The organism is Spirillospora sp. CA-108201 (assembly GCF_050936235.1).
GTDB lineage: Bacteria > Actinomycetota > Actinomycetes > Streptosporangiales > Streptosporangiaceae > Spirillospora.
Map to the genome: position 1 here is coordinate 54283 of NZ_JBNJNE010000001.1, position 230686 is coordinate 284968.

At 70.4% G+C, this 230686-nt stretch carries 185 protein-coding genes, 4 tRNA genes, 18 pseudogenes and 1 CRISPR repeat array (2 of these 208 running past the window's edge); of the genes and pseudogenes, 106 read left to right on the plus strand and 101 right to left on the minus strand.

The features are described from left to right. The 4 genes in view from ACQEU6_RS00310 to ACQEU6_RS00325 are tightly spaced (at most 52 nt apart) and all read left to right on the plus strand, a layout consistent with a single transcriptional unit that may run on beyond the window. Positions 1 to 280, plus strand: partial view of a DUF427 domain-containing protein gene (locus tag ACQEU6_RS00310; protein WP_499328415.1) — the 3' portion only. 509 nt of this gene lie to the left of the window's left edge; only the last 280 of its 789 coding nucleotides appear in the window; its start codon lies beyond the left edge, outside the window; the stop codon is at positions 278 to 280. Positions 281 to 332: 52 nt separating this feature from the next. Next, positions 333 to 962 carry a LysE family translocator gene (locus tag ACQEU6_RS00315; protein ID WP_499328417.1) on the plus strand — a complete coding sequence of 210 codons (630 nt, stop codon included), beginning with the start codon at positions 333 to 335 and terminating at the stop codon, positions 960 to 962. 49 nt (positions 963 to 1011) lie between these two features. Beyond that, positions 1012 to 1716, plus strand: a complete 705-nt coding sequence (locus ACQEU6_RS00320; protein WP_499328419.1) for a Crp/Fnr family transcriptional regulator — start codon at positions 1012 to 1014, stop codon at positions 1714 to 1716. Between the two features lie 32 nt (positions 1717 to 1748). Further along, complete coding sequence (locus ACQEU6_RS00325; RefSeq protein ID WP_499328421.1) at positions 1749 to 2315, plus strand: TetR/AcrR family transcriptional regulator; 567 nt, start codon at positions 1749 to 1751, stop codon at positions 2313 to 2315. Here the strand turns inward: ACQEU6_RS00325 and qcrB are convergent. Both qcrB and ACQEU6_RS00335 read right to left on the minus strand, forming a co-directional pair. Beyond that, a complete protein-coding gene (gene qcrB / locus ACQEU6_RS00330) occupies positions 2307 to 3977 on the minus strand; it encodes a cytochrome bc1 complex cytochrome b subunit (protein WP_499328422.1) in 1671 nt (556 codons plus the stop codon). The genes ACQEU6_RS00325 and qcrB overlap by 9 nt on opposite strands. 127 nt (positions 3978 to 4104) lie before the next feature. After that, positions 4105 to 4746 (minus strand): hypothetical protein, encoded by a 642-nt coding sequence (locus tag ACQEU6_RS00335; protein WP_499328423.1) that lies wholly within the window; start codon positions 4744 to 4746, stop codon positions 4105 to 4107. Between the two features lie 195 nt (positions 4747 to 4941). On the opposite strand from ACQEU6_RS00335, the gene ACQEU6_RS00340 reads away from it, so the two are divergent. Together ACQEU6_RS00340 and ACQEU6_RS00345 are read left to right on the plus strand one after the other, a co-directional pair. After that, complete coding sequence (locus tag ACQEU6_RS00340) at positions 4942 to 5481, plus strand: DoxX family protein (protein ID WP_499328425.1); 540 nt, start codon at positions 4942 to 4944, stop codon at positions 5479 to 5481. 50 nt (positions 5482 to 5531) lie between these two features. After that, the gene (locus ACQEU6_RS00345) at positions 5532 to 6350 is read left to right on the plus strand and encodes an acyl-CoA thioesterase (protein ID WP_499328427.1); all 819 of its coding nucleotides are present in this window, start codon (positions 5532 to 5534) and stop codon (positions 6348 to 6350) included. A gap of 46 nt (positions 6351 to 6396) precedes the next feature. Here ACQEU6_RS00345 and ACQEU6_RS00350 read toward each other — a convergent pair whose 3' ends face one another. The 4 genes from ACQEU6_RS00350 to ACQEU6_RS00365 form a co-directional block, all read right to left on the minus strand. Further along, the gene (locus tag ACQEU6_RS00350) at positions 6397 to 8268 is read right to left on the minus strand and encodes a carbohydrate-binding module family 20 domain-containing protein (RefSeq protein WP_499328429.1); all 1872 of its coding nucleotides are present in this window, start codon (positions 8266 to 8268) and stop codon (positions 6397 to 6399) included. Positions 8269 to 8415: 147 nt separating this feature from the next. Next, positions 8416 to 9462 carry an NrfD/PsrC family molybdoenzyme membrane anchor subunit gene (gene nrfD, locus ACQEU6_RS00355; protein WP_499328431.1) on the minus strand — a complete coding sequence of 349 codons (1047 nt, stop codon included), beginning with the start codon at positions 9460 to 9462 and terminating at the stop codon, positions 8416 to 8418. Next, positions 9459 to 10301, minus strand: a complete 843-nt coding sequence (locus tag ACQEU6_RS00360) for a 4Fe-4S dicluster domain-containing protein (RefSeq protein WP_499340067.1) — start codon at positions 10299 to 10301, stop codon at positions 9459 to 9461. Before ACQEU6_RS00360 ends, nrfD begins: the two co-directional genes overlap by 4 nt. A 188-nt stretch (positions 10302 to 10489) precedes the next feature. Continuing rightward, entirely contained in the window at positions 10490 to 11347 is an 858-nt protein-coding gene (locus tag ACQEU6_RS00365; RefSeq protein ID WP_499328433.1) for a PaaX family transcriptional regulator, read from the minus strand. 178 nt (positions 11348 to 11525) lie between these two features. On the opposite strand from ACQEU6_RS00365, the gene ACQEU6_RS00370 reads away from it, so the two are divergent. The 3 genes from ACQEU6_RS00370 (at position 11526) to boxB (ending at position 16328) form a co-directional block, all read left to right on the plus strand. Then, the gene (locus ACQEU6_RS00370) at positions 11526 to 13142 is read left to right on the plus strand and encodes a benzoate-CoA ligase family protein (RefSeq protein ID WP_499328435.1); all 1617 of its coding nucleotides are present in this window, start codon (positions 11526 to 11528) and stop codon (positions 13140 to 13142) included. Between the two features lie 117 nt (positions 13143 to 13259). Next, positions 13260 to 14909: a 2,3-epoxybenzoyl-CoA dihydrolase gene (gene boxC, locus ACQEU6_RS00375; RefSeq protein ID WP_499328437.1), complete on the plus strand. Its 1650-nt coding sequence runs from the start codon at positions 13260 to 13262 to the stop codon at positions 14907 to 14909. 3 nt (positions 14910 to 14912) lie between these two features. Next, complete coding sequence (gene boxB / locus ACQEU6_RS00380; RefSeq protein ID WP_499328439.1) at positions 14913 to 16328, plus strand: benzoyl-CoA 2,3-epoxidase subunit BoxB; 1416 nt, start codon at positions 14913 to 14915, stop codon at positions 16326 to 16328. Positions 16329 to 16456: 128 nt separating this feature from the next. Here the strand turns inward: boxB and ACQEU6_RS00385 are convergent, their stop codons facing one another. The 3 genes from ACQEU6_RS00385 to ACQEU6_RS00395 form a co-directional block, all read right to left on the minus strand. Then, the gene (locus ACQEU6_RS00385; protein WP_499328441.1) at positions 16457 to 17767 is read right to left on the minus strand and encodes a cyclic nucleotide-binding domain-containing protein; all 1311 of its coding nucleotides are present in this window, start codon (positions 17765 to 17767) and stop codon (positions 16457 to 16459) included. A gap of 227 nt (positions 17768 to 17994) precedes the next feature. Continuing rightward, positions 17995 to 18333: a hypothetical protein gene (locus ACQEU6_RS00390; protein ID WP_499328442.1), complete on the minus strand. Its 339-nt coding sequence runs from the start codon at positions 18331 to 18333 to the stop codon at positions 17995 to 17997. A gap of 191 nt (positions 18334 to 18524) precedes the next feature. Continuing rightward, complete coding sequence (locus ACQEU6_RS00395; RefSeq protein ID WP_499328444.1) at positions 18525 to 19667, minus strand: acyl-CoA dehydrogenase family protein; 1143 nt, start codon at positions 19665 to 19667, stop codon at positions 18525 to 18527. A 73-nt stretch (positions 19668 to 19740) separates the two neighbouring features. Between ACQEU6_RS00395 and ACQEU6_RS00400 the strand changes: the two genes are divergently transcribed. After that, positions 19741 to 20316, plus strand: coding sequence for a TetR/AcrR family transcriptional regulator (locus ACQEU6_RS00400; protein ID WP_499328446.1), 576 nt, complete (start codon positions 19741 to 19743; stop codon positions 20314 to 20316). Here the strand turns inward: ACQEU6_RS00400 and ACQEU6_RS00405 are convergent. From ACQEU6_RS00405 to ACQEU6_RS00420, 4 genes are read right to left on the minus strand one after another with little or no spacing between them, the layout of a single operon-like run. Then, positions 20313 to 20915, minus strand: coding sequence for a GTP-binding protein (locus ACQEU6_RS00405; protein ID WP_499328448.1), 603 nt, complete (start codon positions 20913 to 20915; stop codon positions 20313 to 20315). The two genes, ACQEU6_RS00400 and ACQEU6_RS00405, sit on opposite strands and share 4 nt — an antisense overlap. Beyond that, positions 20896 to 21270 carry a DUF742 domain-containing protein gene (locus ACQEU6_RS00410; protein WP_499328450.1) on the minus strand — a complete coding sequence of 125 codons (375 nt, stop codon included), beginning with the start codon at positions 21268 to 21270 and terminating at the stop codon, positions 20896 to 20898. The genes ACQEU6_RS00405 and ACQEU6_RS00410 overlap by 20 nt, the downstream gene beginning before the upstream one ends. Positions 21271 to 21278: 8 nt before the next feature. Continuing rightward, a complete protein-coding gene (locus ACQEU6_RS00415) occupies positions 21279 to 21719 on the minus strand; it encodes a roadblock/LC7 domain-containing protein (protein WP_338072124.1) in 441 nt (146 codons plus the stop codon). After that, entirely contained in the window at positions 21716 to 24181 is a 2466-nt protein-coding gene (locus ACQEU6_RS00420) for a sensor histidine kinase (RefSeq protein ID WP_499328452.1), read from the minus strand. Before ACQEU6_RS00420 ends, ACQEU6_RS00415 begins: the two co-directional genes overlap by 4 nt. Positions 24182 to 24660: 479 nt before the next feature. Between ACQEU6_RS00420 and ACQEU6_RS00425 the strand changes: the two genes are divergently transcribed. After that, positions 24661 to 26175 carry a M20/M25/M40 family metallo-hydrolase gene (locus ACQEU6_RS00425; protein WP_499328454.1) on the plus strand — a complete coding sequence of 505 codons (1515 nt, stop codon included), beginning with the start codon at positions 24661 to 24663 and terminating at the stop codon, positions 26173 to 26175. 61 nt (positions 26176 to 26236) lie between these two features. On the opposite strand, the gene ACQEU6_RS00430 is transcribed toward ACQEU6_RS00425, so the two are convergent. After that, on the minus strand, positions 26237 to 27067 hold the full coding sequence (locus tag ACQEU6_RS00430; RefSeq protein ID WP_499328457.1) for an LLM class F420-dependent oxidoreductase: 831 nt from the start codon (positions 27065 to 27067) through the stop codon (positions 26237 to 26239). A 63-nt stretch (positions 27068 to 27130) separates the two neighbouring features. On the opposite strand from ACQEU6_RS00430, the gene polA reads away from it, so the two are divergent. The 3 genes from polA (at position 27131) to ACQEU6_RS00445 (ending at position 31895) form a co-directional block, all read left to right on the plus strand. Then, the gene (gene polA, locus ACQEU6_RS00435) at positions 27131 to 29764 is read left to right on the plus strand and encodes a DNA polymerase I (RefSeq protein WP_499328459.1); all 2634 of its coding nucleotides are present in this window, start codon (positions 27131 to 27133) and stop codon (positions 29762 to 29764) included. A 61-nt stretch (positions 29765 to 29825) separates the two neighbouring features. Further along, positions 29826 to 30326 (plus strand): inorganic diphosphatase, encoded by a 501-nt coding sequence (locus tag ACQEU6_RS00440; RefSeq protein WP_499328463.1) that lies wholly within the window; start codon positions 29826 to 29828, stop codon positions 30324 to 30326. Between the two features lie 12 nt (positions 30327 to 30338). Further along, positions 30339 to 31895: an FAD-dependent monooxygenase gene (locus tag ACQEU6_RS00445; RefSeq protein WP_499328465.1), complete on the plus strand. Its 1557-nt coding sequence runs from the start codon at positions 30339 to 30341 to the stop codon at positions 31893 to 31895. On the opposite strand, the gene ACQEU6_RS00450 is transcribed toward ACQEU6_RS00445, so the two are convergent. After that, complete coding sequence (locus ACQEU6_RS00450; RefSeq protein ID WP_499328467.1) at positions 31892 to 33370, minus strand: phytoene desaturase family protein; 1479 nt, start codon at positions 33368 to 33370, stop codon at positions 31892 to 31894. The genes ACQEU6_RS00445 and ACQEU6_RS00450 overlap by 4 nt on opposite strands. A 79-nt stretch (positions 33371 to 33449) precedes the next feature. Here ACQEU6_RS00450 and ACQEU6_RS00455 point away from each other — a divergent pair, with 79 nt between their 5' ends. Then, entirely contained in the window at positions 33450 to 36290 is a 2841-nt protein-coding gene (locus ACQEU6_RS00455) for a hypothetical protein (RefSeq protein ID WP_499328469.1), read from the plus strand. 31 nt (positions 36291 to 36321) lie between these two features. On the opposite strand, the gene ACQEU6_RS00460 is transcribed toward ACQEU6_RS00455, so the two are convergent. Both ACQEU6_RS00460 and ACQEU6_RS00465 read right to left on the minus strand, forming a co-directional pair. Further along, entirely contained in the window at positions 36322 to 38001 is a 1680-nt protein-coding gene (locus ACQEU6_RS00460) for an ArnT family glycosyltransferase (RefSeq protein ID WP_499328470.1), read from the minus strand. A 39-nt stretch (positions 38002 to 38040) separates the two neighbouring features. Then, positions 38041 to 39780 (minus strand): alkaline phosphatase family protein, encoded by a 1740-nt coding sequence (locus tag ACQEU6_RS00465; protein WP_499328472.1) that lies wholly within the window; start codon positions 39778 to 39780, stop codon positions 38041 to 38043. A 126-nt stretch (positions 39781 to 39906) separates the two neighbouring features. On the opposite strand from ACQEU6_RS00465, the gene ACQEU6_RS00470 reads away from it, so the two are divergent. Then, entirely contained in the window at positions 39907 to 40512 is a 606-nt protein-coding gene (locus ACQEU6_RS00470; protein WP_499328474.1) for a dihydrofolate reductase family protein, read from the plus strand. On the opposite strand, the gene ACQEU6_RS00475 is transcribed toward ACQEU6_RS00470, so the two are convergent. The 4 genes from ACQEU6_RS00475 to ACQEU6_RS00490 form a co-directional block, all read right to left on the minus strand. Beyond that, a complete protein-coding gene (locus tag ACQEU6_RS00475; RefSeq protein WP_499328476.1) occupies positions 40472 to 41317 on the minus strand; it encodes a class II fructose-bisphosphate aldolase in 846 nt (281 codons plus the stop codon). The genes ACQEU6_RS00470 and ACQEU6_RS00475 overlap by 41 nt on opposite strands. Further along, positions 41310 to 42233: a 1-phosphofructokinase family hexose kinase gene (locus ACQEU6_RS00480; protein ID WP_499328478.1), complete on the minus strand. Its 924-nt coding sequence runs from the start codon at positions 42231 to 42233 to the stop codon at positions 41310 to 41312. The genes ACQEU6_RS00475 and ACQEU6_RS00480 overlap by 8 nt, the downstream gene beginning before the upstream one ends. Then, positions 42230 to 43138 (minus strand): SIS domain-containing protein, encoded by a 909-nt coding sequence (locus ACQEU6_RS00485; RefSeq protein ID WP_499328480.1) that lies wholly within the window; start codon positions 43136 to 43138, stop codon positions 42230 to 42232. Before ACQEU6_RS00485 ends, ACQEU6_RS00480 begins: the two co-directional genes overlap by 4 nt. Before the next feature lie 79 nt (positions 43139 to 43217). Further along, on the minus strand, positions 43218 to 44924 hold the full coding sequence (locus tag ACQEU6_RS00490) for a hypothetical protein (RefSeq protein WP_499328482.1): 1707 nt from the start codon (positions 44922 to 44924) through the stop codon (positions 43218 to 43220). Between the two features lie 288 nt (positions 44925 to 45212). On the opposite strand from ACQEU6_RS00490, the gene ACQEU6_RS00495 reads away from it, so the two are divergent. Both ACQEU6_RS00495 and ACQEU6_RS00500 read left to right on the plus strand, forming a co-directional pair. Next, on the plus strand, positions 45213 to 48236 hold the full coding sequence (locus ACQEU6_RS00495) for a tetratricopeptide repeat protein (RefSeq protein WP_499328484.1): 3024 nt from the start codon (positions 45213 to 45215) through the stop codon (positions 48234 to 48236). Further along, on the plus strand, positions 48184 to 48726 hold the full coding sequence (locus ACQEU6_RS00500) for a hypothetical protein (protein ID WP_499328486.1): 543 nt from the start codon (positions 48184 to 48186) through the stop codon (positions 48724 to 48726). The genes ACQEU6_RS00495 and ACQEU6_RS00500 overlap by 53 nt, the downstream gene beginning before the upstream one ends. A 136-nt stretch (positions 48727 to 48862) precedes the next feature. On the opposite strand, the gene ACQEU6_RS00505 is transcribed toward ACQEU6_RS00500, so the two are convergent. Next, complete coding sequence (locus ACQEU6_RS00505; RefSeq protein WP_499328487.1) at positions 48863 to 51037, minus strand: pectate lyase-like domain-containing protein; 2175 nt, start codon at positions 51035 to 51037, stop codon at positions 48863 to 48865. A gap of 320 nt (positions 51038 to 51357) precedes the next feature. Here ACQEU6_RS00505 and ACQEU6_RS00510 point away from each other — a divergent pair, with 320 nt between their 5' ends. From ACQEU6_RS00510 to ACQEU6_RS00555, 10 genes are all read left to right on the plus strand, one after another. After that, on the plus strand, positions 51358 to 52119 hold the full coding sequence (locus ACQEU6_RS00510; protein ID WP_499328488.1) for a DeoR/GlpR family DNA-binding transcription regulator: 762 nt from the start codon (positions 51358 to 51360) through the stop codon (positions 52117 to 52119). Next, positions 52116 to 53486 carry a 6-phospho-beta-glucosidase gene (locus ACQEU6_RS00515; protein ID WP_499328489.1) on the plus strand — a complete coding sequence of 457 codons (1371 nt, stop codon included), beginning with the start codon at positions 52116 to 52118 and terminating at the stop codon, positions 53484 to 53486. The genes ACQEU6_RS00510 and ACQEU6_RS00515 overlap by 4 nt, the downstream gene beginning before the upstream one ends. Further along, positions 53483 to 54679, plus strand: coding sequence for a carbohydrate kinase family protein (locus tag ACQEU6_RS00520; protein WP_499328490.1), 1197 nt, complete (start codon positions 53483 to 53485; stop codon positions 54677 to 54679). Before ACQEU6_RS00515 ends, ACQEU6_RS00520 begins: the two co-directional genes overlap by 4 nt. A 59-nt stretch (positions 54680 to 54738) precedes the next feature. Next, entirely contained in the window at positions 54739 to 56097 is a 1359-nt protein-coding gene (locus ACQEU6_RS00525) for an extracellular solute-binding protein (RefSeq protein ID WP_499328491.1), read from the plus strand. An 86-nt stretch (positions 56098 to 56183) separates the two neighbouring features. Then, the gene (locus tag ACQEU6_RS00530) at positions 56184 to 57155 is read left to right on the plus strand and encodes a carbohydrate ABC transporter permease (protein ID WP_499328492.1); all 972 of its coding nucleotides are present in this window, start codon (positions 56184 to 56186) and stop codon (positions 57153 to 57155) included. Beyond that, a complete protein-coding gene (locus ACQEU6_RS00535) occupies positions 57152 to 57943 on the plus strand; it encodes a carbohydrate ABC transporter permease (RefSeq protein WP_499328493.1) in 792 nt (263 codons plus the stop codon). Before ACQEU6_RS00530 ends, ACQEU6_RS00535 begins: the two co-directional genes overlap by 4 nt. A 19-nt stretch (positions 57944 to 57962) precedes the next feature. Continuing rightward, entirely contained in the window at positions 57963 to 60650 is a 2688-nt protein-coding gene (locus ACQEU6_RS00540; protein ID WP_499328495.1) for a sugar-binding protein, read from the plus strand. 141 nt (positions 60651 to 60791) lie between these two features. Next, positions 60792 to 61916, plus strand: a complete 1125-nt coding sequence (locus ACQEU6_RS00545; RefSeq protein ID WP_499328498.1) for a S1 family peptidase — start codon at positions 60792 to 60794, stop codon at positions 61914 to 61916. A gap of 167 nt (positions 61917 to 62083) precedes the next feature. Next, a complete protein-coding gene (locus ACQEU6_RS00550; RefSeq protein WP_499328500.1) occupies positions 62084 to 62653 on the plus strand; it encodes a TerD family protein in 570 nt (189 codons plus the stop codon). 6 nt (positions 62654 to 62659) lie between these two features. Next, positions 62660 to 64252, plus strand: coding sequence for a TerD family protein (locus tag ACQEU6_RS00555; protein WP_499328503.1), 1593 nt, complete (start codon positions 62660 to 62662; stop codon positions 64250 to 64252). On the opposite strand, the gene ACQEU6_RS00560 is transcribed toward ACQEU6_RS00555, so the two are convergent. From ACQEU6_RS00560 to ACQEU6_RS00570, 3 genes are all read right to left on the minus strand, one after another. Continuing rightward, positions 64249 to 64737, minus strand: coding sequence for a hypothetical protein (locus ACQEU6_RS00560; RefSeq protein WP_499328505.1), 489 nt, complete (start codon positions 64735 to 64737; stop codon positions 64249 to 64251). The genes ACQEU6_RS00555 and ACQEU6_RS00560 overlap by 4 nt on opposite strands. 16 nt (positions 64738 to 64753) lie before the next feature. After that, a complete protein-coding gene (locus ACQEU6_RS00565; RefSeq protein WP_499328507.1) occupies positions 64754 to 65563 on the minus strand; it encodes an ArsR/SmtB family transcription factor in 810 nt (269 codons plus the stop codon). A 77-nt stretch (positions 65564 to 65640) separates the two neighbouring features. Continuing rightward, entirely contained in the window at positions 65641 to 66852 is a 1212-nt protein-coding gene (locus ACQEU6_RS00570) for an MFS transporter (protein WP_499328509.1), read from the minus strand. Between the two features lie 149 nt (positions 66853 to 67001). On the opposite strand from ACQEU6_RS00570, the gene ACQEU6_RS00575 reads away from it, so the two are divergent. Then, the gene (locus ACQEU6_RS00575; RefSeq protein ID WP_499328511.1) at positions 67002 to 68207 is read left to right on the plus strand and encodes an endo-1,3-alpha-glucanase family glycosylhydrolase; all 1206 of its coding nucleotides are present in this window, start codon (positions 67002 to 67004) and stop codon (positions 68205 to 68207) included. A gap of 166 nt (positions 68208 to 68373) precedes the next feature. Here the strand turns inward: ACQEU6_RS00575 and ACQEU6_RS00580 are convergent. The 3 genes from ACQEU6_RS00580 to ACQEU6_RS00590 form a co-directional block, all read right to left on the minus strand. Beyond that, a tRNA-Val gene (locus tag ACQEU6_RS00580) sits at positions 68374 to 68448 on the minus strand. 33 nt (positions 68449 to 68481) lie between these two features. Further along, a tRNA-Cys gene (locus ACQEU6_RS00585) sits at positions 68482 to 68552 on the minus strand. A gap of 40 nt (positions 68553 to 68592) precedes the next feature. Beyond that, a tRNA-Gly gene (locus ACQEU6_RS00590) sits at positions 68593 to 68664 on the minus strand. A gap of 127 nt (positions 68665 to 68791) precedes the next feature. On the opposite strand from ACQEU6_RS00590, the gene ACQEU6_RS00595 reads away from it, so the two are divergent. The 9 genes from ACQEU6_RS00595 (at position 68792) to ACQEU6_RS00635 (ending at position 79602) form a co-directional block, all read left to right on the plus strand. Beyond that, on the plus strand, positions 68792 to 69496 hold the full coding sequence (locus ACQEU6_RS00595) for an ArsR/SmtB family transcription factor (RefSeq protein WP_499328513.1): 705 nt from the start codon (positions 68792 to 68794) through the stop codon (positions 69494 to 69496). Next, the gene (locus ACQEU6_RS00600) at positions 69493 to 70509 is read left to right on the plus strand and encodes a chorismate-binding protein (RefSeq protein WP_499328515.1); all 1017 of its coding nucleotides are present in this window, start codon (positions 69493 to 69495) and stop codon (positions 70507 to 70509) included. Before ACQEU6_RS00595 ends, ACQEU6_RS00600 begins: the two co-directional genes overlap by 4 nt. Continuing rightward, complete coding sequence (locus tag ACQEU6_RS00605) at positions 70460 to 71296, plus strand: aminotransferase class IV (protein ID WP_499328517.1); 837 nt, start codon at positions 70460 to 70462, stop codon at positions 71294 to 71296. Before ACQEU6_RS00600 ends, ACQEU6_RS00605 begins: the two co-directional genes overlap by 50 nt. Before the next feature lie 80 nt (positions 71297 to 71376). Continuing rightward, on the plus strand, positions 71377 to 72801 hold the full coding sequence (locus ACQEU6_RS00610) for an extracellular solute-binding protein (RefSeq protein ID WP_499328520.1): 1425 nt from the start codon (positions 71377 to 71379) through the stop codon (positions 72799 to 72801). Then, positions 72773 to 73750 (plus strand): carbohydrate ABC transporter permease, encoded by a 978-nt coding sequence (locus ACQEU6_RS00615; protein ID WP_499328522.1) that lies wholly within the window; start codon positions 72773 to 72775, stop codon positions 73748 to 73750. The genes ACQEU6_RS00610 and ACQEU6_RS00615 overlap by 29 nt, the downstream gene beginning before the upstream one ends. Beyond that, entirely contained in the window at positions 73747 to 74574 is an 828-nt protein-coding gene (locus tag ACQEU6_RS00620; RefSeq protein WP_499328525.1) for a carbohydrate ABC transporter permease, read from the plus strand. Before ACQEU6_RS00615 ends, ACQEU6_RS00620 begins: the two co-directional genes overlap by 4 nt. Then, a complete protein-coding gene (locus ACQEU6_RS00625) occupies positions 74574 to 75698 on the plus strand; it encodes an ABC transporter ATP-binding protein (RefSeq protein WP_499328527.1) in 1125 nt (374 codons plus the stop codon). Before ACQEU6_RS00620 ends, ACQEU6_RS00625 begins: the two co-directional genes overlap by 1 nt. Beyond that, on the plus strand, positions 75695 to 76891 hold the full coding sequence (locus ACQEU6_RS00630) for a CehA/McbA family metallohydrolase (RefSeq protein WP_499328530.1): 1197 nt from the start codon (positions 75695 to 75697) through the stop codon (positions 76889 to 76891). The genes ACQEU6_RS00625 and ACQEU6_RS00630 overlap by 4 nt, the downstream gene beginning before the upstream one ends. Continuing rightward, the gene (locus tag ACQEU6_RS00635; RefSeq protein WP_499328532.1) at positions 76882 to 79602 is read left to right on the plus strand and encodes a glycoside hydrolase family 38 N-terminal domain-containing protein; all 2721 of its coding nucleotides are present in this window, start codon (positions 76882 to 76884) and stop codon (positions 79600 to 79602) included. The genes ACQEU6_RS00630 and ACQEU6_RS00635 overlap by 10 nt, the downstream gene beginning before the upstream one ends. On the opposite strand, the gene ppgK is transcribed toward ACQEU6_RS00635, so the two are convergent. The 3 genes from ppgK to ACQEU6_RS00650 are packed head-to-tail and all read right to left on the minus strand — an operon-like array spanning position 79599 to position 81503. After that, complete coding sequence (ppgK, locus tag ACQEU6_RS00640) at positions 79599 to 80411, minus strand: polyphosphate--glucose phosphotransferase (RefSeq protein WP_499328534.1); 813 nt, start codon at positions 80409 to 80411, stop codon at positions 79599 to 79601. The two genes, ACQEU6_RS00635 and ppgK, sit on opposite strands and share 4 nt — an antisense overlap. A gap of 28 nt (positions 80412 to 80439) precedes the next feature. Continuing rightward, positions 80440 to 80760, minus strand: a complete 321-nt coding sequence (locus ACQEU6_RS00645) for a DMT family transporter (protein WP_499328537.1) — start codon at positions 80758 to 80760, stop codon at positions 80440 to 80442. Then, positions 80760 to 81503: an SDR family NAD(P)-dependent oxidoreductase gene (locus ACQEU6_RS00650; protein ID WP_499328539.1), complete on the minus strand. Its 744-nt coding sequence runs from the start codon at positions 81501 to 81503 to the stop codon at positions 80760 to 80762. Before ACQEU6_RS00650 ends, ACQEU6_RS00645 begins: the two co-directional genes overlap by 1 nt. A 107-nt stretch (positions 81504 to 81610) precedes the next feature. On the opposite strand from ACQEU6_RS00650, the gene ACQEU6_RS00655 reads away from it, so the two are divergent. Together ACQEU6_RS00655 and sthA are read left to right on the plus strand one after the other, a co-directional pair. After that, on the plus strand, positions 81611 to 82210 hold the full coding sequence (locus ACQEU6_RS00655) for a TetR/AcrR family transcriptional regulator (RefSeq protein ID WP_499328542.1): 600 nt from the start codon (positions 81611 to 81613) through the stop codon (positions 82208 to 82210). Between the two features lie 51 nt (positions 82211 to 82261). Then, complete coding sequence (gene sthA, locus ACQEU6_RS00660; RefSeq protein WP_499328545.1) at positions 82262 to 83665, plus strand: Si-specific NAD(P)(+) transhydrogenase; 1404 nt, start codon at positions 82262 to 82264, stop codon at positions 83663 to 83665. On the opposite strand, the gene ACQEU6_RS00665 is transcribed toward sthA, so the two are convergent. Continuing rightward, a complete protein-coding gene (locus ACQEU6_RS00665; RefSeq protein ID WP_141584934.1) occupies positions 83662 to 84075 on the minus strand; it encodes an SsgA family sporulation/cell division regulator in 414 nt (137 codons plus the stop codon). The two genes, sthA and ACQEU6_RS00665, sit on opposite strands and share 4 nt — an antisense overlap. 287 nt (positions 84076 to 84362) lie before the next feature. On the opposite strand from ACQEU6_RS00665, the gene ACQEU6_RS00670 reads away from it, so the two are divergent. Continuing rightward, positions 84363 to 84788 (plus strand): TIGR02611 family protein, encoded by a 426-nt coding sequence (locus ACQEU6_RS00670; RefSeq protein WP_499328548.1) that lies wholly within the window; start codon positions 84363 to 84365, stop codon positions 84786 to 84788. Between the two features lie 96 nt (positions 84789 to 84884). After that, positions 84885 to 84956 (plus strand) — tRNA-Val (locus ACQEU6_RS00675). A 102-nt stretch (positions 84957 to 85058) separates the two neighbouring features. Here ACQEU6_RS00675 and ACQEU6_RS00680 read toward each other — a convergent pair. Then, on the minus strand, positions 85059 to 86240 hold the full coding sequence (locus tag ACQEU6_RS00680; RefSeq protein ID WP_499328550.1) for a site-specific integrase: 1182 nt from the start codon (positions 86238 to 86240) through the stop codon (positions 85059 to 85061). A 588-nt stretch (positions 86241 to 86828) separates the two neighbouring features. Between ACQEU6_RS00680 and ACQEU6_RS00685 the strand changes: the two genes are divergently transcribed. Genes ACQEU6_RS00685 through ACQEU6_RS00695 form a run of 3 tightly spaced genes read left to right on the plus strand, consistent with a single transcriptional unit; the run spans position 86829 to position 89230 of the window. Further along, complete coding sequence (locus ACQEU6_RS00685; RefSeq protein WP_499328552.1) at positions 86829 to 87731, plus strand: site-specific integrase; 903 nt, start codon at positions 86829 to 86831, stop codon at positions 87729 to 87731. Positions 87732 to 87773: 42 nt separating this feature from the next. Next, the gene (locus tag ACQEU6_RS00690; protein ID WP_499328555.1) at positions 87774 to 88193 is read left to right on the plus strand and encodes a transposase; all 420 of its coding nucleotides are present in this window, start codon (positions 87774 to 87776) and stop codon (positions 88191 to 88193) included. Further along, positions 88190 to 89230, plus strand: a complete 1041-nt coding sequence (locus ACQEU6_RS00695) for an IS3 family transposase (protein WP_499328557.1) — start codon at positions 88190 to 88192, stop codon at positions 89228 to 89230. The genes ACQEU6_RS00690 and ACQEU6_RS00695 overlap by 4 nt, the downstream gene beginning before the upstream one ends. Before the next feature lie 34 nt (positions 89231 to 89264). On the opposite strand, the gene ACQEU6_RS00700 is transcribed toward ACQEU6_RS00695, so the two are convergent. The 8 genes from ACQEU6_RS00700 to ACQEU6_RS00735 all read right to left on the minus strand — a co-directional run bounded on the left by ACQEU6_RS00700 (position 89265) and on the right by ACQEU6_RS00735 (position 98201). Then, positions 89265 to 89690: a hypothetical protein gene (locus tag ACQEU6_RS00700; RefSeq protein WP_499328560.1), complete on the minus strand. Its 426-nt coding sequence runs from the start codon at positions 89688 to 89690 to the stop codon at positions 89265 to 89267. Between the two features lie 154 nt (positions 89691 to 89844). After that, on the minus strand, positions 89845 to 90450 hold the full coding sequence (locus ACQEU6_RS00705) for a class I SAM-dependent methyltransferase (RefSeq protein WP_499328562.1): 606 nt from the start codon (positions 90448 to 90450) through the stop codon (positions 89845 to 89847). Positions 90451 to 90501: 51 nt separating this feature from the next. After that, positions 90502 to 91542, minus strand: a complete 1041-nt coding sequence (locus ACQEU6_RS00710; RefSeq protein WP_499328557.1) for an IS3 family transposase — start codon at positions 91540 to 91542, stop codon at positions 90502 to 90504. After that, positions 91539 to 91871, minus strand: a complete 333-nt coding sequence (locus ACQEU6_RS00715; protein WP_499328564.1) for a transposase — start codon at positions 91869 to 91871, stop codon at positions 91539 to 91541. The genes ACQEU6_RS00710 and ACQEU6_RS00715 overlap by 4 nt, the downstream gene beginning before the upstream one ends. Continuing rightward, positions 91813 to 93540 (minus strand): methyltransferase, FxLD system, encoded by a 1728-nt coding sequence (locus ACQEU6_RS00720; protein ID WP_499328568.1) that lies wholly within the window; start codon positions 93538 to 93540, stop codon positions 91813 to 91815. The genes ACQEU6_RS00715 and ACQEU6_RS00720 overlap by 59 nt, the downstream gene beginning before the upstream one ends. 27 nt (positions 93541 to 93567) lie before the next feature. Continuing rightward, on the minus strand, positions 93568 to 94839 hold the full coding sequence (locus ACQEU6_RS00725) for a lanthionine synthetase C family protein (RefSeq protein WP_499328570.1): 1272 nt from the start codon (positions 94837 to 94839) through the stop codon (positions 93568 to 93570). Positions 94840 to 94846: 7 nt separating this feature from the next. Next, positions 94847 to 97993 carry a lantibiotic dehydratase gene (locus ACQEU6_RS00730; RefSeq protein ID WP_499328573.1) on the minus strand — a complete coding sequence of 1049 codons (3147 nt, stop codon included), beginning with the start codon at positions 97991 to 97993 and terminating at the stop codon, positions 94847 to 94849. Between the two features lie 58 nt (positions 97994 to 98051). After that, positions 98052 to 98201: an FxLD family lanthipeptide gene (locus ACQEU6_RS00735; protein WP_361068484.1), complete on the minus strand. Its 150-nt coding sequence runs from the start codon at positions 98199 to 98201 to the stop codon at positions 98052 to 98054. A 202-nt stretch (positions 98202 to 98403) separates the two neighbouring features. Between ACQEU6_RS00735 and ACQEU6_RS00740 the strand changes: the two genes are divergently transcribed. Further along, the gene (locus ACQEU6_RS00740; RefSeq protein WP_499328577.1) at positions 98404 to 99192 is read left to right on the plus strand and encodes a DUF6879 family protein; all 789 of its coding nucleotides are present in this window, start codon (positions 98404 to 98406) and stop codon (positions 99190 to 99192) included. Here the strand turns inward: ACQEU6_RS00740 and ACQEU6_RS00745 are convergent. The 9 genes from ACQEU6_RS00745 to cas3 form a co-directional block, all read right to left on the minus strand. Beyond that, complete coding sequence (locus ACQEU6_RS00745) at positions 99177 to 100064, minus strand: helix-turn-helix domain-containing protein (RefSeq protein WP_499328579.1); 888 nt, start codon at positions 100062 to 100064, stop codon at positions 99177 to 99179. The two genes, ACQEU6_RS00740 and ACQEU6_RS00745, sit on opposite strands and share 16 nt — an antisense overlap. 289 nt (positions 100065 to 100353) lie before the next feature. Further along, positions 100354 to 101968: a CRISPR direct-repeat array (repeat unit 29 nt; unit sequence GGGACCACCCCCGCGTGCGCGGGGAGCAC). Positions 101969 to 102048: 80 nt separating this feature from the next. Beyond that, positions 102049 to 102399 carry a type I-E CRISPR-associated endoribonuclease Cas2e gene (gene cas2e, locus ACQEU6_RS00750; protein ID WP_499328581.1) on the minus strand — a complete coding sequence of 117 codons (351 nt, stop codon included), beginning with the start codon at positions 102397 to 102399 and terminating at the stop codon, positions 102049 to 102051. Then, a complete protein-coding gene (gene cas1e / locus ACQEU6_RS00755) occupies positions 102396 to 103349 on the minus strand; it encodes a type I-E CRISPR-associated endonuclease Cas1e (RefSeq protein ID WP_499328583.1) in 954 nt (317 codons plus the stop codon). Before cas1e ends, cas2e begins: the two co-directional genes overlap by 4 nt. 3 nt (positions 103350 to 103352) lie before the next feature. Continuing rightward, on the minus strand, positions 103353 to 104042 hold the full coding sequence (gene cas6e / locus ACQEU6_RS00760; protein WP_499328586.1) for a type I-E CRISPR-associated protein Cas6/Cse3/CasE: 690 nt from the start codon (positions 104040 to 104042) through the stop codon (positions 103353 to 103355). Further along, a complete protein-coding gene (cas5e, locus tag ACQEU6_RS00765) occupies positions 104042 to 104761 on the minus strand; it encodes a type I-E CRISPR-associated protein Cas5/CasD (RefSeq protein ID WP_499328589.1) in 720 nt (239 codons plus the stop codon). The genes cas6e and cas5e overlap by 1 nt, the downstream gene beginning before the upstream one ends. Further along, positions 104758 to 105954 carry a type I-E CRISPR-associated protein Cas7/Cse4/CasC gene (gene cas7e / locus ACQEU6_RS00770; protein ID WP_499328591.1) on the minus strand — a complete coding sequence of 399 codons (1197 nt, stop codon included), beginning with the start codon at positions 105952 to 105954 and terminating at the stop codon, positions 104758 to 104760. Before cas7e ends, cas5e begins: the two co-directional genes overlap by 4 nt. Continuing rightward, on the minus strand, positions 105951 to 106637 hold the full coding sequence (casB, locus tag ACQEU6_RS00775) for a type I-E CRISPR-associated protein Cse2/CasB (RefSeq protein WP_499328593.1): 687 nt from the start codon (positions 106635 to 106637) through the stop codon (positions 105951 to 105953). The genes cas7e and casB overlap by 4 nt, the downstream gene beginning before the upstream one ends. Further along, the gene (gene casA / locus ACQEU6_RS00780; protein WP_499328595.1) at positions 106634 to 108328 is read right to left on the minus strand and encodes a type I-E CRISPR-associated protein Cse1/CasA; all 1695 of its coding nucleotides are present in this window, start codon (positions 108326 to 108328) and stop codon (positions 106634 to 106636) included. The genes casB and casA overlap by 4 nt, the downstream gene beginning before the upstream one ends. Before the next feature lie 10 nt (positions 108329 to 108338). Further along, positions 108339 to 111224: a CRISPR-associated helicase Cas3' gene (gene cas3 / locus ACQEU6_RS00785; protein WP_499328597.1), complete on the minus strand. Its 2886-nt coding sequence runs from the start codon at positions 111222 to 111224 to the stop codon at positions 108339 to 108341. A gap of 913 nt (positions 111225 to 112137) precedes the next feature. Here cas3 and ACQEU6_RS00790 point away from each other — a divergent pair. Continuing rightward, positions 112138 to 112354 (plus strand): annotated as a pseudogene (locus ACQEU6_RS00790) (transposase); the annotation flags it as partial. A 971-nt stretch (positions 112355 to 113325) separates the two neighbouring features. Here ACQEU6_RS00790 and ACQEU6_RS00795 read toward each other — a convergent pair. After that, positions 113326 to 114072 carry a hypothetical protein gene (locus ACQEU6_RS00795; protein WP_499328599.1) on the minus strand — a complete coding sequence of 249 codons (747 nt, stop codon included), beginning with the start codon at positions 114070 to 114072 and terminating at the stop codon, positions 113326 to 113328. Positions 114073 to 114268: 196 nt separating this feature from the next. Here ACQEU6_RS00795 and ACQEU6_RS00800 point away from each other — a divergent pair, with 196 nt between their 5' ends. From ACQEU6_RS00800 to ACQEU6_RS00860, 13 genes and pseudogenes are all read left to right on the plus strand, one after another. Next, positions 114269 to 115264: a helix-turn-helix transcriptional regulator gene (locus ACQEU6_RS00800; RefSeq protein WP_499328601.1), complete on the plus strand. Its 996-nt coding sequence runs from the start codon at positions 114269 to 114271 to the stop codon at positions 115262 to 115264. A 26-nt stretch (positions 115265 to 115290) separates the two neighbouring features. Continuing rightward, on the plus strand, positions 115291 to 116256 hold the full coding sequence (locus ACQEU6_RS00805; RefSeq protein WP_499328603.1) for a TolB family protein: 966 nt from the start codon (positions 115291 to 115293) through the stop codon (positions 116254 to 116256). A gap of 781 nt (positions 116257 to 117037) precedes the next feature. After that, positions 117038 to 117904 (plus strand): helix-turn-helix domain-containing protein, encoded by an 867-nt coding sequence (locus ACQEU6_RS00810; protein ID WP_499328605.1) that lies wholly within the window; start codon positions 117038 to 117040, stop codon positions 117902 to 117904. Continuing rightward, entirely contained in the window at positions 117901 to 118104 is a 204-nt protein-coding gene (locus ACQEU6_RS00815; protein WP_499328607.1) for a DUF397 domain-containing protein, read from the plus strand. The genes ACQEU6_RS00810 and ACQEU6_RS00815 overlap by 4 nt, the downstream gene beginning before the upstream one ends. 1281 nt (positions 118105 to 119385) lie before the next feature. Continuing rightward, positions 119386 to 120454 (plus strand): annotated as a pseudogene (locus ACQEU6_RS00820) (IS110 family RNA-guided transposase). Between the two features lie 127 nt (positions 120455 to 120581). Beyond that, positions 120582 to 122729 (plus strand): tetratricopeptide repeat protein, encoded by a 2148-nt coding sequence (locus ACQEU6_RS00825; protein ID WP_499328609.1) that lies wholly within the window; start codon positions 120582 to 120584, stop codon positions 122727 to 122729. Between the two features lie 62 nt (positions 122730 to 122791). Further along, positions 122792 to 123079 carry a DUF397 domain-containing protein gene (locus ACQEU6_RS00830; protein ID WP_499328611.1) on the plus strand — a complete coding sequence of 96 codons (288 nt, stop codon included), beginning with the start codon at positions 122792 to 122794 and terminating at the stop codon, positions 123077 to 123079. Between the two features lie 310 nt (positions 123080 to 123389). Further along, a pseudogene (locus ACQEU6_RS00835) lies at positions 123390 to 123653 on the plus strand (transposase); the annotation flags it as partial. A 129-nt stretch (positions 123654 to 123782) separates the two neighbouring features. After that, positions 123783 to 124496, plus strand: coding sequence for a hypothetical protein (locus ACQEU6_RS00840; protein WP_499328613.1), 714 nt, complete (start codon positions 123783 to 123785; stop codon positions 124494 to 124496). Positions 124497 to 124611: 115 nt separating this feature from the next. Beyond that, a pseudogene (locus tag ACQEU6_RS00845) lies at positions 124612 to 125715 on the plus strand (IS701 family transposase); the annotation flags it as partial. Positions 125716 to 126051: 336 nt separating this feature from the next. Next, positions 126052 to 126855, plus strand: a pseudogene (locus ACQEU6_RS00850) (IS701 family transposase); the annotation flags it as partial. 290 nt (positions 126856 to 127145) lie between these two features. Next, positions 127146 to 128143 (plus strand): annotated as a pseudogene (locus ACQEU6_RS00855) (IS5 family transposase). Between the two features lie 100 nt (positions 128144 to 128243). Beyond that, positions 128244 to 129392: pseudogene (locus tag ACQEU6_RS00860) on the plus strand (IS701 family transposase); the annotation flags it as partial. A 354-nt stretch (positions 129393 to 129746) separates the two neighbouring features. Here the strand turns inward: ACQEU6_RS00860 and ACQEU6_RS00865 are convergent. Together ACQEU6_RS00865 and ACQEU6_RS00870 are read right to left on the minus strand one after the other, a co-directional pair. Then, a complete protein-coding gene (locus tag ACQEU6_RS00865) occupies positions 129747 to 130112 on the minus strand; it encodes an integrase core domain-containing protein (protein WP_499328615.1) in 366 nt (121 codons plus the stop codon). Next, positions 130063 to 131436: an IS30 family transposase gene (locus tag ACQEU6_RS00870; RefSeq protein WP_499328617.1), complete on the minus strand. Its 1374-nt coding sequence runs from the start codon at positions 131434 to 131436 to the stop codon at positions 130063 to 130065. Before ACQEU6_RS00870 ends, ACQEU6_RS00865 begins: the two co-directional genes overlap by 50 nt. Here ACQEU6_RS00870 and ACQEU6_RS00875 point away from each other — a divergent pair. Together ACQEU6_RS00875 and ACQEU6_RS00880 are read left to right on the plus strand one after the other, a co-directional pair. Next, positions 131412 to 131813 carry an integrase core domain-containing protein gene (locus tag ACQEU6_RS00875; RefSeq protein ID WP_499328619.1) on the plus strand — a complete coding sequence of 134 codons (402 nt, stop codon included), beginning with the start codon at positions 131412 to 131414 and terminating at the stop codon, positions 131811 to 131813. The two genes, ACQEU6_RS00870 and ACQEU6_RS00875, sit on opposite strands and share 25 nt — an antisense overlap. A gap of 432 nt (positions 131814 to 132245) precedes the next feature. Next, positions 132246 to 132968, plus strand: a complete 723-nt coding sequence (locus ACQEU6_RS00880) for an IclR family transcriptional regulator (RefSeq protein WP_499328621.1) — start codon at positions 132246 to 132248, stop codon at positions 132966 to 132968. Positions 132969 to 133136: 168 nt separating this feature from the next. Here the strand turns inward: ACQEU6_RS00880 and ACQEU6_RS00885 are convergent, their stop codons facing one another. From ACQEU6_RS00885 to ACQEU6_RS00920, 8 genes are all read right to left on the minus strand, one after another. After that, positions 133137 to 134903, minus strand: a complete 1767-nt coding sequence (locus ACQEU6_RS00885) for an NAD(P)-binding domain-containing protein (protein WP_499328624.1) — start codon at positions 134901 to 134903, stop codon at positions 133137 to 133139. Between the two features lie 81 nt (positions 134904 to 134984). Further along, entirely contained in the window at positions 134985 to 135974 is a 990-nt protein-coding gene (locus ACQEU6_RS00890; RefSeq protein ID WP_499328626.1) for a cyclase family protein, read from the minus strand. A gap of 61 nt (positions 135975 to 136035) precedes the next feature. Next, the gene (locus ACQEU6_RS00895; protein ID WP_499328629.1) at positions 136036 to 136839 is read right to left on the minus strand and encodes an ABC transporter ATP-binding protein; all 804 of its coding nucleotides are present in this window, start codon (positions 136837 to 136839) and stop codon (positions 136036 to 136038) included. Continuing rightward, positions 136836 to 137627, minus strand: coding sequence for an ABC transporter ATP-binding protein (locus tag ACQEU6_RS00900; protein WP_499328631.1), 792 nt, complete (start codon positions 137625 to 137627; stop codon positions 136836 to 136838). The genes ACQEU6_RS00895 and ACQEU6_RS00900 overlap by 4 nt, the downstream gene beginning before the upstream one ends. Continuing rightward, entirely contained in the window at positions 137624 to 138733 is a 1110-nt protein-coding gene (locus ACQEU6_RS00905; RefSeq protein WP_499328633.1) for a branched-chain amino acid ABC transporter permease, read from the minus strand. Before ACQEU6_RS00905 ends, ACQEU6_RS00900 begins: the two co-directional genes overlap by 4 nt. Then, positions 138730 to 139608, minus strand: coding sequence for a branched-chain amino acid ABC transporter permease (locus ACQEU6_RS00910; protein WP_499328635.1), 879 nt, complete (start codon positions 139606 to 139608; stop codon positions 138730 to 138732). The genes ACQEU6_RS00905 and ACQEU6_RS00910 overlap by 4 nt, the downstream gene beginning before the upstream one ends. 36 nt (positions 139609 to 139644) lie before the next feature. Next, a complete protein-coding gene (locus ACQEU6_RS00915; protein WP_499328637.1) occupies positions 139645 to 140865 on the minus strand; it encodes an ABC transporter substrate-binding protein in 1221 nt (406 codons plus the stop codon). Positions 140866 to 141062: 197 nt separating this feature from the next. After that, positions 141063 to 141800 carry an IclR family transcriptional regulator gene (locus tag ACQEU6_RS00920; protein ID WP_499328639.1) on the minus strand — a complete coding sequence of 246 codons (738 nt, stop codon included), beginning with the start codon at positions 141798 to 141800 and terminating at the stop codon, positions 141063 to 141065. 153 nt (positions 141801 to 141953) lie between these two features. Between ACQEU6_RS00920 and ACQEU6_RS00925 the strand changes: the two genes are divergently transcribed. Genes ACQEU6_RS00925 through ACQEU6_RS00960 form a run of 8 tightly spaced genes read left to right on the plus strand, consistent with a single transcriptional unit; the run spans position 141954 to position 151290 of the window. Beyond that, positions 141954 to 142820 carry an alpha/beta fold hydrolase gene (locus ACQEU6_RS00925; protein WP_499328641.1) on the plus strand — a complete coding sequence of 289 codons (867 nt, stop codon included), beginning with the start codon at positions 141954 to 141956 and terminating at the stop codon, positions 142818 to 142820. Further along, positions 142817 to 144556, plus strand: coding sequence for a bifunctional 3-(3-hydroxy-phenyl)propionate/3-hydroxycinnamic acid hydroxylase (locus ACQEU6_RS00930; protein WP_499328643.1), 1740 nt, complete (start codon positions 142817 to 142819; stop codon positions 144554 to 144556). The genes ACQEU6_RS00925 and ACQEU6_RS00930 overlap by 4 nt, the downstream gene beginning before the upstream one ends. Next, the gene (locus ACQEU6_RS00935) at positions 144486 to 145448 is read left to right on the plus strand and encodes a 3-carboxyethylcatechol 2,3-dioxygenase (protein WP_499328645.1); all 963 of its coding nucleotides are present in this window, start codon (positions 144486 to 144488) and stop codon (positions 145446 to 145448) included. Before ACQEU6_RS00930 ends, ACQEU6_RS00935 begins: the two co-directional genes overlap by 71 nt. Before the next feature lie 2 nt (positions 145449 to 145450). After that, complete coding sequence (locus tag ACQEU6_RS00940) at positions 145451 to 147202, plus strand: FAD-binding protein (protein WP_499328647.1); 1752 nt, start codon at positions 145451 to 145453, stop codon at positions 147200 to 147202. Next, positions 147199 to 148836: an FAD-dependent oxidoreductase gene (locus ACQEU6_RS00945; RefSeq protein WP_499328649.1), complete on the plus strand. Its 1638-nt coding sequence runs from the start codon at positions 147199 to 147201 to the stop codon at positions 148834 to 148836. Before ACQEU6_RS00940 ends, ACQEU6_RS00945 begins: the two co-directional genes overlap by 4 nt. Then, on the plus strand, positions 148833 to 149675 hold the full coding sequence (locus tag ACQEU6_RS00950) for an alpha/beta fold hydrolase (protein ID WP_499328651.1): 843 nt from the start codon (positions 148833 to 148835) through the stop codon (positions 149673 to 149675). The genes ACQEU6_RS00945 and ACQEU6_RS00950 overlap by 4 nt, the downstream gene beginning before the upstream one ends. Continuing rightward, positions 149672 to 150502 (plus strand): coniferyl-alcohol dehydrogenase, encoded by an 831-nt coding sequence (locus tag ACQEU6_RS00955; RefSeq protein WP_499328654.1) that lies wholly within the window; start codon positions 149672 to 149674, stop codon positions 150500 to 150502. The genes ACQEU6_RS00950 and ACQEU6_RS00955 overlap by 4 nt, the downstream gene beginning before the upstream one ends. Continuing rightward, positions 150499 to 151290 (plus strand): SDR family NAD(P)-dependent oxidoreductase, encoded by a 792-nt coding sequence (locus ACQEU6_RS00960; protein WP_499328657.1) that lies wholly within the window; start codon positions 150499 to 150501, stop codon positions 151288 to 151290. The genes ACQEU6_RS00955 and ACQEU6_RS00960 overlap by 4 nt, the downstream gene beginning before the upstream one ends. 176 nt (positions 151291 to 151466) lie before the next feature. On the opposite strand, the gene ACQEU6_RS00965 is transcribed toward ACQEU6_RS00960, so the two are convergent. Both ACQEU6_RS00965 and ACQEU6_RS00970 read right to left on the minus strand, forming a co-directional pair. Beyond that, positions 151467 to 151799, minus strand: coding sequence for a helix-turn-helix domain-containing protein (locus tag ACQEU6_RS00965; RefSeq protein ID WP_499328659.1), 333 nt, complete (start codon positions 151797 to 151799; stop codon positions 151467 to 151469). 488 nt (positions 151800 to 152287) lie between these two features. Next, positions 152288 to 152641, minus strand: a complete 354-nt coding sequence (locus ACQEU6_RS00970) for a hypothetical protein (RefSeq protein WP_499328661.1) — start codon at positions 152639 to 152641, stop codon at positions 152288 to 152290. Between the two features lie 138 nt (positions 152642 to 152779). Between ACQEU6_RS00970 and ACQEU6_RS00975 the strand changes: the two genes are divergently transcribed. After that, on the plus strand, positions 152780 to 152980 hold the full coding sequence (locus ACQEU6_RS00975) for a hypothetical protein (protein ID WP_499328664.1): 201 nt from the start codon (positions 152780 to 152782) through the stop codon (positions 152978 to 152980). Between the two features lie 3 nt (positions 152981 to 152983). On the opposite strand, the gene ACQEU6_RS00980 is transcribed toward ACQEU6_RS00975, so the two are convergent. The 10 genes and pseudogenes from ACQEU6_RS00980 to ACQEU6_RS01025 form a co-directional block, all read right to left on the minus strand. Beyond that, complete coding sequence (locus ACQEU6_RS00980) at positions 152984 to 153250, minus strand: hypothetical protein (protein WP_499328666.1); 267 nt, start codon at positions 153248 to 153250, stop codon at positions 152984 to 152986. A 399-nt stretch (positions 153251 to 153649) separates the two neighbouring features. Further along, positions 153650 to 154392, minus strand: a pseudogene (locus ACQEU6_RS00985) (IS5 family transposase); the annotation flags it as partial. Positions 154393 to 154627: 235 nt separating this feature from the next. Continuing rightward, a complete protein-coding gene (locus ACQEU6_RS00990; RefSeq protein ID WP_499340068.1) occupies positions 154628 to 155716 on the minus strand; it encodes an IS701 family transposase in 1089 nt (362 codons plus the stop codon). Positions 155717 to 156523: 807 nt separating this feature from the next. Beyond that, positions 156524 to 157024, minus strand: a complete 501-nt coding sequence (locus ACQEU6_RS00995; protein ID WP_499328668.1) for a hypothetical protein — start codon at positions 157022 to 157024, stop codon at positions 156524 to 156526. Next, complete coding sequence (locus tag ACQEU6_RS01000; RefSeq protein ID WP_499328670.1) at positions 157021 to 158280, minus strand: hypothetical protein; 1260 nt, start codon at positions 158278 to 158280, stop codon at positions 157021 to 157023. Before ACQEU6_RS01000 ends, ACQEU6_RS00995 begins: the two co-directional genes overlap by 4 nt. A 445-nt stretch (positions 158281 to 158725) precedes the next feature. Then, positions 158726 to 158995: a hypothetical protein gene (locus ACQEU6_RS01005; protein WP_499328672.1), complete on the minus strand. Its 270-nt coding sequence runs from the start codon at positions 158993 to 158995 to the stop codon at positions 158726 to 158728. Between the two features lie 27 nt (positions 158996 to 159022). Beyond that, on the minus strand, positions 159023 to 159166 hold the full coding sequence (locus tag ACQEU6_RS01010) for a transposase (RefSeq protein WP_499328674.1): 144 nt from the start codon (positions 159164 to 159166) through the stop codon (positions 159023 to 159025). 86 nt (positions 159167 to 159252) lie between these two features. After that, positions 159253 to 159803 (minus strand): annotated as a pseudogene (locus ACQEU6_RS01015) (leucine zipper domain-containing protein); the annotation flags it as partial. A 118-nt stretch (positions 159804 to 159921) separates the two neighbouring features. Beyond that, a complete protein-coding gene (locus tag ACQEU6_RS01020) occupies positions 159922 to 162003 on the minus strand; it encodes a hypothetical protein (protein WP_499328676.1) in 2082 nt (693 codons plus the stop codon). Then, positions 162000 to 163040, minus strand: coding sequence for an AfsR/SARP family transcriptional regulator (locus ACQEU6_RS01025; RefSeq protein WP_499328679.1), 1041 nt, complete (start codon positions 163038 to 163040; stop codon positions 162000 to 162002). The genes ACQEU6_RS01020 and ACQEU6_RS01025 overlap by 4 nt, the downstream gene beginning before the upstream one ends. Before the next feature lie 179 nt (positions 163041 to 163219). Here ACQEU6_RS01025 and ACQEU6_RS01030 point away from each other — a divergent pair, with 179 nt between their 5' ends. Continuing rightward, on the plus strand, positions 163220 to 163480 hold the full coding sequence (locus tag ACQEU6_RS01030) for a DUF397 domain-containing protein (protein WP_499328681.1): 261 nt from the start codon (positions 163220 to 163222) through the stop codon (positions 163478 to 163480). Positions 163481 to 163530: 50 nt separating this feature from the next. On the opposite strand, the gene ACQEU6_RS01035 is transcribed toward ACQEU6_RS01030, so the two are convergent. The 7 genes and pseudogenes from ACQEU6_RS01035 to ACQEU6_RS01065 form a co-directional block, all read right to left on the minus strand. Further along, on the minus strand, positions 163531 to 164415 hold the full coding sequence (locus ACQEU6_RS01035) for a helix-turn-helix domain-containing protein (protein WP_499328683.1): 885 nt from the start codon (positions 164413 to 164415) through the stop codon (positions 163531 to 163533). Between the two features lie 792 nt (positions 164416 to 165207). Then, positions 165208 to 165432, minus strand: a pseudogene (locus ACQEU6_RS01040) (transposase family protein); the annotation flags it as partial. 313 nt (positions 165433 to 165745) lie between these two features. Further along, positions 165746 to 165979, minus strand: a pseudogene (locus ACQEU6_RS01045) (transposase family protein); the annotation flags it as partial. A 119-nt stretch (positions 165980 to 166098) separates the two neighbouring features. Then, on the minus strand, positions 166099 to 167052 hold the full coding sequence (locus tag ACQEU6_RS01050; RefSeq protein ID WP_499340571.1) for a hypothetical protein: 954 nt from the start codon (positions 167050 to 167052) through the stop codon (positions 166099 to 166101). Further along, the gene (locus ACQEU6_RS01055; RefSeq protein ID WP_499328685.1) at positions 166977 to 167405 is read right to left on the minus strand and encodes an HD domain-containing protein; all 429 of its coding nucleotides are present in this window, start codon (positions 167403 to 167405) and stop codon (positions 166977 to 166979) included. The genes ACQEU6_RS01050 and ACQEU6_RS01055 overlap by 76 nt, the downstream gene beginning before the upstream one ends. After that, positions 167336 to 167629, minus strand: a complete 294-nt coding sequence (locus ACQEU6_RS01060; protein WP_499328688.1) for a PadR family transcriptional regulator — start codon at positions 167627 to 167629, stop codon at positions 167336 to 167338. The genes ACQEU6_RS01055 and ACQEU6_RS01060 overlap by 70 nt, the downstream gene beginning before the upstream one ends. 43 nt (positions 167630 to 167672) lie before the next feature. After that, positions 167673 to 167906 carry a hypothetical protein gene (locus ACQEU6_RS01065; protein WP_499328690.1) on the minus strand — a complete coding sequence of 78 codons (234 nt, stop codon included), beginning with the start codon at positions 167904 to 167906 and terminating at the stop codon, positions 167673 to 167675. Positions 167907 to 167961: 55 nt separating this feature from the next. On the opposite strand from ACQEU6_RS01065, the gene ACQEU6_RS01070 reads away from it, so the two are divergent. Next, complete coding sequence (locus ACQEU6_RS01070) at positions 167962 to 169884, plus strand: ATP-binding protein (RefSeq protein ID WP_499328694.1); 1923 nt, start codon at positions 167962 to 167964, stop codon at positions 169882 to 169884. 93 nt (positions 169885 to 169977) lie between these two features. Here the strand turns inward: ACQEU6_RS01070 and ACQEU6_RS01075 are convergent. The 3 pseudogenes from ACQEU6_RS01075 to ACQEU6_RS01085 all read right to left on the minus strand — a co-directional run. After that, positions 169978 to 170236: pseudogene (locus ACQEU6_RS01075) on the minus strand (transposase); the annotation flags it as partial. Positions 170237 to 170245: 9 nt separating this feature from the next. Next, a pseudogene (locus tag ACQEU6_RS01080) lies at positions 170246 to 170776 on the minus strand (IS5 family transposase); the annotation flags it as partial. Between the two features lie 16 nt (positions 170777 to 170792). After that, positions 170793 to 171630, minus strand: a pseudogene (locus ACQEU6_RS01085) (IS110 family transposase). A gap of 527 nt (positions 171631 to 172157) precedes the next feature. On the opposite strand from ACQEU6_RS01085, the gene ACQEU6_RS01090 reads away from it, so the two are divergent. Then, a complete protein-coding gene (locus tag ACQEU6_RS01090; RefSeq protein WP_499328696.1) occupies positions 172158 to 173381 on the plus strand; it encodes an IS110 family RNA-guided transposase in 1224 nt (407 codons plus the stop codon). 5 nt (positions 173382 to 173386) lie between these two features. Here ACQEU6_RS01090 and ACQEU6_RS01095 read toward each other — a convergent pair whose 3' ends face one another. From ACQEU6_RS01095 to ACQEU6_RS01135, 9 genes and pseudogenes are all read right to left on the minus strand, one after another. Further along, entirely contained in the window at positions 173387 to 173668 is a 282-nt protein-coding gene (locus ACQEU6_RS01095) for a hypothetical protein (protein ID WP_499340573.1), read from the minus strand. Positions 173669 to 173735: 67 nt separating this feature from the next. Beyond that, positions 173736 to 174170, minus strand: a pseudogene (locus ACQEU6_RS01100) (transposase); the annotation flags it as partial. Between the two features lie 60 nt (positions 174171 to 174230). Then, a pseudogene (locus tag ACQEU6_RS01105) lies at positions 174231 to 175047 on the minus strand (IS5 family transposase). Positions 175048 to 175461: 414 nt separating this feature from the next. After that, the gene (locus ACQEU6_RS01110) at positions 175462 to 176550 is read right to left on the minus strand and encodes an IS701 family transposase (protein WP_499340068.1); all 1089 of its coding nucleotides are present in this window, start codon (positions 176548 to 176550) and stop codon (positions 175462 to 175464) included. Between the two features lie 105 nt (positions 176551 to 176655). Then, entirely contained in the window at positions 176656 to 177252 is a 597-nt protein-coding gene (locus tag ACQEU6_RS01115) for a hypothetical protein (RefSeq protein WP_499328698.1), read from the minus strand. A 24-nt stretch (positions 177253 to 177276) separates the two neighbouring features. Then, positions 177277 to 177792, minus strand: a complete 516-nt coding sequence (locus ACQEU6_RS01120) for a peptidase inhibitor family I36 protein (protein ID WP_499328700.1) — start codon at positions 177790 to 177792, stop codon at positions 177277 to 177279. A 165-nt stretch (positions 177793 to 177957) separates the two neighbouring features. Beyond that, positions 177958 to 179229: pseudogene (locus tag ACQEU6_RS01125) on the minus strand (IS701 family transposase). Between the two features lie 485 nt (positions 179230 to 179714). After that, a pseudogene (locus ACQEU6_RS01130) lies at positions 179715 to 180484 on the minus strand (transposase family protein). Between the two features lie 895 nt (positions 180485 to 181379). Continuing rightward, positions 181380 to 182564, minus strand: coding sequence for an aromatic ring-hydroxylating oxygenase subunit alpha (locus tag ACQEU6_RS01135; RefSeq protein WP_499328702.1), 1185 nt, complete (start codon positions 182562 to 182564; stop codon positions 181380 to 181382). 151 nt (positions 182565 to 182715) lie between these two features. Here ACQEU6_RS01135 and ACQEU6_RS01140 point away from each other — a divergent pair, with 151 nt between their 5' ends. Next, positions 182716 to 184407, plus strand: a complete 1692-nt coding sequence (locus tag ACQEU6_RS01140; RefSeq protein ID WP_499328704.1) for a 4Fe-4S binding protein — start codon at positions 182716 to 182718, stop codon at positions 184405 to 184407. Next, a complete protein-coding gene (locus ACQEU6_RS01145; RefSeq protein ID WP_499328706.1) occupies positions 184404 to 186509 on the plus strand; it encodes a molybdopterin-containing oxidoreductase family protein in 2106 nt (701 codons plus the stop codon). The genes ACQEU6_RS01140 and ACQEU6_RS01145 overlap by 4 nt, the downstream gene beginning before the upstream one ends. Here ACQEU6_RS01145 and ACQEU6_RS01150 read toward each other — a convergent pair. Together ACQEU6_RS01150 and ACQEU6_RS01155 are read right to left on the minus strand one after the other, a co-directional pair. Beyond that, on the minus strand, positions 186506 to 187516 hold the full coding sequence (locus ACQEU6_RS01150) for a phosphotransferase family protein (RefSeq protein ID WP_499328708.1): 1011 nt from the start codon (positions 187514 to 187516) through the stop codon (positions 186506 to 186508). The genes ACQEU6_RS01145 and ACQEU6_RS01150 overlap by 4 nt on opposite strands. Before the next feature lies 1 nt (position 187517). Continuing rightward, positions 187518 to 188708: an acyl-CoA dehydrogenase family protein gene (locus ACQEU6_RS01155; protein WP_499328710.1), complete on the minus strand. Its 1191-nt coding sequence runs from the start codon at positions 188706 to 188708 to the stop codon at positions 187518 to 187520. Between the two features lie 167 nt (positions 188709 to 188875). Here ACQEU6_RS01155 and ACQEU6_RS01160 point away from each other — a divergent pair, with 167 nt between their 5' ends. From ACQEU6_RS01160 to ACQEU6_RS01175, 4 genes are read left to right on the plus strand one after another with little or no spacing between them, the layout of a single operon-like run. Beyond that, a complete protein-coding gene (locus ACQEU6_RS01160) occupies positions 188876 to 189193 on the plus strand; it encodes a hypothetical protein (RefSeq protein ID WP_499328711.1) in 318 nt (105 codons plus the stop codon). After that, on the plus strand, positions 189190 to 189636 hold the full coding sequence (locus ACQEU6_RS01165) for a Zn-ribbon domain-containing OB-fold protein (RefSeq protein WP_499328712.1): 447 nt from the start codon (positions 189190 to 189192) through the stop codon (positions 189634 to 189636). Before ACQEU6_RS01160 ends, ACQEU6_RS01165 begins: the two co-directional genes overlap by 4 nt. After that, positions 189636 to 190808, plus strand: coding sequence for a thiolase C-terminal domain-containing protein (locus ACQEU6_RS01170; RefSeq protein WP_499328713.1), 1173 nt, complete (start codon positions 189636 to 189638; stop codon positions 190806 to 190808). Before ACQEU6_RS01165 ends, ACQEU6_RS01170 begins: the two co-directional genes overlap by 1 nt. 35 nt (positions 190809 to 190843) lie before the next feature. Then, positions 190844 to 192289, plus strand: a complete 1446-nt coding sequence (locus tag ACQEU6_RS01175; RefSeq protein WP_499328714.1) for an aldehyde dehydrogenase — start codon at positions 190844 to 190846, stop codon at positions 192287 to 192289. A gap of 75 nt (positions 192290 to 192364) precedes the next feature. On the opposite strand, the gene ACQEU6_RS01180 is transcribed toward ACQEU6_RS01175, so the two are convergent. Next, the gene (locus tag ACQEU6_RS01180; RefSeq protein WP_499328715.1) at positions 192365 to 193507 is read right to left on the minus strand and encodes an acyl-CoA dehydrogenase family protein; all 1143 of its coding nucleotides are present in this window, start codon (positions 193505 to 193507) and stop codon (positions 192365 to 192367) included. 148 nt (positions 193508 to 193655) lie between these two features. Between ACQEU6_RS01180 and ACQEU6_RS01185 the strand changes: the two genes are divergently transcribed. The 8 genes from ACQEU6_RS01185 to ACQEU6_RS01220 are packed head-to-tail and all read left to right on the plus strand — an operon-like array spanning position 193656 to position 203903. Then, positions 193656 to 194834 carry an aromatic ring-hydroxylating oxygenase subunit alpha gene (locus tag ACQEU6_RS01185; protein WP_499328716.1) on the plus strand — a complete coding sequence of 393 codons (1179 nt, stop codon included), beginning with the start codon at positions 193656 to 193658 and terminating at the stop codon, positions 194832 to 194834. Positions 194835 to 194860: 26 nt separating this feature from the next. Next, on the plus strand, positions 194861 to 195850 hold the full coding sequence (locus tag ACQEU6_RS01190) for a GNAT family N-acetyltransferase (RefSeq protein ID WP_499328717.1): 990 nt from the start codon (positions 194861 to 194863) through the stop codon (positions 195848 to 195850). Between the two features lie 46 nt (positions 195851 to 195896). Continuing rightward, positions 195897 to 197423 (plus strand): class I adenylate-forming enzyme family protein, encoded by a 1527-nt coding sequence (locus ACQEU6_RS01195; protein ID WP_499328718.1) that lies wholly within the window; start codon positions 195897 to 195899, stop codon positions 197421 to 197423. A gap of 2 nt (positions 197424 to 197425) precedes the next feature. Then, entirely contained in the window at positions 197426 to 198163 is a 738-nt protein-coding gene (locus tag ACQEU6_RS01200) for an SDR family oxidoreductase (RefSeq protein ID WP_499328719.1), read from the plus strand. 58 nt (positions 198164 to 198221) lie between these two features. Beyond that, positions 198222 to 199433 carry a CaiB/BaiF CoA transferase family protein gene (locus tag ACQEU6_RS01205; RefSeq protein ID WP_499328720.1) on the plus strand — a complete coding sequence of 404 codons (1212 nt, stop codon included), beginning with the start codon at positions 198222 to 198224 and terminating at the stop codon, positions 199431 to 199433. Next, positions 199430 to 200962, plus strand: coding sequence for a class I adenylate-forming enzyme family protein (locus tag ACQEU6_RS01210; protein ID WP_499328721.1), 1533 nt, complete (start codon positions 199430 to 199432; stop codon positions 200960 to 200962). The genes ACQEU6_RS01205 and ACQEU6_RS01210 overlap by 4 nt, the downstream gene beginning before the upstream one ends. Then, positions 200959 to 203274 (plus strand): molybdopterin-dependent oxidoreductase, encoded by a 2316-nt coding sequence (locus ACQEU6_RS01215; protein ID WP_499328722.1) that lies wholly within the window; start codon positions 200959 to 200961, stop codon positions 203272 to 203274. The genes ACQEU6_RS01210 and ACQEU6_RS01215 overlap by 4 nt, the downstream gene beginning before the upstream one ends. Next, on the plus strand, positions 203271 to 203903 hold the full coding sequence (locus ACQEU6_RS01220; protein WP_499328723.1) for a PaaI family thioesterase: 633 nt from the start codon (positions 203271 to 203273) through the stop codon (positions 203901 to 203903). Before ACQEU6_RS01215 ends, ACQEU6_RS01220 begins: the two co-directional genes overlap by 4 nt. Before the next feature lie 8 nt (positions 203904 to 203911). On the opposite strand, the gene ACQEU6_RS01225 is transcribed toward ACQEU6_RS01220, so the two are convergent. Continuing rightward, positions 203912 to 204700, minus strand: a complete 789-nt coding sequence (locus ACQEU6_RS01225) for a TetR family transcriptional regulator (protein WP_499328724.1) — start codon at positions 204698 to 204700, stop codon at positions 203912 to 203914. A 31-nt stretch (positions 204701 to 204731) separates the two neighbouring features. On the opposite strand from ACQEU6_RS01225, the gene ACQEU6_RS01230 reads away from it, so the two are divergent. From ACQEU6_RS01230 to ACQEU6_RS01240, 3 genes are read left to right on the plus strand one after another with little or no spacing between them, the layout of a single operon-like run. Further along, positions 204732 to 206381, plus strand: coding sequence for an AMP-binding protein (locus ACQEU6_RS01230; protein ID WP_499328725.1), 1650 nt, complete (start codon positions 204732 to 204734; stop codon positions 206379 to 206381). Next, entirely contained in the window at positions 206378 to 207217 is an 840-nt protein-coding gene (locus ACQEU6_RS01235) for an enoyl-CoA hydratase/isomerase family protein (protein ID WP_499328726.1), read from the plus strand. The genes ACQEU6_RS01230 and ACQEU6_RS01235 overlap by 4 nt, the downstream gene beginning before the upstream one ends. Before the next feature lie 31 nt (positions 207218 to 207248). Then, a complete protein-coding gene (locus ACQEU6_RS01240) occupies positions 207249 to 208295 on the plus strand; it encodes an LLM class F420-dependent oxidoreductase (RefSeq protein ID WP_499328727.1) in 1047 nt (348 codons plus the stop codon). Positions 208296 to 208376: 81 nt separating this feature from the next. Here the strand turns inward: ACQEU6_RS01240 and ACQEU6_RS01245 are convergent, their stop codons facing one another. Beyond that, positions 208377 to 209174 (minus strand): SDR family NAD(P)-dependent oxidoreductase, encoded by a 798-nt coding sequence (locus ACQEU6_RS01245; RefSeq protein ID WP_499328728.1) that lies wholly within the window; start codon positions 209172 to 209174, stop codon positions 208377 to 208379. Positions 209175 to 209265: 91 nt separating this feature from the next. On the opposite strand from ACQEU6_RS01245, the gene ACQEU6_RS01250 reads away from it, so the two are divergent. The 8 genes from ACQEU6_RS01250 (at position 209266) to ACQEU6_RS01285 (ending at position 218207) form a co-directional block, all read left to right on the plus strand. Beyond that, entirely contained in the window at positions 209266 to 210255 is a 990-nt protein-coding gene (locus ACQEU6_RS01250; protein ID WP_499328729.1) for a PDR/VanB family oxidoreductase, read from the plus strand. Between the two features lie 60 nt (positions 210256 to 210315). Next, positions 210316 to 211509 (plus strand): thiolase family protein, encoded by a 1194-nt coding sequence (locus tag ACQEU6_RS01255; RefSeq protein ID WP_499328730.1) that lies wholly within the window; start codon positions 210316 to 210318, stop codon positions 211507 to 211509. After that, a complete protein-coding gene (locus ACQEU6_RS01260) occupies positions 211506 to 212492 on the plus strand; it encodes a DUF2889 domain-containing protein (protein WP_499328731.1) in 987 nt (328 codons plus the stop codon). Before ACQEU6_RS01255 ends, ACQEU6_RS01260 begins: the two co-directional genes overlap by 4 nt. 16 nt (positions 212493 to 212508) lie before the next feature. Further along, positions 212509 to 213339 carry a glucose 1-dehydrogenase gene (locus ACQEU6_RS01265; RefSeq protein ID WP_499328732.1) on the plus strand — a complete coding sequence of 277 codons (831 nt, stop codon included), beginning with the start codon at positions 212509 to 212511 and terminating at the stop codon, positions 213337 to 213339. A gap of 197 nt (positions 213340 to 213536) precedes the next feature. Next, complete coding sequence (locus ACQEU6_RS01270) at positions 213537 to 214757, plus strand: ABC transporter substrate-binding protein (protein ID WP_499328733.1); 1221 nt, start codon at positions 213537 to 213539, stop codon at positions 214755 to 214757. A 36-nt stretch (positions 214758 to 214793) separates the two neighbouring features. Continuing rightward, positions 214794 to 216779 (plus strand): ABC transporter permease, encoded by a 1986-nt coding sequence (locus tag ACQEU6_RS01275; protein WP_499328734.1) that lies wholly within the window; start codon positions 214794 to 214796, stop codon positions 216777 to 216779. A gap of 1 nt (position 216780) precedes the next feature. Further along, positions 216781 to 217482 (plus strand): ABC transporter ATP-binding protein, encoded by a 702-nt coding sequence (locus ACQEU6_RS01280; RefSeq protein ID WP_499328735.1) that lies wholly within the window; start codon positions 216781 to 216783, stop codon positions 217480 to 217482. Further along, positions 217479 to 218207 (plus strand): ABC transporter ATP-binding protein, encoded by a 729-nt coding sequence (locus ACQEU6_RS01285; RefSeq protein WP_499328736.1) that lies wholly within the window; start codon positions 217479 to 217481, stop codon positions 218205 to 218207. The genes ACQEU6_RS01280 and ACQEU6_RS01285 overlap by 4 nt, the downstream gene beginning before the upstream one ends. A gap of 9 nt (positions 218208 to 218216) precedes the next feature. Here the strand turns inward: ACQEU6_RS01285 and ACQEU6_RS01290 are convergent, their stop codons facing one another. Then, complete coding sequence (locus ACQEU6_RS01290; protein ID WP_499328737.1) at positions 218217 to 219671, minus strand: MFS transporter; 1455 nt, start codon at positions 219669 to 219671, stop codon at positions 218217 to 218219. A gap of 144 nt (positions 219672 to 219815) precedes the next feature. Here ACQEU6_RS01290 and ACQEU6_RS01295 point away from each other — a divergent pair, with 144 nt between their 5' ends. Further along, positions 219816 to 221309, plus strand: a complete 1494-nt coding sequence (locus ACQEU6_RS01295; RefSeq protein ID WP_499328738.1) for an acetyl-CoA acetyltransferase — start codon at positions 219816 to 219818, stop codon at positions 221307 to 221309. Positions 221310 to 221592: 283 nt separating this feature from the next. Here ACQEU6_RS01295 and ACQEU6_RS01300 read toward each other — a convergent pair whose 3' ends face one another. Next, on the minus strand, positions 221593 to 221967 hold the full coding sequence (locus ACQEU6_RS01300; protein ID WP_499328739.1) for a helix-turn-helix domain-containing protein: 375 nt from the start codon (positions 221965 to 221967) through the stop codon (positions 221593 to 221595). Positions 221968 to 222216: 249 nt separating this feature from the next. On the opposite strand from ACQEU6_RS01300, the gene ACQEU6_RS01305 reads away from it, so the two are divergent. The 5 genes from ACQEU6_RS01305 to ACQEU6_RS01325 all read left to right on the plus strand — a co-directional run bounded on the left by ACQEU6_RS01305 (position 222217) and on the right by ACQEU6_RS01325 (position 227922). Then, a complete protein-coding gene (locus tag ACQEU6_RS01305; RefSeq protein ID WP_499328740.1) occupies positions 222217 to 223467 on the plus strand; it encodes an aminotransferase class I/II-fold pyridoxal phosphate-dependent enzyme in 1251 nt (416 codons plus the stop codon). Further along, positions 223464 to 224318 (plus strand): transporter substrate-binding domain-containing protein, encoded by an 855-nt coding sequence (locus tag ACQEU6_RS01310; RefSeq protein WP_499328741.1) that lies wholly within the window; start codon positions 223464 to 223466, stop codon positions 224316 to 224318. The genes ACQEU6_RS01305 and ACQEU6_RS01310 overlap by 4 nt, the downstream gene beginning before the upstream one ends. Before the next feature lie 19 nt (positions 224319 to 224337). Next, positions 224338 to 224832, plus strand: a complete 495-nt coding sequence (locus ACQEU6_RS01315; RefSeq protein ID WP_499328742.1) for an ABC transporter permease subunit — start codon at positions 224338 to 224340, stop codon at positions 224830 to 224832. A 91-nt stretch (positions 224833 to 224923) separates the two neighbouring features. Further along, the gene (locus tag ACQEU6_RS01320) at positions 224924 to 225694 is read left to right on the plus strand and encodes an amino acid ABC transporter ATP-binding protein (protein WP_499328743.1); all 771 of its coding nucleotides are present in this window, start codon (positions 224924 to 224926) and stop codon (positions 225692 to 225694) included. Between the two features lie 353 nt (positions 225695 to 226047). Further along, entirely contained in the window at positions 226048 to 227922 is a 1875-nt protein-coding gene (locus ACQEU6_RS01325) for an MMPL family transporter (protein WP_499340069.1), read from the plus strand. A 173-nt stretch (positions 227923 to 228095) separates the two neighbouring features. Here the strand turns inward: ACQEU6_RS01325 and ACQEU6_RS01330 are convergent, their stop codons facing one another. Together ACQEU6_RS01330 and ACQEU6_RS01335 are read right to left on the minus strand one after the other, a co-directional pair. Further along, positions 228096 to 229073 (minus strand): M56 family metallopeptidase, encoded by a 978-nt coding sequence (locus ACQEU6_RS01330; RefSeq protein ID WP_499328744.1) that lies wholly within the window; start codon positions 229071 to 229073, stop codon positions 228096 to 228098. Beyond that, positions 229070 to 229480: a BlaI/MecI/CopY family transcriptional regulator gene (locus ACQEU6_RS01335; RefSeq protein WP_499328745.1), complete on the minus strand. Its 411-nt coding sequence runs from the start codon at positions 229478 to 229480 to the stop codon at positions 229070 to 229072. The genes ACQEU6_RS01330 and ACQEU6_RS01335 overlap by 4 nt, the downstream gene beginning before the upstream one ends. Before the next feature lie 1027 nt (positions 229481 to 230507). Here ACQEU6_RS01335 and ACQEU6_RS01340 point away from each other — a divergent pair. Further along, positions 230508 to 230686, plus strand: partial view of a PLP-dependent cysteine synthase family protein gene (locus tag ACQEU6_RS01340; RefSeq protein ID WP_499328746.1) — the 5' portion only. 1051 nt of this gene lie beyond the right edge of the window; 179 of the gene's 1230 nt are visible here — the first part of the coding sequence; its start codon is at positions 230508 to 230510; its stop codon lies off the right edge, out of view.

Here is a 230686-nt window from a genome sequence, read left to right on the forward strand (position 1 = left end):
CGTCGCCGAGACCGGGCGGCCGAAGCTGCTGTCGGAGACGGGACTGCCCAACCGGTACTACATCCCGGCCGAGGACGTCCGCCGCGACCTGCTGGCCCGGAGCGAGAAGCGGACCTTCTGCCCCTACAAGGGCGAGGCGACCTACTGGTCGCTGGCCGGAGCCGAGGACGCCGCCTGGTCCTACGAGGAGCCGCTGGAGGACGCGGCGAAGATCGGCGGATACCTGTCCTTCGACCACGAGGCCCTGACGATCGAGACCCAGCCGCCCCCGGCCTCCTGACGCCGGGGTAATGCGCTCGCGGAGCGGCGGCCTCCTGCCGCATGATTTCGGCATGCTGGACACCTCCCTGTACGCGGCGTTCGTCGTCGCCGCCTTCGCGCTCTGCGTCACGCCCGGCCCCGACATGATGTTCATCGTCGCGATGGGCGGGCGCGGCGGCCCGGTCACGGGCCTCATGGCCGCGGCGGGGGTCGCCGCCGGCGCCCTCACCCACGCCGTCGCCGCGACGCTCGGCCTGTCCGCGCTGTTCACCGCGCTGCCGGTGCTCTACCACGTGCTGCGCTGGGCCGGCGCCGCCTACCTGCTCTACCTCGCCGTCAGGTCGTTCCGGGACCACGGCGAGCCCGCCGGGGAGAGCGCGGCCCCCGCCGGCCCGGGGCTGCTCCGCGCGTTCTGGCAGGGCGTCGTCACGAACCTGCTCAACCCCAAGGTGATCCTCTTCAACATCGCCTTCCTGCCGCAGTTCGTGAACCCCTCCATGGGGCACCCGATGGTGCAGCTGCTCGTCCTGGGCGTCACGCTCGTCCTGCTCGGCCTGGCCGTGGACGCCGGCGTCGGCCTGCTCTCCGGCCGCCTCGCGAACCTGCTGCGCCGCAGCCGCCGCGTCGCCCGCGGCCTGAACGTCTTCAGCGGGACGGTCTTCACGGGGCTCGCCGTGCGGCTCATCGCCGTCCCCAAGTGAGGTCCTGCGGGTTTACAGTTCTGGTAACCCTGAGCAAAGGAGGCGGCTGTTGGTTCCGTACGCGGCGTCCTCACCGCCTTCCGCGTTCTGGTCGGCGCTCGAACCCGCGCAGCGGACCGCGCTGCGCGGCGCCGCGCGCCCCCGCACGTTCCCGGTCAAGGCGCCGCTGGTGTACCAGGGCGACGAGTCCGACCATGTGATCATCATCGAGCGGGGCTGGGCGAAGGTGACCTCCGCGACCGAGGACGGCCACGACGTGGTGCTGGCCGTCCGCGGCCCCGGCGACCTGCTCGCCGAGAGCGCGGTGCTCGGCGGGCGGCCGCGCGCCGCGACCGTCACCGCGCTGTCCCCGATCCGCGCCCTGGTCGTGCCCGCGGCCCGCTTCACCGGGTTCCTGGACGCGCACCCGGACGTGTGGATGCTCGTCACCGGCACCTTCGTCCAGCGCATGGACGACTCCGACCGGCGGCTGACCGCCCACATCACCAGCCGGGGCCCCGAGCGCCTGGCCGCCCTGCTCGCCGACCTGGCGGAGCGCTCGGCCCACCACGCCCCGCCCGCGGCGGACGGGTCGATCGAGATCGGGCCGCCGCTGTCGCAGGAGGAGCTCGGCAGCTGGATGGACGCCTCCCGGGAGACCGTCGCCCGCGCGCTCGGCGGGCTGCGCCGCGAGGGCCTGATCCGCACCGGCTGGCGCAGGATCACGGTGGTCGACCTGGAGCGCCTCCGCGCGTTCGCCAAGGAGCAGGACTGACGGGCCCGTCCTCCCGCCCTAGGATTCCGGGCATGAGCGGTGACCCCTACCACCACGGCAACCTGAGGCGCGCCGTGCTCGACGCCGCGATCGAGGCGATCGCCGAGGCGGGCCCGGCGACGTGGAGCCTGCGCGAACTGGCGCGCCGCGCCGGGGTGTCGCACGCCGCGCCCGCCCACCACTTCGGCGACAAGGCCGGCGTGCTGACGGCCGTCGCCGCCGAGGGGTACGCGCTGTTCGCCGACGCCCTGGAGGCCGCCGGGGGCGACCTGCACAGCGTCGGGCTCGCCTACGTGCGGTTCGCGGTCGAGCACCGGGCCCACTTCGAGGTCATGTTCGCGCCCGCGCTCTACCGCCCCGACGCCCCGGAGGTCGTCGCCGCCCGCGACCGCGCCGGGCGGATCCTCGCCGAGGGCGTCCGCGGCGCCGCGCCCGGCCGTCCGGCGGGGGACCGGACGGCCGGGATCGCCGCCTGGTCGATCGTGCACGGCTTCGCCCACCTGTGGCTGAGCGGCGCGCTGCGGGACCTCGGCGACGACCCGGTGGAGGCCGCCGAACCGGTCATCCGCCTCCTGTTCGAGCGCTCCGGGTCAGCGTGACGCGGCCTTCTCCCCGACCTCCGGCCGGTCGCCGTCCGGTCCGGCGGGGCGGCGCTCGGGGACGGCGGCCAGATCGGCCCGGAAGCGGCGGTTGAGGGCCGCGCGCACGCGTCCCCGCGCGGTGCGGCCGCGCGGGCTGTCGACGTCGCCGACGGGCGGCGGGACGTCGAGGTCGGCGGCGGGCGCGGGACGCGGATCGGTGATCGCGGCGATCGCCTCGTCCGGAAGGCGGCGCTCGACCTCGCTGAACCGCCCGTCCGGCGACTGGCGGACGATGCCGGTCTCCAGCCCGTGGTGGGCCAGGCCGAGGTCGCGGCGCTGCAGGCCGACGCAGATGCGGTAGGTGACGACGTAGGCCAGCACCGGTCCGAGGATGATGAGGAAGCGGAAGAACCACGTCGTCCAGAACAGCGAGACCTCGAAGCTGTGGGACAGGACGTCGTTGCCGCCCGCGAGCCACAGCGTCCCGTAGAAGACCACGCCGCCGACGCCGATGCCGGTGCGCGCCGGGACGTCGCGCGGCCGGTCGAGCAGGTGGTGGATCTGGGAGTCGCCGGTCACCCAGCGCTCCAGGAACGGGTAGGCGGCCAGGCCGGTGAACAGCAGCCCGGGCACCACGAGGGCCGGGACGACCACGCTCATCGCGACGGTGTGGCCCCAGAGGCTGATCTCCCAGGACGGCATGATCCGCAGCGCGCCCTCCAGCCAGCCCATGTACCAGTCCGGCTGCGACCCGGAGCTGATCGCTCCGGGGTCGTAGGGCCCGAACAGCCAGATCGGGTTGATCTGGACGAACGCGGCCAGCAGCGTGGTCACGCCCAGCACCCACAGGAAGAACGCCGTCGTCTTGGCGATGAAGACGGGGAAGAACGGGTAGCCGCGGACGGTCGTGTTCGAACTGCCCTTGCCCGGGAACTGCGTGTGCGTCTGCCGCCAGGTCAGCACGACGGCGTGCAGGGGGATCAGCGCCGCCAGGATGCCCGGGATCAGCAGCACGTGGATGACGTACAGGCGCGGGATGATGTCGGTGCCGGGGTACTCGCCGCCGAACAGGAACATCACCGCGTACGAGCCGACCAGCGGGATCGACGCGAGCACGCCCTCCAGGATGCGCAGGCCCGTGCCGGACAGCAGGTCGTCCGGCAGCGAGTAGCCGAACAGGCCGTTCAGCATCACGAGCATGAACATGGCGACGCCGATCAGCCAGTTCAGCTCGCGGGGCTTGCGGAACGCGCCCGTGAAGAAGTTGCGCAGCATGTGCACGAGGATCGAGCCCATGAAGATGAGCGTCGACCAGTGGTGGATCTGCCGGACGAGCAGGCCGCCGCGCACGTCGAAACTGATCTTGAGGGAGGAGGCGTACGCCTCGCTCATCTCCACGCCCTTCAGCTTCGTGTACGAGCCGTCGTAGACGACCTCGTGCATGCTCGGCTTGAAGAACAGCGTCAGGTACACCCCGGTCAGCAGGATGATCACGAAGGAGTACATCGCGATCTCGCCGAGCAGGAACGTCCACTGGTCCGGGAAGGCCTTGCGCAGCGCCTTGCGCGCGAATCCGGTGGTGCCGAACCGCTCGTCCAGCGCCCGCGCCGTGACGTCCACTCCCCTGGGCGGCCTCCGCGTGCCGGCCCGCGCCCCGCCGGGCGTCCTCGTTCCCGCCATCGTCCGCATCCCTCCGTCGCGCCGTGGGCAGTCGCGCTTCTGGGAATGAGACCGACCTCGGCCGACAAATGTGACATTCAGGGATGTGGACCGCGTCACACGGCGCGCGGTCGCGCGGCCCCGGCGGTCAGCGCGCCGGGACGGCGAGCCCGCCGCGGCGCAGGTAGCGGGGACGCCAGCGCGCCCGGTAGAGCAGCCGCACCGGCGGCGGGAGCAGTCCCAGCACGGCGCGGCGGGTGCCGTCGGGGGCGCCGTCGAGCAGCCAGGGCAGGAACACCCCGAACCCGCGCAGGCCGAGGCCGCGGCGGAACTCGACGTCGAAGGTGCCCCATTCGAACGGGGTGAGGGTGTCGTGGATCAGGGGCAGGACGTCGGACTCCTTGAAGTCCAGCAGCGCTTCCACCGAGGCCCGCAGGTCGCGCGCGTAGCCGGCGAGCGCGGCGCGGTCGCGGTGCTCCAGCGCCGCGTCCACGCCGTCGATCAGCGGGACGGCCCTCAGCGCCAGCGACGCCATGGCGTCCAGGACCGCGCCGACCCGACCGGGCCCGTCGGCGTCCTTGGCGTACATGACCGTCCAGAGGGCCTCCTTCTCGGCGCGGTCCTGGAGGCTCCAGTGGGAGGTGAACAGGGCCCAGCCGTTCGCGGCCGGGTCCCAGCCGAAGCCGGAGCCGGGCCGGGCGGCCGCCTCCAACCGGGCCGCGTCGCGGCGGAAGGCGTCGTAGGCGGCGTACAGCATCGTCAGGTCGAACTTCCTCGCCACGCTGTCCATGCCGCCTCCCAAGCTCTCCGCGCCCGCGCCGCTCACACAGATAGAGGGGCGGCACGCGCTCGGATGTGACGCGATGCGGAGCCTGACTTCCTGTGATCTGCCCCACGGGCAGCGGGATATGCGGAGGGCGTTCGGCCACCCGCCTCGTCCGGTACGTTGCTGGACGTTCCCAGCGCACGAAGGAAGGGGCCGGGCATGGCTGTTGAGGCGGCGGGGATCGACATCGCCTCCCTGGTTCTGCGGGTGTCGGTGGGCGGCACTCTGATCGCGCACGGGTGGAACCACGCGTTCGGCGGCGGGAGGATCGAGGGCACGGCGGGCTGGTTCGAGTCGATGGGGCTGCGCCCGGGGCGGCTGCACGCGCTGATGGCGACGGGCACCGAGCTCGGCGCGGGCGTCCTGCTGGTGCTCGGGTTGCTGACGCCGCTGGCGGCCGCGGGCGCGGTGGGCACGATGGCGGTCGCCTTCGTCACCGCGCACCTGCGCAACGGCTTCTTCATCTTCCGCCCGGGGCAGGGCTACGAGTACGTCGTGATGATCATGATGGTGGCGTGCGCCGCCGGCGCGCTGGGCGGCGGAGCGCTGTCGCTGGACCGCGCCCTCGGGATCGAGGACGACCTGGCGGGCTGGACGGGCCTGGCCCTCACGGCCCTGGCCGGGGGAGCCGGCGCCGCACTCCTGCTGGCCGCCTTCTGGCGTCCCGGCAGGCGCCCCGCCGGGGCGCCGGAGGACTGACCCGCGCGGTGCCCGGCCGGATCTCGCCCGGGTCGGATAGCGTCACGGGCGTGCGACCCTCGATCTCCGAAGAGCCCGAAGCACGGCTGGAATCCCTCCATTCCGTCCTGGACCTGCTGGATCTGGAAGAGCTCGACCGGGACCTCTACCGGGGCGCCCTCGTCTTCGACGACCCGTACCCGCTGTACGGCGGGCAGGTCGCGGCGCAGGCGCTGCGCGCGGCGGGCGGCACCGTCCCGGAGGGGCGGCTGCCGCACTCGCTGCACGGCTACTTCCTGCGCGGCGGCGACGCTGCACGGCCGACGATCTTCCGGGTGGACCGGGACCGCGACGGCCGCTCGTTCTCCGCACGCCGCGTGGTGGCGCTGCAGGGCGGCGAGGTCATCTTCAACATGTCGGTGTCGTTCCAGCGGCCCGCCGAAGACGACGACCGGCAGGTGCACCCCGCCCCGCGGGCCCCGGAGCCGGAGGGCCTCCCGGCCTCCCCGGTCCCGCGCCTGTTCTCCATGGAGAGCCGCGTGCCGCCGCAGCCCTACGAGGCGGCCGACTTCCCGACGCGGCTGTGGTCGCGCTGCACCGCGCCGCTGCCGGACGACGACCTGCTGCACGCGTGCGTGCTGACGTACCTGTCCGACATCTCCAGCGGGCTGATCGCGCTGCACGACGGGGCCGCCCGGTCGGGGTCCAGCCTCGACCACGCCGTCTGGTTCCACCGGCCCGTCCGGATGGACGACTGGGTGCTGATGGACCTCGTTCCGCAGACGGTCGCCGCCGGTCGCGGCTGGTACACCGGGACGATCCACGCCCGCGACGGCGTGCTCGTCGCCAGCCTCACCCAGGAGACCCTCTTCCGCACGCCGCGCTCCTGACGCGCGCCGGGGCCGGCCTCCGCGCGGAGGCCGGCCCGCGGTGGTGCTATCGCCAGGTGTCGTCGGCGGTGCGGCTCGACGTGCCGGTCGTGTAGGTGCGGTTGGCGCCGGCCTCCCACGTCACGGCCCCGTCGTCGGTCTTCTTGATGTACTTGTACTCGATCCTGGTGTTGGCGGGCAGCGTGACCGTCCCGTTCCAGATCGGGTAGCCGGACGGGGACAGCTTGACCGCCCTGGCGGTGTCCCACGAGCCGAGCGCCGCGGCGTCGCCGACCAGGTAGACGCTCGTGCCCCAGGTGGTGGTGGCGTTGACGTTGAAGGTGTCGGAGACGGTCCCGGGGTCGGAGGTGGGCGGCGGCGTCTGCCCCGACCGGGCGTCCGCGTGGATCGCGACGGCGCCGCCCGCGGGGATCGTCACGGTCGCCGTCCCGCCCGACACGGTCACGGCGGTGCCCTGGCAGCCGCCGGAGCCGAGGCCGCCGGTGATGACGTCGCAGTAGACGCCGTCCGCGAGCCCGGTCCGGTAGGACGCCGTGGACGGGCCGGAGGAGTCGTTCAGGCCGATCCAGCCCTTCGAGCCGCGGCTGAACCCGATGACGTTCCCCGCGGTGGCCGTGAAGTTGCCGACGGCCGTGGCGGACGCCGTCGCGTTGTGCCAGCCGACCATGCCCTTCATCCCGGTGGAGCGGGTGAGGCACTGCCAGCCGTTCGAGCAGTTCGCGCCGGTGACGAACCCGCGCGAGTCGGCGGGCGGCGACTGCCCGGCCGAGGACCAGGTGAACCCGTCGTACACCGAGGGCCTGCCGTACGGGTAGGCCAGCAGGAAGTAGTTCGCCAGGGTGTAGTCGGAGCCGCTCTTGTAGTTGAGCGTGGACCCGTCCCGCTCGGTGTCGTGGTTGGTGATCATGGTGTGGGTCCGGGAGCCGTCCGCGTCCAGCGACCAGGACGGGATGCCCGACAGGTTCGACAGGGTCCCGTTCTGGAACTGGGTCTTCAGGCCCTGGGCGTAGGAGAAGCCGAGCACGTCGCCGTTGCCGGTGAACGCCGACGGCTTCAGGTCGGCCGCGCTCGACCCGGGGAAGATCTCCTGCGCGATGTAGGGCGCCCTGCCCTCGGCGGTGGTGGTGCGCAGCGCGCTCCTGATGGCGGCGAAGTCGCTCTGGGCGACGTGCTTGGCGGCGTCGACGCGGAACCCGTCCACGCCGAGGCCGATCAGGTCGTTGAGATACCCGGCGATCTTGTCGCGCACGTAGCCGGACTGGGTCTTCAGGTCGGACAGCGAGACCAGTTCGCAGTTCTGCACCTCGGAGGTGTTGTTCCAGTCGTCGATGCCCGCGTCGTCGTCGTTGCAGTACCCGTCGTTGGCGTGGTGGAAGTCGCCGTACCCGTACGGGACGGCGGGGTAGGCGAACCCGCCGGGGTCGAAGGTCGAGCCGCCGTAGGTGGTGTTCAGCGTGTTGTTGCGGCCCGCCATGTGGTTGACGACCGCGTCCGCGTAGACGCGGACGCCCGCGTCGTGGCATGCCGCGACCATGGAGGAGAACTGGGCGCGGGTTCCGAGCCTGCTGGTCAGCCCGTAGGAGACGGGCTGGTACACCTCCCACCACGGATGGGAGCCGTCGTTGGTCGAGGCGAGGCTGACCGACTCGGCCGGCGGCGCGACCTGGACGGCCCCGTAGCCGGCGGGCCCGAGGTGGTCGGTGCACGCGGCCGCGACGGACGGCCAGTTCCATTCCCAGAGGTTGGCGGTGACGTCGCTCGCGTTGAGGGACGCGGCGGCTCTGGCGGGGCGGTCGGGGAGCAGGGCGGCGACGGGCGCCGTCCCGGCGAGGACGAGGAGGCCGGCGGCGAGCAGCGACCGGCGGCGGGGGGCTCTGGCGCGGGGGGTTCTCAGGCGTGGGGCGTCGTTGGCAGACACTTCGGCGAACTCCTGTCACAGGGCGCCTGGCGGGCGCCTGAAGGGGTGGGGGACGGCCGTCCGCGAGCAACGCGAGAATGCTCTCTTCTTGCAGTCAGGTCAAGAGTTTGCGCAAGATTTCAATGAACTTGCAGAAAGGTGGCAGCCTCAGGAGGTGGACGCCTCGCCGCGGGCGGCGAGGCGTTCCCGCTGGGGAACGACGGTGTACCGGGGGTCCTCGGCCGACTGCACGCCCGCGTGGAAGACGCCGAAACGCGTGCAGGCCGAACTCGCCAGGAGCGCGGCCCCGCTCAGCGCCGCCGCGGCCCGGCTGCGCCAGCCGAGCAGGACGCAGCCCGCGGTGCCCGCGGCGGAGAGGATCTCGCCCGCCCGCATGTACGCTCCGCCCCGGCCCCGCCTGTACGGCTCGGCGACCGGCCCGGCCCGGTGCTCCAGCGCCTTGGCCGCGGCGAGTTCCAGGCCGGCGCCGAACACGGCGGCGGTGCGCATCGGGGCGTTCTCCCGGAGGGGCGCGGCGACCAGCGCCATGCCGGCCGCCGCGGCGGCGGCGGAGCCGACGAAGACGAACGGCAGCTCGCGGTGCGCCTCGTGCCAGGCGGGGACGGCGGTGTCGGCGGCGAGCACGGCGGTGTAGGCGGCGACGGCCGGCCCCAGCGCGGCGGCCCCGGCGGTGGCGGCACGGCCGAGGCGCGGGAACAGCCCGGTCACCTCCAGCGCGGCCGCGGCGCCCGCGGCGGGGCCGTAGGCGGCCAGCAGCCAGGAGCCGACGCTCATCGGCGACGTCGGCTTCATGACGCGCAGCATGTTGCAGAACCGCTCCGGCCGCCCGAGGTCGTGGACCAGCGCGGCCGTGGACCCGCCGATGGCGGCCAGCGAGGAGATCTTCAACGCCCGCGCTGCGGCCGGGCGCCCGGTGAGCTGCGCGCCGGCGGCGAGCACGGACCCGGCGCCGGCCAGCCCGCCGAGGAAGAAGTACCCCGCGACGTCGAAGGACTTCCACACCGGCGGTTTCAGGATGGGCCTGCCGTAGTAGGAGGTGAACTCCGCCTCCGGCACCATGGCCTTCTCAGTGCGGGCCTTCTCACCGCGCCCGCCCCTGCGCCGTCGCCCGCCGCGCGGGCCCTTGCCGATCTCGGCCTCCCGGCCCGGCCTGGCGCCGTGCACGCCGTCCTTGCCGACCTCCGACGAGCTCATCGCGCGCTCCCCTCGCGGCCGTGCGCGGCGAACACGGCGGCGAGCCCGCCGAGCAGCGCGGCGGCGGCGACGCCCGCGTGCCGCCACATGGACGGCAGGTCGCGCGTGGTGACGACCGGATCCGGCGGCAGCCCGTAGACCTCCGGCTCGTCCAGCAGGAGGAAGAAGGCGCCGTCGCCGCCGACGCCGTCGTCCGGGTCGTGCCCGTAGAGGCGGGCGTCCTCGACGCCGAGGTCGTGGAGCTGGTCGACGCGCAGCGCGGCCCGCTCGCGCAGCTCGTCCAGCGGGCCGAACTGGATCGAGTCGGTCGGGCACGCCTTCGCGCACGCGGGTTCCTGCCCCGCGCCGAGACGGTCGTAGCAGAGGGTGCACTTCCAGACCCGCCCGTCGTCCTTGCGTTGGTCGATGACCCCGTACGGGCAGGCGGGCACGCAGTAGCCGCAGCCGTTGCAGATGTCCTGCTGGACGACCACCGTGCCGAACTCGGTGCGGAACAGCGAGCCGGTGGGGCACACGTCGAGGCAGGCGGCGTGCGTGCAGTGCTTGCACACGTCGGAGGCCATCAGCCAGCGCATGCCGTCCGCGCCCGGCGCCGCGCCCTGGTCGGCGGCACCGTGGTCGGCGGCACCGTGGTCGACGCCGGTCTCGTTCTGGCCGATCGGCTTGCTCTGCTCGATGAAGGCGACATGCCGCCAGGTGTCGGCGCCGAGGCCCTGGGTGTGGTCGTAGGACATGCCCGTGAACTCGAGGCCGTCCTCGGGGACGGCGTTCCACTCCTTGCACGCCACCTCGCACGCCTTGCAGCCGATGCACACCGAGGTGTCGGTGAAGAAGCCCATGCGGGGCGGGTGGTCGGCGTAGCCGGAGTCGGCGGCGACGTCGGGCTCCGCTCCGGCGAGCAGGTTCCGTCCTATGAGGCTGCGCATTTCCACGACTCCCATCGACGACACCGGCCCCTACCCGACTTCCCGGGGACGCGTCGCCTACACACCGCCCCGCCGGGCTCACCGGGGGGCGGCGGGCGCCGTCAGATGCTCATCGCCTTCCACTGGCGGTCGGCGACGGGACGCCAGGTGTCGTGCCGCTCGTGGAAGAGCGCGACCGCCTGCGCGCCGCTCCAGTCCTCGGGCAGGAGCGCCGCGGGGAGGCCGGGGTCGAGGAACGGGAACCGGCGCCACTCCTGGACGAGCCTGGTGTGCGCGGCGAACGTCCCCGGGTCGTCGGCGGGACGCAGCGCGGCGACGGCGTCGAGGAAGTCCTCGTAGGCGAGCCCGATCTCCCCCAGGTCCCAGGCCTGGCGCGCCACGCGCCGCGCCTCGGCCAGGTCGCCGAGGCGCCCGGTGAACAGCGTGGAGCCGTCCGCGACGCCGATCCCGGCGAGGACCTCCCTGACCTCGGGTTCGCGCTCGGGGTGCGGGCTGACCCACACGCCGGGGGAGAGGTTCCCGAGGCCGCTCCAGGCGAGCCGGGTCCGCAGCAGGTGGCGCAGGCGCCGGCTGGTCTCCGGGACGGTGGCGAGGACGAGCAGCCACCGCCCGTCCCACGCCCCGGCCGGGCGGCCGAAGCCGTAGATCCGCTCGGTGCCGTCGGTGAGCAGCCGCTCCCCGGACGGGGTGAGCCGCCAGGCGGTGCGGCGCCCGTGCCGCTCCCCGGCGAGCCAGCCCTCGCCGGCGCTGCGGGCGAGCGCCTGCCGGACGGCCTTCTCCTCGACGCCGAGGAGCCCGAGCGCGCGCAGGAACGTCGCCGTCCACACCGGCTCGCCGCCGGGAAGGACGAACTCGCCCAGCACGGTCAGCAGCAGCGAGCGCGCGCTCGCCGCGCCGAGTTCGCGCCGGCGCCGGAACCTCGGCTCCGGGTGCGCCGCGTCCTCGCCGGTTCGGGCCATGTGCTCCTCCTCTGGGCCCTGATGGGCACGCCCGTCTGGGACGCCGTCCAGTATCGCGCGGACCCGCCCCGGGGGCGCGCGCGTCCGGTCCGAAGCCTCCTCGTTCCACAAGTCTATTGACTAGCGTTTCATCTATGTAGAGCATTGGGCCCACGGTTCCCGGCGAGGGGAGACCTCGATGACCGCTGAAACGGCGACCGCACCGGTCCCGCCCGACACCTTCAACGCCTCCGACTACCTGCTCCGGGCGGCGTCCGGGCCCGGCGGCGGCCGGACGGCGCTGACCGGTCCGGCCGGGGACCTGAGCTACGCCGGGCTCGCCGAGCTGGCCGGGAACATCGCCGCCGGCCTGGGACGCCGGGGGCTGCGCGCCGAGGAGCGGGTGGTGCTGTTCATGGCCGACGGCCCGCTCATGGCCGCCGCGATCCTCGGCGCGATGCGGCTCGGCGCCGTCCCGGTGCCGGTGTCGACGATGCTGACGGGCCCCGAGCTCGGCGCCCTGCTGGCCGATGCGCGGGCCAGGGTGCTGCTGGTCAGCGGCATGTTCGCGGTCGCCGCCGAGGCGGCGCTGGCGCACGCTCCCGGCGTCCGGTGCGTCGCGGTCGAGGGGGACCTGGCAGAGGGGGGCGCGGTGCTCCGGGCTCCGGCGGGGGTGAGGGTGGAGGCGTTCGAGACCTTGGTCGGCGAGGGCCGCGCCCGCGGCGGCGCTCCGGCCGAACCGTATGCGACCTCGGGCGACTCCAGCGCCCTGTGGCTCTACACGTCCGGGACGACGGGCCGGCCGAAGGGAGCGATGCACCGGCACGCCAACATCCGGCACGTCGTGGAGAGCTACGGCCGCCAGGTCCTCGGCATCCGGCCGGACGACCGCTGCTACTCGGTCGCCAAGCTGTTCTTCGCCTACGGGATCGGCAACTCGCTGTTCTTCCCCCTCGCCGCCGGCGCCACCGCCGTCCTGGATCCGGACCGCCCGACCCCGGCCTCGGTGGCGGCGCGGCTGGCCGAGTACCGGCCGACCCTGTTCTTCGCCGTCCCGACCTTCTTCGCCGCGATCCTCAACGCCGGGGTCCCGGCCGAGGCGTTCGCGTCGGTGCGGCTGGCGGTGTCGGCGGGGGAGCCCCTGCCCGCCGAGCTGTGCCGCCGCTTCACCGAGCGGTACGGCGTGGAGATCATCGACGGGATCGGCTCCACGGAGTGCCTGCACATCTTCCTGTCGAACCGGCCCGGCCGGGTCCGCCCGGGGACGACGGGCACCGCCGTCCCCGGCTACGAACTGCGGGTCGTGGACGCCGCCGGGGCCGACGTCCGGCCGGGGACGCCGGGCTCGCTGCTGGTGAAGGGCGAGTCGATCGCGACGGGCTACTGGTGCCGCACGGCGGCGACCCGGCAGGTCTTCCAGGGGGAGTGGCTGCGCACGGGCGACACCTACGTGGTGGACGAGGACGGCTACTACACCTGCCTGGGCCGGACGGGCGACATGCTCAAGGCCGGCGGCATCTGGGTGTCGCCGGCCGAGGTGGAGGGCCGGCTGCTGGAGCACCCCGCGGTGGCGATGGCCGCCGTCGTCGGGCTGCCGGACGCCGACGGCCTGGACAAGCCCGTCGCCTGCGTCGTGCTCAAGGAGGGCGCGGCCGCCGAGCCGGACGAGCTGATCGCGTTCTGCCGGTCGGGCCTCGCGGCGTTCAAGCGGCCCCGCGAGGTGCTGGTCGTGGACGGGCTGCCCACGACGCCGACCGGCAAGCTGCGCCGCTTCGCCGTCCGCGAGCTCGCCTCGGCCCTGCTCGCCGCGCCCTGACCCGTCCCGCGGCCGTCCCGCCCGGGGCCGCCGCGCGAGTCGAAATGCTACAAACTCTTGACGTAGCGAATGAAATCTGTGGAGCATGATGAGACGGCACCGGCGGAAGGACAGCCCATGATCAGCCCGCACGTGGAGTTCCGGGTGGACCCGTCCCGCTACCGGCACTGGCGCCTGGACGTCGACGGCGAGGTCGCCACCCTCACGATGGCGGTGGACGAACGGGGCGGGCTGGTCCCCGGATACGAGCTGAAGCTGAACTCCTACGACCTCGGCGTCGACATCGAGCTCTACGACGCCGTCCAGCGGCTCCGCTTCGAGCACCCCGCGGTGCGCGCGGTGGTCGTCACCAGCGGCAGGGAGAAGATCTTCTGCGCGGGCGCCAACATCCGGATGCTGGCCGCGTCCCCGCACGCCTGGAAGGTCAACTTCTGCAAGTTCACCAACGAGACCCGCAACGGCATCGAGGACGCGACGGCGAACTCCGGTCAGACCTACCTGGCGGCGCTGAACGGCACCGCGTCCGGCGGCGGGTACGAGCTGGCCCTCGCCTGCGAGCACATCATGCTCGTCGACGACCGCTCCTCGGCGGTGTCGCTGCCGGAGCTGCCGCTGCTCGGCGTCCTGCCGGGCACCGGCGGCCTGACCCGCGTGTCGGACAAGCGGCGCGTGCGCCGCGACCGCGCCGACTACTTCTCCACCAGGGCCGAGGGGCTCGGCGGCAGGAAGGCCGTCGCGTGGGGCCTGGTGGACGAGGCCGTCCCGCGCACCGCCTGGGACGAGACGGTCGCCGAACGCGCGCGGGAGCTGGCGGCCCGCTCGTCGCGCCCGCGCGAGGCCGAGGGGATCGCGCTGGCGCCGCTCGGCAAGGACCGCACGGACGCCTCGATCGCCTACCGGCACGTCTCGGCGCGGCTCGACCGCGGCGCCGGCGCCGCCGAGATCACGGTCACCGGCCCGGACGCCCCTCCCGGCGGCGTGCGCGACCCGGGCTTCTGGACGCTCGCCATGACCCGCGAGCTGGACGACCTGATCCTCGACCTGCGGACGAACGAGCCGGAGCTCGGCACGTGGGTGCTGCGCACGCGCGGGACGGCCGAGCACGTCCTCGCGCACGACCGGCTGCTGCTCGGCGACGCCGGCGACTGGCTCGCCAGCGAGGTCGTGCACTACCTCAAGCGGACCCTGAAGCGGCTGGACGTCACCAGCCGCAGCCTCATCGCCCTGATCGAGCCCGGAAGCTGCTTCGCCGGCTCCCTCCTGGAGCTCGCGCTCGCCGCCGACCGCTCCTACCAGCTCGACGGCGTCTTCGAGGACGTCGATCCGGACGCCGCCCCCGCCGCGGTCACCGTGGACGCGATGAACCTCGGCCCGCTCCCGATGGGCAACGGCCTCACCCGCCTCGCGACCCGGTTCCTCGGCCACGGCGACGCCCTCGCCGCCGCCGGCGACGCCGCGGGCAAGCCGCTGGAGGCCGCCGACGCCGAGGGCCTCGGCCTGGTCACCTTCGCGCCCGACGACCTCGACTGGGACGAGGAGATCCGCATCGCCGTCGAGGAGCGGGCCGGCTTCAGCCCCGACGCGCTCACCGGCCTGGAGGCCAACTACCGCTTCCCCGGCCCCGAGACCCTGGAGACCAAGATCTTCGGACGGCTGTCCGCCTGGCAGAACTGGATCTTCACGCGCCCGAACGCGTCCGGACCGGACGGCGCCCTGCGCCGCTACGGGACCGGGCGGCGGGCCGACTTCGACCGAAAGCGAGTCTGAGCGATGGCCACCGCCGCCGACTACGGCGAGAAGATCCCCAACAACGTCGACCTGCACGAGGACCGGCGCCTCCAGCGCGCCCTGGAGTCGTGGCAGCCGAACTTCCTGTCCTGGTGGGAGTCCATGGGCCCGACGCTGCCGACGCGGGAGGTCTACCTGCGCACGGCCGTCGGCGTCGGCCGCGAGGGCTGGGCGCACTTCGGGCACGTCGCCATGAAGGACTACCGGTGGGGCATCTTCCTGGCCGAGCGCGACGGCGACCGCCGCATCGGCTTCGGCACCCACAAGGGCGAGCCCGCCTGGCAGAAGGTCCCCGGCGAGTACCGCGCCGACCTCCAGCGCCTCATCGTCATCCAGGGCGACACCGAGCCCGCGTCCGTGGAGCAGCAGCGCAACCTCGGCGCCACCGCGCCCAGCCTCTACGACCTGCGCAACCTGTTCCAGGTGAACGTCGAGGAGGGCCGCCACCTGTGGGCGATGGTCTACCTCCTGCACGCCCACTTCGGGCGCGAGGGGCGGGAGGAGGCCGAGGAGCTGCTGCACCGCAACTCCGGCAGCGAGGAGTCGCCCCGCATCCTCGGCGCCTTCAACGAGGAGACCCCCGACTGGCTCTCCTTCTTCATGTTCACCTACTTCACCGACCGGGACGGCAAGTACCAGCTCGGCACGCTGAAGGAGTCCGGTTTCGACCCGCTGTCGCGCACCTGCGAGTTCATGCTCAAGGAGGAGGCCCACCACATGATGGTCGGCACCACGGGCATCGACCGGGTCGTCGAGCGGACCGTCCAGCTGATGCGGGAGCACGACACCGACGACGTCGCCCCGCACGGCGGGATCTCCCTGGACGTCGTCCAGAAGTACCTGAACTTCCACTACTCGGTCTCGCTCGACCTGTTCGGCTCCGAGACGTCCAGCAACGTCGCCAACTACTACACGGCGGGGCTCAAGGGTCGCTGGATGGAGGACCGCCGCCAGGACGACCACCGCCTCACCGACGACGCCTTCCTGGTGGACGCCCTCGTCGACGGCGCCGTCGGGCAGACGGAGGTCGCCGCGCTCGTCGGCCTCAACACCGACCTGCGCCGCGCGTACGTCGCCGACTGCCAGAGCGGCGTCAACCGCTGGAACCGCATCCTGTCCGAGGCGGGACTCCCGCAGCGCCTGTACCTGCCGAGCGTCGCGTTCAACCGCAGGGTCGGCGCCTTCGCCGGCATCGAGGCCGCCCCGGACGGCGAGCCGCTCGACGCCGCCGAGTGGGAGCGGCGCAGGGACGCATGGCTGCCGACGGAGGTGGACAGGACCCACGTCCGGTCGCTCATGCGGCCCGTCCACGAGCGCGGCAGGATCGCCGCCTGGATCGCGCCGCCCCGCAACGGGATCAACGGGCGCCCCTTCGACCACGAGTACGTCCGCCTCTAGGCGGCGCCTCTAGCCGGCGGCGGGGAAGAGCCGCAGCCAGGCGCTCGCGGGGCCGGGCTCGCGCGCCTCGACGGGTTCGAACTCCGGTCCGGCCCCGGCGATCCCCCGGTGCACGGCCGCGGAGACGATCAGCCCGAGGGCGTCCGCGACGCCTGCGAGCCGCCGCCGCAGGTCGTCCGACTCCAGCAGCCGGGCGGCGCGGGCGAGCGCCGCCCCGGTGACCCCTCCGGCCCGGCGTGCACCGGGCCCGTGTCGACCGCGACCCGCACCTGGAAGCGCCGCCCCCCGGCCGCGCTCCCGTTGTGCCGGCCGACGCGCTCGGCGAGCGCCCGCACCAGCGGATCCGCCGGGGCGCTCACCGGGACGCCGGGCGGGACGACGAGCAGCACGCCGTCGCCGCGGTCCTCGCGGTGGCAGGCCGCCCAGGACACTCCGGCGGCGGCGAACGACTCCTCCAGCGACCGGAACAGCACCCGCCGGATGGCCGCGCGGTCCGTCTCGGTCCGGTCCGGGGAGCCGAACCCCACCACGTCGGCGAACACGACCGTGCAGTCCTGCCCCGTGAGGAACAGGGACCCGGACACGGCCTCCGGGCGGGGTTCGCCGCCCGCCGTGAGCCGCTCCAGCCGGACCGGGTCGAGGACGTCGATCGTGCCGTCCCCGGCGTGCACGAGGCCCGCGCCGTTCCACTCGCTGAGCACGCTGGCCACCGCCGCGGGCGACGACGACGTCCAGCCCGCCAGCTCGGCGCCCGTCACCGGGAGCGTCCCGGCCCGCGCCCGCGCCAGCGTGGTGAACAGCGCGGCCAGCCTGCGCTCGGTGTCGGCGAGCTCGGTGCCCGAGGTGCGGGCCGCCGCCTCGACGGTGCGGTCGTGGGCCTGCTTCTCCAGCACCGACTGCACGCCCGCGTGCCGTCGCACGACGCGCCGGAAGTCGGCCGCGCCGATGACCAGCGCCTCCACGCCGTCCAGCGCGATCACCGTGGCCGACCAGGCGTCGCCCTCGAACAGCGCCCGCTCGCCGATGAGGTCGCCGGGACCGCGGACGGCCACGATCCGCTCCTCGCCCGCCCGGTCGACGCGGACCTTCGTCCAGCCCGACCGGATGACGACGACGTAGTCGGCCGGATACCCCTGCCGCAGGATCGGCGCGCCCGGTCCGAAGGTGCGCGGCCGCGCGACGCCGCGGACGGCGTCGCGCTCGTCGGAGCCCAGGGCGTGCCAGAAGCTGTCCCGGAGCCTGCCGGCCTCGTCGGCGGACCGCGCCCGGGCCGCCCGCGCCCGCGCCGAGGCGGCCCTGGCCCGCGCGAACCCGACCAGCGGCGCCACGAACAGGGCCAGGACGGCGAGCGTGAACGCGGCGAGCAGCGCCGCCGCGGACGTCCCGGTCGCCGCGGCCGCCCACGCCGTGCACGCCGCCCCGAGGACGCCGAACGCCACGACCCCCACGCGAGCGCCCGCCCCGGATCCGCGGCGGGCGAGGACGCGGGCCCGGTCCCGTCCGCGGCGAAGGCGGGCGAGGCGTCGGAGAACGCCTCCAGCAGCCGCCGCGCCCGTCCCGGCCCGCCCGGCGGCGCGGTGTCCGGCCCGCCGGCGGGCGAGGCGTCCGAGAACGCCTCCAGCAGTCCGCGCCAGCCGCGATCAGGACTCGGCATCGCATCCCCCATTCATCCGGCCTGGCCAGGCCCGTCGTCCTCGTCGTCGCCGCGGGGCCCCGGCGGCAGCGCCCAGAGCGCGTACCGGCCGAGCTTCGCCATGACGGCCGGGGCGCTCGCACCGCACGCGAACGCCAGCCACGGAGCGTCGATCAGGTCGCTCGCCGCCGCCGCCGACGTCACCATCGCGGCGAGCGAGCAGTGCAGCGCGCAGGCGAACAGGTAGTACCGGCCGCCCGGACCCTTCGGGTAGCGCCAGGGCGGGCCCTTCACGCGCCGGTTCGCCTCCAGGAACGCCAGCGTGCGGTTGGCCGCGGCCCCCATGAGCCCCCACACGACGAACTGCCACATGACCCGACGGTAGGTCGCGGGCCGCGGGCAGACCGTGACACGCCGCACAAACCGCCCACAATCCCCGGACCGGCGCGGCGACCGGGGTCCGGTAGCGTGCGCCGCATGAGTCCCGAGGAGCCGGCCGGCGGCTCCCCGTTCACCGCCGCCGACATCGCTCGCGAGCTGCGGGAGCGCGGCGCCGGGCCCGCCTAGCGGGCGAGGTGGCGGGAGATGACCAGGCGCTGGATCTGGTTGGTGCCCTCGAAGATCTGCATCACCTTGGCCTCGCGCATGAAGCGCTCGACCGGGAAGTCGCGGGTGTAGCCGGCCCCGCCGAGGACCTGGACGGCGTCCGTGGTGACCCGCATGGCGTTGTCGGTGGCGACCAGCTTGGCGACGGACGCCTCGCGGCCGTAGGGGCGGCCCGCGTCCTTGAGCCGGGCGGCGGCGAGGTAGGTGGCGCGCGCGGACTCGACGGCGGCGGCCATGTCGGCCAGGACGAAGGCGAGCCCCTGGTGGTCGATGATCGCCTTGCCGAAGGCCTCGCGCTCCTTGGCGTAGGCGACGGCGGTGTCGAGCGCGCCCTGGGCCAGGCCGGTGGCGACGGCGGCGATGCCGAGGCGGCCGGCGTCGAGGCCGGCCAGGGCGATGGACAGCCCCTGGCCCTCGTGCCCGATCAGGTGGTCCGCGGGGACGCGCGCGTCCACGAGGCGGACGGTCGCGGTGGTGGAGCCCATCAGGCCCATCTTGTCCTCGGGCTCGTCGAACTCCAGGCCCGGGGTGCCGGCCGGGACGTGGAAGCAGGAGATGCCGCGCGACTTCTCCTGTGACGTGCGGGCCATGACGGTGTAGAAGTCGGCCTTGCCGCCGTGGGTCGTCCACGCCTTGGCGCCGTTGAGGACGTAGGAGTCGCCGTCGCGCACGGCCCTGGCGCGCATCGCGGCCGGGTCGGAGCCCGCGTGCGCCTCCGAGAGGCAGTAGGCGCCGAGGCGCTCGCCGGAGAGCATGCCGGGCAGCCACCGCGCGCGCTGCCCGTCGGTGCCGAAGGCGAAGAGGGGGAAGCAGGACAGGGCGTGCACGCTGACGCCGACGCCGACGCTCGCCCAGACCGCCCCGATCTCCTCCAGGACCTGGAGGTAGATCTCGTAGGGCTGGTCGCCGCCGCCGAACCCCTCCGGGTACGGCAGCGTCAGCAGGCCCGCCCGGCCCAGCGTCGTGAACACCTCGCGCGGGAACGTCCCGGTGCGCTCGGCGTCCGCGACGCGCGGCGCGAGCTCCTTGGCCGCGATCTCGCGGGTGAGCGCGACCAGGTCCTCGGACTCGGAGGTCGGCAGGTGCCGGGTGGCGGGCATGGGCGTTCTCCTTTCGGCACCGCCACCGTACCAAAGCCAGTACCAGCGAACCCGTTTTGGTACTGTCGCCGACATGACATCGGTGGACGAGCGGGCGACCAGAGCGTCGCGGCGGCGCGAGACACTGGTCGACCGGCTCATGGAACTGTTCCTGGAGCGCGGTTTCGCCGAGCTGAGCGTCGCGGACCTGGCCGCGCGGCTGCGCTGCTCCAAGAGCACGCTCTACTCGGTCGCGGCGAGCCGGGAGCAGATCATCACGGCGGTCGTGCGGGCCTTCTTCCGCCGCGCCACCGAGCGCGTGGAGTCCGCGCTGGACGGCAGCGCCGACCCGCGCGAGCGGGTCGGCGCCTACCTGCGGGCGATCTCGCGCGAGCTGGCCCCGGCGTCCGCCGCCTTCTTCGCCGACCTGGACGCGTTCGCCCCGGCGCGGGAGATCTACAAGAGCAACACCCGGTACGCGGTGCGGCGCGTGCGGGGCCTCGTGCGGGAGGCGGCGCCCGGCGGCGACGCCGCGTTCGTCGGCGCCGTCGCCGGGCAGGTGATGGAGTCCATCCACCGCGGCGAGATGAAGGCGGAGACCGGCCTGGACGACTCGGCCGCCTACGCCGCGCTCGCGTCCCTCATCGTGGCCCGCATGGCTGCCGGCTAGGTCCGGGCGGCCTGGAGGGCGTGCTCGACGAGCGCCACCAGCACGCCCCGCGCCACCTCCCGGCTCCGCACGTCGCACATCATGACCGGGACCTCCGGGTCGACGTCGAGGGCGTCGCGGATCTCCTCCACGGTGTAGCGGCGTGCGCCCTCGAACCGGTTCGCCGCGATGACGAACGGGAGCCCCCTCCGCTCGAAGAAGTCGATGGCCGCGAAGCTCGTGCTGAGCCGGCGGGTGTCGACCAGCACGATGGCGCCGACGGCGCCGTAGGCGATCTGGTCCCACATGAACCAGAACCGCTCCTGGCCCGGCGTGCCGAACAGGTACAGCCGGACGCCGCCGGAGAAGGTCAGCCGGCCGAAGTCCATCGCCACGGTCGTGGTGGTCTTGCCCTCCACGCCGCCGAGGTCGTCGACGCCGACGGACGCGTCGGTGAGGACCTCCTCGGTGCGCAGCGGGCGGACCTCGCTCACGGCGCCCACCAGCGTCGTCTTGCCGACGCCGAAGCCGCCGGCCACCAGGACCTTCAGGGTGTGGAGCGGGACGTCGTCGTCGCGCCCGTGGGCGAAGGCGGTCGGGTCAGAGGCGGCGGAGTTCATCGAGCACTCTCAGGAGGATGCGGGGATCGGGGCGTTCGGTCTGCGCGGCCTGCTGCATCTCCTCGATCAGGCCGTACTGGTGCAGGTCCTCCAGGAGGATCTGCACGACCCGCAGCGGCAGGTCGGTCTCCGAGGCGAGGTCGGCGGGCGTGGAGGGCCGCCCGCACAGCTCCAGCAGCCGGCGCTGCTCGCGCGACAGCCAGACCCGGTCGGCCGGGGTCCGGCCCGTCGCGACGAGGACGGTCACCAGGTCGAGGACGAGCCCGCGGGGGCGGGTGCGCCCGCGGGTGACCGCGTAGGGCCGGACGACCGGGCCGGCGTCCGGCCCGACCCAGCGCTCTCTCGGGCTCTCCACCGCCGGCTCTAGCCTGACGCGCCCGAGCGCACCGGCGGATCCTGCGACTCGGCGCCGCGCGGCTGGGCCGCCAGCGTGCGCCGCACCCGCTTGATCAGCATCGTCGTCTCGTAGGCGACCAGCCCGGCGTTGCCGCCGGCGTCGCTCAGCACGGCGAGGCAGCTCCCGTTGCCCGCGGGCATGACGAAGAACAGCATGCCGTCCAGCTCGACGACGGTCTGCCGCACCTGCTTGGCCTGGAAGTGCTCGCGGGCGCCGTTGGCCAGGCTGTGGAAGCCCGACGACAGCGCCGCGAGGAACTCGGCGTCCTTGCGGGTGACGTCCCCTGAGGCGCCCATGACCAGTCCGTCCCTGGACAGCAGGACGGCTTGGCGGACCTCCCCGACCCGCTGCACCAGATCGTCGAGCAGCCAGTCGAGCTCGCCGGTGGCGTTGCCCTGCCGCATCATGACTCCCCCCATTCATCGCGTGGATCCAGCTCGCCCGGTTCGTCGCCGACCCTGCCGCGCAGCCATCCCGACTGCAGCGACGCCATCAGGTCGCGGCTGAGCTCCGGGCTCGGTTCTTCGAAATCGTCGTCGGCCGCCGCCGGGGCGGGCTGGGCGTGCCGCGGCGCGGGGCGCCCGCGCAGCTGCGGGGCCAGGGAACGCTGCCGTACCCGGCGCGGCAGCCGTCCCGTGACCTCGCTGTCCTCCACCCCGCCCGGCCCCGGTTCGGCGCCGTTCGGGCGGGCCCGGCCCGCGAACGGCCCGGCGGGGTCCGGCGGCGGGTCGAGGGGCGGGTCGGCGGGCGGCGCCGGCGGCGGCACGGCGCCCGGCAGCGCGCCCGGGCCCGCGGGCAGGCCGGCGAGCTCGTCGGAGGGCCGCTCCCGGACGATCCGGCCGGGCAGCGCCGGCCGCGCCGGGCGGCCGAGCCGCGCCTGGCCCCCGCCCCCGAGCGCCGCCGACCCGACCGGCTGCGGCGTCCCGGTCGTGAGGCCGCGCGCCATGTGCCAGTCGTCGTCGAGGACGACCAGCGCGTGCGGCACGAGGACGATCGCGGTCGTGCCCCCGTACGGGGACGGCAGGAGCGACACCTGGACGCCGTGCCGGGCGGCGAGGCGCGCGACGACGAACAGGCCGAGCCGCTCGGTGTCGACCAGGTCGAACTCGACGTCGCTGGCGAGCCGCCGGTTCAGCTCGTCCAGCTCGTCGGGCTCCAGGCCGACGCCCCGGTCGACGACCTCGACGGCCAGCCCGTTGGCGACGGTCTCGACCTTGACGGTGACCTCCGTGGCGGGCGGGGAGAACGACGCCGCGTTCTCGATCAGCTCCGCCAGCAGGTGGATGACGTCGGCGACGACGTCGCCGGTGACGGCGGCCGACGACGCCCCGGTCACCTCGACCCGCGTGTAGTCCTCCACTTCGGCGATCGCGGCGCGCACCACGTCCTCGGCGGCGACCGGGTGGTCCCAGGCGCGCACGGTCGGCGACCCGGACAGGATGACCAGGCCCTCGGCGTGCCGCCGCATGCGGGTGGTCAGGTGGTCGAGGCGGAACAGGTCGTCCAGCTCCTCGGGGCTGGACGCGCGCCGCTCCATCTGGTCCAGCAGCCGCAGCTGCCGGTGCAGCAGCGACTGGCTGCGCCACGACAGGTTGATGAAGACCCGGTTGATGCTGGCGCGCAGCTCGGCCTCGCCGACCGCGGTGCCGACCGCGGTGCGCTGGACGGCGTCGAACGCGTCGGCGACCAGGGCGATCTCCTTCGTCCGCCCCCGTTCGGGGCGCGGCGCCTCGGCGTCGACGTCGACCTTCTCGCCGCGCCGCAGCCGGGCCACGACCGAGGGCAGCCGCTCGTGCGCGAGCCGCTGCGCGGACGCCTGCAGGTCCCGCAGCTCCCGCGCGAGCCGCCGGGCGAACAGCACCGACAGCGTGACCGAGGCGGCCACGATCAGCAGGCCCACGACGCAGGCCAGGAAGAAGCGCAGCATGATCCGGTGACCGGCGGGCTCGACGACGTCGTCGTTCAGGGCGTCGCCGAGACGGGAGGAGGAGGTGAACCACAGCGGGGTCAGCTCCTGCGCGGCCGCCCGCCACTGCCGGACGCCGGGGTTGAGGCCCTGCCGGCGGATCTGGCTCTCGATCAGGGTGAAGCTGCCGTAGGCGGTCGACGTGGCGAGGCCCTCGACGACCCGGGACAGCTCGCCGGTCACCTCGACGCGGGCGAGCGAGAAGAACTGCTCGCGGTTGCCGGCCCAGCCCGCGAAGGCCATGCGCTCGGCCGCGGTCAGCCGGCGGGCGCCGGCCGCGGACATCAGGGCGTCCTCGCGCAGCATGAAGTCGCTCGCCCACGAGAAGTGGGTGATCCCGGCGCTCTGCCGGTACACCGCCGTGTCGTTGACGCTGATGAAGGTCGTCAGCAGCCGGAACGTCGAGTCGGAGAAGCCGCTGTAGGAGTCGATGGCCTGCACCGTGCTGGCCGCGCCCTGGGTGATCTGGGCCCGCAGCGGTTCGAGCTGGTCGAGGCTGTCGTCCAGCGCCTCCATGCGCCGCCACAGTTCCGGGCCCATCGCGTCCCTGAGGCGGGGCTCGAAGGCCGCCTCCCGGAAGGTCGACACGGCGGCGTCGGTCTTGGCCGCGATGCCCTCGTAGGCGCGCCTGTCGGCGGCGGTCCGCGTCGTCAGGACGGCCACGGCCGTGGCGCGCTCGCGCTGGAGCGCCCCGATGACGTTCCCGGCCGGCAGCCCGACGTCCTTGTACATCCGCGTGAACTCCGACCGCTGCAGCGCGGCGGACAGCGTCGTCCCGGCCGAGAACACCCACAGCGAGACGAGGGCGGCGAGCGGGACGGCGAGGAGCATCGCGATCCGCCGCCCGACCGGCCGCGTGCGCGGCCGCTCATGGGAGCCATGAACCTGCTCGGGCTTCGTCACCGGCCCACACTCCTGATCGTCTTCGAACCCGGTCGTCCCCGACCGACCTGGCGGGACCGGAGCATACTTAGTTCGATTTGCCGGAGACCAGAGGCCGCACCTGCGGCGACTTGTGATCTCTCGCGTGCGCCGCGTGAACGGCCGATTCCCGGGCGTGCAAGCGGCGCTTTCCGGGCGCCCCGCCGGCGCGGCGTGCCCCGCCCCGCGCCTCTCACCATTTCTCGAGTGCCGCCGCAGGTCAGCGAGCCGAATCCCATTCAATGATCTTGCAATTGATTGGTCTTCCCGGTCGTGGCGGCGGAGCCGGCCGAGGAGGGCCAAGGGACCGCGAGGGGAATCGGCGGAGACATGTCAACCGTGTTAACCCGGTGAAAAACTAGGCCAACATTGGCCGTTTTGATGCTGAGTCGTGTCTTGTTGCAGGAAATGACACATGTCAGGCTTCGGTTTACTTTGTCCCCCACCAACGGAGAGCGAGCATGCGCAGAGCCGCGCTAGCCGTCCTCGCCGGGCTGTCGCTCGCCGCCACCACCGTGGCCGCGGCGCCCGCCCAAGCCGCCGGCCCGGCCCAGTCCAAGCTGGCCACGCTCGTCAAGCTGAGCGACGTGCGGCACCACCAGCTGAACCTGCAGAAGATCTCGGACGCCAACGGCGGCAACCGGGCCGCGGGACTGCCCGGCAACAAGATCACCATCAAGTACATCGCGGACCAGCTCAAGCGGGCCGGATACACGCCGACGATCCAGAACTTCGAGTTCGACTTCTGGCAGGAGCTGTCCGAGCCGGTGCTCGCCGAGACGGCGCCCGAGCCGAAGACGTTCGCTCCGCACGGCGACTTCGAGACGCTCCAGTACTCCGGGTCGGGAGACGTCACCGCTCCCGCGACCCCCGTCGACCCGGCGGTCACCGGAGCCGGCAGCGGGTGCGAGGCCGCCGACTTCGCCGGGTTCCCGAGGGGCCACATCGCGCTGATCCAGCGCGGCGGCTGCTTCTTCTCCGTCAAGACCGACAACGCCATCGCCGCCGGCGCGGCCGCCGTCGTGATCTACCAGCTGCCCACCGAGCCGGGACCGGTCGGGGGAACGCTGTCCACGCCGTACGACGTCCCCGTGGTCGGCCCGACGAACGCGGTCGGCAAGGCCCTCGTCCAGCAGGCGCAGAACGGCGGGGTCACGCTGCGGGTGAGGACCGACACCCAGAACGACAAGCGGCAGGCCGCCAACGTCGTCGCCGACACCAAGCGCGGCAGGGCCGACAACGTCGTGGTGGTGGGCGCGCACAACGACAGCGTCGCCGCCGGGCCCGGGATCAACGACGACGGCTCGGGCACCGCGACGCTGCTGGAGATGGCCAAGCAGATCAACAAGCTCGGCTCCAAGGTCCGCAACAAGGTGCGGTTCGCCTTCTGGGGCGCCGAGGAGGAGGGGCTGCTCGGCTCGCAGTACTACGTCGACAACCTCCTGCAGGCCGAGCGCGACAAGGTCGCCCTGATGCTCGACTTCGACATGCTCGCCTCGCCCAACTACGTGAACTTCGTCTACGACGGAGACAACAGCGCCGGCGGGAACAACGTCGAGGCCCCCGCCGGATCCGGCGCGATCGAGAAGGCGTTCGTCGACTTCTTCGGCAAGCGGAAGCTGCCCACCGACCCGACGCCGTTCAACGGGCGCTCGGACTACAACGCCTTCATCACCGTCGGCATCCCCGCCGGCGGACTGTTCACCGGCGCCGAGGGCATCAAGACCCCCGAGCAGGCGAAGTTGTACGGCGGCACCGCGGGCCTCGCCTACGACCCGTGCTACCACCAGGCCTGCGACCGCTACGACAACGTGAACCTGAAGGGCTTCGACCAGATGATCGACGGCACCGCCGCGGTCACCGAGCTGTTCGCGCACAGCACCCTGACGGTCAACGGGAACGAGCTCGCCCGCAGGCAGGCCCAGCCCGGCAGGCGCGTGACGCCGGACGTCGTCGGCAACTACGCGACCCGCTAGGACCAGTACGCAGCGAGGGACGCGCCCGGCCCCGGGCGCGTCCCTCGCCGCGTCCGCACGGTCAAAGGAGCTCGCCGGCGATCGACCGCAGGGCGGGACGGGGATCGCCGCCGGGCTCGGTCAGCACCTGGACGGCGACGTTGTCGGCGCCCGCCTCCAGATGGGCGGCCAGCCGCGCGGCCACCGCCGCCGCGTCGCCGCGGGCGACCAGCGCGTCCACGAGCGCGTCGCTGCCTCCGCCGGCGAAGTCCTCCGCCGTGAACCCCAGCCGCTCGAAGCTGGCGACGTAGTTGCCCAGCCCGAGGTAGCGGCCCAGCGCCTCCCTGGCGATGGCGCGGGCGCGCGCGGGATCGGGTTCGAGCACGACCTTCTGCTCCGGCGCGAGCAGCGGGCCCGCTCCGAGGATCTCCCTCGCCGACCGGGTGTGCTCGGGCGTGGTCAGGTACGGGTGCGCGCCCGCGGCGCGCTCGGCCGCCAGCCGCAGCACCTTCGGACCCAGTGCGGCGAGGACCCGCCCCTCGGCCGGGACGCCCTCGGCGTCCAGCCGGTCGAGGTAGTCCACGATCGTCTCGTACGGGCTGCGGTACGCCTGGTCCCGTTCCGGATGGCCGATGCCGGCGCCGAGCAGGAACCGGCCGCCGTGCGCGCGGTTCAGCCGGTGGTAGGCCGCGGCCGCCTCCTCGGCGGGCGTGCTCCACATGTTCACGATGCCGGTGGCGACGACGATGCGGCCGGTCGCGTCCAGGAGCCCCCCGGCGATGCCGGGATCGGCCGGCGAGCCGCCGATCCAGATCGTGCCGTAGCCGAGTTCCTCGACGTCCCGGGCCAGTTCCGGGCTCAGCTGCGGCCAGGGGCGCCAGATCCCGAGCCGTCCAAGTTCGATCTTGGTCATGCCGCCCCCAACACCCCCGCCGCCGGTTTCATGCCCGGTACCCCGGGTGCCAGGATGTGACACATGACCGACCGGCCCCGCCTGCTGCTCCTGGACGGCCACTCGCTGGCCTACCGGGCGTTCCACGCGCTGCCGGTCGAGAACTTCACCACGACCTCCGGCCAGCCGACCAACGTCGTGTACGGGTTCGCGAACATGCTCGCCAACGTGCTGCGGGACGAGCGCCCCACCCACGCGGCCGTCGCGTTCGACGTCTCCCGGCAGACGTTCCGCACCGAGGCGTTCCCCGGGTACAAGGCCACCCGGGCGCGGTCGCCGCGGGAGTTCGGCGACCAGCTGCCGGTCCTGGACCGGCTGCTCGCCGCGATGAGCGTGCCGGTGCTGCGGGCGCCCGGCTACGAGGCCGACGACGTGATCGCGACGCTGGCGACGGCGGCGGAGGCGGACGGCATGGACGTGCTGATCGTCACCGGCGACCGGGACGTGCTCCAGCTCGTCAGCCAGAGCGTCACCGTCCTGTACTTCTACCGGACGGCGTCGGAGATGATCCGGTACACGCCCGGCGCGGTGCGGGAGCGGTACGGGCTCACCCCGGCGCAGTACCCCGACTTCGCGGCGCTGCGCGGCGACCCGTCCGACAACCTGCCGAGCATCCCCGGCATCGGGGAGAAGACGGCCGCCCGGTGGGTCCGCGAGTACGGGTCGCTGGACGCCCTGCTGGAGCGCGCCGGCGGGATCCGGGGCAAGGCGGGGGAGAAGCTGCGCGCCGCCGCGGACGCGGTCGCGCTGAACCGGCGGCTGACCGAGCTCGTCCGCGACCTGGACCTCCCGGTGGCGCCCGCCGACCTGCGGCGGCGCCCGTACGACCTGGCCGCCTTCACCACCCTGCTGGACGAGCTGGAGTTCCGCAACGCCAGCATCCGGCAGCGGCTGTTCGCGGCGGACCCGGGCGGCGGACGCCCCCCGCAGGACGCCGGGCCGGAGCCCGTCCACGGGCGGGAGCTCGGGCCGGACGAGCTGGCCGGCTGGCTGGGGGCGCACGCGACCGGCCTGACCGGGCTGGCCGCCGACGGCACGTGGGTGCGCGGCGCGGGCGGCGTCGAGCGGATCGCGCTGGCCGCCGGCGACGGGGAGGCGGCGTCGTTCGAGCCGTCCGGCCTCACCGCGGGGGACGAGCGGGCCTTCGCCGCCTGGCTGGCCGACCCCGCCCGGCCCAAGGCGCTGCACGACGTGAAGGCGCTGCTGCGCGTCTTCGGCGAGCGCGGCCGGCGCCTCGACGGGATCGCCGCCGACACGGCGCTGGCCGCCTACCTCCTGCTGCCGGGCCTGGCCGCCTACGGGATCGCCGACCTCGCGGGCCGCCATCTCGGGCGCCGCCCGTCCGCCGAGGGCGCGGCCGGGCTGATGCTGAACGCCCGCGCCGTCCTCGACCTCGCCGGGGTGTTCGCCGCCGACCTGGCGTCCACGGGCATGGACGAGGTCATGCGGGACGTCGAGCTGCCGCTGTCGCGCCTGCTCGCCCGCGCCGAGAGCGCGGGCGTGCACGTCGACGCGGGCCTGCTGGACGAGCTGGAGCGGTACTTCTCCGGCGGGATGGAGCGCGCCGCCGACGAGGCCGCCGAGATCGCCGGGCGCCGCTTCAACCCCGCGTCGACCAAGCAGCTCCAGGAGGTGCTGTTCGGCGAGCTCGACCTGCCGAGGACCAAGAAGATCAAGTCGGGGTACTCCACCGACGTGGACGCGCTGACCTGGCTCGCCACCCGGACCGACAACGGCCTGCCGCGGATCCTGCTGCGCCACCGCGACCAGGCGCGGCTGCGCTCCACGGTCACCGGGCTCATCCGGGAGATCGGCGCGGACGGCCGCATCCACACCGACTTCCAGCAGACCGTCGCCGCGACCGGCCGGCTCAGCTCCGCCGACCCGAACCTCCAGGTCATCCCCATCCGGACGGAGGAGGGGCGGCGCATCCGCCGCGCGTTCACGCCCGGCGAGGGCTACGAGTCGCTGATGACGGCCGACTACGGCCAGCTCGAACTGCGCGTCATGGCGCACCTCTCGCGGGATCCGACGCTGCTGGCGGCGTTCGAGTCCGGCGAGGACCTGCACACCACGATGGCCGCGCGGGTCTTCGGCGCCCGCCCGCGCGACGTCACCCCGGACATGCGCCGCAAGATCAAGGCGATGTCGTACGGGCTGGCCTACGGGCTGTCGGCGTTCGGCCTGGCCAGGCAGCTCGGCATCCCGGTGGCCGAGGCGCGCCCGCTGATGGACGCCTACTTCGAGCGGCTCGGCGGCGTCCGCGACTACCTCGGCCACGTCGTCGCCGAGGCGCGGGCCACCGGCTACACCCGCACGGTCCTCGGCCGCCGCCGCTACCTGCCCCACCTGAACAGCGACGACCGGCAGCGCCGCGAGGCGGCCGAGCGGATGGCGCTGAACGCCCCGGTCCAGGGCTCCGCCGCCGACATCGTCAAGATCGCGATGCTGCGGGTGGACGGGGCGCTCACCGCCGCCGGGCTGGCCAGCCGCCTGCTGCTCCAGGTGCACGACGAGATCGTCCTGGAGGTGGCGCCCGGCGAGGCCGGGGCGGTGGAGGAGATCGTCCGCATCGGGATGACGACGGCCTACCCGCTCGCGGTCGGCCTGGAGGTCGCCGTCGGCGCCGGCCCCGACTGGAACGCCGCCGCGCACTGAGGTGGCCGCGCACTGAGGTGGCCGGGCGGCTCGTGGGTAGGGCTCCCCTGGGGAGGGGTTCATGGAGATCGACATGATCGTCGAGATCCCCCGGGGATCGCGCAACAAGTACGAGATGGACCAGCGGCTGGGGCGCATCCGGCTCGACCGGATGCTGTTCACCTCGACGCAGTATCCGGTGGACTACGGCTACATCCCGGACACGTGGGCGGAGGACGGGAGCCCTCTGGACGCGATGGTGATGCTGGAGGAGCCCACCTTTCCCGGGTGCGTGGTCAGGGTGCGCAGCGTCGGGGTGTTCTGGATGCTCGACGAGGGCGGCCCCGACGCCAAGGTCCTCACCGTGCCCGCCGGGGACGTCCGCTACGCCGGTATCCGCGACCTGCGGGACGTCCACCAGCACGTCCTCGACGAGATCGCGCACTTCTTCGACATCTACAAGAGCCTGGAGCCCGGCAAGGGCACCGACGTGCGCGGCTGGCAGGACCGGCAGGTCGCCGACCAGACGATCGAGCGGGCGGCCGAGCGCGCGCGGGAGGTGGCCGGGAACGCCGCGACGTGATCAGGTGAGGGCGTGAGGGACAGCGAACCGGTCGTCGTCGTGGGCGCGGGTCCCGTCGGCCTGGTGACGGCGCTGCTGCTGGCGCGGCACGGCGTGCCGTCCGTCGTGCTGGAGGCCGCCGCCCGCCGCGATCCGTCCGGATCCCGGGCGATCTGCTTCCAGCGCGACGTCCTCGACGTGCTCGACCGGGTCGGGTGCGCCGACATGATGATCGCGCGCGGCGTGACGTGGACGACCGGCCGCACCTACCACCGCGGGGACGAGCTGTTCGCCGTCACCTTCCCCGACGCCGGGCGCGGCGCGGTGCCGCCCTGGATCAACATCTCCCAGGCGGAGGTCGAGGCGCGGCTGCGGGACCTGGCCGCCGCCGAACCGCTGGTGGAGGTCCGGTACGGGCACCGCGTCACCGGCCTGCGCCAGGACGGGGACGGCGTCGAGGCCCGCTCCGAGGGACACGCCGCGGGCGCCGTGCGCGGCACCCACCTGGTCGGCGCGGACGGTGGGCACGGCGCCGTCCGGGGCCTGCTCGGCATCGGCTTCCCTGGCCGCACCTTCGCCGACCGGTTCCTCATCTGCGACATCCGGGCGGACCTGCCGTTCCCGAGCGAGCGGCGGTTCTTCTTCGACCCCGAATGGAATCCCGGGCGCCAGGTCCTGGTCCACCAGTGCCCCGACCGGACGTGGCGCATCGACTGGCAGGTCCCGGCCGACCTCGACCTCGACGCCGAGCGCGGGTCGGGCGCGCTGGACGCCCGCATCCGCAGGATCACCGGGGACGTCCCGTACGAGGTCGTGTGGGCCACCGTGTACCGGTTCCACGAGCGGTGCGCGGCGGCGTTCGCGTCCGGCCGCGCGTTCCTGGCCGGGGACGCCGCCCACCTCTACGCGCCGTTCGGCGCCCGGGGGCTGAACTCCGGCGTGCAGGACGCGGAGAACCTCGCCTGGAAGCTCGCCTACGTCCGGCACGGCTTCGCGCCGCCCGCGCTGCTGCGCAGCTACGACGCCGAGCGCCGTGCCGCCGCCGAGGAGAACCTGCGGGTGACGACGCGGACGATGGAGTTCCTCGTCCCGCAGAGCCCGCGGCAGCGGGCCCGGCGGCTGGAGTCCCTGGAGGCGGCCCGGACGCATCCGGACCCCCGCACGATCATCGACTCGGGCAGGCTCGCCGAGCCGTTCTGGTATCTGGACTCGCCGCTGACCACCCCGGCCGGGCCGGTGGAGGACTTCCCGCGCGGTCCCGGGCTCGTGCGCCCGCCGGTGCCGGGCGTGCTCTGCCCGGACGGCCCGTGCGTCGTGGACGGCGAGCCGACCCGCCTGCGCCGCCTGTTCGGCACGCGGTTCGTCGTCCTCACCCAGGGCGGGCGCGTCGAGGGGCTCCCGACCGACGTGCCGCACCGGGTCCACGCGCTGGACGCCATCGACACGGCCGGGGTGCTGCGGACGGCTCTGAACGCGGGCCCGGACACGGTGCACATCGTCCGTCCGGACGGTCACCTGGCCGCCGTCCTGCCGTCCTACGACCCCGCGGCCGCGGTCGCCGCCCTGCACCGGGCCTGCGGACGCACTTAGCCGGCGTCCAGGACGGCGCGGGCGGCGTTGTGGCCGGGGATCCCGCTGACGCCTCCGCCCCGTCTCGCGCCCGCCCCGCACAGCAGCACGCGGGGGTGCTCGGTCTCGACGCCCCACCGCCCGCGCTCCCCGTCCGCCTCCGCGAACGGCCACGACAGGTCGCGGTGGAAGATGTGCCCGCCCGGGAGGCCGACGCCGTTCTCCAGGTCGACCGGCGTCCTGGCCTCCAGGCACGGCGTGCCGTCCGGCGCGCGCAGGAGGCAGTCCTCGATCGGCTCGGCGAGCACCGCGTCGAAGGACGCCAGCGTCGCGCGGAGCGCCGCGGCGCGCGAGCCCTCGGGGTCCGGCCGGAACAGCCGCGCCGGCATGTGCAGGCCGAACAGCGTCAGGGTGTGCGCCCCGGCCTCCCGCAGCTCCGGCCCGAGGATGGACGGGTCGGTCAGCGAGTGGCAGTACACCTCGGCGGGCGGGACGGCCGGAACGCGGCCGTCGCGGGCTTCGCGGTAGGCCCGGTCGATCTGCTGCCGGCTCTCGTTGATGTGGAAGGTGCCCGCGAACGCCTCCTCGGGCCGGACGGACGGGTCGCGCAGCCGCGGCAGCCGCGAGAGCACCATGTTCACCTTCAGCTGCGACCCCTCGGCCCCGCCCTCCCGCGGCATGTTGACCAGCACCCACCTGGCCGAGGCGGCGTGCTCGGCGCCGCCGGCGTCCCGGAACGTCACCTCTCCGGCCGGGTCGACGTGCAGGACCTCCATGCCGGAGCGAAGCTCGGCCCCGGCGGCGCGGGCGGCGGCGGCCAGGGCGTCGGTCACCGCGCCCATGCCCCCGACGGGCACGTTCCAGTCGCCGGTCCCGTCCCCGATGACGTGGTAGAGGAAGCACCGGTTGGCCAGCAGCGCGGCGTCCGAGGTGTCGGCGAAGGTGCCGATCAGCGCGTCGGTGAGGACGACGCCGCGCACGGTGTCGTCGGTGAAGCGCTCGTCCACGACGTCCCCGATGGGACGTTCGAACAGGTCGCGCCACGCCTCCCCGTCGTCCACCACGTCCCGGAGCCCCGCGCGGTCGCGCAGCGGTTCCAGCAGGGTCGGCGCGACACGTTCGGCGACGCGCCCGGCCGTCGCGTAGAACCTCCGCCACGCCTCGGCGTCGCCCTTGAGCGACGCCGCCGTCCGCGCGGGGTCCCCGTTGTCGATCAGCAGGCCGCCGTCGCCGACCGGCGTGTACGAGGAGAACCGCCGGCCGCGCAGCTCGACGCGCAGGCCGAGGTCGCGGACGATCCGCGACGGCAGCAGGCTCACCAGGTAGGAGTACCGCGAGAGCCGCGCGTCGACGCCGGGGAAGACGCGCGCCGAGACCGCCAGCCCGCCGAAGTGCCCGAGCCGCTCCAGCACCAGCACGCGCCTGCCGGCGCGCGCCAGGTAGGCGGCCGCGACCAGGCCGTTGTGCCCGCCGCCCGCGATGATCACGTCGTACATGCCCACAGAAAACCACACGGTTCGCCGGATGCGGGGAAATCCGTTGGCCGACACGGCCGCCGGGAGGATGATGGGGCGAATGAAGATCCGGCTTTCTGGGGGAGTGGTGGCGTCCGGGCGCGATGCCTGGATCGCTCGTCCCTCCGGGCCGCGCAGGCTCCTGGACCAGGCGGACGCGCGGCCGGGGGCGCCCGTCGCGCTGGGCCCCGAGGCGGCTCCGGCGCAGGACGTGGCGGACGCCGTCCGCGCGCTGTCGCTGCTGGTCGCCGACGGGGGCGCCGTCGCGGCCGGAGCGGGCGTCGACCTCGGCGGCGGATTCCGCTCCGCGCGGCTGGACGGGGCGCGCGGCGACCAGCGGGACGCCGTCCTGGCCGCGCTCCGGACCGTCGGCCTCCACGACGCGGACCGTCTCGGCGAGCGGGCCGGGGTGCTCGTCGCGCTCTTCGGGCCCGCGGTCACCAAGCGGGTCGGCGCGGCCGCCGGGCGGGCCGCCGAGGAGGGGCGCTGGGCGGCGCTGCACCTGGCGTCGGCGGCCAGCGACGTCCTCGGCCCCGAGCAGCTCGAACGGGTGCTCGCCCTGGAGGCGCCCGAAGGCGTCGACCTCACCCCCGGCGGCCCGCCGTCGGTGCTCGCGGGGTACCTGCGGCAGGTGTTCGAGGAGATCCCCCCGCCCCGCAGGCTCGCGCTGATCCTGGACCTGTGGGAGCGGGTCGCCGAGCGCCGGACCGGGGCCGCCCGCCGGGACGCGCGGCTGGCGACGCAGAGCCGCCGCGACCGCGTCGCCGACCTGCGCAAGCGCCGCCGCCACGACGACGACGAGCACATCCTGTGGCAGGTGCGCATGGACCTGGAGGACGAGCGGCCCTCGCCCGCCGACATCGCGCGCTGGACCCCCGGCCGCTGGTACTGGCACGAGCGCCTCCAGCGCGTCTTCGCGGACGCGATCGCCGCCACCGCGCTGCTCCGGACCGCCGCGTCCGTCGCCGACCACGGCCTGGAGGACGGCCTTGAGCGCTCGGCCCCGGCGCTGCGCGCGGCCGCGTCCCTGATGCCCGACTGGGCCGCCGGGAACGCGGCACGTCGCGTGCCGGGCCTGACCGGCCTCCCCACGCGTCCCGGCGCCTACGTCCGCGAGCTCGCGCGCCGGCTGGACGCCGGCAGGCCGATGGACGCCAAGTTCGCCGCCTACGTCAGGCCGCGCCTGGCCTGCGCCCGCGACTTCGCGCTCGTCATCGTCGAGGACGTCGGACGGGTGATGGGCGACATGGTCGGGACGTACGACGACCTGCTGCGCGAGTGGTCGCCCAGCCTGAAGGGCTGGCGCGAGGGGGCCGGGTACGGCCGCCCTCCGGCCGGGTGGGACGGCATCGCGCCGTGGTCCGGGCCGATGCTGGGAGACACCGAGCCGCTGCGCCGCAGGCTCACGTCCGGGCAGGACCCGGCGGCCGTGGAGATCGCCGCCGACCTCCTCTGGTACGCCGACCTGATCGACGCCCTCGCCCGGCTGTACGGGCACGAGCGGGCGCAGCCCACCCCCGGCACCGGCGCCCCGTGGTTCGACCACGACCCGGAGCCGGCCGCCGAGCCGCTGACCCCGCGCCTCGACTCCGTCACGGGCGCGGTCTCCGGCGCGGCGCAGCTCGTCGCGCTCGGCGGCGTCCCGCCCCGGGCGCCCCGCGCGTGGGCGGCCCTCACCGGGGGCCTGATGGCGGCCACCGCGATCGCCGAGGCGCTCACCGGCGACTTCGCCGTCCCGGCGCCGCTCGCCGCGCTCGACGGCGCGACCGTCCCCGGGACCCGGCTCCGGCTCAAGATCGCGCGCAGTGCCCGGGACGTCGCCGGATGGGCGGACTACATGGGCAACTGCATCGCGGGACCGGCCTACGTCGAGGAGGCGAGGAAGGGCCGCAGCGGACTCGCGGGCCTCTACGACGCCGACGGCCTGCTGGTCGTGAACGCGGAGCTGGTCGCGTTGCGGCCCGCGTCCCGCGGCTGGCGCGTCGCCGAGATCGCGGCGAGGTTCAACGACGCGCCGGACGAGACCCTCGAACAGCGGTTCCGCGACTGGGTCGCCGAGATACCCGGCGCCGTCAGGGACGAGACCGCGCGGGTGCCGGACGAGCTCCCGCCGCCGCGTCCGGCGCGGCGGCGCGCGGCGCCCCGCCTCGTCGAGGAGGCCGGTCCCGCCCTCGGCGACCTGGCGCTCCGGTCGTGGGAGCGGGCCGCCCCGGAGACGCTCGGCGCCTTCGCCGCCGTGGCCGGGACCGGGCCGGACGCCGCGCTCGCCCGGCTGCGGCGCTTCGGTGCCCCGCAGCTCACCGGGGCCGTCGTCCGCGCCCTGGACCAGGGCGCCACCGATCTGGTCCGGCTCTGGACGGCCTCGGGCCACCGCCCCCTGCGCTCCGCGCTCGACGCCCTCGACCCGGCACTGCGCGACCGCTTCGACCAGCTCCCGCTCCTGCTCGGCGAGCCGCCGCTGCCGAAGACGCTGCGGCGCCTCGTCGAGCTCCCCGCCGTCGCCGACGCCTACTCCCTCGATCTGGTGGCGCGCCGCGTCCGCCGCGCGATCGGGCTCCTCGCCGTCCAGGACGCCCCGGTCATCGCCCGCGCCTTCGCGAAGCCCACGTCTGAGCGGCTGCTGTGCGCGCTGGCCGTCGCCGTCGCCGGCGCCGCGCCGGACATCCCCCTCGTGCCCGTGACGCCGCCGCGCACCACCACGGTCCCCGGCTACCCCGCCACGACGCTGGAGGACGAGGAGGGCCCCTGGCACCGGGCTCTGCCCGCCGCCCGCGAGCTGGGCACCGACTCCGCCGCGTTCTGGAACGAGGTCGCCGAGCACGGCCTCCGCGTCCCGGCGTCCTGGCTGGCGCACGGCGGCTGGACGGCGCTCTGGTCCCGCGCCCACACGCACCGCCGCTGATCCGCGCGCCGCCAGGCGATTCCGGGAAGAGCTAGGGGTGCGGCGCGGGGCGGCGGAAGACGGTGACGGAATGGCCGACCTCGTCGATCGGCTCGCTGGTGCGGAGCAGCCGCGTCAGCCGCGGGTCGCGCTTGACGAGCCAGCTGTCGGAGACCACCAGCAGGCCGCGCACCTGGCCGGGCGGCGCGGTGAGCGGGTCGCGCGCGCGGATGCCGTAGGCGGACGGGACGCCGCTGCCCTTGAAGACGAGCCACACCGGTTCGCCCGGGTACCGCTCCCGGAGGCGGTCGGCGAGCCGTCCGAGGTCCTGGCCCCAGTCGGCGTTGGAGTCGTGCAGGCGCAGGTGGGTCTTGGACGGGCCGCCGAACGCCTCGTTGGAGTACGGCAGGTAGTACGGGAAGGCCCGCAGCGAGCTGACCGCCACGAGCAGCACCAGCACGACCGTCGCGGCCCTGACCCATCGCCACCGGACGAGGACCACGCCGCCCGCCGCCACCGCCAGAAAGATAGGGACGAAGATGACATAGCGGACGCCGAGATCGCGCGACCCGGTCATCGCCACCGCCATCAGCACGGCGGGCGGCGCCAGCAGGTACGGCGCGGCCGGGCGCAGCCGGGGCAGCCCGGCCGCCGCGGCGACGCCCGCGGCCCACAGGACGAGCATGCCCAGCGGCGTCTTCACCAGCAGCGCGGCCGGCAGGTAGTACCAGCGCGAGCCCCGGTAGACGTGGCCGAACAGGAAGCCCGTCCACCGCATGTCCTCGAATCCGAACTGGGCGCGCATCCCGTCCTGGAAGGGGCGGGGGAACGGCAGCCAGCCGGCGGCGAGCCCGCGCAGGCCGCCCACGGACGGGAGGCCGGGGGGCGCCGCCCAGCGCAGGCGCGGGTCCACGGCGAGGTAGCTCGCCCACACCACCGCGACCGCCAGGGCACCGGCTCCGGCCGCCGAGAGAACGGCGGTCGCCACGGGTCGGCGCGGCGGGCGGGACGCCCAGACCGACACCGCCGCCAGGACGAGGAGCACCGGCAGCGCGGGCAGCGCGCTCATCTTGGTCGCCATGGCCGCGCCCAGCGCCGTTCCGGCGAGCGGCAGGTAGAGCCGCGGCCTGCGCCTCGCGCGCCAGAGCAGCCACACCGACGTCAGCAGGAGGCCGGCCGTGGGGACGTCCAGCGTGGCCAGCGACCCGTGCGCGATGACGTCGGGGGAGAACGCGTAGAGGGTCAGCGCCGTGAGGCCGCCGGCCGGGCCGGCGAGGTCGCGCGCGAACGCGAACACCACCAGCCCGAACAGCAGCGTCAGCGCGATGACGGGCAGCCGCCCGGCGAGCAGCACGCGCTGCGCGTCGTTGCCCCACCGGTACAGGAACTGCCTTCCGAGCCTGTAGTCGCTGCCGGTGAAGGAGGCGTGGAGGTGCGGCCCGGTGAGCACGGCTCCGGCTCCGATGACCAGCTTGCCGAGCGGCGGGTGCTCGGCGTTGTGGCGCAGGTCGTGCTCGCGGAGGTAGACCACGCCCGTGCTGATGTAGACGGGCTCGTCGACGGTCGGGCTCTGCCGCACGGCGGTGGTGACCATCACGGCGGCCATCTGGGCCAGCAGCGCCGCCACGACCGCCGCGAGGAGCCGGCGCCGGAGCGGCGCGCCGAACCGGCCGGACGCGGGCTCGTCCGACGGCGCCGCGGGACGTCCGGGCTCCGCGGATAAGGAGGTCACGCCGCCACCCTTCCCGGAGACCGTCCGCCCGATCTCCGTTCAGCCCCCGAACGCGGTCAAGAATCGGTCCCGGAACGCGCTCATCGGCCACACCGGGGTGCTCCCGCCCGGGCGCAGGCCGTCCTGCCAGCCCCACCCGGAGATCCTGTCAAGGACGGCGCCGTCCTTCGCCACGACGGTGACGGGGACGTCCCGGCTCGCGCCCGGCCCGGTGATGAGCGGCGCGGGCTGGTGGTCGCCGAGGAAGACCAGCACGGTGTCCTTGTCTCCGTAGGTCTCCAGGTAGGAGACGAGCGTGTTCAGCGTGTACTCGATCGACGCGCGGTACTCGGCGCGGATGCGGCCGGGCGCGGGCCACGGCGCGTCGTAGCCCTTGCCCATCCCGTCGAAGACCGAGCCGTCGCCGACCTGCTCCCACGGGACGAGCCGCGGGATGGACGCCCACGGGGCGTGGCTCGACACCAGCGCCGTCTCCGCCATCACCGGCGCCCGGTCGTCCTCGGCCAGCTCGGTGCGCTGGAGCGTCGACAGGGTGTACTGGTCGGGCATCGTGGCGAAGCTGAAGCGCGGGCCGCGATAGCCGAGGTTCCGGTCGTCGTAGACCTTGTCGTAGCCGAAGAAGGACGCCTCCGGCCAGGCCCGCGTGATCGCCGGCATGAGGGCGACCGTCCGGGAGTCCGCGCGGTGGAACGCCCCGTTCAGCGTCAGCCGGTCGCTGTTCACCAGGGCGCGGTACCGCTGCTGGTTGTTCACCCACAGGCCCGACAGCAGCGTGGCGTGCGCCAGCCAGCTGCCGCCGCCCGCCGTCGAGGAGGTGAGCCAGCCGCTGCGCGCGGAGAACCCCGCCTTGCGGAGCCGCTGCGTCCCCTGGTCGAGGACGGCCCCCACCTGCGGCGCGTACTGCGGGCTCTCCACGGCCGACCGCCCGTAGCTCTCCACGAACGCCAGGACGACGTCCTTGCCGCGCAGCCCGGTCAGCAGCTTGTCGGGAGGCGTGTCGCGGAACCTGTCCACGGCGGCGGCCTTGGCGAACTCCTTGCGGTCGTTCAGGCTCGTCCGCACCTGCCGCGCGTGGTCGTAGGCGAGGACCGCCGCGCTCCTGGACGCCACCGGCACCCCGTGGACGAACTGCGCTCCGAGCACGGCGCAGGCGAGCCAGACCGTCCCCAGCACGCCGGCGGCCCAGGAGGCCGGCCGCCTGCGCCGGGCCGCCACACCGCTCAGACGCAGCGTGGACAGCGCCGTCAGCACGACCACGGCGACCGCCAGCACCACCGCCAGCACGACGGCCGCGACCGCCCCCGCCTTCCCGGACGATTCTTTGACGAACTCCACGCCCGGCCCGAGCAGCGGCCAGTCCAGCACCAGGTCGAACGGCCGGACCAGCACCGCGTCGAACCCGATGTCCAGCACCTTCAGCACGAGCAGCAGGCCGAGGACGGCCCCCGCCGCCCCCGCCGCCCCCGCCGCGTACCGCCTCGCCCTGGCCGGGAGCACGAGGACCAGCGCGACGCCGGCCACGCCCTCGATCGGGACGCGCACGAACGCCCCCGGGGTCAGGCGGGCGAACTCGGCCGGCGCGACCAGCGCGACCAGCACGAGCAGGAACGCCGCGCCGGTCACCGCCCGCGCCGCGACCCGCCGCCGTCTCGGCCGTCCATCCGCCTCCGGGGCGTCGGCCGGCGCGTCCTCGTCTGTGATCCGCTCCAAGCGGCTGTCGGTGGTCAGGTCGTCCTCCCAGGTTCGGCCCCCCGCCGCGCACGCGACACCCCACAGCACGTCCGACCCACGGCCGCGGGTTCAAAAGTTCTTCTCTTCGCGGGGTCCGAGATGTCGAGAACGCGGGTGCGGCTCCGATCCACTGGTGAAAGGCGCCGCCGGGGCGCCCGCCGAGGAGGCACCGCGATGAGCAAGGTCACCTGTGACATCACGATCTCGGTCGACGGCTTCGCCGCGGGCCCGAACCAGCGCCTGGAGGAGCCGCTCGGCGACGGCGGCGAGCGGCTGCACCGGTGGATGTTCGAGGAGCGGGAGGCCAACGCCGAGGCCATCGCGAAGATCACTTCGGCGGGGGCCTACATCATGGGCCGCCACATGTTCGGCCCCGACCGCGGCCCGTCGTGGAACCCGGACTGGACGGGCTGGTGGGGCGAGGAGCCGCCCTACCGCGCGCCCGTGTTCGTGCTGACGCACCACCCGCGCGAGAGCGTCGTGATGAAGGGCGGCACGACGTTCCACTTCGTCACCGGCGGGATCGAGGCCGCGCTGGACCGGGCGCGGGCCGCCGCCGGGCAGAGGGACGTCGCGATCGCCGGGGGAGCGAGCACCGTGAACCAGTACCTCGCGGCTGGCCTGCTGGAGGAGCTCCGCCTGCACGTCGCCCCCGTCGCCCTCGGGGCGGGCGAGCGCCTGTTCGCGGGCGCCCGCGACCTGGTGCTGGAGCCGGTCGAGGCGTCCCGGACGCCCCTGGTCACCCACGTGACGTACCGCGTCGGCCGTCCGCGCGGATGACGCGCAGCAGGCGGGCGACCTCGGCGGCGACCGCGTCGCGCCCGGCGGAGACGTAGCGGCGCGGGTCGACCAGGCCGGGGTCGGCGGCCAGCCGGTCCCGGACGGCCGCGGTGAACACCTTGTTCAGCTGCGTCGCCACGTTGATCTTGGTCATGCCGTGCCCGACGGCGGCGGCGAGCCCGCCGTCGGGCACCCCGGAGGACCCGTGCAGGACCAGCGGGACGGGCACCGCCGCGCGCAGCCGGGCGATGAGCGCGAGATCGAGGACGGTGTCGCGGATGAGCATCGCGTGGGAGGTGCCGACCGCGACCGCCAGGGCGTCCACGCCCGTGGCGGCCACGTACCCGGCGGCCTCCTCCGGGTCGGTGCGGGCGTGCGGGGCGTGCACCCCGTCCTTGCCGCCGATCTCGCCGAGCTCCGCCTCGACCCACACCCCCTCGGCCCGGCAGCGGGCGGCGACCTCGGCGGTCCTCGCCACGTTCGCCTCGTGCGGGAGGCCGGACGCGTCGAACATCACCGACCCGAACCCGAGGGCGACCGCCTCGCGCACGAGGTCCGCCGAGGTGGCGTGGTCCAGGTGGACGGCGACCGGGACGGACGCGGCGCGGCCGAGCGCCAGCACCGCCCGCCCGATCGGGGCGAGCGCGCCGTGGTAGGCCGCGCAGTTCTCGCTGACCTGGAGCACCACGGGCGCGCCCGCCCGCTCCGCGCCGGCGACGATCGCCTCGGCGTGCTCCAGGTGGACCACGTTGAACGCCCCCAGCCCGCGTCCCTGCGCGGCGGGCGCGGCGATGACGTCACTCATGGGGGCGAGCGGCATGGTTCTCCTCGGTCCGGAGGGCGACGCGGGGCAGCAGCGCGGGGAGCCCGGCGGGGTCGACCTCGCCGGCGACGGGGGAGCGGACCGCGCAGGCGGCCAGCGCGACGGCGCGGCGGAGCCGGTCCGGCCAGGGCAGCCCGGCGGCCGTGCCCGCCGCCAGCCCCGCGACGAGCGCGTCGCCCGCGCCCGTCGGGTTGCCCGGCACGGGACGGTCGAGCGCGGCGCGCAGGACCCCGTCCGGGGTGGCTGCGAGGACGCCGCCGGCGCCGAGCGAGGCGACCACGGCCCCCGCGCCCGCCTCGCGGAGCGCGCGGATCCCCGCGGCCGTGTCGCCGGTGCCGCTCGCGCGGGCCAGCTCCTCGGCGTTCGGCTTGACGATGCCCGGGCCCGCGGCGAGCCCGAGGCGCAGCGCCTCCCCGTCGGCGTCCAGGATCACCGGGCCGGGGGCGAGGCGGATGAGCCGCGCGTAGGCGTCCGGCGGGACGCCCGGCGGCAGGCTCCCGGACAGGACGACCACGGCCGCGTCCCGGGCCAGGGCCTCGAAGCCGTCGCGGAACGCCGCCCACTCCGCGCCCGTCACCTCCGGACCCGGCTCGCAGAACATCGTCGCCTCGGCGCCGACGACCGTGACGGTCCGGCGCGACTCCGCGGCGACCGGCGTGAACGCGGCGGGCACGCCGAGGGAGCCGAGCCCCTCCTCGATGCGGCGCCCCGCGTGGCCGCCCGCCAGCCCGGCGGCCACGACCTCGTGGCCGAGGGCGTGCAGGACCCGGGCCACGTTGACGCCCTTGCCGCCGGGCCGCGAGTGCACCGCCGCGACGCGGTGCACCGCGCCGAGCCGCGCGTCCGGTACCTCGTAGGTGTCGTCGAGCGCGGCGTTCAGCGTGACCGTGAGGATCACGCCGCCGGGCCGCCGGGCGCGGCGTCCAGGACGACCGAGCGGGTGAGGTGGCGGGGCCGCTCCGGGTCCAGGCCCGCCGCGACCGCGCGCGCGACCGCGAGCCGCTGCACCCGGACCAGCTCGGCGAGCGGGTCGGCGCCCGCGGCGCGCAGCAGCCCGCCGGTCGCGGCCACCTCGTCGCCGAGGCCGCCCGGGAGCCCGCCGAACATCCACACGGCCCGGCCGGGGCCGGTGATGCTGATCGGCCCGTGGCGGTACTCCATCGCCGGGTAGGCCTCCGTCCAGAAGCACGCGGCCTCGCGCATCTTCAGGGCCGCCTCCTGCGCGAGGCCGACCGTCCAGCCCCGGCCGAGGAAGGTGATCTGCTCGACGTCCAGCAGTTCGGGCGGGACCGGATCGGCCACCGCGGCCTCGGCGCCCGCGATCGCCGCCGCCAGGTCCTCGCCGAGGTGCGCGCGCAGCAGCGCCAGCAGGGTGGTGGCGAACCGCGTCTGCACGACCGACTCCTCGTCGGCGAAGTCGAGGACGACCATCCGGCCGGCGCTGCGCGACACCGGCGTGGCCGGGTCGGCGGTGATCGCGGTCGTCGGGACCGAGCCGCCGAGCCGGTCCAGGACGGTGAGGACCTCGGTCGTGGTCCCGGACCTGGTGAGCGCCAGCACCCGGTCGTAGCGGCGGCCGCGCGGCATCTCCGAGGCGGCGAACGCGTCGGTCTCCCCGTGCCCGGCGCCCTCCCGCAGCGCCGCGTACGCCTGCGCCATGAACAGGGAGGTGCCGCATCCGACGACGGCCACCCGCTCCCCGCGGGCCGGGAGCGCGTCCCGCAGCCCGGCGGCCAGCCCTGCGGCCCGCCGCCAGCACTCCGGCTGCGAGGCGATCTCGGTCGTGATGCGGTTTCCGGCCATGAGCCCTCCCGAAGTCCGATCTGCTTCGAGACTTTATGCTCACTTGTGCTCGAAAATGAAGGGGAGGGAGCAGAAATCATCATGAATGTGCGGGAGCTCGCAGCCGCACCACCCGGACGAAGCGCACGTCCAGGTCGTCGCCCGCGCCCGTCGCGATCCGGAAGTCGGTGCCGCCGTTGAGGCGGTTCGCGAAGACGGGCCGGGGGAGGCGGAACGTCGCGGTCCTCCACGTCCCGCCGCCCGTGCGGCGCACCGCGGGCGAGCGTCCGCCCCGGTACTCGATCCACCAGTCGCCCCGGCCCGCGTCCCGGTACGTCACCTTGATCCGCACCGGCTCGCGCCGTCCGCGCAGGAACCGGTCGTCGAGATCGAAGTACAGGGACGTCTGCCCCTTCGCGCGGTCGGTGCGCAGCCCCTCGTAGGCGGTGCCGTTCTCCGGTCCGAGGACGCCGCCGTGGACGTCGGCGGTGGAGCGGCGGGCCCTGCCGTCCGGACCCGCGTCCCGCTGCACGAGCCACCGTTCGAGATTGCGCACCCACGGGCGCCCGGGCCACCGGCGGGCGCCGGTGAAAGGACCCGCCGTCTTCTTCCAGTAGGTGTCCTCGGCGTCGCGCAGCGCGGCCCACGCGTCGGGCGAGTCGGAGGCGGTCTTGCCGATGCTCAGCCGCACCCATCTCCAGTGCTGCGGATACTGCTTCATGTACGAGGGGTCCGGCACCACGTAGACCCAGTTCATCCGCAGTTGCAGCGCCTTGAGGTTCGCCTGCCGGACGGCGTAGTACGGCTCGTCCGTGTGGAAGTCGCAGTCGTTGAAGCACTCGTTCTCGGTGGCGACGACATGCCGCCCGTCGTGGACGGGCAGGGACTCGTCCACCGTCATGTGCCCGTCGGGCTCGATGCGGCTCCCGTAGGACGGCGCCTCGCTCAGGTGGAAGTTGAACACCTCGGTGAGGCCCGTCCGGATGCCGAGTCCCGCGTCGACGGCCTGCTTGGCGAACAGGTCCGTCCGCGACCCCCACGGCCCCCACGGATAGTCCTCGCCGGTGAACACGAGCTTGGAGCTGTAGGGACCGAAGACGGCGGCCAGGTCGCGCCAGGCGTGGCGGTACCACGACCGGTACTTCTCGAACGTCAGCCCCTGCTCCGCCGCCTTGGCGACCATGTCGTAGTCGTACTCCGACCACGTGAACGCGCCCGGGACGTACACGAGCCGCAGCCGCGGGTCCGCGCGCAGGCCCTCGTCGACGAACACCTTCCGGTAGAGCGCGAGCAGCCGGCCCCACACGCACTCGTTCCAGAGGGGCAGGTGGTACTGCCCGTCGTAGTCGGGGCCGAGCGGCTCCACGTCGCACTCGTCCGCGACCCACGCGGGCGCCCACCGCGATCCGCTGGCGAAGATGCGCGCCCAGAAGGGCCGCCGGTCCGCGAGCTGCCGGCCCAGCGAGGGGAGGCTCATGTCCTGGGCGAAGCCGGCGCGGCCGGTGTCCAGCGTGCCGGGGCCGTCCGGCTGGAGCTGCCGCCAGCTCAGGTCGAGGCTGCGCGTGCCGACGCCGAACTCCGGGGCCGCCGTCTCGGAGAACAGCCCCGAGTTCGCCGACGGGCGGACCCAGCCCGGCAGCGTCCAGTCGTCGCCCGGCCGCACCTCCACGCTGCCGGTGACGGCGTCCGTCGGCCCGGCGCCAGCCACGGCCGACAGGACCACCAGCCCGGCGGCCACCGCCACGATCCTCCGCCGCACCCGGTCCCCCTCCACCGTCCGCGCCTCGGCGTGCGCGTTTCCGTTCAAAAACCATGTTCATCTTTCGGGTGCGAGCACGGAAGGGCAATCCGTGACCGGAGTATCGGGTCGCGCGAGCGCGCTTGCGGTCATCCCGTTTTCGTTCACCCGCGGTCCCGTCCCTCGGCGCCGCTCGAAGGCCGACCTGGCCGATCGGTTCGCGCACCCGGGTATCGGGGCGACCGAAAAACCGACCGCCCTTCTGCCGCGTCTCATGGGTCGCGCCCCGCCGGGCGCTCCGCGAGACCGCGCCGCCGGCCGACCGTGCCGCGGCCGACCTGGCAGACGGGAGCGAGCGTGCGAGACCGACCGGCGAGACGGCGGCGCCCGTGGCGGCCGCTCCCTTCCCTGGTCGCGCATCGGGTGCCCGCGGCGGCGGGACTGGTCGTCGGCCTCGGCACCTATGCCGGATTCGCCGCCCAGGTCCCGGTGTCCGCCGGGCCGGGACCGCTCGCACTCGGCCTGTTCAGCTCCCTCGTGACCGGGGGCGGCACGTATCTGGGGCTCCTGCGCGAACGCTCACGGCGCCTGCCCCCGGCCAGGCGGCCCGACGAACCCGCGCCGCCGCCGCGCACGGTCGCGCTGTCCTACCACCCGGCCGACGCGGCGTACGCGGAGTGGGTGGCGGCCGCCGTCTCCCTCGCCGCTCACGCGCATGTCGAGATGCGCCCATGGGGGACGGCGCCCGCCGCCGCCGAGGAGGAGCAGACCTGGGAACTGGTCGTGCACTCCTCCACGAGCGAGATCGCCCCGCGCCGGGACGGGCCCCGGGCCGATGGCGGGGACGGGGCGCGCCGGATCGCGATCCGGGTCGACTCCTCCGCACGCGGCGCGGAGGCGGACCACGTCGTCGACATCGCAGGACGGCCGGAGAGCGCCGCGTGCGCGGTCATCGTCCGCGGGCTCGTCGCCTGCGGCGCCCTCGACGCCGCCGGCCCCGCTCCCGGCCCGGACCGGCTCCCCTCCCGGCGCGGGGTGCGCTTCCCGGGGGACGGGCCCCGCGTCAGCAACCTCCCCCCGCCCGACCCGGGCTTCGTCGACCGCGACGACCTGACGCGCCGCGTGCGGGCCGGCCTGGCCCGTGAGCACGCGCCCGACCGGGCGACCGCCGTCGCCCTGTGGGGGCTCGGCGGGGTGGGGAAGACGGCCCTGGCGGTCGAGTACGCCCACCGCTACGGCGGGTGCTACGACATCGTGTGGTGGCTGAACGCCGGGAGCGCGGTCGAACTGCGGCACGGGCTGCTCGGACTGGCGGCGGCGCTCGGCGTCCGCGAGCAGCCCGACGCGGACCGGGTCGTCGCCGAACTGTGGCGGACGCTGCGCGACGGCCCCCGCTGGCTGCTGGTCTACGACAACGCCGACGCCGACGCCGCGCCAGGCGGCGGGGGGAGCCCGGTCCACCACTGGCCCGCCGGCCGCGCCGGGCATGTCCTGTTCACCTCCGCGCGGTCGGACTGGGGCGGGCTGATCGATCCCGGCGGGCGCGTCGAGGTGCGCCCCATGGCGCCCGCGACGGCCGAGCGGTTCCTGTGCGACGGCGCCGGCGACGACGACCCCGACGCGGCCCGCGAGATCGCCGGAGCGCTGGGCGGGCTGCCGCTCGCCCTCGCGCACGCCGCGGCTTACTGCCGGCAGGCCGCCGTGCCGCTGCGGACCTACCGGCGGCTGCTGGACGACTCGCTCGGCCGGGTGCTGTCGCGCTTCCGCCCCGACGACCGGGTCCAGCCCGTGTCCATGACCTGGAGCCTGCTCCTCGCCCGGGCGGGGGAGCACCTGCCTGCGGCGCTCGACCTGATGCGCCTGTGGGCGATGCTCGCCCCCGTCGGGATCCCGCGCGACCTCCTCGACCCGTCGGTGCGGCTGCCCGGCGGCCTGGCGAGCCTGGCGGACGACCCCGTCGAGCTCGACCTCGCCGTCCAGCGGCTGGCCCGGTACTCCCTGGTCACCGCGGAGGCCGGGCGGGTGCACGTCCACCGGCTCGTGCAGACCGCCGTCCGGCTGGACACGGGCCCGGCCGGCGCATGGCTGGAGGCCGCCGCGGCGCTGCTCGACAGGCGGTTTCCCCGAGAGGTCGAGGACAGCGAGCGGTGGGGGGCCTGCGCGGAACTCCTGCCCCACGTCCTGGCCGTCCAGGAGCGCCACCGGGAGCGGATCGGCGGGGACGGCCGCCCGCGGTCCGAGACGGAGAGGGCGCTCGGCGACCTGCTGCACCGCGCCGGGTCCTACCTGATCGAACGGGCCGGCTACGCCGAGGCGCGCGAACCGTTGGACGCGGCCCTGGCACTGCGTGAACGCGCGTACGGAAGCGGCAGCCCGCAGTGGGCGGAGACGAAACTCCGGCAGGGCGTCCTGCTGTACAGGCTCGCCGAGCTGCCCGCCGCCCGGACGGCCATGGACGCGGCCCTGTGCGTCCGGGAGGAGACGGCGGGCCCCGACGACCCGGCGCTCTGCCCGTTCCTGGTCTGGCGGTGCGGCCTGCTGATCGAGTTCTCCGAGCTGGAGGAGGCCCGCCGCGCGGCGGAGCGGGCCCGCCGGATCCTGGAGTCCGCCGGGGTGCCGCGCGCGGACCTGCGCCGCGTCGACGTCGACGTCCTGCGCTGCACCGTGCTGTGGCGGGGAGGCCGGGTCCGCGAAGCGCTGGAGCTGATGCGGCGGAGCGTGGCCGTCCTGCGCGACGCCCACGGGGACGACGACGACCGCACCCTTCTCGGCCTGGGGCGGCTGGCCTTCGTCGAGGCCGAGATGGGAGGCCTCCTCGACGACCCCGCGATGCTCCGCCGCGCCCGGGACCGCGCCGCCGCTGCCGCCGCGGACCTGGCGCGCAGGTACGGCGACGAGCACTTCGAGGTGATGGAGCAGCACCGGGCCGAGGCCACCGCCCTGTGCGCGCTGGGCGAGCACGCCGCGGCCGAGCGGCTGCTGCGGCGCGTCGCCCGGGCGTTCCGGGAGAGCCTGGGCGAGCACCCCACGACGGTCGCCGCCGAGACCCTGCACGCGACGACGCTCGCCCGCCTGGGCGAGGCCGGCAGGGCGGACGAGATCCTGCGCGGGGGCCGCGAGCTGTACGAGCGCTTCTACGGCCCGGGCCATCCCTATGTCGCGGAAGTGCTCGCCAGGCACGGCCTCGTCCTCGCCGGGACGGGCGACGCGGAGGCGGCCGCCGGCGCCCTGCTGAGGGCGCGGCGCATCTACGAGGAACGGTACGGGCCGGAGCATCCCAAGCTGATCCCGATCCTCGCCGGCCTGGCCGGACTTCCCGGCCACCGGGGTGAGGCCGCCGAGCTCAGAGCGCGCGCGGAACGCATCCGGCAGAGCCTTTGACAACGAGACGGAGCAGCCCATCAACGTCACCGAGTTCTCAGAGATCTTCCTGACCACCCACATCAGGGCCCGGCTCACACTGGAGGGCGAGGCCGGGTTCGCCGTCGAGGAGTACTACGGCTCCTCGCGCGGCGTGCTCGGCGACCTGTTCACCGTCTGGTACACCACACCCGGCGGCCGCCAGGCGCAATGGCGCGATCCCGGGGCCGTGCCGCTGCGCGTTCGTGACGCCGCGCGCGGCACGGCCGTCTGGGAGTGCGACCGGCGGCGCAAGCTCGAAGACTTCGGGGCGCTGTTCCGCGCCCAGACCGAGCCCGTCCAGCTCATCCTTCCGGTGCTGCGCGCCGCGCCCGGCCGGAACCTGCTCCTGGACGGCACGCACCGCGCGGTCGCCGCCTACGGCTCCGGCGCCCCGGTCACCCTGTTCGTCTTCACGCTGCGGGGTCCGGCGGGCCCGGAGACGCTGCCCGACCTCGCCCACCACCTCTGATCTCCGGGATCACCAGCCGACGGGGACGAGGAGGTGCTACGGGTCGCCGTGGGAGATGAAGGACGAGCGGCCCGCGCAGTCGTCGGGGGCGCCCCCCCGCGAGCCGTCGGAGGCCCGCAGGGGACGCCCGAGCGGATCAGGGGTAGGCGACCACGTTGGCCGGGACGGTGCCCGTGCCGGACGCCTCCGGGCCCGTGTCGTTGACGACGTGCCGGATGACCCCGTTGCCGCCCAGCGAGACCGTGAGCAGGTCGTGGAACCGCACGCCGCTCCGGTTGGGAGCCTCGAAGCCGCGGGCCGCCACGATCGACGGGTCGACGTTGAAGTAGCAGTAGCCGCCGAGGCCCCAGCCCTCGTGCGCGGTGACCGAGCCGGCGACCTTGTAGGCGGCGTAGCCGTCGGGGGAGTCGCTCCGCCAGGCGGACTGGCTCGGCGGGTCGTACGGCATCTCGTTCTGGAAGAACACCGTCTTCCCGCGCTCGCCGTTCCAGACGAGCTGGTACTTCTGGTAGTGCTCGACGAAGAGCCCGTAGGCGGTGACGTCGTCGCCGTTGACGACCACGCCGTTGGCGGCGGTGTTGACCGTCCAGCCGACGCCGCTCCCGTGGTCGGCGCGCCACGCCCAGATGTGGTCCAGCAGGGCGTCGTCGCTGTTCACCACCAGGCTCGTGGCCGCCCTGCCGGGCCCGGCGCCGCCGATCCGGAAGAAGACGTCCTGCACCGAGGCGGGGTCGCCCGCGTGGTCGGCGCCCGCGCCGTCGGGGCCGAGCCGGAGCAGCACCGGAGACTCGGCCGTCCCGGCGTCGAACAGCAGCCCGGCCAGCCTGACGCCGTCGACGTCGGCCACGCTCATCGCCACCGCGCCGTTGTCCGGGACGAGGGTCGGGTAGCCGATGCCGAGCACCACCGTGCCGGGACGCGTGACGTTGATCGTCTGGCTCAGGTGGTAGACGCCGGGCGTGAACAGCAGGTCGAGGCCCTGGCCCAGCGCCGCGTTGATGGTGGCGGCCGAGTCTCCGGGCCTGGCCACGAAGAACCGCGACAGCGGGACGGAGGCTCCGGGCGTCGAGCCGCCCGACCAGGTCGTGCCGCGCGAGTCGCGCCGCAGAGCCGGGACGAGGACGCTGTACGCCCCGGACCCGTCGACGTACAGGTACGGCTTCTCCCTGGTCACCGGGCTGGTGTTCAGCGTGGTGTAGGGCGGGTTCGGGAAGCTCTGCGCGGGCGCGCCCTCGACGCCGGAGAACACCATGTTCCACACGCCGTTGAGGTTGCCGCCGATCCGGCTGTCGCGCGTCAGCCACTGCTGCTGCGAGTACGGCTGCACCTGCCCGTCCACCCTGGAGTCGGCGATGCAGCCGCCGCTGGCCCAGCCGTAGCCGGTGGGGGAGAGGTTCAGGTCACCGCGCACGTGGATGCGGCGGAACGGCGCGGCCTGCGCCACCGCCCACCGGTCCGACCCGCCGGACGGGTTGATCGCCAGGTTCTCCGCGGACCGCCAGAAGTTCTGCGTCGCGTTGCCGCCGAACCAGCCCGCGTCCACGGTGACGCCGCCGTTGATGGTGACGTCGTCGGGATTGCGGCCGAGGCCGGCGATCGAGGTGTAGAAGCCCGGGTCGGCGTTGACGTTGTAGCTGCCCGGCTTGAACAGCAGCGCGTACCGGGCCGTCCCGAACTGGTTGCTCTCCTGCTCGCGGAAGACGGCGTCGAGCCTGCCCTGGACGTCGGACGTGCTCATGGACGGGTCGAACACCAGCACGTTGGGCCCGAGGTCGCCCCCACCGGGGAGCGTGCCGCCGGAGCCCGTGTGCACGGTCAGGCCGAACAGGGAGTACCCCCACTGCGTGGCGCGGGCAGCGCCGTACATACGGACGTAGCGGCCCTTGCCGGTGACATTGACGGTCTGGGGTCCGCCGGAGCCGTTCGCGGTGGAGTAGAGCGAGGTCCAGTCGGCGGCGTTGTCGGAGACCTGGATCTGGAAGGTCCTGGCGTACGCGCTCTCCCAGTTGAGGACCACCTGGCAGATGTCCTGCGCGCTGCCGAGGTCGACCTGGAGCCACTGCGGGTCGGTGAAGGCGCTCGACCAGCGGGTCGCGGGGTCCCCGTCGACGGCGGCGGAGGCGGGGAAGGACGCGTTCTCGGCGGAGGAGGAGGTCGCGGGCCGGTTCAGCGCCGCGTCCGACGGGCCGCACGCCGCCGCGGCGGCGCGGCCGGACGGGCCCGGAACGGCGAGCGCGACCACGAGGAGCAGGGCGGAGACGGCGGCCGTCCAGGCTCTCCTGGACGGTCCTCGGGGCGGGACGGGATGCATGCGCATCTCCTTCGCGTGGGTGGGTGAGCGGGGGCCCTCAGAACACGCGCGTTATTTCACATCATGATTTAAGGTCGAAATTATATGGGCGTCAAGGGTCCAATTTGCGTGGATTTGACCTTCCGTCCTGACAGCCCCCGCACCGCCCCCGAATGCTCCGTCCCTACCCCTGTGGAACGTTCCGAGTTCCCGACAGCGATCACTGACTCCACTGCCGTCCTGGCCGAGTCTGTGCACGTCAGAGAAGTGAATGACGGACTTCGAGCAGGTTTCCGCCGAGGTGATGACGGATGTCGAGCAGTGGTGTTACGTTCCACCGCGTGACATCGAGCATGCGACGGGCGCAGATCGTGTCGTCCCTGCGCGCCAAGGGCGCCGCTTCCGTCCGGGAGCTGGCCGAGACCCTCCAGGTCAGCGAGTCCACGATTCGCCGCGACCTGGACGTGCTCGACCGCAACGGCGAGCTGCTGCGCACCTACGGGGGAGCGGCGCTGTCCCCGCGCCCGGCGGCGCCGGAGATCTCCTTCGCGGCGTCGGCCGAGCACGACAGCGACGAGAAGGCGGCGGTGGCCGCGCGGGCGGCGAAGCTCGTCGAGGACGACATGGTCGTGGTCCTCGACATCGGCACCAGCACCCGGCTCCTCGCCCGGCACCTGCGCGGGCGGCCCGTCACCGTCATCACCGCCAACCTGGCCGTGCTGGACGAACTGCGCGACGACGACGCCGTCCGGCTGTGCCTGCTCGGCGGTGTCGTGCGGCGCAACTACCTCTCGCTCGTCGGCTCGCTGACCGAGACCGCGCTCCGCCAGGTCCGCGCCGACCTGGTGTTCCTCAGCTGCACGGGGGTGCGGCCCGACGGCCATGTCATGGACGACATGGAGGTCGAGACACCGATCAAGCAGGCGATGCTGGAGTCGGCCGACCGGGTGGTGCTGGTCGCCTCCGAGGCCAAGTTCCCCGGCACCGGATCTCTGCGCGTGTGCTCGCTCGACCGCGTCGACGCGCTCGTCACGACGGCCGGGGCCGACCCCCGGACTCTGGAGGTCTGCCGCGAGGCGGGCGGAAAGGTGTACATCGCATGAAGTTGGCCATTCTCGGCGGCGGCGGGTTCCGGGTGCCCTACGTGTACCAGGCCCTGCTGCGCGACCCCGGCTCCCCGCGCATCGAGGAGGTCTGGCTGCAGGACTCCGACGCCGGCCGCCTGGCCGGGATGGCGGAGGTCCTCGCGGCGCTCGCCGGCGGAGCCGAGGACGCCCCGCGCGTGTTCACCAGCACCGGGCTCGACGCGGCGCTGGAGGGCGCCGACTTCGTCTTCGCCGCCGTCCGCGTGGGCGGCCTGCGGGGGCGGGTGTGCGACGAGCGCGTGGCGCTGGACCTGAACGTGCTCGGCCAGGAGACCACCGGCCCCGGCGGGATCGCGTACGGGCTGCGCACCATCCCCGTGATGCTCGACGTCGCGCACCGCGTGAAGGCCCTCGCGCCGGACGCCTACGTCATCAACTTCACCAACCCCGCCGGAATGATCACCGAGGCGATGCAGGGTGTGCTCGGCGACCGGGTGCTCGGCATCTGCGACACCCCGTCCGGCCTCGGCATGCGGGTCGCCGCCGCGCTCGGCCTGGAACCGGACCGGATCCGGCTCGACTACGTCGGCCTGAACCACCTCGGCTGGATGCGCCGCGTCCTGCACGACGGCGTGGACGTCCTGCCCGACCTGCTCGCCGACGACGCCCTGCTCGGGACGCTGGAGGAGGGCGTGGTCTTCGGCCGCGAGTGGCTGCGCGACCTCGGCCTCATCCCCAACGAGTACCTGTACTACTACTACTTCAACCGGGAGGCGGTCCGCGCCACCCTGGACGCGCCGCAGACGCGCGGCGAGTTCCTGCTCAAGCAGCAGGAGGCGTTCTACGAGCGGATCGCCGCGGCGTCGGGCGGGGCGGCCATGGAGCTGTGGCGCGAGACCGTCGCCTCCCGCAGCGCGAGCTACATGGCCGAGATGAAGGGCGCGCGGACCGGCGAGGCGCTCGACGACCACTCCGGCGTCGACCCCGCCGAGGAGGGCTACGCCCGGGTCGCGCTGAACGTGATGGCCGCGATCAGCCGCGACGAGCCCGCCTCCATGATCCTCAACGTGCGGAACGGCGGGACCGTCACCGCGCTGCCCCCGGACGCGGTCGTCGAGGTGCCCGTCACCGTCGACGCCGGCGGCGTCCACCCGCTGCCGCTCGACCAGCCCGACCTGCACCAGGCAGGGCTGATGCAGCAGGTCAAGGCCGTCGAGCGGCTGACCGTCGGCGCGGCCGTCACCGGCTCGCGGACCGAGGCCGCCAAGGCCTTCGCCCTGCACCCCCTGGTCGACTCGGCGCGGATCGGCCGGCAGCTGCTCGACGGCTACATCGACCGGATCCCCGAGGTCGCCGCCGTCTTCTCCCGTGAGGAGTCGTCATGACCGTGGAAACCCTCGGCGGGAGCCCGCCCGTGGACCATTCCGGCCCGGCCGGGGCCGCGGCCCCCGGGCAGCCGCCCGAGCCCTCCCTGGCCGACCCGTGCACCGAGCGCGTCCCGGCCGGCGACCTGCTGCGCGGCGGGGACGCCTCCGGCCCGGCGCCCGAGCTGGACGTCTTCCTGAGCGGCCAGGTCTTCATGGACATGATCTTCACCGGGCTGCCGGGGCTGCCCCCGCCCGGGACCGAGATGTTCACCGAGGGCCTCGGCTCGGCGCCCGGCGGCGCCGCCAACATCGCGGTGGCGATGAGCCGGCTCGGCCTGCGGGTCGGGCTCGCGGCCCCGTTCGGCGACGACATGTTCGGCGCCTACCTGTGGCGGACGCTCGCCGAGCAGGAGGGCATCGACCTCGGGCACTCCCGCCGCATCAAAGGCTGGCCCACCCCGGTCACGGTGTCGCTCGCCTACGACTCCGACCGCAGCATGGTCACCTACGCCAGGCCCCTGCCGGACCTCGGCCCCGGCGAGACGGGCGACGCGGAGGCGGTGCTCGGCTCCCCGCCGCCGGCCGCGCGCGCCTGCTTCGTCGACATCGAGCATCCGGTGCCGGGCTGGGCGAAGGAGATGCGGCGGGAGGGCGCCGCGGTGTTCGCCGACATCGGCTGGGACGCCACCGAGACGTGGTCCAGCGAGGTCCTCGACCGGCTGGAGCACGTGGACGTGTTCCTGCCCAACGCCGTGGAGGCCATGGCCTACACCCGCACGAGCACGCCGGAGGACGCGGCCCGCGCCCTGTCGGCGCGGGTCCCGGTCGTCGTCGTCAAGCGCGGCGGCGCGGGCGCCATCGCGATCGACTCGGCGACCGGGGAGGTCGCCGAGACCGACGCGCTGCCGGTGCGGCCGCTCGACGCGACCGGCGCCGGCGACGTGTTCGGCGCGGGGTTCCTGTTCGGGACGCTCGCCGGCCTCCCGCTCCCGGAGCGGCTGCGGTTCGCCAACCTGTGCGCGGGCCTGTCGGTCCGGCACCGCAGCGGCTCGCTCGGCGCACCGTGCTGGGGGGAGATCGCCGCGTTCGGCGAGTCCGGCGAGGTGCCCGAGTCCGTCCTCGAACCGTACGCGTTCGTCGTCGATTTCATCCCCGACTCGGCGACCGACACGGTCGTCCGGGCCGAACCCACCCTCCGGGCCGACCACTAGCGCGCCGTCCCCGGCCGGCGCGGACACAGCAGGACAGACAGCACTAGGGAGCCGTAGCAATGCCGACACTGACGAGGCGAGGAGCGGCCGCGGCGGCCGCGGCCCTCGCGACCCTGCTCGCGGCGGCGTGCGCCCCGGGCTCGTCCGGCGACAAGCCGGAGAGCAAGGCGCCCGCCGCGGTGAGCACCGACGTGGCCAAGGCCGGGAACGTGACGCTCACCGTCTGGGACCAGGAGGTCCAGGGCGGGCAGAAGAAGCAGATCGAGGAGCTGAACAAGCGCTTCGAGGCCAAGTACCCCAACGTGAAGATCAAGCGGGTGTCGCGGTCGTTCAGCGACCTGCAGAAGACGCTCCGGCTCGCGCTGTCGGGCGGCAGCCCGCCCGACGTCGTGGAGGCCAACCAGGGCTACGCGTCCATGGCGCAGTACGTCAAGGCCGGGATGCTCCTCCCGCTCGACTCCTACGACCAGGTCTACGGGTGGCGCAAGCGCTATCCCAAGGGCCTGACGGACCTGAACAGCGTCACCCAGGACGGCAAGCTCATCGGGTCCGGCAACCTGTACGGCGTCTCGCTCAACGGTGAGATCGTCGGGCTCTACTACAACAAGGAGAAGCTCGCCAAGCTCGGCGTCCAGCCGCCGAAGAGCTGGGCGGAGTTCGACCAGGCGCTCGCCACGGCCAAGGGCAAGGGCGAGGTCCCGATCGCGTTCGGCAACCTGGAGAAGCTGCCCGCGATGCAGCTGTACGGCATCCTCCAGGACGGCGTCGCCGACAAGGAGGCCGTCCGCAAGCTCGTGTTCGGCAGCGGCGGCTCCTGGACCGACGCCCCGAACGTCCAGGCGGCGCAGAAGCTCGGCGACTGGTCGAAGAAGGGGTACTTCACCAAGGACGCCAACGCCGTCAAGTGGGACGACACCCCCGTCAACTTCGCCAAGGGCGACGGCGTGTTCATGTTCGGCGGGACATGGTGGGCCTCCGAGCTGAGCGACAAGATGAAGGACAAGGTCGGCTTCATGGCGCCGCCCCCGGCGCAGGCCGGGTCGCCGTCGGCCACGATGGGCGGGGAGAGCCTGCCCTGGTCGATCACGTCCAAGAGCAAGAACCCGGACGTCGCCGCCGCCTACATCAACTTCATCACCTCCCCGGAGGCGATGGACGTCTCGGTCGAGACCGGCAACCTGCCGGCGCTCGCCGCGCCCTCCAAGCAGCCGGCCGGGCCGCTGCTGAAGGAGGTGTCGACGGCGTGGGCGGAGCTGAGCAAGAACGACGGCATCACACCGTACCTCGACTACGCGACGCCGACCTTCACCGACGCGTTCGGCGGACCGCTGCAGGAGCTCGTCGCCGGGCGCAAGCCGGCCGACGCGGTCATGAAGGCGGCCCAGGACGACTACTCCGCCTTCCAGAAGAAGAAGTAGGAACCGGCCATGCCCGCTCCGGCCGCGCCTCGCCTGCGCGCGGCCGGGGCGGGACGGCGCCGCACGCACGACCAAGGAGCCCGCCCATGACGACCGTCGCGCGGCGAAAGACCACCAAGTCCAGGCGCGGGGCCCCGCCCCCGCGCGCGGCGCACCGGCGCGTCCGCGCCGCCTCCGGATCTCCCGGCGAGCCCGGCCGGATCGGCTGGCTGTACACGCTGCCGGCCCTGCTGGTCTACGGGACGTTCCTGCTGTGGCCGCTGGCGCGGGGAGCGCAGTTCTCCCTCTACCACTGGGACGGCCTGGGCGAGGCGACGTGGGCGGGGTTCTCCAACTACACCGCCACCTGGTCGGACCCGTCGCTGCGCGGCGCGTTCGGGCACCTGCTCATCCTCATCCTGTTCTACTCGGTGCTGCCGTGCTGCATCGCGTTCGTGCTGGTCGCCGCCATGTCGCGGACGAAGATCCGCGGCCTGACGTTCTTCCGGACCGTGCTGTTCCTGCCGCAGGTCGTCGCGATGGTCGCGGTGGCCGTGGCGTGGCAGTGGGTGTACTCCGCCGACGGGCCGGTCAACACCGTCCTCGGCTGGCTGCACGCGCTCGGGCTGCCGGACTGGAGGCGCGGCTGGTTCGGCGACTTCACCTTCGCGCTGCCCGCGGTCGGGGCCGTCGGGACGTGGGTGGGGATCGGCCTGGCGATGGTGCTGTTCCTCGCCGGGGTGCAGAAGATCCCGCGGGAGCTGTACGAGGCCGCGAGGATCGACGGCGCCGGGCCCGTCCGCGAGTTCTTCGCGGTGACCCTGCCGGGGCTGCGGCGCGAGCTGGCGGTGGCGCTCACGCTGACGACGATCATGGCGATCCGCAACTTCGACCTCATCTACATGGCCACCGCAGGCGGGCCGGGCGACGCGACGAAGGTCCCCGCCTACGAGGTCTACAACCGCACGTTCAACACCGGCGAGGTCGGCCTCGGCTGCGCGATCGGCGTCACGCTGGCGGTGCTGGCGTTCGCCGTCACCGCCGGCGTCCGGCGGCTCGTGGAAGGGAAGGACGCATGAACGTCCGGGCCGAACGGTTCGCCAACCACGCGATCCTCGTCGTCTTCTCGGTCATCGCGGTGTTCCCGATGATCGGGGTCGTCACACAGGCGCTCCAGCTGCCGCACGCCGACCTGTCCACGTTCGGGACGGCCTGGCGCGAGGGCCACTTCGCGACCTACCTGCGCAACAGCGTCATCGTCACCACCGTCACCGTCGTCGTGTCCGCGGTGCTGTCGATCATGGCGGGGTACGCGCTCGGCACCATGCGGTTCCGCGGCGCCGGCGCCCTGTTCCTGGTGTTCGTGGCCGGGCTGACGATCCCGACGGAGGCCGTCGTCGTCCCGCTGTACTTCGACCTGAGGTCGGCCGGGCTCGACAACAGCTACGCCGGGCTCATCCTCCCGCAGGTGGCCATGTCGGTGGCGTTCGGCACCTTCTGGATGCGCGCCTACTTCCGCAGCATCCCCCGGTCGCTGCTGGAGGCGGCGCGCATCGACGGCGCGTCCGGCTGGACGACGCTGTGGCGCGTGCTCGTGCCGGTCGGCCGCCCGGCCATCCTCACCATGGTGCTGCTGACCACCATGTGGACCTGGAACGAGTTCCTGCTCCCGCTGGTGATCGTCAACTCCGACGAAGGGCTGCGCACCGCGCCGCTCGGGCTGTCCTTCTTCCAGGGCACCCACAAGACCGACTACTCACTGCTCATGGCGGGCGCGCTGATCATCGCCGCGCCCATCGTGATCGTCTATGTCTTCCTGCAGCGACAGTTCATCGCAGGAATGCTCTCGGGGGCCGTCAAGGAGTAGGGAAAGAACAGGAGAGTTCATGCGAAGACTCGCCCTACCCGCAGTCCTGTCCGCCGCACTCGCGGCAATGTCCGTCGCCTTCGCGGGTCCGCCCGCGCGGGCGGCCGGCCCGGGCGGCTCCGGTTCCGCCGACGGCCGGCTCGACGTCTTGTTCGTCGGGGCGCACCCCGACGACGAGGCCGGCGCCCTGTCGACCCTCGGCCAGTGGAACGAGGACGCCAAGGCGAAGATCGGAGTTCTCACCGTCACCCGCGGCGAGGGCGGCGGCAACGCCTCGGGAACCGAGGAGGGCCCGGCGCTCGGGCTGCTCCGCGAGAACGAGGAGCGGCGCGCCGTCGGCAAGGCGGGCGTCACCGACATCCACTATCTGGACAAGGTCGACTTCTACTACACGGTGAGCACCCCGCTCACCGCCGACACCTGGGACCACGACAAGACCCTGGAGAAGGTCGTCCGGCTCGTCCGCGAGACGCGGCCGAAGGTGATCGTCACCATGGTCCCCGCACCCCTTCCGGGCCAGCACGGCAACCACCAGCAGGCGGCGCGGCTCGCGACGGAGGCCTACTTCGCCGCCGCCGACCCGAAGGCCTACCCCGCGCAGCTCGGCGGCGAGGGGCTGGGCACGTGGGCGCCGGGGCGCCTGTTCCAGACCGGCGGAGCGTCGGGGCCCGCCGGCTCCGGCTGCGCCGCCAAGGGCACGCCGTCCGCCGCCGCGTCGCTCACCTACGGCGTGTGGGGAGGCCGCGCGTCCGCCCGCAACGGCGGCAAGACGTGGGCGCAGGTGGAGCGCGAGGCCCAGCGGACGTACGTCAGCCAGGGCTGGGGCGGGTTCCCGGACGTTCCGTCCGACCCGGCCCAGATCGGCTGCGACTACTTCCGGCAGATCCACAGCCGCGTCCCGTTCACGCTCGGGAACACCGACCCGTCCGCGATGCTCGAAGGCGCTGTGGTGCCGGCGAAGGGCGGGCTCCCGCTGGGCAGCCGGTTCTCGCTGACGACGGACGCGTTCGGCGTGACCGCGGGACGCCCCTTCAAGGTGACCGCGCACGCGAGCTCGCCCGAGCGGCTGCCGGCGGCGAAGGCGACGCTCGCGGTCCCGACGGGTTGGAACGTGACAGGTTCCGGTGAGCTGGGGACCGTCGGCGCATCCGAGCGCACCGCGACCTTCACCGTCACGCCTCCGGCCGGGGTCAAGGCCGGGCGCACGCAGCTCTCGGCGATGCTCACCGGCGGCGCCGCCAAGGGCCAGACGGCCGCGTCCGTTGAGGTCAGGCCCGCCGTCACCGGCGTCCTGGAACCGCTGCCCCGCGTGTCGGACTTCGACACCTGGGCGGACGGGACGGGCGTCCCGGCGCTGACGGGGCAGGTGAAGCGGGTGCTGACGCTGGCGTCCGGCGCCTCCCGCCAGGTGCGCGTGGACCTGTCCAACACGACCGCCTCGGCCCAGTCCGGCACGGTCGCGCTGGGCCTGCCCGCCGGCTTCACGGCCGACGCCGCGTCCAAGCCCTACACCCTCGACGCGGGCAAGACGGGCTCGGCCACCTTCACCGTCACCAACACCGACAAGTCGCTGCCCACCTCCAACCAGGGCGGGACCGACGGCGACCACGACCTGACCATCACCACGACCTCCTCCGGCGGCGCCGACGTGCAGAACGGCGCCCTCGAACTGGTCCCGACGGCCGAACTGCCGAAGGCGGCGACCGCTCCGGCGGTCGACGGAAAGGAGTCGCCCGGCGAGTACCCCGGACCCGAGCTGAACCTGTCCCGGCGCTGGGAGGGGTCGGCGTGCGAGTCCGCCGACGACTGCTCGGCCACCGGCAAGGTCACCTGGACCGACAAGGCGCTGCACGTGCTGGTCAAGGTCCGCGACGACAAGCAGGGCACGGTGCTCGGCGCCGACGACTGCAAGCGGCACTGGCGCACCGACTCGGTCGAGATCGGGATCGACCCGCGCGGCGACTCGGAGAACACCTCCACCACGTTCAAGACCGGGATCTTCCCCAAGATGTCGGACGGGAAGCCGTGCTTCGAGCGCGACGCGGACGCGCGCCAGGGCCCGGGCGAGGAGACCGCGCCCGGCATGCGGGTCGCCTCGACGGTCGCCGACCCCTACGACGGGTACGTCATCGAGGCGGAGATCCCGTTCACGGCGCTGCCGACCGCGGTGGACCCGCGGCGCATGGGCCTGAACGTCTTCGTCTACGACTCCGACACCCAGGACAAGACCGGCCAGACCCGGATCGGCTGGTCGACCTGGGGCGGCGTCCAGGGTGACCCGTACCGCTGGGGCCTGGTGTCCCTGCCCGGCCACACCCCGCCGTCCGGCATGCCGACCACGCTCCCGCCGCCGGTCATGCCGACCGACGCGACGCGGTCGGTGAACGCACCCGAGTCGATCATCCAGGCGGTGCGCACGGGCGTCCCGCTCGCCGCGGGTCCCGCGGCGCCGCGCTCGGACACCGCGAGGATCGCCGGCCGGCCGTCCGTCTCCGGCGGCTCGGCCACCGTGCGCCTCGTCGCGACCGGACCGGGCACCGCGCACGTCCACGTGTGGGACGGCAAGCTGCTCGGCACCAAGGAGGTCCGGATCCGCGAGGCGGGCACCACCACCGTGACCGTGCCGGGCGCGACCGGCATCCTCACCGTGGCCTTCGAGGCGGCGAAGGGGGGAACGGCGAGCAGCGCCGTCCGCCTGGGCGGCTGACGCGGTTCCGCCGGGCCGGGGGGAGCGGGCACGCCCCCCGGCCCGGCGGCACGGCGCATGAACACCGGGGCGCATTGAACTCCGTCCCGCCGGGGCGCGTACCCCCACGCGTAGATCGACACCCCGGAACCGGGAGGGTTCATGAGGCGCCGGAAGAGCGTGAGGAACAGCCGGCTGCGCACCGCGGTCACGACGACCGCGGTGGCGGCCGGATCCGCCGGGCTCCTGGCCGGCGCGCTGTACGTCGTGCACGCCGAGGGGCGGTCCGGCGGCCAGGAGGCGAGGCTCGCCGGCGACGCCCGCGCCGGCCGGCCCGCCACGGGACAGGCCGCCGCGAAGGCCGCCGGGATCGCCGGCCGTCTCGGCGACCGCACGACCGGCGCCTACGTCGACTCCGCGGGACGCCCCGTCGTCACGGTCACGAACGCCGCGGACGCCGCCGCGGTGCGCGCCGCGGGTGCCGTTCCGAAGATGACGGAGCGCAGCCCGGCGACGCTCAGGCGGGTGACCGGCGCCCTGCGCGACTCGGTGTCGGACATCCCCGGCACCGGCTGGGCCGTGGACCCCGCGACGTCCAAGGTCACGGTCTGGACGGACGACACGGTCACCGGAGCGCGGCTGGCCGCCGTCCAGCGCACCGCGAGCCGGATGGGGTCGGCGGTCCGGATGGTCCGCATCCAGGGCGCGCTGCACACGTTCGCCCTCGGCGGCGACGCGATCTTCGGCCAGGGCGCGCGCTGCTCGCTCGGCTTCAACGTCAGGCGCGGCGGGCAGGACTTCTTCCTCACCGCCGGCCACTGCGGCAACGAGGTGCGGAACTGGGCCGCCGACGAGGAGGGCGCCGAGGCCCTCGGCACGACGGTGGACAGCGACTTCCCGGGCAACGACTTCGCGCTCGTCCAGACCGGGCAGGGCGGGGCGGGCGAGAGCGCGGTCAACCTCTACAACGGCCAGGCGCAGCAGATCACCGGGGCCGGCGAGGCCGTGGTCGGCCAGCGCGTGCTCCGCAGCGGCAGCACGACCGGCGTCCGCTCCGGCAGCGTCACCGCCACCGGCGCCACCGTGAACTTCGCCGAGGGCACGGTCACCGGCATGATCCAGACGACGGTGTGCGCGGAGCCCGGCGACAGCGGCGGCCCCCTCTTCGCCGGCGGCACCGCGCTCGGCCTCACCTCCGGCGGCTCGGGCGACTGCCGGACCGGCGGCGTCACCTTCTTCCAACCCGTCACCGAGGCCCTCCAGGTCTTCGGCGCCGAGATCGGCTGACCCGCGAAACGAAGCCCGGGCCACATTCGGCCTGGGCTTCCTTTTGCGCGCGGTGTCGCCTGCGACACCTGAGGCATGAATCGGGTGACAACGAGGCGGATCGGCTGAAAGGCTGTGCGCGCACCGTGTACTGGGTGCCTTCAGGGGACAGCGAGGAGGCGACGGCTGTGACCGTCTCGATGGTGAAGGGCCAGCGGATCTCGCTGGAGAAGCCCGGCGGCGCGCTCAGCATGGTCCGGATGGGCCTCGGGTGGGACGCGGTGAAGAAGAAGGGCTTCTTCGGCTCCCGGGAACGGGAGATCGACCTCGACGCGTCCTGCGTGCTCTTCGCCGACGGCAACCTCGCCGACGTCGTCTACTTCGGCAAGCTGGTCAGCGACGACGGGTCGGTCCGGCACACCGGCGACAACCTCACCGGGGCGGGGGACGGCGACGACGAGTCCGTCATCGTCGACCTGGGCAGGCTGCCCGTCCACGTCACCTCGCTGGTGTTCACCGTCAGCTCCTTCAACGGGCAGACGTTCAACGAGGTGGAGAACGCCTTCTGCCGCCTGGTCAACGAGATCGACGGCGGCGAGCTGGCCCGCTACACGCTGACCGGCGGCGGCGCCCACACCGCCATGGTGATGGCCCGCCTCTACCGGCACGGCGAGACCTGGAAGATGAACGCGATCGGCGAGCCGTGCCATGGCCGCACCTTCCAGGACATGCTGCCCACGATCATCGGTCTCGCCTGACCGCCCATGGCCGAACTGTCGCCCGGCGCCAACGCACCCGTGCCCGCCCGGCGCGTGACCGCCACCGCGTCCTGCGCCGTCCCCGTCGACGTCAGCGCCCTGCTCGTCGGTCCCGGCCTGCGGGCGCGCTCCGACGCCGACCTGGTGTTCTACAACGCGCCCGAGGCTCCCGGCGTGCGCTGGTGCGGTGACGGCCGCCAGCGCGTCGAGGTCGACCTCGACGCGGTCCCGGCCGACGCCGCGGCGGTGCTGATCGCGGTCAGCCTGACCGGCGCGACGACCTTCGGCGCGATGCCGCCGCCCCGGCTCGCCCTCACCGCCGGCGCCGGCGACCCGCTCGTCGAGTTCACCGTCCCGGGGCTGGGCTCGGAGCGGGCCATCATCGGACTGGAGCTCTACCGCCGCGACGGCCGCTGGAAGGTGCGGGCCGTCGGCCAGGGCTACGCCGGCGGCCTGGCCGAGCTGCTCGAAGCGCACGGCGTCGAGGTGGACGACCCGGGCGAGCCCGAGCCCGCCCCCGCCGTCGGCCCGCCGCCGCCGATCCGCCCGGCCGAGGTCCCGCCCGCGGACGCGCGGCCGGCGGCCCCGCCGGACTCGGAGGTCGGCTACGTCGAGCGCTGCTGGCTCGTCTGGGAGGACGCGAGCCGGTCGCTGGCGGCGTTCCACTCCTCCACCGAGTACGCGCTCGTCGTGCGCAACGAGGAGATCGCCGGACGCAAGCCGACCGGCGGCTTCCAGCGGCTCATGGAGGCGGCCGACCAGCGGCTGCGCGCCGACGCCGCGCAGCTGCGCGACGAGCTGGCCCGGGTGGAGCCGCAGGTCACCCCGGAGGCCGCGCCCTTCGACGCGCCGGCCTGGCTCACCTGGCAGCCCCGCGCCGACCTGGCCGAGGGCATGCTGCTCGGCCGCCTGTCCACCGCCGAGCTGCCCGGCCTGGACGTGCCGCTCATCCTCCGGCTGCCGCTGCGGCGCGCCATGTGGATCTCGCGGGGGACCGTGCCGGGCGACTCGGCCGCCTACGCGTGGTCGCTGGTGACGCGGTTCCTGGCGGCCGTCCCGCCCGGGGTCGTCGGCCTTGAGGTGATCGACGCCGCCGGCCTGTCCGGCGCCGGCTGGCTGCACGGGTTCGACCCGTCCACCACCGCCCGCCTCCTCGGCGGCGGCGTGGCCACCGGCCCTGCGGCCGCCGAACGTCTCCGCCGCCTCCTCGACCTGGTCGACCTGCGCCGGATCGGCGGCGACGACGGCCCCGCCGCGGGACCGCCGCTGCGCCTGGTCGTCGTCCTGGACGCCGGCGCCGCGCTCGACGGCGAGGAGTCGCACCAGCTCCTGCGCCTGGTCGAGGACGGCCCGCTGGTCGGCGTCCCGGTGCTCCTGGTGGAGACCGACACGCCCGCGGCCGAGTCCGTGCGCACCATGCGCGTCCGGCAGTCCTGCAACGACCTCCCCTCCAGCGAGGGCTCCATCGGGGACTCGTGGGTGGGCGCGGAGTGGACGCTGACCCCCGAGGTGCTCCCGGACACGGCGGGCGGTTCTCGCGTCCCCGCCCTGTTCGCCCACGTCCTCGGCGTCCACGCCCGCGCCGGCACCGCGCCCTAGCCGGGCGCCCCGTCCGGCGCGAGGGCCAGGATCTGCCGGGTGTGGCCCGGCAGCTCCGTCTCCGTGAGACCGCCGAGCAGGGCGCGCAGGGGCACGGGCTGGTCGACCAGGAGGTCGCCGTTGGACACCAGCCGGGTGGGCACCAGGGTGTCGAGTTCGGCGTCGGTGAGCATCGGCCCGCCGAGCGAGCAGAGGGCGTCCGCCTGAGCGGCGACGCGCTCCCGGAGCCCCGCGCCGCCGCCGGCCTGCGCGATGACGCGCTCGATGGTCCAGGACTCCTGGGCCATGCGGTTGTCGTAGGTCGCGATCGCGCCCGAGGCGACGGCGGAGACGGCGGTGATGGTGACGGCGTTGATGATGCTGACGTGCGCCAGGATCTGCTCGACGTTCCATTCGCCTGGCGGCGGCGCGGTATCGGAGCCCTCCGCGCTCGCGGCGGCGTCCAGCAGGGCGCGGTAGGCGTCCCGCAGCGGAGCGGTGTCCATGGAGTTGCCCTTCTGCTCAGGCGTTCGTTCCGGCCATCTCCCACGGCACCTGCGGGAGGACGTCGCCGGTCTCCAGCAGCGACTTGAGGTTCGCCACGACGGCCGGCCACCCCTGCGAGATGCCGTTGAGCATCTCCTCGTTGGGGAGGTTCTCGTGCGTCACGGTGAGGCGGACGATGTCGTGGTGCGGCTCGACGAGGAAGGTGACGACCGACGCGTCCCTGGGGGGTTCGACGCCGGGGGGGTCCTCGAAGGTGATGGCCAGGCGCGTCGGCGGCTCGGCCGCCAGCACGCGGCCGACACCGTCGACCACGCCCGATCCGTCCGAGCGCCGGTGCTCCCAGGGCGAGCCCGGCTGCCAGTCCGAGATGTTGGCGTGCCCCCAGTAGCGCGCCGTCAGGTCCGCGTCGGTCAGGGCGCGCCACACCTGCTCCGCGGTCGCGCGGATGTAGGTGACGTAGACGTAGGTCGGGACGGTCGTCGCTTCACCGGTCATGGCGTACTCCTCTGCCCGGGTCTTGATGGCGCTGAGCGCTTGCAGGCGGGGCCTGTCGAACTCCGAGATCCACCGCTCGCCGACCTCGTGGATCGGCCCCGGGTCGAGATAGTGGAGCCGTTCCCGCCCCCGCCTGACGACGGTCACGAGCCCGGCGCCCACCAGGACGTCGAGATGCTGCGTCGCCGACTGCCGCGCCATGTCCAGCCGCTCGCACAGCTCACGCAGCGTCTGCCCGTTCTGCTCCCGCAGCCGGTCGAGCAGGAGCCGCCGCGTCGGATCGGCCAACGCCCTGAAGACCGGATCCATCGCTCCCGCTTCCTGATTCACGCGACCATTATGCAGGCATTCACCTGCCTATCGTCAAGCACGCGGTGTCGACCGGCGGTCGAGTTGGGGGAGTCCGGTCAGACGGCCGGGGCTTCCCCGCAGGCGACCGAGTCCTCGCGCGTCCGCTGCGCCCAGCGGACGGCCGGCGCCGCCGCCAGGCCCGTCAGGGCGAAGAGGGCCCCCACGACGTACCAGCCGGGACGTCCCCACGAGATGCACAGAAGGATGAGGAGGCCCGGGCCGACGGCCTCGGCGAGTCCGGCGCCCAGGCCGAACACGCCCAGGTACTGGCCCGTGGCGTGGTCGGGTGCGAGGGCGAACGACACTTCGAAGCCTCCGGCGGAATGCCACAGCTCGCCGAGCGTGTGGACCGCGACCGCGGCCATGAGCAGCGCCACGGCGGCCCACGGCGGCGTCCCCGCGGCAAGCGAGACGAGCGAGCAGGACAGGAGGAAGGCCGCACCCGCCCGGCGATAGGCGGCGCCGCCGCTCGCGGGGGAGTCGATGCTGCGGCTCGCCCGCACCTGGAAGACGATGACCATGACGGTGTTGAGGACCATGGTCCCCGAGACGAGCCAGCGGGGAGCGGTCGTCGCTCCGACCAGCCAGAGCGGCAGGGCGACGGTCAGCACCTTGAACTGCACGGCCATGATCCCGTCGATCGCGGTGAGCGCGAGGTAGGGCCGGTCGCGCAGGGCGACCCGCCGGGGCCCTTCGGCGACGGGCCTGGGCGGTGCGGGCGGCAGGAGGCACACCACCGCCGCGGACACCGCGAAGGCGGCCGCGTTGCCGATGACCAGGAGCCGGTAGGCGGTGAGCGTGCCCGCCTGCACCGCCCAGCCGGCCAGCACCGCCCCGAGCGAGATGCCGACGTTGGTCACGGCGCGAAGGTAGGCGCGGAACTCCTGCGGCCGGTCCCCGCCGTAGCGGCGTATCAGAGGGCTGCGCGCCGCGAGCCCCGCCGCCTTGGCCCCGGTGGCCGTGCACACGGCGGCGAGGAACAGCCAGAACCGGTCCGCCAGCACGAATCCCGCCGTCGCCAGCGCCTGGACGACGAGGGTGGCCGCGTAGACGCCGCGCGCTCCCCGGGTGTCCGCGAGATGCCCGGCGGCGATGCCCACGGCCAGCGAGACGAGCCCGGCGATCCCGAGCCCGGCCCCGACCTGGCCCGCCGGAAGGCGCACCGCCTGGGTGAAGTACAGAACGCCGGCGGTCAGATAGAGACCGCTCCCGACCGTGTAGACGAAGTTCGACGCCGCGATGACGCGCTGCGGCCCGGCAGGGGGCATCAGATGAGGCATGGGTCGCCGCACTCCAGGGATTGAGGCACTTATTGCGTATATCTTGCAACAGCGACCCCTGTGCAGGACAGCCCTGAGGGTCCGGGTTCATGCCGGATTGAGTGATCTTGATATGGCGTCGGGGGCGGTGCACCACGGTGCCGCCCCATGAAGATCATCTTGCGGACTACTGCGCCCGCAACTACCTGAGCCCGGCCGGTGAGGGCGGGATCCACCAGGCGTACGGCGGGCTGCTGCGCGACCGTCCGGCGCCCCGCGCACCGATCAGCGGGGACTGCCAACTGGAGGACATGAAGCGGGAGATCCGCACGGCCGTCGCGGCGGGACCGGACGGCTTCACCGTCGACCTGCTCGACCTTTCCGCCGCCGGCCCGCACCGCAAGCGCGTGCACCTGCTCGTCAAGGCGGCCGAGCAGGTCGACCCAGGGTTCAGGATCGTGCTGATGCCCGACATGACCGCCACCCGGATCAAGGGGCTGGACGCGGCGGGCCTCGCCTCGGAACGGGCCGGGCTCGCCAAGTCGCCTTCGGTCTGCAAGCTGCCCGACGGGCGCGTGGTCGTCTCGCCGTTCAAGGCCGAGAACCGCACCGCCGACTGGTACGCGGCGTTCAACTACGAGAACTACGCCTCGGTCAGCTACGGCTTATCCAACTGGGGCAACCGGAGCCCGAACCTGCAGGTCGGCCTCGGGGGCGACATCGGCGCCTCGCACGGTCTCGGCAAGATCTGGATGCAGCCGGTCGCCGTCCAGGACGAGCGGCCCAACCAGGAGGTCTACGACGAGGCGAACAACACCGAGAACCTGCGGACGACCTGGCAGAACGCCATCGACGGCGGGACCGACCGGGTCCGGCTCACCACCTGGAACGACTTCTCCGAGGGCACCCAGTTCGCGCCCTCCCCGCACAACGACGGCGCCTACCTGGACCTGGCGTCCTACTACCTGACCCGCCTCAAGACCGGGAAGCGGCCGGCCATCGCGCGCGACACGGTCTACCTGACCCACCGCACCCAGACCGCGGGCCTCAAGCCCACGTCGGGCGGTCAGACGAAGTTCATGGTCCCGCGTTCCGGCACCGCGACCCCGCGCGACAAGGTGGAGGTCCTCACCTTCCTCGCCGCCGCCGCGCAGATCAAGGCCACGATAGGCGGGACGGCGAGCAGTTACGACGCGGCGGCGGGCGTCCAGGCGAAACTGTTCCCCCTGGCGGCGGGCGCCAACGCCGCCTCGGTGACCCGCAACGGCGCCACCGCCGCCACCGTCACCTCCCCCTTCCGCGTGACCGCGACACCACCGGTACAAGACCTCCAGTATCACGCGGCCGGCAGCGGCCGTCCCTGACCCAAGAGGCCCGAAGCACGCCGCTCCTGGAGGGGATTCCAGGAGCGGCCGTGTCCGAGTGAAGAGGATCAGCCGGCACCACGGAGCAGAGAGCCAACCGCATCTCCCTGGAAAGCACTACGGGCCACCAGGAAGGCGCCAGAGGCGCCGACCACGATGGCCCGACTGGTGGGCGATACTGGGATTGAACCAGTGGCCTCTACCGTGTCAAGGTAGCGCTCTCCCACTGAGCTAATCGCCCGGATCCGTGTCCCCCGGGGGGAGGTACGGGTTGAGGTGGAGACGGGATTTGAACCCGTGTACACGGCTTTGCAGGCCGTTGCCTCGCCTCTCGGCCACTCCACCAGAAGGAGACCTTCTGGTCATAGCCTGAAAGGCCCCTCAGAGCGGAAGACGGGATTTGAACCCGCGACCCTCACCTTGGCAAGGTGATGCTCTACCCCTGAGCCACTTCCGCTTGCGCCCTGCGGCGACGGGGAAAACATTAGCGCGTCCGGGGCTGCGACGCGAACCGGATTGCGCGGCGGAGCAGGGCGCGGATGCTTCGGCGCTGGTCGAAGGGTGGGTCGCCTAGGCTCGGTGGCATGGGCTCGGAACAGGTCGTGAGTGTGGACTTCGCGCCGGTCGCGGCTCTGCTGGCGGACCGGGCGCGGGCCGCGATGCTGACGGCGCTGCTGGACGGGCGCCCGCTCGCGGCGGGGGAGCTGGCGAGGACGGCGGGGGTGAGCGCCCAGACGGCGAGCGCGCATCTGGCGCGGTTGCTGGACGGCGGGTTCGTGTCGGTCGTGAAGCAGGGGCGCCACCGGTACTACCGGCTGCGGGGCGGCGAGGTCGCGCAGGTGATCGAGGCGCTGTCGCGGATCAGCCCGCCGGTGCGGGTGAACAGCCTGCGGCAGTCCCGGGACGCCCGGCGCCTGCACGAGGCGCGGACGTGCTACGACCATCTCGCCGGGATGGCCGGGGTGGCGTTGTTCGCGGCGCTGGTGGACGGCGGTCTGATCGAGGCGGCGGGCGATGACGCCTACGAGGCGACGGAGAAGGGCGAGGAGCGTCTCGGGGCGCTGGGCCTGGATCTGGAGGCGCTGCGGAAGGCCCGGCGGAGGTTCGCCTGGCAGTGCCTGGACTGGACGGAGCGGCGCCCGCATCTGAACGGGGCGCTGGGGGAGGCGCTCACCAGCCGGATGATCGAGCTCGGCTGGTTCGAGCGGGGCACCACGCGGCGGGCGCTGGTCGTGACCGAGGCCGGGCTGGCGGGGCTGTCCGATTCGTTCGGGTGCGTGCTGGGGTGAGCTTCGCCTACGCCGGGGGCCTGCTGGCGACGGGGCTCGCCGATGTGACCTCGGATCTCGGGGCGCTGGACTCGCGCGGCTGGTGGGCGGTCGTGGTGACCTTCGAGGGAAAGGTCACATGCGCCCGCTTCGAGTCGGTGCGGCCCGCGCCGCATCCGGAGGGCGCGTGGGCGGGGCCGGGGGAGTGGACGAGCTCCCTGGACGAGGCCGCCTACGTCGCGGGTGTCGAGCGCATCCGCGCCGCGATCGCGGACGGTGTCGTCTACCAGGCCAACCTGTGCCGCGTGCTCTCCGCGGAGCTGCCGGGCGGCGCCGACATCGCGGGCCTGGGGGCGAGGCTCGCGAAGCGCCATCGCGCGCCCTACGCGATGACGCTGAAGGTGCCGGGCCTGGAGGTCGCGTCCGCGTCGCCGGAGCTGTACCTGCGGCGGGACGGCCGGGTGGTGGAGTCGCGTCCGATCAAGGGGACGGGCCGGACGGCGGGGGACCTGCTGCCCAAGGACCGCGCCGAGAACGTGATGATCGTCGATCTGGTCCGCAACGATCTCGGGCGGGTCGCGGAGACCGGCTCGGTGAGCGTGCCGGAGCTGTGCGCGCTGGAGGAGCATCCCGGGCTCGTCCACCTGGTGTCGGCGGTCCGGGCGCGGCTGGCGGGGGGCGGCTGGCCGGAGCTGATCGCCGCGACGTTTCCTCCCGGTTCGGTGACGGGGGCGCCGAAGTCGAGCGCGCTGAGGCTGCTGGAAGAGCTCGAACCCGTCCCCCGGGGGCCGTACTGTGGGGCCATCGGCTGGGTGGACGCGGACTCCCGGCGCGGTGCCCTCGCCGTGGGCATCCGGACCTTCTGGGCCGAGGACGGCCTGCTGCGGTTCGGCACCGGCGCCGGCATCACCTGGGGGTCCGATCCGCGTCGCGAGTGGCGCGAGACCGAGCTGAAGACGGCACGGCTATTGGAGGTGGCTTCCGGTGACGGAGCAGGCCAGGATCTGGCTGAACGGGGAACTGCTCGACCCTGAGCGGGCGACGGTGTCGGTCTTCGACCACGGCATGCTCGTCGGGGACGGGATCTTCGAGACCGTGAAGGCGACGAACGGGGAGCCGTTCGCGCTGACCCGGCATCTGCGGCGGCTGGCCCGTTCGGCGGCCGGCCTCGGCCTGCCCGAGCCCGACCACGACGCCCTCGCGCAGGGCACGCTGGAGGTGCTCGCGGCCGCCCCGAAGTGGCCGCTGGCGCGGATCCGCATCACCTACACGAGCGGACCGGGCCCGCTCGGCTCCGCGCGCGGCGACCAGGGGCCGACCGTGTCGATCATCGCCGGTCCGCAGGACCCCTTCCCGGCGACGGCGGACGTGACGGTCGTGCCGTGGCCGCGCAACGAGCGCGGCGCGCTGTCGGGCCTGAAGACCACGTCCTACGCGGAGAACGCGCTGGCGCTGGCCTACGCCCACGAGCGCGGCGGCGGCGAGGCGATCTTCGGCAACACCGCCGGGAACTTGTGCGAGGGGACGGGCAGCAACATCTTCGTCGTGCTCGACGGGCGGCTCGTCACGCCGCCGCTGGCGTCCGGCTGCCTGGCCGGGGTGACGCGCGCGCTCACGCTGGAGTGGTGCGGCGGCGAGGAGGAGGACCTCGCGCTCGACGACCTGTACCGCGCGGACGAGGCGTTCCTGACGTCCACGACCCGCGACGTCCAGCCGATCCGGGCCGTGGACGGGACGGTGCTCCCGGCGGCCCCCGGCCCGATCACCGCGAAGGCCGTGGAGGCGTTCGCGGCCCGGTCCGCCGAGCTGATGGATCCCTGAACCAGAAAAACGATCTCCGAGTCTTTACGTGATCGAATTATTCGTTCACGTTATGTGGTGACGCTTGTAGGAGGTCACCCATGGTCTTCTCCCGTAGGGACTTCTCCAGGAGGCGGATCGGCGCGGCGACCGCGCTCGCACTGGCGGGCGCGGCGCTCGCCGGGTGCGGCGGCGGATCCTCGGCGGACCCCGACCGGGGCAAGGACGCCAAGAGCTTCTCCCTGACGATCACCCGCAACGCCATCGAGGGCGGCAAGAACACCGAAGAGGCCGTCTGGATCACCAGGACGGTGATCCCGAGGTTCGTCGCGGCGCAGAAGGCCAAGGGCGTCACGGCGAAGGTGACGTTCCGCGGCCAGGGCGTGGACGACGAGGTGTACAAGACGAAGCTGGCGCTCGATCTCAAGTCGCGCGCCGGTGCCGACATCATGGACATCGACGGCATCTGGGTCGGCGAGTTCGCCCAGGCCGGCTACATCCTGCCGCTCTCGAAGGCGGTCGGCGCCCCCGCCGGCGCCTGGGACGGCTGGGCGCGGATCCCCGCCTCGGTCCAGCGGCTGGCGACGTTCGGGGGCGAGCGCTACGGCGTCCCGCCCGCGACCGACGGCCGCCTCATCTTCTTCAACCGGAAGCTGTTCGCGCGGGCCGGGCTGCCCGCCGACTGGCAGCCGAAGAGCTGGGAGGAGATCATCGCGGCGGGCCGCGCCCTGAAGAGGCTCCCCGGCGTGACGCCGATCCAGCTGAACGCGGGCACCGCGATGGGCGAGGCCACCAGCATGCAGGGGGCGCTCCCGCTGCTGGCCGGGGCGGGTGCGCAGATCTGGGCCGACGGCAGGTGGACGGGCGGCGGCCAGGCGCTCAAGCAGGTCCTCGGCCTGTACGCGCAGGTCTACGGCGCCGAGGGCCTCGGCGACCCCAAGCTCCAGCAGGAGGCCAAGGGGCGCGACAAGTCGTTCGAGGAGTTCGCCGCGGGCAAGATCGGAATCCTGTTCGAGGGCGACTACTTCTGGCGGGACGTCCTCAACCCGAAGACCGGCGTCGCGAAGATGGCCACCCGCGACCAGGACGTCGGCTACGCGCTGATCCCCGCCGTCTCCGCGGGCCGGGGCCTGCGCGGGCAGTCGTTCGTCAGCATGTCCGGCGGCTCGGTGACCGTCCTCAACCCGAACACCGAGTACCCGCAGCAGGCGTTCGAGCTGCTGGCCTTCATGAACTCCCCGGAGATGGTCAAGGCGCGGACGTCCGGCACGCCCGAGATCACGTCCCGGACGGACGTGAACAAGGAGATCCTCGCGGGCGACCCGTTCCTGACGTTCGTGTCGGAGAAGGTGCTGCCCGTCACGTCCTACCGTCCGGGGCTCTCGGCGTATCCGCAGGTGTCGACGGCCTTGCAGGAGGCCACGGCGAGCGTGGTGTCGGGGAGGAGCCCGGACCAGGCCGCCGCCGAGTACGGCAAGAAACTGGAGGGGATCGTCGGTGGCGCCGCCCACGTCGCCCCGCGCTGACGTCGCGGCCGCGCCGTCCTCCGGGGACGACGCGGCCGGGCTGGGGCGGGGGCGCGCCGCCGCCTTCGTCGCGCCCGCGCTGATCCTCGTCGCGGTGTTCCTGGTGTTCCCCGCGCTCTGGACGCTCTACCTGGGCACGACCGACTACCGGCTCACCGGCATCGCCGCCAGCGAGCCGCGGTTCGTCGGGACGGGCAACTACCGGGACGTGCTCGGCGACGGGGACTTCCACCGGTCGCTGTGGCTGACGCTCCAGTTCGTCCTGGGGTCGGCGGTGATCGGGCAGACCGTGCTCGGCTTCTCGGTCGCGTGGGTGATGCGCGACCGGTCCGGCCTGGTCAGGCGCCTGGTCGAGGGGCTGGTGCTGCTGGCCTGGATCCTGCCGTCCTCGGTCATCGCGTTCCTGTGGATCGCGCTGCTCGACCGCGACGGCGGGACCCTCAACGCCGTGCTCGGCACCCCGGGCACGGCGTGGCTGCTCGACCATCCGATGGCGTGCGTCGTCGTGTTCAACGTCTGGCGGGGGACCGCGTTCTCGATGATGCTCTACGGAGCGGCGCTCGGGAACGTTCCACCGTCCCATCTGGAGACGGCGCGGCTCGCGGGCGCCTCGACGTGGCAGACGCTGCGCGACGCGGTGTTCCCGCGCATCCGCGGCCACCTGCTGACGAGCCTGCTGCTGGTCAGCCTGTGGACGTTCAACGACTTCACCCCCTTCCTGATCACCGCGGGCGGACCGGACGGGCGCTCGGAGATCATGTCGGTGTACGTGTACCGGACGGCGCTCGGGGACGGCCGGCTCGGGTTCGGCGCCGCCATCTCGCTGATCATGATCCTGATCAACCTGGTGATCGCGCTGGTCTACCTCCGGGCGCTGCGCGACCGCGGCCGCGCCCGCGCGGCGGACGCCGGGGCGGGCGCGGGGGCGGGCGCGGGGGCGGGCGCGTGAACGGCGCCGTCCGCGAGATCCTGCGCCGGATCGGCCTGGCGACGTTCGTCTCGGCCGTGCTCGGGTTCTTCGCGCTGCCGCTGCTCTGGCTGGCCTTCGCGCCGTTCGACGCGAACCCGGGCATCGCGGCGTCCCTGCCCGAGTTCACCCTGCACAACTTCCGGGTCCTGCTGGACAACCCCTACGCGCTCGCGTCGCTGCGCAACTCGGTGCTGCTGGCCGCCGGGACGGCCGCGCTCGTGGTCACGACCGCGTCGCTGGCCGCGTACGCGCTGAGCCGGGTCCGGGTGCCCGGCCGGGACCTGCTGCTCTACGTCCTGCTCCTGCTGTCGTCGATCATCACCGGGACGGCCGCGATGGTGCCGGTGTTCCTGCTGGCCTTCAACCTGCACCTGATCGACTCGCGGCTCGGCGTGGTCCTGGTGCTGACCGGCGGGCTGCTGCCGGCGGCGATCTTCCTGCTGAAGGACTTCACCGACGCAACGCCCACGTCCTACGAGGAGGCCGCGCGGGTGTTCGGCGCCTCCCCGCTGCAGGTCCTGCGGCACGTGGTCGTCCCGGTCATCCGGCCCGGGCTCGCCACGGTGGCGGTCTGGACGGTCGCGCAGGTGTGGGGCGACTTCCTCATGCCGTTCCTGCTCCTGCGCGATCCGGACAAGGCCCCCGCCTCGGTGATCATGTACACGTTCTACACCGAGGGCGGCCAGCCGGACCTGCCGCTGATCTCCACGTTCTCGCTGCTGTACTCCCTGCCGGTCGTGCTCATGTACCTGTTCGTCAGCCGCCGGTACGGCTTCCGCTTCCACGGAGGGATCAAGCGCTGATGGGGTCCATCACGATCCGGCGGCTGACGAAGGTGTACCCGGGCGGCGTCCGGGCCCTGGACGCGCTCGACCTGGACGTCGCGGTGGGCGAGTTCTTCGCCCTGCTCGGCCCGTCCGGCTGCGGGAAGACGACGCTTCTGCGCACGATCGCGGGCCTGGAGGCGGCCACGGACGGCACGGTCCGCCTCGGCGACGAGGACGTGACGCGGCTCCAGCCGGGCCGCCGCGGCGTCGGCATGGTGTTCCAGGACTACGCGCTGTTCCCGCACATGACCGTCATGGACAACATCGCCTACCCGCTGCGCGTCCGGAAGCAGAGCCGCGCCGTCCGGTACGGGCGGGCGGCCGAGGCCGTCCGGGAGCTCGGCCTCCACGGGCTGGAGCGGCGGCGTCCGGGCGAGCTGTCGGGCGGCCAGCAGCAGCGGGTCGCGCTGGCCCGCGCCGTGGTGGCCGATCCCCGGGTCCTCCTGCTGGACGAGCCGCTGTCCAACCTGGACGCGCGGCTCCGACTGGAGGCCCGCACGTTCCTGAAGAGCTTCCAGCACCGTCTCGCGTTCACGTCGGTGTTCGTCACCCACGACCAGGCGGAGGCCCTGGCCCTCGCCGACCGGATCGCGGTCATGGAGTCGGGGCGGATCCGGCAGATCGGCACGCCCGCCGAGGTGTTCCGGCGCCCGGCGAACCTGTTCGTGGCCTCGTTCATCGGCTCGACGCCCATGAACCTGCTGCCCGGCACGGTCCGCGGCGGGGCCGTCGCCGCGTGCGGGACCGGGCTGCCCGTCCCGGAGGAGGCGCGCGGCCTCGTCCTGGACGGGCAGGAGGTCGTGTGCGGGGTACGTCCCGAGTACATGGAGTTCAGCTCCGAGCCGGTGGACGGGGCGTTCGGCGGGAAGGTGTCGGTCGTGGAGAACCTCGGCGCGTCCTCCCTCGTGACCCTGGACGTCGACGGCGGAACGGTGCGAGTCGTGGTGGGAGAGGGCTTCGAGGTCCAGCTGGGCGCGGAGGGGTGGGCGCTGCCGCGTCCCGGGCGCGTCCTGCTCTACCGCGACGGAGAACTGGTGACCGGCGGCGCCGAGGACGGGCGGACGGCGACGCCCTTGACCAAGGAGGGACGGAGCGGGTGACCGTGCACAGCGGGCGGTGGAGTCTGGAAGACCGTCTGGAGCAGGGGCTGCGCGAACTCCCCTTCGAGGTGCCGCAGGGTACGGCGTCCATCACGGTCGAGCTTTCCTTCGACGGCGGTGTGATCGACCTGGGCTGCCATGGGCCGGACGGGTTCCGCGGCTGGTCCGGTGGGGCTCGCCGCCGGTTCACCATAGGCGCCGACTGGGCGACGCCCGGATACCTCCCCGGCGAGCTTGAACCGGGCCTGTGGCACGTCTGGCTTGGGCTGCACCGGATTCCACCGGACGGCGTCCCGTACGAGGTGACGGTCACCACCTCTGGGACGACCCCAAGGCGCCCGGACGAAACACCGCCTCCGCGGCCGGAGGGGCCGCCACGCCCAGATCTCCCTGCGCCGGAGGGGATGCGCTGGCTCGCGGGCGACCTGCACTCGCACACCGTCCACAGCGACGGCACGCTCGCCGTCGTCGAACTGGCGTGCCTCGCCGCCTCCCGCGGCCTGGACTACCTCGCGGTGACCGACCACAACACCGTCAGCCACCACCCCGAGCTGCCCGCCGCCGGGGCGCACGCCGGGGTCCTGCTGCTGCCCGGCCAGGAGGTCACCACCGACCTCGGCCACGCGAACGTCTTCGGCGACACCGGCTGGATCGACTTCCGCGGGCCGAGCGCCGACTGGGCCGCCACCGCCGCCGCGCGCGGCGGGCTCATGTCGATCAACCATCCGCTCAGCGGCGACTGCGCCTGGCGCCGGGCGCTGCCCGCCGAGCACCGGCCGCGCTTCGCCGAGATCTGGCATTCGTCCTGGTGGGACCGGCGCTGGGGCGCGCCGCTGGCCTGGTCCGAGGTGTGGCGGCCGCAGGGCGTCGTCCCGCTCGGCGGCAGCGACTTCCACGACCCGGCGCAGCCCAAGAACCTCGGCGAGCCCGTCACCTGGGTCCTCGCCGAGGGAGAGGACGTGCTGGGCGGGCTCGCGGCCGGCCGGACGGCCGTGTCCGCCGGCCCGGACGCGCCGGTGCTGCTGCGCGTCGCCGGCGAGCTCGTCGCCCTCGGCGCGGACGGGACCGTGCTGGTCCGGCCGGACGGGCGGCGGACCGCCGTCCGGGGCGACCGCGTCCGGATGCCGGCGGACGAGGCGGGAATGCACCGACTGGAGACCCACGAGAACGAGGTGATCGCACTGTGCGGGTAGCAGGCCGGGCCGGGGACTCAGAGATCGTCGTCGTGCCGCACACCCACTGGGACCGCGAGTGGTACCTGCCGTTCCAGCGCTTCCGGCTCCGCCTGGTGTCGCTGCTGGACGGCGTGATCGACGGGATGGAGGCCGATCCGCGCTGGCACTTCACCCTGGACGGGCAGATGGCCGCCGTCGACGACTACCTGGAGATCCGCCCCGAGCGGCGCGACCGGGTGGCCGCGCTCGTCCGCGAGGGACGGCTCGCCGTCGGGCCCTGGCAGATCCTGCACGACGAGTTCCTGTGCTCGGGCGAGAACATCGTCCGGAACCTGGAGCTCGGCCTGCGCCGCGCGGAGGAGCTCGGCGCCGCGATGATGGTCGGCTACCTGCCCGACCAGTTCGGCCACTGCGCGCAGACCCCGCAGATCCTCAGGCTCGCGGGGATCGACCACGCCTGCGTGTGGCGCGGCGTCCCGGACCGGGTCCGCACCCGCGCGTTCGCCTGGGAGGCGCCGGACGGGACCGCGATCCGCACCCAGTACCTTCCCGAGGGCGGCTACGGCAACGCCGCGTCGATGTTCGAGGAGTTCGCGGACGGCGCGTCCCTGCTGCCCGGCCGCGTCGCCGGGTTCGCCGAGGCGATGGGCCGCTGGTACCCGGGCGGCGGCCCCCTGCTGGCCATGTACGGGGCCGACCACACCGCGCCCGCCGCCGACCTCGCCGACCGGGTCGCCTCCGCCGGGCGCGCGATGCGGCTGGACACGCTCGCCGGGTACTTCGCGGGGGAGGAGCCGTCCGTGGACGGCCTGCCGCACGTCCGCGGCGAGCTGCGGTCGCACGCCCGCGCCAACATCCTGCCCGGCGTGCTGTCGGCCCGCGTCCGGCTCAAGCAGCTGATGGGACGCGCCGAGCGGCTCGTGGAGCGGTACGCCGAGCCCCTGACGGCCCTCTGGTACACCGGCGACGCGCAGCGGTTCCTCGACCTGGCGTGGCGGCGCCTCATCGAGGTGAGCTGCCACGACTCGGTCACCGGATGCGGCAGCGACGAGACCGCCGAGCAGGTCGCCGCGCGCATGGCGGAGGCCGAGCAGCTCGGCCGCGCGGTCGTCGACCTGGTCACCGCCGAACGCGCCGCGACCGTGCCGCTCGGCTCGCACCTGGTGTTCAACCCGACCCCCGCGCCCCGGACCGGCCTCGTCACCCTGGACATCCCGTGCGACGGGGAACCCGGGCTGGTCACGGGGAACGGGCGGCCGGTCCCCGTCCAGACGCTCGACATCGCGCCCACCGTCCTGGACGACGCCGTCCACCCGGCCTCCGAACTGCCGATACTGCTGGAGCGGGTGTACGGGCGAGTGCTGTTCGGGCAGGAGATCCGCGACTGGACGGTGTCCCGGGAGGACCGCACGCTCACCTTCCACGTCACGTCCCGCGCCGACGTCCCGTTCGACATCGGCGAGGTGCGGCAGGCGCTGCGCGACGCGGACGGGGACTGGCGGGTCCGGATCCTGGCCGATCCGCGCCGCACTGTCGCCGCGCTGGTCGACGTGCCGGCCCTGGGGCTCACCGCCGTCCAGCCCGTCGCGCCGAGGAGCGCCGTGCGGGGACCGGTCAAGGGCGGGAGGGACTTCCTGGACAACGGGCTGCTGCGCGCCGAGGTCCGGGAGGACGGCACCCTCCTCCTGCGCACCCCGTCCGGCCAGGTCGTCGAGGGGGTCGGCCGCATCGTGGACGGCGGCGACCTCGGCGACTCCTACAACTACGCGCCGCCGGCCGAGGACCGCATCGTCGGCGATCCCCTGTCGGTCGACGTCCGGCCCGTGTGGGACGGGCCGCTCGTCGCCGCGCTCGACATCATCCGGACCTACCGCTGGCCCGCCTCCGGCGACGTCCCGGGCGACTCCCGGTCCGCGGCCGAGGAGGACGTGACCGTCACCACCCGCGCCGAGCTGCGTGCCGGGGAGATCTTCCTGCGCCTGCGCGTCACGTTCGACAACCGCTGCGACGACCACCGCGTCCGGCTGCACCTGTCGCTGCCGCGCCAGGCCGACGCGTCCTTCGCCGAAGGGCAGTTCGCGATCGTCGAGCGGGGGCCCGCGGCCGAGGGCGGCTTCGGGGAGCGTCCGGTGCCGACGTTCCCCGCCTCCGCGTTCGTCGCCGCGGGCGGCCTCGCCGTCCTGCTGGAGCACGTCACCGAGTACGAGGTGCTCGGCGGACGGGAGATGGCGCTCACCCTGCTGCGCTCCGTCGGCTACCTGTCGCGGGACCGCAACGCCTACCGCGACCAGCCCGCCGGGCCGCAGCTCCCCACACCGGGGGCCCAGTGCCGCGGCGAGCGCGCGGTCGGCTTCGCGATCATGCCGTACCTCGGTGAATCGCCGGGGGCCGACGTTCTGCGGGCCGCCGAGACCTACCGCCACGACCTGCTCACCGCCGCCGGCTACGGACGCGCCGCCGCACCCCTCCCCGGCTTCCGGCCGGGCCTGTCGATCACGGGCGACGGCGTGGCGATGACCTCGCTCCGCCTCCGCGACGGCTGGACCGAGACCCGGATGGTCGCCCAGTGCGCGCACCCCGCCACGGCCGTCCTCCAGGGCGACATCGCCGAGGCGACCCGCGTCGACCTGCGCGGACGCCCCGGCATCCCGCTCGACGTTCACGACGGGACGGTCGCCCTGGCGCTGCGGCCCTGGGAGATCGCGACCATCCGCTTCCGGACGACCTAACGCGCGGCCAAGGAGCCACGAGCGGCGTCCGCCGCCCGGTCACGAGCGGCGTCCGCCGCCCCCTCATGAGCGGCGTCCGCCGCCATGGCCGCCCCCACGATGCCCGCGTTGTTCACCAGCCGCGCCGGAACGATCTCCGCCCGGACGCCCTTGATCAGCGGAAGGAACTCCTCGGACCTCTTGCTCACCCCGCCGCCCACGACGATCAGCGACGGGGAGATCAGCGCCTCCAGGTGCCCCATGTACACGCTGAGCCGCTTCGCCCACTTCTTCCAGCTGAGGTCGTGTTCCTCCCGCGCCCTCGCCGCAGCGCGGATCTCGGCGTCCTCGCCGTCGATCTGGAGGTGCCCGAACTCGGTGTTCGGGACGAGGACGCCGTCGGTGAACAGCGCGCTGCCGATCCCCGTCCCCAGCGTGAGCACGACGACCGTGCCGCGCCGCCCGCGCCCCGCGCCGAGCCGCATCTCCGCGATCCCCGCCGCGTCCGCGTCGTTGAGCAGCGTGACGTCCCGCCCGGTCCGGTCCGCGATCAGCGCCCGCGCCTCCAGCCCGATCCACCGCTCGGACACGTTCGCCGCCGACATCGTCACGCCGTCGATCACCACGCCCGGGTAGGTGACCCCGACCGGGCCGTCCCACCCGAAGTGCTCCACGACCTGCGCGAGCACCTTCGCGACCGCCTTGGGCCTCGACGGCTGCGGCGTGTCCACCCGGAACCGCTCCCGGGTGAACGACCCGTCCGACAGGTCGACCGGCGCGCCCTTGATCCCCGACCCGCCGATGTCGATCCCCAGCATCTCCCTCGCCATGCCCCCACTCTGCCCGATCTTGCCCCGGCTAAGAGCCCTCCAGTACCTGGAGGCCGACCACGCCCACGACGATCAGGCCGAGGAACGCCAGCCGGGCCGGCGACGCGCTCTCGCCGAACGCGACCATGCCCACGATCGCGACGCCGAGCGCCCCCAGCCCGACGAAGACCGCGTACGCCGTCCCGACCGGCAGGGTCCGCAGCGACAACGACAGCACCACGACGCTGAGCAGCGCCACCGAAAGCCCGATGACGGTCGGCCAGAGCCGCGTCAGGCCGTCCGACTGCTTCAGCGCCGTCGCCCACACCAGTTCCGTCAACCCGGCGATCAGCAGGAAGATCCAGGCCATCAGGCTGCGTACCCCCCGTCCACGGCGATCGCCGCTCCGGTGACATAGTCCCCGCCCGGCCCCGCCAGATGCGCGACCATCGCGGCGATCTCCTCGGCGCGCGCGTACCGGCCGAGCGCCGTGAACCCGCGCTCGAAGTCGGCGTCGGGGGAGTCCGCGGGGTTCATCTCGGTGTCGGTCGACCCCGGCTGCACCACGTTCGCGGTGATCCCGCGCGGCCCGAGATCGCGGGCCAGGCCTCGGGTGAGCCCGGTGAGCGCCGACTTGCTCATCGCGTACAGCGTCCAGCCGGCATAGGGGACGCGCTCGGCGAGGCTGCTGCCGATGTTGATGACGCGCCCGCCCGGCCCGAGATGGCGCGACGCCGCCTGCGCCGCGACGAACGCCGCCCGGACGTGGATCGCCAGGGTCCGGTCGAGTTCGGCGGCCGACACGTCCTCCAGAGGCCCGTAGGGCGCGATCCCCGCGTTGTTGACCAGGATGTCGAGCCGGCCCAGTTCGCTCGCCGCCCGGTCGACGGCCGCGACGACGGCCCCGGGATCGGCGGCGTCGGCGGCGATCGCCAGCCCGCGCCCGCCCGCCGCCTCGATCTCGCGGACGACGCCGGCGGCCCGCTCCGGGGCCCGCACGTAGGTCACCGCGACGTCGGCGCCCTCCCGCGCCAGCCGGCGCGCGATCGCCGCCCCGATGCCGCGCCCGCCGCCCGTCACCAGCGCCGCCCGTCCCGCCAGGTTCGCCGTCATCTCAGCTCCCGCCATCAATCGGAGAAAGTTCCGTTTGGCGAGCTTAACCGGAGAACTTTCCGGATACAAACCCGTTACGCTGGTGTGCCGTGCCGAGAGGGGGCTGGATGCGGGAGTTGCCCGTGGTCGGGCGGCCGCCCGCCGAGCGCGCGGACGCGGCCCAGAACCGCCGCCGGATCCTGCGCGCCGCCGCGGAGGTGATCGCGACCCGCGGGCCCGAGGCCGTCTCCATGGACGAGGTCGCGCGCGCCGCCGGCGTCGGCGTCGGCACCGTGTACCGCCGGTTCGGCGACCGGGCCCGGCTCGTCTACGCCGTGATCGACGACCGCGAGCGCGACTTCCAGGCCGCCTTCATCCAGGGCCCTCCGCCGCTCGGCCCGGGCGCCGCCCCCGCCGACCGCGTCCGCGCCTTCCTGCACGCCCTGGCCGACCGCACCGAGGCCCAGGCCGACCTGCTGCTGATGGCCGAGTCCGACCCGCCCGAGGCCCGCTTCCGCGACGGCTCGTACCGGCTCTACCACCGGCACCTGGCGATGCTGCTCCGCGAGATCCGTCCGGGCGCCGACACCGCCTACCTGGCCGACGCCCTCCTGGCCCCGCTCGCCGCGAACCTGTTCCTCCACCAGCGCCGCACCCGCGCCATGCCCCTCGACCGCGTCAAGGCCGGCCTGGACGCCCTCGCCGGCGGCCTCCTGGGATCCGGATAGATCCGGCGAAAGCCTTTATCAGCACGGTGCCCGGCCGTCAGACTGGGGGGCGTGAGCGATTTCGATCTCCTCGTCCTCGGCTCCGGGCCCGGCGGGCAGCGCGCGGCCATCGCCGCCGCCAAACTCGGCCGCAGGGTCGGCATCGTCGACCGCCGCGACATGATGGGCGGCGTCTGCATCAACACCGGGACGATCCCGTCCAAGACGCTCCGCGAGGCCGTCCTCTACCTGACCGGCCTCAACCAGCGCGAGCTCTACGGGCAGAGCTACCGGGTCAAGGACGAGATCACCGTCGCCGACCTCGGCATGCGCACCCGGCACGTCATCGGCCGCGAGACCGACGTCGTCCGCAGCCAGCTCGCCCGCAACCGCGTCACCGTGCTGGCCGGCACCGGCCGCTTCCTGGAGCCCGACACGATCGCCGTCAGCGGCGCCGGCGACCGCGAGCAGAAGCTCACCGCCGAGCGCGTCGTGATCGCGACGGGCACCCGCCCCGCGCGGCCGGAGACCGTCGACTTCGACGACCGGACGATCATCGACTCCGACGGCATCATCCACATGGACCGCATCCCCGAGACCATGGTCGTCGTCGGCGCCGGCGTGATCGGCATCGAGTACGCCTCGATGTTCGCCGCGCTCGGCACCAAGGTCACCGTCGTCGAGCGGCGCGAGCGCATGCTCGACTTCTGCGACCTGGAGATCGTCGAGGCGCTCAAGTACCACCTGCGCGACCTGGCCGTCACCTTCCGGTTCCGCGAGAGCGTCGCCTCCGTCGAGCGGATGGCGCACGGCGCGATCACCGTCCTGGAGAGCGGCAAGCGGATCCCCGCCGACACCGTCATGTACTCCGCCGGACGCCACGGCATGACCGGCGACCTGTGCCTGGAGGCCGCGGGCCTCACCGCCGACCACCGCGGCCGGATCAAGGTCGACGAGCACTACCGCACCGAGGTCCCGCACATCTACGCGGTCGGGGACGTGATCGGGTTCCCCTCCCTCGCGGCCACCTCGATGGAGCAGGGCCGCCTCGCCGCCCACCACGCCTGCGACGAGCCGGTCTCGCAGATCCACGAGACCCAGCCCATCGGCATCTACACCATCCCCGAGATCAGCTTCGTCGGCCGCACCGAGGACGCCCTGACCGAGGCCAAGGTCCCCTTCGAGGTGGGCGTGTCCCGCTACCGCGAGCTCGCCCGCGGCCAGATCATCGGGGACTCCTACGGGATGCTGAAACTCCTCGTCTCACCGGAGGACCGGCGGCTCCTCGGCGTCCACGTCTTCGGCACCGGCGCCACCGAGCTCGTCCACATCGGCCAGACGGTCATGGGCTGCGGCGGCACGATCGACTACCTGGTCAACGCCGTCTTCAACTACCCCACCCTCGCCGAGTCCTACAAGGTCGCCGCCCTGGACGCGATGAACAAGATGCGCCACATCGCCCGCCTGTCCGGCTAGGACGGCCAGAGCAGGTTCTCCAGCTCGGCGTCGATGTCGATGAACTCGCTCTCCTCGCCGGCGGGCACCGCCTGGTACGTCCGGTGGAGGAAGTCGGCGAGAGGGGAGAGCGGCACCTCGAACAGCGCGTCCCCGAAGGGGGAGGACAGCGCGATGTTGAGCGTGCCGTCGTCCTCGCCGGGCCAGACCTCGACGTCCCCGCCCCCGACCTTGCGCACGATGCCGACGGTGAGCAGCTCCCGTGCGAAGATCCACTCGACCGGCTCGTCGTCGCCCACGTAGAAGGCCATCCGGATCGCGTACGGGTCGTCGGCCGCGTACTCCAGCCCGGCCAGCAGAGGGACGGTCGTGCGGTCGGGGACGACGAGACGAAGGCCCAGCTCTGCTGAGACGGTGGTACTGCTGTTCATGGCCATTCCCTCTTACGTCGGTCCCGCTGGCTCACGGGGTGCTGCGGTGGCGGTACTCCCTCTCACCGACATCCCCGCGATCTATGACGCCTAACTGCCTGAACTCGGCCGAACATTCCGGCGCCCCCGGCGTTTGTGATCCATCTCACCATAGCAAAACCCGCGTCTGACCTGGGCAAAAGCGGATCATTCGCAACTTTCCTTCGCCGCCCCCCGCCCACCCCGCAGGCAGATCCGCGCGCCGCCGCGGCCACCCGCACCCCCATCCACTGCCTTAGGGTAAAACCGTGGCAATAAATCATGAAAAGGACGCTCCGTCCCCGGAGCCGCGCCTCTCCCACCGCTTCCGCGCCCGCATCCGGCGCAACCCGCTCCTCAACACCGCCTGGCGCGCCGGCGTCTTCCTCACCGGCGCCGCCGTCCTCACCGGCGGCCTGATCATGATGGTGACCCCCGGCCCCGGCCTCCTCGGGATCGTCATCGGCCTGGCCATCCTCGCCACCGAGTTCGCCTGGGCCCAGCGAGCCCTCCACCGCGCCAGGACCGCCGCCGACCGCGCCAAGGAAAAGGCCCTGGACCCCCGCTCCCGCCGCCGCAACACCATCCTCGGCGCCCTGACGGCCGCGGCCCTGGCCGCCGCCCTCACCGCCTACCTGGCCATCTACGGCACGACCCTCCCCTGGAACATCGAAGACCCCACCTTCTGGACCTGACCCCCCTCCCCGCCAGGCCCCCCGGCCACGAAACCGACGCGCGACCACCCCCCGGCATGCGCTAGAGTTTCCGAAGTCGGAACGCAAGTTCCGCAGGGGCGATTAGCTCAGTGGGAGAGCGCTTCGTTCACACCGAAGAGGTCACTGGTTCGAACCCAGTATCGCCCACCCCGTTGTAGCAGGTCAGACTAGGTCTCGGAGATCATTCCGAGGCCTTTTTCGATCTTGAGGCCCCTCCGGGAGCCAAACGGGGAGCCACCGCTCCCAGACTTACGCGGACTTGCTCTGACCGAAGACCGTGTTCATGGTCTCGGCGCCCTTGGTGATGACCGGCCTCAGTTGGTGCCGGTAGACCTTCTCGGTCACGGCCGTCCCGGCATGCCCGACCATGTCGGCGATCGTCTCCAGCGGCACCCCGCTGTCGCTCATGATCGAGACGAATGAGTGGCGGAGCTCGCGAGGAGTCCACTCGTCACCGATCCCGGCACGCGAGGTGATCAGCCGGAAGCTGCGCCGCACGTTCCCGGCGGCCAGAGCCGTCCCGGTCCTGGTGCAGAACACCAGACCGTTGTCCTGCCAGACCTCACCCGCCTTCAGACGCTGAACGGCCTGGCGCGCATGGTGCCTGCGCAGGGCGTCCGCGGCCTGTGCGGGGAGCTCGAGGGTGCGGCGGGACTTCTTGGTCTTGGTGTCGCCGTGGGTCCGCACGGAGCGCCACACGTACAGGGCGAACTTGTCGTGATCGAAGCCGGCTTCACTCACCGCCCGGAACCTTTCTTTCCCCTCGTCCCAGGCGATGACGTGCGCCCACTGCAGAGCGCGTGCCTCTTCGGTGCGGATGCCGACCATCAGGCTGAGCACCACGTAGGCGTGCAGCGGGGACGACTCGGCCTCTTCCAGGACGGCGTTGGCCTGAGCGAGCGTGAGCGCCTTGCTCGGCCGCCCGGCCCTCCCGCGAGGCGTCGTGACGAGTTCCGCCACGTTGCGCGCGATCTTGTCCCGGGCCTGAGCATGCCGGATCGAGCGCTTGAGGATCGAGTGGACTCCTTGCAGGGACCGCGTTGACAGCTTGCCAGTGAGTCCGTCGAGCCACTCGTCCACGTCGTCGGCGCGGAGCTCGGTGAGCTTGGCCCTGCCGAGATAGGGGATGACGTGCTTCTCGGCGAGGATGCGGTTGGTGGCGACCGTTTGGGCGTCGCGCCCCTTGAGCCCCTTGGACAACCAGTCCTCGACTGCATCCCCGACCGTGTAGTACGCGGTGCTCTTGATGCCGGCCTCTAGCTCCTTGACGGCGCTGACGAGCTTGTCCCGGACCTCGGTCTTGTTCTTCCCCTTCCTCTTGAGTCGCTTGCGCTTGCCGCTCGAAGCGAAGCCGAGCGAGATGGCACCCGTCCAGCCGTCGCCTTCCTCGTAGATCGACCCTTCGTACTTACCGATCAGGATCTTTGCCACTGCATCCCTCCTCCTACCTGTAGTTCGCTATCGCCTTTATGGGCCCCTGGGGCTGAGGCGCCTGGGCCTTCACCTGCGCCTGGCCAGGCACACCGTGAAGGGCTTCGCCCGCACACTGGCAGGCGCGGACACCTCACTCGGACTGCCATTAGTCACCTCCTTTGCGCATGTTTGCGCTCCATGCTATCACGATCAGTACTCTTTCTTTAACTTAGAGTGAAGAAGCTCTGTCAGAGAATCATGGTTGATCTACAATGTAAAGGTGCCGCCTGGTGTGATGAATGAACCAATCAGGGATCAATCAACATCAACCACCTGGGCTGCTGCGGTTACTGGCGCCTTCCGACTCGCCCTCCTAAGCCTTCGTCGACCGGGGTGAGTTGCCCCTGCCACTGGCGGGATCGGTGCGAGGTTGGCGCCGCGTGCGTGAAGTCCTCGCGTCAGCTGCTCCGCTCACCTGAGGTAGACGGAATCTTGCAATGGAGTGCGGCCGGGCTGAGGACGTTCGGGGACGTCTCGGTGATGTGGTGGCCCTGACGTCCGGGGGTGGGTGAACGTGGAGGCAGGGGACCTTTCACGAGGAGCGTCATGCAGGTGTGGGTGGGGGAGTATCGGGCGTCGATCTATCGGGAGGGGGAGGGGTGGACAGGAGCGATCTCGCTGGGCCGGCAATCGGACGGGCAGCGGTTCCGGCTGAAGCGCAGGGCCGCCACCCAGCGGCTGTTGATGCGCAAGCTCGTTCAAGTGGTCGATGACCTGGCAAAAGGGGTGCGCGCCGAACGCAACTACACCGTTCAGAACGCCGCTGAGGACCTGCTGAAGGTGCTGGCCGGCAAGGGCCTGGCAGATACGACCGTGCAGGCCTACCGCACGCTGATCGACCTCCACCTGGTCCCGCAGCTCGGGCGGGCGCCGGTGCGGGAACTGTCGGCTGACCATGTCGAGCACTGGCTGTTCGGCCGGGCGGAAGTCCTGACGACCAGCACGTTGCAGATCCTGCATGGGTTGCTGAAACGTGCACTGCGGCGTGCGCAACGGCACGACAAGGTCGCGAGGAACGTCGCCGAGCTCGTCGACACCCCACGCGGCCGACCCCCGCGACGCTCGCGCTCGCTTACGCTGCCGCAAGCAAGGGCCCTGCTCAGACAAGCGCTGGAAGGAGGGGACAGGCTGGGACCCTATGTGGCGGTGGGCTTGCTGACGGGGCTGCGGACCGAGGAATTGCGGGCGCTGCGATGGCAGCAGGTGGACTTGAACACCGGCACCGTGCTGGTGACGCGCTCGGTCCGGGCCGGGGGCGACACCAAAACACCGGGAAGTCGACGTGGGCTACGACTGGCCGACCTGGCCGTGAGCGCCTTGCTCGCCGCCCGCACCATCCAAGCGGCCGACAGGCTCGCCGCCGGCGCCGCCTACCAGGACTCTGGCCTGGTGTTCGCGCGCCCCTCTGTGTCAGGCTCAGGTGGGACACAAGGGGACAAACATCCCTAACTGACATGAGCAGGGCGAGAACGGGTACCGAGCCGAGTGACGATGACCAGCCACGACCTCCCTCCCGACGACGGCCCCCGAGCCGGCCGACCCAAGCGGCGGACCTTCTCGGCCGCCTACAAGCTGCGGATGGTGGAGGAGTACGACAATGCCCCGACCGGCGAAAAGGGTGCGCTGCTGCGCCGTGAGGGCCTGTACGAATCCAGCATCTCCTCGTGGCGCCGGCAGCGCGACGCCGGGCAGTTGACTTCGTCGGGATCGGCCCGTCCGACGCCCAAGAAGGAGAAGTCGCCGGAGCAGGTAGAACTGGATCAGCTGCGCAAGGAAAAAGCGCGGCTGGAACGGCAAAACTCCGCCATGGCCAAGAAACTCAAGCAGACCGAGGCCGCCCTGGACATCATGGGAAAAGGTATCGCGCTCTTGGAAACGATGTCCGAGAGCGCGGACACCGAGAACTCGTGAACACCTGCCGGGCCGACACCTTCGCCCTGCTGGCCGAGCATCTGACGATCACCGTCTCGTGTGCATTGACGGGCCTATCGCGTTCGGGCTTCTACCGGCGGCGGAAGCCGTCCCCCGAAAGCGGTGAAGCGGCGGTGCGGCCGTCCCCGCCGAATGCACTGACCGCCGGTGAGCGCGCCGAACTTGTGGCCGCTCTCAACAGTGACCGGTTCGCCGACAAGGCGCCCCGCCAGGTGTGGGCGGCGCTGTTGGACGAGGGCGTCTACCTGGCGTCGGTGTCGACGATGTACCGGGAGTTGCGGCTGCGTGACCAGGTCCGCGAGCGGCGCGCCCAGGCCCGCCACGAGGCCGGGAAGAAGCCCTACCTGGCCGCCCGTGCACCTAATGAAATATGGACCTGGGACATCACGAAGCTGCGAGGCCCCGGTCCCCGCAGGTTCTACGACCTGTACGTGATGCTCGACATCTTTTCGCGCTGCGTCGTGCACTGGGAAGTGCACCCGCGCGAGTCCGGAGAACTGGCCGAGCAGTTCATGCAGAACTCGTTTGCCGCCAACGGCGGGATCGTGCCGGGAACGATCCATTCCGACAACGGCACCTCGATGACGTCCAAGGCGGTGACCGACCTGCTGGCGGACCTGGACATCATCAAGTCCCACTCCCGCCCGAAGGTCAGCAACGACAACCCCTACAGCGAGGCGCAGTTCCGGACCCTGAAGTACTGTCCCGTCTTCCCGGAGAACTTCGGGTCGATCGACGAGGCCGAAACGTTCTGCCACCACTTCTTCAACTACTACAACCACGAGCATTACCATTCCGGGATCGGACTGCACGTCCCCTTCTCGGTCCATGTCGGCACCGCGCCCGCAATCCAGGACAGGCGCGGCCAGACCATCGAGGCGTTCCGTGCGGCGAACCCACGGCGGTTCACCCGGGCTCCCGCGCTGCCCAAACTCCCCGCGGTCGCGTGGATCAACCGGCCCGGCCAGGACACCGCCGCCCAGACCAGCGTTGACCAGGGAGAAGACGCCGCTTAACGATCACTGACCCCTGTCTCATTTGACTTGACACCTACCGGTCCAGCAGTCGGCGGCCGATGCCCTTGTGCTGCTGTACGTAAGCGAGGGCCTCTTGCCACTGGCCGGCGCTGGTCAGGGCGCGGGTGCCGTCGGCGAGCAGGACCGTCCACAGCCATCGGCAGAGCGTGTGGAGGTCCTCTTTCGTGTTGGTGAGGTGGCGGAAGGATAGGGAGCGGCCGTCGATCCCGGCGTCGCCGTGGGCGCTGACCGCGTGGAAGAGGGCGTTGAGTAGATGGTGGGCTCTGTTGGCGTCGCGGGTGCGGATCATCAGGCGGGCGATGTTGACCAGGGGTTCCAGGGCATGCCGGGCTGTTGGTGCATCAAGGGGCCAGCGGCTCAGGTAGGTGGCGAAGTGCTGCCAACACAGGGTCCGTGCCAGGTCGTGCAGGCCGCAGTCGCTGGCGATCAGGGCGGCCATGTTCTGTACGGCAGCGGCTGACGCTTGGTCGCCTTCTGTGTGAGCGGTGTGGGCCATTTCGTGGAGTTGTCCGACCCGCTCGGCGAGGGGTAGGCAGGTGGGGCGGGGGCGGGCGACCAGCGGGAAGCGCTGGGCTATCGCGGCGACGTCCATCTCATCGCCACTCGATGAGGATCCGGTTGAGAGCGTTGGAGAAGGTGAAACGGCCGGGGCGCTGGGCGGGAGGCGGGCTGTCGAGCGGCTGGATCTCGAAGGTGACCTCGCGTCCGCGGTACTCGTGGTCCCAGGTGCGGACGGCCTCGGCTACCTGCTCGGCAAGGGTGTCTCTGCCGGGGCCGTGGCCGATGACGCCGAACTCGTACAGGCTGGCGCCGTCCGAGGCGGGGCGGGTGGCCTTGCGGCGGGTCAGGTAGGTGAGTGCCGCCTGGTCGAAGCAGGCGGTCGAGCTGGGGTAGGGGGCGGCGAGCAGGCCGCTTTCGATGGCTTGGGGCTTGAAGGGCATGCGGTTCAGACCATTGGGCATCGTGCAGGCCAGCCACACCTCCAGCCACTCGGCCGACTCCTGGCCACCGAACGTGACGCCGGTCCAGACCTGTGAGGCGGGCTGGTGCAGAACATCGCCCAGCGCTTCGGCATCGACCTTCTGGCCGCCGCTGGTCACGAGCGTGACCGTCCCATCGGAGGTCACGGGAACCATGCGCCGCGGATCGTCGGCGATGCCTTGGCGAAGCGGCATGAAGGTGTTCATCTCGCTGCTCACGCTGCGCCAGGCGGTAGGTGTCAAGTCAAATGAGACAGGGGTCAGTGATCGTTAAGCGGCGTCTTCTCCCTGGTCAACGCTGGTCTGGGCGGCGGTGTCCTGGCCGGGCCGGTTGATCCACGCGACCGCGGGGAGTTTGGGCAGCGCGGGAGCCCGGGTGAACCGCCGTGGGTTCGCCGCACGGAACGCCTCGATGGTCTGGCCGCGCCTGTCCTGGATTGCGGGCGCGGTGCCGACATGGACCGAGAAGGGGACGTGCAGTCCGATCCCGGAATGGTAATGCTCGTGGTTGTAGTAGTTGAAGAAGTGGTGGCAGAACGTTTCGGCCTCGTCGATCGACCCGAAGTTCTCCGGGAAGACGGGACAGTACTTCAGGGTCCGGAACTGCGCCTCGCTGTAGGGGTTGTCGTTGCTGACCTTCGGGCGGGAGTGGGACTTGATGATGTCCAGGTCCGCCAGCAGGTCGGTCACCGCCTTGGACGTCATCGAGGTGCCGTTGTCGGAATGGATCGTTCCCGGCACGATCCCGCCGTTGGCGGCAAACGAGTTCTGCATGAACTGCTCGGCCAGTTCTCCGGACTCGCGCGGGTGCACTTCCCAGTGCACGACGCAGCGCGAAAAGATGTCGAGCATCACGTACAGGTCGTAGAACCTGCGGGGACCGGGGCCTCGCAGCTTCGTGATGTCCCAGGTCCATATTTCATTAGGTGCACGGGCGGCCAGGTAGGGCTTCTTCCCGGCCTCGTGGCGGGCCTGGGCGCGCCGCTCGCGGACCTGGTCACGCAGCCGCAACTCCCGGTACATCGTCGACACCGACGCCAGGTAGACGCCCTCGTCCAACAGCGCCGCCCACACCTGGCGGGGCGCCTTGTCGGCGAACCGGTCACTGTTGAGAGCGGCCACAAGTTCGGCGCGCTCACCGGCGGTCAGTGCATTCGGCGGGGACGGCCGCACCGCCGCTTCACCGCTTTCGGGGGACGGCTTCCGCCGCCGGTAGAAGCCCGAACGCGATAGGCCCGTCAATGCACACGAGACGGTGATCGTCAGATGCTCGGCCAGCAGGGCGAAGGTGTCGGCCCGGCAGGTGTTCACGAGTTCTCGGTGTCCGCGCTCTCGGACATCGTTTCCAAGAGCGCGATACCTTTTCCCATGATGTCCAGGGCGGCCTCGGTCTGCTTGAGTTTCTTGGCCATGGCGGAGTTTTGCCGTTCCAGCCGCGCTTTTTCCTTGCGCAGCTGATCCAGTTCTACCTGCTCCGGCGACTTCTCCTTCTTGGGCGTCGGACGGGCCGATCCCGACGAAGTCAACTGCCCGGCGTCGCGCTGCCGGCGCCACGAGGAGATGCTGGATTCGTACAGGCCCTCACGGCGCAGCAGCGCACCCTTTTCGCCGGTCGGGGCATTGTCGTACTCCTCCACCATCCGCAGCTTGTAGGCGGCCGAGAAGGTCCGCCGCTTGGGTCGGCCGGCTCGGGGGCCGTCGTCGGGAGGGAGGTCGTGGCTGGTCATCGTCACTCGGCTCGGTACCCGTTCTCGCCCTGCTCATGTCAGTTAGGGATGTTTGTCCCCTTGTGTCCCACCTGAGCCTGACACAGAGGGAGGCGCCGTCCTGCTGTTCGAAGGCGATGGACCGGGCGACGGTGCCTCGCAGCCGTAGCGGTGTGAGGAGCCTTCCGCCTGGGGCGAGCTGGTCGAGCCAGGCGTGGGGGACTGCGTGTGCGCCGACCGTGGCGATGACGCGGTCGTAGGGCGCGTTGTCGGCGTGGCCGAGAGCGCCGTCGCCGAGGATGACGGTGACGTTGTCGATGCCGGCGGCGGCCAGTGAGGTGCGGGCGCCCTCGACGATGTCGTCATCCACATCGATTGTGGTGACGTGGCCGGTCGGGCCGGCCAGGTAGGCAAGCAGACCGGCGTTGTAGCCCGTCCCGGCCCCCAGCTCCAGGATCTTGTGGCCCGGTTCGACCTGGAGCTGTTCCAGCATCATGGCGACGATGCCGGGCTGGGAGGCGCAGCTGATCGACGCGCCGCCGGCGTCGAGCTTGATATCTACCGTGGCGTTCGCGTACGCCTTTTCCAGGGGAGCTTGCGGCACGAACATGTGGCGAGGGACTGTGCGCATCGCCTCTTCGACGCGGCCGGTGCGGATGCGCCCGTGCTCCATCAGCTGAACGACCAGGGCGTGGCGTAGGGGCTCGGCGGAGGCGGCTTCGATCGTGTCGTTGCTCACGCGGGCCACCGTAGTGTTCATCGGACCTGTGCCAGAGGCGGACACGGGACGCTGTCGGGTTGTTCCCATGACTTCTTCTTTCGCTAGTACGGCCAAGGTGGCCTGCTCTTCGCGGGACAGGCCCATGCGGTTCCAGTGGAAGATCACGTGGTGCGCGAGGACGGCTCGCAGACCGCGTTCCAGTCGGCCCAAGTGGTTGAGATCGGCCAACTGCCGACCGAGGTGCTCGAAGGCGGCGACCCAGTCGGCCAGCGGCGTAAGCCTGCCCGTGGTCATCAGAGTGCTGGACGAGCCCGCCTCGACGGTCATGAGCCGGTGCACGGCATGCGAGAGCCGCCGGGAGCCGGGCTGGTCATGCGGTGTGGGGCGTTGGTCGGCGACCTTGGCCCAGACGTCGCCCTGCTCAAACCAGTCCAGGCCCGCGGCCCGCATCGCTACGCTCGGGAGCAGCACGGCGAGCTCGCGCCGCCCGAGCTCTGGCGGACTCCTGCGGAGGAGACCGGACTGGGCCAGATGTTCCAGGACGAGACGGCTGTCGTGGTGGAAGAGCACGTGGGCGGCATCCATGCCCGCAGCGCCTCCGAAAGCAGTGGTCTCCGGCTCGTAGATGCCGGGCGTCCAGCCTTCGATCAAGCCGTTGGAGAGCATCATGTCCAGCGCCCGGTCCAGTCTCCGCAGGCCGTGGTCGGTGGTCGGGTGATGCCGTAGCCGCCAGCTCGGGTACTTGCGCACGAACGACCACACGTGCGGCTCCCCGCTCTGCGAGATTTCGAGCGCGGGCAGAAGATGCTCCAGCACGATGTGCTCGGCGCCGCGCCAGTCGGTGAATGTGATGACGTGCTGCGGCCACTGCTGGGCTGTCATCCAGCCGCTCCCTTCAGGCGTACGAGGTCAGGTGATCAGGAAGCAGGAGTCCCAGCCGGAAAGGGCGCTTCCGTTGACCTGGGCGAGCAGAGCCAGTGCCACGCCGGTGGCGCCTTCTAGAAGTCCGGCGCCGCAGGCCATCAGGGTGTCCGGCGGGGTGGAGTCGATCGGTGCTAGAAGGCGGGGTAAGCACTCGCGCAGGCCTGGCGTGATCGCATCTGCCGCAGCGAGTTGGACGATGTGCGCCAGGCCGGCGAAGCCGTGGCACAGGGACAGGTCGGTGGTCGCGGCGAGCGGAATCGGGGCGGTCATGGCGTGTAGTAATGCCTCTTCGGCCATGCGCTGGCGGGCGGTGTCGCCGGTGGCCAGAGCGGCGAGTTGCTGGGCGCGCGCTGAACCTGCGACGCCGTAGCACCAGGAGGGGCGTGCGGGACCAGGGCTGGGACGGCCGGACTCCAGTTCGCTGAGGGTGATCCAGTACGGCCAGCGCGGGCCGTCCCGTCCCTCGATCCGCCACAGGTCGAGACAGGCGCAGATCCGTTCGATGGCTTCGCGTTGATCGGTGACGGTGATGTCGCGTAGTGAGGCCAAGGCCAGGAGAGCCAGCGGACCGGCGACGCCGTGAGCGACGCCGTTGTTGGCGTGCCCGCTCGGGTACTGCGAGGACCGTTTGCCCGATGGGGCCAGATCGCTCCACCAACCGGGAAGGAGGTCCCCATGGCGCCGTACGGGTTCGCCGAGCCGGACCAGGTAATCCAGGATGGTCCGAACTAGGTCGGCGTGAGCATCGCCATGGTGGACGGTGCGCCGCAGCAGCAGAGCCCCCATGCCGGTCAGCCCGCGGATGGCGTCGAACTCGGCCAGCGCGGGCAGCTCGCCGCGATCCACCCGGGCGTGGGCCTCGTTCAATCGAGAGCGGGTGACAGCGGCGATGCGCCGATCAAGGGTCTCCAGGGCGCGGGCATAACGTCCAGGCCGGTCAGCCGCAGCGGCGAAGGCGAACGCGAGAGCCGGTGCCCCGTAGTACAGGTGGCTGCCCGCCCCGGTTACTGCTGGTTCGGCAGCGGCGCAGGCGAGCCAGTCGTGAGCACGCTGCCAGGAGCCCTCGCCCAAACGGGCGCGCTCGATATGGAGCAACGCGATCCCGGCCGCGCCGTAGGCCAGAGACTGAGGCCACCAGTTGTGGGCCGGGGCGGTAGCGCGCACGGCCTGTGGCGAGGCCAGGTGGTCAGCGATTCGGGCGGCGAGCGCTGCTCCAGCCTGCGCGCCAGCCGGCGTGACTACCGTTTGGTCGACCATGTCCACCTCACCGTCCGGCCGCTGTCGACTGCTGTGCTGTCCATGCGAGCGCGGCGGCGCGGGCCAGCCGCACGCAGGTGTGTTCGTCGTTCTTGTTCGGCCCGGCGGCCCGGATGTGATGGGCGTGGAGCAGCGAGTCCAGGACGAGGTCAGGGTTCAAGTCCTCGGTGCTGCGTAGTCGGTCCCGGTAGCGGGCCAGCGCTCGGTCGCGTTCGGACCAGGCGGCTAGGACGGTGTCGCCGCCGGGGACCGCACGCAGCGTTGCCCAGCCGTCCGTCGGGTCGGCCATGCGGACCGCCTCACGGAGTACCGGCCGTTCCAGGGGGCGGGCGGCATCGACCTTCCCGTGCCGGATCAGCCAGTCCATGCCACTCTGCGGGCTGCCGCTGAACCCGGCCGCGATGGAGACAAGGTTCGCTGCGGTCAGCGCCTGTGGGGACGACCCGGCCATCTGAGCGAACTGCACGGCGAGTGCACGAGAGTCTGCGGCGAAGGCCTCCTCGGCCGCCTCCAACACCATTCCACAGCCCCAGCGGCCGGTCTCGGGGTAGGAGGTGGCGAACTGCACCTCGTTGAGAAGCCCTTCGCGTCGCAGAAGCGCGGCCCACGCGGAGACGCGGTTGGCAGCAGGTCCGAACTGGTCGGGGTTGGCGAGCGCGATGCGCAGCCGTAGATGGGGGAGCGGGTCGCGGTAGCGCAGGAACCACCACTTGGGCGGAGTCGTCCACCGAGCGAGCAGGTCCGGCAGGTAGCGGCCGAGGATCTCAGGATGGCGTTCGGTACTGCTGTAGAGCTTGACCAGCAATATCCGGGACGCCCCCGGCAGCTGCCCATGATCCCGACGTTGGGGCCGAGGGGTCGGGACTTGCGGTCCCCTTGCCGGTCCGCCCGCTACGACCGCGGTCATTGGCGCGACGATCTCGTGGGCGTGGCCGTCGAACCAGCAGTTCCCCGTCGCCGCTTCGCTCAACAGGGCGACGCCGGTTGAGTCAACGTGTGCGCGCAGCACTGCCAGGTGCGCGGGTTGGGATAGGTCCAGAGGTAGGGCCTGGTCCCCGTCGGTGAGGGTGACGGCGTCCGGTACGCGACGGCGGTCCCGCCACCGACACATGCCGTCCCACCACTGGGGCCACGGCGCATGGCGGTCGGGTAGGTCCGAACGGTGCAGGCGCCAGCGAGCCGGCGACAGGACCGTGCGGCCGATCCGAAGCCGGGGCACGAACGGCATCTGCCCAGCCGGACCCCAGGAGAAGTTGGACACGACCGCGGCCTGGGACCTGGCGATCTCGGCGAGGAAGCGCGCCAGCGGGGGAGTGTGCGCCCGCAGATCGAGCGCGTGCAACGCCACTGGCTCCAGGCGCTGCCCGCGTGACAGCGAAAGCAGGAAGAGGCGGCGCCGGTCGCAGCCGACCACTAGGTCGTCCACCCCGATCACCTTCGGCCCCGGAGGACGGTGCTCAGCGAGGCTGATAGTGGCGGCGAGGAACTCCGGCGCCCGCGCCACATGAGCGTCGCCCGAGTTGAGCGGCGGAAAGGACAGCTGAAGTGCCATCGCCCGTGGTTCGCTGACCGGCAGCCGATTGAATACCGCAGCGGTCTTGGCCCGGTCGCCAGGGCTCAGCAAGTCGATGAACCGGCCGGTTGTCGTGCCGATGCCACGAGAGGGTCCCACGACCGTGAGCTGGAAGTGTCCGCGAGCCAGCGCCTCCCGGGATTCCGCCTGAAGGTGGAATCGGAGCTCGAGATGCGGCGGCACCAGGATTTGGGTTCTGGCGCCGATCTCCAGCTCACCGATCAGGTCCTCATCCAGCACGATCTCCTGGCAGTCGTCCAGGGCCGCCGCCTGCGCCAAGGCAAGCAGCCGCAACTGCCTGGCGGTCACCGGCTCACGTACTTCAGGCTCGCCATCCAGGTAACCGGCGGGGAACCCCAAACCCACATCGGGATCCACCAGGTCCCGCAGCGGCACGAGCGAACCGATCCCGTACCGCTCGAAGAAACGGTTGTGATAGCTCCGCCAGCCAGGCGAACCCGACGGGAACTCGCTCAGGCGCGCCAACACCGACGTGGCCGCTTCGGCCTCCCGTGCCACCTGGAACGGCAAGCTCAGCGAGCAATCGACCCTCATGTCCACCACAAGGGCTGAGTCCGTGTTCGGGCCCAGGCGCGCCATCCACTCCGCAAGGATGGGGCGGGCCTTCCGGCGAGCCGCAGAGGTCGTGTGCCGGTTGTACTCGGCAAAGCCCGTCTGGATCTCGCGCAGCTGATCCAAGAGGTCCGCGACCTGCCGCAGTTCGCCTGCCCCGGCCTTCTCCACCTGCTCCACGACATGCCCCAAGGGATCCATCGTGGTGGATTGAGCGTGCAGGCTGCTGATGAGAGCGCCCTGATCCAGCAGGCTGGTGATCAGCTTCTCGATCTCAGACTGCGGCGTCGCCGGGAACGCGGCGGCAACCGCGGCCGCCACTTCGTCAAACGGAACCGGAGCACGGGCCACCTCCATGGCGATCCGCACTGGCGTGGTGCACCGCAGTGATACTTCCGACGGGGAGCGTTGACCTGCTCCCCGCCCGGCCGGGTAAGGGATGATCAGGCGCCCGCCCCGCACGAATGCCAGGGGATTAGCCATCTGCGGTAGCCGCCGCAACAGCTCCGGGATGCCTTCCAGTTGGGCGATGACCTCGCTGATCCAGCTTGCGCCGGCCCGTGCGACGACCTGATGGTCCTCACCCCACTCGGCCGCCGGCCGGGCGCTGAAGCCGACCGGCGCGATTCCAGCGAAAAGCCCGAAAGGCGTCGCTCTGCCCGTCATTCGGAGCACGTATCGCGCGACCGCCAGCACCGTTCGCCGCGCCTTCCGAGCGTCCGTGGTCGAGGTCGAGCACACCACCGCAATCTGCCGAGCCAGCGCCGGGCTGGCCTGTTCTATGGCTTCGGCGATCTCGTCAAGCCTCCAGATCGCCAGGAGCCACGCACGCCAACCGGCGACGTGTTCCGGTGAGTTGCCGGTGAGATCCGGCCATTCCGGCAAATCCAACGTCGAGTGAGGTGTGGCACGGACCATCGCCGTCTTAGCGCACCGATACAGGCGCTTTCCGTTGCTTGATGCCATCATCTCGCCTTCGGGGGAGCGTTCTGCCGGGTCCCGGCCCATGCCCCGAACAACCTTTCGGAGCATGGGCGGGAGCCCGAAGGGCAACGTCAGAGCGCGGTCAGACGACGTTGGTCGCGCACGGGCTGGAGCACGTACTGCCACACCCGTCGTCGGTGAGGACGATGAGGTCGGCTGATGCGTCGCCGGACTCCAGAACACTGATGTCCAGGTCGAACTCGTCGTTTTCCATGGACTCTCGGATGGTCATCGTCTCTCCACACCCTTCCGGAGCCCACCGGCTCCTCACTATCGGCATTGCGGCCACGGCAAGGAGATTCGCCGACAGTTCTCGCAGGCGCCAGAAAGTTCACACACATTCACACCCGTGTGCGGCCCGGGTTGACCGTCGACCGGGGTGGGGTTCAAAGTCGGGGACCAGGTGAAGCGAACGTTAACTGGGAGCCATTTTCATGGACGAACCGACCGAAAAGCCCAACACCTCGCCGTCCAGCGACGTCGACTTCGTCGGGATCGACGAGGACTCGCCCGCCAACAAATGCCCGGCGGTCCTCGTGGTCCCCGGCACCGGTGATGTCCTTCAGGTCGGACGCCGGGTCACCGACCCCGCCACCCTCGCTCGGCTGGGCCGGCACACATCGATCGCTGACGACGAGGTCGCGATCTGGACACCGGCGAACCTCAAACAGGGCCTCCTCGAAGCCCTCACCGGCGACTACGAGCCGGGCCGGGACGGCCCCGGGGAACCGGCCTTCGAGGACCTATTGGCCGGAACCGAACGATCCGTCGTCCACCTCGAAGCCCGCGATACATACGACCAGACGGACCCGGCCTTCATGAAATGGCTAGAGGACGGCGACACCACTTACCAATGGGACGCCTGGATCGACCTGGTCGGGGGCGCTGTAGCCCGCGGTGTCCGATTCCGTCGACTGCGGATCGTGTCCGAGCCCGTGAGCGATTACATCCGCTGGGAACATGCCATCAGCTATGGCAACCTCAAAGCCGGGGAGGAGTTGCGGTGGCTGCCCCGCCACCTGGCCTACGACCTGCCGCATCCTGTCGCCGACTTCTTCATGTACGACCAGCGCCTCATCGCCTACAACTTCACCGCAGGCGATGGCACCGACACCGGCCGGATGGAGTACGTGGCCGACCCGCGCAAGGTCCTGCCCATCGTCGGCATGTTCGAGATGCTGTGGGAACGCGGCATCCCGCACGACGACTACACCCCCTCCTGATCACCCAGCCGGTCGAGCGCGGCACGGACCCGCCCCGTTGCCGCCTCACCTGTCTCCGCCAGCGCCCACAACCGCTTCCACGTGGCCACGTAAAACGCGACTTCCGCCGGCTGCGTCACCGACAGGTAGCCCGACACCAGCTCCACGGTCACCAGGTGGCCGTCGGTGATGTCGAACGCCTCCTCCGGATGAACACCTTGCCGGAAGGTGCCGGCCGGGATGATTCCCAGGAACACGTTCGGCCGCCGCCGCACCTCCAGGAGGTGCCGTAGCTGATCGCGGTGCACGTCGCTTGGATACGGCCGATACCACAGCACCGGCTCCTCCAGCAGGAAGTACCAGCGGGCATCCGGCCGACCGAGCAGACTCTGCCGATCCATCCGTTCGGCCACCGCCAGCTCGACCTCACCGTCCGGATCCGGCGTCTGCACCGCCTGCTCAACGATCACCCCGGTCAGCGCCGCCCGAGTGTAAGCCGCGGTCTGCAGCATGCCGGGAAACACCTTCGGCTGATACGACCGGGCCAGCACCAACTCCTCGTACTGCTGCCGAATCGATCTTTGCGCCTCCGGTAGGCCACCACGATTCAGCTGCTCGTACGGGATCCACATCCCCGCGACCGCCGCCTGCTCGGCAAGCAGTTCCTCGGTCCGGCGCTCGGACGCTCCACAGATCGAGCACCACAACCGCACATGCTCCGCCGAGATCGTTCGGCGGCCCATCTCGATCATGGACACCTGGGACGCGGACTTCCACCCCGCCGAGGTTGCGAAGGCCCGGCCCGAGATACGCCTGGCCCGGCGGAGATCCCGGAGCTTGCTTCCCAAGCGCTCGCGCGCCGCTTGAGCTGACGATGATGGTGAGGGCGGCATAGTGGCCCATGATGCCTCGGCCTCACCCAGTGAGCGCGACACCGTTCACCAGCATTCACACTCACAGAAAGCCGACCGTGCCCGCGTGTGGGTCCTCGCCACCGGGCCGCGAGGAAAGACCCGGCAACTGGCGCTCTGCTCGTGGCTCGTCGGACTGCCGGTTACATACCAGTCGGCGCGGGCGGCTGGCGGCGCACAGAACGATCCCGTTTACGGCAAGCCAGGTGTCGGGACCACCCCGCGAGCGCGGGGAGCACTGCACGGCGCCCCACCGAGCGCGCATCTGACCGGGACCACCCCCGCGTGCGCGGGGAGCACGCCATCGGGAACCCCGACGACCCCAACACCGAGGGATCACCCCCGCGTGCGCGGGAAGCACCGATCAGCGGACGTTCACGGGGTCTCCTTCGGGGACCACCCCCGCGTGCGCGGGGAGCACTCGAAGATCGAGATGGTGTACCGCCGGCGCTGGGGACCACCCCCGCCTGCGCGGGGAGCACCGTCCGGGTCGGACTGGGAGATCGCCTGCCTAGGGACCACCCCCGCGTGCGCGGGGAGCACTGCAAGGTCAGTTCAGTCCCGGCCTTGAAGCAGGGACCACCCCCGCGTGCGCGGGGAGCACGGGGACCCTCCGAGCGCGAGGGATGTTGCCCCGGGACCACCCCCGCGTGCGCGGGGAGCACGAGTACGACCACCTGCCCCGCGACGAGGACGGGGGACCACCCCCGCGTGCGCGGGGAGCACGAGCGGACGCGGCGCAGGCACGCGTCGCCCGTGGGACCACCCCCGCGTGCGCGGGGAGCACAGGAACCCCATCGTGACGCCCTGGCGGGTGATGGGACCACCCCCGCGTGCGCGGGGAGCGCGACGCCCACACTAAGCCCCGGTTCCTGGTCGCGGGACCACCCTCGCATGCGCGGGGAGCACAGCAGCGCGGTACCCAGGCCGATGCTGAAGACGGGACCACCCCCGCGTGCGCGGGGAGCACGGGCGTCGGCTCGCGTCCGGCGTGCGCAAGTCGGGACCACCCCCGCGTGCGCGGGGAGCACGAGAGCAGGTCCCCCTGGATCGACAGCGGCCGGGGACCACCCCCGCGTGCGCGGGGAGCACTCGATCGCGGTCCGCTCGCCGAGCGGCTTCCCGGGACCACCCCCGCGTGCGCGGGGAGCACAATGCGGAGGGCCTCAGTGGTGGCGTCGGGCAGGGACCACCCCCGCGTGCGCGGGGAGCACGAGCGTTGGGCGTGCTCCTTCTGCGGCCATGAGGGACCACCCCCGCGTGCGCGGGGAGCACGCCCGGTAGATCAGCTCGATCTCGCCCGTGTAGGGACCACCCCCGCGTGCGCGGGGAGCACCCGGATCTTGTGCGGGGGCAGCACCGGCCGGAGGGACCACCCCCGCGTGCGCGGGGAGCACATCGGACGGCACAACGGGCAGGCGTCGGTGAGGGGACCACCCCCGCGTGCGCGGGGAGCACTGGCCCGAGCCGTTGCATGCGGGGCACGTCCGGGGACCACCCCCGCGTGCGCGGGGAGCACCAGAATGAGCAGACGGAGCTCCCGACCGACTAGGGACCACCCCCGCGTGCGCGGGGAGCACTGGTCGAGCAGCGCGCGGGCCTGCTCGCCGAGGGGACCACCCCCGCGTGCGCGGGGAGCACGCGAGCGCCGTGGTGTCCTTGGTCAGCGTCTTGGGACCACCCCCGCGTGCGCGGGGAGCACGGGCTAGCACTCCTCAACGCCCTTCAACACGGGGGGACCACCCCCGCGTGCGCGGGGAGCACGTAGTCGTCGCCGTTGGTGCGGCGGGGGATGAGGGACCACCCCCGCGTGCGCGGGGAGCACGTAGTCGTCGCCGTTGGTGCGGCGGGGGATGAGGGACCACCCCCGCGTGCGCGGGGAGCACTCTCGGCGACCTGCGGGTTTATCGGCTGATCATGGCGTTTGGAAGCACTTCTTTCAATTCCGGCATTTCGGGCACCGGGGTTAACGTTTGCCGTAGCGACGGCGTTTGGAAGCTTTGCTCCAGCCAGCGGGTGGGGGCTTGGCAGAGACCGCCGGTTGGCTTTTGGGGCGGCGTATGAGGGTGATGCCATCGTGGTCGATCGGGTGCCATTTGTGGTCGTGGGTTTCGAAGGTGAAGCCCTGCTCGTTGTTGGTGGTGTAGGCGAGGAGGGCGCGGCCGGTGTCGGCGTACTTTTGGACCTCGTCCCAGAGGGCTTGCCTGATGCGGGCTGAGGGGCCGCCAATGAAGACGCCGGGGGAGATTTCCATGAGCCAGCGGGTGAGGAATCCGCGCAGGCCGGCGGGACAGTTGGTGAGGACGATGACGGTCACCAGTACACGTCTTCGCTGTAGTTGCGTCCGGATTCGACGTTCATGCCGTGGTCGCTTTGCAGGGTGACGTGGTCGGAGTCGTCGCCGGTGGGGTCATCGGTGGCCTCATCGGGTAGCAGGAGGCGTTTGATGTCCTGGACGCAGCGGCGGAGCAGACCGCGCTGGTTGACGCGGTCGCGGATGGCGCGGCGGGTGCGGGAGCCGATGTCGTCGGGGCTGTCGGCTGCGACCTCGAAGGCGACGGGAATGGCGATCTCCGTCTTGTAGAGATCGGCGATGTCCAGGACGAAGGCGAGTTCGTGTCCGGAGTGGACGAAGCCGAGGCCCGGTGAGCAGCCGAGGGCGGCGACGGTGGTCTGGGCGATGCCGTACATGCATTGGGCGGCGGCGGTGACGGCCTGGTTGGCGGCGTCGCCGGAGTCGTAGTCGCCGGGGACGTAGTGGCGCCCGTTCCAGGCCAGGCCGACGCGGGCTGCTTCGTAGCGGTAGCGCTCTTTGACGCGGCGTCCTTCGCGGCCGAGGAGTTCGTGCCGAGTGAGGCCGGAGGGGTCTTCGCCGGGGAAACGCATCCGGTACATGGCGCGGGCGACGTCCAGGCGGGTGCGGCGGTTGGCCCAGGCAGTGGCCTGGGCTTCGACGAGGGCGGACGAGCGGGTGAGGGAGCGTCCGCCGGAGTAGAAGCGGACGCCTTGTTCGCCGACCCAGACGACCCCGGCGCCGCTGTCGCCCAGGACGCTCATGGCCTGGTGGGTGACGCGAGTGCCGGGGCCGAGCAGGAGGGTGCCGATGGTGGCGGAGGGAATGTGGGTGGTGCCGTCGGCGTCTTCGGCGGTGATGGCGTTGTCTTCGCGGTGGATGGTGCAGCGTTCGAGGTAGATGAACGAGAGCCGGTCGCTCATCCGGGTGAGTTCGTAGGGGGAGGCCGCGCCGCGTTTGCCAACAGTCGACATCGGTCAGGCCGTTGCCAGCGTCATCAGCCCGCACCCGTACGCCTTGGCTTTACCGAGGCCGCGGGTCAGGATGCGGCGGAAGGCGTCCGGGTCGGTGACTTCCAGGCGGCCGTCGTAGGTGACGGTGACCAGCGTGACCGGCTTGCCCGCGCCCCTCTTGGTGAAGGCGAGCTGGCGGCGGTTGTGGACGATCAGCTCGTGCGCGGCAAGTGGGTCCTCGTCGTCGCGGGCTGAGGCTTTGCGGACGATCCTGAATCCGCTGCTCTCCTGACGTTGCAAGAGCCAGCCCAGTTGATGGCGGGGGCCGATGTGCGCGGTGGCTTTGGTCGGTGCTCCGTCCTTGTTGCGGACGGAGTGGACGGGGTTGGCGGTCAGTCGGAACGCCCACCGGTCGCCGGCGGCCAGGCGGTCGAGGAACGGCCCGTAGTCGTAGGTCTCCCAGCGGGCGGTGGTCGGCCAGCCGGCCTGTTCGACCAGGTGCGTCAGGTCGGGCTTGTACGGGCTGGCGATGCACAGGTGGGTGCGGGACCGGCTGTCGCGGTCGAGCCGCCACAGTACGCGCGGTGCGTCAGGGGACGGGTCGGGGAGTTCGGCGAACGACGCCATCACGGCCGCGTGCAGGACCTGCGGGGAGGACAGGATTTTGCGGGCGCCGATCCGTTCGGTGTTGATGCCGAAGCGCGTCAGGTACATCACTTGCCTCGCAGGACGGCGGTCGGGTCGTGGTCGGTCGGTGCGCCGACGCCCGCGCGGCGGGCGATGAGGTTGGGCACTCTCACGTGGTCGCGGACGATGCCACGCAGGGCGTAGCGACGGTGGATCGGGTCGAAGCTGAGGGGCTGGTCGCGCAGAGTGTCGGTCGGGCCGTCGCCGCGGCCGGCTTCCACGATGGTCTCCAGCCGCACCATCTGCTCGCGGGTTCGCCGCTGGTGCCATGCGGAGGCACGCCACGGCTCGTCCACCAGGCGCTGTTCGATGCTTTGGTCGTGGTAGACATCCAGCTCGACCGGGCGGGACGGCGGGCAGGAGCGACGCCCGAGGTAGGGCAGGAAGACCGGGGCGCCCAGCGCGGAGTGCAACCGCTCGATCAGGACGCCATCTCCTTCGACGAAGGCGAGGAACACCGCGTCGGCGAGGTAGAACCGCTCGGAGACCGGCATGGACTTGCCGGACTCGAAGTGCTGAGCGGTCTGGTAGTCCCGCACGGGGACGCCGCGCTGGTCGATGCGGACACCGAACCGCAGTGCTGCCAGATCGTTGAGGTCATCGGTGCGTCGGCGGCCGAGCGCGGCGGCCAGCAGGCCGATGACGCCGCTCTTGGTCGGTGCCTGTTCGGTGGTTCGGCGGGCGAACCTTGCCGAGGCCCCCCACGACTGCAAGGGGCCGGCGAGTTGCATGGCCAGGACGCTCACCGCGCGGCTTCCTGACGGCGGGCGACCTCCTCGCCGACCTCGCTGACCAGCTCCGGCAGCGAGACCTGGGCGCCCAGTTCCGACAGCGGCTCGGTGTTGTCGCCGACGCGCAGCACCCAGGTGCGGGCGTCCTCGGCGACCCCGTAAGCCCGCTCGATCTGTGGGACATAGCCGGCCAGCCGCGCTGCGGCCTGCTGCAGGTATCCGCTGCCCGCGCCTGGCTTGCAGGGCTCTTCGAACGCGCCCACGAAGCTGATCGGACGGGCCGACCGGATCTTCACCACGACAGCGTCCGGGAGGGTGTGGTTGCCGAAGGTGTTGGCCTTCCCAGTGGGCATCGAGGTGATGAAGCCCTGCACGAACGCCTCCACGGCACGGCGGACGGGCTCGGTGATCGGTTCGTCGTCGCGCAGGCCCTTGCCGAGATTGCCGCGGAGCTGGTCGACGTCGAGAGCGGCGTAGCGGTAAAGGGTGGCGGAGTTGAACTCCACGGTCCCGATCATCCCCGCGCCGAGGTCGTCGTCCTCGCGTTCCTTGTGGTCGTCGACCGCGGTGTAGTAGTCCGACTCGTTTTCGACCTGGTGGACGCTAAGGGCGTGCGCGACCTGCGCGGCAGCGTCGACGTTGATGTCGGCGCCGTCGGCGACCATCCGCCCGAACAGGGCGATGTCGACCGAGTGGCGGGCGTTGGCGATCTGCTTGGCGCGCGCCTTGTTGTCCTTGTCCTTGAAGAAGGTCGTGATGTCGTCGCGCCCCTCGACGGCGAGTTCGGCGAGCCCGTCGAGCTGGCGGGCGCTGAGGAACATCAGGTACTTGGCCTCAGGCGCTGCGGCCGACGCGTCGTCGTCCTTTGCGCCGGCGCGGCGCTTGGGCACCTCGATCTTGGAGCCGGTCGCGTTCTGCACGGTCTCGGCGGCGAGGTTCCAGGCGGTCGGCTCGTCGATGGAGGCGTCCAGCTTGCAGATGCGGTCGGAGAGCAGTTCGGCGACGCGCTTGGTGCGCACGCCCAGCTCGCTGGGGTCGAGGAGGTCGTGGAAGTTCTTGCGGGTGGCGCGTTTCCACGCCTGGCTGGACACCCGTGCACGCCGAACTCCGCCGTAGACCGCGGTCTTGGGCGTGCCGGTGTCGTCCCGGTTGAGGTTGCTCGGCGGGACGCTCTGCAGCACGTGCAGGTCGATGATGGTACGAGTCATGTGACGTCCTTGTCGGTCGTGGCCTCGTCCTGCGGTGTCCGCCCGGACTGGTCCGCGTGTGCCAGCTGAGCTTGGTCGCCGTTGCCGCGGGGCGGACGGTAGTTGTGGAAGCTGCGGCCCCACTGCTGGCGAACCCTTTCGAGACCCTCCGGGGTGTGGGCCTCGTAGAGCTGCCGAGCCAGCAGCGCGTAGTCCAGCGGGATCGACTCCCGGCGCAGCAGCGAGACGATCTCTCGGAGCCGGTAGGCGAGCGTCCCCAGGCTGCCTGCCGCGCCCACGCGGACGAACCGCCGCCGAATCGCCTCATCGATCTCGCCCCGCGGCATCAGCCGGCGCACGGCCGCGCCGAGTTCGACACCGGAGCCGTGCATCCTTTGGTTGGGGCGCGACTGCTGGTGCAACGCGAACAGCGTCACGGCCAGAAAGGCCGCGGCCTCGGCTCGGGTCGCCTGCACCTCGCTGAGCGATTGCTCCTGATAGAGCCGCTCGGCTCCTGTCAGCCCCCACAGCTCCGGAACGTCCTGCGGGAGCTTGCCCGCTCCGCGCCGGAGTTGCGCGAGACGGCCCACGGCCCCGCTGGTATCGCGCAGGTAGCCCTCCTGCAACTCGGAGACGAACTCTCCGACGACCTGGTGCACCAGGTCGGATACCTGGAGACGCCCGTCCGGAAGGGTGGCCGTCATCTGCTTGCCTCCAAGGATTCGGTAGGGGCCCGCCCCGTCAGCTCGTCGGACTCGCCTTCAGGTGTGGGAGCCGTCCCGGGCAGTTCTTTACGGAGCCGGTAGCGGAAGGTCGCGTCGGCGCGCGGTGCGCAAAGCCACAGCTCCTGGCCCTTGCCGGTCTGAATGACACGGCCCTCCCAGGCGCCCTCGCCCGCGTCGGCCACCTCTTGGGCTCCAAGGCGGGCCAGGAGCCTCCTCGCCTCATCCTGCCAGGCCGCTCGCTGCTCCTGGGGTGTCCTCTGCGGGTCCAGCGCGGCGAGCCATTCGCGGAAGGGGCCGTCCAGCAGGCCGTAACCGTGATGCGTGGCACGGGCGCGGGCCGGCTCGGGATCGGCGCCGATCGCGCGGGCGAGGTCCGCGGCCAGATCGCCCAGCACACCGACTCCGGTGTCGGCATCGGCGACGGCGTCGATGGCCGCCTGGCCGAGCCGGGTGTCGCACTCGTGCAGCAATACCACCGGCATCGCGACCGAGTCGTCCACCATCTCGTCGATCACCGACTGTTGCGTGCCGTACTCGGCCGCCACCAGCCGCGCCCGGACGAGGTAGTTCGGCTCGAAGTCGCCCTCGACCGTGAGGCGGGCGACCCAGTCCAGGATCCGTGGTCGCACGATCGCGGCAGCTTCGTTGCGCTGCTCGGCGCCGGGTGCGCGTCCCGCGACCAGCGCTCCCAGCCCCCGCCACGCACTCCTGCTCGAATCGTGCTCGCGCGGCAGGTACACCTGCGCCAAGTCCAGCTTCTTCTCCTGCACGGGGCTGCGCCGCCAGCTGGTCATCGGCTCGCGCTGATGCAGATTCCGAGGGCTCAGCGGGTCGCCATACGCCAGTACCACCCCGTGGACGCCGTCCCGGTCGTACGCCAGCCGGACCCGCCTGGACTGCCAGGTGTACAGGTCGCGCACGCCCGCCGGGCGCCTGCTCAACTCCAACGTGTCGGTCTCTGCGGGGCCGGCCGGCTCGCGCCGCCACGCGGGACGGTCCTCAATGGGATCGATTCGCAGATTGTCGGTGTCGAAGGCGACCAGGTTGAGCAGCAGCGTCTCGCGCAGGTTCGCGCCCTCGACGAAGACACCGCCCAGATTCCCTGCCCAGCCGACACCGAGCGGATACACCTTGCCCTTCTTTGCCCTGGTGTCGCCCACCGCTCCCGTTTTGATGCCGGACGTGTCGTAGGCATGCGCGTGCACGACCCACCTGGCGGCTTCGGCGAACGACAGCCGCTGCGCCCCTCGGGCACGCATGGTGAAGAACTGGCTCCCGTTAGGGACATCGGCCACCAGCCGATCCAGCGCGAAGACCTCGTCCTTAGCAGTACGAAGCCCGGCCGTCTGGAAGAACGGCGCCTGCAGATGCAACAGGTCGAACCGATCCCGATGCCGGTCGAGATAGGCGGCGATGCCGTCCGCCCCGTCGACCGGGAGCCCTTCCTCCCACAACTGCTGCCACGCGTCGAGATCGGCAGGCCCGTCGATCGCGTCGTGCAGCACCGCGAGCAGGAGACGCAGCAGCGCGAACTCCTGGGTGGGGACGTCACCGACGAGCCGCCGCACCGTGTCGGCCTGGGCGAAAAGATCCAGCAGCGACATCTCGCCTTCGGTGCCGTCATCGCGCAGCACCAACAGCCATGGCTCGCGGGTCAGGTCGAACGACATAGCCGGAACATCACTGGACACGGGTCACCTCAAGACCATCGGCTTCGGTGTAGCGCAGATTGAAGCCTGCCAACCGGGTCTGACAGTTCTGGTCAAGCATCAAGATCAGCTCCTCGGCCAGCCAGTGGCTCTCTTTTGACTGCCATGCGGGAACGCGCTCGGCCTCCAACTCCTTGATCGCGCGGTCGAGGATCTCCGGAATCGAGAACTGGAACGGCAGCCGCAGCCCGCACGCCGCCACGGTCCGCGCCACCGCCCAGGGCGGAGGCGCCTCGGTCGGCACCTCCCGGCCGCCTTGCCCGTCCTTCAACCAGGGCAACGTCCCGACGGTTCCGTCGGCCAACCGCTGCACGACCAGCACTTCCAGCGACTCGCGGCTGTCGCGCACTTGGGCACGGCCCGCCCTGGTGTCGTCGGCGTCGCCCACACCCGCATCGACCCACCCGATCAACGCACGGCCCGGCTTCCCCACATCGTTGATCTGGAAATCATGAGCCTTGGCGCGTTGCTTCTCCCGATGCAGCAGATGCGCCTCGTACGCTCGCTCCATCGCGTCCTGCCAGGCAGGCGGTCCCACCGGGCCCGTCCCGTACGCGCTCTGCACCAGCCGGCTGATGTCCTCTGGCAGGCGGACCACATTCTCCGTCGCGGCCGTGCTCGCCAAGTACGGCTCCAGCACCGCGGCAGACCGCAGCAACGCGTGCAACCGATAGACACGCTGCGACCCCTTGACCGGCTTGGCAGGCACCGCGTCCCAATCCGTGCCCGTGACCAGACACCGGGGCACGCGCACACCCGCCGGTCGCTCGCCGCGTACGTGCCGATGCAGCCGACCCATCCGCTGCAACAGCAGGTCGATCGGGCACAGGTCCGTGACCAGGAGATCGAAATCGATGTCCAGCGACTGCTCAGCGACCTGGCTGGCCACCACGATGTGCTTCACCGGACGCCCGCCCGCGCTGTCCTCTGGCGGTCCGAACCGCCTCAACAGGTCGGCGTCCTTCCGAGCCCGGTCCAAGTCCACGAAACGGGCGTGGGCCACGGTGACCTCGTCCACCCCGAACCGGCTCCGCAGGAACTGCGCAGTCTCCAGCACCCGCCCCACCGTGTTGCGGACGACCAATGCGCACCCGCCGTCGGTGAGGTCGTGTTCCAGCCGGTCGGCCAGCTCGGAGAAATCGTCGCCGAGACGCTCCATATGCACATCGGTACGTCGCCCCGACGGCGCCACCGTCTCGATCAACGGCTCCGCCCCGCGTTCGACCGCCGTCAGCAACGGATAACCCTCGGCTGACCGCACGACCGACAGATCGTGCCCGCCCTGCCCCGCGTACGCCTCGGCCAGCTCGCAACGCCGCCCCGCTGGCAACGTCGCCGACAGCACCACCACAGGAACCCCGTAAGCGCCCAGCCAAGACAGCACCCGGTCCAGATAGGAGTTCATGTAGGTGTCGTACGCGTGGGCCTCGTCGATGATCACGACCTTGCCCGCCAGCGCCAGATGCCGCAGCGCCAGATGCCTGCTCTTCAACCCCATGAACAACAGCTGGTCGACCGTCCCGACCACGAACGACGACAGCATCGCCTTCTTACGGCCATGCAGCCACTGATGGGCCACCAGCTCAGCCGACCGCGCGAGGCGATCGTCCCGCGCCCGCCACTCGCCGTCCTCGCCATCGAGCTCGACCCCGACAACCCGCCGTCCTGCCCGCACTAGCTCACCGAAGTCGTCGTTAAGCGCCGCCTTTGAGTGCGCTAGCATCACCGACCGCGGCCCCGCCCCCTCCGCGTCCGGGACCCGCCGCAGCCACCGCAACAACCGAGGGAACATCGCATTGCCCGTGGCCATCGTCGGCAACGCCACGAACACCCCGCCCGCCCCAGAACGCGCCGCGAACACCTCGGCGACAGCCAGCGCCACCTCCGTCTTCCCCTCACCCATCGGGGCCTCGATCACCATCAGCCCCGGCTTGGACATCCGCCGCGCCAGCTCCACGCTCCGCGCCTGGACAGGACGAACGCTGGCCCCTACCGGCAGAGTAAATCGCGACGAGAACAATTCGTCCGCGGCCAAGGCCGGCTCTACCGGCCGCCACGGCGCCGGAAGGGCAAGCCCCTCCCACGCCGCCTTGACGCGCTCCTCGTCACTCGGAGATCCGCCGTCGAAAAAGTACGGAAACAGGTCGGAATTACTGGCGATCCAATCAGCGACAATGACCAACCCGGTCAACACCACCTGCGCCGACTGCGAGAGCTTCACCTGCCGCCACTCGGACAGCCGGTCATCGACACCGCACATCTCCGCGCAAGCGTCCAAGATCTCCTTCTGAACGCTTCGCCAAACCGACTCACAGCCCGGCGTCCACAAAAGATCAGGATGCACATTCAATTCGCGTATACCGCTGAACGTCGGCGGCACCCCATGGTGCCCACCGGCAATGATCGTGAACGGCAGCGTCGCCGATCGAGACCAGCCACGCCCGATCAACCACTTCTGCAGGAGTGCCTGACCAGCCAGGCCATGCGGCGCGACCCGTCGATCGTTCAGCCGCTTGAGCGTGGGCATGTCCAGCCCCGCTCTGCGCATCCGGTCAGCCAGTGACTCTACCTGGCAAGCGAATGCCGGCGTCGCCTTACCAATGTCATGAGTGGTCGCCAACCACACCGCCAGCCGACGAGCATCTTCAACACCGCCAGGAAGCTGATCCGCCACTACCATGCGGCACTGACAAGGCACCCACAAATCCCACAGCAAACCCGCGACGGCACCGCTATCGGCGAGATGGCGCCACAAGGGCAGCCAACCGTCCGTTCTGCGATCATGCTTCGCCCAAACCAACCCGGCTGCCTCTGACAGCCGCCCCCGAAGCCCTGCGCCGCCCGTCTCCCCGAACATAGGACTGATCTAACACACGCAGGCTGCATGGTCTTGCAGATACGAAGTAGCACGGCCACAAAGGGCCACCACAAGGTGGTGGCCCCAACCCCGCGTGCGCGGGGAGCACATGAACTGAGTGATGAAGCTCGCCCCTACTGTGGGGTCAACCCCGCGTGCGCGGGGAGCACTGCGCCATCTCTGTAGGTTACTCACACGACCAGGACTGGGACGATCTTTGGTGTGAGGCACAGTGGGCAGTCTGTGCAGTCATCAACTGTCGCGGGGGCGCTTGATCACGGAGTTTCCCCAGACAAGGGCCGAACCACCAGCTACTCCACCGGCAAGCAGGGAGTTCGGGACCGAAGCCGGGGACAGATACGTCAGAACACCAACCACGATGCCCACAAGAGCAGCGAAGAAGAGAAGTACGAACGTGTGGAGATCGAAGAGAGGAGTCATGATCGCCCTTCGAAAGAGGGCGCGATTAAGCTAGCTCCCACTGTGTTTGTGAACATGGCATGAGAGTACAGCGACCGGTGCTTGAAAGCTGCTTCCTGAACTCCATAGGGCTGCTAGGGCCCTCTGCTCGACAACAAAGCAAACTCGCGTTGCTACCCCGGAAGCGCTCTGTTTCGGCAGGTCACATCCATGGGCGCCTTGGAATCGGCTGCTGTCAACCCGGGCATGGTGGCCACCTCCGGTCATGGGCTCGACTGTCTACCGGATGTCGATTCGAAACGGTCACGCGATCCGGAGGGCTGTAGTGAGCTGGTCTCTCTGCGGGTTGCGTCCACAAAGGGCGTGTACGAGTTTTCGCAGGTGAAGGCGTGGCGTGACGTGGGACGGCCATCGCGTGATCTCTCGAGATGATGATCAAGAAGAAGGAGGCAACGCGATAGCCGCGGACCACAGTGTGGACCCTGTCGAGTGATTGCCGAGCAGATCGGGTGTGTGTGAGCCGGATCTGCTGCGGTCGGTAGTCAAGACGATGGCCCGAGGCGCTCATGAGCGCGGAGGCCGACGCGGGCTGCGGTGCCGACTACGGGAGCCGCTCGGACGAGCGGGTCAACCGCCGCAACGGCTACAGGGCCGGGATTGGGACACCCCGCGTCGGCACCGTCGAACTGGCGATCCCCAAGCTGCGGTCGGAGCTCCGCGCGATATCGGCGGGGGAGTGGGACCCAGTACTGGGGAAGTGCCGATCGTCGTGGAACATGGCGCGGGTGGTTGTTGCAGGTGGACATCGGCGGCGTTCTGGTCGGCGAGGTGGAACGCGGAATGTCCGACCGCGGCGCACAGTAGGCCGGCGCTCCGACGGAGACGCACCCCTCGGCCAGACGACGCCTGGCCGAGGGGTAGGCAGCGGGAGCTTTTCCGTTACTGCGCCGAAGCGATCTGATCGAGCATCTGAGACACACTCGGCTCAGGCCGCCGACGCTGGATCGCGCCAGGGCGGGTTGCCCGGATCCAGGACACGCCGACCTTGCTCGTGAGGGCCTCGGCATTGAGGGAACGGCCGTGCGCGACTGGACTGATGACGACACCATCCAGCGGGTTCCTGAGGCCGGCGATCAGGAAGCTGGCCCTGCTACGGGTGGAGCGAGTCGTCTCCGCGCAGCTTGGTTCGCGAAGCCCGAACAGACTGCCGAGAGGACTGCGGGAGACCTCTGTTGCCCCGCTTGGGACGGTGAGCGATCCTCTGTGGAATCGCTGGCTAGTCGTCCCGTAAGGGACGTGTGAGGTGCGTGCCAGAGCGTTCATGGAATCCTCCGATCGTTTGCTGACGAGCCACAATGAAACCTTGGGAAATCGAGCTGTTAAATGAGGAGAACGTTCGCTGGGCACAACTGACCAGCAGTGCGATGCTGCCGCTGAGCGCTGAGGGCACCGCAGGGGACCCTGTTCCAGGGGTGTAGGCCTGGGGGTGTCGCTGCTGGCTACTTGTGCTGATTGGTAAGGATCACTCGCTGGCAGGCGGGTCCTGTAGGGAGTGGTTGGCTACCTATCACCCATCCAAAGATGGAGGCAGGTGAACGCGGCGCCGCGCGATGATCCCGGCTGGCCTCCCCGTCCCCGTAACGGAGAAAGCCAGGTGGGGTACCCATGCTGGTCGCCGTCCTCAACTAGGAGGACGCTCGCCTGGTGTCTCTTGATCACCGGGTCCACTGTTTGCCCAGCTGAGGGTTCGGAGTCTGGCGACTGCTTGATCGCGGGTGAGGAGATCGAGGTTGTGGCAGGGCGGGTGCTGGGGGCCGTCGGTGGTGACGAAGTGAGTGGGGCCGTACGGCCAGGGACCGTTGAACAGCGCGATGAGGTCTGTCGAAGGTTGACCTTCGAGTGTCTGGTGGACGACGTCAGCGTCGCCCCCTGGTGTCGCCAGCCAGAGCACTGGCGGTTTCTCCACCATGCCTGCGGCAGTGGTGGCGGAAGCCCTGCTCTCAAGGTGCTCGATCGCGTCTTCAAGGGTGTCGGTGATGTGTACGACGGGCGCCAGGTCCAACGGAACTTGGAGGAAGGCGGCGCCGAGTAGGCGTTCCAGGTCGGGACGCGCGATGACGACATCGCATCCCTCTGCGCCACGGGCCAGGGTGTCGATTAGCACGGTCCGCAGCAGGCGTTGGGCACCAGGGCCGATGACGCCGGCTCCCTGGGGGTGGCTGAAGGCTCGGGCCAGGAACGGGGCAGGGGCAGATCCACCGCACGCGCACTGGTTGAGTCCCGGTGTGGTGAGGCGGATGAGCCACTGGATCATGGGTGAGTGGGTGGCCTTGCGCAGACGGTTCATTCTCGCTCCGGTCGATCGGCGGCGGGGCACCTTGATCAAACCGGGTTCGGCCAGCTCACAGGCATGATCGAAACGCCTCATGGTGGTAAGTGACCACGGTTCGGCCGTCCGATTCGTGGGTCCTGAGATCTAGGAGACCGCCTTTGGCGGCAGCTCTGGGGAGTTCCAGCTGTGGCGGGGCTGTCGGTGGTCACTTTGCTCGTTGACGCCAAACGCTCATGGGCCAACTTGTAACGCTATTCACTCGTGTCGATACTCTCTGTCATGGGAGGTGTGAGTGAGTACCGAGCTCGAACAGACGGCCACCAGGCTGTTGAAGGGCATCGTCGCCGATGATCTGCTCGTCCCTTATGCCCAGCTGCTCGGCTCGGACGGGTGTCTGCCCTCCGAAGCCGCCGAGGTGCTCGGCGGCCCGCAAGTCGTCGAGGCATTGAAGGAGGCCGGGCTGGCCTACGTCATGCCGCTGGGGATGGCGGTTCCTGCACGTCTCGTCGCCACCGCGCCGGACCTGGCCCTCCAAGGGGCGCTTGCCGCGCTTTCTCGCAAGCTGGTCGATGACCAGCAACGGCTGCTGGACGGTCAGCGGCGCATGGTCGACATGCACCCCTTTCCTGGCGTGATGGAAGGCCAGGCCGATCAACTGGTGCGGATCCTCACCGACCGCACTGAGATCACAGACACCTCGCGCTCACTGCTGGGAACCGCACGACGGCACTGGTTGACCTTGGAGAACTTCGCCATGGAACGGCCGCTGGAGGAACTGGCTGGAATGCCTCCCCTTCCTGCGTTCGAAGGCAACGTCTTGAGCCGGACCATCTACCAGGCGTCCTGTGCCGAACACCCGGTCGGCGCCAAGATCATTCAGATGCACGCTGAGGCAGGTGAAGAGGCCAGGATTCTGCCTGAGATCGGCATGAAGATGAAGCTGGCCGACGAGGCGGTGGCGCTGCTGCCGCTGACTCCGACCGGATTGCCCGGTGCCCTGCTGATCAAGTCGCCGGTGATCGTCGCCGCCTTGCGTGAGTACTTCGAACTGTTGTGGCAGCGCGCGGTTCCGCTGGGGGAGGCCGAGCCCCGGTTGCCGCTCAAGCCGATCCAGATGTCGATCCTGCGAATGCTGGCGCAGGGGATGACCGACGACGGGATCTCACGGCGGATCGGGCTGAAGACCAGCAGCGTGCGGCGCCACGTCAGCGCGATCAGCAAAGAGCTCGGCACCACCAGCCGTGTCGCTATGGGCGCCGCAGCCGCCCGCCGCGGCTGGATCAAATAACACGATGAGTCTGGAGTACATCAGCGATGCCCGACTACCTGGACTTCGTCCCCACCGAGCGCTTCCGCGGGCAAGTGGCCCTGTCCTCGGATGCCGAGACCGTGGCCTACTGCAGCAACGCCGGAGGAACTTTCGACGTATGGACGATTCCGACCGTCGGCGGGGCACCGCACCGGCTGACCCGGCTCGAAGGCCAGGCGGCGTGCCAGCTCGCATGGTGGCCGGATGACAAGGGCCTGGTCTTCACTGCCGACCGCAACGGCGATGAGCAGTACCGCATCTACCGCATCGGTACAGACGGCGAGGAGCTCACTGAGATCAGCGCCGGTCCGGACTGTCAGCGAGTCTTGGCGGATACCCCATTCGGCGAGGAAGGCCGGTATCTCCTCTACGCGGCAAACGACCGTGACCGCACCGTCCAGGACATCCTCGTCCGGGACCTGTCGGACGACACTGAACGGCGGATCATTCCTCCAGACGGGGTCAACTTCACTCCGGCCAGCATGTCGCCCGACGGGCGGTGGCTGCTGGCGGCCGGCGTTCGGTCCAACACCGACATCGCCATCTACCTCATCGACCTCACCGATCCCGTTCTCGGGGCCGTGTGCGTTACCGCTGAGCATGGGAGCGGCTACTTCGATCCGGGACCGTGGACACCGGACTCGACCGCCTTCTACCTGTCCACCGACGTGTGGGGTGAGTTCACCGCCATTGGCCGGTACACCCTGACCGATGCCTCGATGCAACGCATCAGCTCCGACGACTGGGACGTCGAGCACATCGAAGCCGTCGGCGACATGCTCGTCTGGTCCCTCAACCAAGGAGGACGTTCCGCGCTGCGCGCCACGCGGAACGGAAGCGTGCAAGGGAGGCGGTACTCGCGTTGCTGGGGAGGGGGAAGGCGCACGCTCCGCCGGCCGGGATGTCGGTCGATTCGCCCGTCAGCACCTGTCCCTCCCGTTCTCAGACCAGGGATTGGAGTTACCGGTTAGGCCCCAGTCGGTGGCTCCGGCCCCCTCACGACCGGGAATCGGTCGAGCGGCAGAAGCTGTGCGAGCCACGAGCATGGTTGAGCTGTGGTGGGAGGCGCGACGCGAGAGCAGCCGTGGCCAGTGATGCTCCGGCGAAAGGGCTGCAAGGGTCGCGAGATATCGGCTCAGGTCCTCCGGCGTGCTCTGCTCGATCAGCTGAGGCTCGCCGTTCTCGGTTCGGACCAAGGCCCAGTAATTTCCCGTGTAAGCGCCGAACCAGATCGCGGCATGAGGGTACCTATAGCCGAGCTCGGCGACGGCCTGGTCCGGGCCTTGATCAGCAGTCCTGTATGGCACCGACGCCGTGGACCCAACAGACGTATGGCCATCGCGCTGCCCGCTGCCAAGCCCGTGGTTTGTGGCGTAAGCGATCACCGGGCCGGGTGTTGCATTCTTTGGATCATGCATGGGTCGGAAGACCTCCCTTATTCGATCAAGGCGGCGGCCGGTGGTGCCGTACCGCGCCCGAGGTCGTATCGCTCTCTCTGAGAACTTCAGCCGGATTCACCTGCCAGGCATCTGCGGGTTCGGCTCTCTCAGTTCCGTTCAGTCGCTCTGCGTGGTCGCCTGAACACAGCACAGCATGCACTTGGAATCTGTGCCGCACAAGTGTGCCGACCAAGTAAGGGCAACTTGTCTTATTTGCGGCAGACGTCACCACAAACCTGTGGAAGGTTGGAGCTTCAGGGGCCGGAAGAGACTTGCGCTGTATAACTTGTGCCAGGCATGAAAGGAGAACTCCATGCCGCAACCGCGAGTCACGACAGTACGGATGCGCCGACTCGGCACCGAGCTTCGCAAGTTGAGGGAGAGCGCCGGCTACACGATCGAGCAGGTCGCCGAACACCTTGAGTGCTCACCCTCGCGGGTGAGTCGGATCGAAACCGGCAAGGCACAGCCGCCCAAACAACGCGAGCTTCGCGACCTGCTGGAGTTGTACGGCACGTCCGACGCCCGGATCCATGACGCCCTCCTCCAACTTGCTCGGGAAGCGGCACAGCCGGGTTGGTACAGCGAATTCCAGGACGTCTTCCCGCCGCACTTCGGCTCCTACATCGGCCTGGAGAGCGAAGCCGCTGAGCTGCGGCATTTCGACAACCAACTCGTCCACGGCCTACTGCAAACTCCCGAGTACGCACGTGAGGTGTTGCGGACAACTCTGCCTAGCGAGGCGCCCAGGACCATCGACCGACTCCTGGAGCTCCGCCTCGCCCGGCAACAGCTCCTCGACCGTGCCTTCCCGCAGTTCTCCCTATGGGTGATTCTGGACGAGAACGTACTGCGCAGGCAGATCGGGGACCCTCAGGTGATGTGCGAGCAGATACACCGGATCCTCGAAGCGATCAAGACTCCCAACATCACTTTGCAGGTCCTACCCTTCGCTAAGGGTGCGCACGTCGGGCTCGACGGGCCGTTCTCGCTACTCGGCTTTCCCGAACCCACCGACCCGGACGTCGTATACGTCGAGAGTCAGGCCGGCAACGCCTACCTGGAGCAACCGCATCAAGTGAACCGCATGAACACCAAGTTCAATCTGCTGGTGGCATCGGCACTCGACCCCCGTGAAACGGCGTCCCTCCTGCGCAGCGTCGAAGTGGAGATTCAATGACTAACCAGCCCCCCTCCCCCCTCCCCTGGCGCAAGGCGACCGCCAGCCAAGGCAGCCAGGGCTGCGTCGAACTCGCTCCGCTCAAAGGGGGCATCGCTGTCCGCGACTCCAAGGACCCCGACGGCCCCGTGTTTCTTCTGAACCGCAATGGATGGCGCCAACTGACCGAGAGGGCTAGCCACGGAGAGCTCGACCTCTAGCACCAGCGCATAAGTAGAGCGGTTAACCCGTCCACGGGGGACACGTGCCACAAGATCACCCAAAATCGGACATGCGGCCCCCTCATCCATCAAGATCCACTTCCGCGTCGCACAGTTCGGCCACACCGCGGCCGTACCAGAAGGCCCCATGGCAGCCACCGCTTCGTCGGATCTTGCGCTCGGGGTGGTGCCGGATGAGTTGTGGACGATCGTCGAGCCGTTGGTCGCCCGAGTTCACGCCGTGTCCGCAGGACGGTGAGACAGCGCTGGTGGACAATCGGGCGGTGCTCACCGCGATCATGTACGTGCTGACCAGTGATGCGTGTGGCGGCGGTTGCCGGACGAGTTCGGGGTGAATGTGCCCACCGCGCATCGGCGGTTCACCGCCTGGCCGGCGGCCGGGTTGTGGCCGCGGCACACCATGCCGTCCTGGACGAGATCGGGACTCGCGGGCAGGTGGACTTGACGCCGGCGATCGTGGACACCGCCGCGGTCCGCGCTAAATGGGAGGCACGCCGCCCGGCCCCAATCCAGTCGATCGGGGCAAGAAGGGCAGCAAGGCCATATATCGTCCGACGTCGCCAGGCCAGGCGATGGTTGTCGCGATATCGGCCGCCAACGTCCACGACAACCAGGCGCTCAAACCACTGCTGATGGCGTTACCGGCGATCCGGTCGCGGCACGGACTGCGCCGGCGGCGGCCGTTCAAGCTCCGCGCCGACAAGGCCTACAACTCCGCCAAGCATCTGCCTGGCTGCGCGGACGCGGGGTCGTACCGCACATCGCCTGGGCCAGCGCCGAGTCCAGCGAGTTGCCGCGCCGTCACCGCTGGAAGATCGAACGTACCCTGGCCTGGCTGTCTGACGATCGGTGTCTGACCGTCCGCTACGAACGCCACGGCCATCCGTTCAACGCCTTCCTCATCATTGCTGTCGCCATCACCTGTTACAGCAACTCGCCGAACCCGCCACGTGAGACAGGCTGTGAGTCTTGTGCTGGCTGGTCTGGGATCGGCTGGCAAGGATGGTGTCGGCTGCTCCGACCTTGGACGTGACTCGAGACAGGCTCGGCCCCTTCCGGGGTGCTCTTCTAGAGATCTGTCCGTCCCGGGGCGGGGGCGGCCGACGCCGTCCTGGCCCACCTCGGTGACCTGATCAGAAGGCTGTCCGCCCGATGGGCGCGACTCATCACAGTGCTGCCCCGAAGTGACTCCTATCCAGACCGGCGCCGGCCGCCGGCGGCCGGACCGCTGTTCCTGGGATAGGAAGGACCCGAGCCGCTGTGGCCATCGTCGCGCAAACTCACCCGTTCGTCATCGGCGTCGACACCCACGCCCGCAACCACGTCCTGGCGATCCTTGCCGCCACCGGTGAGGTCATCGACACCGGGCAGTTCCCGACCACGGCGGCGGGCATGGCCCGCGCCATCGCGTGGGCGGCCCGCCGCACCGGCGCGGACCTGGCCGCACTCTGGGTGATCGAGGGCGTGGCGTCCTACGGTGCCGGTCTGGCAGCCCTGGTCGAGCGGACCGGTTATCAGGTGGTCGAAGCGGCCCGGATGAACGCGCGCGCCAACCACGGGATCGGTAAGTCCGACCCGCTGGATGCTCAACGCATCGCCGCCGCCGTCCTCGCCCTGGACACCCGCGAGTTGCGCCGCCCCGCGCCTGGCCGAGGGGGTGCGGGCCGCGCTGCGGGTCCTGGTCACCGCCCGCGACCACATGACGGCCGAACGCACCGCGACCCTCAACGCGCTGATCGCGCTCCTGCGCGTCGTCGACCTGGGTATCGATGCCCGCAAGCCAGTGACCGGCACACAGATCGCCACGGTGGCCCGCTGGCGTGCTCGGGATGAGGAACTGGGCGCTGCCACCGCCCGCACCGAGGCCATACGGCTGGCCAAACGCGTGCTCGAACTCGACGAACAGATCGCCGCCAACGGCGCCCGCATGACCCAGCTCGTCCAGGCCAGCCAGGCCGCACCATTGCTGAACAAGACCGGCATCGGGCCCGTGACCGCCGCCATCTGCCTGACCGCCTGGTCGCATCACGGCCGGGTGCGCTCCGAGGCCGCGTTCGCCGCCCTGGCCGGAGTGAACCCCATCCCCGCGTCCTCGGGAAACACCGTCCGCCACCGCCTCAACCGCGGCGGCGACAGGCGCCTGAACCGAGCCCTGCACATCGCCGTCCTCACCCGCATGACCCACGACCCGCAAACCCGCGCCTACGTCGAGCGACGCCGGGCCCAAGGCCGCACCACCAAAGAGATCCGCCGCTGCCTCAAACGCTACCTAGCCCGCCAGATCTACCGACTCCTCAACACCACCGACACAGCCATCAGCCGAGCTTGACGAACATAGAAGGATCTCTAAAACAGTTAATGCCCCAATCGCTCCTTCGGCTTGAGCGGCCCGTGGTGACCTCCTGGTCGACGGGCGGCATGGTGACACACCGGAGGCACACGCTTAAGGTCGCCTCATGGATATATTGGTGTCGGTGGTTGGATCGCTTGCGGGCGTCGTGGCCGTGGCATTGGCGTATCTCCAACTACGCCGCAGTCCGCAGCCCTCCGATTCGCCCGGGCGAGCGCTACCCGAACCGTTGCGCGATTCCATGCCCGCCCCGCTCGGACGCCTACCGCCCGTGGTTCGAGGGCGTGATCGGCTCCTGGACCAGATCGAGGCGCTGGCGGGTTCCCCGGACGGCAGGACGCATGTGCTGGCGGGACTCGGCGGGGTCGGCAAGTCGACGGTTGCCCTGAAGTTAGCGGAACGGGTGGCGCGCGACAGCCGACGGGTCTGGTGGATCTCGGCGGTGGACCGCACGACCCTGACCGGCTCCCTGATCATGCTGATGCGGGAACTAGGGGCGACGCTCGGGCAGATCGAAGATGTCGAGGCCGAGCGGAGGGACCTGTCTGACCTCCTCTGGTCCTGCCTGCTCCGCCACCGCGGCTGGGTACTGATCTTCGACAATGCCGACGACCTCACACAGCTCGAAACGAACGGTCGGCGTATCGCCGACGGCTCCGGACTCATCAGGGCATGTGACTCGGGTCTTGTCATCGTCACCAGCCGGGTCGGAGATCCAGTTGTATGGGGTCCTCACACGCGAATCCACCACGTCGCCCCATTGGATGAGGCAGACGGTGCCCGCGCCCTGCTTGACCTCGCTCCCAGTGCCGGAACTTCCGTCGACGCTCGGGAACTGTCGCGGCGACTTGGCGGCCTGCCGCTCGGTCTCCACCACGCGGGCTACTATCTGTCATCGCCATTCGTCATCGGCGGCTTCGCCGACTACCGGCGTTTGCTGGAGGTGGGCACCGCGCCCTGGAACGAACCAGGGACTGGGGACCGGGAGTCGCTGGGGACGACCTGGGACCTCACGCTGCACTCGCTGGAACAACAGGGTCTTCCGCGGGCCCGTGCAGTGCTTGAGGTGCTGTCGACTCTGGCAGTACCCGAACCCGTCCCGGCCAGAGTCTTCCACCTACCTCTTATGGCCGAACTTTGTAGACCAGCGACCGTGGAGCCGGTATTGCGCGGGTTAGCCTCCACTGGCCTGATCGAGCGGAGGAGTTCGGGGGATGCGTGGGCAGTGACCATTCACCCCCTCGTCGCGGAGGTGCAGCGTCGAAGAACGGTGGAGGCTGGGATTGACGGCGAGCGGTGCGGGCAGGCGGTCTTGCTGCTGCACCAGGCGCAGCAGGACCTCGATACTGACCAGCACTTGCACTGGCCGTCCTGGCGAGAGCTTATTTCCCACTTCGCCGCTCTCGCCGGCCGTGCTGACTGCCTGACCGAAGAGCGGCTAACGCAGCTGGTCGGCGCGCTGCAGCGAGCGGTGGCAGCGATGGTGGCGGCGGGTGAGCCCGCCGTAGCGGCGAGCCTCGGCAATCAGGCGGTCGCAGCGACCTCGGAGCTGGAGGCCGCGGACTCCTGCAGACTCAGTGCACTGGCCACTGCGGCGTTCGCTTCGCGGGTCAGAGGGCGGCTAGATGAGGCCGAACGCATCTACCGTGAGATCCTGGAACCCCGCCGGCGTATGGCCGGTGACCTAGATCCGCTTACTTTGCTGTTCCGATACGAACTCGCCCTCATTCGATATGCACGGGGGGAACTGCCGGACACCGTTCATGAGTTCGAACTCATCCTCGAAGGACGGCGAGTCGTGTTCGGCCCTGACGCGCTCGAGACCCTCATGGTCCAGTACTCCCTGGCGTGGACGCTCATGCTGATGGGGCAGACGAGACGCGCGGCGGCGGAATTCGAAGCGGTCCGGCAGATCTGGCGACGGACATTGGGCGACGACCACCCGAAAACCCTGCATGCTCGACAGTCGCTGGCCTTCGTGAACGCCGAACTCGGCCATGTGGAAGAGGCAGTGGACGAGCTGGAAGTGGTGGCTGAACTTTCATCGCGGCTCCTGGGCGAGACCCACCCCTGCACTCTCGAGACCCGGCAGCACCTCGCCGCTGTCCGCCATCAACGGGGTGAGACTGAGCAAGCGGAAACCGAACTGGAAGAGATCATCTCGGTCAAACGCGAACTTCTTGGGTCGCACCACTCCGCAACGAAGGAGGCCGAAGCGGTCCTCCAGCATCTCCGCGACGGGCAGGATCCATAGCCTCAAAACGCCAGCGCATCCGAACAAGGAACCTTGACATGACTGGGAGACAACCTGAAGCGATGGTGTGGCACAAGAGCAGTCACAGCGGGAGCGTTTCAGACTGCGTCGAGGTCTCGATAGTCGGCACGATGGTGGCTGTCCGCGACTCCATGGCCCCCGACGGCCCTGTCCTTCTCCTCACCTCAACTGAGTGGATCGCCCTACTGGCAGCGGTTAGGGCGCCCCCGTCCCCCGCGGCCTCGGCCGGACAGATCGGCCGCGCCGGTCTGGGCCTCGTAAGAGAAGATGCCGCGGAGGGACGTCCGATGTCGGCGGGATCACCGAAGCACTCCAGGTTGGACAATTGACTGGTTGGCGCCCTCCACCGCCCCTACCTGCGCGCTGCTGCTCGTTCGTAGCGTTTCGGGCTTAAGCGGCTCACCATCGCGGCTCACCGACCGCACGCCGCTCGCCGATAGCGGATTGGCGGATGTTACGGGCGGTGGGTCGCCGAGCGACCGTTGGCATGGACATGAGCTGGATAAAGCCGTCGTCCTTCGAGAGTGGTGCTAGTACTGCAACAACAGGTTGTGATCACGGCGCTGCGTACGGTAGGCAGTGGTGGTGGTCACGATCGATGTCGAAGCCTGGTCGCGGGAATTCTCTGACTTTCTGGCTATGTTCGCTCATCGTTTTCCCCGGGTGGAGTCACGCCGCCAGGCAGCCTCCTACCTGCGTGGACTCCTGAGCGAGTTGGAGCGGAAGAACGGATGGACTCTTGCTGAGATGTCGGGTGAGAATGGTCCTGAGCGTCTTCAGCGTCTACTGAACTTCTACGCCTGGGACACGGATGGTTTGCGGGACGACATTCGTACTATGGTCGCTAAATCCATCGGGGACCCTGAACAGGGTGTGCTGATTCTTGATGACACAGGGTTCCTAATAGGGCAGCCGCACTTGGTGATCTCGGTTCGGTGACGGAGCCGGATGTGAGGCGGCCACCTCTGTGATCAAGACGGTGTGCCCGCTAGCCTGATCCATCGCGGACCGGACCCTGAGATCCTGAGACATATGCCCCTGGAGAACGTGAACCTCGACTGGGCGCTCGCCGAGTTGAGGGCCCCGACCAGCAAGGACTCTTATCTGCGCGCGTTCGGCATCCTGCTGCACAGTGAGTACGTGAGCGAAGCCCTGGACGAATACCAGGACGCGGTGACGCGCAGTCGGTTTGCCGGGGGGAATCCGCTTGAGCCGTTCGCCGACGAGGTGCTTGTCGCCGCGCGGGGTATGCTCCGCCGCCTTCCGGCATCCAGCGAGGAGGGTGTCGACCACGTGCATGCCCTGCGTGCGATGATGAACCTGGCCGGGGCCGAGGACGCGGACCTGATCGCTGACGCTCTCGAAGGCGCCACTGACGTGAACGTGCGGGAAGCGGGTATCTTCGCGGCCTCCGCCGCGTTGCAGGACGGGCCCGTACCGAATCCGCGGCTGCTGGCGGTGGTCGGCGGCATGGTTTTCGATGAGACGCTCGACATCGCAGAGCGGTGTGACGCGCTTTCGGCTCTGAACGGGGTCGAGGCACCGGAGGTCGACGACCTGCTTGTCCGCGCGACCGAGTCGGACGAGTTGGAACTTCAGATCGGGGCCGCGCTTCACCTCGTTCTGCCGAGCCGGATCCAGGTCCACCGGGAGCGGGTGGAGCGTCTCGTGGCGTCCTGGCCGTCCACCACGGGCGGTTACGCCGACATCGTGCGCGAGTACCTCGCGGGCTTCCACACCGAATAGTCGGGCAGCCGCACTTGGCGATCTCGGTTCGGTGACGGAGCCGGACGTGAGACGGCCACCGCTGTGATCATGAAGATGTGCATGGACGACATGACCGGCGGAGGCCGTGACCGTAATGGAGATCGACCCGGCCGGGTGGGTACGGCGGCTGGATGAGCTGTTCGGCGAGGTGGTGGCCCCGGCGGTGTTCCGGCGGGAGCCCAGGTTGCGGGCCCGGGCGTATGTGCTGGGATTGCTGAGCGGGCTGGAGCATAAGAACGGGTGGTCGCTGGCGGAGTTCGCCGGGGACTCCACGCCGGATGGGATGCAGCGGTTGTTGAACGCTGCGGTGTGGGATGCCGATCGGGTGCGGGACGCGCTGCGTCGCGTGGTGGCCCGGCGGATCGGCTCGGCCGATGGGGTGCTGGCGGTCGATGACACCGGGTTTGAGAAGACCGGCCGCCGGTCGGCGGGGGTGCAGCGGCAGTACACCGGCACCGCGGGGAAGATCACCAACTGTCAGATCGGGGTGTTCTGCTCCTATGTCGATCCGGGCCGGCATCGGGTGCTGATCGACCGGGAGTTGTATGTGCCCAAGTCCTGGTATGCCGCCCCGGATCGGCTGGCCGATGCCGGAGTGGACGATGACCTGCGGTTTTCGACCAAGCCGGAGCTGGCGTGGGTGATGATCGAACGTGCCGCCGACGACCCGCTCTTCCTGTTCGGCTGGGTGACAGGGGACGAGGCCTACGGTGACAACGGGCCGCTGCGCACCAAGCTGGAGCGCCGCGGGCTGAACTACGTCATGGCGGTGTCGTGCGATCACCACCTCACCCTGGCCACCGGCAAGATGCGGGCCGATCATCTGGCCGCGGACCTGGCCGCCGACGCGTGGCAGCGGTACTCGTGCGGACCAGGTTCCAAGGGCGAAAGGTGGTACGACTGGGCCTGGATCCACCTGGACGAGCACCATCAACTGCTGGTGCGCCGCAGCGTGTCCGACCCCTCCGAGCTGGCCTTCTACCGCTGCTACAGCACCGGGCCGGTGACATTGGGCGAGCTGGTGCGGGTGGCCGGATCCAGGTGGAGCATCGAGGAATGTTTTCAGGCGACCAAGAACGAGGTCGGCCTCGATCACTACCAGGTCCGCAAGCGCCTGGCCTGGTATCGGCACATCACGCTGGCCATGGTCGCACATGCTCATCTGGCCCTCACCGCGGCGGCGGCGCAGGAAACCGAGCCGCCGCCCGGCCCTGATCCTGGTCTCGGCACCGAAACGGGCACTGACCAGGGCGAGCACGAGCTCGCCACACAGGGGGCCGGCAGCCTGTGGACAACGAAACGCCCCTCCGAATCCGCGTGACGAATCGCTCACCGTCGATCACCTCGGAGACGACGAGCTGATCCCGCTCACCGTCAACGAGATCCGCCGCCTGCACGCTCTGGCCCACCAACCCCAGCACTCCTGGAATCACCATCTGCGCTGGTCACACTGGCGACGCCGCCACCAACTCCGCGCCCGCCGATGCCATTACCGGCGACAACGAACCCGAGATCACTAACTGCGGCTGCCCTACTAAAGAAGGGCATGCGGTCCGCTGGGGTGGCCCGCCAGTATTCAGGGACCGCCGGCAGGATCGAGAACTGTCAGATTGGCGTTTTCTGCGCCTATGCGAGTCCTGCGGGGCGGGCGCTAATCGATCGTGAGCTTTATCTGCCGAAGTCGTGGACTGAAGACCGTAAACGGTGCCGCCAGGCGGGTATCGGCGATGAAGTGGAGTTCGCCACCAAGCCCGATCTGGGCAAGGCCTTACTTGAACGGGTGGTCGCATCGGGGATCCCCTTCCGGTGGGTCACCGCGGACGCGGCCTACGGGCAGGTGTGGCGGCTGCGGTGGTGGATGGAAGAACGCGGCATCGCCCACGTGGTCGCCGTTCCCAAAACGCAGATGGTGATCTCGATGAAGCTGACCCAGGAGCGTGTCCACCACTTGATCGACGAACTGGAGGAGGACGCGTGGCAGCGGCTGAGCTGCGGAGACGGAGCTCATGGTCCACGGTTGTACGACTGGGCTGCTGTCGACATCAGACCATTTCGTGAACCCGGAGCAGGGCACTGGCTTCTTGCGCGCAGAAGCATCAGCGATCCGAATGAAATCGCCTACTACATCTGCTTCGCCCCAGAGCAGACTCTCCTCAAGGAATTGGTGCGTGTGGCGGGCAGTAGGTGGGCCATCGAGGAGTGCTTTCAAGCGGCCAAGAATGAGACAGGATTCGACCACTATCAGGTCCGCGGCTACCAGGCCTGGTATCGGCACATCACTTTGTCCATGGCTGCTTCCGCCTTCCTGCTCAGGCTCCAGCGGGCCTGCCAAAAAGGGAGATCTCGAATACCTGCCGGTAGGTATTCGCCCGCTGAGCATCAACGAGATCCGTCGCCTGTGGAACCGCGTCGTAATGCGCACCACACACTTCATCGACCACGCTCTGAAATGGTCTGAATGGAGAAGACGCGCCCAGCAACGAGCCAGAGACAGCCACTATCGCAGACGCGAGAGACACAACCTGTCGTTGCAGTACTAGGGCCTGTTCGTAGTTCGGATCAGTTGCAGCCGGTCACAATCCAGTAACTCGCCCACGCCGATGCGAGAGCGGGCGATATCACCGGTGCATGACGCGCGGTGATGTGACCGATACCGAGTGGGAGCTGATTGAGCCGCATCTGCCGTTGGGGGTGTCTGGGCCGATCGGTGACCTGCGCAATCAGTTCAACGCGGTGATGTGGAGGTTCCGGACCGGCAGCCCGTGGCGGGACGTGCCCGCCACCTACGGCAACTGGTCCACGATCTATGACCGATTCCGGGCCTGGGCGTGCCAGGGGGTCTTCGAGAACCTGATGAACGCGGTGATCGACGAGGCGGCGGCCCGGAGCGATGTCGACCTGGACCTGGTCAGCGTGGACTCCAGCGTCTGCCGCGCACATCACCACGCCGCCGGGATGGTGGTCGCGCCCGAGCGGTTGGAGGAGTTGGAGCGGGCCGCGGCCGAGGAAAAGGGGCTACGCCAAAAGGGCAAACCGGGCCCATGGACCAGCACTCCGGCGACGAGCCCGACCCCGCACGGGAGCGCCGGCGCCGGGTACGCCGACGCCGCAAGGCCCGGCTGAAGGCCGCTGATCTGGGCCGGTCCCGAGGCGGGCTGACCAGCAAGATCCACCTGTCGGCCGACCGGCGCTGCCGCCCCCTGTCGATCGTGCTCACCCCCGGGCAGGCCGCCGACAGCCCCCGTTTCATCCCCGTCCTGGACAGGATCCGGGTGCGCGGCCCGGTCGGCCGCCCCCGGACCCGGCCGGCCGCGGCCGCCGGCGACAAGGCCTACTCCTCACGGGCCAACCGCGCCTACCTGCGCAGACGCCATATCAAGGCGGTGATCCCGGAGAAGGTCGACCAGGCCGCCAACCGCAAGAAGAAGGGACGACGCGGCGGCCGCCCGGTCAGCCACGACGCCGAGCTCTGCAAAGACCGCAACACCGTCGAACGCTGCATCAACAAGTTCAAGGAATGGCGAGGGCTTGCCACCCGCTACGACAAGACACCCGATAGCTACAAGGCCGGGCTCCACCTGCGCGGATGCATCATCTGGCTGCGCAGCCTCCCAACCCTCCCATGATCCGAACTACGAACAGGCCCTAATACTACATGCCTAGATCTCGGTGGGCGATCGAACGATTCCTCTACGTGATCACACTGGGTGGTGTAACGGTGTCTGTATGTTTGACTCTCGTGAGTGCGCCGGTGCGGTGACGGCAGCGGTTCTGGACAGATGGAATTCGGATTTCGAGACGGTGTGCGTCCGGTTCGAGCGCCGATGGTACCGGACGGAGTCACGTGAGCATTTCCGGCAGTACCTGCGGGGATTGCTGGCGCCACTCGCGCGCAAGAATTCCTGGACGATCTCGGAGTTCACCGGGGAGCGCAGGCCGACAGCGGTCCAGCGGTTCATCAACCTGACGTCATGGGACGCCGATGGGCTGCGCGACGATGTGCGGTCCTATGCGATGGAGTATTTCGCCGATCCCCGGGCGGTGCTGATCGCCGACCCGACCGGGTTCGCTAAGAAGGGAAAGAAGTCGGCCGGGGTACAACGGCAGTACTCCGGGACGCTCGGCCGGGTCGACAACTGTCAGATCGGCACTTTCCTGGCCTACGCCAACACGGCCGGAGACCGGGTGCTCATCGACCGGGAACTCTATATGCCCGAACGCTCCTGGTGCGCCGACGCCGAGCGGCGGGCCGAGGCCGGCGTCCCCGAGGACCTGGCGTTCATGACCCGCCCGCAGCAGGTCCAGGCCATGATCGACCGGACGGTCGGGGCAGGGGTGCCGTTCGCGTGGTTCGCCGGGGACGAGGAGTTCGGCCAAAACCACAGACTGCGCCGTCATCTGGAGGAACAACAGATCGCCTACTGCATGGCCGTGCCCAAGAACACCACCGTCATCACCGGAAGCGTTTCCTCGGCGACAGGCGACCCCGCCATTGTCGAGACCGTCGCCGCACAACTGAAACCCCACGACTGGCAACGCCGAGCCTGCGGAATCGGATCGAAAGGCTTCCGGGTCTATGACTGGGCCGTGATCGAGGCACCGTTCCCGGGACACCAGTACGTGTTCCGGCGAAACATCACCGATGGCGAACTCGCGTACTTTCACTCCTACAACCCGCGCGGGGAAGGATTATGCGAGTTGGTCCGGGTCATCGGCTCCCGTTGGCCGATCGAGGAATGTTTCGAGGCCGCCAAACAGGAAGCGGGGCTGGCGCAATACCAGTTCCGGCTCTACCGCGCCTGGTACCGCCACATCACCCTGGCGATGCTCGCCATGGCCTTTCTCGCCGTGCTGCGCCATACCGCCAAAAAGGGGACCCGCCCCCTGTGGACAACCGGCGGCGACCGGCGGCGCACAACAGACGGACCGGCAGCAATCACCACCCGCCCCCCGGACGGTCACCTCAACGGCCTCTCCGGCGACTGATCGCCCTGTCGATCGCAGAGATCCGGCGTCTGTTCAACCTGATCGGTAAAGACGATCACGCTGTTGACCTGGGACTCTACTGGTCCGCCCTCCGCCGTGGCCATCAAGCTGAAGCGCGCAGGCACCACTTCAGGCGACACCTGCGCCTCCAGATCATCCAGATCTAGCTATGTAGTACTAATGCTGATGGCCAAGTACCGGCACCGCAAGGCCGAGTGAAGCGCCCCGGGTTCGGTAGAGGCTCTAGGTTGTGGCTGTGACCTGCGGTTCTGTGTGGTTCTGGCGGTAGTGGAGGGCTTCGTATTCGTCGGGTGGTACGTGGCCGATCTCACCGTGGAGCCGGGTGGTGTTGTACCAGTCCACGTGCTCGGCGGTGGCCAGCTCGACGCCGGTCAGGTTCTTCCATGGCCCACGCGGTTTGATCAGCTCGGTCTTGTACAAGCCGATCGCCGATTCCATCAGTGCGTTGTCGAGCGCGTCGCCGACGGTGCCGATGGAGGCGTCGATACCGGCGTCGACCAGGTGCGTGGTGAACCGGAAAGAGGTGTATTGGGCGGACTCAACCGGTGGACGCAACACCGGCCTGTTGGAGCGATAGTAGGTGATCATTGAGGGCCTCGGCAGGCGTCTTCCAGCCGAGGGTCTTACGAGGTCGGGCGTTGAGAGCCGCTGCGACTGCCGCGATGTCGTCGGCGCTCCAGCGAGACAAGTCTGTGCCCTTCGGGAAGTACTGGCGGAGTAGGCCGTTGGTGTTTTCGTTCGTGCCGCGCTGCCACGGGCTGTGCGGGTCGGCGAAGAAGACCGGGACGCCCGTCTCGATCGTGAACTGGGCATGTGCTGACAGCTCCTTGCCTCGGTCCCAGGTCAGTGACCGGCGCAGCTGCTCAGGTAGGGCACTGACGGTGGCGGCGAGGGCGTTCTTCATCGTCTCGGCGCCGTAGCCGGCCAGCGGTGGCCCGTTCTTGGTCCGCGGGATGACGCCGAATCCCTTCTGGCGAGGCAGGTGGACCAGCATCGTGAAGCGGGTCGTGCGCTCAACCAACGTGCCGATCGCCGACCGCTCCAACCCGATCACCAGGTCGCCCTCCCAGTGCCCGGGGACGGCGCGGTCATCGGCCTCGGCAGGGCGCTCGCTGATCAACACCTCGGGTGTGCCGTGAGCCCACGCCTTGCGCTTGGAGCGGGCTCGGGGAGCCCGCAGCGCACGACCAGTGCGCAGGCAGGCGACAAGTTCGCGCTTGAGCGCCCCACGGGCCTCGACGTATAGGGCCTGGTAGATCGCCTCGTGGCTGATCCTCATGGACTCATCTTCGGGGAAGTCGGCCTTCAGCCGGTTGGCTATCTGCTCCGGGCTCCAGGCGGTCGCCCACCGGCGGTCTCCCCGGTGCGGCTTGTTTCGCCCTTTCCACGGCCCGGCCTCTGGTCCGAGTACCGCCCCGTCCGGACCGTGGATCTGACCGGACAGCCGTTCCTGGACGTACTGGCGCAGTCGATCGTTGGTGGCCAGCTTGGCCGCCTTCGGGCGCTGGGCCACCAGATCGGCCTTCCACTGCGCGACCGATGCGCGGTAGTCCAGCCGGCCGCCGCGGGTCGCGGCGTTGCGCCGAAGCTCGCGGGAGATCGTCGACGGGTGGCGGCCGAGTCGCCGTGCGATCTCCCGAACCCCAACGTCCTGCGCTTTCCAGATCGCGATCTCCTCCCGCTCGTGGAAGGACAGGTACCGGCCGCAGAGCGGGGCAAGATCCATCGGTGGCATGCCGCCACCATGCCGGAACCACCTGCCACCCACCGCCTGCGACACCCCGACCGCAGCCGCTGCCTCCTCGGCGAGAAGCCCTTTCGCGATCTCCCGCCAGAACGCCCGCTCGATCTCCCGACGATGCGCCGGCGCACCCGGCGACTTCATCGGTGACCGCCCCGTCAGCGCCTGCATCCACCCAGCTGGCCGACCCATCCAACACCTCTGAGATCGAGGTGTTGCGACGACCGGTTGAGTCCGCCCAATACACCTCTTTCCGGTTCACCACGCACCTGGTCGACGCCGGTATCGACGCCTCCATCGGCACCGTCGGCGACGCGCTCGACAACGCACTGATGGAATCGGCGATCGGCTTGTACAAGACCGAGCTGATCAAACCGCGTGGGCCATGGAAGAACCTGACCGGCGTCGAGCTGGCCACCGCCGAGCACGTGGACTGGTACAACACCACCCGGCTCCACGGTGAGATCGGCCACGTCCCACCCGACGAATACGAAGCCCTCCACTACCGCCAGAACCACACAGAACCGCAGGTCACAGCCACAACCTAGAGCCTCTACCGAACCCGGGGCGCTTCATGGTGGTAAGTGACCAGGGTTCACCGGCCCGATTCGGGGGTGCTGGAGCCTTGGAGACCGCCTTTGGTGGCAGCTCTGGGGAGTCCCAGCTGTGGTGGCGGGGCTGTCGGTGGTCACTTCGCTCGTTGACGCCAAACGCTCATCGGCCAGCTTGTAACGCTATTCACTCGTGTCGGTACTCTCTGACCGGTTGAATCCGCCAAGTGCGCCCCATCTGCGATGGTGGCCTTTCTCGGGTGGTGGTGGGCCCTGGCGGGTTAAGTTGTTGGTCACATCGAGGCCGATTACCGCTGGCAAGTGTTGATATCCTTACCTGCTGGTCGGTGAGCAGTCGGCGGACATGGTGGGCTCGGTCCCTCGCCTGTAGTCCATGGGGCACGGGCGGGATAAGTGATGAGGAGGCGCATGGCCGGGAAGAACGCGGGCGGGAGCCCCCAGGCGGGCAGCCAGACGCTGGCCCGCGGGCTGACCGCGCTGATGACGATCGTCGAGACCCCGGACGGGATGTCCGTACAGGATCTCGCCGATCACCTCGGCGTCCACCGCACCATCGCCTACCGGCTGCTGCAGACCCTGATGTCCTTCGGCCTCGTCGCTCATGGCTCCGACGGCCTGTACCGGGCTGGGGCCCGGCTCGCGACCCTGGCCGACGCCTACCTGCCGGCGTTGCGCGAGGCCTCATTGCCGATCATGAAAGAGGTCGCCAACGAGATCGGGTGCACGGTCTCGCTCTTCGTCGCCGAGCGCTCCGAGGCGGTGTCGATAGTGCTCGTCGAGCCGACGACCGTGTCCTGGCACCTGCGGTTCAAGGTGGGCATGCGCACGCCGATCGACCGTGGCGCCGCCGGGTACGCACTCCTGGCCGCGGGGGAGAAGGTGCCCGGCGAGCCCACAGCGGTCAGCCGCGCCCGCCAGCGCGGCTATGCCACCAGCCACGGCGAGGTGGAACGGGGGGCGTACGCAGTCGCGGCGGCGATTCCGCAGGCGCAGCCCCGCGCCTGCCTGAACCTCATCACCTACCGTGAGGACCAGGCGAAGGCGGCCGAAAAGCACATTCGGGCTGCGGCCGAGCGCCTCGGCGAAGTGCTGCATCTCGCCCACTCGGTCGATGGGGCGGGCACTCCGTAGCCGATACGGCCCGAATACTCGCACGGGCGATGTCAGAAGGCTGTTGGGTGGTGGGGCAAGGCCCGCCTGAAGCCATGATGCGACCGCGCCCGGACACGTCGTGGCATGTGGCCGGGCGCGGTCGGGCCGCACCTTTGTTGAAGGAGCCGCGGCGGATCGGAAAGCGGCCTACGCGTCGGCGTCCTTCGGTGCGAGTCCCGCTTCGATCGCCTTGATCAGCATCGTCAGCGACCGGGAGTAGAAGCGCGCCATCGTCACGAACCCCGTGGCGAACCACAGCCCCGGCTGGCGGGAGCGCCGCCAGGCCTCGCTGTACTCCCCGTCGTCGGCCAGTCCGTACACCTTCTGGACCTTGTCCGTGGCCGGGCCGAGCAGGGAGTGGACGGATTCGCCCATGGACGCGTAGCCGGTCGCGAAGACGATCAGGTCGACGTCCAGGGAGGTGCCGTCGGTGAACACGAGCCCCGTCGCGGTCGCGCGGTCGATCTCGACGCCCTGCTTGAGACCGATGTGCCCGTCGGCGATGAGCTCCGACGCGCCGATGTTGATCTGGTAGCTGTCCCGGCCGGCCATGTGGCTGCCGATGATGCCGGTGCCGCCCGGGCCCCACTCCAGCTTGAATCCGCGCTGCTGCAGCCGGTCGAGCAGGTCGCGGTCCCGCTCGGCGGCCGCCTTCACCAGTTGCTTCAGGGCCGCGCGGTTCGGGATGTTCGGGACGGCGTACGCCACCATGTCCGCGAACTCGGTCCCGAGACCGGAGTCCTCCGCGTAGACGCCGTAGAAGAGGTCGTTGAACGTCCGGAAGTTGATCACGTAGGTGGCGTTGCGCTGCAGCATGGTGACCTCGGCACCGTGCTCGTACAAGTCGTGGGCGATCTCGTGCCCGCTCACGGCGGCTCCGACGACCAGGACCCGCTTTCCGTCCCAGTCGGAGCCGCCCTGGAACTCGCCGGAGTGGACGGCGAGACCCCGGAAGTCCTCGATACCGGGGACGTCGGGCACACGCGGCTCACCGTTGAGGCCGACTGCGACGACCAGGTGGGCTGGCCGCAGAGTCCGCCGGCCGCCGTCCGGGCGGCGCAGTGTGATCGTCCATCGTCCGTCCGCGTCGTCGTAGGTGGCGGCGGCGAGTTCGGTGCCGGTCCAGACGTTCAGATCCATGGCTCGGGCGTACGACTCGAGGTGGTCGGCGAACTTGTCCTTCGGCGTGTGCGCCGTCCACGTCGGCGGGAACGGGTAGAAGGGCAGGTGGTCGGCGTTGAGCAGGCTGTGCAGCGCCAGCGAGGCGTAGCGCTCGCGCCAGTTGTCGCCGACGCGCTCGTTGCGTTCGACGACCAGCGTGGAGACGTTGAGCGACGTCAGGCGGGCCGCGACCGCCAGGCCGTTGTGACCCGCGCCGATGACGACCACTTGCGGGTCCTCGTGCTCGAACTCCGCTTCGGCTGCACGGTCGTCGGCCCACCGGCTTCGGCCGGGCACGTAGCCGTGCGCCTTTCCTTCGGGCCGGTGAGCGCCGACCGCTGTCGGGAAGTCCGTGAAACCCTCGGCCTGCGTCATCAGATTGGCGGCTCGCCACCCGCCGTCGCCGCCGGACGTGAGGCGCGCGAACCCGCTGCACCGCCGGTGGTCGGTGGTGAACTCGAAGAACATGAGGATGCCGTCGCCGGTGCGGATCGGCGTCTGCCGGGTGGTGGGTCCGAGGTCGCGGGGACGGACGTCCGCGCTCAGCCGGCCGAGCGCGGACCGGACGTCGTCGATGCCGACGTGGTTGGTGACGTCCCAGGTGAAGGCCAGGAAGTCCCGCCACGTCACATCGGGGGCGAGCAGGTCGTCCATGCCCTCGTGCGCGCCCGAGCGCAGGGCGGTGGCGAATCGTTCGAGCCAGGCGGCGGACGCGTCGACCGTCGTTTCGAGTTCGGCGGCGGTGGTGGTCATCGTTCTCCTCGGATCGAGTGGCGGAAGAGACGGGAGCGACGCGGCGACCGGGGGGCGATCGCGCGCGGCCGCCGGGCCGGGTCACTTGAGGGCGATCGGGTTGACCGGGGAGCCGACGGCGCCGACGACCGCGAGGGGAGGTGCGATGAGCTGGAACTCGTAGACGCCGTCGCCGGCGCAGTCGGCGGCCAGTGCGGTGACGTCCCAGTACTCGCCCAGCATCATGCCCATGTCCCGCTCGCAGAGCAGGTGGAAGGGCAGGAAGACGCCCTCGAACTCGGGCATCGGCACCTCGACGGTCACGTTGTCGGCCGCGACGGCCGCGGCCTCGTGCGCGTGCAGCCATGCGGCGCACCGCCAGCTGAGCCCGGAGGTGAACGCGGACCTGTCGCCGGTCCGCCGGAAGTTGTCCCACCAGCCGGTTCTGATGATCACGACGTCTCCCGGCTCCACGGCCACCCCTTGCCGGGCGGCGACCTCGTCGAGCTCCTCCGGCGTGACGGGCTGATCGGGGTCGAGGTGGACGTCGTCGCCGCGGTGGGCGACGACGTCGAGCAGGACGCCTCGCGTGGTGATGCCCTTGGCGATCACTTTGTCGATCCCGCAGCGGGTCGCGCCCTGGCTGGTCACCGCCGAGGCGGGGAAGCCGTTGTAGAGCAGGCCGTCGTAGTAGGTGTGGGAGAGCGCGTCCCACTGGGTGGCGGCCTGCAGTGGCATGATGATCATGTCGTCGTTGAACCGGAACGGGTTGTCGGCGAAGTACTGGCCGATCTGCTGGGCGACCGGGTTCGCGGCCCAGCCGCGGGAGTGCTCGACGAAATGGTCGGCGTCGCCGCCGTCGACGGTCATCACGTGGATCGGATTGGGGCGGAACAGGTAGTCGCCCTGCGGTCCGTTCGCTCCGAACTCGACGCCCAGCGGGAACACGGCGCCTTTGCGGACGAGCCCGGCCGAGGCGCGGACCTTCTCCGGGGTGATGAAGTTCAGGGTTCCGACCTCGTCGTCGTCCCCCCATCGGCCCCAGTTGCGGACCTGCTCGGCGACGGCACGGAATTCGTTGATCGAGGACATGGCTGGCTCTCCCAGGGGCGTCGGATGCGGAACGGCGAACGGCGGGTCGTGCGATCCGGCGTCAGCGGTCGCCGGCGTTCTGGGCGGTCGTCGGTTCGGTGGTCTCCAGACCGACGTAGGCCTCCATCACGTCGGGCCTCTGCAGCACGTCGCGCGGGGCGCCGGCGCCGAGGGCCTTTCCGAAGTTCATGGCGAGGAGGCGGTCGGCGACGTCGGCGATGAACGCGACGTCGTGGTCGACGATCACCGTGGTGACGCCGTCCGCGCGGATCTCGCCGACCAGCCTGCGGAGGGCTTCGCGGTCGGCGAGCGACGAGCCGGAGGTCGGCTCGTCCATCAGCAGCAGGTCGGCGCCGGTGAGCAGGGCCCGGCCGACGTCGAGCAGCTTGCGGGCGCCGTAGGGCAGGCCGCTGAGCCGTTCGCCGGCGAGGTGGGGCAGTTCGAGCCGGTCGAGCATGTCCAGCGCCAGCGACCGTTCGGCGCGTTCGCTGCGCCGCACCGAGGGCAGCCCCAGCAGGGACGCCGTGACCGATGACGCCTGCCGGCGGAGCCGGCTGAGCACCAGGAACTCCTCGACGGTCATGTCGCCGAAGAAGTCCGCGGCCTGGAAGGTCCGGGCGATCCCCTCGGTGAGGATCCGGTGCGGCCGGCGGCCGGTGATGTCGCGGCCCGCGTAGACGACGCGGCCGTGCGTCGGCAGGTACACCCCGCAGACGCAGTTGAGCAGCGTGGTCTTCCCTGCGCCGTTCGGCCCGATGAGGCCGAACACCTCCCCGCGGGCGACGCTCACGCTCAGGTCGTCGATGGCGACGATGCCGCCGAAGCGCTGGGTGAGGCCTTCGACGGTCAGGATCGGTTCGCTCACGTCGGTACTCCCAGGTAGCGGCGGCCGAGTTCGGCGGCCGAGGTCTCGCCGGTGGGGCCCTGCCACGCGATCCGGCCGCGGTCGAGCACGTACAGGTCGTCGGCGACCTTCATCGCGGCGACGGCGTCCTGCTCGACGAGCAGGACGGGCAGTCCGAGCTCGTCCGCCATCGCCTTCAGCGCGGTCATGAGCTGCTTGACGATCACGGGTGCGAGGCCGAGGGACAGCTCGTCGACGAGCAGCGCCCGGGGGCGCTGGACCATCGCCATGGCCAGGGCGAGCATCTGCCGTTCGCCGCCGGACAGCATTCCGGCCGCCGAGTCCGCCCGCCGCTCGATCACGGGGAAGGCGGTCGCGAGAGCGCCGAGTCCGGTGCCGCCCGGCGCGGCCTTCGGGGTGACGAGTGCGAGATTCTCGCTGACCTTGAGGGACGGGAACACCTTGTCGCGCTCCGGGACGAGCACCAGCCCGGCGCGGTTGGAGCGCGCCGGTCCGACGCCCGCGACGTCGACGCCGCCGAGGCGGGCCGATCCGGTGACCGCGACGCGTTCGCTGCGCAGGAACCCGGCGAGGCCGGTGAGCAGCGAGGTCTTGCCGGCGCCGTTGCGGCCGAGGACGGCGGTGATGCGTCCGGGCCGCACGTCCAGTGAGACGCCGTCCACGCCGATGGCGCCGTTGGGGTAGACGACTCGGAGATCGCTCACGGTCAGGCCCGAGACCCCTTCGCCCGGGGCCCGGCGGTCGCCGCGGTCCTGCTCGGTTCCGGCGGCGGGTGTCTGCGCGCTCATCGTGCCTTCTCCTCGGTGCTCGCGGGCCGTGCTGCTCGCCGCCTCGATGCGGCGTTCGCCGCCGCGTCGACGCCGCGCCGGACCAGGCCGACGACGCCGTCGCGCTCGAACAGCAGGACGAGCACCAGGGCGAGCCCGTAGACGGCGACGGCGAGTTCGGGGGAGTGGTCGTTGAGCCAGGTGCCGAACGAGCCGCCGCCGCCGACCTGCCCCGGCAGCGTCTGCAGCCAGTGCGGCAGCAGGACGACGAACGCGGCGCCGATCACCGTGCCGCTGATGGTGCCGAGGCCGCCGACGAAGACGATCACGAGGATCGACACCGCGAGGTCGAGGCTGAACGGCACGTAGTTGACGACGCCAAGGACGTAGGCGTACAGCGATCCGGAGACCGCGATGACGGCGGAGCTGCCGACGAAGGCGAGCAGCTTCCATCTGCGCACATCGATGCCGGCGACCGCGGCGGCGCCCTCGTTCTGGCGGATGGCCGCCCAGGCGCGGCCGGGTGCGCGCCGGTACAGGCCGCCGAGCGCGAGGGCGAGGACGGCGAGGACCACGACGAGCAGGGCGACGAGGTTGCGGCCCGGCTCGAGAGAGATCCCGCCCAGGTGAGGGATCTCGGTGAACAGGCCGGCCTCGTTGTTCCCCTGGTACTTCTTCGCCGCGAACCCGACGACGAACTGCAGCGCCAGCGTGCTGAGCGCCAGGTACAGCCCGCGGAAGCGCAGGCCCGTGACGCCCACGATCAGCCCGATCGCGCCGCCGGCCATGGCCGACAGCAGGATCGGCACCGGGAACACCGCCCAGGAGGTCTCGCTGAGCCGTGCCGTCACGTAGGCGCCCACGGCCATGAACGCCGCCGCGCCGAGGGACACCTGCCCCGCCCGGCCCATCAGCCTGTCCTGGCCGAGGGCGGCGATGGCGTACACGACGATGAGGCTGGCCTGGTACTGGCCGAACTCGTCGGCCACGAACACCGCGTATACGGCCATGACGGCGAACAGGAGCACCGCGACGAGCCGCCGTGGCTGCGGACGCCACCGCGCCGACGGCCGCGGCCCGCTCGATGGGGCCGTGCTGGGGGAGGTGAGAGATGTGGACGCGTTCATACCCGGCTCGCCTCCGCGCTGCCGAACAACCCTTGGGGACGGACCGCGAGCACTGCCAGCAGCAGCCCGTAGGACGCGACGTCCTGCCAGTCGCCGCCCGCCTTGGTCACGACGATCGACTGGACGAGCGCCAGCCCGAACCCGCCGACGACGGCGCCGCCGATCGAGTCGAAGCCGCCGAGCAGGATCGCCGGGAACGCGGTGAGGCCGAGGGCGTAGACGCCGGTCGGCGCCGGTTGGGTGGTGAGCAGGAACGCGACGCCGGCGACCGCGGCGGTCCCCGCGGCCGCCGCCCACGCCAGCATCGACATGCGGGCCACGTTCACGCCGGAGTGCGCGGCGAGCTTCGGCATGTCCGCCACCGCCCGCATCCGCAAGCCGACGCGAGTGCGCTGCAACGACAGCGCGAGGACCAGGTAGACCACCAGCGCCATCCCCGCGACGACCAGGTCCGCGACCTGGACGTGCAGCCCGGCGACCGGCGTGAACCGCCGCTCGGACATGACGTGCGGCAGGATGATCGGGCTGGAGCCCCAGACGATCACCGCCACCGACTCCACGACGATCGCCAGGCCGATGGTGGCGACCGCGGCGATGAACGGCTCCGCGCCCTCCATCCGGGCGAACACCGCCCGGTAGATCACCGCGCCGAGGACCAGGTCGGCGACGAGCGCGGTGGCCAGGGCGCCGAAGAAGCCGAAGCCGTGCTCGGCGCAGTGCAGGAAGACGAACGCGCCGACGAGGGTGAAGGCGCCCTGCGCGAAGCTCACCACCTTCGTCGCCCGGTAGACCACGACGAAGCCGACGGAGACGAGCGAGAGGATCGCCCCGCTGGTGATCGTGGTGGTGATGATGGCACTGATCTGGTCATTCATGTTCCTGCTCGTTTCCGGTCGGGATGCCGAAGGCGGTCAGCCGTCGAAGGCCTGGCCGGCCGGTTCGGTCGCGGCGACCGTGTAGGTCCGCTTCGCCGGGTCCCAGTGCATGAAGACGAGGTTCTTCACGCCGATGTGCGAGGTGGGGGAGTAGCCGAAGGAGCCGGGCACGAGGCCGTCGGCGTCGGTGGTGACCTGCTCGAGCGCGGTGGACATCTTCTGGCCGCTGCACGGGAACCCACACTTCTTCAGCGCCTCGACCACGATGTACGGGCCCACCGCGGGCATGGTGCCCTCACCGTCCATGAGCGCGTCGGTGGTCTTGGTGCCCAGCTTGCCGAGTTCGGCCAGGGTCGCCTTGAGCCCGGCGGAATTGGACGGGTCGTCGACGATCGCGGGCTTGGTGATGGTGGTCTGGTACAGGTTCGCGCGCCCGATCGACTTCATCGTCGAGCCGATTACCGCGCCGGACGTCGTCACGACGGGGACGTCCAGGCCGGCCGCCGCGAGCCCGTCCACCAGCGGCTTGTAGAACTGGTTGAAGATCTCGGCGACGACGACGTCGGGCTTCGACGCGACGATCGCCGCGATGTTCGCGTCGATGTTCGTCGCGGACAGCGCCTCCTTCTGCACCGTCGAGACCGTCATGCCGTTCGCGGCGGCTTCCTTCTTCCAGCGGTTGGACCAGTTCAGCGGTCCGATGAGGTCGCTGTAGAAGACGGCGACCCGGGGGTTCGGCTTGGTGACCCTGCTCTTGATGAACTTAATCTGCGGCTCGACCTCCATGGTCTCCATGTCGGTGTCGAGGAAGACGTACTTGCTCGGCGGGTTCAGGTCGGACTCGGTGCCGCGCTGGCAGAGCACCGGCGTCTTGTATCGCTCGGCGACCTTCGCGACCGACGAGCAGTCGTTGCTGATCAGCTGGCCGAGGATCGCGGTGGCCTTGTCCTTGGTCGCGAGCTGGATGACGTTCGCGGTGGCCTTCCCCGAACCGGCCTCGCCCTGGTCCAGCGCCTTCAGGCGGATCTTGTGGCCGTCGATCCCGCCGGAGGCGTTGACGGCGTTGAAGACCGCCTTGGTCCAGCGCAGTTCGCCCGCCGTGTAGGTCGCGAGCGATCCGGTGAGCCCGTCGGAGAAGCCGATCACGTAGTCGCCGCCGGACGACCCGCTGCCGCCGGACGAGCAGGAGGTCAGGCCGAGTGCGAGGAGGCCGGCGGCCGCCAGGGCGATGCCGTTCCGAGTCCTGCGGAAGTTCATTGGGGTTCCCTCGATTCGCGAGGAGGCGACATCTGTCGGCCGCTGGGGTGGAGGGGCCGGTCGAACGCCCGGCCGTTGTGCAAATAACGCTTAGATGCGAACGTTAGCTGCACGTGGTGCACGAGTCTCAACGCGCCGAGACGCGGATGTCAAGAGGTGGGGACGAAGGTGGCGGCCGTTGATCTCCGCATCCGGGGTCAGCTGAGCAGCTCGCCGAGCTCGGCCGCGGCGGCCGTGACGTGGCCGAGGCCCGCCTCCAGGACGTCCGATCGATGGGAGATCAGGTTGATGCAGGTCTGCGGTGCCGGCGCGGTCCGCGGCACGGGGACGGCGAGCCCGAAGGTGTTCGGTTCGACCTCGCCGTGCGTCATCACCCAGCCGCGGTCGCGGGCGAACGTGATCTCCTCGCGCTCGCCGGGACGCGCAGGGGCGCAGGCGAGCAGCGCCAGTCCCGCCGCGCCGCGCTCCAGCGGCCGGCGGCTGCCCTCCTGGAACGTGAGGCGGTACGGAACGCCGTGCGGCACGATCACCAGGATCGCGACCTGCTCGTCGTCCTCGGCGACCAGCAGCGATGCCGTCGTGCCGGTGCGGTGCGCGAGCCGGCGCAGCACCGGCATGGCGACCTCGCGGACGCTGTTGTCGAACGACGCGCCGAGGACGGCCAGCGCCGCCGCCGGGCGGAAGCGGCCGTCGTCATGGCGGGCGACGAGACGGAAGCTCGCGAGCGTGGCGAGCAGCCTTGACGCCACGGTCCGGTGGACGCCGAGCTCGCGCGCGACCTCCTGGATGCCCAGCCCGTGCGGCGACTCGCTGATGAGGGTGAGCGCGGTCAGCCCGCGCGCGAGGGTCTGCGCCCCCGCCGGCGCGCCGCCGTCGGGACGCTCCCTCGCGGCTCGGGTGTCCGGCTTGGCCGTGGATCGTGCGGGCTGGGTCATGGCGACCTCCGAGTGGGGCGGGGGGTTGACAAGAAATGGGAGCGAGGAAGAGAGTTCATGCATCTATAGCACTGTGTAGAGCAATATTTGCACACAGAGCCGCCGGAGCGGCCTCGGTCGCCCGGCGGCGACGTCAACACCGAAGGTGGGCATGTGACTGCGTTCGCCAGCATCTGGAGCGATCTCCAGGCCGTCCCGTTCGAACAGGGCTTCGTGTCCGCGGGCGGCCGGAGGACCCGCTACCTGCACGCCGGAGCCGACGGCGCGCCCGCGCTCGTGTTCCTGCACGGGACCGGCGGCCACGCCGAGGCATACGCCCGGAACCTGGCGGCCCACGCCGAGCACTTCTCCACGTGGGCGATCGACATGGTGGGCCACGGGTACACCGATCGCACCGGCCGCCCGCTGGAGGTCGCCGACTACGTCGAACACCTGGTGGACTTCCTGGACGCCGTGGGCATCGAGCGCGCGCACCTGTCCGGCGAATCGCTGGGCGGCTGGGTCGCCGCCCGCACGGCCGTCGACCATCCGGACCGCGTCGCCCGCCTCGTCCTCAACACCGTCGGCGGCTCGCAGGCCGACCCCGCGGTCATGGAACGCATCCGGACGCTGTCCATGCACGCGGCACGGAACCCGGACTGGGAGACGGTGCGGGCGCGGGTGCTGTGGCTGATGGCCGACAAGGACGCCGACTACGACGACATCATCGCGAGCCGCCAGCGCATCTACCGGCAGCCCGGGTTCGCCGACGCGATGAGCGACATCATGGCGCTGCAGGACCCCGAGATCCGGGCCCGGAACCTGATGGTGGCCGAGGACTACGCGAAGATCTTGGCGCCGACGCTGGTGCTGTGGACGAGCCACGACCCGACCGCCGGCACCGACGAGGGCCGCCGCGTCGCGGACATGGTGCCCGGCGCGCGGTTCGTGGTCATGGACGGCTGCGGCCACTGGCCGCAGTACGAGGACGCCGAGACCTTCAACCGCATCCACATCGACTTCCTCCGGGCGGCGCGGTGAACGCCCCGACGGGGCCCGAGGACGCCGCCCGGACGGACGCCGCGTCCGCCGACCTGCCCCCGGACCCGGACGCGGACGTCCTGATCGTCGGTGCCGGCCCGGTCGGGCTGACGCTGGCCAACGCCCTCGGCCTCTACGGCGTCCGGACGACGATCATCGAGGCGCGCGGCACCCTCATCGACTACCCGAGAGGCGTCGGGCTGGACGACGAGTCGCTCCGGGCGTTCCAGACGGTGGGCATGGTCGACCGGGTCCTGCCGCACACCAACCCGAACCAGATCATGCGCTTCGTGAACGGCAAGGGGCGCGTCCTGGCCGAGATCTCGCCCAGCGAGCAGCCGTACGGATGGCCTCGCCGCAACGGGTTCGTCCAGCCCCTGGTCGACGCCGAACTGCTGGCCGGACTCGACCGGTTCGACTGCGTGCGGGTCCGGTGGGACGCGACGCTGGACGATCTGACCCAGACCGGCGAGGCGGCCGAGGCCACCGTCGTCGACGCGCAGGGCCGCCGCGACACCCTCCGCGCCCGGTACCTCGTCGGATGCGACGGCGGGCGCAGCACGACCCGCCGCCTGCTCGGCACGACGTTCGAAGGGACGACGTCGCCCACCCGGTGGCTGGTCGTCGACCTGCGCACCGACCCGATCGGCACCCCGAACGTCTACGTCGGCGCCGACCCGCGGCGGCCCTTCGTGTCGGTGTCCCTGGCGCACGGAATCCGCCGCTTCGAGTTCATGGTGCGCGACGACGAGCCCGACGCGCTCGCCGACGACCCGGACTTCCTGAGCGGCCTGATGGCACGCCACATCCCGTATCCGCGGGACGTCGAGGTCATCCGCAAACGCGTCTACACGCACCACTCCCGCATCGCCGGGGCGTTCGGTTCCGGCCGGGTGTTCCTCGCCGGCGACGCCGCGCACCTGATGCCGGTGTGGCAGGGGCAGGGCTACAACAGCGGGATCCGGGACGCCGCCAACCTCGGCTGGAAACTCGCCGCGGTCGTCCGCGGCGACGCGGGCGCGGAGTTGCTGACCTCCTACGACGTCGAGCGCCGGACGCACGCGAAGGCGATGATCGATCTGTCGACCACCGTCGGGAAGTTCGTCTCCCCGACCAGCCGCCGCCTCGCCGCCGTCCGCGACGCCGTCGCCATGGCGGCCTCGATCGTCCCCGGCGTGAAGCGGTACATCGTCGAGATGAGATTCAAGCCGATGCCGCGGTACAGGCAGGGCGCCGTCGCCTACCTGCACTCCGACCCGTCGACCACGCCGGTCGGCCAGCAGTTCATCCAGCCGCGGGTCGACACCCGGACGGAGCAGAACCTGCTTCTCGACGACGTCCTGGGTCCCTGGTTCAGCGTCCTGTGCTGGAACAACGACCCGCGGACCGTGCTGGGCGACGAGTGCGGCCGGTGGGTGAAGCTCGGGGCGAGACTCGTCGCGCTCCGCCCGCAGTCGCAGCTGCACTCCGCCGACGCGGACGACGCCGGCATCGACGTCGTCGGCGACCGCGACGGCGCGCTGAAGCGGTGGTTCGACGGCCAGAGCGCTTCGGTCGTCTTCCTGCGGCCGGACCGGTTCGTCGCCGGGGCGTGCATCGCCCAGCATGCGCCGGAGGTGTCTCGCGCGCTCGCCGAAGCCCTGTCCCTCGACCCTGGAGAGCACGATGGCACTGGCCCTGTGCTGCATGTCGCACAGCCCGCTTCTGGAGATCACCAGGCAGCGGGCGGAGCTTGAGGCGGACGTCGCCGCGGCGATCGGATCCGCACGGCGCTTCGCCGGCGACTTCGACCCCGACGTGGTCGTCGTCTTCGTCCCCGACCATTACAACGGGTTCTTCCACCGCCTGATGCCGCAGTTCTGCGTCGGGACGCGGGCACGGACGGTGGGCGACTACGACAGCGCCGCCGGTGACCTCGACGTTCCCGAGCGGACGGCGGCCGAGCTCGCGCGCGGCGTCCTCGACCAGGGGGTCGACATCGCGGTCTCCCGCCGGATGGAGCTCGACCACGCCACCGCTCAGCCGCTCACCGCGCTGTTCGGCGCGCTGGACGCCCGCCCGGTCGTCCCGGTCTTCGTCAACGCCGCCGCCGAACCGCGCGGTCCGCTCCGGCGGGCGCGGGCGCTGGGCGCCGCGGTCGGCCGCTTCTTCGCCGACCGCCCGGAGAAGGTCCTGGTCCTCGGCTCGGGCGGGCTGTCCCACGATCCGCCGGTGCCCACCCTGGAGACGGCACCGCCGCCGATGGTGGAGCGCATCGTCGACGGCCGCCCGCTGACAGCGGAGGAGGCGGAACGCAAGCATGCGGGCGCGATCGCCGAAGGAGCCCGGCTCGCCGCCGGGACGAGCGAACGCTGGCCGCTGTCCCCGGACTGGGACCGGGCGTTCCTGGATCTCCTGGCCGGGCAGGGCCTAGACGAACTCGACCATTGGACCGACGACGACATCGGCCGCCATGGCTGCGGCGCGCACGAGATCCGGACCTGGGTGGCCGCCTACGCGGCGCTCGCCGAGCACGGGCCCTACGACGTCGTCGACCGCTACTACCGGCCGATCCCCGAGTACATCGCGGGGTTCGCCGTCACGACCGCCCGGCCCCGCGAGACCGTGCGCCCCGGAGGAGGAGTGTGAGCATGGCGCGAGAGACCGAACAGCCGGCGGAGCTCACCGTCGACGTCCTGGTGGTGGGCAGCGGCGGCGGCGGCATGACGGCGGCCCTGACCGCCCGCGCGGCCGGGCTGGACACCCTGCTGGTGGAGAAGGCGGCACGGTTCGGCGGGTCGACCGCCCTGTCCGGCGGCGGCATCTGGATCCCCGGCGCCCGCGCCCAGGTCAAGGCGGGCTACCGCCCCGATCCCGGTGAGGTGTTCGGCTACCTCAAGACGATCACCGCCGGCGAGGTCCCGGACGCGCGGCTGCGCAGGTACGTGGAAGCGGGCCCGCGGATGCTCGATCTCGTGGACCGGCTGACCGACGCGGACCTCGTCTGGAAGCCGGGCTATCCGGACTACTACCCGGAGGTGCCGGGCGGGTCGGCGCGCGGCAGCGTCATCAACCTCGAGCCGGTGGACCTGCGCGTCCTCGGGCGGGACGAGGAGAAGCTGCTGAAGCCCGAAGGGCAGGCGCCGCGCGGCATGTGGATGCGCCCGCTGGAGTTGCGGACCTTCTACACGATCCGCCAGTCCTGGCGCGGCAAGCTGATCCTGCTGCGGTTCGTGTGGCGGATGCTGCGCGCACGGGTGCTCGGCGAGCGGGTCGCCGGGCTCGGGCAGGCACTGGCCGCGCACCTGTGGCTAGGCCTGCGCCGGCTGGACGCACGCATCTGGCTCGAGTCCCCGATGAAGTCGCTCATCACCGCCGATGGCCGCGTGGTGGGAGCGGTGGTCGAACACGAGGGCCGGACCGTCCGCGTCATGGCACGGGGCGGGGTCGTTCTCGCGTCCGGCGGGTTCGACCACGACGCCGGCCTGCGCGACGAGCACCACCCGTACCTCGACGCCGACTGGAGCTTCGGCGCACCGGAGAACACCGGCGACGGCCTGCGCGCCGGCCTGGAGACCGGCGCCGCCGTGCGGCACATGGACGAGGCTTGGTGGTTCCCCACCCTCGCCTGGCCGGACGGACGCAAGCAGATGCTGCTCAACGAGCGGATGATGCCCGCCCAGTTCATCGTCAACCGCGCCGGCCGGCGCTTCATCAACGAGGCCAGCCCGTACACCGACTTCGGGCACGCGATGATCGCCGGGCGGGAGGGCGGCGTCGAGCACATCCCCTGCTGGCTGATCACCGACATCAGGTCATGGCGGCGGTACGTGATCGCCGGCCACCTGCCGCTGCCACGCATCCCGTTCGCGCCGGCCCCGACCGGCTACTCGGTGCCGAAGGCGTGGCTGGACAGCGGCGCGGTCAAACAGGCCGGCAGCTGGCCGGAGCTCGCCGCCCAGATCGGCGTGCCGGCCGCGGCGCTGGCCGAGACCGCGCGCCGGTACAACGAGCTCGCGGCCCGCGGACACGACGACGATTTCGGCCGCGGCGAAAGCGCCTACGACCACTACTACGGCGACCCGACGCTGCCCAACCCGAACCTCGCGCCGCTGGGCGAGCCGCCGTACATCGCGTTCCGGATCGTGCTCGGCGACCTCGGCACCAACGGCGGCCTGCTCACCGACGAGAACGCCCGCGTCCTGCGCAGGGACGGCGGCCCCATCGACGGCCTCTACGCCGTCGGCAACGCGTCCGCGGCCGTGATGGGACGGACCTACGCCGGTGCCGGCGCCACCATCGGCCCGGCGATGACCTTCGGATACGTGGCGGCCGAGCACGTCGCCGAACGGCTCCGGCGCCCGAGCGGCACCGCACCTTCGCGAGAGGAAGAATCAGCATGACCCACCCCGTCGACGAGACCTACGACCTGGTCGTCCTGGGCACCGGCGCCGCCGGCCTGTCCGCGGCGGTGACCGCCGCGGCCCAGGGCGCGTCGGTGGCCGTGCTGGAGAAGACCCCGAAGGTCGGTGGGACTACCGCCGTGTCCGGCGGTGTCGTGTGGGTGCCCGCCCACCGGCGACCGGACGCCCCGGTACCGCTGCCAGCCGAGGATGCGATGACCTACCTGCGGGCGCTGGCGAACGGCACGATCGACGAGCACCTAGCCGAGGTGTTCGTCCGCTCGGCGGCCCCGGCGGTCGAGTTCCTCGAAGCGCACACGCCGCTGCGGCTCTCGGTCGCCGACGGGTTCCCCGACTACAAGCCGGAGCACGATGGAGGCAAGCCGGAAGGCGGACGGTCGCTCAACCCGGCCCCGTTCGACTTCGCCGACCTCGGCGACTGGGCCGACCGGGTGACGGCGTTCCCGAAGGACTACAGCAACGTCGGGTTCGACGCCGAGACGCGGGAACGGCTCTGGGGCGGCCGCGACGGCGGGAACGGATCCGGCGGCGACGTGCGGGTGACGGGCCAGGCCCTGGTCGGAGCGCTCCTGCGCGGCCTGCTCGATCTCGGGGTCGAACCGCGCACGTCCGCGCGCGCCGTCGAGCTGAGCGTCGACGGCGGCGCGGTCACCGGTGTCGTCGTGGAGACGCCCGAAGGACGTCGAACGGTGCACGCCCGGCGCGGCGTCGTGATCGCGACCGGCGGGTTCGAGTGGGACGCGGAACTGGTCCGGACCTTCCTGCGCGGCCCGATGAACGGGCCGACATCGCCGCCGAACAACATGGGCGACGGGCTGCGGATGGCCATGAAGGCCGGCGCCGCACTGGGCAACATGACCCACGCCTGGTGGGTGCCGATCGTCCAGATCGCCGGCGACACGCTCGGCGGCCACCAGCGCAACCGCAGCGTACGGCTGGAACGCACCCGGCCGCGCAGCATCATGGTCAACCGGCACGGCCGGCGGTTCACCAACGAGGCCGGCGACTACAACAGCATGGGCGGAGCGTTCCACCAGTTCGACCCGGCGCTGTTCGAGTACCCGAACATCCCCGCCTGGATCGTGTTCGACCACGAGCACCTGGTCCGCTACGGCTTCCTCGGCGTCACCGCCGGCGACGCGGTCCCGGAGTGGTTCCACGAGTCCGCCACCCTCGCCGACCTGGCGGACGCCGCCGGGATCGACGGAGCCTCGCTCGCGGACACCGTCGGCACATGGAACCGCCACGTCGCCGACCTCCGCGACCCGGACTTCCACCGGGGCGACAGCGCCTACGACGGACACTGGGGCGACACCGCGGCGCCGACGCTCGCCGGACGCACGCTGGGACCGATCGACACCGCACCGTTCTACGCCGTGCGGGTGGACATCGGCTGCATGGGCACCAAGGGCGGCCCGCGCACCGACGACAACGGGCAGGTGCTGAACATCGACGGCCGGCCCATCAAGGGCCTGTACACGGCCGGCAACGCCATGGCCGGTACGACGGGGATGGCCTACGGAGGCGCAGGCGGGACCATCGGCCCGGCCGTCACCTGGGGCCATCGAGCCGCGCACCACGCCGTCACCGGGACGAAGGCGCCGACGATATGAGCACCGCACCCACCGTGTACCGCAGGACTGTCGAGGTCGACGGCCTCACCACCGGATATCTGGACGCCGGCGACGGTGAGCCGGTCGTGCTCCTCCACGGGGGAGAGTTCGGCGCGAACGCCGAACTCGCATGGGAGCGCACCGTCGCCGCGCTGGCGTCCTCGTACCGTGTCGTGGCACCCGATCAGCTCGGATACGGACGGACCGCGAAGGTCATCGACTTCACCGACGGGCGCGGCCTGCGGATCCGCCACGTCGCCCGGTTCTGCGAACTGCTCGGGATCACCGGGGCGACGTTCGTCGGCAACTCGATGGGCGCCGTCAACATGCTCGTCGACGCCGCGTCCGCCGCCCCGCTGCTCCCGGCCCGCCGCCTCGTGGCGATCTGCGGCGGTGGCGAGATCCTGCGCAACGACCACGTGTCGGCCCTCTACGACTACGACGCCACGCTGCCGGCGATGCGCCGCATCGTCACCGCGCTGTTCCACGACCCGGCCTACGCCGACGACGACGCGTACGTGCAACGACGGTACGACTCCAGCACCGCACCGGGCGCCTGGGAGGCGATCGCGGCAGCGCGCTTCCGCCGCCCGCGGGCCGAACGCGGGCCGGGGACGCCGGAACCGGAGTACGAACGGATAACCGTCCCGACGCTGTTCGTCGAAGGCGGCGCGGACAAGGTCAAACCGGCCGGCTGGGCGAAACAGCTGGCCGCACGGGTCGCGCACGGCCGCAGCGCGGTCGTCGACCGCGCCGGGCACTGCCCCCAGATCGAGCGCGCCGAGGTCGTCAACGATCTGCTGCTCGACTTCCTCACCGACACGCCGGAAGGACGATGACCATGCCAGAGGGCGACTACTCCGGCCGCCGCGCCGTGGTGACCGGCTGCGCGTCGGGCATCGGCGAGCAGCTCGCCGCGCAGCTCGCCACGCGCGGCGCGCAGGTGATCGGCCTTGATCGCCGGCGCCCGTCCGTCCGGGTGGAGGCGTTCCATCCGGTCGACCTCGCCGACTCCGCGTCCATCAGCGCGGCGGCCGCCGCCATCGACGGCCCGGTCGACGCGCTGTTCAACGTCGCAGGGATCTCCGGCACGGCCGGTCTCACCACCATCATCGGGGTGAACTTCGTCGGCACGCGCGAGCTCACCGAGGCGCTCCTGCCGCGCATGCCGGCCGGGGCCGCCATCGCGAACACGGGCTCGATCGCCGGCTCGCACTACCGGCGGCGCCAGGACCTCGTCGCCGGACTGCTGAACACCACCGCCCGCGACGAGGCGCGACGCTGGTGCGACGAGCATGCCGACGAGCTCGGCACGGGCTACTCCGTCTCGAAGGACGCGATCATCTGGTACACGCTCCACCGGTCGGTCGAGCTCGCCGAACGCGGCATCAGGATGAACTGCGTCTGCCCCGGTCTCACCGAGACCCCGATCCTCGCCGACTCCCGGCGTGCGCGCGGCGACGCGTTCCTCGACGGCATCCCGATGCCGCTGGGCCGGGTCGCCGAACCGGCCGAGCAGGCCGCGGTGCTCGCGTTCGCCTCCAGCCCGGGCGCCAGCTATCTCAACGGCCAGGTGCTGTGGGTCGACGGCGGTTACATGGCCGGCGTCGAGACCGGCCGGTTCCCCAACACCACCGGCGCAGCGGGCAAGGCCGACGGCTCATGACCGTCGACTATGCCGAACTGCTCCGGCTCGACGGCCGGACGCACGTCGTCGTCGGCGTCGGGCCCGGGATCGGCCGCGAGACCGCGTGCGCGCTGGCCGCCGCCGGCGCGCACGTCGTCTGCGTCGACGTGGACCCGGCCCAGGCGTCCGCGGTCGCCGAGGCCACCGGCGGGACGGCGGCGACCTGCGACATCACGAGTCCTGGACGGTTCGACCGGGTCCTGTCGGACACCGCCCGCCGAACCGGCCGCATCGACGGCGTCACCGACGTCGTCGGGCTGGTCCGGTGGGCGCCGCTTTCGGAGGCCGGCGCCGGCGACTGGGCCTGGCAGGACGGGATCGTCGCCGGCCAGGCCCTCGGCGTACTGCGGGCCGCGGTCCCTTACCTGCGCACCGCCGGCGGCGGATCGTTCACGTTCGTCGCGTCGGTGTCGGCTCTGACCAGCGCACCCGGACACGGGCTCTACGGGATGTCGAAGGCGGCGCTGCTGTCGATGGTCCGCACCGCCGCCGTCGAGCTCGGCCCCGAGATCATCCGTGTCAACGCGGTGTCGCCGGGGGCGACCCTGACACCGCACATGGTCGCCGACCCGCGGTTCGCGGAGGCGATCCGCGAGAACTCGGCACGCACCCCGCTCGGACGCTTGGCGTCGCCGGCCCACATCGCCGCCGCCGCGCTGTTCCTGTCCAGTGGCCTGGCGGCCCATGTGACCGGGCACAACCTCGTCGTCGACGGAGGCCTGAGCATCACATGGCCTCTCGCGCGACCCGATCATTCGGCCATCTGACCGTGCCGCGCACCGCCACGAGCGGAGCAGGGAGAGCCATGCCGATCAGGCGCGCGATTCGGTGACGCCGCGTGACGCCGCGCTGGGCGAACAGGTTTGGAACATTCGTTCTCGTGTAGTTCCAGCGAGGTGCTTCGCAAGCCATCTGACGCTGGCAATGCTGAGGCGTGATGCCGTCACCCCCCGGGCTGGGAGGCGGTGGCGTTCCGCCTTCGTCGGCCAGACGGTTGGTGCTTCCGTCTTCGACAGTGGAGGGTGAGCTGGCGGGCGCGTAAGGCGAGCTGCATCTCGAATCGCCAGTCGAGGTCATTGAGACGGCCGGGGAAGATCTCTTCGAGGCGGCGCATGCGGTAGCGGACCGTCTGCGGGTGCACCTGGAGGAGCGAGGCGACTTCGATGACCGACCCGCCGGTGCTGATCCAGGCGAGGAGCGCTTCGCAGAGGCGGTCGCGCTGCTCCTTCTTGAGCTCGGAGAAGGGAGCCAGCGTTCGCCGGTACAGCACACGCATGACGGCGTCGTCCCTGAGCAGGTGCATCGTGGCGAGGTGGTCCTCGCTGCGGACGTGCTCCTCGTCGGGGAGGATGTCCCGCGATTTCAGGGCCAGTGTCTGGCGGGAGTCTGCCTTGCGGCATGCCCGGCAGGCCGGTGTGCAGGGAGCCCGCGTCCTGCAGAATTAGCGGTAGGGGCTGCCGACCTGCGCCCATGCCGCCTCCCAGAGGCCCACCAGTGCACCGATCCCGTCCGGCCGACCGCGGGCATCACCACAGGTAGCGAGGGGGCGAGTCGCCGACAGCGCGGGCGCGGCGCAAGGCTTCGCTCCCGGATGCACACTGACCTGCGGTGGCGCCTAGTGCACAGCGACCGGTTTCATAGATCGGACCGGCTCCGAGGCGCGCGGAGCATTTACTAACGATGGGTGGCGCAGGCTTGTGAACCCGCAGCGGGTGAGCGGCGGCCGAATGCTGGGGATGTGGCGGCACCGGCCCCGCCGGGGGTTCAGTGCTGCTCGCTCTCCGGCAGGTCACCGCGGGCCTGCATTTCGCGCAATGCCTCGTCGGCGGCTTTGATCTCGGCGTGGTACTGCCGGTGCACCTTGTAGGTGCGGTCGAGTTCGATCCGGTGGTACAGCCCGGTCGGCTCGCCGAAGCGGAACTCGCGAGGGAGACGCTGCACGCCGCCGCGGCCCACGACCAGGATTGCGCGGTCGGTGGCCATGAACGTCGCCGCTGGGACGGTGAAGATCCACCAACCGGTCTGTGCGATGAACCCCGTCTGGATCTGCTCCCCTGGCTCCAGGTGCGGCGCGGCCCGCTTGGCGATCAATTCGCGCCGTCGTTCCTGATAGCCCATGACTTCCCTCCGAAGCGAGATGTGCCTGCATCGCAAGCGCTTGTTTCTGAACCGGGAGCGTCGCTGATCGTCCCGGACGTGATACCAGCAGGCGGGCAGACGCCCCAGGCCGGGGCCGGCGAGGGCGATACTGAGTCGATGTTCGTCCCGATGAGCCCGCTTTCCTGCTTGGTGTTCGGCCTCACCTTCATTGGCCTGGGCTGTTGGATGGCCCTGTTCAACGATCCGATGGCGGTCCGCAGTTTCGGGGGGCTGTTCCTGCTGATAGGTGCGGGCATGGTGGCTGGTTGTATCTGGCTGCGTCGGTCGGGTGTGAACTGGTTCCAGACCTGGTTCTAGCGTTCACCGGGCGGGTTGGATGCGCAGAACGGCGGCGGTGCCGAGGATCTTGACGACTTCCAGGCTCATGGTGTTGTTGATGGTCGCGGCGGTTCCCTTGTCGCAGCTCAGCCGGACACCGCCGCCCTGCGACGAAACGCTGCCACCGCCCGAGCAGCCCGAAATGCTGTAGCCCGACCCCGTCAGCGGCGCGACCATCTCGACCGAGCGGCCATTGATCGCCGTCACCTCGATCGGGCCGAGGCCGTACTTTCCCGGCACTGTCACCACGTCCCCTACGGCGACCTTGATTTCACACGTCCCGTCAGCACACGGCCCGGTCGGCGTGGGCTCGGGCGCCGGCGACCCGGAGCCCGACCTGCCGGGATGGCCCGTGGCGGGAGACCCGTTCGAAGAATCCGAGGAACACGACGGGAGGGCGGCGAACATGACAGCGACAACAACGGCGACGGCGGTCGATGACCTTCTTCGCATCGTGGTCACCATGGAACCGCAGCATTGCCGGGGATGGTCGGCGAACGACGCACATTTTTGTCATCGGCACCCCCGGTTCTCCATCAGTTCTCAGCGCTCCCCGCGCGCCAGAGGGTTTCGGCGAAGTCGCCCCGGCGCCGCCCTCGAACCGGACGCCGTGGAAGGCGACCGTGCCGCTCCGGGAACGAGTTCACCGTTGGCCCGCTGGTCCCTCGGCTCGGGAATGGTGTGCCGGATCTTGCGTCGCCGCAGGTAGCGGCGGTTCTTTCCAGAGCTGTAGGCCTTGTCGGCGCTGACGCTGCCGGGCCGGGTCCGGGGCCGGCCCGGCCCGACACGGGGCACCGAGATCTTCTCCATCACCGCCTCGAACTGCGGGCTGTCCCCGTGCTGCCCCGGCGTCAGAACCAAGGAGAGCGGTCGGCACCGGCCGTCGGCCGACAGGTGGATCTTGGTGGTGAAGCCACCACGTGAACGGCCTAGGCACTCGGCTACCTGACCACCTCCGCGAGGCGGACGCACAGGCTCCCCAGCACCGGATCGCCCCGCTTCGTCCCGCCCTGGGACCCCTTTTGAGCAGCAACCACCGGCGGCGCCGCCCGTGGTGCGCCGGCGGCGTGCTGGTGGGCCCGCGCCGTGGTGGAGTCCACCGACACCTCCCAGTCGATCGCGCCCTCGGCGTCCTGGGCCGCCTGGACCCGCGCCAGCAGCAACTCCCAGGTCCCATCGGCCGACCAGCGACGATGCCGCTTATAGACCGTCTCCCACGACCCAAAACGCTCCGGCAGGTCCCGCCACGGCACACCCGTCCGGACCCGGAACAGCACACCGTTGATGACCACCCGGTGATCACTCCACCGGCCACCACGCCCACCACCACGAGGCAGAAGCGGCTCCAGCCGCTCCCACTCACCATTCGTCAGATCCCCACGGCCACCCATGCCGAACAGCCTGAACCCAAACCCCTGATCACCTCAGGAGATCCAGGAAACAGGACCTAGTACTGCAACGACAGGTTGTGTCTCTCGCGTCTGCGATAGTGGCTGTCTCTGGCTCGTTGCTGGGCGCGTCTTCTCCATTCAGACCATTTCAGAGCGTGGTCGATGAAGTGTGTGGTGCGCATTACGACGCGGTTCCACAGGCGACGGATCTCGTTGATGCTCAGCGGGCGAATACCTACCGGCAGGTATTCGAGATCTCCCCTTTTTGGCAGGCCCGCTGGAGCCTGAGCAGGAAGGCGGAAGCAGCCATGGACAAAGTGATGTGCCGATACCAGGCCTGGTAGCCGCGGACCTGATAGTGGTCGAATCCTGTCTCATTCTTGGCCGCTTGAAAGCACTCCTCGATGGCCCACCTACTGCCCGCCACACGCACCAATTCCTTGAGGAGAGTCTGCTCTGGGGCGAAGCAGATGTAGTAGGCGATTTCATTCGGATCGCTGATGCTTCTGCGCGCAAGAAGCCAGTGCCCTGCTCCGGGTTCACGAAATGGTCTGATGTCGACAGCAGCCCAGTCGTACAACCGTGGACCATGAGCTCCGTCTCCGCAGCTCAGCCGCTGCCACGCGTCCTCCTCCAGTTCGTCGATCAAGTGGTGGACACGCTCCTGGGTCAGCTTCATCGAGATCACCATCTGCGTTTTGGGAACGGCGACCACGTGGGCGATGCCGCGTTCTTCCATCCACCACCGCAGCCGCCACACCTGCCCGTAGGCCGCGTCCGCGGTGACCCACCGGAAGGGGATCCCCGATGCGACCACCCGTTCAAGTAAGGCCTTGCCCAGATCGGGCTTGGTGGCGAACTCCACTTCATCGCCGATACCCGCCTGGCGGCACCGTTTACGGTCTTCAGTCCACGACTTCGGCAGATAAAGCTCACGATCGATTAGCGCCCGCCCCGCAGGACTCGCATAGGCGCAGAAAACGCCAATCTGACAGTTCTCGATCCTGCCGGCGGTCCCTGAATACTGGCGGGCCACCCCAGCGGACCGCATGCCCTTCTTTAGGAACCCTGTGTCATCAAGAATCAGCACACCCTGTTCAGGGTCCCCGATGGATTTAGCGACCATAGTACGAATGTCGTCCCGCAAACCATCCGTGTCCCAGGCGTAGAAGTTCAGTAGACGCTGAAGACGCTCAGGACCATTCTCACCCGACATCTCAGCAAGAGTCCATCCGTTCTTCCGCTCCAACTCGCTCAGGAGTCCACGCAGGTAGGAGGCTGCCTGGCGGCGTGACTCCACCCGGGGAAAACGATGAGCGAACATAGCCAGAAAGTCAGAGAATTCCCGCGACCAGGCTTCGACATCGATCGTGACCACCACCACTGCCTACCGTACGCAGCGCCGTGATCACAACCTGTTGTTGCAGTACTAGACCCTCCGGGACCTCGGGCCAACCGAAGGCGGTGCAGCTGACCAGTGCCACCATCGCCGCGAACCTGGCGACGATCGCGCCATGGGAGGTCGGCCCGGGATCGGTCGTGTGCGTCCCCGCGCCGCTGTTCCAGCGTCTCGGGGACGGGACGGCTCTTCTGCTGCCTGGGCCGGAGAGCGCGGTCGGTCTTCCTTATCGACGCCTCGCCCGAGGGCCTCCTGCGCGTGCTGGCGGACGTCCGAGCCACGCACATGCTGAGCGTCCCGGCGGTCGTCCGGACCCTGGGCAGAGCCCGGCGGTGGCGGCCGCCGACCTGAGGAGCCTGGAGACCCTCGTCTACGGCGGATCATCGATGCCGCCCGCGGTGATCGAGGGAGGCGTGCACGGCGCTCGCCTGCGACCTCGTGCAGAGCTACGGGGTGATCGAGGCGCGCAGGCCCATCACGTTCCTCGGCTCAAGTGGCCACCGCGCGGGAGACGCGCGGCTGGTCTCCGCCGGGTGTGCCGCCGAAGGGGCGGAGGTACAGATCCGCGATCCCGCGACAGAGAAGGAGCTGCTGGCAGCCGAGGGGAACGTCTGCACTTGGTATCCAGCTTCCGGAGCCGGCTCAGCCGGTCGCCGGAGATGTGGGCATCTGCTCACCCGGCCGGGTCTTCGGCCTTGTATCCGAAGGGACGTACGTCCGCTCTCTTGAAGGTCAGTTCGACTTCGATGACAACGTCTTCGCCCGGGTCGCGATGTCATCATCTTCCAGGCGTACATGGCGGACGGCGAGGTCGGATGTGATGCGGCGTAGCACTTTCAGCCACTCGGCTACGAAAGAGTCGATACTTACGGTCAACTGACTTCTCTCGTTGAGAACAAATTCGTAGCTTCCATGAACGCTGTCCCAGCGCGAATCGATTCTGAGGGAATCTCCGTCGCGTGCGATGTTCCATTCGGTGGAGAAAGTGTCGGATCCCCAGTGGATCTGTGTCCGGGAAAACTCCGGATTTTGGACCTCTTCAAGCAGCGGGACCAGGTCATCAAGCAGGACGGGAATATCGTAACGGTATTCGAGTCGCACGGGGACGCGGTTCCAGAACAAGATGGCGTCTTCGGTATCCATGGGATACATCTGCCCTGTTGCGTCCGCCATGTCCTCGGCCGACTCGACCTTCAGGGTCTCAGGGTTTCCTGTTTGCAGCCAAAAATTCATTTACTTCCACCTCGGGTGAGCGGGTAAGCGTGGACCTTGCCGTTGGGGTAGACCTTGACGAAAATGCTGTCCGGTGTGCTTGTCGCGCCGTCTGGATGATACTCTATACAGTCATGCCCTTCGGGCAGTCTGAAGAAGCCCGTTTTCTTCGGTCCCAGTTCGGCCCCGCACTCCGTCGCGTACCGGACGTCTGCTGCGCTACCGAACTGCCCTTGCGGCCGACCATCTCTTATCGCGCGAGCCATTCCTTCAGACCAGTCGACACCGTGCTTTGCGGCCTTGAGCAGAGCAGCTTCGGGCTTGTATCTCTGACCGTCTCTTTCGAAGCCTTTGCCGACTTCCTCTGTCTGTTTCCTCTTGCTGAGACCGTCGAGATGCTGCTGGCTCTGCTCGAAGGATCGCTGCTGCTCCTCCGTGACGGGACTCGTCACTTCTGGCTCAGGCCGCGAGTCCCCCTGGCTCGGGGCCTTCGCCGGCTCCTCAGGCGGCCTGTCGTCCTCGCCGTTGCCCTCGCCGTCGTTGTCGCCGCCGCTGTCGTCGGTGTCACTGTCGTCGCTGCCGCCGGGTGGTGTCTCGGTCACTGGGGGCTGTGTTTCGGGCCCGGGCTCCTGCCCGCCCGTGTTTTCGTTTCCAGGCGGGGCATTTTGATCGCCGTGTTCGCTGAGGGGTTGTTGTCCGGTGTCCTTGGGGGGCAGGGTGTCTTTGAACTTGGCGCGTAGTTGCTCTGCGTATTCGTGTTGTGCTTCGCGGGCGCGGGCGAGGCTTTCCAGGCGGGAGGGCGGCTGCTGGGGTGGTTGGAGGTCGTCGGTCTTTTCCCCGGTGGAGCTGCCGCTGTCCTGGGGGCGTGGTTCCTGGTTGTCGTGGTTGCCCTGGGCGCCAGCCTTGCCGGTTTCGGATCGGCCGGTCTTGGCTTCGCAGTCGTCGTTGCCGCGTTCGTCCTCGTCCTGGCGTGGGTTCTCGGGCTCGGCCTGGGCGGGGCTTTCTGCTTCCGGGCTGCCGTTGCCCGTCTTGGCCGGGTCGGTTTTGTCGTCGTCAGATTCGGTGGGCTGGGGGCCGGAGGAGTCGGTTATTTCGGTCTCGGGGTCCTTCCTGGCGTCCGGCTTGGCGCCGGTCGGGGTGCCACTCTGCGTCTGTGCCTTCTCGCGGGTCCGGTCGGCGGTGGAGCCGTTGGTCTTCGGGTCGCGGTCGCCGGACTGCCCGGTGTCGGCATCGGGTCGCCCCGGAAACTTCCAGCCTGCTGCGGAGAGGCTGTCCATGCGGGGCGTTTTCCCGTCCGCTCCGGGATGGTCGTGCGATGACGTGCCACCGGCGTCGGGTGGGGTGGGCTTGTCGGTGGTCTCCGGGCCTTTGCCCGGCCCACCAGGGGGACTGTCCACGCCCACGCTCGTCAACCCTTCAACGGAGGGAGGCGCGCCGGTTCTCAGGGCATCTGTCGGGCGGCCCGCCAGGCACGGCCCTTGACGCACGGGGCTGACGTCAGGGCAAACCGTGCCCCATGTGATCGCGCACGTGCAAGCTTTGCATGTGCAGAAGTCGACGTCTCGGGGGTCGACATGCGTCCTGGGCCTCTCGGAGCTAGTAGGCAACCAGTTTGTTTATATTTGAGAGCCTTTTAAGCTAAATAATTGCCATAGTTGATCATATTTAAGTGATGTGGAGCTGGCATATTTATGGAGGTCTGTGGTGTTCCGTTTGGCACCATCACGATCTGGGGCATCCGCTCGGCGCGTCACCCCTCTGCAGCAGCGGGTTCGGGACGAGGGTGCCGATCACGGTGACCGCGACGAGCACGACCAGGCCGCGTCCCTGCGTGACCGGGACGCCTTCACCGGCGAGCTCGGTCACGAGCTCGAACACCCGTTTCGGGGGCACCAACTCCTCGACTGCGGCGGCCGCCTTGCGCAGGATCTTGACCTCGTTCTCCAGCTCTTGGATTCGCTGGTTGGCCGCGGCGAGGGCTGCCGACTCCACCGCTCCGGCGCTGGGGGCTTTGACTCCTCACTCGACGAGATCGCGTGAAGGCCACCGGTGCAGACACGACTCGGCGATGCCGAGCGCTGCCGCGGCCTCGCGGACGTTCTGCCCGGATTCGACAAGGTCCAGGGCCTTGCGACGGAACTCGGGCGGATACGGCTTGGGCATGAGAGGGCGATCCTTCGATGTCACCAAGCCCGTGGTCTCAACAATCGAGTCCGGAGAAGCAGGGGAATATCAAGCCGTCCGTGCTACCGGGGAACCTCAGGGCGGGTGCGTTTGTGGGTGATGCCGGCTGCGGTGAGGGTGTCGCGCCACAGGTGTGAGCGGTAGCACGAGCCGTTTTCGGTCAGGACGCGGGTGATGGTGATCCCGGCGGTGGCGAAGAACGCCTGCGCCCGCTGCCTGAACGCGACCGCTAATTGTTGGGTCTCGTCGGGGCGCATTTGGGTGCAGGCCAGGCGGGCCAGGTCGTAGCGGGTCAGCCCTTGGTGCACCGTGGAGGGATGGACGCCCAGCAGGTAGCCAATGCGGGCCGGTCCCCACCGGCGCAGCACATGTACCTTGATGATGCGGCCCTCGGTGCGGGTCGGGGTGCGGCGCGGACTGCGGTGCTGGTGGGGCTGGAGCGGTCGGCCATCCCGGCCTCGCCCTGCGCGCGGTACCGGGCCGCCCACCGCTTGGCCGTGGTGGGCGAGACCTGGAACCGCTCGGCAGCCCGCCGCAGCGGCCACTTGTCATCGACCACGCAACGGGCCAGGCGCAGGCGTCCGGTCTCGGTCAGTGGGGCGTTACGGTGGGGCATGAGGGCCTCCTGGGGAGCCGGTGCAGATGTCGCAATCCACACCGAACCCGGAGGCCCTCCCTCATGCCAAGATCATCCGACCGTGTCCCTGCTTTCACAACCTTCGTGGGCGGTACAACTAGAGAATGATCTGGTCAGCGCGCAGCCGGGCGTGCCGGGCCCAGTCGGCGCCCTCGGCCGCAACCTGTTCCAGGATCCGCAGCGCACTGCTCACGCCTGAGTCGTCTAGAGCCAGCCGCCGCAAGTAGATCGTGTCGTCTCCGAGGCCCTCGTCCACCTCGGCCAGATGTTCCACGGTCACGTCGAAACGCTGCCGGTTGATCAGGACCAGCCGGAACAGTTGCAACACCACCGGCTCTTGGTCCGAATCCGACGTCGCCTTCGGACCCGGCTTCTCTTCCGCCTCCGTGTCTGGCTTCGGAGCCGGTGATCGGTGCTTGCGCTGTCCTTGGGGGAGTACGTTCCGCCCGCTCTCGCTGAAGCAGATCCCGAACTCGATGATGCTCGCTGAGGCGACCGCGTCGTAGCGGAACGCTGTCCGCTGCTGGTCACTAAGCGTTCCGCTGGCGAAGTCCAGGTGCACGACGATCTGCCTGACGCCGGCGCTGGTCAGCAGGTAGATCCACAGGATGTATGCCGAGTAGCGCCAGGGGCCGCGGCGGACCCGCGAACGTCGGGAGCCTGGTGCCGGTTCGCTGAGCACTGCCTCGGCGATGACGTCCTCGCTCTCCAGCCCGTACTGGTTCAGTACCAGGGTGCGGAAGTAGTGCTTGTCGTCGTCCAGCCAGCGGGCCATCTCAGTGTCTTCGGGCCGGTTGGCCAGCTCTCTCAACCGGTCCTCGTAGAGCTTCTGCTCGACGCGCAGCCGTCGGGCCGCCAGGACTCGCTCACCGTTTCTGCGTAGCAGCCTGACCAGTAGGACATCCCCGCGGCTTGCAGGAAGCAGGACGCCGGCGCAGAAGACGAGGCCGATCGGACCGGCCGCGCGTGTCGGCTCGGTGAGGAAAATGCGGATCACCGTGCCAAGCGCGGTGGCCGCGAGAGCGAGGGCGGCGCAGTCGAATCCAAGCGTAGCCTTCGACCGCATTCTGAGCTTCCCCGCACGGAAGCGCTTCCAGGCGTCCTGGGCATGTCTTTTGATCAGGTAGTCGATGCCTCCCGGCGGTACCTTGGGGCTGCCGTAGACGCTCGCGTACTCCCTGACCAAAGCCGACCGGAGGGGCCTGGTCGCCGCAATCCAGCCTTCGGTACTGTCGCCGTCGGATGCGTTCCGCCGGACCTGCTCGAAGACTCGCTTCACAGCGGCGGCCATTTTTCTCATTGTCTCAGGTGCCGGATCGTCCTGCCATTGGGAGAATCGCGCAGGGAACCGGGTTGGCGCGTACCAGGCGAGCAGCGCACAGCAGCCGAGCGCCGACACCGCGAGCATCAACCCCACGCCGCCGCCATGGCGAAACGACAAAGTCTCGCCCCACACAAAGCCGGTTAAGCCCATGGTGATGGTGACGGTGAAGAATGCCGCTCGAACCGGATGGAGGGTTGGCTTGGGCGACAGGGTGTCTTGCGGCGGGTAGGGGACCGGTTCGAAGAACTTGGGCACTCTCTCCTTGCGCTTGTTTCCGAGCCTTTGATCGCGGATCCGCTCGGAGTAGGCGTGCTCGAACTGCCGCCGTATTCCGGTCGTAAGCAGAGAGTCCAGGTGGCGGCGGATTTCCTCGCGCCGGGCCTCGGGCAGATCCTCGAACGAGGCCAGGATCTGATCCATCCTTGCCGTTCCGGCCGTGTCTCCTTGCGGTCCCTGAAGTAGTACGACCAGGTTCTTGATGACCGTCGCGGCGGTATGCCAGGGGTCCTGGCTCTGCTGGACCTGCTTCCAGGCGCTTTGGAGAGCATCACGGGCCTCCGTGTCCAGGTCGGCCAGTGCCTTGCCGCTCAGGATGGCCAGCATCCAGTAGTAGGCGGCCTCGCTCGTTCGGTATTTCTGACCGATCACCGATACCAGCAGTCCCTGCGCTGGTCCAGGCATGAGCGCGGAGAGGTAGTTCTTGGCGACCTGGAGTTTGCGCTCGGGAGGATCGTCCGGATCGGCGAGGTAGATGGTGACCTCGCCGTTGAAGATGCCCTGCGCGCCGGTCGTCCCCCGGGTGCTGGAGAATGAGGGCGCCTGCCCGTCTCCGTGAGTTGCTTCCTGGCCGCTCACGACGCCTGCCCGTCGGTGTCATCCTGGTCGTTCTCCGGCTTTTCGGCCTGCTCGGGGCTGGTCACCTGTGACACACCACCGAGGTTGATGACGACCTTCTCGTTGAACTCTCCTGCCTGCGCCGCGATGACCGAATTATCGTTGTCGAAGACAGGACGGTCGTGCTGCTCACCCATGGTCGTCGTTTCTTTCGTTTGGGCCGTGATGGAGTTGATGCGACGAGCGCCCGCCGAACTTGGAGGTTGAAGGCGCGCGAGGGCGGTGCCCTGAGGCCCTGCCAGTTCGGGGTCGTGTGCCTCGATGCGCCGGGCCAGTTCGGTGAGTGGACGACCGACAGGACGGTCGAGCGCGTGCCTGAAGCGCTCCTCGGCCCGGCGGAAGACACCGAGAGGGGCGTTGGAACCGCCGGTGCGGTAGGCAGTGATCATCCACATGGCCACGAACGACTCGTCGAGCAGCGACTCCGCGTTGTCGTCAAGCATCCGGCATTCTTCCGCCACCTGCTCGTGGCCGCCGTTTCGTGCGATGTGCTCCAACCTGAAGAGGTGGGCGTCGCGGTGCTCGGCTCGCAGCTTCTCGCGGTTGCTGTCGGCCCAGGTGCTGCGGACGCCCACCAGGGGCCGGCCGTACAGACCGTGGCCTTCGGTCCACTCTGCTAAGGCGTCGCTCATCATTCTCACCGCCGCGTCCCCGTTAAGCGTCTTCGCCTTCGAGGCTTTCGCTCGGAAGCGATGTACGTCGGCTTCCTCCTGGTGCATCAGGAGCCTGTAGGCGTCGCCCACGTCGGGCAATGGGTCGACCACCTCGGGATCGAGCGCGCGGAGGTGCTGGCGGAGTTCGCTGACGATCCGGATTAGTCGGGTCTCTCGACCGACCGGTTCGGGCTCGTCCCAGATGATCTCCATCAATCGTTGCCGCGGGACGGGCCGGCCGAGCTCCATGACGAGCACCGCGAGCAACGCTTGGCCCTTCTGCTGGAGCGGAATCTCGCGCTCGGTTCCCAGGGCCGCGACGGGACCGAGGACTTGGTACTTCACGACTGCCTCCTCAAGCACATCAGACGCGAACGCGCAGTTACGGACAGCGGATGGAAGGTGGAGCGAGAAAGGGGTGAAACCGGAGTGAGGACGGATCGGCTGCGGACTCACGGCGGAGCTGTGCCGTGGAGTCTGGTGGCAGCGCGGAACACCGCGAAGCGACACGAAGGGAAAGTGCGATGCGAGGGAACAGTGAGATGCCGGAGTTCGACTTCCGGTGTGACGGCGGCGGCTGCGTGATTGTCGAACGGGTGGCGGGGGCCGTCGTCATCAGGGATTCCAAGAACCCGTACCAGCCCGGGCTCGTCTTCAGCCGCAAGGAGTACGCCGACTTCCGTCGACGGGTGCGGAACGGGCAGGGTGCGTGGCTGCGGGAGCTCGCCGGCCGGTACGTCGAGCTCGTGGTGAAGTTCGTGCTGGCGCGGACTGGCGCCGTCTGATGATGCGCGGGCGGGGGGCCGAACAGCTCCCCGCCCGTTCGCGGGCGCCGTCATCGTTGCTCCGCGCTCAACTCGCCGGCGAGCGCGTCGAGCAGGATATGGGCATCGTCGCCGTAGAGGGCCGCCTCTTCTAACAGGCGCCACTTATGGCGGTATCGCGCGATACTCTCCGAATCGCTGATCGTAAGATTGGCGTGCACTGTCTCGACCATGGCAATGGCCTCTCCGTCTCCGCGCGAATCATCGCGGAGGTCAAACAGTGCAAAACTGTGCGTTACATAGGTGACTGCCTCCATGGTGTGGGGGAGTAGCCCGATCGTCACGTTGTCGAGCGTCGCCAGCGAGGCGATCCGGTCGAGCTGGGCCAGCAGAAGCTGCGCAGGCCCAGGTCGCCAGCGCAGGGACGCCTCAGTGAGCAGGAAGTCGAAACGGCGGGTCTGGTCGAAGAGCGCGAGCTGGCGGTCCAGCCGTCCCGCCACGGCGGCCGCCAGACCGGCGTCGGAGCCGTCCGGCGAGAAGAAGCTGAAGACGCGGCGGGCGTATTCGGCGGTTTGGAGCAGTCCTGGAATGATTGCGTTCTGGAAGACCATGACGCGGTGCGACTCGCTCTCCACCTCCTGAATGTCTCCCTGCAGATGCGGGCGATCCCGCAGTATCCGCGACCAGCGGTGCACCTCTGTGAACGCCGATTCGGTGAGCGATTCGAGTAGTGCCGCGGTTTCGGGCGAAGCGTTGACCGCAGTCGACCATGCCGTAACTTCGGGCACGGTGGGCAGGGTCAGGCCGGACTCGATGCGCGATACCTTCGATTGGCTTACACCGATGCGGTGGGCCATCTCTCTCCCGGACAGCCCGGCGAGGTCCCGGAGCCGACGTAACTCGACGGCGAGGCGCCGCTGGCTGGCGGAAGGTGCCGTCCGCTCTGTTCCATCCACCGATGAGGCTCCTCAGTGATCCATTTTGATTCGATCTGAATCATTCAGGCTCGAAGGCATCTCCCATAAAGAAGACCTCTAGAGACCTTGCCTGTCAACAGCCGATTTCGGCCGTCGGAAGAGTGAGCGGTGGCGTTAGATGATTCAGACTGATTCGCTAGGATGCGCGGCTTCCGGTTGGGCGACAGGAGGTGCCATACGGATCTTGGGACGGGTGTCGATCACGAAGCCGCGGGCAAAAAACGCGAATGCGTCCGCCTCGGGCCACGGAGCCGGTGGGAGACGTGATATTGCTTGGCCAAGCGGTCGGCGACCCCTGCCGATGCTGCCAGGAGCCGACGGGCATCGGCCCTCGTAGGTCCCGGGGTCGTGGGCGAGCGCGGATTGGTTGCATGAGCGACTACTCAGTGCTATGTCTGTCGTCAGCCTGCGAGCTGTTAACCGTGGGAGATCTCAACAGACCTGATCTTCTTTAAGGCGCGCCGTGCTGCGCTGAGGTATTGCGTATGACCTGCGGTGATGGTGGAAAGACAGATATTCGAGGCGTGATTGATCGTGTTCACCCCGAAGAGGCCACTGGTTCGAACCCAGTATCGCCCACCCCAACTTTCCGCAGGTCAGGGCGTCGTCCCTGACCTGGTCTCGTGTGTCCCGATGACCGCTTCGTAGTCTCGGGAGCCAGCCGGGGAGCCACCGCTCTCAGTTTCGTACGCTTCGCAGATCCCCGAAGAGGTCAACCAGCCCCACTCGCTCCCGATGCGGTCGGGGACGAACCATGAGCTGATTCCATCCTCATCCATCCTGGTGATGGAGAGTGAGGATGGCCTGCACGATGGTGGATAGGCGGCTGTGTGAGCAGCGGGCCTTCCGCAGGATGTGCCATCCCTTGAGCGCAGCGGCGCCCCGCTCGCCCGGGGCGCGGGGCTTGGCATGGTGCAGGTCGAACAGTTTCTTGCGTTTTCCCAGCTTGTGATGCTTCTTGCGCTTGTAGGGAGTGCCGACCGCGCCTTCCGCTACGACATACGCCTTGGTCGGCGTGGCAGGCGATCGCCCGGTCCGTCGGAGCGTCGATGATGCCGCGCTCGCGGGCGGCGGTCAGATCATGGGTGGACCCCGGTAGGGCCGGGGACGCCGAGATCAGCTCGTCATGCCGGTCGCTGAGGAACTGGACGTTGACGCCATGGCGGCGGTGATTGATCGAGGAGGGGAGCCGGTCGTTGGCGCCTGACAGTCGGTCGGTGGCTACCAGCGTGCCGTCCAGGACGGCATACGCCTCGCGTCGCGCGGGCCGCATGGTTTGCCGCTGGTCGGGAGCGATTTCGGTGAGCAGTTCGATCACATCGGTGACGTGGCGGTGCGCGGGCGCGGCTCTGACGCCGAACGCCGCCGCCAGGCCGGCGAATGTCTCGTTGCGGTGCAGGTGCACCAGGACCAGCAGCTCTTGGCGGTCTGGCGGCAAGAGCTGCCACCGTGACCCGACCCGGCACCGGTGCCTGCAGATCAGATCAGCCACGAATCTGCGGGCCGGGCGAGACAGATCGAGTGGAGCGCGATAGAACAGCATCGGAGCTCCAGGCAGTCAAGATCGTCGCAAATCTCGATCTACCAGGAGCTCTCTCGTTGCCGTTCACGCCGCGCGGGATGCAACCGGCCCGTGACCTGCGAACTCAGGTTGGGATTACCTCACTGGATGATCCCCAGCGAAGCCCTGGGAGCCGGTGACTTCAGCCGCTTCATCCCGCGGCCCGGACTGCTCAGCCCCCTGGGCCTTCGCAGGGCATCGCCGCAGCCCTCATCATCGCTCAGGAAGCGGTGTGCGGAGCGCTCCTGAAGCCATGTCCCGGGACTGCTGATGTGGGCGACCGAGCCCACGGTTGCCAGCTGGTCGCCGAGGCTTTCGCTTAGCTCCCCGGCCTGGCACCGCCGTGGACACAGCGGTGATGCAGGTGGTTCCCCCTGCTGGGAGGACGTCTCGTCCGGCTCGTCGATGCCGAGTTTCGCGCGCAGGTGGGTGACGCCGGCGGGCAGGACGGGCGGCACGGTGATCAAGGCTATCGCGGCATCGACGAGACTCGTTCGCGCCGTCTCCACGACCACCCAGCCGACCAGGAGCAGCAGCGGTGTCCACGTGCGCAGGTCGGTTCGCAGTATCCAGCGGAGGCCGGCCAGAAGCCGGTGAGCGAGCGTGTCGTGCACCGGGCGTCGCAGTGTCAGGGAAAGTGCCAGCATGCCGAGTATGAGGCGGAGCGTGAATCGAGCCCGGGCAGAACGGCTCGGCAGGACATCGAACTCGCCGAGCCATTCGTCCAAATAACGCGACCTGACCGCGGGCGGGAGCAGGAGCGCACCGAGAGCCAGTGCCCGGTGACCTGTAAGGGCGGCCTCGGGGAGGGCGGCCAGACGATCTAGCGCGATCGAGGTGAGTTCGTCGGAGACGTCGCGCAGGCCGAGCCGCCAGGCGGGCGGCGCCATCGACTCCAGGGTGTGCTGGGACTTGAGCCGCTGCTTGTCCTTGTCGAGGTACTGCGAGGTCCTCATGTTATGAAGTTTGTCCAGCACCTTCAGTGTGAGCACGCGGTGGTCGGCGGTGGCGATGCCCGCCTCGTCGCGATCGAGCGCGACCATGCTCTCGACCAAGGTGGCGATCTCGTCGCCGAGCCGCTCGCGGAGCCGGACGGCGTCGCATCCGGTGTCCTCGATGATGTCGTGTACAGCGCGGCGCAGATGACCACGTCGTCCAGACCCGAGCCGGCGGCCATCTGCGCGACCGCCAGCGGAGGGGTGATGTAGGGATCGCCGCTCTTACGGTGCTGGCCTGCGTGACGGCGGGCGGCGAACTCGTATGCACGCCTGATCCTGTCACGGTCAGTGGCCGGCAGATTGGTGGGCAACTGTGCGAGCAGGGACTCCAGGGTAGCGGTCATGGCGTCGCCGTCCGGAGGTTGACGCCCGGCCCGCGCGATCGCCGGGCCCGCTCCAGCGCGATGCATGCCCGCACAGCACCCTCGTCGGTGAGCGTGTAGTAGTAGCGGGCACGCCGTCCCTCGGTCAGGTGCTCGGCCGCAAACTCCTTATGGCCCTCGACCCAGCCGAAGCGCTCCAGCCGGGCAAGGATCGGGTAGATGGTGCCACTGGGCTGACCGGTCTCTGTGCACAGTTCAAACCCGAAGCGCCGCTTGGCCGGATCGGACAGCATCGCGTCCAGCACGAGCATCGTCTGCAGGGTAATCCGAGGAACATCCGCCATGCATCGAGCTCTAGACTTCCAGCACGGACAGTGACATACCTCCAAAGGCCACATCGGCCTGTCCCGTCGCGACTGGAGGACGTCTTGCTCGTTCGTGGGCGGCGGCGAACCGGAACAGCGGTCGGGTGCCGGCGTCGCCCAGTGACGCGACCGCGATCACGTCGTTGAAGACCCGATCGGCGCGCAGCGGCGGCCCGCCGTCGGCGCGGACCATTACGACTTCGAAATGACCGCTTTGGGTCACTTAAATCTTGCTGTCGGTGAGTTTCCTCGCGAGGGTCGGGGCCTAGCCTGGGATCGTGCGAGGACTAGGCGATGGCGTTACCCGGCTTTTCTTCGGGCGGGACGATGCGGAGAACGATCTGACTGACGGGTTGCTCCGCGAAGGCTTTCTGGCCACCTATGCCTACGAGGCGGCGAAAAGCGGACGCAAGTCACTGATCATCGGCCGGAAGGGGTCCGGGAAGAGCGCGATCTGCCGTCGACTGCTCGCCGAGAGCGGAGCGGACATGCCGGCAATGATTCTGATCACTCCCGATGACGCGGCGGGCGACGAGATTCGGCGCTTCGAACTGCAGGGACTTACTGGCGACACCGCGAAATCCCTCATCTGGCGCTATGTGTTCGCAGTCCAGGCAGCGCAGCACCTCTCCGCCCAGGCGCGTGGGATGCGCAGGTGGGGCAGGAGAAGGCCACCGCGATCCGTACGCGCGCTGCGCGCCTTCCTCCGCGCGAACGACGAGGCGGACGAGCAACAACTCTACGATCGGCTACGGCGCGGTGTGCGGCGTCTGCAGTCGGCGTCGCTTTCGCTCAAGGCGTTCGGGATCGTGGAGGCGTCCATCAACGCGGAGGGCTCGGAGGGGGCGCTGGCCTCGCGCCAGCTCGAGGTACTGGAACGCGGGGTCGCGGCGGCGTTCGACGACCTCGATCCCGAACACGCGAAGCCGACGCTGCACTTCCTGGTCGACCAGTTGGAGCAGGTGTGGACCGTGGACCCGGACAGCCACGCCATGGTCACAGGCCTGCTGCTCGCCTCCAAGCATGTGACGAGTGAGTACCGGAAGGCGGTGCGGTGCACGCTGTTCCTGCGCTCCGACATCTACGACACCCTCAACTTCGGCGACGGCGACAAGTTCCACAGCGACGAGATCCGGATCACCTGGCGTCAGAGCGGGCTACGAGATCTCGCGCTCACCCGCGCCTCGGCCTCGTTGGGGCGGGTGCTGGCCCCGGAACAGTTCTGGGGCGAGGTGTTCCCCCAGGATATCGAGGGTGAGCCCACCGCCGACTACTTGTTCTCCCGATGCCTGCCCCGCCCCCGGGACGCCATCCAGTTTCTGACGGTGTGCCGGGACACCGCCGCCCAGCAGGGCCACCGGTGGATTATGGAAGCGGACGTCGTCCGGGCCACCCTGTTGTTCTCCCAGTGGAAGCTTCAGGACCTGGCCAAGGAGTACCTGGTCAGTTATCCGTTCCTGAGGAGCCTGTTCGCGCTCTTCGAGAACACCGGATACGTGGTCATGCGGTCGGCTCTGGAGAACCGCCTTGAGGCACAGCGCGATTCCCTCCACGAGGAGTTCCCCGCGTACGCCGAACACCTGAACCCGCAGGGCGTCCTCGACGCGCTCTTCGCGGTGAGCTTCCTGGGCGTGAAGCGCGGAAACCAGGTGGTCTATGCGAGCGGCATGGAGGCGTCGATCCAGCCGAACGAGACCGAGTTCCATGTGCATCCCTGCTTCCGGTCGGCGCTCAACGGCCTCGGGCCGCTGGAACTACCTCACTTCCCGATCGTCGAGGCCGCCCCCTCCCGGTGGGCGTACCCGGCTTTCCAGCAGCGCGCGATACAGGCGGACGTCGGTTTCGGCCCGAGCCGGGACCTCCGTCTGGTCACCGAGCTGGTCCGTTCGTGCGAGACCCTCCTTCGCCACCTCAGCAGATCCGACCTCCCAACGGTGACCCGGGACGAGATCTCCCAGGCGATCGCCCGGTTGCTTCAGGACGCGATTGACAGGCGCGCCCTTCTGGATTCCGGTCTGGACGTCGATGCGTCCGCCCATGTCGTCAGAGCCGCGAACTACCTCAGCAGTCTCGCCGGGCAACTCGCCAGCAACGGCATTTTCGAGGTAAACCTCACACGGCGATTCGACGAGGAGTCCCGTTCCCTCATCCGCGCGGTGGGGGGCGCCATCGGGCGCGGAGGCGGCTCCTCCTCTTCCTGACACCAACTGGACTGCGTCAGATGAGCTGCTCGTCCTTCGGGACTGTATGGTCTTCGGCTCTGCCGCTCTTTCAGCGGTAGCGGAGGGTGAGGCTTATCCGAGGAGGATGCGGTGGCGCAGGAGGTGGAAGCCCGCCCGGCCGTACATCTGCCTCTCGATCAGCTTGGTCTTTGGTGTTGACACCCCAGGCGCCGCCATTGTGGTACTCGCTGGTCAGAGCGGCACGGACGGCGTCCTGATCGAGTCGTAGGCCGCGGATGAATGAGTGCACGTGCGGCAGCTCCGCCTCTTCGGCTGCGCTGATCCACTCTTGCAGTCGGTCTGCGTTGTCGGCGGCCGGGATTAGGTTCTGTTTCTTGGATCATGCGCGAAGCCAGATCGCGAGGGTGGCGACGGTGACGGTGCCGAGGTAGACGTAGCCGCGTTTGTCGTAGCGGGTCGCCACGGCCCGGAAGTTCTTGAGGCGATTGATCGCCCGCTCGACAACGTTGCGCTTCTTGTCGAAACCAGCGGGACGACCACCGGCCGAGCCGCGTCTGCGGCGATGGGCCCGCTGGTCGCTGGGCTCGGGGATGGAGTGCCGGATCCTGCGTCGCTGCAGGTAGCGGCGATTTCTGCGAGAGCTGTAGGCCTTGTCGGCGCTGACGCTGCCGGGCCGGGTCCGGGGCCGGCCCGGCCCGACACGGGGCACCGAGATCTTCTCCATCACCGCCTCGAACTGCGGGCTGTCCCCGTGCTGCCCCGGCGTCAGAACCAAGGAGAGCGGTCTGCACCGGCCGTCGGCCGACAGATGGATCTTGGTAGTGAAGCCACCATGTGAACGGCCTAGGTGTACGGCCCAGGGACGTTGGTGAATCTGGTGATGGGTGGTTTGCCGCCGGTTGCGGTGTGGGGGCCGGTGGACTCTCCTATGTCTCGTCAAGTAGGAGTGCCGGGGTGGCGGCCGCGTTGAGGTGTCGGTAGATCTGTCTGGCGAGGTAGCGCTTTAGGCAGCGTCGAATCTCTTTTCTGGTGCGTCCTTCAGCGCGGCGTCGCTCGACGTACTCGCGGGTGGCGGGGTCGTGGATCATGCGGGTGATGGTCGCCATGTGCAGGGCGCGGTTCAGGCGTCCGTCGCCGCCCCTGTTGAGTCGGTGGCGGACCGTGTTCCCCGATGACGCGGGAATCGGGTTCACCCCCGCCAGGCAGGCGAAGGCGGCCTCTGAGCGCACCCTGCCGTGGTGGGACCAGGTGAGCGTCGACCCCGAGGTCGACGGCCCGCACGAGCGCGATCAGCGCGTTGACGGCAGCTGTGCGTTCTGTGGTCATGTGGTCTCTGGCGGCCAGCAGTACCCGCGGTGCGGCGCGTTCACCGTCGCCATGGCGCGGGTGCCGAAGTTGGTCTTCCTCCAGGGGCAAGGTGGCCTCGGCGATCCTGCGGGCGTCCAGCGGGTCGGACTTGCCGACCCCGCGGTGGGCGCGAGCATTCATCCGCGGCGCCTCGAGGACCTGGTAGCCGGCCTCGGCCACGGCATGGGCGAACTGGGCGCCGTAAGTGGCGGCGCACTCGATCACCCACAGGGCAGCAAGGTCGCCGCCAGTCCGGCGGGCAGCCCAGGCGATCGCGCGGGCCATGCCCGCCTTGGTCGTGGGGAACTCGGCCGAATCGATCCGCTGCCCGGTAGCGGCCAGGATGGCCAGAACATGGTTGCGGGCGTGGGTGTCCACCCCGATGACGAACGGATGGTTGAGCGCGACGATAGTCACGGCGGTCGGAATTCCTTCCTGATCCAGGAACACGGTCCGGCCGCTTGCGACCGGCGCCGGCCTGGGGGAAGTCACTTCCGGGCAGCACTGTGACGGGCCACGACCTGACGGTCGGGCAATCTCCTGATCAGGACACCGAGGTGGGCCAGGTGGCGCCGGCCGCTCCGCCTCAAGGACGGACGAGTCCACCGAAATGCACCCTGATGGGGCCAGTGATTGTATGAGTCACGACTTAGAGGTCGTAACAGAATCAGCGGACGAGGCGTCGCCAGCAGCGGATGGCTGCGGCCAGGGTCATGAAGGCTTCCCTAAGATCGAAGTGTCTGGAGTGAGTCGCTCTGGATGCCCCGGACGACGGGGTGTGGCTAATGAATGCTTGCCGTGGTTGTGGCTTTCCACGAATGGCCGCCTCGTCGCCCCGGACCCCCTGGCCGCTCACTGAGATCTGATGCGAACCGTCGCTGTTCAGGAACCTGATGGCGGGGCCGTCCACGGGCTTGACCTGCGAGAACGGGGAGGTGGCCGGGGTGACGGCCACGAGTGTCGTGTGGGTGGGGATCGACGCGGGGAAGGCGAGCCATTATGCGGTGGCCGTCGACGCATCGGGCAAGAAGCTCTGGTCGGTCAAGGTGGGCAACAGCCAGCAGCCGATCGAGGAGCTGCTCGACCGAGCCTCCACGACCGCCGGCGACGGCGAGGTGCGGTGGGCGATCGACCTGGTCAGCCCACCCGCTGCCCTATTGCTGGCGATCCTGCTGTCCAGCGGCCAGAACGTGGTCTATGTGCCCGGCCGGGTCGTCCACGGCATGGCCGGGGTGTTCCGCGGCGAGGGCAAGACCGACGCGAAGGACGCCCGCATCATCACTGACACCGCCCGCATGCGAAGCGATCTGACGGAACTGACCACCAGCGACGAATTGGTGGTCGAGTTGACCCGGCTGGCCTCCTACCGGGCCGACGTGATGGCCGACTGGGTGCGCGGCATCAACCGACTCCGTGCCCTGCTGACCAGCATCTTCCCTGCGCTGGAGGCCACCTTCGATTACTCCACCCGGTCAGCGCTGATCCTTCTCACCGGTTACTGCACTCCGGCCGGAATCCGAGGCGCCGGAGCTGAGGGGCCGGCCGCCCATCTGCGTGAGCACGGGGCCTGGGCCAGGGGGGTCGACAAGATGGCCGCCCAAGCCGTCCAGGCCGCTGAGCAGCAGACCGTCGAACTGCCCGGCGAAGCCACTACGGCGCTGCTGGTGAAGAGGCTCGCCAAGCAACTCCTGGACCTCGACCAGGAGATCAAGGACACCGACAAGCTGCTCACCAGCAGGTTCCGCGACCACCCCCAGGCCCACATCATCGAGAGCCTGCCCGGAATGGGCCCGATCCTGGGTGCCCAGTTCCTTGTCGCCACCGACGGGCGTCCCCTGGACGCTTTCGCCAACTCCGGCCGCCTGGCTTCTTACGCTGGCTTGGTGCCAGTCCCGCGTGACTCCGGACGCGTCAGCGGCAACTACCACCGGCCCAAGCGCTACCACCGGCCACTGCGCCAGGTCTTCTACATGATGGCGTTGTCCAGCCTGAAGACCGAAGGGCCGTCAAGAGTCTTCTACCAGCGCAAACGGGATGAGAACAAGATCCACACTCAGGCTCTGCTCGCGCTGGCCCGACGCATGGTCGACGTGCTGTGGGCCCTGCTGCGTGACAACCGGACCTACAACCCGATCCCACCATCGCAGGTCAACGCACTCGCGGCTTGACACCATCACTGAGATTCGTGGATGTCGTCGCGGATCTCCCAGCGGATGCGTAAGCGGCGGCACCAGTGCGGCAGGCCGATGGTGCGCTCGACGACGTAGCGGTGGACGCCCAGGCTGGAGCCGTGCGGGCCGCCGCGGCGGGCGATGACCGGTTTGATGCCCTTGGCCCAGACCAGGCGCCGGTATTCGTCGTGGTCGTAGCCGCGGTCGGCCAGCAGCCGCCCGGGTCTTCGCCGAGGCCGGCCGACCCGGCCCCGGACGGGCGGCACCGCCTCCAGCAGCGGCATCAACTGAGTGACGTCGCCCGCGGTTCCCGCCGGTCAACGACACAACGAGCGGGATGCCGTGGCCGTCGGTCAGCACGTGGTGCTTGGAGCCCGGCCGGCCGCGATCGACCGGGCTCGGCCCGGTTTTGGGCCGCCCTTCAACGCCCGCACGTGGGAGCTGTCGATCACCCCCGGACCAATCCAGTTGCCCGGCGGCATGCAACTCCTCAAGCAGAAGACGGTGCAACCGCTCCCAGACGCCTGCCTGATGCCACTCGGCCAGCCGCCGCCAGCACGTCATGCCCGACCCGAACCCCAGCTCCTGGGGCAGGAACTCCCACCGGATCCCGGTGTGCAGCACGAACAAGATCCCGCACAGCACCTTGCGGTCGTCCAACCGCTTCCGTCCGGCGTGGCGCTTACGGCGCTCCACCTTCGGCAGCAGCGGCTCGATCCGCTCCCACAGACTGTCGGCCACGATCCACGGGGGTTGCTCGCCCTTACGCACCCGCCCACACCACACCCGACCGTCACCACATGTCGCGCAACATGCACATTTTGCTATGACCTCTCAGAGCATGTCTCACGTGGGCGATTTGGCGAGCTTCCTGTAGCAGGTGATGGCGGCGGCGGGGACGAGGAAGGCGTTGAACAGGTGGCCGTGGCGTTCGTAGCGGACGGTCAGGCGCCGGTAGCCGAACAGCCAGGCCAGGGTCCGTTCGATCTTCCAGCGGTGGCGGCCCGGGCGCTCGCTCGATTCGACGCCGGCACGGGCGATGCGTGGCACGATCGCGCGCCTGCGCAGCCAGGCAAGATGCTCGGCGGAGTTGTAGGCCTTGTCGGCGCGGACCGTGACCGGCCTGCGCCGGCGCGGTCCGCGCCGGGACCGGATCGCCGGCAGCGCCATCAGCAAGGGCTTGAACGCCTGACTGTCGTGCACGTCGGCCGCCGATACCGCGACCACCAGCGGCAGCCCGGCCGCATCCGACAGCACGTGGAGTTCGCTGCCCTTCCTGCCGCGATCGACCGGATTGCGGCCGGTCAGCGAGCCCCCTTTTCGCGCGGACGGCGGCCGCTTCCACGATCGTCGACGCCCAGTCCACCTGCCCACCGGCCCCGAGTTCGTCCAGGACCGCAGGATGCAGCCGCGGCCGCAGCCCCGCCGCGGTCTACGCGGTGAACCGACGATGCGCCGTCGGCACCTTCACCGCGAACGCGTCCGGCAGATGCCGTCACGCACACCCGCTGGTCAACACGTACACGATCGCGGTGAACACCGCTCGATCATCCACCGGGGCCGTGCCGCCACCCTGCTGACGCGGTGTGAACTGCGGGATCAACGGCTCGACAACCGCCCACAACTCATCCGAAACCAACCGGAGCGCAAGATCCGACGACATGGCCTCGAAGCATGCCGCACCATCACCCCGAAACCACGTGAGACACGCGCAAAATGCGGCTGGAGTATTAACACGCACTCACCCTCACCACCACACCCGTCAACACCAGATAACCCTGGTGAGGGGATCGCGAGGTCTCCGGTGTTCCTGGTTCATCTTGATCGATGGACTCTCCACCGGAGACCTCGCTGCTTGGGTCTCACGCCACGCCGTGATACCGCACTTTGAACAGGCCCTAGTACTGCAACGACAGGTTGTGTCTCTCGCGTCTGCGATAGTGGCTGTCTCTGGCTCGTTGCTGGGCGCGTCTTCTCCATTCAGACCATTTCAGAGCGTGGTCGATGAAGTGTGTGGTGCGCATTACGACGCGGTTCCACAGGCGACGGATCTCGTTGATGCTCAGCGGGCGAATACCTACCGGCAGGTATTCGAGATCTCCCCTTTTTGGCAGGCCCGCTGGAGCCTGAGCAGGAAGGCGGAAGCAGCCATGGACAAAGTGATGTGCCGATACCAGGCCTGGTAGCCGCGGACCTGATAGTGGTCGAATCCTGTCTCATTCTTGGCCGCTTGAAAGCACTCCTCGATGGCCCACCTACTGCCCGCCACACGCACCAATTCCTTGAGGAGAGTCTGCTCTGGGGCGAAGCAGATGTAGTAGGCGATTTCATTCGGATCGCTGATGCTTCTGCGCGCAAGAAGCCAGTGCCCTGCTCCGGGTTCACGAAATGGTCTGATGTCGACAGCAGCCCAGTCGTACAACCGTGGACCATGAGCTCCGTCTCCGCAGCTCAGCCGCTGCCACGCGTCCTCCTCCAGTTCGTCGATCAAGTGGTGGACACGCTCCTGGGTCAGCTTCATCGAGATCACCATCTGCGTTTTGGGAACGGCGACCACGTGGGCGATGCCGCGTTCTTCCATCCACCACCGCAGCCGCCACACCTGCCCGTAGGCCGCGTCCGCGGTGACCCACCGGAAGGGGATCCCCGATGCGACCACCCGTTCAAGTAAGGCCTTGCCCAGATCGGGCTTGGTGGCGAACTCCACTTCATCGCCGATACCCGCCTGGCGGCACCGTTTACGGTCTTCAGTCCACGACTTCGGCAGATAAAGCTCACGATCGATTAGCGCCCGCCCCGCAGGACTCGCATAGGCGCAGAAAACGCCAATCTGACAGTTCTCGATCCTGCCGGCGGTCCCTGAATACTGGCGGGCCACCCCAGCGGACCGCATGCCCTTCTTTAGGAACCCTGTGTCATCAAGAATCAGCACACCCTGTTCAGGGTCCCCGATGGATTTAGCGACCATAGTACGAATGTCGTCCCGCAAACCATCCGTGTCCCAGGCGTAGAAGTTCAGTAGACGCTGAAGACGCTCAGGACCATTCTCACCCGACATCTCAGCAAGAGTCCATCCGTTCTTCCGCTCCAACTCGCTCAGGAGTCCACGCAGGTAGGAGGCTGCCTGGCGGCGTGACTCCACCCGGGGAAAACGATGAGCGAACATAGCCAGAAAGTCAGAGAATTCCCGCGACCAGGCTTCGACATCGATCGTGACCACCACCACTGCCTACCGTACGCAGCGCCGTGATCACAACCTGTTGTTGCAGTACTAGTTGCCTCCGCCTTCGTAGGTGGCGTGACCGAAGCGGGTGACCTTGATGCGCCCGTACTCCTCGGTCTCGAATCCGGCGGGGAAGTTCGAGACCTGGGCGCCGGCGAAGACGGTGAAGTTGACCCCGGTGCTGAGATAGCCGCGGTCGCCACCGCCGTTGTTCGCGGTGCCGCACCAGGTCTGGGTGACCTTCACAGGGGAGATCTGGCGGTTCTTGCGGCAGTACGGTCCGTCGACGACGTAGACCTTCTTGGTGTTGTACTTGACGCGGGCTCTCACGGTGATGGAATGGAAGGTGTGCAGTGGCGTGAAAGAGAAGGTCCGCTCGACCCACTTGAACGTGTACCGCGCGGGTGCTTTCGCCGCTTTCGCCCCGCCCTGAAGGTTCGGCTCAGAAGGCTTTTCGGAAGCCGTCCGATTGGCTCCGGTGGCCTCGGGAGATTCGGCCGTTCCGGTGGCTGTGATCAGACCCTTTTCCGCGGAGACCCGCCCGGCGGGGGACGGCTGATCATCACTTCCGGCGGCCCAGGCGCCGCCGGCGACCAGCGTCGCCCCCAAGGCCCCCGTCGCGGTGATAACGGCCAGCTTTTTCATGTGCTACCTCTTTCGGGGAATTGATCAGGCGGTGATGCATGACATGAGGTCGTCATACGCGTGGGGAGTCTGCAGGTCGGGAACGCGGGCGCCCGCCCGGAACGTCGGACCTGGGTCTTCCGCACAGTCGACGTCGTTCCACAACGTCACGGAACTCCCTCCTCCGACGATCAGCGAGGTGGCCCTGTTCCTGAACCATGCTGGTGCCGTGCGCGCCTGCACCCCATTGCTGGTCTTGACCTTCCACTGTTTGCCCTTGTACTTCTTCTTCGTCCAGAAGCAGACGTGGTTCCGCGGACAGTGCGCCGCCGCGCTGGCCGCGGCCGTCCCGCCGGCAAGGCCTTCGGCCTGCGGCTGGGAGGGCTTTCCGGTCGTCGTTCGATTGGCTCCGCTGGTTCCGGGCGCTCCGGTGGTCCCGGTGGCTCCGGCCAGCCGGTTTCCAGCCGAGACATGACCGGCGGTGGATGAGTGCTCACCGCTCCCGGCGGCCCAGAGCCCGCCGGTGACCAGCGTCGCTGCCATAGCCCCGGTGGCGGTCATAACAGCCAATTTTCTCTGCATGCCACTCCCTTCTGAGAAGGCATTGATGAATCTGCCATGCGATTCATGCTTCCATTTGAGAAAAGGTATTGGAGGCAAGGAGGGGGCCCTAGGGCCCTAGGGCCCCGAAACGATGCGGCGCAGGCCCTAATACTCCAGCCGCATTTAGTGACCGATGAGGCGGCGTTGTCGTTGGTAGTGGCAGCGGCGGGCGCGTGCTTGGTGTCGGCGTCGCCAGCGTGACCAGTGGGTTCGGTGTCTGGTGGGTGCCGGGGCCGGTGGAGATGGGCGTGCAGGCGGCGGCTCTTGTTGACGGTGAGTGGAACCAGCTCGTCAGGTTCGTCCTGGTCCGCGTCGTTGGAACTCGATCGCCCCTGGCGGGTAGGCCCCCTGTGTGGCGAGGTCGTCGGCCTCGTCGCTGTCGCCTGGGTCTGGGGCGCCGGGGTCTGGGGGTGGCCCGGCGGCGAGGAAGGCCAGGTGGCGTGGGCGACCATGGCCAAGGTGACGTGCCGGTACCAGGCGGTGTGCTCGCGGACCTGGTAGTGATCGAGTCCGACCTCTTTCTTGGAGGCTTGGAAGCACTCCTCGACGCTCCATCTGGATCCCGCGGCCCGGACCAGTTCGGGAAGGCCGACCGGGCGGGTCGCCCAGCAGCGGTAGAAGGCAAGGTCGGCGGGGGCGCTGATCGACCTGCGGGCCAGCGCCCATTCAGTACGGCCCAGCTGGATCCATGCCCAGTCATAGAAACGACGGCCCTTGGCGCCGTCGCCGCAGGAGTAGCGCTGCCAGGCGCCCGGGTCCAGGGCGGTGAACGCTGCATCGGCCCGGTTCTTCACCCCGGCAAGGAACAGCGGGTGATCGCAGGAGACGGCGAACACGTGGTTCAGGCCGTGGCCCTGGCAGCGGAGGCGCAGGACGGTGTTGTCGCCGTAGGCCTCATCGCCGGTCACCCAGGCGAATACCAGCAGCGGGTCATCGGTGGCCCGCTCGATCATCCGCCAGGCCAGCTTCGGCTTGGTCGCGAAGACCGCGCCCCACCGGGACGGCGGCGTCGGCCAGCCGACCGGGATCGGCGAACCAGGACTCGGGTAGATACAGTTCCCGGTCGATGAGGCCCCGCTGCCGGTCGCGGTTCACATACGAGGCGAACACCACGATCTGGCAGGTGGTGATCTTTCTTGCGGTGCCGGTGTACTGGCGCTGCACACCGGCCGAGCGGCGGCCCTTCTTCTCAAACCCGGTGTCGTCGACCACCAATACCCCGCCTGTGTCGCCGAGCCGCTCGGCCACCTGCCACCGCAGCGCGTCCCGCACCTGGTCGGCATCCCATTTGGCGTGGCTGAGCAGCCGCTGCATCCCGTCCGGCCGCGCGTCCCCGGCGAACTCCGCCAGCGACCAGCCGTTCTTTCGCTCCAGGGCGCTCAGCGGCCCCCGCAGATATCACCGGGCCCGAAGCCGCGGCTCTCGCCGGCCGAAGAACGGAGCCGCCACCTGCGCGGACAGTTCATCGAACGCATCAGCCCACCCGGCCGGGTCGACATCTTCTACAGTTGGCGCCACGGCCACCGCCGATCGTCTGGTTCCAACACACCCACACGATCACAGCGGCGGCCGTTTACGTCCCGGCCTCGATCAAACCGAGATCTCCAAGTGCGGCTGGAGTGCTAAGCGGCCTCCTAGCCGCCAAAGCCGCGGCACCCGTGCTCAGAAGAGTCGCCCCCAAGATCGTCCAAAAGGTCGCCGGCAAGGCGAAGGGCGGTGCCCCGGGGCGTGCGGGCAGCGCGGCGAAGACGGCACCCGCCGCCGCAAAGAAGGCCGGAAAAGCAGCAGACGATGCTCCTGTCGGGGGTGGAACAGGCTGCCCGCGCAACAGCTTCGAAGCGGGAACCGTCGTCCTGATGGCCAATGAGCCCATTCCATCTTCAGTTGGCCTGGTGGTGGAGGGTGAGGATGGCCTGGACGATGGCGGTCAGTCTGCTGGGTGAACAGCGGGCCTTGCGCAGGATGTGCCAGTTCTTGAGCGTGGCAGCGCCCCGCTCGCCCTGGCACGGACTTGGGCGTGATGCCGGTTGAACAGCTTCTTGGGTTTGCCCAGTGTGCGGCGCTTGCGCCGTTTGTACGGCGTGCCGATCGCGCCGCCGGCGCCGACGTATCCCTTGTCGGCGTAGCAGGCGATCGCTCGCGCGGTCAGGCCGGCGACGATGCCGTGGTGACGGGCGGCGGTCAGATCATGGGTCGATCCCGGCAGCGCCGGGGACGCCCAGATCAGTTCGCCGTGCGGATCGGTGAGGAACTGGACGTTCACTCCGTGCCGCCGGTGCTTGCCCGAGTAGAACAGCCGATCGTTCTCGCCCGACAGGCGGTCGGTGGCGATGAGGGTGCCGTCCAGGATGACGTAGGCCTTGCGCTGTGCGATCCGGAGGGCTTCGCGCAGGTCGGGTGCCTGTTCGGCGAGCAGTTCCACGACCTCGGTCACATACCGGTGTGCGGTGGCGGCCCCGACGCCGAACGCGGCGGCCAGGCGGGCGAAGGGTTCGTTGCGGCGTAGATGCACCAGCACCAGCAGCGCTTGGCGGTCCGGGCCCAGCACTCGCCACCGCGTTCCGATCTGGCGGCGGCGCTCGCGCACCAGCCGGGCCACGAACGTAAGGGTCTGGCGCGACAGATCGAGCGCGGCACGGTAGAAAAGCACATGAAGCTCCTGCGCGGACAAGGTTGATCTTGGTCGACAACCTCATCTAGCAGGAGCTTCACTCTTTACGGGCGCCTATCTGCCGTCCGCAACCAGCCCGTGACCTGCAGGCTCAGGTTGGAATTGCCTCATTGATCGACCTAGATCGACTTTCCCGCTTTGCTTCACAGCGAAGAGGCCACTGGTTCGAACCCAGTATCGCCCACCCCAACTTTCCGCAGGTCAGGGTGTCGTCCCTGGTGTGATCTCGTGCGTCCCGATGACCGCTTCGTTGTCTCGGGAGCCAGCCGGGGAGCCAATTCGTGCGCTTCGCAGATTCCCGAAGTGCTCACACGGCGGTCGATCACCGGAATTGTCCCCTCCCGACGGACGTCGGTCAGCTTGCCCGTGAAGCCTGGTACGGGCTTCATCGAGCCTGTGGGCCTCCAACCGCCGACCAGTCAGCTCATGCGGGGATGTCGATGACAAGCACCGCCAGTTCCCGGCTTGGGAGCGTCTGGCGGGCGGAGCTTCCAGACCGGTGCCAGGCGGGGCCACGGCCGCACTGGCAGTCCGGCCCGCCGCCGAACCCCTCAGGTTGATCCGGCTTGAGCTTCACGGTGTCCTCCGCGGCGACGATGCGCGCCACGATCGAAATGCCGGTGACCAACTGCGCACGCGCACCAGGCGGGGCAAAGGGGGCCGGCGGCGGCCCGCGCTGCTGTTGAGCGCGGGCGGTACGAACGTTTGCTCAGGTTCCGGTGGACGATGGTGCCGGCCCGCCATGGTCAGCGCGCAGCGCCTGACAGCGATGATCTTGATGAGCACCTCCCGGCGGGTCTGACGCCTGGTTGTTTGGTCGTTTCGCGTTTACCGGGAGTCTTGCCGCGTCACCGGCCACCTCTGCGTATCGCGATCACTCGCGGCCGGCGTGGGCAGGTGGAAAGCTCATTTCTTGAACTTCGGCCATGTCGAGCGCGAGTCGGCGGTGGAGGTGCTGGCAGGACTGCTCGTTGCGGCCGTAGAGGTAAGTACCGTGCGGCCAGGCCTCGGAGTTCTTCTGGATGGTCTCCTCCATCGGCCAGTCCTCCTCAGAGGCGGCCTGCTCGAGGATCTGCCAGCTCTTATGGAGCCGGGCCTTCATACGCTCATCGAGGATCTCGGGCCGGACCAGGAAGCGGATCTCCGTGGTCGAGCGGCCAGGGTCGACGGGGTCGGGCCAGACGGTCCAGAACTCGACATGGTCGGGAGCGGCGATCACGGATGCGTTGGGGTAGAGAAACAGGTTGCTGCCTATCAGCTTCCACGCGGCCTCAGGCTCCTCGCCGGCTCGGGCGAGGTCGCCGAGTTTGGTGCGCGGGCTGAACGACTGCCCGTGGGGGCCGTAGTCGCGCCAGACGCTGGTGTTGGTCTCGATCAGCTTGCCGACGCCGTCGGGGTGCAGGAACTTGGGGTGGAGCACGTCGATCGCGCCATCAAGGACGAGCTTCCAGTTGATGTCGAGCGTGAAGGACTTGTGCAGGAAGATCTCGGACTCGGCGACGCCGAGGTCCTCGAGTTGGGCCGTGACGTCCGATCCCATCCAGTCGCCGAGCGGCTGTTCGGTGTCGCCGGCGAAGTTCACGAAGAGGAAGCCTAGCCACTCCCTGGTCCGTACCACGTTGAGGCTGTGCGTCTCGCGGTTCACCTGCGTGTAGAACTCGTCGTACGGCACGCCGCGAAGCTCTCCGCTCTCGCAGGCGTAGCTCCAGCCGTGGTAGGCGCAGGTGAAGAAGCGCTTCTTCCCCGACTCGGCGTTCTCGACCCGGCCGCCGCGGTGCTTGCAGATGTTGACGTACGAGGCCACGCCGCCGCTGGCCTTCCGCACCACGATGAGAGGGATGCCCAGGACCTCGCGGGTGATGAAGTCGCCCTTGTGCGGGATCTCGGAGCCGCGCCCGATGATCAGCGGCTTCCGCATCAGGACCTCGCGTTCCCGTGCGGCGTGCTCGGGGCTCACGAAGTGGGAGACGGGGACGCGGAGCTCCTCGCCCATGTCCGTCGTGCCCTCGCGCAGATGCCGGGTGAGCCGGCGGGCGACTGAGGCGTTGGTGGTCGTCATGGGGGAACTCCTGGTCGGTCTGCAGGTGGCGATCGCGCCGTGAGCGCTCCTCTAAATCTAATGATAGTTGGTTAGAGGTGCAACGACCCTTGTCGCATGTAATCGAATGACGTTAGGTTTGGAGGGCCTGATCGGAGCGCGAGGAGGCCCGTTGACCCACGTCATCACCCAGACCTGCTGCAACGATGCCGCCTGCGTGCCGGTCTGCCCGGCCGACTGCATCCATCCCGCTCCGGACGAGGCGGGTTTCGCCTCCGCGGAGATGCTCTGGATCGATCCGGAGGAGTGCATCGACTGCGGTGCCTGCACCGACGTGTGCCCGGTCGACGCCATCTACCCGGAGAACCGGCTCCCCGACGCCCTGCAGCCCTTCGTGGAGATCAACAGCATGTTCGCCCATCTGCGGCGTACGTTCCTGGCGCGAGGGGGCGCTCAGGCCCTGCCCGCGCCCGCGCAGCGTACCGCCGAGCCGGGCCGAGGGGGCGAGGCGCCGGGCAGGGAGTTGCGGGTGGCGATCATCGGCACCGGGCCATCGGCCACCTTCGTGGCGGAGGAGCTCCTGGCGACCGCGGGCCCCGACATCCGGATTTCGGTCTTCGACCGACTGCCGGTGGCGGGCGGGCTGGTCAGGTTCGGAGTCTCGCCCGACCACGGCCACACGAAGCGCGCGCTGCGCCGTTTCCCCCGGATCGCGCAGGACCCCAGAGTCTCGCTCTTCCTCAACGTCGAGATCGGTGGTCACGTCCAGGTGGCCGAACTGCTCGAGCACCACCATGCCGTGATCGCCGCAGTCGGCGCGGCGGGCGACCGGAAGCTCGGCATCGCCGGCGAGGAGCTGCCCGGCTGCCACTCGGCCCGCGAGTTCGTGGCCTGGTACAACGGGCACCCCGACCAGGCCGCCACCGCCTGGGACCTGTCCGGCGAGCGCGTCGTGGTCATCGGCAACGGCAATGTCGCGCTCGACGTCGCGCGCATCCTCACCGCCGACCCCGACGAGCTGGCCACGACCGACATCGCCGAGCACGCGCTCCAGGCCCTGCGGGAGAGCAGCGTCCGCGAGGTGGTCGTCGTGGGGCGCCGAGGCCCCGAGTCCGCCGCGTTCACCTTCCCGGAGCTGGTAGGCCTGAGCGAGCTCACGACCACGGCGGTGCGCGCCACCGGTGTCGAGCCGTCCGAGGCTGTCACGGTGCCCGGAGATCCCGCGGGGTTCCCCGCCGCGCTCAAGTCCGGCCTGGTCGCCGAGCTGACCGGACGCCGGCGGGGCGATCGCCGCACGATCGAACTGCGCTTCCTCCGCAACCCCGACGCGGTCCTCGGCGATGGATCGGTGACGGGAATCCGGCTCGGTATCAACAGGAGGACCCCGGACGGCGTCGAGCCGACCGGTGAGACCGAGGACCTGACCTGCGGCCTCGTGCTCCGTTCCATCGGGTACGACGTGGTTCCGGTGCCGGGTCTGCCCTTCGACGAGCACGACCGGACGATCCCGCACGCGACCGGGAGGGTGATCGATCCCGGGACGCGCGCGCCCCTTGCCGGCCTCTACATCACCGGGTGGGCGAAGCGCGGCCCGAGCGGCGTGATCGGTACCAACCGCCCCGACGCCTGCGAGACGGTGGCCGGGCTGCTCGATGATTTCAGGTCCGGTCGCCTGGCGGAGCCTGCGAAGGGCGCGGACGAACTGGCGGCGCTGGTCGGCGAGCGCCAGCCACGTGCGGTCGACCTGAACGGCTGGCTGAGAATCGAGAAGCACGAGGTCGGCAGCGGTTCCGAGGCCGGTCGGCCGCGCCGCAAGCTCGTCTCTGTCCCGGAGATGGAGCGGATCGCCTGCGGCGGTGCATGACCGTGCCCCTCGTCAAGTCCTACTGCCGCTTCTGTGCCGCCTCCTGCGGAACGCTGGTCGAGATCGTGGACGGTCGGATCGGGGCGGTCTTCGGCAATAAGGACCATCTGCTCTCCAAGGGCTTCACCTGCCCCAAGGGCCGCCGGGCAGGCGCCCTTCTGCAGGGCCCCCACCGGCTCACCGGCTCGCTGCGGCGGGGTGCGACCGGCGAATTCGAGCCGGTCGACGGCCTGGCAGCGTCCCGGGAGATCGGTGAGCGGCTGCGACTGATCCGCGATGAGCACGGACCCGACTCGATCGCGCTCTTCATGGGCACCCAGCAGGCGTTCACGACGCTGACCCCCTTCGTGGTGAAGTCCTGGCTGCGTGCGACCGGGTCGCGCAAGCTCTTCTCCACGATGACGATCGACCAGTCGGCCAAGTGGCTGGTGCCGCTGCGCATGGGCGAGTACCTCGGCGGCCCCCAGCCGATGACCGATGCCGACGTCTGGATGCTCTCGGGCAACAACGTGGTCCTCACCGCGTCGGGAGGGGACGGTGACGGTCCTCTCGTCGCCGATCCCGCGACCCAGATCAAGCATGCGCGCCGACGCGGCATGCGGCTGATCGTCATCGACCCGCGCGGCACAGAGACCGCTAGGCTGGCCGACCTGTTCCTGCAGCCGCGTCCGGGCACGGACGCGCTGCTCCACGCGGGCCTGCTCCGGATCCTTCTCACCGAGGGCCTGCACGACGCGGCGTTCTGCGCCGAGTACGTCGACGGGCTGGCGGAACTGAGGCAGGCGGTCGATGCGGCCACCCACGAGCGCGTCGCCCGCGAATGCGACGTCCCGGTCGAGGATCTGTTCCTCGCGGCCCGCATGTTCGGCGGTGAGAAGCGCGGGCGGTTCACCACCGGCACCGGTGCGAACTTCGGCCCGCACTCCAACATCGCCGAGCATCTCGCCGACACGATCAACATCGTCTGTGGCAGGTTGCTCCGGGAGGGCGAGCCTGCCTGGGGCGGATCGGTGCTGATGCCCGAGCGTCCGGCGTCGGCGACGGTGGCGCCACCGCGACGGACGTGGGAGTCGGGTTTCACCAGCCGGGTCGGTGGATTCGGCCGGATGAACGGTGAGCTGCCGTCGTCGATCCTGCCGGACGAGATCCTGATGCCGGGTCCGGACCGTGTCCGTGCGCTGGTCGTCTCCGCCGGGAACCCGATGGTCGCCTTCCCCGATGAGGCCAAGATCCGCCGCGCGCTGGAGCACCTCGAGCTGCTGGTGGTGATCGATCCCTTCCTCACGGAGACGGCCAGGCTCTCCGACTACGTGATCGCGCCGACGATGTCCTACGAGCGTGCGGACCACACCATCCTCATGGAGTTCTTCTTCCCCCGGCCCTTCGCAGCGCACACCCCGGCCGTCGTGCCCCCTCCACCGGGCGTCATCGAGGACTGGGAGTTCTTCTACGAGACCGCCGCGGTGATGGGACTGGAGATGAAGGTCGCCGGTCAGCCGCTCGACCTGCGGCGGAAGCCGACGTCCGAGCAGATGCTGGAACTGGTGGCGTCGAGAGGGCGCGTCGACGCGGCCGCCTTGCGCGGAAGGCCCGACGGCGTATTCGTCCCGGGAACGGGTGCCGTGGTCGGGCCTCGAGGCGACGACACCACCCGGCTCCAGCTCGTGCCGCCCGACGTCCTGGCCGAGATCGAGGCCGCGCTCTCCGATGTCGTGGAGATCCCGGCGGGCGGCTTCCAGCTGATCTCACGCCGGCTCAAGGAGACCGTGAACTCGCTGGGACGGGGGGTCCCAGGCCTGGACCCCTACGACTACAACCCGGCGTTCCTCACGCCGGCGGACCTGGCGCGGCTCGGCGTGCCGCCCGGTGGCGAGGTGGTCATCACCTCCGCCTTCGGGTCGGTCCGGGCGGTCGCCCAGCCTGACGAGACCCTGCGTTCCGGAACCGTGGCGCTGCCGCACGCGTGGAGCGGCGAGGTGTTCCCAGGCGTGCGGGGCAAGGGCGCCAACGTCAACGTCCTCACCTCCGCCGACGAGGACCTGCAGACGATCAACCGGATGCCGCGGTACACGGCGATTCCGGTGACCGTCGTCGCAGGCTAGAGCAGGCCGAGCCCCCGCTCAAGAAGGTTCGGCACGGCGTCGCCGACGGTCGCGAACCCGTCGCCCACCGTCTTCCCGGCGAGGAACCGCTGGTGGATGCCCTCGGCGATGACGGCGAGCTTGAAGCACCCGAGCGCCTCGTAGAAGGGGAGGTGATCGAGGGGCAGCCCGCAGGCCTTCGCGTACCGCTCGGCGAGTTCGGCGGGGGACGGGAAGCCGGGGTTGGCGGTCGTCGCATGCCGCACTCCGAGGACCGGCTCGCTGACCGGGTCCCAGTAGACGAGCAGCAACCCGAGGTCGGCGAGCGGGTCGCCGAGGGTGGCCATCTCCCAGTCGACGACCGCCAGGATCCGGCCGTCCCCAAGCGGGTCGAGGATCACGTTGTCCAGCCGGAAGTCACCGTGCACGATCGTGGATGAGGGCGGTGTCGGCACCGCGCCGGCGAGGAGGCCGTGCAGCCGATCGACGGCCGGAAGGCGGCGGGTGGCAACCAGGTCCCACTGTCCCCGCCAGCGCTTCAACTGGCGGCCGAGGTAACCGCGGGGCCGGCCGAAGTCCGTGAGTCCGACCTCCGTGTAGGGGACGGCGTGGAGTGCGGCCAGCGTGTCCACGAGCGCCTCGGAGATCCGGCGCGCGGCGTCGGCGCTGAGCCTTTCCGTGTCGTCGCCGCTCTGCAGGGTCCGTCCTTCGACGAATCCGACAATGGCGAAGGGAACACCGATCACGGAGTCGTCCTCGCACAGAGCGACGGCCTTGGCCACCGGCACGCTGGTCTCGCGCAGGGCCGCCACGACGCGGAATTCGCGAGCCATGTCGTGAGCCGTCGGGGTCAAGGGTCCCAGTGGCGGCCGCCTCAGCACCCAGCGCCGTACTCCGTCGGACAGGGTGTAGGTGAGATTGGACTTGCCGCCGGTGAGCACGCGGGCCTCCAGCGGGCCGGCGAGCCCGCCCACGACCGGGTCGAGCCAACTCTGCAAGGACGGAAGATCGAGCCCGGGAGCGCCCATCTCAGCCCTCCGTCCGCGCCGCGCGCAGGACCCGCTTGGCCACGGCCCAGCGGTGGGTCTCCGAGGGGCCGTCGTAGATGCGGAAGGGCCGCACCTCGCGGTAGATGCGCGAGAGCGCTGTGTCGCCCGAGACGCCGAGTGATCCGCAGATCTGCAGCGAGCGGTCGACGACCCGGTCGACGGCCTCCGAGACGAAGGTCTTGGTGATCGAGGTGATCTGCGCCCAGTCGGCGCCGGTGTCGAGGTCGTGGCAGGCCTTGAGGATCAGCGCCCGGCTCGCCTCGATGTCGATCTCCGAGTCCGCGATCAAGCCCTGGACCATGCCCAGCTCGCCCAGCCGGCCGCCGAAGAGCCTCCGCTCGTTGGCGCGGTCGACGGCCAGGTCCGCCGCCCGCCGGGCGGTGCCCAGCCACCGCATGCAGTGGGTGATCCGGGCGGGGCCGAGGCGCACCCGGGCGTGGTCGAAGCCCCGGTCCGCCTCTCCGAGGACGGCGTCGTCACCGACTTCGACGTTCTCCAGGAGCAGTTCGGAATGCCCGCCGAACATGCTCGTGTCGAGGGTCTCGACGTCGCGGACGCGGCGGAAGCCCGGGGCGCCGGTGTCGACGAGGAACATCGTGGCGCCGCCGGGGGATCCGGGCTCGCCCGAGGTGCGGGCCATCACGATCGCGAAGTCGGCCCCGTTCCCGCCGGTGATGAACCACTTGCGGCCGTTGATCAGCCATCCGGCCGATGTGCGCGTCGCCGTGGTGGCCAGGGCGCGCGGGTCGGAGCCGGCGCCGGGAGCCGGCTCGGTCATCGCGAAGCAGGAGCGGACGGCGCCCGCGGCGAGCGGGGCGAGGTAGCGCTGCTTCTGGCCGGCGTTCCCGACCACCTCGAGCAGGTGCATGTTGCCCTCGTCCGGAGCCGCGATGTTGAGCGCGAGCGGGCCGAAGAGGGAGTGGCCGGCGGCTTCGAAGACGGGTGCGCGACGGCGCATGTCGAGGCCGAGACCGCCGTACTCCGGGGACACGTGAGGTGCGAAGACCCCGGCGGCCCGCGCCGCCTCCTGGAGCCCGACGCGGACCGCCTCGGAGAGCCGGTGGGCGTCGCCGGCGTGCTCCTCCTCGCACGGGAGCACGACGTCGTCGACGAGCCGCCGGGTGCGGCGCACGAGGCCCTCGACCTCGGCGGGCCGGCTGAGGTCGATCACCGGGCACCTCCCGCTGACTCGCGGCCGGTCCGTGCCGTGCACTCGGTGCGCATCGTGCTCCCTAACGTCGTTCGGTTTGCTGTTGCCTCATTTTATCTACTGTCATTAGAATACGTGGGACGGTGGCCCGCCGTCCGCCCACTGCGAACACCTGCGAGGGAGCCGCCATGACCGACGAGCCCGCCGAGTTCCGGAAGCTCTACGAACGTCACACCGGGTACGTGCTCGCCGGGGACTTCAAGGCGTCCCTCGCGGACATGGTCCAGTCCGTCATCCCCGCGGTTTTCGAGGGCGTCGTCGTACCGCGCGGCAAGGTCCTGAACCGGACCATCGTCGACGTCCGCAAGGAGGGGGACCGCTGGGTCGGCGACACCGTCTACGAGACTCCCGACGGCCTGATCGGCCTGCGCTCGTTCTGGGTGCTGCACGAGGGCGCCTGGCGGGCCGCCGAGCTGGAGAACTTCCCCGTCGAGGCCGCGACGTGACGGCGGTCGGGACCGGGGGCTTCCCGGCCGGACCGGCGGCCGACCGCCGCGATCTCGATTACTGGGAGGCCTTGCGGCATGGCCGGCTCGTCGTCCAGCACTGCGGCTCGTGCGGTGCCTGGCTGCCGGGGAGCCGGATCATGTGCCCGCGGTGCCACGGCTTCGAGGTGGACTGGCGACCGGTCGCCGCGAAGGGGCGCGTCTTCACCTGGTGCCGCACCCATTACCCCTACATGAGCGAACTGGCGGACCTCCACCCCTACGTGTCCGTGGTGGTGGAGCTTCCCGCCGCGGGCGGCGTCCGGGTCCTCGGCATGCTCGACCCGGGCTCCGCGGCCGTCCGGATCGGGGACCCGGTGGACGGCACCGTCGTGATCCCGCCGGGCTCCGAATGGCCGGTCCTCCGGTGGACCCGGGTCCTCCCCGGCGGGGAGGCCGGCTGATGGCCGGCATGCGCGGCGCGGCCGCCGTCGTCGGGATCGCGGATCTGCACCACAAGCGGGGCAGCGGACCGGGCGAGTCGCGGATGGTCCTGGAGGCCATCCTCGCGGCCTGTGCCGATGCCGGTGTCTCCCCCCGGGAGATCGACGGCTTCACGTCGTTCGCCGGGGGAGACCTGTCCGGTCCCGTCCTCGGCGCCGAACTGGGAATCGACGAACTCCGCCACTCCTCGATGGTGTGGGGAGGCGGCGGCGGTGGTGCCGCGGCGGCCGTCGTCAACGCCGCCGCCGCGATCGCTTCGGGGCAGGCCGAGACGGTGGTGGCGTTCCGCTCCATGTCGGAGCGCCAGACCGGCCGGCTCGGGTACGCCAAGTACTACTACGACAACCACTACCTGTCGGCCGGCGTGGGCGCTCCGGCCCAGGTGTGCGCGCTGCGCACCCAGCGGCTCCTGGAGGAGGGCGGGGTTCCGGCCAGTGCGATGCGCGCCCTGGTCATGGCGAACTACCACCACGCGCAGCGGGATCCGGCCGCGATGGGTTTCGGGCGACCGCTCGACGTCGCGGCCTACGAGTCCTCCCGCCTGATCGTAGAGCCCTTCCATGTGTTCGACTGCTCGCGGGAGAACGACGGGGCCGTCGCCCTGGTGCTGGTCTCGGCGGAGCGGGCGAAGACCCTGGCCGACCGCCCGGCGTACGTCATCGCGGGAGCCCAGGGTGCGCCCGGTGGCTACGCCTCCCTGTCCGAGAACGACGATCCTTACGGCACGGCCGGGTTCGGCCCTGGGGCTCGCGGCGGCGGGGTCGCTCGCCGGCTCTGGGACGCGGCCGGGCTCACGGCCGATGACGTCGACGTGGTGCAGGTCTACGAGAACTTCAGCGGCCCCGCAGTGGCGTCCCTGATCGACCACGGCTTCGCTCCGCCGGGGGCCGCGGCCGGTGAGGTGCTCACCTTCGAGAACCTGATCGTCGGCGGCTCGCTGCCGGTCAACACCAATGGCGGCAACATCGCCGGCTCGTTCGTCAACGGCATGGGGCTCGCGGCGGAGGCCGTCCGCCAGATCCGCGGCGGATCCCCCAACCCCGTGCCGGAGGCCAAGACGTCGCTGTTCATCGGGGGCCCGATGGCGCCCCTGGTCAGCTCCGTGCTCTTCGGCGACGCCGACGTGCTGTGACCGACGACCATCCGGCGGCAACGGAGGACTCAGACATGGACCGCAAGGAATTCTTCATCGACGGCGCCTGGGTCGCCTCACGCGACGGCGGCACGCACCAGGTGATCGAGGCCGCGACGGGGCAGCCGCTCGCCAAGGCGGCGATGGCGGGCACGGCCGACATCGACGCGGCGGTCGGCGCGGCCCGTCGGGCGTTGGCCGGGCCCTGGGGCGGGCTCGGAAACGCGGGACGCGCCGTCCTTCTCGACCGGTTCGCCGGTGAGCTCCAGGCGAGAGGCCGGGAAACGGCCGAGACGGTGACTCGTGAGAACGGCATGCCGATCAAGATGTCGAAGTCGGTCAACGGCTACGGCCCCGCGTTCATGGTGCGCTACTACGCCGAGCTGGTCCGCGGCCTCGGTGCCGAGGAGAGCCGACCCAGCGCCGCGGGCGGCCGGACGATCGTGCGACGCGAGCCCGTGGGCGTGGTCGCCGCCATCACCCCGTGGAACTACCCCCAGCCGCTGGCCGCGATGAAGCTGGCGCCGGCCCTGGCGGCCGGGTGCACGGTCGTGCTGAAGCCGTCCCCGGAGACGGCGCTCGACGCCTACGCGTTCGCCGAATCGGCCGTGGCCGCGGGGCTGCCCGCCGGCGTCGTCAACGTGGTGCCGGGCGGGCGCGAGGCGGGTGCCCACCTCGTCGAGCACCCGGGTGTGGACAAGGTGGCCTTCACCGGCTCGACGGTCGCCGGCCGCGCCATCGGCGAGGTCAGCGGACGGCTGCTGCGCCCGGCCACGCTGGAGCTCGGAGGCAAGTCCGTGTCGCTGGTGGCGGACGACGCCGACCTCGACCTCTTCTCCGCACGGCTGCTCGACGTGTCCCTCCCGAACAACGGCCAGACGTGCCATGCCGGCACCCGGATCCTGGCGCCCCGCGGACGGTACGACGAGGTGGTGGACGCGATCACCGAGACGGTGCGCGGCTACCGGGTCGGAGATCCGCTCGACCGGAGCACCCAGATCGGTCCGATGGTCAGCCGGGCCCAGCGGCAGCGCGTGCTCGACTACATCGAGATCGGCAAGTCGAGTGGGGCGCGCCTCACGGTCGGCGGCGGCATCCCTGTCGACCTCGCCGAAGGGTGGTTCGTGGAGCCGACCGTATTCGCGGACGTGGACAACGGCGACGTGATCGCCAGGGAGGAGATCTTCGGCCCGGTGCTCGCGGTCCTGCCGTACGACACGATCGACGAGGCGATCGCGATCGCCAACGATTCGGACTACGGGCTCGGCGGTACCGTCTGGACCGCCGACGAGGAGCGGGGCATCGAGATCGGCCGCCGGATCCAGACCGGTTCCTTCGGGGTGAACCACTACGAGCTGGACCTCGATGCACCCTTCGGAGGCGTGAAGGGCAGCGGCCTGGGGCGCGAGCTCGGTCCCGAGGGGCTGGAGCCGTACCTGGTGTACAAGTCCATCTACCTCGGTGCACCCGCGGCCTCCTGAACACCTTCACCACCCGGACGGTACGAGGGAAGGCGGCCCCTGGCGCGGTGGGCCGCCTTCTCCCGCCGGGACCGGTCAGGGACGGCCGATCAGGTCCTTCTGGACGATCTCCTTCATGATCTCGTTGGTCCCGCCGTAGATCCGCTGGATCCGTGCGTCCACGAAGGCCTTCGCGACCGGATACTCCATCATGTAGCCGTAGCCGCCGTGCATCTGGACGGCGGCGTCGACGACCCGGCCTTGCAGGTCCGTGGCCCAGAACTTCGCCTTGGCCGCGTCCGCGGTGCTCAGCGTGCCCTGGTTCCACTCGCGGACGCAGCGGTCCACATAGGCACGGGACACCTCGATGGCGGTCCGCAGTTCGGCGAGCTGGTGGGCGAGTACCTGGAAGTCGGCGATCCGCTTGCCGAAGGCCGTGCGCTCGCGCGTGTAGTCGAGCGTCCAACCGAGGGCCGCCTCGGCCGACGCCTGCCCGGCGATCGCGATGCCGAGCCGTTCGAGCGGCAGGCTCTGCTTGAGGTAGTCCAGTCCGGCTCCGACCTCCCCCAGGAGGTTCCCGGCGGGCACGTGGACGTTGTCGAAGAACAGCTCGGCGGTGTCCTGGGCGTGCAGGCCGATCTTGTCCAGCTTGCGCCCGCGGGAGAAGCCGGTCATGCCCTCCTCGACGACGAACAGGCTGAAACCCCGCTCGCCGGTCTTCGCGAAGACGATCACGAGGTCGGCGAGGATCCCGCTGGTGATGAACGTCTTCGAGCCGTTGACGACCCAGCCGTCCCCGTCGGGCACAGCCGTGGTCTCGATGCCGCGCAGGTCGGATCCGGCTCCGGGCTCGGTCATGGCGATCGCGCCGATCGTCTCGCCGGTCACGAAACCGGGGAGCCACCGCCGCTTCTGCTCGCCGTCGGCATGGCGGAGGAGGTAGTTGAGGACGATGTCGTCATTGGTGGAGAAGCCCGACTGGAGCGCAGCGGCGCCCGCCTTCGCGATCTCCAGCTGGACGATCACCCGGAAGCGGTAGTCGGCCTCCCCGGGGCCGCCGTACTCCTCGGGGACGGCGAGGCCGAGCAGCCCCTGCCTCCCGGCCGCCCGCCAGGTCTCCCGGTCGATGAGGCGATCGCGGTCCCACCGCTCCAGGTTCGGCTCGACATGACGCTTGACGAACTCGGCGACGGTCCGGCCGAACTCGAGGTGATCACTCTCGAAGAGGTCGCTCTCCACGGTCGTACTCCATGATCGGTGACGGTGGGCAGGGTCATAACCTAAGAGTAATAGGTTTTGTGGCGGTCGGGCAAACGTCGGGGGTTGCCGCTTTAATCTAGAGACGTTAGTTTAAGTGCAGTGCTCAAGTCGCCTGAGGAGTGTGGAGATGGCCGTCACGGATGAGGACCGCGAGGCAAGGATTCGACGGCTGCTGGGACTGCTGCGCGAAGAGAGGACGGACCTCGCGGAGTCGACCAGGCCCTTCGGCCCGGGCGAGTTCACCGACCCGGTCCTGGCCCGGAAGGAGCGGGACCTGATCTTCGGTTCGGTGCCGACCATCGTCGCCCACCGGTCGCAGCTGCCCCGGCCGAACGATTTCATCACTTTCGCCATGCCGCGCAACAAGGTCATCCTCATGCGGCAGAAGGACGGCTCGGTCAAGGCGTTCGTCAATGCCTGCCGGCACCGCGGAGCCATGCTGGAGGAAGCGCCCGCCGGTCGTTGCCGCATCTTCTCGTGCGGCTACCACCGCTGGTCGTACGACCCGGACGGCTCCCTGCGGACGGTCACCTACGAGGAGTCCTTCGGCGATATCGACCGTTCCCGGCACGGCCTGGTGGAACTGCCCGTGGAGGAGCGGCACGGGTTCATCTGGCTCGTGGACCGGGCGGGCGCGGGGATCGACGTCGCCGCGTGGCTCGGTTCCGAGATGGACGCCGCGCTGGCGGGCTATGGGATCGAGTCGCTCGTGAACTACCGGGAGGAGACGTTCCTCGAACCGGTCAACTGGAAGATCATGCAGGACGCGTTCCTTGACGGATATCACATCAAGTACGCGCACCCGAACACGGCGGGCAAGATCATCCACACCAACGTCCTCGCCGTCGAGGACTACGGCCGGCACGCGCGCTTCCTCTCGGCCCGCAAGACCCTGGACCGCTGGCTGGAGGAGGACCCCACCGGGCAGTCCCTGGCCAAGGACGTCACCGAGTCCCACTATGTCGGTCCCAACAGCACCTTGCTGAGGCTGCCCGACCACTTCGAACTGCTCACGTTCCGCCCCCATGAAACCGACCCGGGGCAGTGCCACATGCAGATGCGCGTCCTCGTGCCCACCTTGGCGGACTCGGGGCTGGACCAGGAGGCCTGGGACCGCCGCTGGGCCAAGAACTGGGACATCCTCCTGGCCGTCCTCCACGAAGAGGACTTCCCGCTTCTGCGCGCATCGCAGCAGGCTCTGGGCAGCGCCGACGCCGGTGGCATGCTCATCGGCCGCAACGAGGTCGTCAACCAGATCTTCCACCGGGAGATCCAGCGCCTCCTCGAAGTCGGCGCCCCCCGGTGACGGGACCCGCCGGTGCCGAGCGCCCGATGATCAACCATGCCGTCGCCGGCAGCCTGCGCGGGCCGGATCTCGAGGACGCCCTCCGGCTGGTCGAGGACGCCCGGGCGTACGACGAGGAGGCCGGATTCACGCGGATCCCCGAGGAACTCGTCCGGCAGGCCGACGGTGCCGGGCACGCGGTCCGTCACCTGCTGATCCGCGGCAGGCTCGACGACCTCGCGTGGGACGGCGAGGGAGGCGACCTGCTCGCGTACGCGCACCTGACCGTGCAGGACGGGAGGGGGCTCCTGCGACTGCTGGTCCATCCCGACCATCGATCACGAGGGGTGTCGACACTGGCCGTCGAGACGATCGGCCTGGAGATCGGCGCGGACGGCTGGCTGGGGTCGGGCGCCCGCACGGTGCGCGGCTGGGCCTACGGGCACCATCCCGCCGCCGAGCGGCTCGCCCGGCGTTTCGGCCTGCCCTGCATCGCCCGCACCTGGCTCCAGGTCCGCCCGCTGACCGGCCCCTGCGCGCTGGATCCTCCGGCCGCCCCGCTGCCGGAGGGGATCGTGCTGGAAGCCGTGGAAGGCGCGGTCGACGACGCGCTCGTGTGCGAGTGCGAGTCGGTGATGGCGCGGAGCGGACTCTCTGAGCAGGCGAACCAGCAGGTCGTCTCCGGTCTGGTCGCGGGCGGTGCCCGGGGCCTGCTGGCCCGGCGGGTGGACGGCGTCCCCGTCGGCCTGGTGCTCGCCGATGAGGAGCTCGGCGTCTTCGAGACCCGTGTGGCAGGGACCCTGCGCGCCCTTGCCGTTGCCGGGGAGTCCCAGGGCTCGGGCCTCGGGCTCGCCCTGGTGACGAGGACCCTGGCCGCGTTCGCCGAGCGGGGCGCCGGGGCCGCGCTGATGCGGATCGATCCGGCCGACGAGCGGGCGCTCCGGCTGGTGCGCCGACTCGGTTTCGAGCGCAATCAGGACGACGCGCTGTACGGCTTCGGCGAGCAGACCGCCGAAAACCGGGTCTTGCCCGAATAATCTATAGCCGTTAGTTTAATCTCACTCGGAGCGGAGGAGTTGGTACATGAGCGGCACCGTCGTCGACGCCCTGACCTGGTGGGCGCGCAACACCCCGGACTTCGTCGCCATCGACTTCGACGGTGACCCGGTCACCTATGCTCAGCTCAACACGTGGGCCGACGGCGTCGCCGCCGGGCTCAAGGCCGATGGAGTCGAGGCCGGGGACCGCGTCTCGATCGTCGGGGCCAACTCCCTGGAATGGTGCGTCGCCGCGCTCGCCGGTTTCAAGGTCGGTGCGATCGTGGCCCCGTTCAACCACCGGATGGTGGTGCGTGAACTGGCGGACCTGGTCGACGACTGCGAGCCGGCCGTCGTCTTCGCGGACGAGGGCGCCCTCGCGGAGCGCCTTCGGCAGGTTCAGGACGGCGGCGCGGAGTTCCGGCTCAGGACCCTCCAGGCGGACGTCCGGCCGCTTCGCGGCGGTGCGCACGCCCCGATCCCGAACCGCGCCGCGGACCTGCGGGACCCGACCGCGATCGTCTACACCAGCGGAACCACCGGCAAGCCCAAGGGCGTCATCTTCACGCACGCCACCATCGCCGGTGAGATGCACGAGTGGCACCTGATCGAGCAGATCCCGCCTCAGGGGCTGCGGACCATCCTGGTCCTTCCGCTCTTCAGCGCCGCCGGCATCATCTGGGGCGTCTCCCGGGTCACGCTGCACGGTGGAACCCTCTTCCTCCAGCCGGGCTTCGTACCCGAACGCGCGCTCGAAGTGATGGCCGCCCACAAGATCACCACTCTTACCGGCCCGCCGATCCTCTTCGAGCAGATCTCCCGCGTCGACGGCTTCGAGGAGGCCGACCTCTCCTCGCTCACCACGGCCCACTGCGGAGGAGCGCGGGTGCCGGCCGACCTGCTCAAGACCTGGTTGAAGAAGGGCGTCGCGCTGCGGCAGATCTACGGCCAGACCGAGATCGGCGGCTCGGCGACGGCCACCCCGCGCGCCGAGGCCCACCTTCACCCCGAGAAATGCGGCTTCGGCGGCATCTTCACCAAGATCCGCGTGGTCGACCCGGCGGGCGACGATCTTCCTCCCGGCGAGCAGGGAGAGATCCTGCTGAGGGGGCCGGGCATGATGCCGGGCTACTGGCGCAACGAGGAGGCGACCCGGGCCGCCTTCGCCGACGGCTGGCTGCGGACCGGAGACATCGGGAGGCTGGACGAGCAGGGCTACCTGACCTACGTCGACCGCCAGAAGGACATGATCATCTCTGGTGGCCTCAACATCGCCCCGCTGGAGATCGAGCAGGTCATCCAGAGTCTTCCGGGCGTCAAGGAGGTCGCGGTCATCAGCGTCCCCGACGCCAAGTTCGGCGAGACCCCGGCGGCACTGATCCGCACGGAGGCGCCGCTCGAGATCGCCGACGTCGTCGCCTGGTGCAACGAACGGCTCGCGGACTACAAGGTGCCGCGCTACGTCGTCTTCGTCGACAGCGACCTGCCCCGGATGGCCAGCGGCAAGATCGCCAAGCGCGTCCTGCGCGCGGAGTGCGCCACTCTCCCCGAGACGACCGCGAAGGTGCGTTGAGCGTGTCGAACGACAAGGTCGCCCTGGTCACCGGGGGAGGACGAGGTATCGGTACGGCGATCTCCCGGCGCCTTGCCGAGGAGGGGTTCGCCGTCGCGGTGAACTACTCGCGCAGCGCCGACGGCGCGAAGGCCGTGGTCAAGGAGATCGAGGCCCTCGGTGGGCGCGCGGTCGCCGTACGGGCGGACATCAGCGCGGCGGAGGAGGCGGCCGGCCTGGTCGCCGCCACGACCGAACTCCTGGGCGCGCCGACCGTGCTGGTCAACAACGCCGGCTTCAACCAGAACGCCTCGGCGCGCTCACTCGGCCCCGACGCGTGGGACCGCGTGCTGGGCGTGAACCTGCATGGCGCCTACTACTGCACCCACGCGGCCCTGCCCGGCATGTACGCCGCCGGCTGGGGACGGGTGGTCTTCTTCGGAAGCCCCAGCGGCGGCCGGTCCATCGCACCGACCATGACGGCGTACGCTGCGGCCAAGGCCGGGCTCGTGGCGATGGCCAAGGTGCTCGCCAAGGAGGTCGGCCGCCGGGGGATCACCGCGAACACGATCGTGCCGGGCTTCGTCGACACCGACATGGTCCGGGACTCCGGTGCCGGGAACAGCGAGATCATGCACGCGACATGGCCGGAGATCCCCGCCACCGCGATCGCCGACGCCGTGGCCTTTTTGGTGAGCGATCGGGCCGCCTACGTGTCCGGCGAGGAACTCGGCGTCTGGCTCGGCGGTCCGACCGGCTGACGACCGTCTCGCACCTCGCACTCCGAACTGGCTCGCACTCTGACCCGAAGGGGCGCCCATGCCGGGCTACTCGCTGCTCAACGGGATCCGCGTCCTGGAGATGGCACAACTCGCACCGTCCTCCGTCGGCGGGCACCTGGCCGACCTGGGCGCCGACGTGATCAAGATCGAGTCGGGCGCCGGAGACGGGGTGCGCAGGGGCGGCGCGGACGCGGTGGGCGCTCCCGACGGACCGGCCTTCATGCACCTGCGCTGGAACCGCGGCAAACGAAGCGTCGTCCTCGACCTGCGCGGCGACGAGGGCAAGAGGGCATTCCTCGCCCTGGCGGAGCAGAGCGACGTGGTCATCGAGGGCACTCGCTCGGGGTATCTGGCCTGGCTCGGCCTGGGACCGGACGTGCTCGCCGAACTGAAGCCCTCCCTGGTCTTCTGCAGCATCTCCGGCTTCGGGTCCGACGGGCCCTGCAGCCGGCTGGGCTCGGGCGGCCCCGTGTTCGATGGGTACGCCGGACTGCGCACGGTAAACCTGCCCGAGGAGCCGCCCACGGAGGGCATGGCGGGGGCGACCGGTCCCAGCATCGCCATGTACGCGCTCGGTGCTTACGGCGCCATGGGCGTGCTCGCGGCCGTCCTCGACGCGCGGCGCACCGGCGCAGGGAAGCGGATCGAGGTGGCCGGGGTGGATGTCGCGGCAGGCTGGATCCCCGACGAGATCGACGCCGCCCTGAACCGGGACCGGACGGTGCTGCGCGACGGATGGCTGCCCGACGGGCGCCTGCCCGACTGGCCCCGCCTGGAGGCCTACCGGACGAAGGACGGGGGCGCCATGCTCTTCGGCGCGCACGTCGAGAAGTTCTGGCGGAGCTTCTGTGCCGCCGTGGGCCGCGAGGACCTGCTCGAATACGACCTCACCACCGTGGACGAGGGATCGCTCGACCGTGCCGAGCACGTCTGGCGGGAACTGAAGAAGATCTTCGCCGAGCGCACCCGCGCCGAGTGGACCCGGTTCTTCCTCGCCCACGACATCGCCGGAGGGCCCGTCAACACGGTCGACGAGCTCGTCCGCGATCCGCACTTCACCTCCCGCGCGAGCACCTACCGGCTCTCCACCGGCTACGGGGAGCTCGAGCTCGCCGCCTCGCCCGTGCGGGTGGCGGGGGAGACCTTCTCGCCGGAGCAGGCCCCGGCACTCGGTGCCGACACCGCGACGGTCCTGGCCGACCTCGCGCCCCCGACCTCTCTCGACCCTTGGAACCAGGACGCCTCATGAACATCAACGAACTCGTACGGTACTGGGGCCGCACCCGCCCCGACCAGGATGCGATCGTCTTCAACGACACCGCTCTGACCTGGCGCGGGCTCGACGCGGTCTCGGACGCGCTCGCGCGCGGTCTCGCCGCCAGGGGAGTGCGGCGCGGCGACCGGGTCGGCATCCTGATGACCAACAAGCCCGAGGTCGCCGCGCTGATGCTGGCGACCGTGAAGCTCGGCGGGATCTCCGTCCCGCTCAACTTCCGGCTCCGCGGCAACGAGCTCGCGCCCATGATCGAGGACGCCGCGCCCAAGCTCGTCGTCGCCGACGGCAACTTGGCCGGCCTCCTGGAAGAGGCTCGGCTGCAGACGGAGTTCGAGATCTTCGCCCTGGGGGGCGGAGACCTGCCGCCGTACTCGGACCTGCTGGTCGAGGACGGTCCGGTGCCGTTCATCGACATCGACGACACCGACCCCGCGTTCATCTGCTACACCTCCGGCACCACCGGCGTGCAGAAGGGCGCCCTGCTCACGCACGCCGGCATCCTTTCGGTCGGACAGTCCGCGGCGATCGCGCACGGACTGTCCGGCAGGGACCGTGTCCTCGCCGCCGCCCCGCTCGTCTACACCGGGTCGGGGATCTCGGTCTTCATGCAGTTCGTGGTCTACCCGGGCTCCACCATGGTGCTGCTGCAGGACTTCGACGCCGAACGCGCCCTCGACATCCTCGAGGACCACCAGATCACGGCCACCACGATGGTGCCGGTCATCTGGGAGCGGATGATGGCGCTGCCGAAGTTCGGCACGGCCAAGCTGGCCGACTTCACTTTCGCGGGCGCCGGTGGGGCGCCAGTCCGCCTGGACCTGCTCGAGGCCTTCCGTTCGCGCGGCATCCCGCTGACCCAGGTCTACGGTCTGACCGAGGCGTCCGGGCTGGCGTCCTCGATGCGCTACGAGGACGCGGTCAGCCGCCCCGGATTCTCCGGTCTGCCGCTGGTCGGGACCGACATCCGCATCGCGGGGACCGAGGGCGGCTTCGCGGCCCCTGACGAGGTGGGCGAGATCCTGATCAAGGGCCCGCACGTGATGAAGGGCTACTGGCGGCGGCCCGAGGCCACGGCGGAGACCGTCGTGGACGGCCGGCTGCGCACCGGCGATGTCGGGCTCCAGGACGAGGAGGGCTTCCTCAAGCTGGTCGATCGGAGCAAGGACATGCTGATCTCGGGTGGACTCAACGTCTACCCGGCCGAGATCGAGCGGGCGCTGGCCGGCGTCGACGGAGTGCTCGAACTCGCCGTGATCGGTGTGCCCGACGAGGCCTGGGGCGAAGTCCCGATGGTCGTGTTCCGCTGTGACGGCGACCCGCAGGAGGTGGCATCCCGCTTGGCGAAGGTGTCCCAGGGACGGCTGGCGGGTTTCAAGCAACCGCGCCATGCGATCGTGAACGACGGCCCGCTACCGCGCACGTTCTCGGGCAAGTTGGCGAAGGTGGTGCTGCGAGAGCGTTTCACCACCGTTCCCGAGCACGCCATCACCCTCAAGGGATGACGGACCAGCGGAAGGCGTCTCGTACCGGATTGCGGATCTGCCCGCTGTGCGAGGCAACGTGCGGCCTGGAGTTCACGCTGAGGGGACGGGAGGTGCTGTCCGTCCGGGCTGACGATGCGGACGTCTTCAGTGCCGGCCACTCCTGCGCGAAGGGAATCGGCCTCAAGGAACTGGACAACGATCCAGACCGGCTGACCACGCCGTTGGTGCGCCGCGATGGGGAGCTGCAGTCCGCGACCTGGGCGGAGGCCTTCACCGTCATCGCCGAGCGGCTGCTGCCGATCCTGGAGCGCGACCGCCAAGCGGTGGGAGTCTACGCGGGAAACCCGTCGGCCCACACGCTCGACCATGCGCTCTACTTGGGCTCCCTGCTCGGCGCGCTCGGCACGCGGAACGTCTTCTCACCGGCGAGCCTGGACACGCTCCCGCAGAACGTGGTCAGCATCCTGATGTACGGCACCGGGCTGAGCCTCACCGTGCCCGACCTCGACCGCACCGACTTCCTGCTGGTGCTGGGCAGCAATCCCATGGTCTCCAACGGCAGCACGGTCACCGCGCCGGGGATCCATCGCCGCTTCACCGACCTGCGGAAGCGCGGCGGCCGCCTCGTGGTGGTCGACCCCGCCCGCACTCGCACCGCCGAGATCGCCGACCAGCACCTGGCCATCCGCCCGGGGACGGACGCCTACCTTCTGATGGCGATGCTGCACGTCATCGCGGTCGAGGACCTGGTGCGGACAGGTCCCGCCGGGGATCACATGGACGGCATCGAGGAGGCGCTGGCGGTCGCCGCCGATTTCCCGCCCGAGGCGGTCGCCGGCGTCGTCGGTGTCGAGACCGGTGTGATCACCGCGCTCGCCCGCGAGTTCGCGGCCGCGCGCCGGGCCGTCGTCCACGGGCGGATCGGCACATGTGCACAGGAGTTCGGCACCGTGACGAGCTGGCTGATCGAGATTCTGAACATCGCCACCGGACGGCTCGACGCCGAGGGCGGAGCCATGTTCGCGACGCCTCCCGCGGGGGGCCCGAACACCTGGCCCGCAAGCATGCGCGAGGTCGTCTTCGACCGCTGGCGGTCGCGGGTCCGGGGCCTTCCCGAAGCCATGGGGGAGCTGCCCGCCGTCACGATGGCCGAGGAGATCCTCACGCCCGGTCCCGGGCAGGTGCGAGCCCTGCTCACCCTCGCCGGCAACCCGGCCAGGAGCGTCCCCGGCTCCGCCCGCGTCGAGGCCGCGCTGGACGACCTTGAGTTCATGGTCAGTCTCGACACCTACCTCAACGAGACCACCCGGTACGCCGACGTGGTGCTGCCGGCACCTCCGCTCACCACCCGCGGGCACTACGACATCGCTCTCACCCACTTCCAGATCCGCAACGTGGCCCGGTACTCCTGGCCGCTGCAGGAGGTGGCCGAGCACGAGCTTCCCGAGTGGAACGTCCTGCTGCGACTGGCGGCCCTCGTCGCGGGAAGTGCGGCCACCGTGGAGGAGATGGACGACGAGATCGCCGCCCGGCAGGCCCGGCGCGCCGCCAAGCTCGCCGGAGTCCCCGAAAGCCGGGCGACCACGTCGATCGACGGGCTCACCGGCCCTGACAGGCTCATGGACCTGCGCCTGCGGAGCGGCCCTTTCGGAGACCGTTTCGGTGCCGAACCCGGAGGTCTCACCCTCGCCCTGCTGCGGGAACACCCGCACGGCATCGACTGCGGTCCGCTGCGGCCGCGGGTCCCGGAGGTGCTGCGGACGCCGGGCGGCAGGATTGACGCGGCGCCGCGACCGGTGCTCGACGACGTCCCGCGGCTGCGGCGCCGGCTCGCCGACGACTGGTCCGACGGACTGCGCCTGGTCAACCGCCGGCAGCGACGCGGGATGAACTCGTGGCTGCACAACGCGCTCGCCCCGGCCGACGCCGGCCAGTGCGCGCTGCTCATGCACCCCGCCGACGCGGGGGAGCGGAACCTCGTGGACGGTGAGCGGGTCACGGTCACCTCGGCGGTCGCCTCGGTCGCCGCCGAGCTCAGAGTGACGGACTCGATGCGCCCCGGCGTGGTCAGTCTTCCGCACGGCTGGGGCCACGACGGCGGCGGGCTCGCGATGGCGCGGGCGTCGCGGGTCCCCGGCGCCAACGTGAACGCGCTCAACGACGACCGGCTCGTCGAGCCGCTCACCGGCATGCCGATCATGACCGGTGTTCCCGTGACCGTCTCCCCGGCACTGGTGAGCGAACCGCCCCCGCCGGAGCGGGGGCGCGATCCCCGGCAGGAATCCTCGGCACTTCCGGCAGACGACCAGAATTTCTTGGAGCTGACATGAATCCGTCCGATCTACGTGTGTCCGGTCTCAGCGGCGAGGCTTCATGGGACGACCCGGTGCGGCCGACCAGTCCGGGAGCCCACGGCTTCAGCGACCTCATCGACGCGTTGCGCGAGGCGCAGGAGGCGGTCACCCGTAGCCGACCGAGCGGAACGGCATGCGCTGAGGCCGCGCGGCTTCTCCGGCAAGCCTCCGGGCTCCTCGACCCCTTCGAGGTCGGCGAGGACGAGCAGTTGGCCGGCCGGTTCTGGGGCGAGGCCGGTCGGGCGCAGGCACTCGCGCCGTCCATCCACATCGACGCGGTGACGCCGTCGGAACTGCGGGGGACCGTCACCTTCGGACGATTCCATGCGGGGCGCGGAGCCGTCCACGGCGGCGTGCTCCCGCTCGTCTTCGACGAGGTCATGTCCCGCCTGGGCAACGCCTACGGACGCCCACGCGGTCGGACGGCCTACCTCAAGACCGATTACCGAGCGCTCGTTCCCGTGGGCGAGCGGCTGGACGTCAGGGCATGGCTCGAATCCGAGCAGGGCCGCAAGCGTTACCTGCGTGCCGAGTTGAGCCGTGGAGGTCAACTCCTCAGCGAGGCCGAGGGCCTCGTGGTGGTGTTGCGCGCGGGACAGCCCTAGCTCTCGGTTCAGGCCCTGGCGAGAGCCGAGTTTCCCGTTGCCCGGGCGGCGTCCAGTTCGATGACGCCGTGGAGGTAGCTCCGGATCATGTTCTCGAAGACCCGTTTCTGCGTGAACTCGTTGGCGGCGATGGCTGCGGCCAGGTGCGGCTGGCGTTTGGCGTCGAGGTGAGGGAAGGACGGCTTGCGCGAGGTCGACGCCTTCATCGCCTCAGTGAGAGTCGCACCCAGGGTGAGCGTCTCCATGCCTTCGAGAATCTGGACGTGCAGGTGCATCGGTACCCCGCATTCGGCCAGGAACTCGGCGGCGTCGTCGTAGCCGGTCAGGCGCAGTCTGGGGCGGTACTGCAGCAGCAGGGGGGCCGCGTTCCGGTGCCTGAACACCACGGTGCGGAAGTTCAGGCTCATCTGGACGAACCACTCCGGCCAGTTCTCCGGCGCCGGCTTCCGGGGGACCTTGATCTCGGCGACGATCGCCTGGGACACGGCCGCCAGGATCGCCGACTTGTCCTCGAAGTGGTGGTACAGCGAAGGCGCGCTCACCTTCAGGTCACGCGCCAGGCGCGGCAGTGACAGTGCCTCGAGTCCCTCGGTGTCGATGATGTGGAGCGCTGCCGCCGCAGCGGCACTTCGGCTGATCAGTGGCTGCCGGGGCCGGGCCATTACGGTCTCCTGATGACGAACTCGTTTGGCTGCGATCGTACCGCTCGTTGTACCTAACGCCTGTTGCTTCCAGCGGATGGCCTGTGTGGCGGGCGGCTCCATCGGTCCGGGTCGCGCAGCCGTCACTTGCCCCATTTATCTATCGTCGTTAGGATAATATTCGCACATGGCGCCATCCATGGGCCCGATTCCCCGCGTCACTCCTGAAAGGGTCTCCATGGCCGACTGGGACTTCGCCGGCGTTTTCGAGGCGGTCGCACGCGTGTTCCCCGACCGGGTCGCCCTGGTGCACGGCGACCGGCGCACCACGTGGTCCGAACTCGACGCCAACGCCTCCGCGCTCGCCTGCGCCTTCGACGGCGCCGGGCTCCGCGCCGGTGCCGTCGTCGCGCAGTACCTGCGCAACGGTCCCGAGTACATCGAGGCCTTCTACGCCGCGTCCAAGGCCGCGCTCGCGCCGATGAACACCAACTTCCGGTACGTCGACGACGAGCTGGTCCAGATCTGGACGGACGCGGACGCGCAAGCGGTCGTCTTCGCGGCGGAGTTCCGCGACCGTGTGGTCAGGGTCCGGGAACGGGTGCCGAGCGTGCGCGCCTGGATCGAGGTCGGCGGCGGGGACGCCCCCGGCTGGATCACGCCGTACTCCGCCGCGCTGGGCCACCCGCCTCGCCGGCACGGCGGCGGGAGCGCCGATTCCCTCGTCCTCATCTACACCGGGGGGACGACGGGACGACCCAAGGGTGTGATGTGGCGCCAGGCCGACATCCTTTCCCTGCTGAACTCGCAGAACGCCTCCCCGCTGCCCGACCACGGCGACACCGCGGCGATCGAGCGCCATCTCCGGGAGAACAGCCGCGAAATGCGCGCACTCACCGCGGCGCCGCTGATGCACGGGGCCGGGCTGTTCTACGCGATCGCCGCGCTGAGCGCGGGCACGACGGTCGTCACCCTGTCCGGTGAGCGCTTCTCGGCCGAGGAACTGCTCGACACCGTCGAGCGCGAGCGGGTCAGATCGCTGGCGATCGTCGGGGACGCGTTCGCCCGGCCGCTCCTCGCCGCGCTCGACGCCGAGCCCGGCCGGTGGGACCTCTCCAGCCTCAGATTCGTCTTCTCCTCGGGCGTCATGTGGAGCAGCGAGGTCAAGACCGGGCTGCTGGTCCACCTCCCGCGAGCGCGCCTGCTCGACGGGCTCGGCTCGTCCGAGGCCTCCGCGGTCGCCTCGACCCTGTCGACGGCCGGGAACGTCGCGGACACCGCGTCGTTCCGCCCGTCCGACCGGGCTGCGATCCTGCTCGACGACGGCACTCTCGCGCAGCCGGGCGACGGGCGGACCGGGCGGCTGGCGGTGACCGGCTGGATCCCGGTCGGCTACCTCAACGACCCCGAGAAGTCCGCCCAGACCTTCGTCGAGGCCGCGGGCCGCCGCTGGTCCGTCCCCGGTGACCTGGCCCGGCTCGAAGCGGACGGCACCGTACGCCTGCTCGGCCGCGGCTCGAGTGTGATCAACACCGGTGGCGAGAAAGTCTTCGCCGAGGAGGTGGAGGAGGTGCTCAAGAAGCACCCCGCCGTCGCCGACGCCGCCGTGGTCGGCGTCCCGGACGACCGCCTGGGCAACAAGGTCGTCGCCCTGGTCGAAGGCGTCGGCGAGGAGCCCGCAGTCGAGGACCTCCTGGCGCACGCCCGGTCCATGCTGGCCGGCTACAAGGTCCCGCGCGAGCTCGGGTTCGTCGACACCGTCGGACGCGGTGCCAACGGAAAGCTCGACCACCGTTCGCTCACCGCGCTCGCCGAGAAGAAGTGGAGCAACGCATGACCATGACAGCCGACACGCCGACCGAGGTGCGGGACGTCGTGACCACCGAGGAGGTGCGCCCCGGCGTGCTCCTCATCCGGCTGAACCGGCCCGAGGCGCTCAACGCGATGAACGCCGAGCTCATCCAGCGGCTGCGCGAGATCCTCCACGAGGTGCGCGACGACGCCGGGGTCCGCGCGATCATCCTGACCGGCAACGGCTCCGCGTTCTGCGCCGGGCTCGACCTGCGCGGCTACGGCCAGGCTCCCGGCAACCGCGCCGTCGAGGGGCGGCCGCAGGCGGGGATGCGCGTGCAGAAGCACATCGCCGACCTGCACGAGGCGTTCCGCGGCGCCCGCGCGCCGGTCATCGCGGCCATCAACGGCCCGGCCGCCGGAGGCGGGATGTCGCTCTCGCTCTTCGCCGACATCCGCATGATGGCGAAGGACGCCAAGCTGCACGCGGCCTTCATCAAGCGGGGCCTCTCGGCGTGCGACATCGGCGCGAGCTGGCTGCTGCCCAAGATCGTGGGCTTCTCCAGGGCCTCGGAGATACTGCTGACGGGCCGGAACATCGACGCCCGGGAGGCCGTCGAGATCGGCCTGGTCTCCAGCGTCCACGAGCCGGCGGACCTGCTCGACGCCGCCATCGAGAAGGCCGAGCTGATCGTCTCCAACAGCCCCATGGGGGTGTGGATGACGAAGGAGGTCCTCTGGTCGAACCTCGAGATCCCGAGCTTCCGCGCCGGCATCGACCTCGAGAACCGCACGCAGATCCTGTGCTCGCTCACCAAGGACCACCAGGAGGGGGTCAGATCCTTCCTGGAGAAGCGTCCGGCCGAGTACCTCAACCAGTGACGTCCCCCTCAGGAGAACGGAAGGAAGCACAGTGAAGATCGGTCTCTCCGTCGGGTACTGGAGTGCCGGGCCGCCGAGGAACGTCGAGCGCCGCTTGGCCGAGGCCGAGGAGGTCGGCGTCGACAGCATGTGGACCGCCGAGGCCTACGGGTCCGACGCGATCTCTCCGCTCGCCTGGTGGGGCGCGCGGACGGAGCGGCTCAAACTCGGTACGGCGGTGGCCCAGATCTCCGCGCGCACGCCCACGGCCATGGCCATGACCGCGCAGACCGTCGACCACCTCAGCGGCGGCCGGATGATCGTCGGGCTGGGCGCCTCCGGGCCGCAGGTCGTGGAGGGCTGGTACGGCGCGCCGTACCCGCGTCCACTCGAGCGCACGCGCGAGTACGTCGACATCATGCGCCGGGTGTGGGCCCGCAGTGCGCCGGTCGAGTTCTCCGGACGGCAGTACCGGCTGCCGTACTCGGGCGACGCGGGCACCGGCCTCGGCAAGGCGCTGAAGTCCACCGTGCACCCGCTCCGCGGCGACATCCCGGTCTACCTGGGCGCCGAGGGGCCGAAGAACGTCGCCCTCGCCGCCGAGATCGCCGACGGATGGCTGCCGCTCTGGTTCTCCCCCAAGGCCGACGAGTTCTACCGGGCCGCCCTGACCGAGGGCTTCGCCGTCCCGGGCGCTCGGCGGACGGCGGAGACCTTCGACGTCGCCGGCGTGGTGTGGACCTCCGAGCACGACGACGTGGAGGTCGCCGCTGCCCGGATCAAACCGGTCATCGCCCTGTACGCCGGCGGTATGGGTGCCAAGGGAGCCAACTTCCACAATGACGTCTTCGTGCGCATGGGCTGGGAGGACGTCTGCCGCAGGCTGCAGGAGCTGTATCTCGCCGGGCGCAAGCAGGACGCGATCGACGCCATCCCGCTGGAAATGGTCGAGGACGTCGCCCTCGTCGGCCCCGCGGACAAGCTGGTCGACGACTTCAAGAACCGGTGGGCGGGCACGTGCCTGACCACCTTGATCGTGGGCGGCAGTCCCAAGCAGGCCACCCTCGCCAAGCTGGTCGACGTGGCCGCGGCCGCCTGATTCCCTCGTCGAGGCCCGGTACGGGGCGGCATCGGTCTGGGTGCCGCCCGCCGTGCTCAGCAGCCCCGGGCCTTCGGGGGATCAGTGGCCGGACATCCCGCCGTCGACGGCCAGCGTGGTGCCGGTGACGTAACTGGAGGCGGGGGAGGCGAGGAAGAGAAGCGCCGCGTCGAGCTCGCGCTGCGTGCCCGGCCGGGCCAGGGTGCAACTCGCCAGGAACCTGTCGAGGATCCCTTCCCCGAGCTCGCTGATCATCTCGGTCTCGACGAACCCGGGCGCCAGGGTGTTGACCCGGATGCCGCGGCGCAGCGCCCACTGCGCGGACAGGTCCCGGGTGAGGCCGATGATCGCGGCCTTGCTCGCGGAGTAGGCGGCCTGCGGCACCACCGACTTCTGGAGTCCCAGCACGCTGCCGATGTTGACGATGCTCGAGCCCGGCCGCATCACCCGCGCAGCGGCCCGCGCGGCCCAGTAGGCGCCGTTGAGGTTGACGTCGATGACCCGGCGGAAGTCGTCGGGATCCTCGCGGGTCGCGGGCGCGATGGTGGAGATCCCGGCGTTGTTGACCAGGATGTCGACCCGGCCGAACTCGTCCACGGCGGCGCGCACCAGCGCCTCGGCGGCCTCGGGATCGGTGATGTCGGTCGGTACGGCCAGGGCGCGGCGGCCCAGGGACACGACCGCGGAGGCGGTCTCCGCCAGGAGTTCGACACGGCGCGCGGCGAGCACGAGGTCGGCGCCGGCCTCGGCGAGGGCGCGGGCGAAGCCGGCGCCCAGACCGCTGCTCGCGCCGGTGACCACGGCCACCCGGCCGTCGATGCGGAAGAGGTCGAGAACGGAACCCCCCGGGGTCCCGGCACCTGTGCTTGTGGTCGTCATCACGTGTCCTGGTGGGGCTTTGGAACTTCGGTCCGGCTTAGATTAACCTAATGGAGTAAGGTTTACGAGGTCGAGGGAGGAGGGTGTGCCCATGGTGATGACCAGGGACGTCAACGCTCGGGCGGCAGCCGCCTGGGACGCCCGTGAGGGCGTGCGCGTGACCGTTGCCGCGAAGGAGTCCCTGGCGAAGGACGTCGCCGGGCTGACGCTCGTCGCCGACAGGGAGATCCCCGAATGGCGCCCCGGCGCGCACATCGACCTCCTCCTCGGCGACGGCCTGGAGCGGCAGTACTCGCTGTGCGGCGACCCCGCGGATCGCATCCGGCTGCAGATCGCGGTCCTGCGCGAGCCGGCGGGGCGCGGCGGGTCCCGGCAGGTCCACGACCGGCTCGCGGTCGGGGACGAGATCGGCGTCCGCGGGCCGCGCAACAACTTCCCTCTGGTGCCGGCCCCCGGGTACCTGTTCGTGGCCGGCGGCATCGGCATCACCCCGATCCTCCCGATGATCGAGGCGGCCCGCGCGCAAGGCGTCCCGTGGCGGCTGCTGTACGGCGGCCGCACCCGCTCCTCGATGGCCTTCACCGACCGGCTGCTGGAGTGCGGCCCCGTCGCCGTCCAGATCCGGCCCGAGGACGAGTTCGGGCTGCTCGACATCGTCTCCGCCCTCGACGCCGCTCCCGCGGGCACCGCGGTCTACGGCTGCGGTCCCGAGCCGCTGCTGCGGGCGGTCGAGGCGGCGGTCGCCGAGCGCCCCGGGTTGCACCTGCACCTCGAGCGCTTCACCCCCCGCGAACGGGACCCGGACGCCGTCGACACCGCTTTCGAGGTCGAACTGCGGCGATCCGGCCGGGTGCTGCGGGTGGCCGCCGGGACCTCGCTGCTGGACACGCTGACCGAGGCCGGGGCCGAGATCGACTTCTCCTGCCGGGAAGGCACGTGCGGCACGTGCGAGACCGGCGTCCTCGACGGCGTTCCGGACCATCGCGACTCCCTGCTGACCGACGAGGAGAAGGCCGCGAACGACGTGATCTTCCCGTGCGTCTCGCGCTGCCTGTCCCGGCGCCTGGTCCTCGATCTGTGACCCCGACCTGAACGGCCCTCCGGCCGCCACCACATCAACACCGAAAACAAGGAACCCCCCATGCGTGACGCTGTGATCGTCGATGTCGTCCGGACCGCCTCCGGCAAGGGCAAGCCCGGCGGAGCCCTCTCCGGCACACACCCGGTCGACCTGCTGGCCGAGGTCCTCATCCGGTTGGTGGAGCGAACGGGGGTCGGCCCCGAGGTCATCGAGGACGTCATCGCCGGTTGCGTCGTGCAGGCCTCGGAGCAGGCCCTCAACATCGGCCGCAGCGCGGTGCTCGCGGCGGGCTGGCCGGAACGCGTTCCGGCCACCACCATCGACCGCCAGTGCGGCTCCAGCCAGCAGGCCGCGAGCTTCGCGGCCCAGGCCGTCATCTCCGGCGCGCAGGACGTCGTCGTGGCGTGCGGAGTCGAGGTGATGAGCAGGGTCCCGATGGGCACCAGCCCGATGGGCCGCGACACCGGTGGTTCGCGGGTCGCGGCCCGCTACCCGGAGGGGCTGGTCGGCCAGGGCGTCTCCGCGGAACTGATCACTAAGAAGTGGGGCTTCAGCCGGGCCCGGCTCGACGAGTTCTCCGCCGAATCCCACGCGCGTGCCGTCGCCGCCACCGAGGCCGGGCTGTTCGCCGACGAGATCGTGCCCGTCCCGGTCACCGCAGCGGACGGTTCGAGCACCCTGCACACGGTCGACGAGACGATGCGCGCGTCCACGACGGCCGAGGGGCTGGCCGGTCTCAGGGCGTCGTTCCGGACAGAGGAGATGGAGGCCCGCTTCCCCGGCCTCGAGTGGTCGGTCACTCCCGGGAACTCCTCGCCGCTCACCGACGGCGCCTCGGCAGCGCTGATCATGAGCGGTGAGAAGGCGAAGGAGCTGGGGCTGAGGCCGCGGGCCCGCTTCCACTCCTTCAGCGTGGTCGGCTCCGACCCGGTCTACATGCTCACCGGGCCGATCCCGGCGACCGAGATGGTGCTCAGGCGCGCGGGACTCACCATCGCCGACATCGACGCCTTCGAGGTGAACGAGGCCTTCGCCCCCGTGCCTCTCGCGTGGGCCGCCGAGACCGGCGCCGACCTCGCCAAGCTCAACCCGCGCGGTGGCGCGATCGCGCTGGGCCACCCGCTCGGCGCCTCCGGAGGCAGGCTCCTCGCCACGCTGGTCAACCACCTCGGACAGACCGGCGGGAGGTACGGCCTCCAGACGATGTGCGAGGGCGCAGGCATGGCCAACGCCACCATCATCGAAATGCTGTGACCTCGGTGTTCGCGCGCGACGCGGGGCCGGACGCCGTCCCCGACGGTGCCGCCCCGCCCCGCCGTGCCGGAAGCGTCAGGCGGACGACGAGCCTGCACATGCAGTGGCCGGGCGAACCCGGGACGGCCCTGACGATCGATGGCTTCGCCCGCGACCTGGTGACCCCGGTCGACGGTTCCGCCCGGATCCGCGACCAGGACCGGGTCTCGCTCCGCGTCGACCCCGGCACCCGATCCATCCAGAGCATCGAAGGGCCTGAGCGGGTGCCGCAGCTGCGCCGGCTGGTGGGCTCGCGCTCCGGGGGAGGGCTGCGGGCGGTCCTCGCGGACCTCATACCGGAGGAGAGAGCAGCCGGTACGGCGCTCCACCTCCTGCTCGACGACCTCGCCGGTGGGTCCCTGGTCGCGCCCTTCGTACTGACCCGCCTTCTCTCCGAAGACCAGTGGACGGCGCGTTTCGGCCCGCGGAAGTTGCCTTCCGGGGTCTGCCTGGGGTGGAGCGAGGGCATGACGGCGCACCAGCCGAACGAGCCCGCCGACCGGACCCGGCCGGCCGGCCGCGTCCCCCACCCGGCCGACCCGCTCGGCTGGCATGAACTCCCCGACTACGACGTGCCGACGACGCGGCGGTTGCGTCGTATTGACGTCACGCTCGAGCGGGAGATCGAGGTGGACGCGTGGTTCCAGGACAGCGCGTCCGAGCCCGACGGCGGCCGGGTGGCGGTGCACGAGTACCGCGTCCGCGCGACCGCTGACCGGGACACGAGCGCCCTGCTGACCATCGGTGCGGTTCCCGGAGCACTTCCGTTCCCGGAGTGCCCCTTGGCCGTGGGCAACCTGGAGCGACTTCTGGGCGCCCCCGTGACGGGGCTGCGCGGCCTCGTCCCGCGAATGTTGCGTGGTGCCGAGGGATGCACCCACCTGAACGACGCCGTGCGTGCGCTGGCAGATGTGCCCCCGCTGGCCGCGGCAATCGAATCCTGAACGAGAGGAGCCGGCAATGCGGCTGGACGGCAAGGTGGCCGTGGTCACCGGTGGCTCGAGCGGTATCGGGGCCGGTATCTGCGAGCGACTAGCCATGGAAGGCGCACAGGTCGTCATCGCCGATGTCGACGAGGAGCGCGGGCAGGCCGTCGCGAGCGGGCTGGGCGAAGCGGCGGCGTTCCGCACCACCGATGTCACGGTCGAGGGCGACATCGTCGCCGCCATCGACCTCGCGGTGGAGACCTTCGGGCGGCTGGACGTGATGGTCAACAACGCCGGCCGGGTCGGTGTCTGGAGCTTCCTCGAGGACACCAGCACGCAGGACTGGGACGACGCCTTCGCCCTGCTCGCCCGAAGTGCCTTCATCGGCACCAAGCACGCCTCCCGCGCGATGCGGCGCACCGGCGGCGGGTCGATCGTCAACACCGGCAGCGTCGCCGGGATCCGGGCCGGCTACGGCCCGCACCAGTACGGCGCCGCCAAGGCCGCCCTGCTCGGTCTGACCAGGAGCGCCGCGGTCGAACTCGCCCCGTACGGCATCACCGTCAACACGGTCATCCCCGGCGGCGTGGCCACGCGGATCGTCGGCCACGGCGCGCGGCTCGAAGGGGAGGCCCTCGACGCGAGCGTCGCCGCCGTGCGCGAGAGCCTCGCCGGCTTCCAGCCCGTACCCCGGGCGGGGGAGCCCGAGGACCTGGCGTCAGTGGTGGCGTTCCTGGCGGGCGATGGAGCCCGTTTCCTCACCGGTCAGGAGATCGTCGTCGACGGCGGGCTCTCGGTGGGCCGCCCCTGGCCGGAGGAGATCAGGGTCCACGCTCGCAAGGCCGCCGCCCGCGGGCGCGCCTGAGCCGGCCGTCCTGGGCGCGGACGGCCGCCCGCGCGGCAGGAGTGGGCCGTCCATGTGTCCGGACGTCGAACTTTGTGCCTAAAGGTTGTAGATAAATCCTTGACCGTGATTCACATCACCTATTACCTTTAGGTTTCCCGCTCGGTCGGGCGGATGTGCTGGAGGCCTGCCAGGGCCCCCGATCACGAAGGATCCATATGCGTACTCCACAGCGCTCCCGTGCAACGGCACTCGGCTTCGTCCTCGGACTGGCGGCCCTGACACTCTCCGCGTGCGGTTCGTCCGCGGCCACGGGCGAGAGCGTCGAGGGCAAGAACGTGGCGGGCGGTGCTCCGGTCAAGATCGGATACATCAACCAGGAGCAGGCGGCGACGGGCTCGTTCCCCGAGCTGCGGCAGGCGACGGAGGCGGCCTTCCAGTACGTCTCCAAGGACCTGGGGGGCGCGGGCGGCCACCCGGTCGAACTGATCAAGTGCACCGTCGACGGATCCCCCGAGTCTGCGCAGAAGTGCGCGAACGAGATGGTCCAGAAGAAGGCCGTCGTGGTGATCAGCGGCATCAACTTCAGCGGCCCGTCCTCCTACGAGGTGGTCACGGCCGCCGGGATCCCGTACGTCACCGCCGCCCCGATCCAGGGCACGGACTTCAACGGGAAGAACACGTTCGCCCTGCTCGGCTCCTCGCCGGCGCAGTTCACCGGCGAGGCGAAGTTCCTGCTCGACAAGGGCGTGAAGAAGGTCTCGCTGATCGTGAACGACACCCCGTCGGGCCAGGCGGGCGCGGACGTTCTGATCAAGCGGCTCAAGGAGGGCGGCGTCACCGATGTGACCGAGGTCAAGGAGTCCCCGACGGCGACGGACTTCACCGGAGCCGTGTCCCAGGCCGCCAAGAACGCCCCGGACGCGATCGCAGTCCTCTTCGTCGCGCCCGCCTGCGGGCAGATCGTGCAGAACGCGAAGTCGCTCGGTGTCAAGGCCACCATGGTGCTCACCACCGGCTGCTCTTCTCCGGCGGTGCTCAACGCGATGGGCTCGGCCGCCGAGGGCGTCCACTTCGTCCAGGAGCTGTTGCCCGCCACCGCGCACAAGGAAGATCCGCAGGTCAAGGCGTACATCGGGGCGATGGAGCGGTTCGGTGGCATCAAGGAGAAGGACCTCACCGCACTGCACGCCAACGGCTTCGCCGTAGCGATGGAGGTCGCGGACGTCGTCGGCCGTTCGGGAGACACCCCGACCACCGCGAGCGTGACCAAGACCCTGAAGGACCCGGCCGGCGGCAAGGGCTTCATGGACAGTCCCTGGGTCTGCGACGGGTCGGCGCTCAAGGACTACCCGAGCGTCTGCAACGCCAGCACCCGCGTGACCACCGTCAAGGACGGCCAAATGGTCGAGGTCACCTCCAACTGGCTCGGGTCCTGACCGCGTAGTCCCCGCCACCACCACGAGGAACCTGTCATGGATCTGCTTTCGTTCGCCCTGTTGGGCATCGGCACCGGTGCCATCTACGCCGCCTTCGGACTCGGCCTGGTGCTGATGTACCGGTCGTCCGGCGTTATCAATTTCGGCTACGGCGCCACCGTGCTCTTCGGCGTCTACCAGTTCGCGGATCTCACCAAGACGGGGAAACTCGTGTTCCCGATCGGCTCGCTGCAGTTCGGTGAGCCGATCGGGATCTGGCCCGCGATGGCGATCGTGCTGGTGCACGCCGCGGTGCTGACGCTGGCCGTCTACACGCTCGCCTTCCGGCCGCTGCACAAGGCGCCACCGCTGGCCAAGGTGGTGGTCTCGGTGGGGGTCATGCTCGCCGTCCAGGCGCTGATCCTGGTGCGCTTCGGGTCCGACCCCCGCTCCATCGCGCCCATCCTCCCCAACGACGCGGTCAAAGTGGCCGGCGCGGCCATGCCGCGCGACCGCCTCTACCTCGCCGGCATCGTCGTCCTGCTGGCCGTCGCCCTCTACCTGTTCCTCACCTACACCCGCACCGGGATCGCATCGAGGGGCGCGTCGCAGAACGAGAAGGGCGCCGTGCTGCTGGGGCTGCGACCGACCCGGCTGGCCGCCGTCAACTGGACCATCGCCGGTGTCGGCGGGACGGCGCTCGGTGTCCTCATCGCGCCCACCACGTCACTCGAGTCCGGCACCTACACGCTGCTGATCGTGCCCGCCCTCGGCGCGGCGCTGATCGGGCGCTTGTCCTCCATCTCCGCGGTCGTCGCCGGCGGCATCGCCCTCGGCGTCGTCCAGTCGGGTCTCATGCAGGCCACCATGCAGTACAAGTGGCTCCCGCAGAACGGGCTCAAGCAGGGCCTGCCCTTCCTCGTGATCATCGCCGTCCTCGTGCTCTACGGGAAGAGCCTCCCGGGACGTGGCGCGGTGGAGGAGAAGCTGCCTCCCGCGGCCTCCGGCCCGATGCGCCCCTGGCTGATCGTGCCGCTCGTCGCCGTCGCCGCGGTGGCCTTGCAGGTCTTCTCGCCCACCTGGCGGCTCGGCCTGATCACCAGCCTCGCGGCGGCCGTCGTCTGCCTCTCCCTCGTCGTGCTCACCGGTTTCGTCGGCCAGATCTCGCTCGCCCAGATGTCCCTGGCGGGCGTGGCCGGTTTCGCGCTGTCCAAGTTCGGGGACGCGTGGGGAGTTCCGTTCCCGATCGCCCCGCTGCTGGCGGCTCTGGCCGCCACGGCGGTCGGCGTCCTGGTCTCGATTCCGGCGATGCGGGTCCGGGGCCTGCACCTCGCCGTGGTCACGATCGCGGCCGCGGTGGCGATCGAGGAGTTCATCTTCAAGAACCCGAGATTCACCGGCGGACTGACCGGGTCGCCCGTCCCGCAGCCGGAACTCTTCGGCATCCCGCTGGGCATTCGCGGAGGGCCGGCCGACTTCCCGCGGCCGGCGTTCGGCTACCTCGTGCTGGCGGTCGCGGTCGCCGCGGCCCTCGGCGTCGCCCTGCTGCGCCGCAGCGACCTGGGACGCCAGATGCTGGCCGTCCGGAGTTCGGAGCGCGCCGCCGCTGCGGCCGGCCTCAACACGGCGCGGGTCAAGCTGATCGGCGCCGCCATCGCCTCGTTCCTGGCGGGCGTCGGCGGCACGCTGATGGGGTACCAGCAGGGCCAGCTCTCGTTCGAGACGTTCAGCGTCTTGACGTCGTTGGTCCTGCTCGCCGTGGTGTACATCGGCGGAGTCTCCAGCGTCTCGGGCGGGCTGGTCGCCGGCATGATGTTCTCCGGCGGCCTGATGTCGACGGCCATCGACCAGTGGTTCGGACTCGGCGACTACGAGACGCTGATCCTCGCCCTCGCCCTGGTGCTCGGTGCGGTCGCGAATCCCGAGGGTGTCGCCGGAATGGTGGCGCGGACGAAGGCCCACTTCCGTCATGCGTCGCCCTCATCGCCAGGGGCGGCCAAACCGGAGCGCGAAGAGCGCGTGTTCGTCACGGACGGAGCCTGAGATGCTGCTGCAGACCAGGGACCTGGCAGTCCACTTCGGAGGCGTCAAGGCCCTCGACGGCGTCGATCTGGCCATCGACCGTGGCGAGGTGGTCGGCCTGATCGGCCCGAACGGCGCCGGCAAGACCACATTCATCGACGCGGTCACCGGGTTCGTCCCACACCGGGGCGAAGTGCTTCTCGACGGCGTGGACATCGCGCCCCAGCCGGCGTACAAGCGGGCCGGGCGTGGACTGGTTCGCACCTTCCAGCAACTGGAGCTCTACAACGACCTCTCGGTGATGGAGAACCTTCTGGTCTCGGGACGCGGTTCACGCTCCGAGCGCCATGCACGGGTCCATGGGCTCCTTGACCGCTATGGCCTGCACGAGGTGAAGGACAGTTTCCCGGAGGACCTGTCGCACGGACGTCAACGGCTTGTCAGCCTGGCGCGCGCACTGGCGTCCGACCCCCGGCTGATCCTGCTGGACGAGCCGGCGGCGGGCCTGGACAGCAAGGAGTCGCTCGGGCTGGCGGATCCGGTGCGAAGCCTGGCCGGAGACGGCGTCGGCGTGCTCCTGATCGACCACGACGTCGACCTGGTGCTCTCCGTCTGCGACCGCGTCTACGTCTTCGACTTCGGCAAGGTCATCTTCGCGGGGCCGGCCACCGAGATCAACGGGTCCGACGCCGTGCGGACCGCCTACCTGGGAGTGCCGGCATGAGCACCCTGCTGAAAGTGGAGAACGTCTCGTCCGGCTACGGGCGCGTCCTCGCGGTGAAAGACCTCTCCCTCAACGCGGCCGCGGGGGAGGTGGTCAGCATCCTCGGGCGGAACGGAGCCGGCAAGACCACGACGCTGCTGTCCATCTCCGGCCTGGTGAAGCCGCGCTCGGGCCAGGTGTCGGTCGATGGAACGCCGCTCCGTCCGGGCAGGCCGCACGTCGCCTCCAAGGCGGGCCTGATCCAGGTGCCGGAGGACCGTGCCCTCTTCACGGGGTTGACCGTGAGGGAAAATCTCGCCGCGGCCGGCGCACGTCGCAAGGCTGATCTGAAGGCGGTCACCGACCTGTTCCCCGAACTCGAGCCACTGATCGGCCGCCGCGCCGGGCTGCTGTCCGGGGGTGAGCAGCAGATGCTCGCACTGGCGCGGGCGATCGCACTGCGACCCAAGGTCCTGCTCGTGGACGAGATGAGCCTCGGCCTGGCCCCTCTCGTCTGCAAGCGGCTCTCCTCGGTGATCCGCGAACTGGCGGACGAGTCCGGCGTCGCCGTGCTCCTCGTCGAGCAGCACCTGTCGCTCGCCCTTGAAGTCGCGGACCGGGGGATCGTCCTGCACAAGGGCTCGGTGGCGATGGAGGGCACGCGGGAGGAACTCACCGCCAAGCGACACCAGATCGAGTCGTCGTACATGGGCGGTGCGAGTGCCGCGGAGGATCCCGCGGCCTGAACCGCCTGCTCAGCCACACCCCTTGCCGGACCAGGGAGCGTCCGGCAAGGGGTGTTCCCGTGCCGCCGGGTCCGGGGGAGTGTGCCGGCCCGACGGTGCCAGCACCGCCACCGAGGCAAGGCTCGCCCCTGCCGCCAGCCAGAACATCAGCGCGTGCGCGCCGTACGACGGCAGCATGGCACCGGCCCCTGCCTCCTTCACCATCCCGCTGATGGCCGACGCCGTCACCGCGCTGGCCGTGACACTGCCGACGGTGCGCAGGAGATGGTTGAGGCCGTTGGCGGCCGCGGTCTGAGTCGCGGGCACGGTGCCCATGAGCACGATGGGAAGCGCCGCGAAGGTCAGAACGGTGCCGAGGGACACGGCCACGGACCCGGCGACGATCTGGAGAAGGCCATCGCTGAGGTATACCCGGCCGCCGTAGGAGACGGCCATGATGAGCGCCCCGATGCCGACCGTGGCCCCGGCGCCCCAGCGGCGGATGACCACCGGGGCCGCCGGGGCGAACACGCCGAACGACAGGGCCATGGGGACCAGCCAGAGACCGGCGGTGGCCGGACCCAGCCCGAGCCCGTAGCCGGTGCTCGCCGGTTGCTGGAGCAGCTGGGGGGTGACCATCATGTTGACGTAGGCGGCGAAGCCCAGCAGCAGCGACACCGCGTGCGCGGCGACGAGTCGGGGCCGGGCGGCGAGGCGAAGGTCGACCAGCGGGTCCGATGACCTGAGTTCGACGACGCCGAAGAGCGCGAGCACCGCGAGCCCCCCGGTGCTCAGCACCACGGTAGGCATCGAGATCCAACCCCATGTCGAACCCCGGGAGAGCGCGAGAACCAACGCGCAGAGACCCGATGCCAGGAGCAACGCGCCTCTGTGGTCGATGCTGCCGCCGATTCGGACGCGGGACTCGGGAAGGGCGAGGGCGGACGCGCACAGCAGGATGCCGCCCGCGATGGCGGGTACCCAGAAGATCCACTGCCAGCCGAGGCCGTCGACAAGGATCCCGGACAGAGGAAGCCCCGTGCCAGCTCCGATCGCGAGCGTGCTGGACAGCGCCGCGGTCCCCAGGGCGAGCCTGGCCGCCGGCAACTCGTCCCGCATGATGGCCAGCCCGAGGGGTATCAGCGCGATCGCCGCACCCTGGACGGCCCGGGCGGCGACCACGACCGCGAACGAGTGGGCCAGCCCGCCGATCACCGACCCGACGACCAGGGTTCCGAGTGTCACCAGGATCAGACGCTTCTTCCCGTACATGTCCCCAAGCCTTGTGAGCACCGGCGTGGAGACCGTGCCGCTCAGCAGGCTGGAACCGATCAGCCAGGTGGTGTTCTCGGGGGCGGCGCGGAGGTTCGCCGGCAGGTCCGCCATGAGCGGTATGGCGAGCGTCTGGTGAAGCGAGACCAGGAGTCCGCCCATGCAGAGCAGAGCGAGGGTCAGGGTGACACGCCGACCGACCGTGGTTTCCACTGCAGACTCCTGACCAAAAATCTAATGCTTATAGATAATGTATCGGACGGGATGTGCTTGAGGGGGATGTCAACCAACCTTGAAACCTATGGCCATAAGATTTAAGGTGTAGTGCACGCTGGGTCTCAGAAGGGGAGTCCGCCCATGGCGCACGCGGGTATCGACCCGAGAACCCCGGTTCTCATCGGGGGCGGTCAGATTAGCGATCGGGAAGCCGGTGTCGAGCCCGTCGAGTTGATGGTGCGGGCGACCCTCCGGGCGGCCGGGGAGGCCGGCGGGCGCAACGTTCTCGCCGCGATCGACTCGGTGCATGTCGTGGGCCTGTTGTCCTGGCGGTACCGGAACGCGGGGGCCCTACTGGCCGAGCGCCTGGGCGCCTCCCCCCGGCGTACCGGCTCGACGGGTTCGGGTGGCAGCAACCCTCAGACCTTGATGAACGCCGCCGCCGAGAGCATCACCGCCGGTGCGAGCGACGTGGTCCTGGTGACCGGCGCCGAGTCCTGGCGGACGCGGATGAAGATGCGTGCGCAGGGAGAGAGGCCCGACTGGACCCGCCAGGAGGACTCGGTTCCCGAGTCCGAACTGCTGATCCCCGACGTGCCGATGGACTCCGAAAGCACCAGCCGTGCCGGACTCGATCGCCCCGCCTACGTCTATCCACTGTTCGAGCAGGCGATTCGCGCAGCCGCCGGACGCTCGCACGACGAGCAGATGCGAATCTCGGGAGGGCTCTGGTCCCGGTTCAGCGAAGTCGCCGCCACCAACCCCCATGCCTGGAACCGGCGTTCCTACACCGCGGACGAGATCACCACACCGTCCGCGGACAACCGACAGGTCACCTGGCCCTACACGAAACTGATGAACTCCAACAACAACGTCGACCAAGGGGCGGCGGTCCTCATGACCTCCGTCGAGGCCGCGGAGCGACTCGGGGTTCCGCAGGGCAACTGGGTCTTCCTGCATGCCGGTACTGAGGCTCGGGACACCGACGACCTCGGTGAGCGCCAGGACCTCCACCGGTCGCCGGCGATCCGTGCGGCGGGCGGGGAACTCTTCAGGCTCACCGGGACCGAGGCCGACGCGGTCGACCATATCGACCTCTATTCCTGCTTCCCGTCCGCGGTGCAGATCGCCGCCTCAGAACTGGGGCTGCCGCTTGAAGACACCACCCGGATGTTGACGGTCACCGGTGGGCTGACCTTCGCCGGCGGGCCATGGAACAACTACAGCACTCACGCGATCGCCTCTCTGGCCACACAGTTGCGCCGAGACCCAGGCAGCCATGGCCTCCTCACCGCCAACAGCGGATACCTCACCAAGCACGCCCTCGGCCTCTACTCGACCGAGCCGCCGACCGCAGGCTTCCGCCGGGTCAACGTTCAGGCGGCCGTCGATGCCATGCCGCGCCGACGATCGCTCGCGAAATACGTCGGTCCTGCCCGAGTTGATTCCTGGACGGCGGTCTACGACCGTTCGGGCAGCCCCGAGACCGGTCTGGTCGCCCTGCTCACGACAGACGGTGCTCGCGTGTTCGCCAGGACCACAGCTAAGGACGCCCTACGTCGTCTAGTCCAGGAAGACTGCCACGGCCGCAAAGTCTTCGTTGACGCCGACGCCACATTCAAGTTCGACGACTGAAACGGACCCGGCACGTCTCCAGAAGGAGGAGCCAATGACCGGCGGCTCCGGTGATCAAGAAGACACGCCGGGTGGCGGCGGTGACCAGGGAGCCACGGGAGCCGGTTCCGGGAGCCACCGCACTCAGGCTCCGATCGACTCAACTCGACGTAGTCAGGGTGTTTTTGCAGGTGAGAGGCTCCCCGCTCGACTCGGATCGACCTAGATCGACTTTCCTGCTTCGCTTCACACCGAAGAGGCCACTGGTTCGAACCCGGTATCGCCCACCCCAAGTTTCCGCAGGTCACAGCGTTGCGATTGGTGTGATCTCGCGTGTCCCGGTGATCGCTTCGTAGTCTCGGGAGCCAGTCGGGGAGCCAATTCGTACGCTTCGCAGATTCCCGAAGCGCTCACGCGGGCGGACGATCATCCAGGGTGGCGCCATCCGGGTCCGGTCGAGGTCGGTGGCGAAAGGCGCACTGGCCGCCTTGAGAACCTCTGTCCCGCGCGGCCCGCGGGTGACCAGCTGGACGCCGAGCTTCCGCTCCAGCGCTGCGATGCGGGTGCTGACCGAGGGCTGGGCGAGTTGCAGCTCGACGGCGCTCCGGCCGAAGCTCCCCGTGCGGGCGACGGCGTCGAAGACGACCAGGTCCATGGTCTCGATGAGCGGCCGCGCCATAGCCGGACCCTATGGCCTGCCCCAGCCAGGTGACTACTACTCAAACAGCAGCAAAACCGGATGATGGTGAACGTAATCGCTCATTAGTCGCAGTTGCGACGGATTGTTCAGAACATCTCTCGGTTCCCAGGAGCGCTAGATGAACCGTCCCCCCACAGTGCCGAGCCCGAGGCGGCTACGTGCCGCGGCCAGCCCGAGCCATCGACTCTCCGGTGCCGGACACATCGCGGATGAAGAGGGGAGGAGGGCTTGAGCGAGCCGCTGGTCGCACCGCGTCCATCCGACGATGGGCGGGGGCCACTACCGGTGTGGGACGTCGAGCGCTCGCGCGGCAAGGGCTGCAAGCGCTGGTCCACATATCCGCGCTCCGTCCTTGATCTGGGCGTGGCGGAGATGGACGTGTCGTTGAGCCCCGAAGTCGCGGCGGCCGTCCGGGAGGCGGCCCGTGCCGAGGCGTTCGGCTACCCGGTGCCCGATGCGCGCAGCACGGTCCCCGCCGCGACCGCCCGATGGATGGGACGCCTGGGGCTGGACGTGGGGCCCGATGCCGTTCGGCTGGTGCCCGACGTGATGCGTGGTATCGCGGTCGCCATCCGCCGGCTCACGCGGCCGGGCAGTTCGGTGCTGGTGCCGACACCCACGTACACGCGATTCCTCGAAGTGGTGCCGCTGACCGGTCGCCGCTGCGTTCAGGTCCCGCTCACGGACGGGCCGCACGGATCCCGACTCGACCTCGACCGGATCCGGGACGGGCTGGCCGCCGGAGCGGGCAGCGTCCTGCTGTGCAATCCCGTGAACCCGGTCGGAGCCGTCATCCGGGACGACCAGTTGACGTCACTTTCCGAACTCGCCGACCACTACGGCGCGCGCGTGATCGTGGACGAGGTGCATGCCCCGCTTCGCTACGGCGGCCGGTTCAGGCCCTACGCGGCCCTGGACGCCAGGACGCGCGAGCACGCCGTCACGGTCACCAGCGCTACCAAGGCATGGAACTTCCCAGGGCTCCGTACCGCGATGGTCGTGCTGACCAACTCCGCGGACCGGGACGCCTGGGACGCGCTGCGGCATCTGGAGACCATCGGCGCCAGCCCTCTCGGCATGGTGGCGACGACCGCGGCGCTCGATCACGGAGAAGGCTGGCTGAGGGCGGTGATGAAGGACCTGAGCGCCGCCCGCGATCTCGTTCGCGATCACTTGGAGGCCGCCGGACTGCCTGACCTGTGGCGACCGCCGGACGCCACCTATTTCGCCTGGCTCGACCTGCGGAGATGGGAGCCCGAGAGGCCGGGGGCGTATCTGCTGGAGCGAGCCGGTGTGGCGGTCGGCGAGGGGGCGGGCTACGGCGCGGCGGGGGCCGGCTTCGTCCGCCTCAACTTCGCCAGCCCGCCCCATGTTCTCAGCGAGGCGCTTGAGCGGATCACCGGTGTGCTGCACGACGAACGGAAGTTCCAGGGGCGTGCTCAGAAGAACGGTCATCGACCGCCTGAGGAGTCATCATGAACCGAACCCGACCAATGTCGTCCTTCAGGCCATCGCTGACCGTGAGCACGGTGGCGCTTCTGCTGCTGGGAACGGCGACCGCTTGCGGCGGCGTCGCCGTGGGCAGCTCCAGCAAATCCGGGCTCGAAGCCGCGAAGAAGCGCGGGACCCTGCTGGTCGCCAACACTCAGGCGAATCCACCCTGGAACTTCGTCGACGAGAGTGACAAGCCCGCCGGGTACGACGTCGACGTCGCGTACGAGGTGGCGCGCCGGCTCGGGATCGGCAAGGTGAAGTTCGTCCAGGCCGACTACAAGAGCTTCATACCCGGCGTCCAGTCCGGCCGCTACGACATCGTCATATCGGGCCAGACCATCACGGAGGAGAGGAAGAAGCAGGTCGGCTTCTCGCGCTCTTACCAGGTCAACGGCATCGCGGTCTTCGTCGCGGCCAAGAACACCTCCATCCGCTCGGCCGCGGATCTCCGGGGCCGCCGTATCGCGGTCACCGCCGGGACCACGGAGGAGCAGTGGGTCCGGGCCAACGTTCCAAAGGCCAAGCTGAAGACCCTGCAGAACGCCACCCTGTCGTTGACCGACGTCTCCCTGGGACGTGAGGACGCGAGCCTGGTCTCCAAGTTCCAAGGCTCCCACCTCGCCGGCAAGAACAACCTCAACGCCAAGCCGGTGGGCCCGTTGCTGGAAACCGAGATTACCGGCATGTCCTTCGCCAAGACCGACACCGCCATGAAGGGCGCGGTCGACAAGGCGATCGGGAACATGCTCGCCGACGGCACCCTCAGCCGCATCTCCGTCAAATGGCTCAACGGCCTCGACATCACGACCGAACTCCGCAAACTCCCGGCACGGTAGCCGAGGAGGGAGGACCCCCATGAACCTTCTCGACATGGATCTCCTTGACAGGGCGCTGCCCCTGCTGGGTCCGGCCATCATGATGACCCTGCTCCCCGGCCTGGTTTCCTTCGCCCTGGGCTGCGTCCTCGGCCTGCTGCTCAGCCTGGCGCGCCTCTCGGGGCGACGCCCGCTGGTGCTCCTCTCGATCGCCTACGTCTCGGTCTTCCGGGGCACCCCGCTGCTGATCCAGATCCTGGTGATCTACTTCGGCCTGCCCCAGCTCGGCATCCAGCTCGGAGCGTTCCTCTCCGCGGTGACGGCTCTCACCCTGCACACCGCGGCCTACCTGAGTGAGAACTTCCGGGCCGGGTTCATGGCGGTGGATCGCGGTCAATGGGAGGCGGCCGATTCCCTCGGAATGTCCTACATGGAGATGTTCCTGATCGCCGGTGTCATCTACTGGCTGATGAACGCGGCACTGTCCATCGGCCAGGCGGTCGTGGAACGCCGCATGGGAAAGGCGTACGCATGAACCGGAAAGAGCACCCGTCCGCCCGGCAGACCGGTGAGAACCATGTGGTCACCGTGACCGGCCTGCACAAGTGCTTCGGCCCCCTCGAAGTATGAAGGGCGTCGATCTCTCGGTGGCGCGCGGCGAGGTCCTGGTGATCATGGGGCCGTCCGGATCCGGCAAGACGACCCTGGTCCGCTGCATGAATCTTCTGGAGGAACCCGACTCGGGGCACATCAAGGTCTGCGGTGAGGGCGTCTCGTGCGGTTCCGGTGCCCGCCGCGACCGCGACCGCGCCCGCGCCGTACGCCGATTGCGGCATCGCGCCGCCATGGTCTTCCAGCAGTTCAATCTGTTCCCCCACATGACCGCCCTGGAGAACGTCATCGAGGGGCCCCGGTCGGTCCGGGGGATGAGCAAGGCCGACGCCGTCGCCTTGGGGGAGCGGCTGCTGGGGCAGGTCGGTCTCGCAGAGAAGCGGGACGCGTATCCGGCCCGGCTGTCGGGTGGTCAGAAGCAGCGCGTGGCCATCGCTCGCGCGCTCGCCATGGAGCCGGAGGTCATCCTGTTCGACGAGCCGACCTCTGCGCTCGACCCGGAACTGCACGCCGAAGTGCTGCGGACCATGCGCTCCCTGGCCGAGGACGGTATGACGATGGTCGTCGTGACCCACGAGGTCGCCTTCGCCCGTGAGGTCGCCGACCGAGTGATCTTCGTGGACGGCGGGCGAATCCTGGAGGAGGGGGCTCCGGTCGCCGCGGAGTCGACCCTGCGCTCGGCATCCTCGCCGTTCGCCGCGATCTCCTGGAGAAGGGAGCGCAGCCGCTCCAGGAAGTGTGCGTGGTGGGTGGTGAAGCACGTCTTGATCTGGGGGACGCGCTGAGCGAGGGCCAGCAGCTCCAAGGTCAGGAGCGCATGGTCGGCGTTGCCGGTGAGTGTGCGCGCGAACGCCCGGGTCAGGTTCTCGAGCCGCTCGACTGCGGGGCCGTCAGCCTCGCCGGCGGCCGCGAGGCCGGCGTGCTCGGCTTCCAGCATCTGGTGGACCAGCGCTGTCGCCAGCTCGTCCTTGCTCTTGAAGTACCAGTACAGAGTGCCCTTGCTCAGGCCGGACTCGGTGACCACATCGTCCATCCGCGCCCCGTGGTAGCCCTTCCGGGCGAACACGGTCGCCGCGGCGGCGAGGATCTGCTCCTGAAAGGGCTTCGGGAACTGCGGGAGCGGCCCGGTGTCATCCGGGTGCAGGGCTCCTATGATCCTGGGGCCGCCGGACTCGTCTCGGCTGACGGCCGCACCGCCCTGGCCGTCGCCGGAATGACGGGCGACGAGCGTGAGCGGCAAAGGACCGCGCCCGCCCTCCAGGACGCGCTGAACGGCGTCGGCGCCGACGATGTCGGTGTCCACGTGACCGGCTCCAGCCCGCTCAACGCCGCCGTCATCGAACAGGAGGACCGCGACCTGGCCCGCGCCGAGTCCATCGGGCTCCCCATCGCGCTGCTGATACTGATCACCGCGTTCGGCTCGCTGGTGGCGGCCGGGCTGCCGCTCCTGGCCGGGGTCGCGGCCCTGGTGACCGCCTTCGGCGTACTCGGCGCCGCCAGCTACCTGACCAGCTTCGATGTGTTCGTCCAGGCCGTCGTCACGATGATCGGACTGGCGCTGGGCATCGACTACTGCCTGTTCGCCGTCACCCGCCAGCGCTCCGAACTCGCCGCGCACCCGTCTCGCCCGATCGCCGACACCGTCGGCGCGACCATGGCCACCGCCGGCAAGGCGGTGCTGTTCTCCGGCTCCACCGTTCTGATCTCGGTGGCCGGGCTGCTGCTGGTCCGCGCCCCGGTCTTCCGCGCCATGGCGCTAGGGGTGATGGTGGCGGTCGCGGTGATGCTCGCCATCACCGTCACTCTGCTGCCCGCCGTGCTGGCACTGCTGGGGACGCGGATCAACCGCCTGACCGTCCCCGGGACGCGGAGGGCGGCCCGGGGGAGCGCCGGTTCGTTCTGGACCCGCTGGACGAGCCTGGTCATGCGCCGTCCTCTGCTGATCGGCGGCTCCGCCACGCTCGTGCTGCTGCTGGCCGCCGCGCCGATGACCGGGCTGAAGTCGGGCTTCGACGTCGGTGCCTCGGCCGTCGCCGACTCCCCGGCCGGACGCGGCTACGAGATCGTCGCCGCCAAGTTCGCCTCGGGCGCGGCCACACCGATCCGGGCGGTGTCCACCGAGCGTCCCGCCGCACCGGACGGCGCAGGTCTGGAACGCCTCGGCGACCGGCTGCGTGACCACCCTCGGGTCGCCCAGGTCGTCCAGGAGAACGATGCCGTGCTCACCGTGCTCTCCAAGGACGCCCCCGACTCCGCGGCAGCCATCGCACTGGTCCGCTGGATACGAGGGACGGCCGTGCCCGAGGCGGTCCCGCCGGACGGCCCCGACGTCGTCGTAGGCGGGCTCACCGCGCAGACCATCGACGTCGTCGACGAAGTCGACCGCGCCACGCCATGGGTTCTGGCGACCGTCCTGGGTCTGTCGTTCCTGCTGCTCCTGCTCGCCTTCCGCAGCCTGCTGCTTCCGCTCAGCGCGATCGCGATGAACCTGCTGTCCGTCGGCGCCGCGTTCGGCCTGCTGACCTGGGTCTTCCAGAACGGAGCCGGCGAATCGCTGCTGGACTTCACCAGTCGGGGCTTCATCCAGGCCTACCTGCCGCTGCTCACATTCGTGGTGCTGTTCGGCCTCTCCATGGACTACGAGGTCTTCCTCATCTCCCGCATGAAGGAAGAGGGGGACCGCACCGGCGACAACCGGGCCGCGGTCACCTCGGGGCTCGTCCACACCGCCGGCGTCATCACCGCCGCCGCGGCGATCATGATCGTCGTCTTCGCCTCGTTCATGATCACCAATGTGGTGGAGGTCAAGCAGATGGGCTTCGCTCTGGCCGTCGCGGTGGCCGTGGACGCCACGCTCATCCGCGTCGTCGTGGTCCCGGCCCTCATGCGCCTGGCGGGACGCGCCAACTGGTGGCTCCCCGCCTGGCTCGACCGCGCCCTGCCGTCCGCGCAGCTCACCGAGGTGGCCGGTGCCACCCGAGCACCACGGACGTCACGGAGCGTCGAGCCGTGAGCGGAGGACCTCGGCTATGGCGGCGGATCGCGCAGAGCGCCTTGACTTGGATCTGGCATCGGTCGCACGGGAAACCGCACTTCCAGTGGGGTTTGACCAGGGTGCGACCAAAGCGAAGGTGTGGTCCTGATGCCTTGCCGAGCCCTGATCACTCGTTCCCAGTTAGGGGAACCTCAGGTCAGACAGGGGATCAGAAGCGTGACGGGGGTGCCCAGCAGGACGATGGCGGCGGTGTAGGCAAGCGACCGTTGCCACCACGGGGCCACGGCCGCGGGTTCGAGTAGCCGCTGGACGCGGGTCAGGACGGCGTGCTCCGCAGCGGCCAGGGCACCGTCTCGCGGCGGCCCGACCTCGGGGGAGGCGGCCTGGTGGGTGGCCATGCGCACCAGCGCCGCGGCCACCGCCGTGCCGCCGTGTCGCCGGCGGGCCTGGTCGTCGGCGAGCATCTCGGCCAGCTGCCGGGTGGTGCGCTGCGCGATGCGGGTTGCGGGGAGCCGCGGGACCGCGCGGTGGCCGGCGGTGAAGGGGAGCAGCAGCAGGTGATGGCGTCCCCGGGCGTGGGCGCGCTCGTGGTCCACGACCGCGGCCAGCTCCGGCTGGGTGAGCAGCTCTATCAGACCCGAGCTGATGACCACGCGGGTGCGCAGCCCCGGCAGGCAGTAGGCGACCGGAGACGGGTGGTCGATGATGCGGACGCCGTCGGAGACGTAGGCCGGAATGTCCTGGTCCCCCGCGCCGCGCTTGTCGAGGAGATCGACCTTGTCACGGTGGCTGCGGTGCATCCGCATGTGACGCACCGCCGTGCGGACGAGCAACGCCACCAGCCAGCCGAGAACGGCGAGGGCCCAGCCCAACGCCGCGATCTGCGCGCTGCCCAGGCCGCGGAAGGGGTGACCGGCCAGCGTCTGGGCCAGCAGAACGTGCAAGCCGTGACGGTAGGTCGCCGCCAGCGGCGCGATGGCCAGCGCCACGCACACTCCCACGACCGACAATCCGGCCGTATGGAGGATCCCGTGCCACAACGCCAGCGCCGCTCGGGGCGCGTTGCGCGGCCAGCGGGCCCGGGCGAGCAGCGGAGGAACGGGTCCCAGCAGCAGAAACGCCAATCCGGAGAGGAGCACTGCGACCAGCAGCGGCCGAAGCACGATCACGGCTTCCCCTCGCGCTCCTCCCGGCCGTTCTCCCCGGCCGGGCCGGCGCCGCGGTCGGGGGCGCCGGTCTTGCCCGCCAGCGCCCGGCGGAGCGCCTGGACGTCCTCTTCGCTCACCGACTCCAGGAAATGGTTGAGCGCAGACTCCCGGTCGTCGGCGCCGGAGAACGCTTCGCTCATCAACTCGGCGACGTGGACGTCCCTGGTATGAAGCGCGAAATAGCGGTGAGCGCGGCCTTCGCGTTCGCGTCGGACCATGTGCTTGCGGTCGAGCCGCTCAAGGATCGTCAGCACCGTGGTGATCGCCGGCCGCGACGGCAGAGCCTCGGCCAGCTCCCGTGCCAGGACCCCTTGCGGCCGCGACCACAACTGGTTCATCACCGCGCGCTCTAGTTCACCGAGCCGCATCGTCCATCCATCCGGCGGTCTGGGGGTCAACGGCCTCCACATTAACGGAGCCGCCCCGGCCCAGGGGCGGTCGTGAACGCGGTCCCGCGAACCGACGCCGGTTCGGGCTACCGGCCCCTTCTGTGGGCGGGACCGGCAGGTGGTCACGGCGCCACCGGTCTCGGAGTCACTGCGTGGATCTGAGGACGCCCTTGTAGCCGGGGCCGCGCTGGGCAGTGGCGTCGCGGCGCCATTGTGAAAAAAGGCAGCTTGTCGTAAATCGAAGCGAGAAAGATTTAAGCCTCGAATGTCGGAAAGCATTGGAGTTGTAGTGTGCAAGGGATAACGTTATTGTCGTTGCGATGGCGGGCTACGGCGTTTCCCGGGAGCCCGGGTCGCGTCGGCGTGCCCGGGTCATCTGCGCATGCGTGCTCGCCCTCACCTTTTCCGTCGCCGGATTCTGGCTGGTGCACGGTGGGACGAGTGAAGCTCATCCGTCCGCGAGAGACATCGCGGCCACTTCAGGCTTGACTTCGCCGGCTGCGGGCGCTGGAAATGCGCGCCAGGTGAACAGTGCAAACCCGCCCGTAGTGGTGTCGCCTTCCCTGGGAGAGGGCGCCTTGTGGAGCCCAGCGCACGCTTACGTCCCCGAACGCGACTCCGGCCTGGTCAGCCCACTCGCTGACTGTCCGGGCGGTCCGCTTCCACATGGCTTGCAGTGCCATGCGAGCTGGGACAGCTGCCTGGCCGCCCTGTTGCTGGAACTGCTGATTCTCGCGACCTGGCCGACTCTTTGCGAGGGGCTGCTGCAAGGCCCCTCCCATCGCCGCGGGGTTCGAAAGCGCGCCGGGCGCCACTTGCCGGTCGCCGCTCGATCGCGGCTTTGTGTGATGCGCATCTAGCAGATCCGCTCGTTCTCATCTGCCGACCTTGCCGCGGAACTGTCGGTGTGAGCGACCGCATTCGGCATGCACTGTTTCGGGTTGCATGCCGGCCTCCGCCTCACGCTGCCCCACGGCATCACTGCCACGAGCGGAGTACCACTCACATGCGTCCATTCACGGAATACCCGCCCCGGCTCGGCGTGGAGCCGGGCGAGAACGCGGTCGCTACGCTGCACGCGGCCGGCCCAAGCCACCGGACCGCCGTATCGGCCGGAGCCTATCCGGCCCCCCTGCCCGATGCCTCGCCCCTCGACGCCATAGGCGACACGCCACTGGTGTGGGT

What these genes read in the sequence shown, in the direction of transcription:
- ACQEU6_RS01145 (WP_499328706.1), top strand. Translation starts at nt 184,404, where the DNA reads ATGACCGTGCCCCTCGTCAAGTCCTACTGCCGCTTCTGTGCCGCCTCC.
- ACQEU6_RS00335 (WP_499328423.1), bottom strand. Translation starts at nt 4,746, where the DNA reads ATGGACAGCGTGGCGAGGAAGTTCGACCTGACGATGCTGTACGCCGCC.
- ACQEU6_RS00665 (WP_141584934.1), bottom strand. Translation starts at nt 84,075, where the DNA reads ATGAACAGCAGTACCACCGTCTCAGCAGAGCTGGGCCTTCGTCTCGTC.
- ACQEU6_RS00865 (WP_499328615.1), bottom strand. Translation starts at nt 130,112, where the DNA reads ATGATCACCTACTATCGCTCCAACAGGCCGGTGTTGCGTCCACCGGTT.
- ACQEU6_RS00905 (WP_499328633.1), bottom strand. Translation starts at nt 138,733, where the DNA reads ATGAACGCGTCCACATCTCTCACCTCCCCCAGCACGGCCCCATCGAGC.
- cas7e (WP_499328591.1), bottom strand. Translation starts at nt 105,954, where the DNA reads ATGACTCGTACCATCATCGACCTGCACGTGCTGCAGAGCGTCCCGCCG.
- ACQEU6_RS00900 (WP_499328631.1), bottom strand. Translation starts at nt 137,627, where the DNA reads ATGAGCGCGCAGACACCCGCCGCCGGAACCGAGCAGGACCGCGGCGAC.
- ACQEU6_RS01250 (WP_499328729.1), top strand. Translation starts at nt 209,266, where the DNA reads ATGGTGATGACCAGGGACGTCAACGCTCGGGCGGCAGCCGCCTGGGAC.
- ACQEU6_RS00505 (WP_499328487.1), bottom strand. Translation starts at nt 51,037, where the DNA reads ATGCATCCCGTCCCGCCCCGAGGACCGTCCAGGAGAGCCTGGACGGCC.
- ACQEU6_RS00455 (WP_499328469.1), top strand. Translation starts at nt 33,450, where the DNA reads ATGAAGATCCGGCTTTCTGGGGGAGTGGTGGCGTCCGGGCGCGATGCC.
- ACQEU6_RS00720 (WP_499328568.1), bottom strand. Translation starts at nt 93,540, where the DNA reads ATGACAGCCCAGCAGTGGCCGCAGCACGTCATCACATTCACCGACTGG.
- ACQEU6_RS00725 (WP_499328570.1), bottom strand. Translation starts at nt 94,839, where the DNA reads ATGGTCGACCAAACGGTAGTCACGCCGGCTGGCGCGCAGGCTGGAGCA.
- ACQEU6_RS01280 (WP_499328735.1), top strand. Translation starts at nt 216,781, where the DNA reads ATGCTGCTGCAGACCAGGGACCTGGCAGTCCACTTCGGAGGCGTCAAG.
- ACQEU6_RS01285 (WP_499328736.1), top strand. Translation starts at nt 217,479, where the DNA reads ATGAGCACCCTGCTGAAAGTGGAGAACGTCTCGTCCGGCTACGGGCGC.
- ACQEU6_RS01335 (WP_499328745.1), bottom strand. Translation starts at nt 229,480, where the DNA reads ATGCGGCTCGGTGAACTAGAGCGCGCGGTGATGAACCAGTTGTGGTCG.
- qcrB (WP_499328422.1), bottom strand. Translation starts at nt 3,977, where the DNA reads ATGGCGGGAACGAGGACGCCCGGCGGGGCGCGGGCCGGCACGCGGAGG.
- ACQEU6_RS00840 (WP_499328613.1), top strand. Translation starts at nt 123,783, where the DNA reads ATGCCCCTGGAGAACGTGAACCTCGACTGGGCGCTCGCCGAGTTGAGG.
- ACQEU6_RS00650 (WP_499328539.1), bottom strand. Translation starts at nt 81,503, where the DNA reads ATGACGGCGAACCTGGCGGGACGGGCGGCGCTGGTGACGGGCGGCGGG.
- ACQEU6_RS00470 (WP_499328474.1), top strand. Translation starts at nt 39,907, where the DNA reads ATGAGCAAGGTCACCTGTGACATCACGATCTCGGTCGACGGCTTCGCC.
- ACQEU6_RS00400 (WP_499328446.1), top strand. Translation starts at nt 19,741, where the DNA reads ATGACATCGGTGGACGAGCGGGCGACCAGAGCGTCGCGGCGGCGCGAG.
- ACQEU6_RS00880 (WP_499328621.1), top strand. Translation starts at nt 132,246, where the DNA reads ATGGCCGGGAAGAACGCGGGCGGGAGCCCCCAGGCGGGCAGCCAGACG.
- ACQEU6_RS01275 (WP_499328734.1), top strand. Translation starts at nt 214,794, where the DNA reads ATGGATCTGCTTTCGTTCGCCCTGTTGGGCATCGGCACCGGTGCCATC.
- ACQEU6_RS01215 (WP_499328722.1), top strand. Translation starts at nt 200,959, where the DNA reads ATGACGGACCAGCGGAAGGCGTCTCGTACCGGATTGCGGATCTGCCCG.
- ACQEU6_RS00910 (WP_499328635.1), bottom strand. Translation starts at nt 139,608, where the DNA reads ATGAATGACCAGATCAGTGCCATCATCACCACCACGATCACCAGCGGG.
- ACQEU6_RS00515 (WP_499328489.1), top strand. Translation starts at nt 52,116, where the DNA reads ATGAAGTTGGCCATTCTCGGCGGCGGCGGGTTCCGGGTGCCCTACGTG.
- ACQEU6_RS01055 (WP_499328685.1), bottom strand. Translation starts at nt 167,405, where the DNA reads ATGCATCGCGCTGGAGCGGGCCCGGCGATCGCGCGGGCCGGGCGTCAA.
- ACQEU6_RS01190 (WP_499328717.1), top strand. Translation starts at nt 194,861, where the DNA reads ATGATCAACCATGCCGTCGCCGGCAGCCTGCGCGGGCCGGATCTCGAG.
- ACQEU6_RS01220 (WP_499328723.1), top strand. Translation starts at nt 203,271, where the DNA reads ATGAATCCGTCCGATCTACGTGTGTCCGGTCTCAGCGGCGAGGCTTCA.
- ACQEU6_RS00370 (WP_499328435.1), top strand. Translation starts at nt 11,526, where the DNA reads ATGACCGCTGAAACGGCGACCGCACCGGTCCCGCCCGACACCTTCAAC.
- ACQEU6_RS00415 (WP_338072124.1), bottom strand. Translation starts at nt 21,719, where the DNA reads ATGATGCGGCAGGGCAACGCCACCGGCGAGCTCGACTGGCTGCTCGAC.
- ACQEU6_RS01310 (WP_499328741.1), top strand. Translation starts at nt 223,464, where the DNA reads ATGAACCGAACCCGACCAATGTCGTCCTTCAGGCCATCGCTGACCGTG.
- ACQEU6_RS01320 (WP_499328743.1), top strand. Translation starts at nt 224,924, where the DNA reads ATGAAGGGCGTCGATCTCTCGGTGGCGCGCGGCGAGGTCCTGGTGATC.
- ACQEU6_RS01205 (WP_499328720.1), top strand. Translation starts at nt 198,222, where the DNA reads ATGCCGGGCTACTCGCTGCTCAACGGGATCCGCGTCCTGGAGATGGCA.
- boxC (WP_499328437.1), top strand. Translation starts at nt 13,260, where the DNA reads ATGATCAGCCCGCACGTGGAGTTCCGGGTGGACCCGTCCCGCTACCGG.
- ACQEU6_RS00655 (WP_499328542.1), top strand. Translation starts at nt 81,611, where the DNA reads ATGCGGGAGTTGCCCGTGGTCGGGCGGCCGCCCGCCGAGCGCGCGGAC.
- ACQEU6_RS00485 (WP_499328480.1), bottom strand. Translation starts at nt 43,138, where the DNA reads ATGGCCGGAAACCGCATCACGACCGAGATCGCCTCGCAGCCGGAGTGC.
- ACQEU6_RS01295 (WP_499328738.1), top strand. Translation starts at nt 219,816, where the DNA reads ATGGCGCACGCGGGTATCGACCCGAGAACCCCGGTTCTCATCGGGGGC.
- ACQEU6_RS00890 (WP_499328626.1), bottom strand. Translation starts at nt 135,974, where the DNA reads ATGTCCTCGATCAACGAATTCCGTGCCGTCGCCGAGCAGGTCCGCAAC.
- ACQEU6_RS00955 (WP_499328654.1), top strand. Translation starts at nt 149,672, where the DNA reads ATGACCATGCCAGAGGGCGACTACTCCGGCCGCCGCGCCGTGGTGACC.
- ACQEU6_RS00810 (WP_499328605.1), top strand. Translation starts at nt 117,038, where the DNA reads ATGCCGCAACCGCGAGTCACGACAGTACGGATGCGCCGACTCGGCACC.
- ACQEU6_RS00475 (WP_499328476.1), bottom strand. Translation starts at nt 41,317, where the DNA reads ATGAGTGACGTCATCGCCGCGCCCGCCGCGCAGGGACGCGGGCTGGGG.
- cas3 (WP_499328597.1), bottom strand. Translation starts at nt 111,224, where the DNA reads ATGTTCGGGGAGACGGGCGGCGCAGGGCTTCGGGGGCGGCTGTCAGAG.
- casB (WP_499328593.1), bottom strand. Translation starts at nt 106,637, where the DNA reads ATGACGGCCACCCTTCCGGACGGGCGTCTCCAGGTATCCGACCTGGTG.
- ACQEU6_RS01110 (WP_499340068.1), bottom strand. Translation starts at nt 176,550, where the DNA reads ATGTTCGCTCATCGTTTTCCCCGGGTGGAGTCACGCCGCCAGGCAGCC.
- ACQEU6_RS00535 (WP_499328493.1), top strand. Translation starts at nt 57,152, where the DNA reads ATGAACGTCCGGGCCGAACGGTTCGCCAACCACGCGATCCTCGTCGTC.
- boxB (WP_499328439.1), top strand. Translation starts at nt 14,913, where the DNA reads ATGGCCACCGCCGCCGACTACGGCGAGAAGATCCCCAACAACGTCGAC.
- ACQEU6_RS00940 (WP_499328647.1), top strand. Translation starts at nt 145,451, where the DNA reads ATGGCGCGAGAGACCGAACAGCCGGCGGAGCTCACCGTCGACGTCCTG.
- ACQEU6_RS01270 (WP_499328733.1), top strand. Translation starts at nt 213,537, where the DNA reads ATGCGTACTCCACAGCGCTCCCGTGCAACGGCACTCGGCTTCGTCCTC.
- ACQEU6_RS01120 (WP_499328700.1), bottom strand. Translation starts at nt 177,792, where the DNA reads ATGACCGCCACCGGGGCTATGGCAGCGACGCTGGTCACCGGCGGGCTC.
- ACQEU6_RS00915 (WP_499328637.1), bottom strand. Translation starts at nt 140,865, where the DNA reads ATGAACTTCCGCAGGACTCGGAACGGCATCGCCCTGGCGGCCGCCGGC.
- ACQEU6_RS00690 (WP_499328555.1), top strand. Translation starts at nt 87,774, where the DNA reads ATGACCAGCCACGACCTCCCTCCCGACGACGGCCCCCGAGCCGGCCGA.
- ACQEU6_RS00645 (WP_499328537.1), bottom strand. Translation starts at nt 80,760, where the DNA reads ATGGCCTGGATCTTCCTGCTGATCGCCGGGTTGACGGAACTGGTGTGG.
- ACQEU6_RS00625 (WP_499328527.1), top strand. Translation starts at nt 74,574, where the DNA reads ATGGGGTCCATCACGATCCGGCGGCTGACGAAGGTGTACCCGGGCGGC.
- ACQEU6_RS00540 (WP_499328495.1), top strand. Translation starts at nt 57,963, where the DNA reads ATGCGAAGACTCGCCCTACCCGCAGTCCTGTCCGCCGCACTCGCGGCA.
- ACQEU6_RS00995 (WP_499328668.1), bottom strand. Translation starts at nt 157,024, where the DNA reads ATGAATTTTTGGCTGCAAACAGGAAACCCTGAGACCCTGAAGGTCGAG.
- ACQEU6_RS01010 (WP_499328674.1), bottom strand. Translation starts at nt 159,166, where the DNA reads ATGCCCAAGCCGTATCCGCCCGAGTTCCGTCGCAAGGCCCTGGACCTT.
- ACQEU6_RS00365 (WP_499328433.1), bottom strand. Translation starts at nt 11,347, where the DNA reads ATGGCCCGAACCGGCGAGGACGCGGCGCACCCGGAGCCGAGGTTCCGG.
- ACQEU6_RS00390 (WP_499328442.1), bottom strand. Translation starts at nt 18,333, where the DNA reads ATGTGGCAGTTCGTCGTGTGGGGGCTCATGGGGGCCGCGGCCAACCGC.
- ACQEU6_RS01230 (WP_499328725.1), top strand. Translation starts at nt 204,732, where the DNA reads ATGGCGCCATCCATGGGCCCGATTCCCCGCGTCACTCCTGAAAGGGTC.
- ACQEU6_RS01265 (WP_499328732.1), top strand. Translation starts at nt 212,509, where the DNA reads ATGCGGCTGGACGGCAAGGTGGCCGTGGTCACCGGTGGCTCGAGCGGT.
- cas6e (WP_499328586.1), bottom strand. Translation starts at nt 104,042, where the DNA reads ATGTACCTGACGCGCTTCGGCATCAACACCGAACGGATCGGCGCCCGC.
- ACQEU6_RS00685 (WP_499328552.1), top strand. Translation starts at nt 86,829, where the DNA reads ATGCAGGTGTGGGTGGGGGAGTATCGGGCGTCGATCTATCGGGAGGGG.
- ACQEU6_RS01135 (WP_499328702.1), bottom strand. Translation starts at nt 182,564, where the DNA reads ATGACGACCACCAACGCCTCAGTCGCCCGCCGGCTCACCCGGCATCTG.
- ACQEU6_RS01030 (WP_499328681.1), top strand. Translation starts at nt 163,220, where the DNA reads ATGCGAGGGAACAGTGAGATGCCGGAGTTCGACTTCCGGTGTGACGGC.
- ACQEU6_RS00395 (WP_499328444.1), bottom strand. Translation starts at nt 19,667, where the DNA reads ATGCCCGCCACCCGGCACCTGCCGACCTCCGAGTCCGAGGACCTGGTC.
- ACQEU6_RS01170 (WP_499328713.1), top strand. Translation starts at nt 189,636, where the DNA reads ATGGCCGGCATGCGCGGCGCGGCCGCCGTCGTCGGGATCGCGGATCTG.
- ACQEU6_RS01115 (WP_499328698.1), bottom strand. Translation starts at nt 177,252, where the DNA reads ATGAAAAAGCTGGCCGTTATCACCGCGACGGGGGCCTTGGGGGCGACG.
- ACQEU6_RS01175 (WP_499328714.1), top strand. Translation starts at nt 190,844, where the DNA reads ATGGACCGCAAGGAATTCTTCATCGACGGCGCCTGGGTCGCCTCACGC.
- ACQEU6_RS00735 (WP_361068484.1), bottom strand. Translation starts at nt 98,201, where the DNA reads ATGACCATCCGAGAGTCCATGGAAAACGACGAGTTCGACCTGGACATC.
- ACQEU6_RS00965 (WP_499328659.1), bottom strand. Translation starts at nt 151,799, where the DNA reads ATGCGTGTGCTGTACCGGCGAACGCTGGCTCCCTTCTCCGAGCTCAAG.
- ACQEU6_RS00815 (WP_499328607.1), top strand. Translation starts at nt 117,901, where the DNA reads ATGACTAACCAGCCCCCCTCCCCCCTCCCCTGGCGCAAGGCGACCGCC.
- ACQEU6_RS00715 (WP_499328564.1), bottom strand. Translation starts at nt 91,871, where the DNA reads ATGGTGGAGGAGTACGACAATGCCCCGACCGGCGAAAAGGGTGCGCTG.
- ACQEU6_RS01095 (WP_499340573.1), bottom strand. Translation starts at nt 173,668, where the DNA reads ATGCCGCTGCTGGAGGCGGTGCCGCCCGTCCGGGGCCGGGTCGGCCGG.
- ACQEU6_RS00975 (WP_499328664.1), top strand. Translation starts at nt 152,780, where the DNA reads ATGTTCGTCCCGATGAGCCCGCTTTCCTGCTTGGTGTTCGGCCTCACC.
- ACQEU6_RS01000 (WP_499328670.1), bottom strand. Translation starts at nt 158,280, where the DNA reads ATGGACAGCCTCTCCGCAGCAGGCTGGAAGTTTCCGGGGCGACCCGAT.
- ACQEU6_RS00920 (WP_499328639.1), bottom strand. Translation starts at nt 141,800, where the DNA reads ATGACCCAGCCCGCACGATCCACGGCCAAGCCGGACACCCGAGCCGCG.
- casA (WP_499328595.1), bottom strand. Translation starts at nt 108,328, where the DNA reads ATGTCGTTCGACCTGACCCGCGAGCCATGGCTGTTGGTGCTGCGCGAT.
- ACQEU6_RS00945 (WP_499328649.1), top strand. Translation starts at nt 147,199, where the DNA reads ATGACCCACCCCGTCGACGAGACCTACGACCTGGTCGTCCTGGGCACC.
- ACQEU6_RS00610 (WP_499328520.1), top strand. Translation starts at nt 71,377, where the DNA reads ATGGTCTTCTCCCGTAGGGACTTCTCCAGGAGGCGGATCGGCGCGGCG.
- ACQEU6_RS01060 (WP_499328688.1), bottom strand. Translation starts at nt 167,629, where the DNA reads ATGCTCGTGCTGGACGCGATGCTGTCCGATCCGGCCAAGCGGCGCTTC.
- ACQEU6_RS01235 (WP_499328726.1), top strand. Translation starts at nt 206,378, where the DNA reads ATGACCATGACAGCCGACACGCCGACCGAGGTGCGGGACGTCGTGACC.
- ACQEU6_RS00795 (WP_499328599.1), bottom strand. Translation starts at nt 114,072, where the DNA reads ATGAGGCGTTTCGATCATGCCTGTGAGCTGGCCGAACCCGGTTTGATC.
- ACQEU6_RS00950 (WP_499328651.1), top strand. Translation starts at nt 148,833, where the DNA reads ATGAGCACCGCACCCACCGTGTACCGCAGGACTGTCGAGGTCGACGGC.
- ACQEU6_RS00570 (WP_499328509.1), bottom strand. Translation starts at nt 66,852, where the DNA reads ATGCCCCCTGCCGGGCCGCAGCGCGTCATCGCGGCGTCGAACTTCGTC.
- ACQEU6_RS01150 (WP_499328708.1), bottom strand. Translation starts at nt 187,516, where the DNA reads ATGGGCGCTCCCGGGCTCGATCTTCCGTCCTTGCAGAGTTGGCTCGAC.
- ACQEU6_RS01315 (WP_499328742.1), top strand. Translation starts at nt 224,338, where the DNA reads ATGAACCTTCTCGACATGGATCTCCTTGACAGGGCGCTGCCCCTGCTG.
- ACQEU6_RS01195 (WP_499328718.1), top strand. Translation starts at nt 195,897, where the DNA reads ATGAGCGGCACCGTCGTCGACGCCCTGACCTGGTGGGCGCGCAACACC.
- ACQEU6_RS00935 (WP_499328645.1), top strand. Translation starts at nt 144,486, where the DNA reads ATGGCACTGGCCCTGTGCTGCATGTCGCACAGCCCGCTTCTGGAGATC.
- ACQEU6_RS00960 (WP_499328657.1), top strand. Translation starts at nt 150,499, where the DNA reads ATGACCGTCGACTATGCCGAACTGCTCCGGCTCGACGGCCGGACGCAC.
- ACQEU6_RS00830 (WP_499328611.1), top strand. Translation starts at nt 122,792, where the DNA reads ATGGTGTGGCACAAGAGCAGTCACAGCGGGAGCGTTTCAGACTGCGTC.
- ACQEU6_RS00545 (WP_499328498.1), top strand. Translation starts at nt 60,792, where the DNA reads ATGAGGCGCCGGAAGAGCGTGAGGAACAGCCGGCTGCGCACCGCGGTC.
- polA (WP_499328459.1), top strand. Translation starts at nt 27,131, where the DNA reads ATGACCGACCGGCCCCGCCTGCTGCTCCTGGACGGCCACTCGCTGGCC.
- ACQEU6_RS00520 (WP_499328490.1), top strand. Translation starts at nt 53,483, where the DNA reads ATGACCGTGGAAACCCTCGGCGGGAGCCCGCCCGTGGACCATTCCGGC.
- ACQEU6_RS00440 (WP_499328463.1), top strand. Translation starts at nt 29,826, where the DNA reads ATGGAGATCGACATGATCGTCGAGATCCCCCGGGGATCGCGCAACAAG.
- ACQEU6_RS00325 (WP_499328421.1), top strand. Translation starts at nt 1,749, where the DNA reads ATGAGCGGTGACCCCTACCACCACGGCAACCTGAGGCGCGCCGTGCTC.
- ACQEU6_RS00730 (WP_499328573.1), bottom strand. Translation starts at nt 97,993, where the DNA reads ATGGGCCGGGACCCGGCAGAACGCTCCCCCGAAGGCGAGATGATGGCA.
- ACQEU6_RS01185 (WP_499328716.1), top strand. Translation starts at nt 193,656, where the DNA reads ATGGCCGTCACGGATGAGGACCGCGAGGCAAGGATTCGACGGCTGCTG.
- nrfD (WP_499328431.1), bottom strand. Translation starts at nt 9,462, where the DNA reads ATGAGCTCGTCGGAGGTCGGCAAGGACGGCGTGCACGGCGCCAGGCCG.
- ACQEU6_RS01255 (WP_499328730.1), top strand. Translation starts at nt 210,316, where the DNA reads ATGCGTGACGCTGTGATCGTCGATGTCGTCCGGACCGCCTCCGGCAAG.
- ACQEU6_RS00425 (WP_499328454.1), top strand. Translation starts at nt 24,661, where the DNA reads ATGCGCAGAGCCGCGCTAGCCGTCCTCGCCGGGCTGTCGCTCGCCGCC.
- ACQEU6_RS00525 (WP_499328491.1), top strand. Translation starts at nt 54,739, where the DNA reads ATGCCGACACTGACGAGGCGAGGAGCGGCCGCGGCGGCCGCGGCCCTC.
- ACQEU6_RS00700 (WP_499328560.1), bottom strand. Translation starts at nt 89,690, where the DNA reads ATGGCCGCCCTGATCGCCAGCGACTGCGGCCTGCACGACCTGGCACGG.
- ACQEU6_RS00595 (WP_499328513.1), top strand. Translation starts at nt 68,792, where the DNA reads ATGGGCTCGGAACAGGTCGTGAGTGTGGACTTCGCGCCGGTCGCGGCT.
- ACQEU6_RS01245 (WP_499328728.1), bottom strand. Translation starts at nt 209,174, where the DNA reads ATGACGACCACAAGCACAGGTGCCGGGACCCCGGGGGGTTCCGTTCTC.
- ACQEU6_RS00745 (WP_499328579.1), bottom strand. Translation starts at nt 100,064, where the DNA reads ATGCCGCCCTCACCATCATCGTCAGCTCAAGCGGCGCGCGAGCGCTTG.
- ACQEU6_RS00870 (WP_499328617.1), bottom strand. Translation starts at nt 131,436, where the DNA reads ATGCAGGCGCTGACGGGGCGGTCACCGATGAAGTCGCCGGGTGCGCCG.
- cas1e (WP_499328583.1), bottom strand. Translation starts at nt 103,349, where the DNA reads ATGTCGACTGTTGGCAAACGCGGCGCGGCCTCCCCCTACGAACTCACC.
- ACQEU6_RS01225 (WP_499328724.1), bottom strand. Translation starts at nt 204,700, where the DNA reads ATGGGGCAAGTGACGGCTGCGCGACCCGGACCGATGGAGCCGCCCGCC.
- ACQEU6_RS00970 (WP_499328661.1), bottom strand. Translation starts at nt 152,641, where the DNA reads ATGGGCTATCAGGAACGACGGCGCGAATTGATCGCCAAGCGGGCCGCG.
- ACQEU6_RS00740 (WP_499328577.1), top strand. Translation starts at nt 98,404, where the DNA reads ATGGACGAACCGACCGAAAAGCCCAACACCTCGCCGTCCAGCGACGTC.
- ACQEU6_RS00450 (WP_499328467.1), bottom strand. Translation starts at nt 33,370, where the DNA reads ATGTACGACGTGATCATCGCGGGCGGCGGGCACAACGGCCTGGTCGCG.
- ACQEU6_RS01300 (WP_499328739.1), bottom strand. Translation starts at nt 221,967, where the DNA reads ATGGCGCGGCCGCTCATCGAGACCATGGACCTGGTCGTCTTCGACGCC.
- ACQEU6_RS01160 (WP_499328711.1), top strand. Translation starts at nt 188,876, where the DNA reads ATGACCGACGAGCCCGCCGAGTTCCGGAAGCTCTACGAACGTCACACC.
- ACQEU6_RS00315 (WP_499328417.1), top strand. Translation starts at nt 333, where the DNA reads ATGCTGGACACCTCCCTGTACGCGGCGTTCGTCGTCGCCGCCTTCGCG.
- ACQEU6_RS00340 (WP_499328425.1), top strand. Translation starts at nt 4,942, where the DNA reads ATGGCTGTTGAGGCGGCGGGGATCGACATCGCCTCCCTGGTTCTGCGG.
- ACQEU6_RS00990 (WP_499340068.1), bottom strand. Translation starts at nt 155,716, where the DNA reads ATGTTCGCTCATCGTTTTCCCCGGGTGGAGTCACGCCGCCAGGCAGCC.
- ACQEU6_RS00825 (WP_499328609.1), top strand. Translation starts at nt 120,582, where the DNA reads ATGGATATATTGGTGTCGGTGGTTGGATCGCTTGCGGGCGTCGTGGCC.
- ACQEU6_RS00405 (WP_499328448.1), bottom strand. Translation starts at nt 20,915, where the DNA reads ATGAACTCCGCCGCCTCTGACCCGACCGCCTTCGCCCACGGGCGCGAC.
- ACQEU6_RS00430 (WP_499328457.1), bottom strand. Translation starts at nt 27,067, where the DNA reads ATGACCAAGATCGAACTTGGACGGCTCGGGATCTGGCGCCCCTGGCCG.
- ACQEU6_RS00805 (WP_499328603.1), top strand. Translation starts at nt 115,291, where the DNA reads ATGCCCGACTACCTGGACTTCGTCCCCACCGAGCGCTTCCGCGGGCAA.
- ACQEU6_RS00560 (WP_499328505.1), bottom strand. Translation starts at nt 64,737, where the DNA reads ATGGACACCGCTCCGCTGCGGGACGCCTACCGCGCCCTGCTGGACGCC.
- ACQEU6_RS00530 (WP_499328492.1), top strand. Translation starts at nt 56,184, where the DNA reads ATGACGACCGTCGCGCGGCGAAAGACCACCAAGTCCAGGCGCGGGGCC.
- ACQEU6_RS00360 (WP_499340067.1), bottom strand. Translation starts at nt 10,301, where the DNA reads ATGGGCTTCTTCACCGACACCTCGGTGTGCATCGGCTGCAAGGCGTGC.
- ACQEU6_RS00885 (WP_499328624.1), bottom strand. Translation starts at nt 134,903, where the DNA reads ATGACCACCACCGCCGCCGAACTCGAAACGACGGTCGACGCGTCCGCC.
- ppgK (WP_499328534.1), bottom strand. Translation starts at nt 80,411, where the DNA reads ATGGCGAGGGAGATGCTGGGGATCGACATCGGCGGGTCGGGGATCAAG.
- ACQEU6_RS00555 (WP_499328503.1), top strand. Translation starts at nt 62,660, where the DNA reads ATGGCCGAACTGTCGCCCGGCGCCAACGCACCCGTGCCCGCCCGGCGC.
- ACQEU6_RS01210 (WP_499328721.1), top strand. Translation starts at nt 199,430, where the DNA reads ATGAACATCAACGAACTCGTACGGTACTGGGGCCGCACCCGCCCCGAC.